The 224,511-nt window shown below is 63.5% G+C and carries 221 protein-coding genes, 1 other RNA gene, 3 pseudogenes and 3 riboswitches (1 of these 228 only partly in view); of the genes and pseudogenes, 94 read left to right on the plus strand and 131 right to left on the minus strand.

Annotation, left to right across the window (positions count from 1 at the left end):
* Positions 1–459 precede the first annotated feature (459 nt).
* The 3 genes from JQ575_RS08850 to JQ575_RS08860 all read left to right on the plus strand — a co-directional run bounded on the left by JQ575_RS08850 (position 460) and on the right by JQ575_RS08860 (position 3,739).
* Positions 460–1,845 carry an ABC transporter substrate-binding protein gene (locus JQ575_RS08850; protein WP_212032844.1) on the plus strand — a complete coding sequence of 462 codons (1,386 nt, stop codon included), beginning with the start codon at positions 460–462 and terminating at the stop codon, positions 1,843–1,845.
* Positions 1,846–2,018: 173 nt separating this feature from the next.
* The gene (locus JQ575_RS08855) at positions 2,019–2,891 is read left to right on the plus strand and encodes a carbohydrate ABC transporter permease (protein ID WP_192736772.1); all 873 of its coding nucleotides are present in this window, start codon (positions 2,019–2,021) and stop codon (positions 2,889–2,891) included.
* Positions 2,888–3,739 carry a carbohydrate ABC transporter permease gene (locus JQ575_RS08860; protein ID WP_212032845.1) on the plus strand — a complete coding sequence of 284 codons (852 nt, stop codon included), beginning with the start codon at positions 2,888–2,890 and terminating at the stop codon, positions 3,737–3,739. The genes JQ575_RS08855 and JQ575_RS08860 overlap by 4 nt, the downstream gene beginning before the upstream one ends.
* Here the strand turns inward: JQ575_RS08860 and JQ575_RS08865 are convergent.
* Genes JQ575_RS08865 through JQ575_RS08875 form a run of 3 tightly spaced genes read right to left on the minus strand, consistent with a single transcriptional unit; the run spans position 3,734 to position 6,560 of the window.
* Positions 3,734–4,549, minus strand: a complete 816-nt coding sequence (locus JQ575_RS08865) for an ABC transporter permease (protein WP_212032846.1) — start codon at positions 4,547–4,549, stop codon at positions 3,734–3,736. The two genes, JQ575_RS08860 and JQ575_RS08865, sit on opposite strands and share 6 nt — an antisense overlap.
* Positions 4,549–5,463, minus strand: coding sequence for an ABC transporter permease (locus JQ575_RS08870; protein WP_212032847.1), 915 nt, complete (start codon positions 5,461–5,463; stop codon positions 4,549–4,551). Before JQ575_RS08870 ends, JQ575_RS08865 begins: the two co-directional genes overlap by 1 nt.
* A complete protein-coding gene (locus JQ575_RS08875; protein WP_249166549.1) occupies positions 5,460–6,560 on the minus strand; it encodes an ABC transporter ATP-binding protein in 1,101 nt (366 codons plus the stop codon). Before JQ575_RS08875 ends, JQ575_RS08870 begins: the two co-directional genes overlap by 4 nt.
* Before the next feature lie 265 nt (positions 6,561–6,825).
* On the opposite strand from JQ575_RS08875, the gene JQ575_RS08880 reads away from it, so the two are divergent.
* Positions 6,826–8,139: a tetratricopeptide repeat protein gene (locus tag JQ575_RS08880; protein ID WP_249166539.1), complete on the plus strand. Its 1,314-nt coding sequence runs from the start codon at positions 6,826–6,828 to the stop codon at positions 8,137–8,139.
* On the opposite strand, the gene JQ575_RS08885 is transcribed toward JQ575_RS08880, so the two are convergent.
* The 3 genes from JQ575_RS08885 to JQ575_RS08895 all read right to left on the minus strand — a co-directional run bounded on the left by JQ575_RS08885 (position 8,124) and on the right by JQ575_RS08895 (position 13,472).
* A complete protein-coding gene (locus JQ575_RS08885; protein ID WP_212032849.1) occupies positions 8,124–9,137 on the minus strand; it encodes an adenylate/guanylate cyclase domain-containing protein in 1,014 nt (337 codons plus the stop codon). The genes JQ575_RS08880 and JQ575_RS08885 overlap by 16 nt on opposite strands.
* Positions 9,134–10,621 (minus strand): glycerol-3-phosphate dehydrogenase, encoded by a 1,488-nt coding sequence (locus tag JQ575_RS08890; protein ID WP_212032850.1) that lies wholly within the window; start codon positions 10,619–10,621, stop codon positions 9,134–9,136. The genes JQ575_RS08885 and JQ575_RS08890 overlap by 4 nt, the downstream gene beginning before the upstream one ends.
* A gap of 148 nt (positions 10,622–10,769) precedes the next feature.
* Complete coding sequence (locus JQ575_RS08895) at positions 10,770–13,472, minus strand: EAL domain-containing protein (protein ID WP_212032851.1); 2,703 nt, start codon at positions 13,470–13,472, stop codon at positions 10,770–10,772.
* A 261-nt stretch (positions 13,473–13,733) separates the two neighbouring features.
* Between JQ575_RS08895 and JQ575_RS08900 the strand changes: the two genes are divergently transcribed.
* Complete coding sequence (locus tag JQ575_RS08900) at positions 13,734–14,837, plus strand: NAD(P)/FAD-dependent oxidoreductase (RefSeq protein WP_212032852.1); 1,104 nt, start codon at positions 13,734–13,736, stop codon at positions 14,835–14,837.
* Between the two features lie 101 nt (positions 14,838–14,938).
* Here JQ575_RS08900 and JQ575_RS08905 read toward each other — a convergent pair whose 3' ends face one another.
* On the minus strand, positions 14,939–15,124 hold the full coding sequence (locus JQ575_RS08905) for a YdcH family protein (RefSeq protein ID WP_192736781.1): 186 nt from the start codon (positions 15,122–15,124) through the stop codon (positions 14,939–14,941).
* 238 nt (positions 15,125–15,362) lie between these two features.
* Here JQ575_RS08905 and JQ575_RS08910 point away from each other — a divergent pair, with 238 nt between their 5' ends.
* From JQ575_RS08910 to JQ575_RS08920, 3 genes are all read left to right on the plus strand, one after another.
* Complete coding sequence (locus JQ575_RS08910; RefSeq protein WP_212032853.1) at positions 15,363–15,569, plus strand: YdcH family protein; 207 nt, start codon at positions 15,363–15,365, stop codon at positions 15,567–15,569.
* Positions 15,570–15,882: 313 nt separating this feature from the next.
* A complete protein-coding gene (locus JQ575_RS08915) occupies positions 15,883–16,095 on the plus strand; it encodes a hypothetical protein (protein ID WP_192736783.1) in 213 nt (70 codons plus the stop codon).
* A gap of 23 nt (positions 16,096–16,118) precedes the next feature.
* On the plus strand, positions 16,119–16,370 hold the full coding sequence (locus tag JQ575_RS08920; protein ID WP_212032854.1) for a hypothetical protein: 252 nt from the start codon (positions 16,119–16,121) through the stop codon (positions 16,368–16,370).
* Between the two features lie 151 nt (positions 16,371–16,521).
* Here the strand turns inward: JQ575_RS08920 and JQ575_RS08925 are convergent, their stop codons facing one another.
* Positions 16,522–17,202, minus strand: coding sequence for a GGDEF domain-containing protein (locus JQ575_RS08925; RefSeq protein ID WP_212032855.1), 681 nt, complete (start codon positions 17,200–17,202; stop codon positions 16,522–16,524).
* Positions 17,203–17,353: 151 nt separating this feature from the next.
* Between JQ575_RS08925 and purE the strand changes: the two genes are divergently transcribed.
* Both purE and JQ575_RS08935 read left to right on the plus strand, forming a co-directional pair.
* Entirely contained in the window at positions 17,354–17,842 is a 489-nt protein-coding gene (gene purE / locus JQ575_RS08930) for a 5-(carboxyamino)imidazole ribonucleotide mutase (protein ID WP_212032856.1), read from the plus strand.
* Positions 17,839–18,939, plus strand: a complete 1,101-nt coding sequence (locus JQ575_RS08935) for a 5-(carboxyamino)imidazole ribonucleotide synthase (RefSeq protein ID WP_192736786.1) — start codon at positions 17,839–17,841, stop codon at positions 18,937–18,939. The genes purE and JQ575_RS08935 overlap by 4 nt, the downstream gene beginning before the upstream one ends.
* Positions 18,940–18,982: 43 nt before the next feature.
* Here the strand turns inward: JQ575_RS08935 and aqpZ are convergent, their stop codons facing one another.
* Positions 18,983–19,705 (minus strand): aquaporin Z, encoded by a 723-nt coding sequence (gene aqpZ, locus JQ575_RS08940; protein WP_212032857.1) that lies wholly within the window; start codon positions 19,703–19,705, stop codon positions 18,983–18,985.
* A 262-nt stretch (positions 19,706–19,967) separates the two neighbouring features.
* Here aqpZ and rpsU point away from each other — a divergent pair, with 262 nt between their 5' ends.
* Positions 19,968–20,276, plus strand: coding sequence for a 30S ribosomal protein S21 (rpsU, locus tag JQ575_RS08945; RefSeq protein WP_192736788.1), 309 nt, complete (start codon positions 19,968–19,970; stop codon positions 20,274–20,276).
* A gap of 267 nt (positions 20,277–20,543) precedes the next feature.
* Entirely contained in the window at positions 20,544–21,104 is a 561-nt protein-coding gene (locus tag JQ575_RS08950; protein ID WP_312015914.1) for a tetratricopeptide repeat protein, read from the plus strand.
* An 87-nt stretch (positions 21,105–21,191) separates the two neighbouring features.
* Here the strand turns inward: JQ575_RS08950 and JQ575_RS08955 are convergent, their stop codons facing one another.
* From JQ575_RS08955 to JQ575_RS09025, 15 genes are all read right to left on the minus strand, one after another.
* Positions 21,192–22,181, minus strand: coding sequence for a hypothetical protein (locus JQ575_RS08955; RefSeq protein WP_312015909.1), 990 nt, complete (start codon positions 22,179–22,181; stop codon positions 21,192–21,194).
* 230 nt (positions 22,182–22,411) lie between these two features.
* A complete protein-coding gene (locus JQ575_RS08960; RefSeq protein ID WP_192736790.1) occupies positions 22,412–22,696 on the minus strand; it encodes a cupin domain-containing protein in 285 nt (94 codons plus the stop codon).
* Between the two features lie 31 nt (positions 22,697–22,727).
* Positions 22,728–23,825, minus strand: coding sequence for a calcium:proton antiporter (locus tag JQ575_RS08965; protein WP_212032859.1), 1,098 nt, complete (start codon positions 23,823–23,825; stop codon positions 22,728–22,730).
* A 57-nt stretch (positions 23,826–23,882) separates the two neighbouring features.
* Positions 23,883–24,689: an alpha/beta hydrolase gene (locus JQ575_RS08970; protein ID WP_212032860.1), complete on the minus strand. Its 807-nt coding sequence runs from the start codon at positions 24,687–24,689 to the stop codon at positions 23,883–23,885.
* Positions 24,690–24,707: 18 nt separating this feature from the next.
* The gene (locus JQ575_RS08975) at positions 24,708–26,105 is read right to left on the minus strand and encodes an NAD(P)(+) transhydrogenase (Re/Si-specific) subunit beta (protein WP_192736793.1); all 1,398 of its coding nucleotides are present in this window, start codon (positions 26,103–26,105) and stop codon (positions 24,708–24,710) included.
* Between the two features lie 43 nt (positions 26,106–26,148).
* On the minus strand, positions 26,149–26,466 hold the full coding sequence (locus JQ575_RS08980; RefSeq protein WP_009398926.1) for a proton-translocating transhydrogenase family protein: 318 nt from the start codon (positions 26,464–26,466) through the stop codon (positions 26,149–26,151).
* Positions 26,467–26,485: 19 nt separating this feature from the next.
* A complete protein-coding gene (locus JQ575_RS08985) occupies positions 26,486–27,610 on the minus strand; it encodes a Re/Si-specific NAD(P)(+) transhydrogenase subunit alpha (protein ID WP_212032861.1) in 1,125 nt (374 codons plus the stop codon).
* Between the two features lie 136 nt (positions 27,611–27,746).
* Positions 27,747–27,899 (minus strand): aa3-type cytochrome c oxidase subunit IV, encoded by a 153-nt coding sequence (locus tag JQ575_RS08990; RefSeq protein WP_212032862.1) that lies wholly within the window; start codon positions 27,897–27,899, stop codon positions 27,747–27,749.
* An 80-nt stretch (positions 27,900–27,979) separates the two neighbouring features.
* Positions 27,980–28,366, minus strand: a complete 387-nt coding sequence (locus JQ575_RS08995) for a type II toxin-antitoxin system death-on-curing family toxin (RefSeq protein ID WP_212032863.1) — start codon at positions 28,364–28,366, stop codon at positions 27,980–27,982.
* Positions 28,363–28,644 carry an AbrB/MazE/SpoVT family DNA-binding domain-containing protein gene (locus tag JQ575_RS09000; protein WP_212032864.1) on the minus strand — a complete coding sequence of 94 codons (282 nt, stop codon included), beginning with the start codon at positions 28,642–28,644 and terminating at the stop codon, positions 28,363–28,365. The genes JQ575_RS08995 and JQ575_RS09000 overlap by 4 nt, the downstream gene beginning before the upstream one ends.
* A gap of 103 nt (positions 28,645–28,747) precedes the next feature.
* Positions 28,748–28,909: a hypothetical protein gene (locus JQ575_RS09005; RefSeq protein ID WP_212032865.1), complete on the minus strand. Its 162-nt coding sequence runs from the start codon at positions 28,907–28,909 to the stop codon at positions 28,748–28,750.
* Positions 28,906–29,334 carry an intradiol ring-cleavage dioxygenase gene (locus JQ575_RS09010; protein ID WP_212032866.1) on the minus strand — a complete coding sequence of 143 codons (429 nt, stop codon included), beginning with the start codon at positions 29,332–29,334 and terminating at the stop codon, positions 28,906–28,908. The genes JQ575_RS09005 and JQ575_RS09010 overlap by 4 nt, the downstream gene beginning before the upstream one ends.
* A gap of 74 nt (positions 29,335–29,408) precedes the next feature.
* A complete protein-coding gene (locus tag JQ575_RS09015) occupies positions 29,409–31,286 on the minus strand; it encodes a M3 family oligoendopeptidase (RefSeq protein ID WP_212032867.1) in 1,878 nt (625 codons plus the stop codon).
* 40 nt (positions 31,287–31,326) lie between these two features.
* Positions 31,327–31,764, minus strand: a complete 438-nt coding sequence (locus JQ575_RS09020) for a hypothetical protein (RefSeq protein ID WP_212032868.1) — start codon at positions 31,762–31,764, stop codon at positions 31,327–31,329.
* A gap of 2 nt (positions 31,765–31,766) precedes the next feature.
* Positions 31,767–32,099 (minus strand): helix-turn-helix domain-containing protein, encoded by a 333-nt coding sequence (locus tag JQ575_RS09025; RefSeq protein WP_212032869.1) that lies wholly within the window; start codon positions 32,097–32,099, stop codon positions 31,767–31,769.
* A 101-nt stretch (positions 32,100–32,200) separates the two neighbouring features.
* Between JQ575_RS09025 and JQ575_RS09030 the strand changes: the two genes are divergently transcribed.
* The 5 genes from JQ575_RS09030 to JQ575_RS09050 all read left to right on the plus strand — a co-directional run bounded on the left by JQ575_RS09030 (position 32,201) and on the right by JQ575_RS09050 (position 39,386).
* On the plus strand, positions 32,201–32,542 hold the full coding sequence (locus tag JQ575_RS09030) for a hypothetical protein (protein WP_212032870.1): 342 nt from the start codon (positions 32,201–32,203) through the stop codon (positions 32,540–32,542).
* 125 nt (positions 32,543–32,667) lie between these two features.
* Entirely contained in the window at positions 32,668–33,303 is a 636-nt protein-coding gene (locus tag JQ575_RS09035; RefSeq protein WP_212032871.1) for a TerC family protein, read from the plus strand.
* Between the two features lie 101 nt (positions 33,304–33,404).
* Positions 33,405–34,910, plus strand: a complete 1,506-nt coding sequence (locus JQ575_RS09040) for a sigma-54 dependent transcriptional regulator (RefSeq protein ID WP_212032872.1) — start codon at positions 33,405–33,407, stop codon at positions 34,908–34,910.
* A 352-nt stretch (positions 34,911–35,262) separates the two neighbouring features.
* The gene (locus JQ575_RS09045) at positions 35,263–37,464 is read left to right on the plus strand and encodes a L,D-transpeptidase family protein (protein ID WP_212032873.1); all 2,202 of its coding nucleotides are present in this window, start codon (positions 35,263–35,265) and stop codon (positions 37,462–37,464) included.
* Between the two features lie 269 nt (positions 37,465–37,733).
* Positions 37,734–39,386 (plus strand): DUF882 domain-containing protein, encoded by a 1,653-nt coding sequence (locus JQ575_RS09050; RefSeq protein WP_212032874.1) that lies wholly within the window; start codon positions 37,734–37,736, stop codon positions 39,384–39,386.
* 88 nt (positions 39,387–39,474) lie between these two features.
* Here JQ575_RS09050 and JQ575_RS09055 read toward each other — a convergent pair whose 3' ends face one another.
* From JQ575_RS09055 to JQ575_RS09065, 3 genes are all read right to left on the minus strand, one after another.
* A complete protein-coding gene (locus JQ575_RS09055; RefSeq protein ID WP_212032875.1) occupies positions 39,475–41,235 on the minus strand; it encodes an adenylate/guanylate cyclase domain-containing protein in 1,761 nt (586 codons plus the stop codon).
* Between the two features lie 184 nt (positions 41,236–41,419).
* Positions 41,420–41,692 carry a DUF2312 domain-containing protein gene (locus tag JQ575_RS09060; protein ID WP_079600063.1) on the minus strand — a complete coding sequence of 91 codons (273 nt, stop codon included), beginning with the start codon at positions 41,690–41,692 and terminating at the stop codon, positions 41,420–41,422.
* 289 nt (positions 41,693–41,981) lie between these two features.
* Positions 41,982–42,284, minus strand: a complete 303-nt coding sequence (locus JQ575_RS09065) for a DUF1244 domain-containing protein (protein WP_212032876.1) — start codon at positions 42,282–42,284, stop codon at positions 41,982–41,984.
* 196 nt (positions 42,285–42,480) lie between these two features.
* On the opposite strand from JQ575_RS09065, the gene JQ575_RS09070 reads away from it, so the two are divergent.
* Positions 42,481–43,065, plus strand: a complete 585-nt coding sequence (locus JQ575_RS09070) for a DUF1036 domain-containing protein (RefSeq protein WP_212032877.1) — start codon at positions 42,481–42,483, stop codon at positions 43,063–43,065.
* Positions 43,062–44,498, plus strand: coding sequence for a pyruvate kinase (pyk, locus tag JQ575_RS09075; RefSeq protein WP_212032878.1), 1,437 nt, complete (start codon positions 43,062–43,064; stop codon positions 44,496–44,498). Before JQ575_RS09070 ends, pyk begins: the two co-directional genes overlap by 4 nt.
* Before the next feature lie 178 nt (positions 44,499–44,676).
* Here the strand turns inward: pyk and JQ575_RS09080 are convergent, their stop codons facing one another.
* Complete coding sequence (locus JQ575_RS09080) at positions 44,677–45,102, minus strand: OsmC family protein (protein WP_212032879.1); 426 nt, start codon at positions 45,100–45,102, stop codon at positions 44,677–44,679.
* 115 nt (positions 45,103–45,217) lie between these two features.
* Positions 45,218–45,892, minus strand: a complete 675-nt coding sequence (locus JQ575_RS09085) for a TetR/AcrR family transcriptional regulator (RefSeq protein ID WP_212032880.1) — start codon at positions 45,890–45,892, stop codon at positions 45,218–45,220.
* Between the two features lie 265 nt (positions 45,893–46,157).
* Here JQ575_RS09085 and JQ575_RS09090 point away from each other — a divergent pair, with 265 nt between their 5' ends.
* The gene (locus JQ575_RS09090; protein ID WP_212032881.1) at positions 46,158–47,135 is read left to right on the plus strand and encodes a phosphatase PAP2 family protein; all 978 of its coding nucleotides are present in this window, start codon (positions 46,158–46,160) and stop codon (positions 47,133–47,135) included.
* 203 nt (positions 47,136–47,338) lie between these two features.
* On the plus strand, positions 47,339–48,856 hold the full coding sequence (locus JQ575_RS09095) for a hypothetical protein (RefSeq protein WP_212032882.1): 1,518 nt from the start codon (positions 47,339–47,341) through the stop codon (positions 48,854–48,856).
* A gap of 10 nt (positions 48,857–48,866) precedes the next feature.
* Here JQ575_RS09095 and JQ575_RS09100 read toward each other — a convergent pair whose 3' ends face one another.
* The 3 genes from JQ575_RS09100 to JQ575_RS09110 form a co-directional block, all read right to left on the minus strand.
* Positions 48,867–49,997, minus strand: a complete 1,131-nt coding sequence (locus JQ575_RS09100; RefSeq protein ID WP_212032883.1) for a ribonucleotide-diphosphate reductase subunit beta — start codon at positions 49,995–49,997, stop codon at positions 48,867–48,869.
* Positions 49,998–50,026: 29 nt separating this feature from the next.
* A complete protein-coding gene (locus JQ575_RS09105; protein WP_212032884.1) occupies positions 50,027–52,942 on the minus strand; it encodes a ribonucleoside-diphosphate reductase subunit alpha in 2,916 nt (971 codons plus the stop codon).
* Positions 52,943–53,057: 115 nt separating this feature from the next.
* A riboswitch (cobalamin riboswitch) is annotated at positions 53,058–53,279 on the minus strand.
* Between the two features lie 154 nt (positions 53,280–53,433).
* Positions 53,434–54,855 carry a short-chain fatty acyl-CoA regulator family protein gene (locus tag JQ575_RS09110; protein ID WP_212032885.1) on the minus strand — a complete coding sequence of 474 codons (1,422 nt, stop codon included), beginning with the start codon at positions 54,853–54,855 and terminating at the stop codon, positions 53,434–53,436.
* Positions 54,856–55,042: 187 nt separating this feature from the next.
* Here JQ575_RS09110 and JQ575_RS09115 point away from each other — a divergent pair, with 187 nt between their 5' ends.
* From JQ575_RS09115 to JQ575_RS09140, 6 genes are all read left to right on the plus strand, one after another.
* The gene (locus JQ575_RS09115; RefSeq protein WP_212032886.1) at positions 55,043–56,593 is read left to right on the plus strand and encodes an MmgE/PrpD family protein; all 1,551 of its coding nucleotides are present in this window, start codon (positions 55,043–55,045) and stop codon (positions 56,591–56,593) included.
* Positions 56,594–56,604: 11 nt separating this feature from the next.
* Positions 56,605–57,777 (plus strand): 2-methylcitrate synthase, encoded by a 1,173-nt coding sequence (gene prpC / locus JQ575_RS09120; protein ID WP_212032887.1) that lies wholly within the window; start codon positions 56,605–56,607, stop codon positions 57,775–57,777.
* A 10-nt stretch (positions 57,778–57,787) separates the two neighbouring features.
* Positions 57,788–58,720 carry a methylisocitrate lyase gene (prpB, locus tag JQ575_RS09125; protein WP_212032888.1) on the plus strand — a complete coding sequence of 311 codons (933 nt, stop codon included), beginning with the start codon at positions 57,788–57,790 and terminating at the stop codon, positions 58,718–58,720.
* A gap of 19 nt (positions 58,721–58,739) precedes the next feature.
* Positions 58,740–58,941: riboswitch (cobalamin riboswitch) on the plus strand.
* 108 nt (positions 58,942–59,049) lie between these two features.
* Complete coding sequence (gene metE / locus JQ575_RS09130; RefSeq protein WP_212032889.1) at positions 59,050–61,416, plus strand: 5-methyltetrahydropteroyltriglutamate--homocysteine S-methyltransferase; 2,367 nt, start codon at positions 59,050–59,052, stop codon at positions 61,414–61,416.
* Positions 61,417–61,463: 47 nt separating this feature from the next.
* Positions 61,464–61,661 carry a hypothetical protein gene (locus JQ575_RS09135; RefSeq protein ID WP_212032890.1) on the plus strand — a complete coding sequence of 66 codons (198 nt, stop codon included), beginning with the start codon at positions 61,464–61,466 and terminating at the stop codon, positions 61,659–61,661.
* A gap of 7 nt (positions 61,662–61,668) precedes the next feature.
* Complete coding sequence (locus JQ575_RS09140) at positions 61,669–62,754, plus strand: aromatic ring-hydroxylating dioxygenase subunit alpha (protein ID WP_212032891.1); 1,086 nt, start codon at positions 61,669–61,671, stop codon at positions 62,752–62,754.
* 140 nt (positions 62,755–62,894) lie between these two features.
* On the opposite strand, the gene ftsH is transcribed toward JQ575_RS09140, so the two are convergent.
* The 10 genes from ftsH to tolQ all read right to left on the minus strand — a co-directional run bounded on the left by ftsH (position 62,895) and on the right by tolQ (position 75,523).
* A complete protein-coding gene (gene ftsH, locus JQ575_RS09145; protein ID WP_192736823.1) occupies positions 62,895–64,817 on the minus strand; it encodes an ATP-dependent zinc metalloprotease FtsH in 1,923 nt (640 codons plus the stop codon).
* Between the two features lie 267 nt (positions 64,818–65,084).
* A complete protein-coding gene (gene tilS, locus JQ575_RS09150) occupies positions 65,085–66,113 on the minus strand; it encodes a tRNA lysidine(34) synthetase TilS (protein ID WP_212032892.1) in 1,029 nt (342 codons plus the stop codon).
* A 72-nt stretch (positions 66,114–66,185) separates the two neighbouring features.
* Positions 66,186–67,277: a tol-pal system protein YbgF gene (gene ybgF / locus JQ575_RS09155; protein ID WP_212032893.1), complete on the minus strand. Its 1,092-nt coding sequence runs from the start codon at positions 67,275–67,277 to the stop codon at positions 66,186–66,188.
* Between the two features lie 349 nt (positions 67,278–67,626).
* Positions 67,627–68,118 (minus strand): peptidoglycan-associated lipoprotein Pal, encoded by a 492-nt coding sequence (gene pal, locus JQ575_RS09160; protein ID WP_212032894.1) that lies wholly within the window; start codon positions 68,116–68,118, stop codon positions 67,627–67,629.
* Between the two features lie 291 nt (positions 68,119–68,409).
* Positions 68,410–69,144 carry an N-acyl amino acid synthase FeeM domain-containing protein gene (locus tag JQ575_RS09165; protein WP_212033050.1) on the minus strand — a complete coding sequence of 245 codons (735 nt, stop codon included), beginning with the start codon at positions 69,142–69,144 and terminating at the stop codon, positions 68,410–68,412.
* 145 nt (positions 69,145–69,289) lie between these two features.
* Entirely contained in the window at positions 69,290–71,620 is a 2,331-nt protein-coding gene (locus JQ575_RS09170) for a bifunctional diguanylate cyclase/phosphodiesterase (protein WP_212032895.1), read from the minus strand.
* Positions 71,621–71,793: 173 nt separating this feature from the next.
* A complete protein-coding gene (gene tolB, locus JQ575_RS09175) occupies positions 71,794–73,125 on the minus strand; it encodes a Tol-Pal system beta propeller repeat protein TolB (RefSeq protein WP_192736951.1) in 1,332 nt (443 codons plus the stop codon).
* Positions 73,126–73,211: 86 nt separating this feature from the next.
* Entirely contained in the window at positions 73,212–74,189 is a 978-nt protein-coding gene (gene tolA / locus JQ575_RS09180) for a cell envelope integrity protein TolA (RefSeq protein ID WP_212032896.1), read from the minus strand.
* 83 nt (positions 74,190–74,272) lie between these two features.
* On the minus strand, positions 74,273–74,746 hold the full coding sequence (locus JQ575_RS09185) for a biopolymer transporter ExbD (RefSeq protein ID WP_212032897.1): 474 nt from the start codon (positions 74,744–74,746) through the stop codon (positions 74,273–74,275).
* A gap of 93 nt (positions 74,747–74,839) precedes the next feature.
* Entirely contained in the window at positions 74,840–75,523 is a 684-nt protein-coding gene (gene tolQ / locus JQ575_RS09190) for a protein TolQ (RefSeq protein ID WP_192736952.1), read from the minus strand.
* Between the two features lie 1,210 nt (positions 75,524–76,733).
* Between tolQ and JQ575_RS46400 the strand changes: the two are divergent.
* A pseudogene (locus JQ575_RS46400) lies at positions 76,734–76,964 on the plus strand (hypothetical protein); the annotation flags it as partial.
* On the opposite strand, the pseudogene JQ575_RS09195 reads toward JQ575_RS46400, so the two are convergent.
* A pseudogene (locus tag JQ575_RS09195) lies at positions 76,881–77,561 on the minus strand (serine acetyltransferase); the annotation flags it as partial. The pseudogenes JQ575_RS46400 and JQ575_RS09195 sit on opposite strands and share 84 nt — an antisense overlap.
* Before the next feature lie 89 nt (positions 77,562–77,650).
* Positions 77,651–78,544, minus strand: a complete 894-nt coding sequence (locus tag JQ575_RS09200; protein ID WP_212032899.1) for a LysR family transcriptional regulator — start codon at positions 78,542–78,544, stop codon at positions 77,651–77,653.
* A gap of 148 nt (positions 78,545–78,692) precedes the next feature.
* Here JQ575_RS09200 and JQ575_RS09205 point away from each other — a divergent pair, with 148 nt between their 5' ends.
* On the plus strand, positions 78,693–79,856 hold the full coding sequence (locus JQ575_RS09205; protein WP_212032900.1) for a mandelate racemase/muconate lactonizing enzyme family protein: 1,164 nt from the start codon (positions 78,693–78,695) through the stop codon (positions 79,854–79,856).
* A 124-nt stretch (positions 79,857–79,980) separates the two neighbouring features.
* On the opposite strand, the gene JQ575_RS09210 is transcribed toward JQ575_RS09205, so the two are convergent.
* The 7 genes from JQ575_RS09210 to JQ575_RS09240 all read right to left on the minus strand — a co-directional run bounded on the left by JQ575_RS09210 (position 79,981) and on the right by JQ575_RS09240 (position 84,220).
* Entirely contained in the window at positions 79,981–80,466 is a 486-nt protein-coding gene (locus JQ575_RS09210; protein ID WP_211999528.1) for a DUF2852 domain-containing protein, read from the minus strand.
* Between the two features lie 106 nt (positions 80,467–80,572).
* Positions 80,573–81,301, minus strand: coding sequence for a TetR/AcrR family transcriptional regulator (locus JQ575_RS09215; RefSeq protein WP_212032901.1), 729 nt, complete (start codon positions 81,299–81,301; stop codon positions 80,573–80,575).
* A gap of 166 nt (positions 81,302–81,467) precedes the next feature.
* Positions 81,468–81,893, minus strand: coding sequence for a YciI family protein (locus tag JQ575_RS09220; RefSeq protein ID WP_212032902.1), 426 nt, complete (start codon positions 81,891–81,893; stop codon positions 81,468–81,470).
* Positions 81,894–82,014: 121 nt separating this feature from the next.
* On the minus strand, positions 82,015–82,431 hold the full coding sequence (locus tag JQ575_RS09225) for a YciI family protein (RefSeq protein WP_212032903.1): 417 nt from the start codon (positions 82,429–82,431) through the stop codon (positions 82,015–82,017).
* 140 nt (positions 82,432–82,571) lie between these two features.
* Complete coding sequence (locus tag JQ575_RS09230; RefSeq protein WP_212032904.1) at positions 82,572–82,943, minus strand: nuclear transport factor 2 family protein; 372 nt, start codon at positions 82,941–82,943, stop codon at positions 82,572–82,574.
* Complete coding sequence (locus JQ575_RS09235; RefSeq protein WP_212032905.1) at positions 82,944–83,597, minus strand: glutathione S-transferase family protein; 654 nt, start codon at positions 83,595–83,597, stop codon at positions 82,944–82,946.
* Positions 83,598–83,668: 71 nt separating this feature from the next.
* Entirely contained in the window at positions 83,669–84,220 is a 552-nt protein-coding gene (locus JQ575_RS09240; RefSeq protein WP_212032906.1) for a dihydrofolate reductase family protein, read from the minus strand.
* 93 nt (positions 84,221–84,313) lie between these two features.
* On the opposite strand from JQ575_RS09240, the gene JQ575_RS09245 reads away from it, so the two are divergent.
* Together JQ575_RS09245 and JQ575_RS09250 are read left to right on the plus strand one after the other, a co-directional pair.
* Positions 84,314–84,805: a helix-turn-helix domain-containing protein gene (locus tag JQ575_RS09245; protein WP_212032907.1), complete on the plus strand. Its 492-nt coding sequence runs from the start codon at positions 84,314–84,316 to the stop codon at positions 84,803–84,805.
* A gap of 275 nt (positions 84,806–85,080) precedes the next feature.
* Complete coding sequence (locus JQ575_RS09250) at positions 85,081–86,748, plus strand: PAS domain-containing methyl-accepting chemotaxis protein (protein ID WP_212032908.1); 1,668 nt, start codon at positions 85,081–85,083, stop codon at positions 86,746–86,748.
* A 125-nt stretch (positions 86,749–86,873) separates the two neighbouring features.
* Here JQ575_RS09250 and JQ575_RS09255 read toward each other — a convergent pair whose 3' ends face one another.
* Positions 86,874–87,257 carry a cupin domain-containing protein gene (locus JQ575_RS09255; protein ID WP_212032909.1) on the minus strand — a complete coding sequence of 128 codons (384 nt, stop codon included), beginning with the start codon at positions 87,255–87,257 and terminating at the stop codon, positions 86,874–86,876.
* Positions 87,258–87,410: 153 nt separating this feature from the next.
* Between JQ575_RS09255 and JQ575_RS09260 the strand changes: the two genes are divergently transcribed.
* Positions 87,411–88,199: an SDR family NAD(P)-dependent oxidoreductase gene (locus JQ575_RS09260; RefSeq protein ID WP_212032910.1), complete on the plus strand. Its 789-nt coding sequence runs from the start codon at positions 87,411–87,413 to the stop codon at positions 88,197–88,199.
* Positions 88,200–88,268: 69 nt separating this feature from the next.
* Positions 88,269–88,700, plus strand: coding sequence for a hypothetical protein (locus JQ575_RS09265; protein ID WP_249166556.1), 432 nt, complete (start codon positions 88,269–88,271; stop codon positions 88,698–88,700).
* A gap of 107 nt (positions 88,701–88,807) precedes the next feature.
* Here the strand turns inward: JQ575_RS09265 and JQ575_RS09270 are convergent, their stop codons facing one another.
* Genes JQ575_RS09270 through JQ575_RS09280 form a run of 3 tightly spaced genes read right to left on the minus strand, consistent with a single transcriptional unit; the run spans position 88,808 to position 90,266 of the window.
* Positions 88,808–89,224 (minus strand): VOC family protein, encoded by a 417-nt coding sequence (locus JQ575_RS09270; RefSeq protein ID WP_212032912.1) that lies wholly within the window; start codon positions 89,222–89,224, stop codon positions 88,808–88,810.
* A 55-nt stretch (positions 89,225–89,279) separates the two neighbouring features.
* Positions 89,280–89,816, minus strand: coding sequence for an SRPBCC family protein (locus JQ575_RS09275; protein ID WP_212032913.1), 537 nt, complete (start codon positions 89,814–89,816; stop codon positions 89,280–89,282).
* 24 nt (positions 89,817–89,840) lie between these two features.
* Positions 89,841–90,266: a DoxX family protein gene (locus JQ575_RS09280; RefSeq protein WP_409364777.1), complete on the minus strand. Its 426-nt coding sequence runs from the start codon at positions 90,264–90,266 to the stop codon at positions 89,841–89,843.
* 346 nt (positions 90,267–90,612) lie between these two features.
* Here JQ575_RS09280 and JQ575_RS09285 point away from each other — a divergent pair, with 346 nt between their 5' ends.
* The 3 genes from JQ575_RS09285 (at position 90,613) to JQ575_RS09295 (ending at position 91,720) form a co-directional block, all read left to right on the plus strand.
* Complete coding sequence (locus tag JQ575_RS09285; RefSeq protein WP_212032915.1) at positions 90,613–90,816, plus strand: hypothetical protein; 204 nt, start codon at positions 90,613–90,615, stop codon at positions 90,814–90,816.
* 100 nt (positions 90,817–90,916) lie between these two features.
* The gene (locus JQ575_RS09290; RefSeq protein WP_212032916.1) at positions 90,917–91,342 is read left to right on the plus strand and encodes a globin family protein; all 426 of its coding nucleotides are present in this window, start codon (positions 90,917–90,919) and stop codon (positions 91,340–91,342) included.
* An 81-nt stretch (positions 91,343–91,423) separates the two neighbouring features.
* Positions 91,424–91,720: a hypothetical protein gene (locus JQ575_RS09295; protein ID WP_212032917.1), complete on the plus strand. Its 297-nt coding sequence runs from the start codon at positions 91,424–91,426 to the stop codon at positions 91,718–91,720.
* On the opposite strand, the gene JQ575_RS09300 is transcribed toward JQ575_RS09295, so the two are convergent.
* From JQ575_RS09300 to JQ575_RS09310, 3 genes are all read right to left on the minus strand, one after another.
* Positions 91,721–91,936 carry a hypothetical protein gene (locus JQ575_RS09300; RefSeq protein ID WP_212032918.1) on the minus strand — a complete coding sequence of 72 codons (216 nt, stop codon included), beginning with the start codon at positions 91,934–91,936 and terminating at the stop codon, positions 91,721–91,723.
* A 99-nt stretch (positions 91,937–92,035) separates the two neighbouring features.
* Positions 92,036–93,310, minus strand: coding sequence for an RNA polymerase sigma factor (locus JQ575_RS09305; protein WP_212032919.1), 1,275 nt, complete (start codon positions 93,308–93,310; stop codon positions 92,036–92,038).
* Positions 93,307–93,675 (minus strand): YciI family protein, encoded by a 369-nt coding sequence (locus JQ575_RS09310; protein ID WP_192736849.1) that lies wholly within the window; start codon positions 93,673–93,675, stop codon positions 93,307–93,309. The genes JQ575_RS09305 and JQ575_RS09310 overlap by 4 nt, the downstream gene beginning before the upstream one ends.
* A 316-nt stretch (positions 93,676–93,991) precedes the next feature.
* Here JQ575_RS09310 and JQ575_RS09315 point away from each other — a divergent pair, with 316 nt between their 5' ends.
* Complete coding sequence (locus JQ575_RS09315; protein WP_212032920.1) at positions 93,992–94,957, plus strand: glyoxylate/hydroxypyruvate reductase A; 966 nt, start codon at positions 93,992–93,994, stop codon at positions 94,955–94,957.
* Between the two features lie 142 nt (positions 94,958–95,099).
* Here JQ575_RS09315 and JQ575_RS09320 read toward each other — a convergent pair whose 3' ends face one another.
* Complete coding sequence (locus JQ575_RS09320; protein WP_212032921.1) at positions 95,100–95,810, minus strand: TetR/AcrR family transcriptional regulator; 711 nt, start codon at positions 95,808–95,810, stop codon at positions 95,100–95,102.
* Positions 95,811–95,927: 117 nt separating this feature from the next.
* Here JQ575_RS09320 and JQ575_RS09325 point away from each other — a divergent pair, with 117 nt between their 5' ends.
* The gene (locus JQ575_RS09325; protein WP_212032922.1) at positions 95,928–96,572 is read left to right on the plus strand and encodes a glutathione S-transferase family protein; all 645 of its coding nucleotides are present in this window, start codon (positions 95,928–95,930) and stop codon (positions 96,570–96,572) included.
* Positions 96,573–96,746: 174 nt separating this feature from the next.
* Here the strand turns inward: JQ575_RS09325 and JQ575_RS09330 are convergent, their stop codons facing one another.
* The 11 genes from JQ575_RS09330 to JQ575_RS09380 all read right to left on the minus strand — a co-directional run bounded on the left by JQ575_RS09330 (position 96,747) and on the right by JQ575_RS09380 (position 104,392).
* Positions 96,747–97,307: a TetR/AcrR family transcriptional regulator gene (locus JQ575_RS09330; protein ID WP_212032923.1), complete on the minus strand. Its 561-nt coding sequence runs from the start codon at positions 97,305–97,307 to the stop codon at positions 96,747–96,749.
* Between the two features lie 7 nt (positions 97,308–97,314).
* The gene (locus tag JQ575_RS09335) at positions 97,315–97,782 is read right to left on the minus strand and encodes a nuclear transport factor 2 family protein (protein ID WP_212032924.1); all 468 of its coding nucleotides are present in this window, start codon (positions 97,780–97,782) and stop codon (positions 97,315–97,317) included.
* Positions 97,783–97,854: 72 nt separating this feature from the next.
* Complete coding sequence (gene ybgC, locus JQ575_RS09340; RefSeq protein WP_212032925.1) at positions 97,855–98,304, minus strand: tol-pal system-associated acyl-CoA thioesterase; 450 nt, start codon at positions 98,302–98,304, stop codon at positions 97,855–97,857.
* A gap of 78 nt (positions 98,305–98,382) precedes the next feature.
* Entirely contained in the window at positions 98,383–99,294 is a 912-nt protein-coding gene (locus tag JQ575_RS09345; RefSeq protein ID WP_212032926.1) for a metallophosphoesterase, read from the minus strand.
* Positions 99,295–99,385: 91 nt separating this feature from the next.
* Entirely contained in the window at positions 99,386–100,252 is an 867-nt protein-coding gene (locus tag JQ575_RS09350; RefSeq protein WP_212032927.1) for a DUF6869 domain-containing protein, read from the minus strand.
* A gap of 104 nt (positions 100,253–100,356) precedes the next feature.
* A complete protein-coding gene (gene ruvB / locus JQ575_RS09355; protein ID WP_212032928.1) occupies positions 100,357–101,406 on the minus strand; it encodes a Holliday junction branch migration DNA helicase RuvB in 1,050 nt (349 codons plus the stop codon).
* On the minus strand, positions 101,403–101,948 hold the full coding sequence (locus JQ575_RS09360) for a hypothetical protein (RefSeq protein WP_249166540.1): 546 nt from the start codon (positions 101,946–101,948) through the stop codon (positions 101,403–101,405). Before JQ575_RS09360 ends, ruvB begins: the two co-directional genes overlap by 4 nt.
* Positions 101,945–102,262 (minus strand): NIPSNAP family protein, encoded by a 318-nt coding sequence (locus tag JQ575_RS09365; RefSeq protein WP_212032929.1) that lies wholly within the window; start codon positions 102,260–102,262, stop codon positions 101,945–101,947. The genes JQ575_RS09360 and JQ575_RS09365 overlap by 4 nt, the downstream gene beginning before the upstream one ends.
* 25 nt (positions 102,263–102,287) lie before the next feature.
* A complete protein-coding gene (ruvA, locus tag JQ575_RS09370) occupies positions 102,288–102,905 on the minus strand; it encodes a Holliday junction branch migration protein RuvA (protein WP_212032930.1) in 618 nt (205 codons plus the stop codon).
* Positions 102,902–103,429 carry a crossover junction endodeoxyribonuclease RuvC gene (gene ruvC / locus JQ575_RS09375; RefSeq protein WP_212032931.1) on the minus strand — a complete coding sequence of 176 codons (528 nt, stop codon included), beginning with the start codon at positions 103,427–103,429 and terminating at the stop codon, positions 102,902–102,904. Before ruvC ends, ruvA begins: the two co-directional genes overlap by 4 nt.
* 216 nt (positions 103,430–103,645) lie before the next feature.
* Complete coding sequence (locus JQ575_RS09380; protein WP_212032932.1) at positions 103,646–104,392, minus strand: YebC/PmpR family DNA-binding transcriptional regulator; 747 nt, start codon at positions 104,390–104,392, stop codon at positions 103,646–103,648.
* Positions 104,393–104,594: 202 nt separating this feature from the next.
* Between JQ575_RS09380 and JQ575_RS09385 the strand changes: the two genes are divergently transcribed.
* The 3 genes and pseudogenes from JQ575_RS09385 to ppk2 all read left to right on the plus strand — a co-directional run bounded on the left by JQ575_RS09385 (position 104,595) and on the right by ppk2 (position 108,969).
* A complete protein-coding gene (locus JQ575_RS09385; protein WP_212032933.1) occupies positions 104,595–106,352 on the plus strand; it encodes a methyl-accepting chemotaxis protein in 1,758 nt (585 codons plus the stop codon).
* 155 nt (positions 106,353–106,507) lie between these two features.
* A pseudogene (locus JQ575_RS09390) lies at positions 106,508–107,931 on the plus strand (methyl-accepting chemotaxis protein).
* Positions 107,932–108,048: 117 nt separating this feature from the next.
* Positions 108,049–108,969 (plus strand): polyphosphate kinase 2, encoded by a 921-nt coding sequence (gene ppk2 / locus JQ575_RS09395; RefSeq protein ID WP_212032934.1) that lies wholly within the window; start codon positions 108,049–108,051, stop codon positions 108,967–108,969.
* A gap of 50 nt (positions 108,970–109,019) precedes the next feature.
* Here ppk2 and JQ575_RS09400 read toward each other — a convergent pair whose 3' ends face one another.
* The 6 genes from JQ575_RS09400 to JQ575_RS09425 all read right to left on the minus strand — a co-directional run bounded on the left by JQ575_RS09400 (position 109,020) and on the right by JQ575_RS09425 (position 112,171).
* Positions 109,020–109,661, minus strand: coding sequence for a hypothetical protein (locus tag JQ575_RS09400; protein ID WP_212032935.1), 642 nt, complete (start codon positions 109,659–109,661; stop codon positions 109,020–109,022).
* A gap of 21 nt (positions 109,662–109,682) precedes the next feature.
* Positions 109,683–110,510, minus strand: coding sequence for a TIGR00282 family metallophosphoesterase (locus JQ575_RS09405; protein WP_192736867.1), 828 nt, complete (start codon positions 110,508–110,510; stop codon positions 109,683–109,685).
* 3 nt (positions 110,511–110,513) lie between these two features.
* A complete protein-coding gene (locus tag JQ575_RS09410; protein ID WP_212032936.1) occupies positions 110,514–111,089 on the minus strand; it encodes a 5-formyltetrahydrofolate cyclo-ligase in 576 nt (191 codons plus the stop codon).
* 116 nt (positions 111,090–111,205) lie between these two features.
* A non-coding RNA gene (ssrS, locus tag JQ575_RS09415) (6S RNA) lies at positions 111,206–111,366 on the minus strand.
* Between the two features lie 104 nt (positions 111,367–111,470).
* The gene (locus JQ575_RS09420; RefSeq protein ID WP_212032937.1) at positions 111,471–111,854 is read right to left on the minus strand and encodes a cell division protein ZapA; all 384 of its coding nucleotides are present in this window, start codon (positions 111,852–111,854) and stop codon (positions 111,471–111,473) included.
* The gene (locus tag JQ575_RS09425) at positions 111,851–112,171 is read right to left on the minus strand and encodes a DUF4164 domain-containing protein (protein WP_192736870.1); all 321 of its coding nucleotides are present in this window, start codon (positions 112,169–112,171) and stop codon (positions 111,851–111,853) included. Before JQ575_RS09425 ends, JQ575_RS09420 begins: the two co-directional genes overlap by 4 nt.
* A 350-nt stretch (positions 112,172–112,521) precedes the next feature.
* Between JQ575_RS09425 and tkt the strand changes: the two genes are divergently transcribed.
* The 8 genes from tkt (at position 112,522) to JQ575_RS09465 (ending at position 122,324) form a co-directional block, all read left to right on the plus strand.
* Positions 112,522–114,504, plus strand: coding sequence for a transketolase (tkt, locus tag JQ575_RS09430; protein WP_212032938.1), 1,983 nt, complete (start codon positions 112,522–112,524; stop codon positions 114,502–114,504).
* A gap of 439 nt (positions 114,505–114,943) precedes the next feature.
* Positions 114,944–115,951 carry a type I glyceraldehyde-3-phosphate dehydrogenase gene (gene gap / locus JQ575_RS09435; protein ID WP_212032939.1) on the plus strand — a complete coding sequence of 336 codons (1,008 nt, stop codon included), beginning with the start codon at positions 114,944–114,946 and terminating at the stop codon, positions 115,949–115,951.
* Between the two features lie 179 nt (positions 115,952–116,130).
* Positions 116,131–117,327, plus strand: coding sequence for a phosphoglycerate kinase (locus tag JQ575_RS09440; protein WP_212032940.1), 1,197 nt, complete (start codon positions 116,131–116,133; stop codon positions 117,325–117,327).
* A 59-nt stretch (positions 117,328–117,386) separates the two neighbouring features.
* On the plus strand, positions 117,387–118,454 hold the full coding sequence (gene fba / locus JQ575_RS09445; protein WP_212032941.1) for a class II fructose-bisphosphate aldolase: 1,068 nt from the start codon (positions 117,387–117,389) through the stop codon (positions 118,452–118,454).
* A 110-nt stretch (positions 118,455–118,564) separates the two neighbouring features.
* The gene (locus JQ575_RS09450) at positions 118,565–119,590 is read left to right on the plus strand and encodes a class I fructose-bisphosphate aldolase (protein WP_212032942.1); all 1,026 of its coding nucleotides are present in this window, start codon (positions 118,565–118,567) and stop codon (positions 119,588–119,590) included.
* 2 nt (positions 119,591–119,592) lie between these two features.
* Positions 119,593–120,300 carry a thiamine phosphate synthase gene (locus JQ575_RS09455; protein WP_212032943.1) on the plus strand — a complete coding sequence of 236 codons (708 nt, stop codon included), beginning with the start codon at positions 119,593–119,595 and terminating at the stop codon, positions 120,298–120,300.
* An 8-nt stretch (positions 120,301–120,308) separates the two neighbouring features.
* Positions 120,309–121,421: a tetratricopeptide repeat protein gene (locus JQ575_RS09460; RefSeq protein ID WP_212032944.1), complete on the plus strand. Its 1,113-nt coding sequence runs from the start codon at positions 120,309–120,311 to the stop codon at positions 121,419–121,421.
* A gap of 114 nt (positions 121,422–121,535) precedes the next feature.
* Complete coding sequence (locus tag JQ575_RS09465) at positions 121,536–122,324, plus strand: inositol monophosphatase family protein (protein ID WP_212032945.1); 789 nt, start codon at positions 121,536–121,538, stop codon at positions 122,322–122,324.
* Positions 122,325–122,375: 51 nt separating this feature from the next.
* Here JQ575_RS09465 and JQ575_RS09470 read toward each other — a convergent pair whose 3' ends face one another.
* From JQ575_RS09470 to JQ575_RS09485, 4 genes are all read right to left on the minus strand, one after another.
* Positions 122,376–125,522: an efflux RND transporter permease subunit gene (locus JQ575_RS09470; protein ID WP_212032946.1), complete on the minus strand. Its 3,147-nt coding sequence runs from the start codon at positions 125,520–125,522 to the stop codon at positions 122,376–122,378.
* Positions 125,523–125,527: 5 nt separating this feature from the next.
* Positions 125,528–126,733 carry an efflux RND transporter periplasmic adaptor subunit gene (locus JQ575_RS09475; RefSeq protein WP_212032947.1) on the minus strand — a complete coding sequence of 402 codons (1,206 nt, stop codon included), beginning with the start codon at positions 126,731–126,733 and terminating at the stop codon, positions 125,528–125,530.
* 299 nt (positions 126,734–127,032) lie between these two features.
* Positions 127,033–128,061: a cyclopropane-fatty-acyl-phospholipid synthase family protein gene (locus tag JQ575_RS09480; RefSeq protein ID WP_212032948.1), complete on the minus strand. Its 1,029-nt coding sequence runs from the start codon at positions 128,059–128,061 to the stop codon at positions 127,033–127,035.
* Between the two features lie 32 nt (positions 128,062–128,093).
* Entirely contained in the window at positions 128,094–128,375 is a 282-nt protein-coding gene (locus JQ575_RS09485; RefSeq protein ID WP_212032949.1) for a hypothetical protein, read from the minus strand.
* Between the two features lie 175 nt (positions 128,376–128,550).
* Between JQ575_RS09485 and JQ575_RS09490 the strand changes: the two genes are divergently transcribed.
* Entirely contained in the window at positions 128,551–129,549 is a 999-nt protein-coding gene (locus JQ575_RS09490) for a flagellar motor protein MotA (RefSeq protein WP_212032950.1), read from the plus strand.
* A gap of 71 nt (positions 129,550–129,620) precedes the next feature.
* Positions 129,621–130,652, plus strand: a complete 1,032-nt coding sequence (locus JQ575_RS09495) for a peptidoglycan -binding protein (RefSeq protein WP_212032951.1) — start codon at positions 129,621–129,623, stop codon at positions 130,650–130,652.
* A 106-nt stretch (positions 130,653–130,758) separates the two neighbouring features.
* Here the strand turns inward: JQ575_RS09495 and JQ575_RS09500 are convergent, their stop codons facing one another.
* Complete coding sequence (locus tag JQ575_RS09500) at positions 130,759–132,618, minus strand: ABC transporter ATP-binding protein/permease (protein WP_212032952.1); 1,860 nt, start codon at positions 132,616–132,618, stop codon at positions 130,759–130,761.
* Positions 132,619–132,799: 181 nt separating this feature from the next.
* Between JQ575_RS09500 and rpmE the strand changes: the two genes are divergently transcribed.
* Positions 132,800–133,027, plus strand: coding sequence for a 50S ribosomal protein L31 (gene rpmE / locus JQ575_RS09505; RefSeq protein WP_192736886.1), 228 nt, complete (start codon positions 132,800–132,802; stop codon positions 133,025–133,027).
* Positions 133,028–133,115: 88 nt separating this feature from the next.
* On the opposite strand, the gene JQ575_RS09510 is transcribed toward rpmE, so the two are convergent.
* The 3 genes from JQ575_RS09510 to JQ575_RS09520 all read right to left on the minus strand — a co-directional run bounded on the left by JQ575_RS09510 (position 133,116) and on the right by JQ575_RS09520 (position 134,519).
* Entirely contained in the window at positions 133,116–133,628 is a 513-nt protein-coding gene (locus tag JQ575_RS09510; protein WP_192736887.1) for a DUF1465 family protein, read from the minus strand.
* A gap of 375 nt (positions 133,629–134,003) precedes the next feature.
* Positions 134,004–134,195, minus strand: coding sequence for a hypothetical protein (locus JQ575_RS09515; RefSeq protein WP_212032953.1), 192 nt, complete (start codon positions 134,193–134,195; stop codon positions 134,004–134,006).
* A gap of 132 nt (positions 134,196–134,327) precedes the next feature.
* Entirely contained in the window at positions 134,328–134,519 is a 192-nt protein-coding gene (locus JQ575_RS09520; RefSeq protein WP_192736889.1) for a DUF1192 domain-containing protein, read from the minus strand.
* A 105-nt stretch (positions 134,520–134,624) separates the two neighbouring features.
* On the opposite strand from JQ575_RS09520, the gene JQ575_RS09525 reads away from it, so the two are divergent.
* The 5 genes from JQ575_RS09525 (at position 134,625) to JQ575_RS09545 (ending at position 141,881) form a co-directional block, all read left to right on the plus strand.
* Positions 134,625–135,623 carry an NAD(P)H-quinone oxidoreductase gene (locus JQ575_RS09525; RefSeq protein ID WP_212032954.1) on the plus strand — a complete coding sequence of 333 codons (999 nt, stop codon included), beginning with the start codon at positions 134,625–134,627 and terminating at the stop codon, positions 135,621–135,623.
* 122 nt (positions 135,624–135,745) lie between these two features.
* Complete coding sequence (locus JQ575_RS09530) at positions 135,746–138,622, plus strand: EAL domain-containing protein (RefSeq protein ID WP_212032955.1); 2,877 nt, start codon at positions 135,746–135,748, stop codon at positions 138,620–138,622.
* A 580-nt stretch (positions 138,623–139,202) separates the two neighbouring features.
* Positions 139,203–139,382 carry a hypothetical protein gene (locus tag JQ575_RS09535; RefSeq protein WP_212032956.1) on the plus strand — a complete coding sequence of 60 codons (180 nt, stop codon included), beginning with the start codon at positions 139,203–139,205 and terminating at the stop codon, positions 139,380–139,382.
* Positions 139,383–139,459: 77 nt separating this feature from the next.
* The gene (gene aspT, locus JQ575_RS09540; RefSeq protein ID WP_212032957.1) at positions 139,460–141,154 is read left to right on the plus strand and encodes an aspartate-alanine antiporter; all 1,695 of its coding nucleotides are present in this window, start codon (positions 139,460–139,462) and stop codon (positions 141,152–141,154) included.
* A gap of 43 nt (positions 141,155–141,197) precedes the next feature.
* Positions 141,198–141,881 (plus strand): MarC family protein, encoded by a 684-nt coding sequence (locus tag JQ575_RS09545; RefSeq protein WP_212032958.1) that lies wholly within the window; start codon positions 141,198–141,200, stop codon positions 141,879–141,881.
* A 44-nt stretch (positions 141,882–141,925) separates the two neighbouring features.
* On the opposite strand, the gene JQ575_RS09550 is transcribed toward JQ575_RS09545, so the two are convergent.
* Positions 141,926–142,354, minus strand: coding sequence for a universal stress protein (locus tag JQ575_RS09550; protein ID WP_212032959.1), 429 nt, complete (start codon positions 142,352–142,354; stop codon positions 141,926–141,928).
* On the opposite strand from JQ575_RS09550, the gene JQ575_RS09555 reads away from it, so the two are divergent.
* The 4 genes from JQ575_RS09555 (at position 142,343) to JQ575_RS09570 (ending at position 147,297) form a co-directional block, all read left to right on the plus strand.
* Positions 142,343–142,579, plus strand: coding sequence for a hypothetical protein (locus JQ575_RS09555; RefSeq protein ID WP_212032960.1), 237 nt, complete (start codon positions 142,343–142,345; stop codon positions 142,577–142,579). The genes JQ575_RS09550 and JQ575_RS09555 overlap by 12 nt on opposite strands.
* A 487-nt stretch (positions 142,580–143,066) precedes the next feature.
* On the plus strand, positions 143,067–144,908 hold the full coding sequence (locus JQ575_RS09560; RefSeq protein WP_212032961.1) for a M48 family metallopeptidase: 1,842 nt from the start codon (positions 143,067–143,069) through the stop codon (positions 144,906–144,908).
* Between the two features lie 230 nt (positions 144,909–145,138).
* Complete coding sequence (locus JQ575_RS09565; protein WP_212032962.1) at positions 145,139–145,795, plus strand: L,D-transpeptidase; 657 nt, start codon at positions 145,139–145,141, stop codon at positions 145,793–145,795.
* Complete coding sequence (locus JQ575_RS09570) at positions 145,792–147,297, plus strand: L,D-transpeptidase family protein (RefSeq protein WP_283842600.1); 1,506 nt, start codon at positions 145,792–145,794, stop codon at positions 147,295–147,297. The genes JQ575_RS09565 and JQ575_RS09570 overlap by 4 nt, the downstream gene beginning before the upstream one ends.
* A gap of 46 nt (positions 147,298–147,343) precedes the next feature.
* Here JQ575_RS09570 and JQ575_RS09575 read toward each other — a convergent pair whose 3' ends face one another.
* The 5 genes from JQ575_RS09575 to JQ575_RS09595 all read right to left on the minus strand — a co-directional run bounded on the left by JQ575_RS09575 (position 147,344) and on the right by JQ575_RS09595 (position 151,598).
* Positions 147,344–147,991 (minus strand): hypothetical protein, encoded by a 648-nt coding sequence (locus JQ575_RS09575; protein WP_249166541.1) that lies wholly within the window; start codon positions 147,989–147,991, stop codon positions 147,344–147,346.
* Positions 147,991–148,515 carry a c-type cytochrome gene (locus JQ575_RS09580; RefSeq protein ID WP_212033053.1) on the minus strand — a complete coding sequence of 175 codons (525 nt, stop codon included), beginning with the start codon at positions 148,513–148,515 and terminating at the stop codon, positions 147,991–147,993. The genes JQ575_RS09575 and JQ575_RS09580 overlap by 1 nt, the downstream gene beginning before the upstream one ends.
* 93 nt (positions 148,516–148,608) lie before the next feature.
* Positions 148,609–150,396, minus strand: coding sequence for a PQQ-dependent dehydrogenase, methanol/ethanol family (locus tag JQ575_RS09585; protein ID WP_212032964.1), 1,788 nt, complete (start codon positions 150,394–150,396; stop codon positions 148,609–148,611).
* Between the two features lie 73 nt (positions 150,397–150,469).
* Positions 150,470–150,964: a copper chaperone PCu(A)C gene (locus JQ575_RS09590; RefSeq protein WP_212032965.1), complete on the minus strand. Its 495-nt coding sequence runs from the start codon at positions 150,962–150,964 to the stop codon at positions 150,470–150,472.
* A 376-nt stretch (positions 150,965–151,340) separates the two neighbouring features.
* A complete protein-coding gene (locus tag JQ575_RS09595; protein ID WP_212032966.1) occupies positions 151,341–151,598 on the minus strand; it encodes a hypothetical protein in 258 nt (85 codons plus the stop codon).
* Between the two features lie 129 nt (positions 151,599–151,727).
* Between JQ575_RS09595 and JQ575_RS09600 the strand changes: the two genes are divergently transcribed.
* Positions 151,728–153,221 carry a diguanylate cyclase gene (locus JQ575_RS09600; protein WP_212032967.1) on the plus strand — a complete coding sequence of 498 codons (1,494 nt, stop codon included), beginning with the start codon at positions 151,728–151,730 and terminating at the stop codon, positions 153,219–153,221.
* Positions 153,222–153,344: 123 nt separating this feature from the next.
* Here JQ575_RS09600 and JQ575_RS09605 read toward each other — a convergent pair whose 3' ends face one another.
* Entirely contained in the window at positions 153,345–154,223 is an 879-nt protein-coding gene (locus JQ575_RS09605; protein WP_212032968.1) for a UTP--glucose-1-phosphate uridylyltransferase, read from the minus strand.
* A 226-nt stretch (positions 154,224–154,449) separates the two neighbouring features.
* On the opposite strand from JQ575_RS09605, the gene JQ575_RS09610 reads away from it, so the two are divergent.
* Positions 154,450–155,874, plus strand: coding sequence for a lytic murein transglycosylase (locus JQ575_RS09610; protein WP_212032969.1), 1,425 nt, complete (start codon positions 154,450–154,452; stop codon positions 155,872–155,874).
* 198 nt (positions 155,875–156,072) lie between these two features.
* Positions 156,073–157,782, plus strand: a complete 1,710-nt coding sequence (locus JQ575_RS09615; protein WP_212032970.1) for an SGNH family hydrolase — start codon at positions 156,073–156,075, stop codon at positions 157,780–157,782.
* Between the two features lie 133 nt (positions 157,783–157,915).
* On the opposite strand, the gene JQ575_RS09620 is transcribed toward JQ575_RS09615, so the two are convergent.
* From JQ575_RS09620 to JQ575_RS09630, 3 genes are all read right to left on the minus strand, one after another.
* On the minus strand, positions 157,916–158,314 hold the full coding sequence (locus JQ575_RS09620) for a CsbD family protein (RefSeq protein ID WP_212032971.1): 399 nt from the start codon (positions 158,312–158,314) through the stop codon (positions 157,916–157,918).
* A gap of 69 nt (positions 158,315–158,383) precedes the next feature.
* The gene (locus JQ575_RS09625) at positions 158,384–159,118 is read right to left on the minus strand and encodes an SDR family NAD(P)-dependent oxidoreductase (protein WP_212032972.1); all 735 of its coding nucleotides are present in this window, start codon (positions 159,116–159,118) and stop codon (positions 158,384–158,386) included.
* A 14-nt stretch (positions 159,119–159,132) separates the two neighbouring features.
* Positions 159,133–159,783, minus strand: coding sequence for a GNAT family N-acetyltransferase (locus JQ575_RS09630; RefSeq protein WP_249166543.1), 651 nt, complete (start codon positions 159,781–159,783; stop codon positions 159,133–159,135).
* Positions 159,784–159,821: 38 nt separating this feature from the next.
* On the opposite strand from JQ575_RS09630, the gene JQ575_RS09635 reads away from it, so the two are divergent.
* Positions 159,822–160,601 carry an SDR family NAD(P)-dependent oxidoreductase gene (locus JQ575_RS09635; protein ID WP_212032973.1) on the plus strand — a complete coding sequence of 260 codons (780 nt, stop codon included), beginning with the start codon at positions 159,822–159,824 and terminating at the stop codon, positions 160,599–160,601.
* 240 nt (positions 160,602–160,841) lie between these two features.
* Positions 160,842–161,732 carry a TauD/TfdA family dioxygenase gene (locus tag JQ575_RS09640; protein ID WP_212032974.1) on the plus strand — a complete coding sequence of 297 codons (891 nt, stop codon included), beginning with the start codon at positions 160,842–160,844 and terminating at the stop codon, positions 161,730–161,732.
* A 162-nt stretch (positions 161,733–161,894) separates the two neighbouring features.
* Here JQ575_RS09640 and JQ575_RS09645 read toward each other — a convergent pair whose 3' ends face one another.
* From JQ575_RS09645 to JQ575_RS09655, 3 genes are all read right to left on the minus strand, one after another.
* Positions 161,895–162,830, minus strand: a complete 936-nt coding sequence (locus tag JQ575_RS09645) for a GTP-binding protein (protein WP_212032975.1) — start codon at positions 162,828–162,830, stop codon at positions 161,895–161,897.
* 1 nt (position 162,831) lies between these two features.
* A complete protein-coding gene (locus JQ575_RS09650; RefSeq protein WP_212032976.1) occupies positions 162,832–164,322 on the minus strand; it encodes an amidohydrolase family protein in 1,491 nt (496 codons plus the stop codon).
* 336 nt (positions 164,323–164,658) lie between these two features.
* Positions 164,659–165,336, minus strand: coding sequence for a YqgE/AlgH family protein (locus JQ575_RS09655; RefSeq protein WP_212032977.1), 678 nt, complete (start codon positions 165,334–165,336; stop codon positions 164,659–164,661).
* A 150-nt stretch (positions 165,337–165,486) separates the two neighbouring features.
* Here JQ575_RS09655 and JQ575_RS09660 point away from each other — a divergent pair, with 150 nt between their 5' ends.
* Positions 165,487–166,326 carry a protein-disulfide reductase DsbD domain-containing protein gene (locus JQ575_RS09660; protein WP_212032978.1) on the plus strand — a complete coding sequence of 280 codons (840 nt, stop codon included), beginning with the start codon at positions 165,487–165,489 and terminating at the stop codon, positions 166,324–166,326.
* A gap of 247 nt (positions 166,327–166,573) precedes the next feature.
* The gene (locus JQ575_RS09665) at positions 166,574–167,950 is read left to right on the plus strand and encodes a flippase (protein ID WP_212033055.1); all 1,377 of its coding nucleotides are present in this window, start codon (positions 166,574–166,576) and stop codon (positions 167,948–167,950) included.
* A gap of 197 nt (positions 167,951–168,147) precedes the next feature.
* On the opposite strand, the gene JQ575_RS09670 is transcribed toward JQ575_RS09665, so the two are convergent.
* The 12 genes from JQ575_RS09670 to cysG form a co-directional block, all read right to left on the minus strand.
* Positions 168,148–168,936, minus strand: coding sequence for a 3-hydroxybutyrate dehydrogenase (locus JQ575_RS09670; RefSeq protein ID WP_212032979.1), 789 nt, complete (start codon positions 168,934–168,936; stop codon positions 168,148–168,150).
* A gap of 5 nt (positions 168,937–168,941) precedes the next feature.
* Complete coding sequence (locus JQ575_RS09675) at positions 168,942–170,120, minus strand: DUF3734 domain-containing protein (protein ID WP_212032980.1); 1,179 nt, start codon at positions 170,118–170,120, stop codon at positions 168,942–168,944.
* A 119-nt stretch (positions 170,121–170,239) separates the two neighbouring features.
* On the minus strand, positions 170,240–170,737 hold the full coding sequence (locus JQ575_RS09680) for a CAP domain-containing protein (protein ID WP_192736918.1): 498 nt from the start codon (positions 170,735–170,737) through the stop codon (positions 170,240–170,242).
* Between the two features lie 158 nt (positions 170,738–170,895).
* On the minus strand, positions 170,896–171,945 hold the full coding sequence (locus tag JQ575_RS09685) for a sulfate/molybdate ABC transporter ATP-binding protein (protein WP_212032981.1): 1,050 nt from the start codon (positions 171,943–171,945) through the stop codon (positions 170,896–170,898).
* Positions 171,935–172,897 (minus strand): sulfate ABC transporter permease subunit CysW, encoded by a 963-nt coding sequence (cysW, locus tag JQ575_RS09690; RefSeq protein WP_212032982.1) that lies wholly within the window; start codon positions 172,895–172,897, stop codon positions 171,935–171,937. Before cysW ends, JQ575_RS09685 begins: the two co-directional genes overlap by 11 nt.
* A 7-nt stretch (positions 172,898–172,904) precedes the next feature.
* Positions 172,905–173,711: a sulfate ABC transporter permease subunit CysT gene (gene cysT / locus JQ575_RS09695; protein WP_283813791.1), complete on the minus strand. Its 807-nt coding sequence runs from the start codon at positions 173,709–173,711 to the stop codon at positions 172,905–172,907.
* Positions 173,712–173,787: 76 nt separating this feature from the next.
* Positions 173,788–174,789 carry a sulfate ABC transporter substrate-binding protein gene (locus JQ575_RS09700; protein ID WP_212032984.1) on the minus strand — a complete coding sequence of 334 codons (1,002 nt, stop codon included), beginning with the start codon at positions 174,787–174,789 and terminating at the stop codon, positions 173,788–173,790.
* 110 nt (positions 174,790–174,899) lie between these two features.
* Positions 174,900–175,631, minus strand: a complete 732-nt coding sequence (locus JQ575_RS09705) for a phosphoadenylyl-sulfate reductase (protein ID WP_212032985.1) — start codon at positions 175,629–175,631, stop codon at positions 174,900–174,902.
* Entirely contained in the window at positions 175,628–176,143 is a 516-nt protein-coding gene (locus JQ575_RS09710) for a DUF934 domain-containing protein (protein WP_212032986.1), read from the minus strand. Before JQ575_RS09710 ends, JQ575_RS09705 begins: the two co-directional genes overlap by 4 nt.
* Positions 176,130–177,785, minus strand: coding sequence for a nitrite/sulfite reductase (locus JQ575_RS09715; RefSeq protein ID WP_212032987.1), 1,656 nt, complete (start codon positions 177,783–177,785; stop codon positions 176,130–176,132). The genes JQ575_RS09710 and JQ575_RS09715 overlap by 14 nt, the downstream gene beginning before the upstream one ends.
* 12 nt (positions 177,786–177,797) lie before the next feature.
* Entirely contained in the window at positions 177,798–178,115 is a 318-nt protein-coding gene (locus JQ575_RS09720; RefSeq protein WP_212032988.1) for a DUF2849 domain-containing protein, read from the minus strand.
* Positions 178,112–179,548: a siroheme synthase CysG gene (gene cysG / locus JQ575_RS09725; protein WP_212032989.1), complete on the minus strand. Its 1,437-nt coding sequence runs from the start codon at positions 179,546–179,548 to the stop codon at positions 178,112–178,114. The genes JQ575_RS09720 and cysG overlap by 4 nt, the downstream gene beginning before the upstream one ends.
* A 254-nt stretch (positions 179,549–179,802) precedes the next feature.
* Here cysG and cysD point away from each other — a divergent pair, with 254 nt between their 5' ends.
* The 4 genes from cysD (at position 179,803) to JQ575_RS09745 (ending at position 185,314) form a co-directional block, all read left to right on the plus strand.
* Entirely contained in the window at positions 179,803–180,597 is a 795-nt protein-coding gene (gene cysD, locus JQ575_RS09730) for a sulfate adenylyltransferase subunit CysD (protein ID WP_212033056.1), read from the plus strand.
* A 24-nt stretch (positions 180,598–180,621) separates the two neighbouring features.
* Positions 180,622–182,538, plus strand: a complete 1,917-nt coding sequence (gene cysC, locus JQ575_RS09735; protein WP_212032990.1) for an adenylyl-sulfate kinase — start codon at positions 180,622–180,624, stop codon at positions 182,536–182,538.
* 232 nt (positions 182,539–182,770) lie between these two features.
* Positions 182,771–184,930 carry a malate synthase G gene (locus JQ575_RS09740; RefSeq protein ID WP_212032991.1) on the plus strand — a complete coding sequence of 720 codons (2,160 nt, stop codon included), beginning with the start codon at positions 182,771–182,773 and terminating at the stop codon, positions 184,928–184,930.
* A gap of 183 nt (positions 184,931–185,113) precedes the next feature.
* Positions 185,114–185,314, plus strand: a complete 201-nt coding sequence (locus tag JQ575_RS09745; RefSeq protein WP_211999734.1) for a CsbD family protein — start codon at positions 185,114–185,116, stop codon at positions 185,312–185,314.
* A 55-nt stretch (positions 185,315–185,369) separates the two neighbouring features.
* Here the strand turns inward: JQ575_RS09745 and JQ575_RS09750 are convergent, their stop codons facing one another.
* Positions 185,370–185,525, minus strand: a complete 156-nt coding sequence (locus JQ575_RS09750) for a Thivi_2564 family membrane protein (protein WP_211999735.1) — start codon at positions 185,523–185,525, stop codon at positions 185,370–185,372.
* Between the two features lie 195 nt (positions 185,526–185,720).
* On the opposite strand from JQ575_RS09750, the gene JQ575_RS09755 reads away from it, so the two are divergent.
* A complete protein-coding gene (locus JQ575_RS09755; protein WP_212032992.1) occupies positions 185,721–187,814 on the plus strand; it encodes a methyl-accepting chemotaxis protein in 2,094 nt (697 codons plus the stop codon).
* 138 nt (positions 187,815–187,952) lie between these two features.
* Here the strand turns inward: JQ575_RS09755 and JQ575_RS09760 are convergent, their stop codons facing one another.
* Both JQ575_RS09760 and JQ575_RS09765 read right to left on the minus strand, forming a co-directional pair.
* Entirely contained in the window at positions 187,953–188,588 is a 636-nt protein-coding gene (locus JQ575_RS09760; protein ID WP_212032993.1) for a DUF2865 domain-containing protein, read from the minus strand.
* A gap of 26 nt (positions 188,589–188,614) precedes the next feature.
* The gene (locus JQ575_RS09765; protein WP_212032994.1) at positions 188,615–189,367 is read right to left on the minus strand and encodes a L,D-transpeptidase; all 753 of its coding nucleotides are present in this window, start codon (positions 189,365–189,367) and stop codon (positions 188,615–188,617) included.
* 472 nt (positions 189,368–189,839) lie between these two features.
* Here JQ575_RS09765 and JQ575_RS09770 point away from each other — a divergent pair, with 472 nt between their 5' ends.
* The 5 genes from JQ575_RS09770 (at position 189,840) to JQ575_RS45655 (ending at position 193,083) form a co-directional block, all read left to right on the plus strand.
* The gene (locus JQ575_RS09770; protein WP_212033057.1) at positions 189,840–190,892 is read left to right on the plus strand and encodes an AI-2E family transporter; all 1,053 of its coding nucleotides are present in this window, start codon (positions 189,840–189,842) and stop codon (positions 190,890–190,892) included.
* Between the two features lie 81 nt (positions 190,893–190,973).
* Positions 190,974–191,315: a YqjD family protein gene (locus JQ575_RS09775; RefSeq protein WP_192737182.1), complete on the plus strand. Its 342-nt coding sequence runs from the start codon at positions 190,974–190,976 to the stop codon at positions 191,313–191,315.
* Positions 191,316–191,430: 115 nt separating this feature from the next.
* The gene (locus tag JQ575_RS09780) at positions 191,431–191,871 is read left to right on the plus strand and encodes a hypothetical protein (RefSeq protein WP_212032995.1); all 441 of its coding nucleotides are present in this window, start codon (positions 191,431–191,433) and stop codon (positions 191,869–191,871) included.
* Positions 191,872–192,716: 845 nt separating this feature from the next.
* The gene (locus JQ575_RS45650) at positions 192,717–192,851 is read left to right on the plus strand and encodes a hypothetical protein (RefSeq protein WP_283842601.1); all 135 of its coding nucleotides are present in this window, start codon (positions 192,717–192,719) and stop codon (positions 192,849–192,851) included.
* Positions 192,852–192,948: 97 nt separating this feature from the next.
* Complete coding sequence (locus JQ575_RS45655; RefSeq protein ID WP_283842602.1) at positions 192,949–193,083, plus strand: hypothetical protein; 135 nt, start codon at positions 192,949–192,951, stop codon at positions 193,081–193,083.
* 29 nt (positions 193,084–193,112) lie between these two features.
* Here JQ575_RS45655 and JQ575_RS09785 read toward each other — a convergent pair whose 3' ends face one another.
* The 4 genes from JQ575_RS09785 to JQ575_RS09800 all read right to left on the minus strand — a co-directional run bounded on the left by JQ575_RS09785 (position 193,113) and on the right by JQ575_RS09800 (position 195,540).
* Positions 193,113–193,328: a hypothetical protein gene (locus JQ575_RS09785; RefSeq protein ID WP_212032996.1), complete on the minus strand. Its 216-nt coding sequence runs from the start codon at positions 193,326–193,328 to the stop codon at positions 193,113–193,115.
* A gap of 289 nt (positions 193,329–193,617) precedes the next feature.
* Positions 193,618–193,989, minus strand: a complete 372-nt coding sequence (locus tag JQ575_RS09790) for a hypothetical protein (protein WP_212032997.1) — start codon at positions 193,987–193,989, stop codon at positions 193,618–193,620.
* Positions 193,990–194,206: 217 nt separating this feature from the next.
* A complete protein-coding gene (locus JQ575_RS09795) occupies positions 194,207–194,686 on the minus strand; it encodes a Crp/Fnr family transcriptional regulator (RefSeq protein ID WP_212032998.1) in 480 nt (159 codons plus the stop codon).
* 161 nt (positions 194,687–194,847) lie between these two features.
* On the minus strand, positions 194,848–195,540 hold the full coding sequence (locus JQ575_RS09800; RefSeq protein WP_212032999.1) for a TIGR02594 family protein: 693 nt from the start codon (positions 195,538–195,540) through the stop codon (positions 194,848–194,850).
* Between the two features lie 239 nt (positions 195,541–195,779).
* On the opposite strand from JQ575_RS09800, the gene JQ575_RS09805 reads away from it, so the two are divergent.
* Positions 195,780–196,652 carry an alpha/beta fold hydrolase gene (locus tag JQ575_RS09805; RefSeq protein ID WP_212033000.1) on the plus strand — a complete coding sequence of 291 codons (873 nt, stop codon included), beginning with the start codon at positions 195,780–195,782 and terminating at the stop codon, positions 196,650–196,652.
* Between the two features lie 90 nt (positions 196,653–196,742).
* On the opposite strand, the gene metW is transcribed toward JQ575_RS09805, so the two are convergent.
* Positions 196,743–197,411, minus strand: a complete 669-nt coding sequence (metW, locus tag JQ575_RS09810; protein ID WP_212033001.1) for a methionine biosynthesis protein MetW — start codon at positions 197,409–197,411, stop codon at positions 196,743–196,745.
* Position 197,412: 1 nt separating this feature from the next.
* Complete coding sequence (locus JQ575_RS09815) at positions 197,413–198,630, minus strand: homoserine O-acetyltransferase (protein ID WP_212033002.1); 1,218 nt, start codon at positions 198,628–198,630, stop codon at positions 197,413–197,415.
* 87 nt (positions 198,631–198,717) lie between these two features.
* Positions 198,718–198,797: riboswitch (SAM riboswitch) on the minus strand.
* A gap of 161 nt (positions 198,798–198,958) precedes the next feature.
* Between JQ575_RS09815 and JQ575_RS09820 the strand changes: the two genes are divergently transcribed.
* The 8 genes from JQ575_RS09820 (at position 198,959) to JQ575_RS09855 (ending at position 205,988) form a co-directional block, all read left to right on the plus strand.
* Positions 198,959–199,807 (plus strand): chorismate mutase, encoded by an 849-nt coding sequence (locus JQ575_RS09820; RefSeq protein ID WP_212033003.1) that lies wholly within the window; start codon positions 198,959–198,961, stop codon positions 199,805–199,807.
* Positions 199,808–199,837: 30 nt separating this feature from the next.
* Complete coding sequence (gene hisC, locus JQ575_RS09825) at positions 199,838–200,935, plus strand: histidinol-phosphate transaminase (protein ID WP_212033004.1); 1,098 nt, start codon at positions 199,838–199,840, stop codon at positions 200,933–200,935.
* A gap of 7 nt (positions 200,936–200,942) precedes the next feature.
* On the plus strand, positions 200,943–201,884 hold the full coding sequence (locus JQ575_RS09830; RefSeq protein WP_212033005.1) for a prephenate/arogenate dehydrogenase family protein: 942 nt from the start codon (positions 200,943–200,945) through the stop codon (positions 201,882–201,884).
* Between the two features lie 23 nt (positions 201,885–201,907).
* Positions 201,908–202,957: a malate/lactate/ureidoglycolate dehydrogenase gene (locus tag JQ575_RS09835; RefSeq protein WP_212033006.1), complete on the plus strand. Its 1,050-nt coding sequence runs from the start codon at positions 201,908–201,910 to the stop codon at positions 202,955–202,957.
* 21 nt (positions 202,958–202,978) lie between these two features.
* Positions 202,979–203,584, plus strand: a complete 606-nt coding sequence (locus JQ575_RS09840) for a HutD family protein (RefSeq protein WP_212033007.1) — start codon at positions 202,979–202,981, stop codon at positions 203,582–203,584.
* A 158-nt stretch (positions 203,585–203,742) separates the two neighbouring features.
* Positions 203,743–204,777, plus strand: a complete 1,035-nt coding sequence (locus JQ575_RS09845) for an amino acid ABC transporter substrate-binding protein (protein WP_212033008.1) — start codon at positions 203,743–203,745, stop codon at positions 204,775–204,777.
* Between the two features lie 18 nt (positions 204,778–204,795).
* Positions 204,796–205,692, plus strand: a complete 897-nt coding sequence (locus JQ575_RS09850) for a L,D-transpeptidase (protein ID WP_212033009.1) — start codon at positions 204,796–204,798, stop codon at positions 205,690–205,692.
* Positions 205,693–205,829: 137 nt separating this feature from the next.
* A complete protein-coding gene (locus JQ575_RS09855) occupies positions 205,830–205,988 on the plus strand; it encodes a hypothetical protein (RefSeq protein ID WP_212033010.1) in 159 nt (52 codons plus the stop codon).
* Positions 205,989–206,983: 995 nt separating this feature from the next.
* Here JQ575_RS09855 and JQ575_RS09860 read toward each other — a convergent pair.
* From JQ575_RS09860 to JQ575_RS09875, 4 genes are all read right to left on the minus strand, one after another.
* The gene (locus JQ575_RS09860; protein WP_212033011.1) at positions 206,984–207,238 is read right to left on the minus strand and encodes a hypothetical protein; all 255 of its coding nucleotides are present in this window, start codon (positions 207,236–207,238) and stop codon (positions 206,984–206,986) included.
* Positions 207,239–207,251: 13 nt separating this feature from the next.
* Positions 207,252–207,506, minus strand: a complete 255-nt coding sequence (locus tag JQ575_RS09865) for a hypothetical protein (RefSeq protein WP_212033012.1) — start codon at positions 207,504–207,506, stop codon at positions 207,252–207,254.
* A 425-nt stretch (positions 207,507–207,931) separates the two neighbouring features.
* Positions 207,932–208,156 carry a hypothetical protein gene (locus JQ575_RS09870; RefSeq protein ID WP_192738297.1) on the minus strand — a complete coding sequence of 75 codons (225 nt, stop codon included), beginning with the start codon at positions 208,154–208,156 and terminating at the stop codon, positions 207,932–207,934.
* A gap of 293 nt (positions 208,157–208,449) precedes the next feature.
* The gene (locus JQ575_RS09875) at positions 208,450–209,148 is read right to left on the minus strand and encodes a Crp/Fnr family transcriptional regulator (RefSeq protein WP_212033013.1); all 699 of its coding nucleotides are present in this window, start codon (positions 209,146–209,148) and stop codon (positions 208,450–208,452) included.
* Between the two features lie 632 nt (positions 209,149–209,780).
* Between JQ575_RS09875 and JQ575_RS09880 the strand changes: the two genes are divergently transcribed.
* On the plus strand, positions 209,781–209,972 hold the full coding sequence (locus JQ575_RS09880; RefSeq protein ID WP_212033014.1) for a hypothetical protein: 192 nt from the start codon (positions 209,781–209,783) through the stop codon (positions 209,970–209,972).
* 6 nt (positions 209,973–209,978) lie between these two features.
* Here JQ575_RS09880 and JQ575_RS09885 read toward each other — a convergent pair whose 3' ends face one another.
* Positions 209,979–211,166 carry a DUF2125 domain-containing protein gene (locus tag JQ575_RS09885; protein ID WP_212033015.1) on the minus strand — a complete coding sequence of 396 codons (1,188 nt, stop codon included), beginning with the start codon at positions 211,164–211,166 and terminating at the stop codon, positions 209,979–209,981.
* A 189-nt stretch (positions 211,167–211,355) separates the two neighbouring features.
* Between JQ575_RS09885 and JQ575_RS09890 the strand changes: the two genes are divergently transcribed.
* Positions 211,356–211,952 (plus strand): gamma-glutamylcyclotransferase, encoded by a 597-nt coding sequence (locus JQ575_RS09890; RefSeq protein ID WP_212033016.1) that lies wholly within the window; start codon positions 211,356–211,358, stop codon positions 211,950–211,952.
* An 83-nt stretch (positions 211,953–212,035) separates the two neighbouring features.
* A complete protein-coding gene (locus tag JQ575_RS09895; protein ID WP_212033017.1) occupies positions 212,036–212,758 on the plus strand; it encodes a GrlR family regulatory protein in 723 nt (240 codons plus the stop codon).
* A gap of 116 nt (positions 212,759–212,874) precedes the next feature.
* Here the strand turns inward: JQ575_RS09895 and JQ575_RS09900 are convergent, their stop codons facing one another.
* From JQ575_RS09900 to ftsE, 3 genes are all read right to left on the minus strand, one after another.
* Positions 212,875–213,591 carry a YdcF family protein gene (locus tag JQ575_RS09900; RefSeq protein ID WP_212033018.1) on the minus strand — a complete coding sequence of 239 codons (717 nt, stop codon included), beginning with the start codon at positions 213,589–213,591 and terminating at the stop codon, positions 212,875–212,877.
* Between the two features lie 106 nt (positions 213,592–213,697).
* A complete protein-coding gene (locus JQ575_RS09905) occupies positions 213,698–214,669 on the minus strand; it encodes an ABC transporter permease (protein ID WP_212033019.1) in 972 nt (323 codons plus the stop codon).
* Positions 214,662–215,321, minus strand: a complete 660-nt coding sequence (gene ftsE, locus JQ575_RS09910) for a cell division ATP-binding protein FtsE (RefSeq protein WP_192738303.1) — start codon at positions 215,319–215,321, stop codon at positions 214,662–214,664. The genes JQ575_RS09905 and ftsE overlap by 8 nt, the downstream gene beginning before the upstream one ends.
* Before the next feature lie 237 nt (positions 215,322–215,558).
* Between ftsE and JQ575_RS09915 the strand changes: the two genes are divergently transcribed.
* A complete protein-coding gene (locus tag JQ575_RS09915) occupies positions 215,559–216,434 on the plus strand; it encodes an MJ0042-type zinc finger domain-containing protein (protein WP_212033020.1) in 876 nt (291 codons plus the stop codon).
* A 38-nt stretch (positions 216,435–216,472) separates the two neighbouring features.
* Positions 216,473–216,847: a response regulator gene (locus JQ575_RS09920; protein ID WP_212033021.1), complete on the plus strand. Its 375-nt coding sequence runs from the start codon at positions 216,473–216,475 to the stop codon at positions 216,845–216,847.
* Between the two features lie 223 nt (positions 216,848–217,070).
* On the opposite strand, the gene JQ575_RS09925 is transcribed toward JQ575_RS09920, so the two are convergent.
* Positions 217,071–219,719, minus strand: coding sequence for a TIGR02302 family protein (locus JQ575_RS09925; RefSeq protein ID WP_212033022.1), 2,649 nt, complete (start codon positions 219,717–219,719; stop codon positions 217,071–217,073).
* Positions 219,720–219,886: 167 nt separating this feature from the next.
* Between JQ575_RS09925 and JQ575_RS09930 the strand changes: the two genes are divergently transcribed.
* Both JQ575_RS09930 and JQ575_RS09935 read left to right on the plus strand, forming a co-directional pair.
* Positions 219,887–220,267 carry a carboxymuconolactone decarboxylase family protein gene (locus JQ575_RS09930; protein WP_211994134.1) on the plus strand — a complete coding sequence of 127 codons (381 nt, stop codon included), beginning with the start codon at positions 219,887–219,889 and terminating at the stop codon, positions 220,265–220,267.
* Positions 220,268–220,422: 155 nt separating this feature from the next.
* Positions 220,423–221,334, plus strand: coding sequence for an NAD(P)-dependent oxidoreductase (locus JQ575_RS09935; RefSeq protein ID WP_212033023.1), 912 nt, complete (start codon positions 220,423–220,425; stop codon positions 221,332–221,334).
* A 57-nt stretch (positions 221,335–221,391) separates the two neighbouring features.
* Here the strand turns inward: JQ575_RS09935 and JQ575_RS09940 are convergent, their stop codons facing one another.
* From JQ575_RS09940 to argH, 4 genes are all read right to left on the minus strand, one after another.
* Positions 221,392–221,652, minus strand: a complete 261-nt coding sequence (locus JQ575_RS09940) for a DUF3551 domain-containing protein (RefSeq protein ID WP_212033024.1) — start codon at positions 221,650–221,652, stop codon at positions 221,392–221,394.
* Between the two features lie 57 nt (positions 221,653–221,709).
* Complete coding sequence (lysA, locus tag JQ575_RS09945) at positions 221,710–222,975, minus strand: diaminopimelate decarboxylase (protein ID WP_212033025.1); 1,266 nt, start codon at positions 222,973–222,975, stop codon at positions 221,710–221,712.
* An 11-nt stretch (positions 222,976–222,986) separates the two neighbouring features.
* On the minus strand, positions 222,987–223,259 hold the full coding sequence (lptM, locus tag JQ575_RS09950) for an LPS translocon maturation chaperone LptM (protein WP_192738311.1): 273 nt from the start codon (positions 223,257–223,259) through the stop codon (positions 222,987–222,989).
* A gap of 113 nt (positions 223,260–223,372) precedes the next feature.
* Positions 223,373–224,511, minus strand: partial view of an argininosuccinate lyase gene (gene argH, locus JQ575_RS09955; protein ID WP_212033026.1) — the 3' portion only. The gene runs 259 nt beyond the window's last position; the window shows 1,139 of its 1,398 coding nt (coding positions 260–1,398); its start codon lies off the right edge, out of view; the stop codon is at positions 223,373–223,375.

The raw sequence follows: 224,511 nt of genomic DNA on the forward strand, positions 1-224,511 counted from the left end.
TCGTGTGCAGCCTACTTAGTGCAAACCGCACACGGGACCGCGGGTGCAGCGCGCACCCGGTCTTCCCTGCGCCCTCTTACGAGAGGCGGGAAGTTTCTGGCAAAGCTCGGGCTTATCAGGCCGCGAGAATGCGAAGGCGTGTCGCCTCGGCCCGAATGGGCGGTTGCGCATGCAAAGCCGGTATCCCATAGCCGCCGATGCACATGTTGTATGGGGCGATGCCGAGGTTGGATTTGGCTGGAACTTCAATCCCTCTCACAATCAAGATGGAGGGCGTCACCTGTACGCGATGCGCGCCAGGCCGGGATGAAGACTGAAACGACGTCGTTGCGAAAACGGACCGCTTTGGAACACCCTCCCCTACAAAAAGTTTGCAACGCGGCATCTAGATCGCGCCGTTTGGTTGCGCTATCACTAATCCAACCGGTCAAAACCCCGGCAAAATTCAGGGAGAACAACGTGAGATTCAAGGGAATTGGTGCAGTTTCACTCGCGGTCGCGGCTGTCGGGCTGTTTTACGCCACAGCGCCTGCGATGGCCCAGCAAAAAACCATTACCGTCTGGTTCGGCAAGGGCTTCTACAAGTCCGAGGACGACGCGCTGCTCGAGGCGATCAAGAAGTTCGAGGCCAAGACCGGCATCAAGGTTGAACTGTCGCAATACGCCATTCAGGACATGATTCCGAAGACGGTGGCGGCTCTGGATTCCGGCACCGTGCCTGACGTCGCCTATTCCGACAGCTACGACGTGCAGGCGCAGGGCAAATGGGCCTATGAGGGCAAGCTCGAGGACCTCGGCGACATTCTGCTGCCGATGAAGTCGGCGTTCGCGCCGAACACGCTGGAGACCGCGCTGCTCTACAACGACGTGGCCAAGAAGAAGGCCTATTACGGCTATCCGCTGAAGCAGCAGAGCATGCACGTCCAGATCTGGAGCGACATGCTGGAGCAGGCCGGCTTCAAGCAAAGCGACATCCCGACCAAGTGGGAAGATTACTGGTCGTTCTGGTGCGACAAGGTGCAGCCCGCCATCCGCAAGGCCACCGGCCAGCGCATCTATGCCGTCGGCCAGCCGATGGGCGTGGAATCCACCGACTCGTTCCAGTCGTTCTACACCTTCATGGACGCCCACAACGTCAAGCTGGTCGATGACGACGGCAAGCTTCTGGTCGACGACCCGAAGGTGCGCGAAAACCTGATCAAGGCGCTGAAGGACTACACCGACACCTATACCAGGGGCTGCTCGCCGCCCTCCTCCACCACCTGGAAGGATCCGGACAACAACGTCGCGTTCCACAACAAGACCATCGTGATGACGCACAACTTCACGATCTCGATCGCGGCAAAATGGCTCGACGACGCCAACAACCCGGCGCTGACGCCGGAACAGCGGGCGCTCGGCAAGAAGAACTACGACGAGACCATCATCACGGCCTCGTTCCCCAACAAGCCGGACGGCACGCCGATCAAGTACCGCTCCGACGTCAAGACCGGGCTGATGTTCACCGCGGCCAAGAACAAGGCCGAGGGCAAGGAGTTCATCAAGTTCCTGCTGCAGGAGGAAAACCTTCGGCCCTATATCGAAGGCGCGCTCGGCCGCTGGTTCCCGGTGACGACCGCAAGCCAGCAGAGCCCGTTCTGGCAGGCTGACCGGCATCGCAAAGCCGTCTACACTCAGTTCACCGGCGGCACCACGCCGTTCGACTTCACCAAGAACTGGAAGTTCACGATCCTGAACAACGAGAACGTCTGGGCCAAGGCGATGAACCGGGTGGTGAGCGAGAAGGTTCCGGTCGACAAGGCCGTCGACGAACTGATCGCCCGCCTCAAGCAAATCGCGGGTTAAAGAGCAAACGATGCCGGCCGCCGCGGAAGTGTCGTCCCTGCGAACGCAGGGACCCATAAGCCGCGGCGGTCATTTTGGATCAAGCTGGTCGATGGCCTTCGTTCAACCACGAAAGCCTGTGGTTATGGGTCCCTGCGTTCGCAGGGACGACGACGTAGATTAGAGCAAGAGCAATGGCGATTACGATCTCGGGCGATCAGGCGATGCCAGGCCCGCCGCTTTCGGCCCGGCTGACCACCCCGCAAGTCTGGGGCATCGTGCTGGTGGCGCCCTACCTGCTGGTGTTTCTGGCCTTCGTGGTCTACCCGGTCGGGTACGGGCTGTGGCTGGCGCGTCATCCGGCGAGCTATGTCGCGCTCTGGCACGATCCGATCTTCGCGCGCGCCGCGGTCAATACGCTGATCTTTCTCCTGGTCGGCATCAATCTCAAAATGATGATCGCGCTGCTCCTGTCCGGCTTCTTCGCCCAGCAGCGCCCCTGGATCAAATGGCTGTCGGTGCTGTTCATCCTGCCCTGGGCAGTGCCGTCGATCCCGACCATTCTGTCCGTGCGCTTCATGTTCAACCCCGAATGGGGCGTGGTCAACACGCTGATCTTCAAGCTCACCGGCGATGACGGCCCGAACTGGCTCAATGACCCCACCGTGGCGCTTTCCATGGCGATCGGCGTGCACATCTGGAAATCGCTGCCGTTCTGGACGCTGATCCTGATGACCGGGCGGCTCGCGATCTCGCACGATCTTTACGAGGCGGCCGAAGTCGACGGCGCGAGCCGGACGCAGAAGTTCCGCTTCATCACCTGGCCGTCGATGCAGGCGCTGTATCTGACCTGCACCCTGCTCTCGATGATCTGGACGCTGGGCGACTTCAACAGCGTGTATCTGTTGACCGGCGGCGGACCTGCCGATCTCACCCATGTGCTGGCGACCCTTGGGATTCGCTATCTGCGGCTCGATCAGCTCAGCCTGGCGATGGCGTCCATTGTCTGCGCGCTGCCGTTCGTGCTGCCGCTGATCTATTTCATGATGAAACGGTTGTCGCGATGAAACTGCCAACGCTACGCGAAGTCGGCGTCGAAGCCCGCCTCCTCCTGATCGGGATTCCCGTGTTCCTCTGGACCATGATCCCGATCTACCACATGTTCCTGTTCGCGATTTCACCGAAGGAGGATGCGTTCTCCGGAAAGCTCTGGCCGACGCATCCGACGCTGAACAATTTCCGCATCGTGTTCCATCAGGAGCATTACTTCCTGCGCGATTTCTGGATCCAGTTCTGGAATTCGATCGTGATTGCGCTCGCGGCCGGCGCGCTGACGCTGCTGATCGCGACCGCAGCGGCGTTTGCGATCTCGCGGCTCAAGGTGCCCGGCGGGCGGTGGGTGATGAATCTGGCGCTGTTCACCTATTTCATCCCGGCGGCGTTCCTCGCCGTGCCGATGTACCGGACGATGGGCAATTACGGCCTGCTCAACAATCACTGGTCGCTGATTCTGGCGATGGTGACGATCGCCTCTCCCTACGCGATCTGGGTGCTGAAGCAGGCCTCCGACAAGCTGCCGGTCGAACTCGACGAGGCCGCCGTCATGGACGGCGCGACCATTCCGCAGCTGTTCAGGCTGGTCTATGTGCCGCTGATGATGCCGTCGCTGGTGGCGATCGGCACCTACGCGATCCTGCTCGCCTGGAACGAATATCTCTACGCGTTCCTGCTGCTCTCCAAGGACACCGAAATTACGCTGCCCGTGGCGCTCGGCAACTTCCTTGCCGCCGATGATTCGCCCTGGGAATTGCTGATGACCACCGGCTTCATCTACGCGCTGCCGCCGGCCGCGATCTATTACGCGTTCAAGCGGTATATGGTGGGCGGGCTGACCGCGGGTGCGGTGAAGTCATAACGGCGCGGCGCTCTCGCCTCGTAAACTCGAAAGCTTCGAGGCGAACGAGGCAATCACGATCACGACCGCGATCAGCGCGATCACCATCGTGCAGATCGCGTTGATCTGCGGCTTCACCCCGAGCCGCACCTCGGAATAGATCCGGATCGGCAATGTCGCCGAACCCGGGCCGGTCGTAAAACTCGCGATCACGACGTCGTCGAGCGACAGCGTGAACGCCAGCATCCAGCCGGCCACGATCGCCGGGACGATCAGCGGCAGCGTCACGGACAAAAACGCCTTCACCGGATCGCAGCCGAGATCCATCGCGGCTTCCTCGAGGCTGCGGTCGATGGAGGCGAGGCGCGACTGCACCACGACGGTGACGAAGCACATCGTCAGCGTGGTGTGCGCGATCGTCACCGTCCAGAAGCCGCGCTCGGCATTGAGCGCCACGAACAGCAGCAACAGCGACAGGCCGGAGATCACCTCCGGCATCACCAGCGGCGCATAGAGCATGCCCGAGAACAGCGAGCGGCCTTTGAAGCGCTCGCCGCGCGCCAGACCGATCGCCGCGAGCGTGCCGAGCAGGGTTGCGACCGTCGCCGACACCGCGGCGACGCGCAGGCTCATCCAGGCCGCATCCAGCATGGCGCGGTCGTTGAAAAACTCAGTGTACCAGCGCAGCGACCAGCCGCCCCACACCGTCACCAGCCGCGAGGCGTTGAACGAGTAGATGACGAGAATGACGATCGGCAGATACAAGAACGCCAGGCCCAGCGCCAGCGAGGTGATGTTGAACGGCGAAATCCGGTTCACCGGGCGCGCCATCAGCTCCCTCCCCGCAGCGTGCGGCGCTGCAGCCGGTCATAGAGCAGCAGCGGCGGTATCAACAGCAGCAGCAGCACGACGGCGGCAGCGGAAGCAACCGGCCAGTCCTTGTTGGTAAAGAATTCGAGCCATAGCGTCTGCCCGATCATCATCGAACCCGAACCGGCCAAGAGATCGGGGATCACGAATTCGCCGACGATCGGGATGAAGCACAGCAGCGCGCCGGCGCCGACGCCCGGCAGCGACAGCGGAAACGTCACCAGCCAGAACGCGCGTCCCGGCGAGGCGCCGAGATCGGAGGCCGCTTCGATCAGCGCCCCGTCCATTTTGGCGAGCGTGGCGTACAAGGGCAGGATCATGAACGGCAGATACGAATAGACGATGCCGATATACATCGCGGTGTCGGTCGACAGCCACACCACGGGCGTCGAGACGATATGCAGCGCCAGCAGCACCTTATTGAGCAGGCCGTCATGCTGCAGGATGTTGATCCAGGCATAGATCCGGATCAGGAAAGAGGTCCAGAACGGCACGATGACCAGCATCATCGCGATCGGTTGCCAGCGCTGCGGCAGCCGCGCCATGCCGTAGGCGATCGGGTAGCCGATCAGCAGCAGGATCGCCGTCGAGGTCACCGCAACGAAGATGCTGCGCAAGTACGAGGAGATGTAGAGACTGTCCGAGACCAGCAGTTTGAAATTGTCCAGCGACAGTTCCGCCAACGCCGCCTTGCTCGCAGCCCATCCCGCGGTGAGGTCGAACAGCGGCACGTAGGGCGGCTGTGCGATCGCGGTCTGCGACAGGCTTATTTTGAGCACGAAACCGAACGGCACCAGGAAGAACAGCGCCATCCACAGATAGGGCGCGATCGCAGCCAGCCGCGCCGGGCGGGCGAAGATGCTGCGCGCGCTCATTGTTCCAGCACCATGCAGTCGTCAGGCGTGAACCAGGCCACCACGCGCTGGCCCGCGAGATAGGCATCCATGTCGAGCCGCGCGGTGTTGGCCATCGATGCGCGCACCACCGCGCCGGATTCCAGCTTGACCTTGTAGGCGGTGAGCCCGCCGAGATAGCTGACATCGGTCACCACGCCCTCGAGCCGGTTGATCGCGTGCGAATTGGCCGCATCCGACACCGGTGCGCGGCGCGACAGCTTGACCTTCTCGGGGCGGATCGCGACACAGACCGTGGCCTTGGTGACCCGCTGGCGCGGCTCGGTGACCGCAAGCGTGACACCCTCCCTGGTCGTGACCAGCAGCCGGTTATTTTCGCGCCAGCCAACCTCGCCGTCGAACAGATTGACGTCGCCGATGAACTCGGCGACCCAGCGCGAATGCGGTGCCTCGTAGAGTTCGCGCGGGGTGGCGACCTGTTCGAGGCGGCCAGCATCCATCACGCCGATCCGGCTCGCCATCGTCATCGCCTCTTCCTGGTCGTGGGTGACGATGATGAAGGTCATGCCGAGCCGGCGCTGCAGGTCCATCAATTCGAGCTGCGTGCTCTCGCGCAGCTTCTTGTCCAGCGCCGCCAGCGGCTCGTCGAGCAACAGCACCTGCGGGCGGCGGGCCAGCGAGCGCGCCAGCGCCACGCGCTGCTTCTGGCCGCCGGAGAGCTGATCGGGCTTGCGCTTCTCCATGCCTTCGAGCTTGACCAGCGCAACCATCTCGGCGACGCGGGTGGCGATCTCTGCGCGCGCCATCCCGGCGCGCTTCAGACCGAACGCGATATTGTCCTTCACCGACAGATGCGGAAACAGCGCGTAGTTCTGAAACATCATGTTGACCGGGCGCAGATGTGGCGGCACCTGCGCGATGTCCTTGGCCCCAAGCAGGATGCGGCCCTCGTCCGGCGTCTCGAAACCGGCGAGCATGCGCAGCAGCGTGGTCTTGCCACAGCCGCTCGGACCCAACAGCGCAAAAAATTCCCCGGCGCGGATATCGAGCGACAGCCGGTCCACCGCGCGGAAACTGCCGAACGTCTTGCCAACCCCCTCGATGCGCAGCAGCGGCATGTCGGCGGCCGGTTCGAGCTGCGGCGCCGGGCCTACAGGCGCTTGAGATGGCGGCTCCGGCTTTGCGGGGCCCGTGACCCCATTGGCCTTCGGCGTAATTTCCGGCGATTCCTCGGTCATGTCCCCTGCCAGCCCTCGCTGCCGCACGCTAGCGGCGGATCGGCACCGGCTCAACCGCTTCGCAGCCCACAGTCACAATATTATCGCGGTCAGCGGTCATGTCTCTGCTAGGCTTGGCACTCACCGCGCATCGTGGAACGAGAAAATGAACCGGGACCGATATGATCTGCCGCTGACGACGACCTCCGACCGCGCCGCCGCGCATTATCGCGACGGCATGGACTGCATGTTGTCGGCCTGGCACGGCGCCGAGGATGCCTTCGACCGCGCGATCCGGGAAGACCCCGGTTTCGCGCTGGCGCATATCGCGCGCGCCCGCCTGCATCAGCTCAATATGCAGGGCAATGAAGCGCGCCGCATGGCCGCCCATGCACGGCAACTCGCCGCCGGCGCCGACGCCCGTGAGCGCCATCATATCGATGTCATGGCTGCCGTGATCGAGGGCAAGCCGAAAGTGGCCGTCAGCGGCGCGGAAGCGCATCTTGAGGAATATCCCCGCGATGCGCTGGTGCTGTCGATGCTGCTCGGCGCCTTCGGGCTCTATGCGTTCTCAGGCCGCCCCGACCACGACGCCGCCAAGCTTGCGGTATGCGAGCGCATCGCCAGGCATTACGGCGAGGATTGGTGGTTCCTGAGTTATCTCGGCTGGTCGCATACCGAAGCCGGCAACCTCGTCACCGGCCGCACCTTGAGCGAACGCGCGATGGGATTGCGGGCTGAAAACGCCAATGCCGCGCACGGCCTGTCGCACGCGATGTTCGAGCAAGGCGACCTGGCGGCGGGCCGCCAGTTTCTTTCCGGGTGGCTCCCCGCGCACGACCGCAAGAGCTTTCTGCACGGGCATCTGTGGTGGCACATCTCGCTGACCGCGCTCGACGAAGGCGATCTCGAAGGTGCGCTTGCGATCTACGAACAGCAAATCAAGCCGGCCGACCGCCCCTACCCGCCGCTGAATATTTTCACCGACGGCGCTTCGCTGCTGTGGCGGTTGTCGCTCGCCGGCAAATCCGGGCTGGAGCCGCATTGGCGCGATGTCGCCGCCTATGGCGAAAAATATTTCCCGCAGGCCGGGGCGCATTTCGCCGACGTGCATCATGCGCTGACCGCGGCGGCAATCGGCGGCGCGGCGCTGGACACGCGGCTGGCGCAGCTGGAAGCCCGTGCCGCCGACGGTAAACTGCCACCGGGCCGCGCGGCCATCGACATGTGCCGCGGCATGCGCGCCTTCACCGACGGCGATCATGACGGCGCGATCCGCCTGCTTGAACCCGCGATGGCCGAATTGGTGCGGATCGGCGGCAGCCACGCCCAGCGCGAATTGTGGGAGGACACGCTGATCGTGGCGTATTTGCGCGCTGGACACCGCGAGAAGGCCGCCGGGCTGATCTCCACCCGGCTCGAGCGCCGGCCGTCCGCACGTGACGCGGCCTGGTCGCGCGAAGTTCAGGCGCAGCGTTGAACGGCGAACACTTCGATCGCCGCCGCGCGGCCGCGCAACTGGGCATGACCGAGCGGTTCAACGAGCGTATTTGAATTGGGCCGGACGCGGCTGAGCAAATCGGCGGAGACCAGCAGTTTGCGGCCGGCCTCCTTGCAATATTCCTGCAGCCGCGCGGTCACGTTCACGGTGTCGCCGAAATAGGCCAGCTGACGCCGCGAGCTGCCGCATTCGCTGATCACCACGGGACCGGCATGCAGGCCGGCCCGGAAACCCGGCACCATGCCGAACTCTTCCCGGTAGGAATCCGCCTTTCCCGCGATCGTATCCGCGATCGCAAAGAAGCAGTCGATGCAGTTTCCATCCGATTTCTTGCGGTCCAGCGGCCAGGTGACGATGACCTCGTCGCCGACATAGGCATGGACTTCACCGCCATGCGCGACGATGGCCGCATCGATGTCGTAGAAAAACCGGGTAAGAAGGCCTTGCACGCGCAGTTCGCCCATCGCCTCGGCGAGCGAGGTGGAGCCCGCGAGGTCGAGGAACATCAGCACGCGCTCTTCCCGCACCGGGCGGCGATATCGCCCGAGCGCGACGTTGAGCAGCACCCGGTTGCCGACGAGACGTGTCAGCTCAAAAGCCAGTCCGACAAGCAGGGCTCCGAAAAACGCGGCCACGAAGATCTTGGGGAACGTGTCAACCCGCCATGCGGCTTTCCCGTGCCAATAAAGCAGCGGCTCCAGACCCAGAAGAACGGATGCAACAGCGACGGCCATAGTTGCGGAACGCAGCCCCAGATCCATCAGCAGCGGCCATCTGCTGATCCACTCACTTCGCCGCGAAGCAAAATAGAGATGAGTCGCCCAACCGGCGAGTGCAACGCCGATGCCGTGGAGGCCGCTTCGCAGATAGTTCGCCACGGTCGCTTCCAGTGGATTGTCCACGAGGTAGCGCAGCGTCATCCCGAACAGTATGCCGAACACGGCGATGACCAGAGCCTGAAAAACAGAGCGGTTCATTTGCAATCCGTCCCCGACATCACCGTCGCCATGAACGCCGCCAGCGCCTCGCGGTCCGCCGCCGGCATGGTCAGGCCGAGTTTGGAGCGCCGCCACAGAATATCGTCCGGGAAGCGCGCCCATTCGTGCTTCATGAGATAGCGCACTTCCGCGCCCGTCAGTTCAGGCCCGAACGCCGGGCCGAGATCGCCGCGATCCCCGGCCTCGCCAAGGATCGCCTTGACGTTCAACCCATAGGCGCCGACCAGGCGGCGGGCGTGATCCTCGCTGAGAAACCGCCAGCGCGCGCGCACCTCATCGACCTCGTTCTCGAAGCGGCTCCAGGCAAAATCGCCGCCGGGCAGCGGCGCCGCCGCAGTCCAGCGCGGCGACATCGGATAAAACGGCGTCAGGCTGGAGACGGCCCTTTCGGCGCGCAGGCGAGAGGTGGTGACGTCGCCGCCGAAGATCGTGATCAGCGGCGCCTTGCGGCGAGCGTGGTCGAAGCTCATCGCGCCGTCCCACGCTGCGCGGTTGTTCGCGGGGTTCATCACCAGGTTGGCGCCGGAAACCGTCCGCACCACGTCGAACGGCTCGATCCGCTCGCGGAAATACCGGTTGGCGGCATCACAGAGATAAGCCACGTCCTTGGCCGCCATCGCGACAATGGCGGGATCGCCCTTGAAGGCATGGCCAACCGTACCGATCAGGGTGAAATCGCGCTCATAGGGGCTGGCGAAAATCAGCCGGCCGTCGCTGTTCTGGAATACGTAGACGTTGTCGGTGTCGAACAGGCGGCGGACGACGATCTGGCTCATCTGGATCGTGGCAAGCCTGGGTGGCGGCTGGCGCAGCACGGTCTCGGCGACGGTCGCGGTCCAGGCCCCGGTGGCGTTGACCAGCGCCCGCGCGGTCACGACCTGACGATGGCCACGATCGATCGTCACCAGCCGCCAGGTCTCGCCCCGCTCGGCGCGCGTGCAGCGGGCGCCGGTGCGGATCGCCGCCCCCCGCGCCGCCGCATCGACGGCGGTGAGCACAACCAGGCGGGAATCGTCGACGACGCAGTCGGAATATTCGAAGGCGGTTCCGAACGGCCGCTTCAGCGGATTGCCGACCGGATGGTGGGTGACGTCGACGGTGGCGGAGCGCGGCAACGGCGCGCGCGAGGCCAGCCGGTCATACAGCAACAGCCATGACCGCAGCTGCCAGGCCGGGCGTTCGTCCGTGTGGGCCGGAATGGCAAAGCGCATCGGGCGCACCAGATGTGGCGCGATCCGGAGCCAGATGTCGCGCTCGATCAATGCCGCACGGACGCGAAGGAAGCGGCGCCGCTCAAGCCCTGCCAGATCGCCATGGACGAGCCGCGGCGAGGCCGAGGAGGCGCCCGCACCGAGATCGCCCTGCTCCAGCAGGATCACGCGCAGGCCGCGGCCGGCGGCATCGCGCGCGATGCCAACGCCGTTCAATCCCCCGCCGATGATCGCAAGATCGTAATCCGCCATGCAACGCTTACAGTCGAGAACCGAAGTGCACGACAACATAGCGTGTTCGCGCGAAGTGGATACCGGTTCGCATCGCAATCAAGCAGGTTGCGTAGACTTATCTGCGGCAAAAACGCGTCAAACAAAACGTAGAGCCTGCTCGCAGGCTCTAGCCGGTCTTGCGCGTGGACTCGATACCGTTGATGGCGTTGCGCCCGACCAGCGCGGCGTATTGCCCGATCGGCAGGGGTTTGCCGATGAAATAACCCTGCACCGCGTCGCAGCCCTCTTCCGACAGGAAGCCGAGCTGTTCCTGGGTTTCGACGCCCTCGGCGACGATCGACATTTCGAGGCCGTGGCCGAGGTCGATGACGGCGCGCACGATCGCGGCCGATTGCGGATTGCGCCCGAGATGCATGACGAAGGCGCGGTCGATCTTGATCTTGTCGAACGGGAACGCCTGCAGGTAGCTCAGCGAGGAGTAGCCGCTGCCGAAATCGTCCATCGAGATGCGCACGCCGAGCGCCTTGAGCCGCCGCAGCAGCGCCAGGCCACGATCGAAATCCTCGATCAGCACGCCTTCGGTGATTTCGAGTTCGAGCCGATCGGGAGCCAGCCCCGTTTCGAGCAGGATCGAATGCACCAGACTGACCACATCGCCGTGCATGAACTGCGCCGGCGACAGATTGACCGCGATCTGCATCGGCACCGGCCAGGAGGCCGCCTCCCGGCAGGCTTCGCGCAGGATCCATTCGCCCATTTCGACGATCAGGCCGCTTTCTTCCGCCAGCGGAATGAAATCGCCTGGTGACACGAAGCCGCGTACCGGATGCATCCAGCGCGCCAGCGCCTCGAAGCCGATCACCTCGCTGGTGGTAACCGTCGGACCCGAAGTGGCCTGCGGCTGGTAGTACAGCGACAATTCGCCGTTCTTGATCGCGACCGAGAGGTCCTGGTGCAGTACGCGGCGGTCGCGGATCTGCTGGTCCATCTCGGGTTCGAAGACGCTGATCGAGCCGCGCGATTTTGCTTTCGCCCGGAACAGCGCCGCGCCGGAATTGGCGAGCAGGGCTGCCGCGTCCGACCCGTTGTGCGGAAATACCGAGATGCCCGTGGTGGCACCGGCCCGAACCGGCTTGCCGTCGATGTGGAATTCCTTCGCCAGCGCGATCGCGACCTGCTCGGCAAGCGCGATGCCAGCGGAGGGCTGTTTGCCGTCGATGATCAACCCGAACTCGTCGCCGCCGAGCCGGGCCACCACGCCGCCGCGGGCGCAGTCCTGCAGGCGCTGGGCGACCTCGGTCAGCACCTTGTCGCCCATCGCGTGACCGAACACGTCGTTCACTTCCTTCAGCCCGTCGAGGTCGATGCAGAGCACCGCGAATTCCTCTTCGGTACCCTCGCAGGCCTCGATCATCTGGGCCAGCGCCTGCAGGAAGGCGGCGCGGTTCGGCAGATCGGTCAGGCCGTCATGATAGGCCATGTGCGCCATCCGCGACTCGGTCTGACGGCGATCGGTGACGTCCTCATGGGTCTTGATCAGATATTGCGGCTCACCGGCATCATCGAGCACCGTCATCCGGCGGGTCAGGAACAGCCGCAGGCCATCCTTGGTCGAGATCGGGTGTTCCTCGGTCAGAAGGCCGCGCTTCTTGATCGCCGCCTCGTCGCGCGCGATGATCAGCTTGGCTTCCCGCGGATTGAAGATATCGGCAGCCGTCAGTCCGGTGGCGTCCTCGCGGCGGCGGTTGAGGATGGTTTCGGCGCTGCGGTTGGCGAGCAGGTATTTTCCGTCCGAGACGCGCTCGACGATCAGCGAGACCGGAATGTTGTCGACCACGAGTTCGAGGAACTTCTTGGTACTCTCCAGCTCGCGCGACAACGAGCGGCGGTCGGTGACGTCATCGAACAGTGCGATCAGGAATTCGGGCTGGTTGTTCTCATCGCGCGCGATCACGCGGTTGGAAGCGAGGACGCGCTTCTCGGAGCCGCGCTCGACTTCGAACTCGGTGCGGTGGTAGCCTTCCGGCGCCTTCAGCGCCGACTGGTCCGCGATGTCGATCGTGCGTGCGGTTTCGGGTTGGAATATCTCGTCGGCGCGCTTGCCGACGATATGGTCGCGCGAGAAGCGCGAGAAACGCTCGAATGCGCGGTTGGCAAAAATATAGCGGCCGTCCTCGATGTTCTTGGCGGCGACGCAGACCGGAACGTTGTCGAGCACCGATTCCAGGAACTGCGTGGTCGACGCCAGCTTGCGCGAAAGTTTGCGCTGCTCGGTGCAATCCTCATGGGTCGCGACCGACCCGCCATTCGGCAGGCGGAAATACTTGACCAGAACCGATTTGCCGTTTGGCAGTTCGGTGATCAGGCCGTCCGCGGTAGCGGCCTGGGCATAGAATTCGTCGACGGTGACATCCAGTGCGCCGCGCCTGCGCCGCTCTTCCAGCAATTCCGGCCCGGTCATGTTGCGGGGAATGTCCGAGCGGACCAGGCCATAGATTTCGAGATAGCGGTCGTTGCTGAAGATGATGCGCTGACGGGCGTCGGTCATCACCACGCCCTGGCTGAGATTGTTCAGGGCTGAGCTGACGAAGGCACTGCGCCGGAGTTGCGAGCGCTTGACCCGGCGCAGCGCCGACAGCACCCATAGCGCGGCCGCTGCCAGAAACGATACGACCACGATGCCGCCGATCAGCATCTCCCAGATCATGTTGGGGTCGACTTCACCGAAATAGCCCGACGGCGCCAAGCCGCCGGAAACGGCCGGCGCGGCCCATGCCAATCCGTACGGCGCAGAGGTGGCGAGCAGACACACGAGGGCCAGCGCCGGAATCGAATCCCTCCCGCCTGCCTGCCAATTCTTGCCAGCCATCATTCACCCGCGGATTTCCGGGCGGAGTGTCTGGCTTGACGGGTTTGGATCGGGTAAACGCCTACCCTTGCAACCGGAAAATGCGACTCAAATTACGGCAATTGCCCTGACATGATTAATGCTTCACTAACAGGATGGGACCTCAGGGCATATGTCGAGGCAATCCAACGGGTTGTTGGGGCATACTTCTGAACGAAACGATAATACAACAAGCGCACCGCGGGCATGATCCCGCGCCAAATTTCCGGGCCTGAAGCGTACATGGACAAGGTCGATTGCGTCGTCATCGGAGCGGGAGTGATCGGGCTCGCGATCGCGCGGCGGCTCGCCCAGCACGGCCGCGAAGTCATCGTGCTGGAGGCGGCCGAGGGCATCGGCACCATCACCTCATCGCGCAACAGCGAAGTGATCCACGCCGGTATCTATTACCGCGCCGGCAGCCTGATGGCGCAGATGTGCGTCAGTGGCAAACGGGCGCTCTACCAATATTGCCGCGACCACGGCATACCGCATCGCAATTGCGGCAAGCTGATCGTCGCGACGACACCTGCGGAAACAGAGAAGCTGCAATCGATCCGCGCCCATGCCGAAGCCAATGGCGTCGACGACATGCAGCTTCTGACCGGCGAAGCGGCGCGCGCACTCGAGCCGGCGCTGAATTGCGATGCGGCCCTGCTCTCGCCGTCGACCGGCATCATCGACAGCCACGCCTACATGCTGGCGCTGCGCGGTGACGCCGAGGAAGCTGGTGCCGCCTACGCGTTTTACACGCCGCTGCTGCGCGCCCGGGCAAACGCGGGCAGGATCGAAATCGAGACGGGCGGCGATGCGCCGATGGTTCTGGAATGCAACCTGCTGGTCAACGCAGCGGGATTGGGCGCGCCTTCGGTCGCGCGCAGCATCGAGGGCATGCCGATCGAGTTGATACCGCCGGCGTATCTCGCCAAGGGCAATTATTTCAGCTGCAGCGCGCGGGCGCCGTTTTCACGGCTGATCTATCCGGTGCCGGAGCCCGGCGGGCTTGGCGTACACCTCACCCTCGACATGGCTGGACAAGCGCGCTTCGGTCCGGACGTCGAGTGGGTCGAGAGCATCGATTACGCCGTCGACCCGGCCCGTGCCGACAGGTTCTATCCCGCGATCCGGCGCTATTGGCCGACGCTGCCGGACGGGGCGCTGATGCCGAGCTATTCCGGAATCCGACCCAAGATCGTGCCACCTGCGGTTGCCACGCAGGATTTCCTGATCCAGGGACCGCGCGCGCACGGCGTCACTGGACTGATCAACCTGTTCGGCATCGAATCGCCGGGACTGACGTCGTCCCTGGCGATCGCTGATCATGTTGGTGAATTGGCAGAACAGTAAGCGATAAATACAAGATAATTTCGCAATACAACCTATACGGATGAGCGCATCAGCGCCCATCCGATGGTGAATTACGTTTCGCTATTCTGCTGGAGACCGGTTTAGTGGACCGTATCGCTGGCGGTTTGTTTCAACCGCTCGATCTCGTCCTTGACCATCAACTTGCGGCGCTTCAACTCGACAATGTGCAGGTCGTCTGTGGAAAGGTGCACGAGCGCTTCGTGCAATTCGTTTTCGAGGATCTTGTGTTTGCGTTCAAGTTCAACAAGATGCGCCTGTAGAGCCATACGAAATCTCCTCGGTGGGTGAAACCTCAGATTCGATCCGGACGAAGGAGTGTACACCAGCCGCCGAATCTGTCGATGGCTATCCAGAATCGGGGCTCTCATTTTTCGGATTTATCTGTAACCAATCGTGACTATGGAACCGGGTCAGCTTGCGGACCGGCCCCGCAGGGACGATATTTCGCTGGCGGCTTCGCAAGCCGTCTACAACCACATCGTGCTTTTGCAGTTAGCGTACGCCATGACCAACGAAGATGAGCGCGAGCTCGTAAACGAGCTTGCCCGGCTGCAGCAGGAGCATCGCGATCTCGATGCGGCGATCGACGCGCTGCATCAGTCGCCGGCGCCGGATCTGCTGCGGCTGCAGCGGCTGAAGAAGCGCAAGCTGCAATTGCGCGACCGCATCGCCTTCATCGAAGATCAGATCACGCCTGATATCATTGCCTGATCGCAGGGCCTGATCGTAGAACCTGATCGCGCTGGCACCGGATGCTGCGGAGGACAAGCCGCACAGCCTGGCTGCCGCCGATCGGTTCGCCCGGCAGGTGCGAGTTTTTTTCGGAACGGCGCCCGCCTGCGGCAAATCCCTTTTCCCCGACATCCACAAGGCGCCGCGGTTGCCACGAATTTTCAGGGCCGCGATCGCGTCGCCGGCAGCCAGTTGAGCGCGGGAAAACGAATTTTCGCGCACGCTCTTTGCTTGACTCTAATAGAACAAAAGAGGAACATATCTCCCTGCCGCCAGCAAAGGGAGTTTTGTCATGTCCGCACCACCGTCCCTGTCCGACAACAGCCGCTACGAGCAAGCCTGCGATCAGGCGATCGCGATGTGCGACGGCAATCTGCGCTCGACCATCAAGGCGCTGATCATGGCCAACGAATATCTGGAAGCCGAGCTGGAGGAACTGCAGGCGGCGATATCCGCCGGCTGCGTACCAACCCAAACCTTGCGCACCAGCAGCACTGCTGCCTGAGCAGCAAAACCGGAGCGACAATGATGGCCGATGTCACCTATTACGTTGCATTGCCATTCCTGCAGGACGATGACGGCTCGCCGGTCGCTGGCGCGGCTGAGGAGTGCCAGAGTCCGACTACCGCGCTGCGCCGCGCCGAGATCCTGTCGCGAGCCCCCGGCAGCATCGGCGCAGTCGCGTTCAGCCGCAGCGGCGATCCCATGATCGGCGAATTCGGCGACGCGCAATTGCTGCGGAAGTTCGGCAACGTGCCGGAAGATTTGAGCGGGCTTTGACCGTTTGCGAGCATTCGTAAGGTGGGCAAAGCCAACGGGTCGCGCGAATGCGCGACCGATGACAGGCTCCGCGTGCCCACCATTCAGTGCGATGATCAAAGATGGTGGGCACGGCGCAAGTGCGCGCCTTTGCCCACCCTACGAACTCCGTTCACGCCTCATGCCGCCGCTGCGCCTTGCGGATGTACATCGCGCTGTCGGCCTCTTCCAGCGCGCGGCCCAATTCCGCGTGAGGACCCAGGATCGCGACTCCGGCGGAGGCGCCCGCGGTAACGGTGCTGCCACCAAACACAAAGGTAAGGCGATCGATCGTCCCCTCCAGCAACGCCGCCTTGGCCCTGGCATCGGTTTCGCTGAGATTCCACAACAGCAACGCGAACTCGTCGCCGCCGAGCCGGCCGATCACGTCAGATGCGCGCACATGAGCCAGCAGCGTCTTCACGATGGCCTTGAGCACCTCGTCGCCGGCGGCATGACCGAAAGCGTCGTTGATCGGCTTCAGGCGGTCGACGTCGAGCACGATCAGGGCGCCACTTGCGTGGTAACGCTTGATGAAGGCGATCGCGCGGTGCAATTCGCGCTCAAAACCGCGCCGGTTCGGAATATCCAGCAGGAAGTCGGTATCGGCCGAGGCCTGCAGCTCCTCGATTCGTGCCCGAGCCCGCGCCAATTGCGTCTTGAGCCGGCGGATCGTCGATTTGGGGTCAACGGACGGAGCCGGGGACGGGCTTGCGGACTTGCGGATCCCGCGCGGCGCGGCTTTTGGTCCTGCCGGGGCCGTTTTCGGGCGTTTTGCGGTTCCCGCAGCCGCCACCCTGGTTTTCTTCTTCATGACCTTCCCTGTGCAGGCATGCGTATGAAGGCTTGCCCGGATTCACCAAGACAGGATAGTCCATTCCTAATCCCTTGCCATGCCTTGGATGACGCCCGGGCCGCCCCTATAATCGGCCTATGTTTCTGGATTCCCCGATAGAATTGACGAGATGACCGCACCGATCGCCATAATTATGGGAAGCCAGTCGGACTGGGAGACCATGCACCACGCCGCCGACACGCTGGCGGCGCTCGGGGTCGACTGCGAAAAACGCATCGTCTCGGCCCATCGCACACCCGACCGGCTGTTTGCTTTCGCCAAGGGCGCCAAGGCGGCCGGCTTCAAGATCATTATCGCCGGCGCCGGGGGTGCGGCGCATCTGCCGGGCATGGCGGCGGCGCTGACCGAGCTCCCGGTGTTCGGCGTTCCCGTCGAATCCAAGGCACTGTCCGGCCTCGATTCGCTCTATTCGATCGTGCAGATGCCCGCGGGCGTCCCTGTCGGCACCCTTGCGATCGGCAAGGCCGGCGCGATCAACGCCGCCCTGCTCGCCGCCAGCGTATTGGCGCTGAACGATCCGGCGCTGGCGACGCGCCTGGCCGCCTGGCGCAAGCAGCAGACCGATGCGGTCAAAGAGCGGCCGGAGGGCTTGGCGTGACGGCTTCCAACAATGTGAAGCTGAAGCCCGGCGACACCATCGGAATTCTCGGCGGCGGGCAATTGGGCCGGATGCTGGCGATGGCCGCCGCGCGCCTCGGCCTCCGCTGCCAGGTGTTTTCACCGGACCCGGATTCGCCGGCCTTTGACGTGGTGCTGAACGCCACCTGCGCGGAATATGCCGATGTCGAGGCGCTCGAACTGTTCGCCAACGACGTCAACGTCATCACCTATGAATTCGAGAATGTGCCGGCCGCCACCGCCATGGTGCTGGCGGCGCGCCGTCCGGTGCTGCCGGCCCAGAAGATCCTGGAGACCACGCAGGACCGGCTGGTCGAAAAGGATTTTGTGAAGCGCCTCGGTATCGGCACCGCCGACTATGCCGACGTGTCGTCGGTGGAAACCCTGCGGGCGGCGATCAAGAAGATCGGCCTGCCCGCCGTGATCAAGACCCGCCGCTTCGGCTATGACGGCAAGGGCCAGGCGATCATCCGCGACGGCGACGATCTCACCCGGGTCTGGGAAGACCTCGGCACCAAATCGGCGATCCTCGAGGCCTTCATTCCGTTCGAACGCGAGATCTCGGTGATCGCTGCGCGCTCGGTCGACGGCCAGGTCGAGAGTTTCGACGTCACCGAGAACGAGCACCGCGACCACATCCTGAAAATCTCGCGCGCGCCGGCGCAGATATCGGATGCGCTGGCAGCGCAGGCACGCGGCATCGCCGAGCAGATCGCAACCGCGCTGAACTATGTCGGCGTGCTCGCGGTCGAAATGTTCGTGGTAGCGGAGAATGGCGGGCCGAAAGTGCTGGTCAACGAGATCGCGCCGCGGGTGCATAATTCCGGACACTGGACGCTCGACGGCGCCTCGATCTCGCAGTTCGAGCAGCACATCCGCGCCATCGCCGGTTGGCCGCTCGGCAAACCGGTCCGTCATGGCGAGGTCACCATGACGAACCTGATCGGCGACGACATCCTCGGCTACGAGCAGTGGCTGACCGTTCCCGGCGCCACCGTGCACCTTTACGGCAAGGGCGCGCCGAAGCCGGGCCGCAAGATGGGTCACGTCACCGAAGTGTCGCCGCGCAAGAAATAGCCGCAAGCCCGCATCACGCAGGCTTGCGTCACGCAGGTTTGCGCTAGGCCGACTTGCGACCCTCGACGACGCCGGAGGGCTCCTCGCTGAGCCAGCGATAGATCACCCCGCCCAGCACGCCGCCGATCAGCGGCGCCACCCAGAACAGCCAGAGCTGCGCCAGCGCCCATCCGCCGACGAACAGCGCGGGCCCGGTGCTGCGCGCCGGATTCACCGAGGTGTTGGTGACGGGAATGCTGACGAGGTGGATCATGACCAGCGCCAATCCGATCGCCAGCGGTGCAAAGCCCGCCGGCGCCTTGCCATGGGTCGCGCCCATGATGATGAACAGGAACATCATGGTCATGACCACCTCGGTGATGAAGCAGGCAACCATGCTGTATTTGCCGGGCGAATGCGCGTCATAGCCATTCGACGCAAAACCCTTGGTGACGTCGAAACCGGCAGCGCCGCTTGCGATCACATAAAGCAGCGCCGCCGCCGCAACGGCGCCGATCACCTGCGCGATGATGTAGGGCGCGATTTGCCCGGTTGGAAAGCGCCCGCCGGCCGCAAGCCCCACCGTGACGGCCGGATTGAGATGGCAACCGGATACATGGCCGATCGCGTAGGCCATGGTGACGACGCTCAGTCCGAACGCAAAGGACACCCCGACCAGTCCGATACCCACCTGCGGAAAGGCGGCGGCGATGACGGCGCTGCCGCATCCCGCAAATGTCAGCCAGAACGTGCCGATGGCCTCGGCGGCATATTTCTTCGTATCCATGGTTGTCTCCCCAGATTGTTGCTGCCGGGTTGCTGAAAACTCCGGGAACAGCCCCGATCTGGGCACATAACTTCCCAAATCAGGGCCGAACAGCGTCAGATTTGCCGCATTTCATGGCTTAACTTGGTCCGGCTGTTCGCTTCACAGGTGGACATCCCAGGTTTTGTCTGGTAAATGCCCGCCTTCAGGTTAAGGGCTAGGCCTTTCGCCAGCTCTTCGCTTTACCAGAATTCCTATCCGATCAATTGAAAGAGGATGCCGCGTGCAGGTTCTCGTCCGCGATAACAATGTCGATCAAGCCCTCAAGGCGCTGAAGAAGAAGATGCAGCGCGAGGGTATCTTCCGCGAGATGAAGCTCCGCGGCCATTACGAAAAGCCCTCCGAGAAGAAGGCCCGTGAAAAGGCCGAAGCCGTGCGCCGCGCGCGCAAGCTGGCTCGCAAGAAGCTGCAGCGCGAAGGCCTGCTGCCGATGAAGCCGAAGCCGGTGTTCGGTGCTGGCCCCGGTGGCGACCGTGGTGGTCCCGGTGGCGGTCGTGGCGGCCCCGGTGCAGGTCCGCGCGGACCGCGCTGAACGACCGAGCAGATTTGAATTGGAAAGCGCGGGCCTCGGCCTGCGCTTTTTTTCTTTGGGTTTTTTCTTTGGGTTTTTTGTTTGTCGATCCGAGGGCCTGACGGGTTCGCTCCGCCGGTTGCGGCTATTTTGACCGATGCATTTTACGGCGTGCCGGGCTACCTATGCGCCATGAACGCGCGAGCATTCCGCCATAAGGCCATTCCGGCCTCCCGTTCGTTTTCTCGTGGCGTGCGCCGTACGGCCGTACTTGCTGCGCTGTTGACGATGCCGCTTGGGGGCTGCTCGTTCGATCTGGGATCGTGGGGTGCGGACGGCCCAAAGCCGCAGCCCGTGGCGCAGAAACCGACCGACAATATCAGCGCGCGTAGCGTCAGCGACTCGCAAGGCTATGCCACCCGCGGCCAGGTGCTCGCCAAGTCCGGCAAGAACGAAGAGGCGCTGGCGGAATTCGATCGCGCCCTCGCACTCGATCCGTACAACGTCCAGGCGCTCTACGGCCGCGGCCTGATCTATCAAGGAGAGAAACAGTACCAGCAGGCGATCGAGGATTTCACCGCCGCCAACGGCCTGACGCCGCAAAAGGTCGAACCGTTGCTCGGCCGCGCAACAAGCTATCTCGCGATCGACAAGGCCAAGGAAGCCGCCGCCGACCTCGACGAGGCGGTGCAGGCCGATCCCAACAGCGCACCGGCGTGGTCAGCCCGCGGGCAGGCCTATGAACGGCTTGGCGACAAGGCCAAGGCGGCCGCTTCCTATGGCCGTGCCATTGCAATCCGCCCCAAGGACGAAGCCGCACGCAGCGGCCTGGCCCGCACCGGCGGGTAGACGCAAAATCGCGAAAACAACCCCATGCAAAGTAGAAGCCCCGGTCGCGGCCTGCGTCCGGGGCACGAGAAGACACGATCTTAAGGATTATTTCGGCAGGACCGCGTGGAACAACGACTTCGCCGTCGACAGTACGTCTTCGGCTACAGCCGTGCTGCGCTCGCGCACCGACGGCTCCGGCACATCGGCCCGCAAATCAAGCGGGCGCGAAACCGGGATTTCGGCCGGCGGCGTCGGACGGCGCGGATCGACAGACGCATTGGCCGCGTAAGGCGGCCTGCCCTGATCGAAGGTCTCCCCTCCTGAAGGCGTCGAGACCGAGATCGGCGGCGGCAACGGGCGAAGCGCCGGCGCGGCCGCGACCCGCGGCGTCTCGCTTCGTGGCATCTCGATCCGCGGGGTCTCGATCCGCGGAGTCTCGACTCGCTGAGCTTCGGGGGTGCGCACCACTTCGCCTGCACGCGGCGAACCATCATTGTTGACCCGCAGACGCTCGATTGCAGCGCGCGCGAGGTCGTTGGCGTCGCGGCGGTCATCCGGCACAACAGCGGTTTCGACCGGCGGCGCGGCAACAGGTGCCGGCGGCGCGGCCGCGACGGCCGGCGCCACGGGCTGCACCGGTGACGGCAGCACGACCCTGATCTTTTCCTTTTCGCGTTCGCGCGGCGCGGCGCGGGTGGCGCGCGGTTCAACCGGAACGCTTGCGGTCTCGGCCGGCACGTCGGCGGGCTTCGCGTCAGCCTTTACATCAGGCTTCACGTCCGCCTTCACATCAGCTTTGGCTTCAACCTTCTCGACCACCGCCGGCCGTTCGGCCGCGGTCTTCTCGAGGAGAGCTTTTTCGGAAATGCCCTTGGCCCTGACGCCCGCCGTCGGCGGGTTGCCGGTTTCAGTGGCCTTGGTATCAGTGGCCTTGGCTGGAGCTTTGGGGTCGGCAGCCGATACGGCGGCGGCGACAGGGGCGTCCGCGCCCGGCCTGGTGACGATGTAATGGTTGACGATGTAAGCCCCGATGACGGTCGCTGCCACCGAAGGCAGGATGTCGATCGTGAATTTCGAAATATACTTCTTCAGCATGCCGGCCACTCCCCGCGGCCAATTTGATGGGGGAACTTCTGGGCATATTGAGGGATCAACTAAGACGGATCGGTGGCAATTGTGCAGATCCTCATGAGGTTCCGTTTCTACCGCTCTAAGGCGACCCCACCGGGCCCTTGTTGCGGGACGTTCCGGGAGCCGCACTATTAACGGCTTGTCAGGACCTGCGGCCGAAATGGGTCGGTTGCGGTGCTGCCGATAACGGACGGTCAGGGCTTCAGCTCGACCTCCAGGAACACGATCTCGGTTGCCGTTTCGTTGAGCACGTCGTGCTCGACGCCCGCCTTTCGGAAATAGGATTTACCGACGGCGAGCTGCGCCTTCGAGCGTTCGCCGTTCGGCGCCACGATGGTCATTTCGCCCGATGTCACCGGCACGATGACGTAGTCCATCCCGTGGGTGTGGTGGCCGGTGGCGCTGCCCGGCGCCAGCCGCCACTCGGTGACGCGAACTTCCGGGGTGTCGACCTGAACGTCTGACGTGGCGCTGAGCATTTTGGATGAACTCCAGGGAACGACAAGGGAACTACGGCACGAATACCATGAACAGGAATACGGCGAACACCACCATGTGGACCAGCCCGAACAGGATATTGGTGCGACCGGTGCCGAAGGTGAGCATGCTGAGGACGAAGGTCAGCACCAGCAGCACCATCTCCTGCGTATTGAGCCCAAGCACCAATTGCTTGTCGAGCGTGTAAGCGGCGACGGCGACGGCGGGAATCGTCAGCCCGATGGTCGCCAGCGACGAGCCGAGCGCCAGATTGATGCTTTTCTGCAGGTCGTTCTTGCGGGCGGCAGAAATGGCGGCGACGCTTTCCGGCAGCAGGATCAGCAACGCCACCAGCACGCCCGCGAAGGCCGGCGGCGCGCCGATGCTGGCAATCGCGATATCGACCACAGCTGAGAATTTCTTGGCCAGCAGCACCACCGCCAGCAGCGAGACCAGCAGCAGCGCGATGCTCAGCGCCAGCATCCGGTTCGACAGCAGCGATCCGTCCGCCGCATCGCCTGTGGCATCGTTGATGAAATAATCGCGATGCCGGATGGTCTGGGTATAAAGAAAAACGCAATAAAGTACGAGTGTGACGACGCTGACAAAGCCGAGCTGGGCGGCCGAATAGAACGGCCCCGGCGCCGTCAACGTGTAGTTGGGCATGATCAGCGTGATGGTCGCCATCACGAACAGCACGCTGAGATACAGGTTGGCCCCGGAGACCTGAAAATCCTGCTCGCGATAGCGCAGCCCGCCGATGAAGATGCAGATGCCGACGAGGCCGTTGCACACGATCATCACCACCGCAAACACCGTGTCGCGCGCCAGCGCCGGCACCGGCTTTTCGCCGAGCATGATGGTCGCAATCAGCGCGACCTCGATGATGGTGACCGCCAGCGTCAACAACAGCGTGCCGTAGGGCTCGCCGATCCGTTCCGCGATCACCTCCGCGTGATGCACGGCGGCAAACACCGTGCCAAACAGGATCGCCAGCAGCAGCGCCGCAAACAGCAACCCGCCGGCCGTCGGTGTGAACGTCAGCCCGAGCGCGGTGGCGACCACGAACAGCGCCATCGCCAAGGCGGGGAAAATCCACGACGATTTCGGCATCGGGCCGTGCGCGCTCATGCGATCAAAATCCTTGAAATCATTGCCGTCCGACTATGCAGTAAACAATCACCGCCGTCAGCCTTTTGCGGCATTGATGAATTTTCGCGCTGCTGCCGCCGCGCCGTATGCATCGAGATCGTTGTGGCCGCCGTCAGGGAACCTGACGAACGTCTTGGGCTCGTGCGCAAGCGCAAACAGACGCTCGCCAAATCGGATCGATATGGTGGGATCTCGCGCGCCGTGCAGGATCAGCATCGGGGCCTTCACCCCGGCGATGCGCCGGTCGGAATGGAATGGATCTTTGATCGCCCAACGAACGGGGAAGATCGGAAATGCGGCAGCGCCAACGTCGGCAAGCGATGTATAGGGTGCCTCCAAAATGATCTTGCCGATCGGATGCTCCGCCGCCAGCGCCACCGCGACGCCGGTGCCGAGCGAAAAACCCCAAGCCACGATCTTGTCCGCGCTGTATCGCGCCGCCGTGAAGGCATAGGCCGCGGCCGCATCCTGCAGCAAGCCGCGCTCGCTCGGGTGTCCGCTCGAGCCGGCATAGCCGCGATAGGACATCGCGACGACACCGGTACCGTCGGCAATCAGCTCACGAAAGCGGCCGAAGAAGCCGGCGAGGAAATCGCCGTTGCCGTGGAAATAGAGAATGACGGGACGGCCGGGCCTGGCCGGAACGTGCCAGGCGATGACCTTCTCACCGTCCGCGGTGGCCAGCACATGCTCTTCGGCTTCCGGAAAACCGGCCGCCTGCGGCGAGATGCGCTCGGTGGTGGGAATCGGAAACAGGAACGAGCGCTGCAAGAAGAAAAGCGCGGCAAGCCCGCAGGCATAACCGACCGAAACGACAATCAGCAGCCATTTCAGGACGGTCATGACTTCCCGTGATCGGAGTTACATCCCCTTGACGATGTTCTCGGTGACCTTCTTGGCGTCGCCGAGCAGCATCATGGTGTTGTCGCGATAGAACAAGGGATTATCGATGCCGGCATAGCCCGACGCCAGCGAGCGCTTGATGAACATCACGGTTCCGGCCTTCCAGACCTGCAGCACCGGCATGCCGTAGATCGGCGAGGTCTTGTCGTCCTCGGCCGCCGGATTGGTGACGTCGTTGGCGCCGATCACGAAGGCGATGTCGGCCTGGGCGAATTCGGAGTTGATATCCTCGAGTTCGAACACCTCGTCATAGGGCACGTTGGCTTCGGCCAGCAGCACGTTCATGTGGCCGGGCATGCGGCCCGCGACCGGGTGGATGGCGTACTTCACCTCGACGCCTTCCTTCTTCAGCAGATCGCCCATTTCGCGCAGCGCATGCTGGGCCTGCGCCACCGCCATGCCGTAGCCGGGCACGATGATCACCTTCTGCGCGTTCTTCATGATGAAGGCCGCGTCGTCGGCGGAGCCGAGTTTGGCGGGCTTCTGCTCGCCACCGCCACCGCCGGCCGCCGCGGTCTCGCCGCCGAAGCCGCCGAGAATGACCGAGATGAAGGAACGGTTCATCGCGTGGCACATGATGTAGGACAGGATCGCGCCCGACGAGCCGACCAGCGCGCCGGTGATGATCAGCGCGGAATTGCCGAGCGTGAAGCCGATGCCGGCCGCGGCCCAGCCGGAATAGGAGTTCAGCATCGAGATCACGACCGGCATGTCGGCGCCGCCGATCGGAATGATCATGAGCACGCCGAGCACCAGCGCGATGATCGTAATCAGCCAGAAGTCGAGCGCGCTGCCGGACCGCACCAGGCCGAAGATGAAGAACACCAGCGCCAGAGCCAGCGCGATGTTGATGATGTGGCGCGCCGGCAGGATGATCGGCGCGCCGCTCATGCGGCCGGACAGCTTCAGGAACGCGATCACGGAGCCGGTGAAGGTCAGCGCACCGATCGCGACGCCGAGCGACATTTCGATCAGGCTCGCGGCGTGGATCTGCCCGGGCTTGCCGATGTCGAACGCTTCGGGCGCGTAGAACGCGCCGGCGGCCACCAGCACCGCGGCCATACCGACCAGCGAGTGGAAGGCGGCGACCAGTTCCGGCATCGAGGTCATCGGCACCCGCCGCGCGATCACCGCACCGATGCCGCCGCCGATGGCGATGCCGAGGATCACCAGCACCCAGGCGAGGCCGTCCGCCGGCGGATGACTGGCGAGCGTGGTCGCGACCGCGATCGCCATGCCGACCATGCCGAACAGATTGCCCTGGCGGGACGATGCCGGACTGGACAAGCCGCGCAGTGACAGGATGAACAGCACACCCGCCACGAGATACAATAATGCAGCCAGATTGGCGTTCATCTCAGGTCCCCTATTGTCTTCGCCACCCCGAGGTGCACGCCGCTCACTTTACCTTCTTCTTGTACATCGCCAGCATGCGCTGGGTGACAAGGAAGCCGCCGAAGATATTCACGCAAGCGAAGATCAGCGCGATGAAGCCGAAGCCGCGCGCCCAGCCTGAGCCGCTCGAGATCATTGGAACGCCGACCGCGAGCAGCGCGCCGACCACGATCACCGACGAGATCGCGTTCGTCACCGACATCAGCGGCGTATGCAGCGCGGGGGTCACCGACCAGACCACGAAGTAGCCGACGAAAACGGCAAGGACGAAGATCGACAGCCGGAACACGAAGGGATCGACGGCCTGTGCAATATGATCCATGGCGGCTCTCCTGGGCTGGCTATTTAGGCTGGAAGTTCGGATGGATGACGGCGCCGTCTCTGGTCAGCGCCGTGGCCTTGACCAGTTCGTCTTCCCAATTGACCGCGAGCGCCTTGTTCGGCTTGTCGATCATGGTCTCGATGAAGGAAAACAGGTTGCGGGCGTACAGGCTCGAGGCGGACTGCGCGACGCGGCCCGCGACATTGGTGTAGCCGACGATCTTGACGCCATCGGCATCGACGATTTCGCCCGCCCTGGCGCCCTCGACATTGCCGCCGCGCTCAATCGCCAGATCGATCAGGACCGAGCCGGGCTTCATCGATCTGACCATGTCGGCGCTGACAAGCTTCGGCGCCGGGCGACCCGGGATCAGCGCGGTCGTGATGATAATGTCCTGCTTCTTGATGTGCTCAGCGGTCAGCGCGGCCTGCTTGGCCTGATACTCTTTCGACATTTCCTTGGCATAGCCGCCGGCGGTCTGGGCGTTCTTGAACTCCTCATCCTCGACCGCGAGGAATTTGGCGCCAAGACTTTCGACCTGCTCCTTGGTGGCGGGCCGCACGTCGGTCGCTGTGACGACGGCGCCAAGCCGTCGCGCGGTCGCGATCGCCTGCAGGCCGGCGACGCCGACGCCCATCACGAACACTTTTGCCGCGGGAACCGTGCCCGCTGCGGTCATCATCATGGGGAAAGCGCGGCCGAACGCCTCGGCGGCCTCGATCACCGCGCGGTAGCCGGCGAGGTTGGCCTGCGACGACAACACGTCCATCACCTGCGCGCGGGTGATGCGCGGCATCAATTCCATCGCGAAGGCCGATACGCCGGAGTCGGCGATGATCTTGAGCGCCGCCTCGTTGCCGTAGGGGTCCATGATGGCGATGACCAGCGCGCCGCGCTTGTATTGGCCGAGTTCAGAGGCCTCCGGCCGCTTCACCTTGATGATGATGTCGGCATCCTTCAGCGCGTCCGCGCTGATGGTGGCGCCGGCCGCGGTATATTCGGAATCCGGCAGGCCCGACTTGATGCCTGCTCCCGGCTCCACCACCACTTCCGCACCGATCGCCTTGAACTTCTTCACGGTGTCGGGGGAAGCAGCCACCCGCGGTTCGGACGGATCGATTTCCTTGGCAACGGCAATCTTCATGGGGCCTCCGGCGGCGCGAGGGCGCGCGCGCAAGCAAACTAGCGTTATTTCCGCTTAGTTGGATACCGGTTTCATAACCGGGCAACGTGCAAATTTTTCTGGTCACCGCCGCCCGGGCGGTGCAGCCGGCAACGCATCAGGTCAGGAAGTAGCCCATCAGGGCGACGATCACGACAACGGCCACGGTGCCGTATTTGACCAGCATGATGAACCCTTCATAGGTCTGCTCATGGGCCGGATAATCGTTGCCGTCAGCGGTCGTGTAGGCCACTTCGCTATGGTCTGCCATCGGTATCCCCAGTCAATCCACGATCTGGCGTGCAATTACCGCAAAGCCGCCAGCAGGGCAACGGGACAAAGCCTATCGGGTCACTCGGAAGGCCAATTATCCCGAATCCAGCGGGTCAGGCTTTCCTCGCTGACCTCGCCCGCGGCCAGGGACAGGATGATGGCTGCCGCCTCCGCCTCCGGCACAATAAAGTCGATGCCGTTGACACCGAGAAAGGTATAGAGCGCCAGCAGCGACGTACGCTTATTGCCGTCGACGAACGGATGATTGCGCGCGATGCCAAAGGCATAGGCTGCCGCCAATTCGGCCAGCTCAGCCCGCTCGTATGACCATCGATTTTTCGGCCGGTCGAGCGCTGATTCCAGCATGCCCTGGTCGCGCAATCCGCTTGCGCCACCGTGGATCGTAAGTTGCTCGTCGTGGATCGCAACAACCATCTGGCGGGTGAGCCAGAACGGCTCGGTCATTTGGCAAGCTCGGCCAGCGCGTTATGATAACGCTTCATGCCACGCCGGGCGACTGCCATCGCTTTCTCGAAATCCGGGTCGTGCGGGGTGAGAATCAGGCCGCCGCCAGGCTGCTCGATCGGAAACAGCTTGTCGCCTTCCTTGAGATTGAGCCGTGCCAGCAGCTCTTTCGGCAGGATCACACCCACCGAATTGCCGATCTTCCGAACTTGGAGAACAGTGTCCGCAGACTTGTACTCGCTGGGGGCTTCGTTGAGGCCGCGGGGGGTCTTGGTCATGGCAAAGGCTCCGTTATACAGAATGTATAACATACTTTTTCTGACCGTTCAACAGATGTATTACGCCACTCTAGGGGCATCTCTCTCACGTGAACTCTGAGTCCTAGCCGACCACGAAGTCGAACCGCCCGGCGAGCCATCCGGCGTTCTTGGCGGTCCGCACCAGCAACGCCTTGCGGAACAAGCCGTCGGAACGGTTTTGCGATTCGCCGGGGAAATAGAGCTGGGTGGTCAGCACGCGGCCGCCGCGCGGCTGCACCTTCAATGAATGTGGCGGGTGCGGCCGGGATAAACGCCGGGCACGACGCTGCGCAATCGATAGCGCCCTTCCGCATCGGTGAATTGATGACCGCGCAGCCGGAAGCCGGAATTGTCATACTGGCCCCTGCCGTCGGCCTGCCAGAAATCCAGCAAGGCGCCAGAGATCGGCTTGCAGTTGCGGGAAAGGACAAACCCGACCAGTTCGATCGGCTGCCCCGCCATCCCCTCTTCAAACAGTTCGATCCGCTCGGGCGAGGACGGCTTGAAGTACGGCCCTTCGGTCTGTGCCAGGGTGGCCGCCTCGCCGTCGCGGCAGGCGGGCGTGGGCGGAAGCTGCGCCTGGGCAACACTGCTTTCGATCCCGAACAGCGAACCGGCAACCAGGGCGCCCGCTCCAAGCACTGCGCGTCGTGTCGGCGTGTCGACCATGAGCGCTCCACTCCTGACGTCGCCGTCATGATGGGATGCGACGACGGCCGAAGTTTGTCGCCGCGCCGCGTGCGTCAGCCCATCGTTTCCAGTTCGTCGATCATGCCTGATATGACCGACAGCCCGCCGTCCCAGAACCTGGGATCCTTGGCATCGAGCCCGAACGGCTTGAGCAGTTCGGAATAATGCTTGGTGCCGCCGGCCGCCAGCATCGCAAGGTAGCGCTCGGCAAAACCGTCGGAGGCGTTCTCGTAAACCGCATAAAGCGAGTTCACCAGGCAATCGCCGAACGCATAGGCGTAGACGTAGAACGGCGAATGGATGAAGTGCGGGATGTACATCCAGAAATTCTCGTAGCCCGGACGGATGTCGATGGCCGGCCCGAGGCTTTCACCCTGCACGCTGAGCCAGATCTCGCCGATGCGCTGGGCGGTCAATTCGCCGTTCTTGCGCTCGGTGTGGATGGCGCGCTCGAACGAATAGAACGCGACCTGCCGCACCACGGTGTTGATCATGTCCTCGACCTTGCCGGCGAGCAGCGCCTGGCGCTGTTTCGCATTCTTGGTCTGTCCGAGCAGCCGCTTGAAGGTCAGCATTTCGCCGAACACGCTGGCGGTTTCGGCGAGCGTCAGCGGCGTCGGCGCCATCAGCGCACCGTTTTTGGCGGCCAGCACCTGGTGCACGCCGTGGCCGAGCTCATGCGCCAGCGTCATCACGTCGCGCGGTTTGCCCTGATAGTTCATCAGCACATAGGGATGCGCCGACGGCGTGGTCGGATGCGAGAACGCACCGGGCGCCTTGCCCGGCCGCACCGGCGCGTCGATCCAGCGGTCGGTGAAGAAGCGCTCGGCGATGTCGGCCATCTCGACCGAGAAGCCGCGATAGGCCGTCAGCACCATGTTGCGGGCGTCGGGCCAGGCGATCGTGCCGGTCGCCGCGAACGGCAGCGGCGCGTTGCGATCCCAATGCGCCAGCTTCTTCTTTTTGAACCAGCCGGCCTTGAGCGCGTAATAACGATGCGACAGCCGCGGATAGGCCGACCTGACCGATCCGACCAGCGCATCGACCACCTCGCGCTCGACTCGGTTGTTGAGATGCCGGGAATCCGCGACATCGGCAAAGCCGCGCCAGCGATCGGAAATCTCCTTGTCCTTGGCGAGCGTGTTGGTGACGAGCGCAAAGGTCCGCTCATTCTCCTTGAAGGTTTTCGCCAGCGCCTGCCCCGCGGCCTTGCGCTTTTCCGGCGCGCGGTCCTGCAGGAAATTGAGCGTCGGCTCGATCGCCAGCTCCTTTCCACCGACCTTGAAGCGCAGGCCGGAGATGGTCTGGTCGAACAGCCGGTTCCAGGCGGCATAACCGCTCTGGGATTTTTCGTGAAACAACTGCTCGACGCGATCCTCGAGCTGATAGGGCTTGTCCTTGCGCAGATCCTCGATCCACGGGCGATAGTAGGCGAGTTCGGGCGTCAGCAACGCGCGCTCAATCACGGCATCGTCCACGCGGTTGAGTTCGAGCCCGAAGAACAGCAGATGCACCGATGCGACCGTTAGCCGCTCCGAAACGTCGCCGTAGAATTTCGTGATCGCGGGATCGACGCTGTCGCCGGCGTGGACAAGACCGGCATAGGAGCCAAGGCGGCCGGCGAGGTCGTCGATCGCCTCGTAGCGCTTGACCGCTGCGGCGAGCCACTGCCCGCCATTATCCTTTGCAACGTTTTCGGCCAGCTTGCCCTTGTAGTCCGTCTCGAACGCGATGCACTCGGCATCCATCTCCTGCAAGTCACGCGCAACTTCGGGGGCGTCGATGCCGGAATAGAGGTCGGCCAGATTCCATTCCGGCAATTTGCCGGTCTTCGATTTGGCTGCGGTGGCCTTGCTGACGGCAGTTCCCTTGCTGATTGCGGTTTTGCGGGACGTCTTGCTGGCGCGGGATGTCGCAGATTTCGCGTTCATGAACACTTTCAGATTGGCGTGATGATTTTTGACGAGGCGATCAGGCGAACGCTGCCAGCTGCGGCGCGAGCTGCACCAGCAGCTCTTCGGTCTCCGCGATCATCGGCTCGAGTTTTTCGTGAATGGCGCTCCGAATCGCACACCACAGCGTGATCGCCTTGACCATCAGCCACGACGTGGACGGGACCGCCGCCCTCGCATGCAGCGCGACGATATCGAGGTTTCGATGCTCGAACAGCAGCCGGCCCGACCCGTCCTCCAGGATATAACGCCCCCCGATCCGGGACACACACAGCTCGCAAGCCTGATCCGGAAGCGCGCCCAACAGATAGAACTGGGCATCGCCTTTTTCGGTGATGCCGGTTTCCCATTCGCGGCCGGTTGATGGCGCGAGCGCAGCCTGCAATGCCGCGCAGATTATATTGAGTTCCCGTTCGCTCCAGATGCCGGTTTCCTGTGTGCGCTCGAACGCAACCACGCTCATTTGCTTTCCGCTCCGAACAGCAGCCGGTGCAATTCCGGCTCGTAGTACATTAATAGATGCCTAGCGAACGCCGCCTGTTCAAGACCCAACTCGCTGGCCCACGCGCCCATAATCTCAGTTGGAACGCGGCTAAACCCGTTCTCGACCTGTGAGATGAACGTATAATATTTGAGACCGAGCCGCGCGGCGAGATCAGCCTGCGACAATCCGGCATCGGCCCTGCGCAGCTTGAGCCAATCCCCAGCCTGTTTCCGCAATTGCCGGGCTTCCGTGGCGACCTTGCCCGGCAGCTGTCCAGCGAAAACATCTTGATGTTTTGCTCGTTTCATGATTACTAAACTACCTAGATTGAATTCCGGAACAGCCAATGTTCCCTACCACAATCTCGCGGTTTCCCTCAGTTGGAGAATCTTTGGGAGGACAATAATCCATGGCTATCGCAGATCGCAGTCAGATTGTGCGGACCAAGGGCCAGGAAAACGCCACCCGCGGCAAGGAACTGATGGCCGGCATCCTGCTGGTGGCGCTGATCGCGACGCTCGGAATCCGCAACCTCGTGCCTGTTGATGCGCTGACGCCCGCGATTGTCACCCTGCTGTTTGCGATCGGCGCGACGACGGCCGGCTTCGCGCTGCTGTGCCGGCGCGACCGGTTCCGGACCATGTGGTTCGACCTCGCCGGCAGCCTGACTTTCATCGGCGTCGTGCTGTCCGTTCTGATCGAGCCGGACCAGATGATCAGGCTTTTCGCCCTTTCGGACCAACCTGAGTAGCGGGAGCAGTTTTTCCGCAGATCGACCTTTCGTCTTTTTTGACTGTGCACGTCCAAGCCCGGGCCCCTCTGGCAGTTCAAGCGAACTGCGATGTCGGATTGGACTCCTGAACGGAGTGGCCCCGCATGCTGGACTTAATTACCTCGCAACACCTGACAGCGCTTTTCCAGGTCATCATGATCGACCTGGTACTCGCCGGCGACAATGCGATCGTCATCGGCCTTGCAGCCGCCGGGCTACCCGAGGGTCAGCGCAAGAAGGCGATTTTGATCGGCATATTGGCCGCCACCGTCCTGCGCATCGGTTTCGCTTCCGTCACGGTTCAGTTGCTGCAAATCATTGGACTGCTGCTCGCGGGCGGCGTTCTTCTGCTTTGGGTATGCTGGAAGATGTGGCGCGAGCTGCATACGTCGCATCAACCGAAGTTCCAGAGTTTGTCGTCCGCAGCGATCGATACACCAGCCGATGCGGGCCGCCAGAAGACGCTTGGCCAGGCCGTCTGGCAGATCACGCTCGCCGACGTGTCGATGTCGCTCGACAATGTGCTCGCCGTCGCAGGTGCGGCGCGCGAGCATCCGATGATCCTGATATTCGGTCTCGGACTTTCGATTGCGCTGATGGGGCTCGCCGCCACCTTTATCGCGCGGCTCCTGGAAAAGCATCGCTGGATCGCCTATGTCGGCCTCGCCATCATCCTCTATGTGGCTTTCGACATGTGCTATCGCGGCGTTCTGGAGGTGTGGCCGCACCTCAACGCCTAGCCGCTCTCACACAGCCGCCCTCGAACAATTAAGTGTGCGTTAATCGCCATAGGCGAGAGTGCCCCGATTCGATACAGTTGGCGTAACGTACGGGGTAAACCATGGCTGCTACCATTCTGATTGCTGATGACGATGCGGTGCAGCGCCGTCTGGTAGAAAACATGGTGCAGAAGTGCGGCTATGAGTCCCTCGTCGTCGACAGCGGCGACGCCGCCGTGGCCTTGCTGACCGCCCCCGACGCGCAAGCGATCGATGCCGTCGTTCTCGATCTCGTGATGCCCGGTCTCGACGGGCTCGGCGTGCTCGCAAAAATTCGTGATGCCGGTTTGACCGTCCCCGTCATCGTGCAGACCGCCCATGGCGGCATCGACAATGTGGTATCGGCGATGCGCGCCGGCGCGCAGGATTTCGTCGTCAAGCCGGTCGGCTTCGAACGGCTGCAGGTCAGCTTGCGCAATGCGCTCAACACGCAGGCCCTGAAGGGCGAATTGCAGCGCATCCGTCACAGCCGCGAAGGCCGGCTGACCTTTGCCGATATCATCACCCGCAGCGAAACCATGGCAGGCGTGCTGCGCACCGCGCAGAAGGCCGCCGCATCGGGCATTCCGGTGCTGATCGAAGGCGAGTCCGGCGTCGGCAAGGAATTGTTTGCCCGCGCCATCCACGGCAGCAGCGAGCGCAAGGCCAAGCCGTTCGTGGCCGTCAACTGCGGCGCGATCCCCGACAATCTGGTGGAATCGATCCTGTTCGGTCACGAGAAGGGCGCTTTCACCGGCGCCACCGAACGCCACATGGGCAAGTTCGTCGAAGCTTCCGGCGGCACACTGTTCCTCGACGAGGTCGGCGAACTGCCGCTTGCAGCCCAGGTAAAACTGCTTCGCGCATTGCAGGAAGGCACGGTGGAGGCCGTCGGCGGCCGCAAGCCGGTGAAGGTCGACGTCCGCATCATTTCGGCGACCAACCGCAAACTGCTCGACCTCGTGAAGAACGGCGCCTTCCGCGAGGACCTGTTCTATCGCCTGCACGTGCTGCCGCTGACCATTCCTCCGCTTCGCATGCGCCGGGAAGACATCCCGCATCTGTTGCGGCACTTCCTGGCGCGGTTCAGCGCCGAGGAGAACCGCAGCATCACCGGCATCAGCGGTGAAGCCATGACGCATCTGGCGCAGCTCGATTGGCCCGGCAATATCCGCCAGCTCGAAAACACCGTGTATCGCGCCGTGGTGCTGAGCGAGAGCGACCAGCTTGGCCTGTCGGACTTTCCGCATGCCGCCGCCCACCATATCGTCCCGGACACGGACACCCAGGCTCTGCACGGCGAACCGCTGATCGTGGCTCCATCGACGGCGCCCGCGATGGTGTCAGGTAATGAGATACCGATTGCGCCGCTGAGCAACACCGGCAATCTTACGATGCTGACCCCCGCGGGCGAGGTGCGGCCGCTCGAGGAAATGGAAAACGAGATCATCCGTTTCGCGATTTCGCACTATCGCGGGCAAATGTCGGAAGTGGCGCGCCGGCTGAAGATTGGCCGCTCCACGCTCTATCGCAAACTCGATGAAGCCGCCGCCAACGATCCGGCTGAGGGCGCGCAAGATACCAACTGAGCAGCAATTGAGCCCCACGGACGATTGTGGCGCTCCGGTGGCAAGGGGCTGAGCGCCACCGGTGATTCGGGAACCTTCGAACCGTGGCTTGCCGGTGACAGACAAATGTCAGGGGGCATGGCAAAACCACGCCACCCGAATTGCAACTGGTGGTTTGAGGTCAGTTTGTCGTGAGTTGCCCCCCATGGCGCTGGCTGCATGAAAGGGGCGCATGTATCGTCTGCGTTTGAATCGTTGCGTGCACGCGTACCGACTTAAAGCGATCGAGGCCGGCGCTTTCGCGCAAGCTGTGACGAGCGATACCTGAAGGACTGCTCCATGCCGGGGCGGTTCCGCCCAAGGGGGTGTGACGATGCGTGACTGTTCGACCAACCGTGCTGGATTTGACCGCGTGCTGATGGCTGTCGCGGCAACCTTCCTCGCGGTGTCCGCGACCTCTGCACTAGCCGGTCAGAGCGATACGCCCCGGACCAGTGCTGCAGAGCTCGCAATCGATGCAGCGGTCCCGCGTCCCGAACCGGCCAACGTTCCGCCGCCGACCATCGGCGATTTCAAGATCGAGAGCACCGCGTCAGTGCCCGATCCAGCCAAGACGGCAGCGCCCGCACCGAGCACCACCGCAACGATTCCCGATCCGAAACCGGCCGAAACCGCCGCCGCGCCCGCAGCCGACACCCCCAAGATCGAAGCTCCCAAGATCGAAGCTCCCAAGAGCGACACTCCCAAGAGCGACACCGCGACCACGACGCCCGCAACGCCTGCGCCCGCAACGGCTGCGGCGCCTGCCGCGGAGCCGGTGAAGGCCGCGAGCAGTGTTGTCGCGCCGGCAGATCAGCCGGTCGCCGACAAATTGCGCGACATGCTCGCCAGCAAGGCGCTGCGCACATTCGATCGCAAGGGCGAACGCGCCGCGGTCGAAAAATTCTACAGCGCCCGCGAGTATGCGCCGCAGTGGACGCAGGCCGGCAAACTGACTGCCAGCGCCAAGGGCGTCGTCGCGCGCCTGAAGGACGCCGCCTCTGACGGCCTCAATCCCGCCGACTATCCGGTGCCGGATTTCGCGGCCGCCACCTCACCCGATCAACTCGCCGACGCCGAACTCAAGCTGACAGCCAGCATGCTGGATTATGCACGCCAGGCGCAGAGCAGCCGGATGCATTGGTCGCAGGTCGCCGCCGACATCCTCTATCCCGAGCATCCGACCGATCCGGCCGAAGTGCTGGCCAACATCTCGACCGCCAAGGATGCTTCCGCAGCGCTCGAGGGCTACAATCCGCAGTTCAAGCTGTACAAGGATTTGAAGGCCAAGCTCGCCGAACTGCGCGGTCAGGGCGAAGGCCCGGTGGTGCAGATCGCCGAAGGCGCTCCGCTCGCATTCAAGGCCGCCACCAAGAAACAGCCGGAGGTCGCGCCGGAAGATCCGCGGGTGCCGCAACTGCGCGCCAAGCTCGGCGTCACCGAACACCCCGATGACACCAAATACGATGCCAAGGTCGCCGCGGCCGTCCGCAAATTCCAGGAAAGCGCGGACCTCAAGCCGACCGGCGTGCTCGACGACAAGACCGTCAAGGCCATCAACAGCCCGAAGCGTGACCGCCAGATCGACACCGTGATCCTCAACATGGAGCGCTTGCGCTGGCTGCCGCGCCAGCTCGGCGTGCCGGCGCTCAACAATGCCTACGTCATCCTCAACGTGCCCGACTTCACGCTCAAGGTGATGCAGGGCGGCGCCCAGGTCTGGACCACCCGCGTCGTGACGGGCAAGCCGGGAAACCACGCCACGCCGATGCTAACCGAGACGATGAAGTTCATCACCGTCAATCCGACCTGGAACGTGCCGCCTTCGATCATCTACAACGAATATCTGCCGGCGCTGCAGCAGGATCCGACCGTGCTGCAACGCATGGGTCTGAAGCTTGAGCGCAACCGCGACGGCTCGATCCACATCTCGCAGCCCCCGGGTGAGGCCAATGCGCTCGGCCGGATCCGCTTCAACTTCCCGAACAAGTTCCTGGTCTATCAGCACGACACCCCGGACAAGCACCTGTTCGCCAAGGATGAGCGCGCCTTCAGCCATGGCTGCATGCGGGTGCAAAATCCGGATCAGTACGCCTCGACGCTGCTCAACATCGTCATGCCGAACGACAAATACACGCCGGAAAAAATCCGCAGCATGTATGGCCGCAGCGAGATCGATCTGAGATTCCCGACACCGATCCCGGTCCACATCACCTATCAGACCGCGTTCGTGGATGATTCCGGCAAGCTGCAGTTGCGCAGGGACGTCTACGGCCGCGACGCAAGGATGCTGCCGCTGCTCAAGAATTCCGGGAGCAGGGATCTGGAGAACGTTGTGGCCCATGCCAACCCGAGCTACGTCCGGCCGAGCGGCGCATCCCTGCCCTCCAACGTCGCCTTCAACAATGATTACGGCAGCTCCGGTCCTTCGTTCTTCGAGCGGCTGTTCGGCGGACCATCGGTCACACCGCCCGCGCCCGTCGGCCGTCGGCCGCAAGCGCAACCCCAGCAGCAGCGGCGGGTGTTCACCCGTTAATTCCCGGGGGCCATAATCCCCAGTCCCGCTGCCTGTCGAAATTTTTAAGTAAAATCAACGGTCTCGCCGCTTTGGCGAGATCGTTTACGTTAACCATTATCCATCTCGGTTTTGGCACAGGGCACTTTTTCGCCACAGTCAACGGGTTAGGTTAAGCCTAACTTGGGGGCGGGTCGGTAAACTTCGGTTAACCCTCCCGCTTTAATAAAGCGTTCACCGTCTTTCGCCCCGGGGTTTGCGAAAGAGATTCGTGATCGCTCGTCGACTGGGTGGGCTCATACGTGCTGGCTGGTTTCGCGCGCCAAATCAATTCGCTTCGTCTGCCGAAGGCCGGATATCAAATCGGCCTGACTTCCCTGTTGCTCCTTGCCGGAGCCGGGTCGGTGCATGACGCGACCGCGCTGAACGAGACCCGGACGCTTTCTTTCCACCACACCCACTCCAACGAAGACCTCACCGTCACCTTCAAGCGCGACGGGCGCTACGACGAAGAGGCGCTGAAGAAACTCAATCACTTCCTCCGCGACTGGCGCAGCCAGGACCAGACCACGATGGATCGTCACCTCTTCGACATCCTCTGGGAAGTCTACCGCGACGTCGACGGCAAGCAGCCGATCCAGATCATCTCCGCCTACCGCTCCCCCGCCACCAATGCCATGCTCCGCCGCCGCTCGTCCGGCGTGGCCCGCTTCAGCCAGCATACGCTCGGCCACGCGATGGATTTCTTCATCCCGGGCATTGCGCTCGAGCAGATCCGCGCCGCCGGACTTCGCCTGCAGCGCGGTGGCGTCGGCTTCTACCCGACCTCGGGATCGCCGTTCGTTCATCTCGATACCGGCAGCGTCCGTCACTGGCCGCGCATGACCCATGACCAGCTGGCCAGGGTGTTCCCCAACGGTCGTACCGTCCACCTGCCCTCGAATGGTGGTCCGCTGAAGGGTTATGAACTGGCCCGCGCCGACATCGACAGGCGCGGCAGTGGCGACGATGCTGCAACGGTCGGCAAGAAGCCCAGCCTGTTCGCCTCGCTGTTCAAGGGCGGCAAATCCAACGAAGAGGATGATGAGGGCGGCGCCCCCGTCACCGTCAGGAACGAGAAGCCCGCTCCTTCTGTGGTGGCCGCGGCCCCGAAGGCCGCCGAGATCGTGCCGACGCCGCGCGCAAAACCGGTCGCGGCAACGATCCAGCTGGCCTCGGCTGATGCGCAGATCGTTCCGGCGCCCAAATCCAAACCGGAGCCATCCAAACCGGAGGCCAAGCCGGCCGCGCAGGCTTCCGCCGACAAGCCAGCCGAGCCGAAACCGCAGACACCCGCCGACATCATCAACGCCCGCGGCTTCTGGGGCGACGCGCCGACGACGGCCAACCAGCCCACCTCCGTGCAGCTCGCGGCCCTCAGGGCCCGTCAGGCCGTCGGCGCCGCCGATCCGCAGCCGACTGCCAGCGTTGCCGAGGCTTTCAACAAGGCGCTGGCCTACGCGCCGGCCGCCTCCTCGCCGGTTGACCGCGCCAACGTGGTTGCCGCCTCCGCGCCGATCCCGCGCACCGTGCGGCCGGCGCGCAACGCTGCCGCTGCCGCCACCGAAATCAACACCGTCGTCGCCAAGGGCGCGCAGGGGGGATCGCAGGGCCAGGGCAGCGTGATTTCGACCTCGACGCGGCTTGCCGCCGCCAAGGGCAACGATGTCTGGATGCGAGTCGTGATGCTGGCGCCGAGCGCGAGCAGCGCGATGTCGACGACCGTGCTGGGCGATACCGACATGACGCTGATGCGCAGCTATTTCATCAAGCCGCCGTTCGCGATCACGATGGGCTTCTCGGAAGACCCGATGCTGGGGATGACCACCGACCGGTTTACCGGATCGGCGACCGCCAAGCTCACCACGCAGTCTTTCGTCGTGCGCACGGCGTCACTGCGCTAAGCGCGCACAACTTCCATTCGTCTTGAAATCATCCTCGCGAGAGCGCGGCCCCTCTACGCCGTGATCACCGTGTTCGTGCTCCGCTGCGTCAGGCCGGCAAGCCTGCCTTGAGCAGGCCAGCCTCGTGACGCTGGCGGTCGATGGCGTGCTTGTAATGCTGGGTGGCGAGGTAAACCGCCACCGAGAATGCCGGCTCTGACTTCAGGACCTCGGCCGCGTGCGCAGCGGCCGCGACCGCGTTGCCCATTTGCGCAAAGGTGGCCGCGAGGAAGGCATGATGGGTGTAGTCGGGCCGCGTGATCCGCGAAAAGGCCTCGATGGCGTCGGCATATTTCTCGGCGCAATAGCAAGCGCGCCCGAGGTGGCTCCAGAAGCGCTCCGGGTGGTACGGGTTGAGGCGCATCGCCTTCTTGATCCAGTCGATGCCTTCCTCCGGCCGCCCGAGCCAGGTCAGAAGCTCGCCCTGCTGCACCACGACAAGGTCGTAGTTGGGATTCAGCGCGAGCCCTCGCTCCTGGTGATACGCGGCCTTGTCATGGTCGTTACGGTTCAGGTTCAGCGCGGCGAGAATCCGGTGCACGTCGCTGTCATTGTCGTCCAGCGCCAGCGTGACCTCCAACTCCGCGGCCACCTGCTCGAAGGTGGTATCGCGATCGGCACACCAGCCATAGACCCACGTCTGGCCCAGCACGCAAGCTTTCCAGGCGTGGGCATGCGCATAGTTCGGGTCGAGCGCGAGGGCGCGGTCGAGCAGGCGCTGCGCTTCGGCATTGTCCTCGCGCGTCGAGCGGTGGTGCCGCACCTTGGCAGCCAGCACGCACTCATAAGCCGCCATATTCTCGGTCGGCTTGCGTTTTGCGCGGTCGTGTCTGGCGGCCTCGACCCTGCCGGGGAGCGTCGCGACGATCGCATGCGTGATCTCGTCCTGGATCGCGAATATGTCCTCGAGCTCGCGGTCGTAACGTTCGGCCCAGACGTGCTGGTCGGTTTCTGCGTCGATCAGCTGCACGGTGACGCGGACGCGATCGCGCGCCTTGCGCACGCTCCCCTCGAGGACGTAATCGACGCCGAATTCGCGCGCGATCTCGCGCACGTTGACCGCCTTGCCCTTGTGCACGAACGTCGAGTTGCGCGAGATGACGAGCAAATCGCGGAAGCGTGACAGCTCGGTAATGATGTCCTCGGTGAGGCCGTCTGCGAAGAATTCCTGCTCCGGATCGCCGCTCATGTTGGCGAGCGGCAGCACGGCAATCGACGGCATCTTGGAGGCCGGCGCCGCCACCGTAGCGTCCTTCGCGCCCTCTGGCGCGGCTTCGGCATCGAGCCGAACCCGGAAGACGCGGATCGGACGGACGATGTTCTTGACGCTCTGCTCGCCGAGATCCTCGAATGCGACGTCCTCCAGCCGTTGGCCGACCTGATCGCGCACCGCGCCGGAGACGCAGATGCCGCCAGGCTCGGCCAGCATTTCGAGACGCGCCGCCACGTTGACGCCGTCGCCAAAGATGTCGTTGTCCTCGACGATTACGTCGCCAAGATTGATGCCGATCCGGAACTGTATCCAGCGCGCCGGCGAGACGTCGGCGTTGCGCCGCGCCATCCGGCGCTGAATCTCGGCAGCACACAGCACGGCGTCGGCGACGCTGCGGAATTCGACCAGCATGCCGTCGCCGGTGGTCTTGATGAGGCGGCCATGGTTCTTCGTGATGGAGGGATCGATGAGTTCGATCCGGTGGGTCTTGAGACGGGCAAGCGTCCCCGTCTCGTCAACCTCCATAAGCCGGCTGTAACCGACCATGTCGGCGGCAAGGACCGCTGCGAGCCTCCGCTCTGGTCCAGGCACGTCCATTTCCAGGTTCCCTTGCGGGCAGCCTAACAGACGCGGGGCGGTGGCCCAAGCTGGTTTGCACCGGAAATGCCTGCTGGAGCGTTTACCAGCGAAGTGGACGCCGGTTCGCGTCAAGAAAACGCGTCACACCAGGAATCCAGAGCCCCGTTCCGATTCCATTTGGAACGCGGCTCTGGCTGGCGCCTCACAGCATTCCGAGCGCCTGCATGTAGGTTTCCAGAATCGTCTCCTGCTCGGCGCGCTCATTGGCGTCCTGCTTGCGCAGGCGAACGATGGTGCGCAGCGCCTTGACGTCGTAGCCGTTGCCCTTGGCTTCGGCATAGACGTCGCGGATATCGTCGGAGATCGTCTTCTTTTCCTCTTCCAGCCGTTCGATGCGCTCGACGATGGCCTTGAGCTGGTCTTTTGCGAATTTCGTCGCGGGTTCTTCCTGGACGGCGGCGGCAGAGGTGGCCATCGGGTACTCCTGAGTGGAACTGAATGGTCGGGCTGAAAGATCAAGCGCCGCACGCTTCACCGCGCGGCGCTTTCTGAGATTGACCCTCAAGAGTGCGGCGCCTTGCGTCAAGGCACCATCGCGCTCATCCACAGCGCGCCCACAGGAAGGTAGGAAACGTAGCCCGGATGAGCCCAACGGGTCGCGCGAATGCGCCCCCGATGACAGGCTCCGCGATATCCGGGAAAATCCCGACACGCCCCGGATGTCGCTTTCGCTCATCCGGGCTACGACGTGCGGGGAATGGCAATCAATGCCCGCTATGGGTTTTCTTCATCGCCTCCAGCTGCTCGGGACTGGCGGTGCCCTGAAACTTCGACTTCCAGGTCTCATAGGGCATGCCGTAGACCGCCTCGCGGCTCTCATCCTTGCTGATCGCCACGCCCTTGCCGTCGGCCTCTTCCTTCATCCAGTTCGACAGGCAGTTGCGGCAGAAGCCGGCCAGGTTCATCAGGTCGATGTTCTGGACGTCGGTCCGGGTGCGTAGGTGCTCGACCAGGCGCCGGAAAACGGCGGCTTCCAGTTCTGTTCTGGTTTTGTCGTCAATTGTCATGGCTTGGTCCCGCAGGGTTATTCCTGAGCATATTGATATCAGGTGGGAATTGTCACAGATTTTGCCATATCGGCGCGCAAACCATCGGGGATCGGTTGAATCCGGACGTCCCGCATCGTGGGAAACGCGCTTGCCGGGCGTTGACAGCTCCCGCCGGGCAAGCGAAATCGTCAATGATTTGATATAGCTTCGCCATATGATCGGAACAGATTCTCTGCCATCACGCCCCTTCCCCGCTCGCCTGACTACCGGCCTCCTGCCGGCGCTGGCGTTGGCGGTGATGGGCCTGTGGAACAGTTCGGCGGCTGCTGACTTTCGCCTCTGCAACAACACCTCGAGCCGGGTCGGCATCGCGCTCGGCTACAAGGACGCCGAGGGCTGGACCACCGAGGGCTGGTGGAACGTCTCCTCGCGCAGTTGCGAGACGCTGCTGCGCGGAACGCTTGTCGCACGGTTCTATTATATCTACGCGCTGGACTATGACCGCGGCGGCGAATGGTCGGGGCAGGCCTTCATGTGTTCGCGTGACAAGGAATTCACCATCAAGGGTACCGAGAATTGCCTGGCGCGCGGTTTTGACCGCACCGGGTTCTTCGAGGTCGACACCGGCGAACAGAGAGCATGGACCGTGCAATTGACCGAAGCCAATGAACAACCCGCGCAGCAGCGCGTGCCGGGGATTCCGGGAACGGTCGGTCCCGGTGGTGTGCCGGGCCTGTCGCCGGGCGGACCGCCCCAAGGCGGTTCCGGGCAGCCGCCCGCTTCGGCGCCCAAGCAATGAGGCGTCTCCGTCGGATCAAGATCCTCGCCACCCTCGGCCCGGCATCGTCGGACAGCGCGATGATTCGCAAGCTGTTCGAGGCCGGCGCCGATGTGTTCCGCATCAATATGAGTCACACCTCGCACGACAAGATGCGCGAGCTGGTCGCGACCATTCGCAATGTCGAGTCCAGCTACGGCAGGCCGATCGGCATCCTGGTCGATCTGCAAGGACCGAAGCTGCGTCTTGGCTCGTTCAATGAAGGCGCGACCCAGCTCAAGAACGGCCAGAGCTTTGTTCTGGATTCCGACAAGGCACCGGGCGACAACAGCCGCGTCCAGCTTCCGCATCCGGAAATCCTGGCCGCGCTGCGGCCGGGCCACGCGTTGCTGCTCGACGACGGCAAGGTGCGGCTGATCGCCGAGGAAACCTCGCCCGATCGCGCGGTGACGCGGGTGGTGATCGGCGGCAAGATGTCGGACCGCAAGGGCGTCAGCCTGCCCGATACCGACCTGCCGGTCTCGGCGATGACGCCGAAGGATCGCGCCGATCTCGAAGCGGCGGTAACGACCGGGATCGACTGGGTCGCGCTTTCCTTTGTACAGCGCGCCGAGGACGTCAATGAGGCCAAGCGGCTGATCCGCGGCCGTGCCGCCGTGATGGCCAAGATCGAAAAGCCGCAGGCGATCGACCGGCTCGGCGAAATCCTCGAGGTCTCCGACGCGCTGATGGTGGCGCGCGGCGACCTCGGCGTCGAACTGCCGCTGGAGCGGGTGCCCAGTCTGCAAAAGCAAATGACGCGGATGGCGCGCCGCGCCGGCAAGCCGGTGGTGATCGCAACGCAAATGCTGGAATCGATGATCCAGGCGCCGGTGCCGACGCGCGCCGAAGTCTCCGACGTCGCAACCGCGGTCTATGAAGGTGCCGACGCCATCATGCTGTCGGCGGAATCCGCCGCCGGCAAATTCCCGGTCGAGGCGGTCTCGACCATGAACCGCATCGGCGAGGAAGTGGAGCGCGATCCGACCTACCGCTCGGTGCTGACGGCGCAACGGCCCGAGCCGGAGCAGACCGTCGGCGACGCCATCGCGGACGCCGCGCGGCAGATCGCCGAGACGCTGGAATTGTCCGCGATCATCTGCTGGACCAGTTCGGGCTCGACCGCGATCCGCGTGGCGCGCGAACGGCCGAAGCCGCCGGTGGTGGCGATCACGCCGAACCTGGTGACGGGGCGCAAATTGTCCGTCGTGTGGGGCGTGCATTGCGTGGTCGCGGAAGACGCGCACGATCAGGACGACATGGTCGATCGCGCCGGCTCGATTGCGTTCCGCGACGGCTTCGCCAAGGCGGGCCAGCGCGTGATCATCGTCGCCGGCGTGCCGCTCGGCATCGCCGGCACCACCAACATGGTGCGCATCGCCTATGTCGGCCCGGAAGGCAAAACGGATAAGTGACGGTTAAGCGAGCTGCGGCGAACTCGGTTCACCTCTCCCGCTTGCGGGGGAGGTCGACGCGCGAAGCGTGGCGGGTGGGGGCTCTCTCCACAAGATGACTCGCGGTGACACCCCCACCCCGGCCCTCCCCCGCAAGCGGGACCCTTCGCGGTTGCTATTCGACGTATCTCAACTCGCTTTAGGCAAGCGTCGCATCCAGCGTGATCTTGGTGTTCAGCAGTTTCGACACCGGGCAGCCGGCCTTCGCCTTGCCCGCCAGTTCCTGGAATTTCGCGTTGTCGGCGCCGGGAATCTTTGCCGCTAGTGTTAGATGAACGGACGTGATCGCAAAGCCGTCGCCCTGTTTTTCCAGCGTCACGTCGGCCTTGGTTTCCATCTGCTCGGCGGTGAGCTTGGCTTCACCGAGGATCAACGACAGCGCCATGGTGAAGCAGGCGGCGTGCGCGGCGCCGATCAATTCTTCCGGGTTCGAGCCCGGCTTGCCCTCGAAGCGGCTGGCAAAACCGTAGGGATAGTCGTTGAGCGCGCCGCTCTTGGTCGAGATTGCGCCCTTGCCGTCCTTGATGCCGCCCTGCCACTTGGCCGAGCCTGATGTCGTCGTCATGGAATGCTCCTTCACCGGTGATAACCGATCACGCGCAATCTGGTCGATGGTTGCGTCAGAGCGATGTCAATTGCCGGTGATATCAGCGCAAAACGCGTTCCGCGTTTTGTCGCGACTAAGCGCCCACCAGCGCCTTGGCCGGCAGCACCGCCTGCACCACGAGACCGCGGGCGCGGGCGTCCATGACGCCGACCGCACGCAACGCCAACAGCGTCACGGTCTGCACGGCGTCGCGCAGTTTTGCGGAATCGTCCATATTGTCAGGGGCCAGCGGGCCGACCAGCGCCTCGTGCAATGCGCCGAGCAGCGCGGTGGCGGCGAGCGCCGTATCCTGCGCCGGCAGATGTCCGGCACGCACGGCCGCCTCGATCCTTGCTGCGATCTCGCCGGAGATTTCGCGGCGGCTGGCGAGCCGCGAGACCGACACGTCGACATCGACCGGCTCCGCCAGAATCCCCCAGGCGAGCTTGCGCTGCGACAGTACATGGACGGCAACTGTCGTGACCGCCGCGGCCAGCGCCGAGGACGGCCCGGGCGCCGCCTCCGCCGCGCGGCGGATCGCGGCCAGTTCGTCGCGCGAAACTTCGGCGATCAATTCGGAAATCAGTTCCGCCTTGGACGGGAAATAGCGATAGACGGTTCCGGCCGCGACATTGGCGCGGACCGCCACGGGGGCGATCTGCACCGCCGCCATGCCGCCATCCGCCGCAGCGTCCCGCGCTGCCGCTAGAATGGCGCTGCGCCGCGCCGCCAGCCGTTTCACCACCTGCTGGGTTCGCCGATAGACCATGGCGCGCTTCCCCATCCCCGGCGCGTCCGCACCCGGGAGGGGGTTGCAAGATCGCGCTGCGTCTTCAATGTTTTGAACGACTGTCCCCAATCGCTTTGAAGAACTGAACAACTATTCAGGCCGGAAGACAAGAAGCAATATGACGGTCTGGGGCGCAAATGGCCGCCGAACGCAGGGCGCCAATTGGCGGGCCGATAACCATAGCCGTTTCCCGAATATTAAGCCTTCCCGCGCAACTGTGCCCTACAACCTCGCAGGGTGCGGCATGGTCAATTCGAACGCTTTCACGGCCTGGCGGCTGTTTCAGCTGAACTGGATTCCGATTGCCGCCATGGGCGCCGTGGTGCTGCTCGGGGGCGCGCTCTGCGGTTTCACGATGAAACCGCTCGCACTGGCCGTTACTCTGGGAATCGTCGCGGCGTTGGCGCTGATCGCCTACCTCTATGCCTTCGCCAAGGGCGATCAGGCGGATCCCAAGCTGATCTTTCCGCTGGGGGCGATTTCCCAGCTGCTGTTGATCGCGACGATCATGGGGCCACTGACCTACGTAGCTGCTGTGACCAACTGGCCGCTGCAGGACCGCGCCTTACTCGCGATCGATCGCGCCATGGGCATGGATCCGGAAATGATCGCGCGATACGTCAACGACCGTGAATGGCTGGGCGCTTTGCTGGTGCGCAGCTACACCCTGATCAAGATCATCCTGGTCGCGATCCCGCTGGTCCTTGCCCTGACATCGCGTTTTGTGCGGCTGCAGGTGTTCGTGCTTGCGTTCAGCCTGACGCTGATCATGACGCTCTTGATTTCGACGTTCACGCCGGCGGTCGGAACCTATTACGGCCTCAACATCGATCCTGCGCAATTCTCGTCGCTGGATGCCTCGATGTATCAGGCGCAGCTGCGCGACATCCTGGCGCTGCGCGATGGCTCGCTGCGGCATCTCGAATTGCTCAAGATCACCGGCATCGTATCCTTCCCGAGCTTCCACGCGGCTTCCGCCGTGCTCTACATCTGGGCGCTTTGGCCGGTGCGCTATGTCGGAGGGGCAGCGGTCGTCCTCAATATCCTGATGATGGCTTCGACGCCGGTGATCGGCGCCCACTACATGATCGACGTGTTCGGCGGTGTCGCGCTGGCCGTGATCGGCATCTGCCTTGCCAAATATCTCGTGAACATCGTGGCGCCCTCGTCGTCGAAGGCACAGGCTGCGTCGCAGGTAGCCCTGGTGCCGGCATTGGATTAGGCCGCCATCGTCGTGCCTTGCGATGGTAAATTCTGACTAAAACGCTTGCCCGCCCGGTTAACGGCTTCTTCGCCAAACATCGTCATTGTCAGGCGCAGGAGCCTGCAATTCACGCAAAAATAGCGCGGCTATGGTCAGGTAGCGGAAATTCCTGCGGCACGCCGTGCCTGTCACACCAACGCAAGAAGCCGGCCCAAAATCCGATGTCCATTTCCTTCGCCAATCCGATTGTTAATGGCGCCAGTGTCCGCAGCCTCGGGCGCGTGCTGATTCCGCTGCTGACCGGGCTCGCCGCCTATCTGATCTTCCTGTCGCTCGGGGAAATCCTGCTGCGGGACTCCGACACGCTCTGGCAGATCAGGATCGGGCAGTGGATCGTCGGGAACGGCGCCGTGCCCTACACCGACGTTCATACCTTCACCCGGTTTGGCGAACCCTGGATGTCGAGCTCCTGGCTGTCCCAGGTGCTCTATGCCGTTTCCTATGAATCTTTGGGCTGGGCGGGCCCGGTCATCCTGACCTCGCTCGCGATCGGGGCGACGGTCACGATCTTCATGTACCTGTTTGCCGACTATCTCGACCCCACCCGCGCGATCCTGCTGGTCACGCTTGCGGTGCTGGAGTCGGCGACCCACTTCCTGGCACGCCCCCACATGCTGGCGTTCCCGTTCATGGTCGCGTTCCTCGGCGGGCTGCTGGCGGCCGCGGATCGCCGGACCGCGCCGTCATGGTGGCTGCTGCCGGTGCTTGCGCTTTGGGCCAATCTGCACGGCGGTTTTGTTCTCGGACTGGCACTGATCGGACCGATTGGCCTGGAAGCGCTTTGGACCTGCGAACGCAAGGACCGCGTCAGGCTGACGATTCAATGGACGATGTTCGGTGTTGCCGCCGTCGTGGCGTGCTGCTGCACCCCCTATGGCTGGAACACGCTGATCGGTGCGGCAAAGATCCTCAGCCTCGGCAAGCTGCTGTCCATGATCTGGGAATGGATGCCGGCCAACTTCGCCACCTGGAGCTTCTTCGAATTCACGCTGCTGGGCCTGATCGGTCTCGGCTTCTATCGTGGCCTCTCATTGTCGGTGCCGCGAATCATCCTGCTGCTCGGCCTGCTCTGGATGGCGCTGTCGCATTCCCGGAACATCGAAATCTTCGCCTTCATTGCGCCACTGGTTGTGGCCAAGCCGTTTGCCGAGCAGTTGGGAACGCTGCGCACGGCGATGGTGCCCGTTCGGGATGCGCAGTCGCGGGCGCCTGTCGTGATGCTTGCCGCGCTCGCGGTGGCGGTGGCCGGATGGGCATCGACGCAAGTGTTCATCGCGCACCACCCGTTCTCGTTCCTGCCGTCCCAGACGCCGGTCGCAGCGGTGGACGTCCTGCAGAAGCGGCAGGCTCAGCGCATCTTCAGCACGTCGCCGTTTGGCGGCTATCTGCTGTCTCGCGACATCAAGGCCTTCATCGACGGCCGCGCCGAACTCTACGGCGAACAGTTCGTCCTGGACTATTTCGACGCGGTCACCGCCAAGGACGTCAACATACTGCTCGCCACGCTCGACAAGTATCAGATCGACGCCACCTTGCTGGGGCCGGATTTGCCGGCCACCAAGGTGCTGGATCATATCGCGGGGTGGAAGCGGGTGTATGCGGACAACGTCGCCGTGATCCACGTCCGCGACGATCAGCGCAAGGCCGCTCCATCTTCCGCGCCGGGTTCGTCGAACTGACGCCCGGCTCTCACTCCCAGGTCAGCGCGCCACCGTTCTGATACTCGATGACGCGCGTCTCGAAGAAGTTCTTTTCCTTCTTCAGGTCCATCGCTTCCGACATCCATGGGAACGGATTCTCGGTCTCGTCGAACACCCGCGCCAGCCCGAGCTGGGCGCAGCGGCGGTTGGCGATGAAGTGCATGTAGGTCTCGCACAAAGCCGCGTTCAGCCCGAGAAAGCCGCGCGGCATGGTGTCCCGGCCATAGGCGGCTTCGAGCTCGGCTGCGGTGCGCACCATGTCACGAACCTCGTCCTGGAACGCCTTGGTCCACAGATGCGGATTCTCGATCTTGATCTGGTTGATGACGTCGATGCCGAAATTCAGGTGAATCGATTCGTCGCGCAGGATGTACTGGTATTGCTCGGCAATCCCCACCATCTTGTTGCGGCGGCCGAGCGATAGGATCTGCGCAAAGCCCGTGTAGAACCACATGCCCTCGAAGATCACATAGAAGGCGACGAGGTCGCGCAGGAACGCCTGGTCGGCCTCCGGTGTGCCGGTCTTGAAGTCGGGATCATCGAGATGCTGGGTGTGCTTCAGCGCCCACGCCGCCTTGTCGGTAATCGACGGCACCTCGCGGTACATGTTGAACAGCTCGCCCTCGTCCAGGCCCAAACTCTCCACGATGTACTGGAAGGTGTGGGTATGCACCGCTTCCTCGAAGGACTGCCGCAGCAGATATTGCCGGCATTCCGGATTGGTCAGATGGCGGTAGATCGCCAGCACGATGTTGTTGGCGACCAGGCTCTCGGACGCCGCGAAGAAGCCGAGATTGCGCTTGATGGCGCGGCGCTCGTCCTCGGTGAGGCCGTCGCGCGACTTCCATAGCGCGATATCGGCCTGCATCGAGACTTCGGTCGGCATCCAGTGATTGTTGCAGCCGGCGAGATATTTCTCCCACGCCCATTTGTATTTCAGCGGCAGCAACTGATTGACGTCGGCGCGGCAATTGATCATCCGCTTGTCGTCGACCGACACACGGCCACCGCGGCGGTCGATGGTGCCGAGCCCGGTTTGATCGGTCTCGGCAAGGGGTGATGCCGCAAAGGGCGGCGGCGCGTGAGATGCGGGCGCGGAAGGTTCGGACCAGTCGAGCATTGGGCTTATTTCCTGATGTTTCTTGCTGCTTACTGACAGGCTTCGCATTCGGGATTATCGATGGAGCACGCCACCGCACCGGACAAGTCCGGCGCGGTGGCGGCCAGCGGGACGATGACTGGGGCTGGAGCCATCATCGTCACGGAGGCGACACTGTTGAGCTTGCCGTCGGTGCCCTTGAGCGTGGACTTCTCGACATGCGTGGCGCTGCGCGAGCGCAGGTAATAGGTGGTCTTCAGGCCGCGGGCCCACGCCAGGCGATAGAGCGCGTCGAGCTTCTTGCCGGAGGGATTGGCGATATAGAGGTTGAGCGACTGCGACTGGTCGATCCATTTCTGGCGCCGCGCCGCCGCCTCGATCAGCCAGGCGCTGTCGATCTCGAACGAGGTAGCATAGAGCGCCTTGAGATCATCAGGGATACGGTCGATCGAGCCGACGCTGCCGTCGAAATATTTGAGGTCGTTGACCATCACCTCGTCCCACAACCCGCGCGCCTTGAGGTCGCGCACCAGAAACTCGTTCACGACGGTGAAGTCGCCGGACATGTTGGATTTGACATAGAGGTTCTGGTAGGCGGGCTCGATCGACTGCGCGACGCCGCAGATGTTGGAGATCGTCGCGGTCGGCGCGATCGCCATCACGTTGGAATTGCGCATGCCGGTCGACCTGACCCGCTCGCGAAGAGTACCCCAGTCGAGCGTCATGGAGCGGTCCATCGCGACGCCGCCGCGCGCTTCCGCCAACAGCTCGATCGAATCGATCGGCAGGATGCCCTGGCTCCACAGTGATCCGTCGAACGAAGGATAACGACCGCGCTCAGCGGCGAGATCAACCGAAGCCGAGATCGCGTAATAGGAAATCGCTTCCATGCTGGCGTCGGCAAACGTCACGGCTGCATCGGAGGCGACCGCAATCCGCATTGCCTGCAGCGCGTCCTGGAACCCCATCAATCCAAGACCGACCGGGCGGTGCCGCAGGTTGGAACGCCGCGCTTCCGGAATCGTGTAGAAATTGATGTCGATGACGTTGTCGAGCATCCGCATCGCAAACGTCACGCTCTTCTTCAGCCGCGCCTCGTTCAGGCGGCCGCCCTGGATGTGATTGAGCAGGTTGATCGAGCCGAGATTGCAAACCGCGGTCTCGTCGTCGGAGGTGTTGAGCGTGATCTCGGTGCAGAGATTGGAGGAATGGATGACGCCGGCATGGCGCTGCGGCGAACGGAGATTGCAGGGGTCCTTGAACGTGATCCAGGGATGCCCGGTCTCGAACAGCATGGTCAGCATCTTGCGCCAGAGGTCAGTGGCGCGGACCTGCTTGAAGACGCGGATTTCACCACGCGCCGCCTTGGCTTCATAGGCGGCATAGCGTTCAGCGAATTTTGTGCCGTAGAGGTCGTGCAGGTCGGGCGTCTCATCAGGCGAGAACAAGGTCCATTCGCCGTCGGTTTCGACGCGTTGCATGAACAGGTCGGGCACCCAGTTCGCGGTATTCATGTCGTGGGTGCGGCGGCGGTCGTCGCCGGTGTTCTTGCGCAGGTCGAGGAATTCCTCGATGTCGATATGCCAGGTCTCGAGATAAGCGCAGACCGCGCCCTTGCGCTTGCCGCCCTGGTTGACTGCGATAGCGGTATCGTTGGCGACTTTCAGGAACGGCACCACGCCCTGGCTCTCGCCATTGGTGCCCTTGATGTGGGCTCCAAGGCCGCGCACGCGGGTCCAGTCATTGCCGAGACCGCCGGAATATTTCGCCAGCAGCGCATTGTCCTTGACCGACTTGAAGATGCCGTCGAGATCGTCCGCGATCGTGGTGAGGAAGCACGACGACAATTGCGGCCGCAACGTTCCCGAATTGAACAGCGTCGGCGTCGAAGCCATGAAATCGAACGACGACAGCAGATCGTAGAATTCGATCGCGCGCGCCTCGCGGTCGATCTCGCGCATCGCAAGGCCCATCGCGACGCGCATGAAGAACGCCTGCGGCAGTTCGATGCGGTTGCCGCCTTCATGCAGGAAGTAGCGGTCGTACAGCGTCTGCAGGCCGAGGAACTGAAACGCCAGGTCGCGTTCCGGTTTCAGCGCCGCGGCGATTTTCTTCAGGTCGAAGCGCGCCAGATCCGGATCGAGCAACTCGGCCTTGATGCCGGTCTTGATATAGGCCGGGAAATACTCGACGTAGCGCGTGGCCATGTCGGCCTGCGAGGCATTGGTCGGCACGCCCTGAACGTAGGACAGCACCTCGGTGCGCAGCTTGTCGAGCAGCAGCCGCGCGCTCACGTAAGCGTAGTTGGGCTCCTGCTCCACCAGCGTCCGCGCAGCCATCACGGAAGCGAGCGCCAGTTCGTCCTGGCTGATGCCGTCGTAGATATTGCGCTGGGTTTCTGCGATGACAGGCGCGGCGTCGACGCCGTCAAGACCGGCGCAGGCCTCGCCAGCAATCAGCACGAGCCGCGCGGTATCGAGAGGCACCTTTGTGCCGTTCGGCAGCGTCACATGCAGCAGCGGTCCTGCCGCAGGCTTGGCCGATTTGGCGGCCTCCTGCTCGGCGCGCTGCCGTGTGCGCTCGTCGCGATACAGCACATAGGCGCGCGCCACCTTGTGGTGCTCGCTGCGCATCAGCGCCAGTTCGACCTGATCCTGCACGTCTTCGATGTGAAAGGTGCGGCCTTCGCTCATCCGGCGCGACAGCGCGCCGACGACCTCGGCGGTCAACTGCTCCACCACCTCGTGCACCCGGCGCGAGGCCGCCGCGGTGTGGCCCTCGACGGCGAGAAACGCCTTGGTCATCGCGACTGAGATCTTGCTGGCATCGAATTTCGAAACCGTGCCGTTGCGGCGGATCACCTGCATCGGAAGTTCGGCGTCCGGCGCGGCGAGCGATTCGGGACGCAACTGGAACAAGGGAGCGGTTTTGGCTTCGAGAGAAATGAGACCGGAAGATTCGGACATCGGCAGACCCCGTGGTGTTGTTGAGGCCGGATGTCTTTGGGGACGCTGCATCGAATGCGCGGCGGCGAACGCCGGCATGGATCTGCAAGCGACCGCCGGGACACCCCGCCCGTGGACGTTTTTTCGGTGTCGCGGCAGGTCTCCTGGCTCGCAGGTCGTCGTCGTTCCCTGGTCTTCCCAATGCGCGCCGGCGCATCAGTGACGTAAAAAACGGGAGCGACTCACTGCTTACAGTTGCGGGGGCAGCGCCGGAATTTCGCACTTGCGTGCGATTCACCGGCTTCCCTCTTAGCCACCAAATCTTGCGATCAAGCGGACCGTGACATCTACATGTGGTGATATTCGGGGGAATGTGTCAATGGGGCGTTAAGATCAATGCCCGCTGTTCTCAAAAAATTTTGTGCGGGCAGACGCCGGAGCGATAGCAGGACCTGATTCTTCCGCCGCACGAAAGAAATTTCCCGCAAATCCCCGGGTCACCCCTCCCCGGGTCACGACGTGGCATAGGGCGCAAAGCGCGAGCGCGTCTCATCGATGCGCAATGCGCGGCCGATCGGCGGAAAGGCGCGCTGCGCGCAATCCGGACGCTCGCAGACCTTGCAGCCCATCCCGATCGGCGTCGCGTTCGCAGTCTTCAGATTGATGCCTTCCGAATACACCACGCGCTCGGCGTGCCGTACGTCGCAGCCGAGCGCCACGGCAAACGTCTTGGTGGGCGCGCCGTATTTGCCGCGGGCGTGCGATACCGTGCGGGCGATCCAGAGATAGGTCCGCTCGTCCGGCATGCGCGCGAGCTGCGTCAGGATGCGCCCTGGGCTCGCAAAGGCTTCATAGACATTCCACAGCGGACAGGTGCCGCCGACCCGCGAGAAATGAAAATCGGTCGCCGATTGCCGCTTGGAAATATTTCCGGCGCGGTCCACACGAATGAAGAAGAACGGCACGCCGCGGGCGCCGTTACGTTGCAGTGTGCTCAGCCGGTGACAGACGGTCTCGAAGCCGACCGCGAACTGGTATCCCAATAATTCGATGTCGTAACGCCGCTGCTCGGCCGCCGCGAGAAAACGCCCATAGGGCATGATCAACGCGCCAGCGAAATAATTCGCAAGCCCGATCCGCGCCAGCCCGCGCGCCTCCTGGCTGGTAAAACCGGCACCATCGACCAGCGTGGTCAATTCGCGGTCGAACGCCAGCATCGCGATCTGGGTTCCGATCTGGAAGGCGCGCTGTCCCGGCCGCAGACCGGGCGCGAGATAGAGCGTGCTGGTTCGCGAATCGAATTTCCGTTCATTGCCCGAAGGCAGATCGTCGATCGTCTCGAAAACCAGTTTTACGCCGTGGCTGTCAGCCAGATAAGCGGCCAGTGCGGTATCCATCTGCCCGATCGGAAAGTCCATCGCCTGCGCGATGGCCTCGGCGGCTTCGTCGAGCTCGGCGATGTAGTTGTGCCGCAGATAGAAGAAATCGCGCACTTCCTCGAACGGTGTTGAAGGCAGCACCGGCACGTCTGACTGCCGGTCCTCGCCCAGCCGTGCCGCCAGCAGGCCGGCCTGCTCGATCGACTGGCGATATTTGCGATGGATCGTGACCAGCGCGCGCCCGACCGCCGGCATGTTCATCGCGAGTTCGCGAAGCTCGACCGCCGCGATGGTTTCGCCGAAGGCCGCGTCCGACAGCGCCTCGCGCAAATCCGCGATCAGCCGCGCCTCGTCGTCCTCGGAAAACACCTGCAGGTCGAGCCCGAACGCGCTGTTGAGCGCCAGCAGCACCTGCACGGTCAACGGCCGCTGATTGTTCTCGAGCTGGTTGAGATAGCTCAGCGAGATGCCGAGCCGCTGCGCCAGCGCCGCCTGGGTCAGGCGCTGTTCTTCCCGCAGGCGCTTCAGCCGCAGCCCCATGAACGCTTTCTTCATTCGGCCTCTATTTGATCTTGGACTTTGCAAACTTTGCAAGCGCGCGAAAAATCTTCGCAGAACTACACTTTTTCAGCCATTTCCAAGCACTCTCGTTTGTGGATATTGCGAACTTCTGACGGAAATTCAAGCCGTGCAACCGCACTCGTCCTTGGTTTGCCCGCAAGTCCCAGAGGAAGCCCGTTCCGTGAAGCACCACAAAGTCCGCACCTACAAATCCGCCGAACGTCTCGACCGCGCCGATCAACTGGCCTGGAAGATCGCTTCCGTCGCCGCCGACCCGGTCCGCATCGAGGACGAGGTGGCCGAGATGATCGGCAACCGCATCATCGACAATGCCGCGGTTGCCGCCGCGTCGATCGCCCGGCATCCGGTGGTCACCGCGCGGGCGCAGGCAGTGGCGCATCCAAAGCAAGCGGGCGCGACGATCTTCGGACTGCCGGCCAGCCAGCGTTATTCGCCGGAATGGGCGGCATGGGCCAACGGCGTCGCCGTGCGCGAACTCGATTTCCACGACACGTTTTTGGCGGCGGACTATTCGCACCCCGGCGACAACATCCCACCGGTGCTGGCGGTGGCGCAGCATTGCGGATCGTCGGGCGAGGATCTCGTGCGCGCGCTCGCAGCCGCTTATGAAATCCAGGTCGATCTGGTGAAAGGCATCTGTCTGCACGAGCACAAGATCGATCATATCGCCCATCTCGGCCCCTCGGCGGCGGCCGGCATCGGCGCCCTGCTCGGGCTCTCGACTGAGACGATCTATCAGGCGGTGCAGCAGGCGCTTCACGTCACCACCACCACGCGGCAATCGCGCAAGGGCGAGATTTCGAGTTGGAAGGCCTATGCGCCGGCGTTCGCGGGCAAGATGGCCATTGAAGCGGTCGACCGCGTCGTGCGCGGCGAAGGCGCGCCGTCGCCGGCCTATGAGGGCGAAGACGGCTTTATCGCGTGGCTGCTCGGCGGGCCCAGGGCGGAATACACCGTGCCGCTGCCGCAAAAAGGCGAACTCAAGCGCGCCATCCTCGATACCTACACCAAGGAACATTCGGCGGAATATCAGAGCCAGGCGCTGATCGACCTCGCCCGCCGGATGGGACCGAAGATTGGCAACCTCGCCGGAATCGAACGCATCGTCATCCATACCAGCCATCACACCCACTACGTGATCGGCACCGGCGCCAACGATCCGCAGAAGATGGACCCGAAGGCCAGCCGCGAGACCCTTGATCATTCCATCATGTACATCTTCGCCGTCGCGCTCGAAGACGGCGGCTGGCACCACGAGAAATCCTACGCGCCCGAACGTGCCGGCCGCCCGGAGACAATCGCGCTCTGGCGCAAGATCTCGACCGTCGAGGACCCCGAATGGACCCGGCGCTACCATAGCCATGACCCCAGGCAAAAAGCCTTTGGCGGCCGCGTCGTCGTCACGCTGAAGGGCGGCTCTGTTATCAGCGACGAGATCGCGGTCGCCGACGCCCATCCGCTCGGCGCCCGGCCCTTCAAGCGGCCGGATTACGTCCGGAAGTTCAGGACGCTGGCGGAAGGCGTGATTGCCGCAGCCGAACAGGACCGCTTCATCGCCGCCGTCGAACGGCTGCCGTCACTGCGGGCCGGTGAGTTGTCTGAGCTTAGCTTTGTGGTCGATTCCTCGCGGCTGGGAGCAGCTCCCCAGCGCGGCATTTTCGATTGGCAGCCTGATACGCGAGCTTCTGTGCGACGCGCGGCGGCATCATAAGGGAGGACGCGATGACTGACGTAAAACCTGCGCCCAAGAAATCCGTCGCGCTCTCCGGCGTCGTCGCCGGCAACACCGCGCTGTGCAGCGTCGGCCGCAGCGGCAACGATCTGCATTACCGCGGCTACGACATTCTCGATGTCGCCGGTGTCTGCGAATTCGAGGAGATCGCGCATCTATTGGTGCATGGCAGCCTGCCGACCCGCAGCGAGCTTGCCAACTACAAGGTCAAGCTGAAATCGCTGCGCGGCCTGCCGCGCGCGGTACTGAACACGCTGGAACAATTGCCGGCGGCGGCGCATCCGATGGACGTGATGCGCTCCGGTGTCTCCGCGCTCGGCTGCGTGCTGCCCGAAGGCCATGACCACAATCCGCCTGGCGCGCGCGACATCGCCGACCGCCTGATGGCTTCGCTCGGATCGATGCTGCTCTACTGGCACCATTACGCCCATCATGGCCGCCGCATCGAGGTCGAAACCGACGACACTTCGATCGGTGCGCATTTCCTGCATTTGCTGCACGGCAAGCCGCCGTCCGCCTCGCACGAGCGCGCAATGCATACGTCGCTCAACCTCTATGCCGAGCACGAATTCAACGCCTCGACCTTCACCGCGCGCTCGATCGCCGGCACCGGCGCCGACATCTATTCGGCGATAACAGGCGCCATCGGCGCGCTGCGCGGGCCGAAACATGGCGGCGCCAATGAGGTCGCGTTCGAGGTGCAGAAACGTTACGCCGATCCCGATGAGGCCGAGGCCGACATCCGCCGCCGGATCACGGCCAGGGAAGTCGTGATCGGCTTCGGTCATCCCGTCTATACGATCGCCGATCCCCGCAACAAGGTGATCAAGCAGGTCGCCCGTCAGCTCAGCGCCGAGGGCGGCAGCATGCGCATGTATGAGATCGCCGACCGCATCGAGGCTGTCATGTCGGAGACCAAGCGGATGTTCGCCAACCTCGACTGGTTCAGCGCGGTTTCCTATCATGCCATGGGCGTGCCGACGGCGATGTTCACGCCACTGTTCGTGATTTCGCGCACCTCGGGCTGGGCGGCGCACGTGATCGAGCAACGGATCGACAGCAAGATCATCCGCCCTGCAGCCAATTATGTCGGCCCTGACAACCGCGCCTTCGTTCCGCTGGAGGCGCGCGACCTGCCGCCTTCGTCCGTGCGCGCCGCATAAGGAGACATGAATGCCCTATCTCGTTGCATCTGATCTTCCGCATCAGACAGCAGGCCGCCGTTTTCGCGCGCTGCTCCAGCGCCCCGGCATCCTAAGGCTGCCGGGCACCCATAACGGCATGTCGGCGCTGCAGGCCAGGGCCGCAGGCTTTGAGGCCCTCTATCTGTCGGGCGCCGCGATGACGGCGTCGATGGGCTTGCCCGACCTTGGCATCATCACCGTCGATGAGGTCGCGTTCTTCATCCGCCAAGTCGCCCGCGCAGCCGGCCTGCCGTTGCTGGTCGACGGCGATACCGGTTATGGCGAAGCACTCAACGTCATGCATATGGTGCGCGTGTTCGAGGAGGCCGGCGCCGGTGCGGTCCATATCGAGGATCAATTGCTGCCCAAGAAATGCGGCCATCTCAACGACAAGAAGCTGGCCGACGCCCATGACATGGCCGCCAAGGTCGCCGCCGCCGCGAAGGCGCGCCGCGATCTCGTCGTGATCGCGCGCACAGACGCGGCTTCCAGCGAAGGCCTGGACGGCGCGGTCGCCCGCGCGAAGCTGTATATGGAGGCGGGTGCGGATGCGATCTTCCCCGAAGCGCTCAACACCGCCGAGATGTTCCGCGCCTTTGCCAGGCGCATGCCCGGTGTGCCGCTGCTCGCGAACATGACCGAGTTCGGCAAGACACCATTTTTTACCGCGTCCGAATTCGAGCAGATGGGTTACGCGATGGTGATCTGGCCGGTGTCCTCGCTGCGCGTCGCCAACAAGGTGCAGCAACAACTCTATGCCGCGATCGCGCGCGACGGCGGAACGCACAACATGATCGAGCGGATGCAGACCCGCGCGGAACTTTACGACACCATCAAACTGCACGATTACGAGGCGCTCGATCGCTCCATCGTCCAGACCATCCTCCCCGAGGGGATGCCGCAGCGCGAAATGATCCGTTGACTAGGATGCACACTTGTCGATAAACCGGAGCCGTCGTGGTTCTTCGGGATGGTTTTCCCGAAGCTAAGAGGGAAGCCGGTGTGAAGCCGGAGCTGCCCCCGCAACTGTAAGCGGCGAGCCGCTGTCCAACAAAGTCACTGAGACCCGCAAAGGTTTTGGGAAGACCGGACAGCAGCAATGACCCGCGAGCCAGGAGACCTGCCTCGACAACATACACGTCCTCGGGCGGGGTGTCCCGGTGGTGCGGTTGCGATTCCGCGAACGCCCCGTGCCGACCGGAATCCAGACGTGTCACTTCGGCCTTTGCCCCCAACTTTTGGGGTTAAGCCATGTCTGTTTCCAATGCGACTGCTTCTACAAATTCTATCTCCACACTTCCCGTCGCTTCGCTCGGCACGCCGCGCATCGGTCCGCGCCGCGAGTTGAAATTCGCGCTGGAGAGTTTCTGGTCGGGTACGACCGACGAGAAAGCCCTGATCGAGACCGGCATCGGGCTTCGCGCGGCCAATTGGGCGCGCCAGAAGAAGCTTGGCGTCAGCATCATCCCGTCCAACGACTTCTCGTTCTACGACCAGATGCTCGACACCTGCGTGATGGTCGGCGCCATTCCGAAAAGTTACGGCTGGAACGGCGGACCTGTGCCGCTAGCCACCTACTTCGCGATGGCGCGCGGCGCCCAAGGCGCGGCGCATGATGCGGAGTGCGGCCACGCCCACCACGACGCGGCCCACGGCGTACCGGCGCTGGAAATGACAAAATGGTTCGACACCAATTACCACCACATGGTGCCTGAACTGGAGAAGGATCAGGTATTCACGTCAGCCTCGCGCAAGCCGATCGAGGAATATCTGGAAGCCAAGGCGCTCGGCTATCTGACCCGCTCGGTGCTGGTCGGCCCCGTGACCTTCCTGAAGCTCGCCAAATGCAAGGATGCAGGGTTCAACACGCTGTCGCTGCTCGACCGGTTGCTGCCGGTCTACATCGAAACCTTGCGCGAACTCGTCAAGGCCGGCGCGGAATGGGTGCAGATCGACGAGCCGTGTCTCGTGCTCGATCTCGACATCATCGCGCAGCAGGCGCTGCATTATGCCTATGCGGAAATCGCCAAGGCGGTGCCTGAACTCAAGATCATGCTGGCCACGTACTTTGGCGGGCTCGGTGCCAACCGCGACACCACGATGGCCTTGCCTGTCGCCGGCCTGCATCTCGATCTCGTGCGCGCGCCCGAGCAACTCGACGATCTCGCCGGTCTTCCAAAGGACCGCGTGCTGTCACTCGGCATCATCGATGGCCGCAATATCTGGCGCGCCGATCTGAGCCGGCTGCTCGACCGGCTGGAACCTGTAGTCACCAGGCTCGGCGGCGACCGCGTGCAGCTCGCGCCATCCTGCTCGCTGATGCACGTCCCGATCGACCTTGCGCTGGAAACCAACCTCGATCCCGATGTGAAGAGCTGGCTGGCGTTTTCGGTGCAGAAGATCGAGGAACTGGCGGCGCTCGGAACGGCATTGGCGCGCGGCCGCGTCCACGCCGACTCCATCCTGAAGGCCTCCGATGAAGCCGCAGCGGCGCGCAAGGCTTCGCCGCGGATCCACAATGCCAAAGTCGCGGCGCGTGCCGTCGGCGTCGATAGCGCGATGCGCCGCCGCCTCAGCGCGTTTACCGACCGCGCCGGCGGGCAGCACAGCCGCTTCAACCTGCCCGCCTTCCCGACCACGACCATCGGCTCGTTCCCGCAGACCGCGGATGTCCGAAACGCCCGCGCTGCGCACGCCAAGGGTTCGCTGACTGACGACGCCTATAAACTGTATCTACAAGAACAGACCGCCCTTGCGGTGCGCTGGCAGGAGAATATCGGGCTTGATGTGCTTGTTCATGGCGAGTTCGAGCGCAACGACATGGTGCAGTATTTCGGCGAACAGCTCGAAGGTTTCGCCTTCACCGGGCATGGCTGGGTGCAGTCCTACGGCTCGCGCTACGTCCGCCCGCCGGTGCTGTTCGGCGACGTGTCGCGCCCGAAACCGATGACGGTCGAATGGTGGCAATATGCGCAGTCGCTGACCAAGCGGCCGATGAAGGCGATGCTGACGGGGCCGGTGACCATTCTGAACTGGTCGTTCGTCCGCGACGACATTCCGCGCAGCGAAGCCTGCCGCCAGATCGCACTGGCGATCCGCGACGAGGTCGCCGACCTCGAAGCCGCCGGTGCCGGGATGATCCAGATCGACGAAGCGGCACTGCGGGAGGGCCTGCCGCTGCGCCGATCGGAGTGGAAGACCTATCTCGACTGGGCCGTGGACGCCTTCCGCATCTGCTCGTCGGGCGTGCGCGACGACACCCAGATCCACACCCACATGTGCTACTCGGAGTTCAACGACATCATCGATGCGATCGGCGCGATGGATGCCGACGTGATCTCGATCGAGACCTCACGCTCGAAGATGGAACTGCTCGACGCTTTCAGGAACTACCGCTATCCGAACGAAATCGGCCCCGGCGTCTACGACATCCATTCGCCGCGGGTGCCTGAAACCGCTGAGATGACCGACCTGCTCAAGCTGGCACGGCTGCGGCTCTCCGACGCCCAGCTCTGGATCAATCCGGATTGCGGATTGAAAACCCGGAAATGGGAAGAGGTGCGGCCCGCTCTGGTCAACATGGTCGCCGCCGCCCGCGAATTGCGGGCGCTCGCTTAAAACGCCCCGCCCCGTCTCTCATCCCGGCATCATTGAAAGGATACGCCATGCGCTTCTGGATCGAATGCACGAGGTGCGAGACGGGGCAGGCCACCCACATCAATATCGCGCTGGTCGGCAGCATGTGGCGCGACGGCGAGCGCACCGTGCTCGCCTTCGTCGGTGGCGACGGCCAGCGCATCGAGGTCACCGAGACGCCGGAACAGATCATGGCGCTGCATCTCGGACCGCTGGCAAAGGTGTAACGACGCGATGACGGTGAGGCCGGATAACGCCTGGTCGGAAGCTGCCGTCGATCTTCGCAGGGTCGGGGCGCATCCGGATCACTGGTATCCGCTCGCCTGGTCGCACGAGGTGAAGCCGGGCCAGACTTTCGCGGCGCGGTTTGCGGGCGAACCGATCGTGCTGGTGCGCCCGAGGGAGGGCGCGATCTTCGCGCTTGAAGACCGCTGCGCGCACCGCCAGGTGCCGCTGTCGAAGGGAACGGTCGATGGCTGCACCCTGCGCTGCGTCTATCACGGCTGGCGCTACGACGCGTCGGGCGACTGCGTCGACGTCCCCTATCTCGGCAAGGGCAAGCGGCCGAACGGCGTCCGCCGCTATCCCTGCTTCGAACGCGACGGGTTGATCTTCGTATGGCCCGGCACAGGGCCTGCCGCCGCCCCCTTGGTGCAAATCGGCGCAAGCGCTGACGCCGCCTACAAGACCCGGCGGTTCGGCAAGCTCGTCGCCTGCCACTACACTTTCATGCATGAGAACTTGATGGACATGAACCATCAGTTCCTGCATCGGCGCACCACCGGCAAGGTCGTGCCGCGCTATCTCGGCAGCCGCGCCGGCGAGCGCTGGATGGAAGTCGATTACAGCTTTGCCCGGCCCGGTGAGAAGCCGCCCCTTGGCGAGGCCGTCATCGTCGGCGGCCTGCGCGGCCGTGCCGGCACGGCGCGCGACCTGATGACGGTGCGCACCGAGTATCCCTACCAGACCCTGCAGATGTGGACGAAGGGCGACGCACCGGTTCTCAGCGTATGGCTCGGCTACACGCCCATCGATGCCGCGCAGCGCCGTAACCGGACCTTTGTCGTGCTGTCGGTGCGCAAGCCCAGAATCCCCGGCATCCTCGATCTCGGCTGGCCGGTGCTGGCCTGGTTCACCAACCGGGTCTTTTCGGAGGATTGCGAGATCGTCGAGATGGAACAGGCCGCCCACGACGCGCAAGGCGCCGACTGGAACAGGGAAGTGTTTCCACCGATCCACGCGCTGCGGAAACTGCTGCGGGAGTGCGGGGAGCCTGGAAGTAGCCCGGATGGAGCGAAGCGAAATCCGGGACGCACGTGACATCGCGGCATGCCCCGGATTTCGCTTCGCTCCATCGGGCTACAGCCTGCGCCGCTCAACTTCCCCGGCGCAGGGCCGGGACGCCACCATAAAAAAACGCGGCGTCACCGCCGCGTTTTCTATTCCAGGTGCAAACCCAGTTAGGCCTGCGGTTGCGGCTCCAGGCCGGGATCCGGATCGGGGCGCGGGCGCGACTTGCCGGCGGGCGGCACAGCGGACGCGCGCGGCGTGGTCGGCTCAAGCACTGACTCGCGGTTCGGCTTCTTGCCGTTGAGCAGGTCGATGATCTCATCGCCGGAAAGCGTCTCGAACTCGAGCAGGCCCTTGGCAAGCGCTTCAAGGTCGGCGCGCTTTTCGGTGAGAATGCGCGTCGCTTCGTTGTAGCCGTCTTCGACAAAACGCCGGATCTCGGTATCGATCTTCTGAACCGTGGCTTCCGACGCGTTCTGGGTGCGCGACACCGACATGCCGAGGAAGACCTCGTCCTGGTTCTCGCCGTAGGACACGGTGCCGAGCGCCTCGGACAGGCCCCAGCGCGTCACCATCATGCGGGCCAGGCGCGTGGCCTGCTCGATGTCGGACGACGCACCCGAGGTGACCTTCTCGCGGCCGAAGATCAGCTCTTCGGCAACCCGGCCGCCCATCATGATCGCGAGCCGCGACGTCATCTGCTCGAGCGACATCGACAGCTTGTCGCGCTCGGGCAGCTGCATCACCATGCCGAGCGCACGGCCGCGCGGAATGATCGTGGCCTTGTGGATCGGATCGGTGGCGACGACGTTGAGGCCGACGATGGCGTGACCGCCCTCGTGATAGGCCGTCAGCAGTTTCTCTTCCTCGGTCATGACGAGCGACTTGCGCTCGGCGCCCATCATCACCTTGTCCTTGGCTTCCTCGAACTCGGCCTGGGTCACCATGCGTTTGTTGCGGCGGGCGGCGGTCAGGGCGGCTTCGTTGACGAGGTTCATCAGGTCGGCGCCGGAGAAGCCCGGCGTACCGCGCGCGATGGTCTTGAGGTTGATATCCGGCGCCAGCGGCACCTTGCGGACGTGGACCTTGAGGATCTGCTCGCGGCCGACGACATCCGGGTTCGGCACCACGACCTGGCGGTCAAAACGGCCCGGGCGCAGCAGCGCGGGATCGAGCACGTCGGGACGGTTGGTCGCCGCGATCAGGATCACGCCTTCATTGGCCTCGAAGCCGTCCATCTCGACCAGCAACTGGTTGAGGGTCTGTTCGCGCTCGTCATTACCGCCGCCGAGACCGGCGCCACGATGGCGGCCGACCGCGTCGATTTCGTCGATGAAGATGATGCAGGGCGCGTTCTTCTTGGCCTGTTCGAACATGTCGCGGACACGGCTGGCGCCGACGCCGACGAACATTTCAACGAAGTCGGAGCCCGAGATCGTGAAGAACGGCACGTTGGCTTCGCCCGCGACCGCACGCGCGATCAGCGTCTTGCCGGTGCCGGGAGGGCCGACCAGCAGCACGCCGCGCGGAATCCGTCCGCCCAGGCGCTGGAACTTGCCGGGGTCGCGCAGGAATTCGACGATCTCCTGCAAATCCTGCTTGGCTTCGTCGACGCCCGCGACGTCCTCGAAGGTGACGCGGCCATGCGCCTCGGTCAGCATCTTGGCGCGCGACTTGCCGAAGCCCATCGCCTTGCCGGCGCCGCCCTGCATCTGGCGCGACAGGAATATCCACACGCCGATCAGCGCGATGAAGGGCAGCCAGGAGACCAGCAGCGACACGAACCACGGCACGTTGTCGCCGGGCGGCTTCGCGCTGACGTTCACCTTGGCATCGACCAGGCGCTTGACCAGCGACGGATCGTTCGGCGAGTAGGTCTGGAAGCTGGATCCGTTGGTGAAGGTGCCGTGGATTTCCGGCCCCTGGATCACGACGTCGCGGACGGTGTTCTTTTCGACCTCGCTTACGAACTGCGAGAACGTGATGTCCTGCGAGGACGCGCGCTGACCCGGATTCTGGAAAAGCGTGAAGAGTGCCAACAGCAACAAAACAATGATTACCCAGAGGGCGAAATTGCGCAGATTGGCGTTCATCGATCTTCCTTCGTGGCCGCGCGGATCGCGGCCTTATGTCCTTGGCAGTAAACCTTGGGTCGTCCTAGAGCAGTCAGGCGAGAATCCCCGGAGCACTGCTTACAATCTAGGTGGCGCCCGGGTCGATGCCAAGGGAACCACGCAGGACTATTTAGCGCATCTTAACGGGATTCCCGGTCAAATAATGGCGTAAAATTCAGCGTTTTTCGGGGGTGGTTAAGACTCCACACCAGTTTATGACGGGATATCAAGGTTTAGGCTTGCCTCTCATGCCGGCCTGCGACGACGCGGAGGAGCCGGCTCGACGTGAATCCGGCCTCCAATGAAGCTGATTGCGGCGCCCGCGAGGGTCTGCTTCAACCTCGGCTGGCCTTCCGATACCGCCCGATCCAGCGCCGTCAGCAGGACCTCGACCTTGCCGAGTTCCGCAGGCCCCTCATGACCGACGCGGTCGATGGCCCGCATCAGCAGCCGAAGCCGGATTTCCTCAGGCAGACCCGCAAAGGCTGACGCATCGAAGCCAAAACGCGCGGCGTCATGGCGATCCCTCAGCGCCAGATAGCGCTCGGCGCCATCGACCAGCACTTCCAGCGCAGCATTGGCCCGCGCCAGCCGCGACGCCAGCCGCGCCAGGATTCTGGCATCGCCGCCCTCTTCCGCCAGCGCCGGCATCAGCGCACGTAACCGAGGCCGCGTGTAATTGACGTCGCGGTTGGTCGGATCATCGGCGAAGGCGATCCTGGCCTTGTTCAATGTCGCGATCAGTTGCGATTTCGGGACATCCAGCAACGGCCGCGCCAGCCACACGCCGTCGCGCTCCGATTGCCGCGCCATCGCCGCCAGACCGGCGATGCCGCTGCCACGCAGCATCCGCATCAACAATGTCTCGGCCTGGTCATCGCGGGTATGCGCGGTGAGGATATGGGTCGCGCCACTAGCGCGCGCTGCCTGCGCCAGCAGGCGATAGCGCGCGGTGCGCGCCGCGGCCGGCACACCCGTGTTCGGCTTGGCGCCATGCCAGCGCAGCGTGCGATGGGGCAGATCAAGATGCCTGGCGAGCTTTTTGGCGTCACGCGCCTCGCGCGCGGCTTCATGCCGCAAGCCGTGATCGACGGTCACCGCGATCAATCGCGGCCCGCGCTTCAAGGCACGGCGCCAGCGCGCGGCGAGCCACATCAGGGCGATGGAATCAGGTCCGCCGGAAACGGCAAGCACGATCGCGGGCGCAGCTTTCCAGTCGGCGAACAGAAGTTTCGCCTGGCTCGCCGTGATCGCGGAATGGTCGTCCTCTGCCATGGGCCGACCATAGCGTTTTCAAGCGAGGGCTGTCCCGCACTTGATGCAGATTCAGGCCGAACGAGCGAATGCTCAGCACTTCACCCGCTTCTGCTCACGGTCCACGGCGGCCTTCACGCCGGCCGAGGCGCGCGGATATTTCCGCGTCACTTCGCCGAGCGCGGCGCAGGCCGCTTCCTTTTCCTTCAGCGCCGCCAGCGACTGGCCGAGCCGCAGCAGGGAATCCGGCGCCTTTGCGGACTTGTCGAACTTGGTGGTCACGCCGAGAAAGGCTTCCGCAGCGTCGCGATATTGCTGGCGCTGGAAGTAGCTTTCGCCAAGCCAATATTGCGAATCCGCGATCAGAGGATCGCTCGGATATTTCTGCGCGAAATTTTTCATGGTCTCTTCGGCGAGCGCGTAATCCTTGCGCTGCATGTAGCCGATGCCGAGATCGAACTCGTCCTTGGGCGTGGCCGAAGGCGGCAGCGTCGTCAGCGCGGCGCTGGCGCCGGGCGCACGAACGGGCGGCGGCGCGCCGCCGGGATCGCGCGGGCTGGTCGCGCCGAGGTCGAGCGGCTCGCCCCGTCCGCGGCCGCCGGGAGCCCCGACCGGCGCGTCGTTGGCAACCGGCAACTGACCGCCGCCGAGCGCGCGCGGCGCGCCGGGAGCGTTCGGATTCTGGTTGGGATCGAAGGCGTCGCCGCGGCGGCGGCCGGTCGCCGGCGCTGCTGCCTGTTCCTGCATGATCGGCGGCGGTGCCGCGATCTGCGGCTGCTCATAGGTCGGCTGCGCCTGCGGATAGCCCTGCTGCGCCTGGGGTTGCCGGGCGGGCGGATAGGCCTGGACCGGGGGCGGCACCGCGGCCACGCTGGGCTGGGCCGCCGGAGGCTGACCGGCAGGCGCTACCGCCGCACCGCCACCGAGCTGCCGCAGGCGCTCCTCGAGCTGGCGGTTACGATATTGCAGTTCCTCGTTCTGCCCGGTGAGCTGCCGCAGCTGGTTCTCGAGCCGCTGGATCCGCATATCCGCGTCGGCGTCGTCGGATTGCGCCTGGACCGGCGGGGAGCTTTGCGGAGAAGAGGACCACGGGAACGATATCTGTGCGAAGGAGGCCTGCGAAGACAGTGAGAGCATCGCGGCAATCGCCACGGCGCTGATCGAATTGAGAAACCTGAATGACATTTTGCCCTGACGACGAAAATTCGGCGTGACATCGAAAGCCGAACACATTGAGAGAGGGAGTACGCCAGAATTGTGACTGGCGTTTCCGAATCCGGAAGCCGGATTTCGGTATGGTTTAGTATCAGCTTCAAAACAAGCAAGCGGCTTGGTCGGCGGGCCGTTCATCAGCGGAAGGGGTCAGGCCTTTGCACGCACCCGTGAACGGGGTGCGGCCTATTCTTCGACGTCGAAGGCGCGAAACTGGCGCTCGACGGAGCGGACGCTGGCCGTCATTCGCGGCTTCATCATGCGCCCAAAATAGAACCGGCGCCCAAGGGCGCCGGCTGTGAAATTCGGAAGTCGCAGTCGCTCAGGCGCCGGCGTTCAGCACCGTGACCGCGCGGCGGTTCTGCGACCAGCAGGAGATGTCGTTACACACCGCAACCGGGCGTTCCTTACCGTAGGAGATCGTGCGCATGCGGTTCGGATCGACGCCGCGCGAGGCGAGATAGCTCCGTACCGACTGGGCGCGCCGTGCACCGAGCGCGATGTTGTATTCGCGGGTGCCGCGCTCGTCCGCATGGCCTTCGATGGTGAAGGAATAGCGGTTGTAGGTCTGCAGCCACTGCGCCTGCTTTTCCAGGGTCGCGATTGCCTGCGGGCTGAGCTCGGTCTGGTCGCTCTCGAAGAACACGCGGTCGCCGACATTGACCACGAAGTCCTGCTGGCTGCCCGGGGTCGCCGCACTCGCCATCGCCCCCTCGGCGCCGACGTTCTTGTTGGCGCAAGCGCCCATCGACAGGGCCACCGCGAGTATCGCGGCCAGTTTTAATCCCTGGAGGATGCGCATCTGATGTTTCATTCCGGAGCCTCCACGCTCACGTTTTCCGACTGTTATCCGGTCTACAGGGCGATGGTTAAGCGAACGTTCCGTCAACCTTGATGGAACCTTGCCAGACCCGATCAAATGCCGACAAACCGTGAAAAGCGCCCACGATGGTTAATGGTTTGTAAATGTGGCGCGACGGTGAAGGCAAGTGGCGCTGAGGCCGGAATCATCGCTTGGGCGCTCGGCACCAGGCGGTTTGTGCGCGGATTGGGCGGCCCCCTGCCGGCGAACAGGCAAATTCGGGGCGATTCCGGCCCGGCAGCTTCAGGAACTGGGAACGATCGAGGCTCGCTCGAAGGTCGATATTTCGGTTTCCTGGAAGGAGTGGGGCGCGCGCTGGAACAGCATCCGCCGCTCGAATGCACTTGAGCGCATGATCGGAAACCGGGTCATGACGTGTTCCCGCACGGCGCGGAAATCGGACGCCATCAATGCCACCTTTGCCAATGCGTTCGGAAACTGGCGCGGGTCGGCGATGGTCTCGTTAAGAAAGACCCGGCGATAAAACGACTGGTGCGCCGGGCGAACGAGCGCGAGCCCGGTATCGGCGTTGAAATACTCGCATGCCAGATAGGCCAGCCGCACTGTCAGATAAGGAAGCTCCGGGAAACGCTGGGCTTTATCCGGATCTGCAACGAAACGGGCCGGATCGATGAAAACTTCGCCGCGATCGAGGCGCGGGTGAAGAACATCGCCGAACAAATCGGTCGTGCAGGACATCCGCTGTTCGGAGGTCAGGACGTGGAGACGGATAGAGCTATAAAGCTCTCCGTCAACATAGATCCCGAACGTCCAGGCATTGGGCGCATCGTCGTAGCGATCACTGTAGCGCTCGGTCCCTGACGGCGGAATTAAATTGCCGTGCGTGTAGGCCCGGTAGCGCATCAAATAGAGCTGGTCCTTCGCCTCAGGCGTTTCGATGGGTCGGTAATCGACGCGGTCAAACAGCGCTCCTCCCCGAACAGCGAACGAAGCGCGCGGTTCGGCTCCGGATTTCATCTCGTACTCCATCACTTCCAACAACCTCAGCGAGTACGAAAAACTTAACAGCTCCTTAACAAAATTGCAAAGCTATCGACACGTTAGGGTTAACCTTTGTAGCCGTCGCACCCGTAAAATTACGGAACAATTACGGGAAGTTGTGTCACGCGATCGAGCGCGACGGAACCACGACCAGCGGCTCGTCCGGCGAACGGCGGCCGTGGGAAGCATTCAGCAACTGGCGAACCCGAACCGCCGGGACCGGCCGGCTGAACAGATAGCCTTGCGCCTCGGTCACCGTGCCATCGGTGCTGATCAATTCGAGTTGTTCGTTGGTCTCGATGCCCTCGACCACGACCGACATGCCGAGATCGGCCGAGAGCCGCGCCACGCCGCGCAGCAATGTCAGCGGACGATCGGTATCGATGCCTTCGAGGAAGGAACGGTCGATCTTCACTTTTTGCAGTGGGAAGTTGTGCAAATAGCTCAGGCTCGAATAGCCGGTGCCGAAATCGTCCAGCGAGATCCGCACGCCGAGCGAATGCAGTTGCGACAGCACATCATGCGTCAGCTGCGTGTTGCGCAACAACGAGGATTCGGTGATCTCGATTTCGAGCCGGTGCGCCGGCAGGCCGGAGACCTCGAGCGCGTAGCGAACTTCGCTCAGCACGTCGCGCTGGTGGAATTGCTGCGGCGAGAAGTTGACGGCGACGCTGACGGCCTCGGGCCACTTCATGCACTCCATGCAGGCCTTGCGCAGAATCCAGCGGCCGAGATCGACGATCAGGCCCATATCCTCGGCGACCGGAATGATATCGATCGGCGACACGGTGCCGCGGACCGGATGATTCCAGCGCAGCAGCGCCTCGCAGGTCGCGATCTTGCCGGACTTGATATTGACCAGCGGCTGATAGAACAGCTCGAACTCCTCGTTCGCCAGCGCCTTGCGCAGGTCGAGTTCAAGGATGCGGCGCGCTTCGACGGTTTGGGCCATCTCGTCGCGGAAGAAGCAGAAGGTGCCGCGGCCGTCGGCCTTGGCGCGGTACAGCGCCATGTCGGCATTCTTCAGCAGCGTATCCGCGCTGACGCCGGCAGAGGTCATGGCGATGCCGACGCTGGCGCCGATCTCGACCAGATGATTGTCGATCTTGTAGCGCTCGCTCAGGCGGTCGACGATGCGCCGGGCGAGGCCTGCCGCGTCCTCGTGGGAGTGGATGTCCTGCTGGAACACCACGAATTCGTCGCCGCCAAACCGCGCCACGAAGTCCTCGGGACGCAACATCTCGCGCAGCCGGCCGGCAACCGCGCACAACAACTGGTCGCCGCAGGGATGACCCAGCGTGTCATTGACCTGCTTGAATTGATCGAGGTCGACGAACAGCAGCGCCGACAGCCTGTCGGCGCCTTGCTGAATGGCCAGCAGGCGCCCGATTTCGTCGCGGAAATTGACCCGGTTGGGAAGCTCGGTGAGTTCGTCGTAACGCGCGAGATGGCTGATCTTGGCTTCCGCGTCGCGCCGCTCGGTGATGTCTTCGAGCAAGACCACCGCGCCTCCGCCCGCCATCGGCTGGAACGTCCATGACAGGGACCGGTTGCGCGTGAAGTCGGGATCGGTCGTGATCATGTCCCGCGCCTGCGAGCTCTCGATTTCCGACAGGATCATGCTGCCGCTCGCGTTCGAAATCGAACCAGAGGCGACGCAGGCTGCAATAATATCGGACGCACTGGCGCCACCCTGCACCAAAGCGTCAGGCAGGTTCATCATCTCGCTGAAGCGGTGGTTCATGACCGCAAGGCGACCGTCAGCGCCGAACATGCACAGCCCGTGCGGCATGTTGTTCAACGCGGTGTCGAACTGGCCGGCCAGCGCCGCCTCGCGCTCGCGCGCCATCAGCGCCTGCATGAATATTCTGTGCAGATTGGCCGAAATTTGTATGACCGCCACGAGAAATGCGGCGCACAGGACCGACATGGCCATGTAATAGGGCGTGCCCCGCAATGCCAGCGCGATGACCGTTGAACCGAAGCAAAGGTAAGCCTGCAGCTGGAATATCCATTGCCGTCCATAGGCCCTGCCCGCACCGCCCGCCACGAAGCCGGTGGTGGTGGACAGACAAATCATATGGGCCACGGCGTCGTCAGAGACCAACAGCGTGGTGCAGCACCAGATGCCGACCGCGGCGGCCTGGATGATCGCCCCGATCTGATGCCGGCCCTTCCAGCGCGCAGCTTCATCGGCGGTCAGCGTCGCTTTGCGTGTATCGTAGCGCCGCAAGTCGAACGCCCGGAGGGCGGCGGCGAAGATCAGAAGCGCGACACACGCCCAGATCAGCGGTTCTCCCGTCTTCAGCGCGGTCACGGCCGCCGCAACGGCGCCGAAGAAAAGACCCGTGAGCAGCGGAGCGCGAGTTTCGAACAGCGAATCGATCAGCGCCGCGCGAAGATACGGCGACATCTTCTGATCGGACTCTCCGTTCTGGTTTGCGAGCTGCATGTCGGGTGTACGCCGTCCTGTTCGGGTGCGTAGTCTTACCCTTTGCAGATGAAGTCTTTCTGAGGGAATATCGTTACCAAGACGTTGCTTTCGGTTTCAGGCTGTAGAAATCCGCCTGATAAATCAGCACGCTAGGCAATGTTTGCCGATTAACGCCCTAACCCATGGAGCGCTCAGGACAACAGCGGAGACCATGCCGGATCGGAGGCGAAGCCGGGGGTCGGAACCCGCAACTCGTTGCGCCCGGAGATATCGACGGTGAACAATGAAGGGCCGCTGTTGCCGCCGGGCTCGCGGAAGAACATCAGAACCCGGCCGTTCGGCGCAAAAGTCGGGCCTTCGTTATGGAAGCCGGAGGTGAGAATGCGCTCGCCCGATCCATCCGGCTTCATGATGCCGATCGCGAATTGACCACCGCCCTGCTTGGTGAAGGCGATGTAGTCGCCGCGCGGCGACCACACCGGCGTCGAATAGCTGCCCTCCTGGAACGAAATGCGTTGTGCCCCGCCGCCGGTTGCCGGCATCACATAGATCTGCGGCTTGCCGCCGCGATCGGACTCAAAGCAGATGCGGGCTCCGTCCGGCGAATAGGACGGCGAGGTGTCGATCGCCGGCGTGTCGGTCAGCCGCGTCGTCGATTTCGAGCGCAGGTCCATCACGAACAGGTTCGAATTGCCGCCCTGCTGCAGGCTCATGATGACGCGCTGGCCGTCCGGCGAGAACCGCGGCGAGAACGACATGCCCGGGAAATTACCGACGATCTCGCGCTGCCCGGTCTCGATGTTGAACAGATAGACGCGCGGATCGCCCTGCCCGAACTCCATATAGGTGATTTCCTGAGTCGACGGCGAGAACCGCGGCGTCAGCACCAGGTCGGCGCCGCGCGTCAGATATTTCACATTGGCGCCGTCCTGATCCATCAAGGCCAGCCGTTTGACGCGGCGTTCCTTGGAGCCGCTTTCGTCGACGAACACCACGCGGCTGTCGAAGTAGCCTTTTTCGCCGGTCAGGCGCTCGTAGATCTGGTCGGAGATGATGTGGGCGATCCGCCGCCAGTATTCCGGCGAGGTGAAATATTGCTGGCCGGTGAGCTGCTGGCCGGTGTTGACGTCCCAGAGCCGGAATTCGGCCTTGAGACGGCCGTCGCCCTGCCGCGTCATGCGGCCGGTCACCAGCGCCTGCGCGTTGATGCTCTTCCAGCTCTGGAAGTTCGGCGCGGCATCGATGTTGATTACTTTCTCGATATAGGCCGCCTGATCGATCGGCGCGAACAGACCGCTGCGCTTGAGGTTGTTGGTGATGACCTGCGTGACGCCGACGCCGACCTCGGCGTCTGCCGGCGTGCCGGCGGCGAAATTCGGGATCGCGATGGGGAGCGGCGTGAATTCGCCTTCGGGCACGATGATGCGTTTCGGCGCCTGGCCGAAGGCACGCTGGCCGCCCATCAGCAGGCCCGCTGACGCCATTCCCGTAATGATCTGCCGGCGGCTCGGGCGAAACAGCATGTTCGGCAATCCATCTTTGTCAGTCATCGCTTCGACTTTGCTCATATCCGTGATTGCCGGGAGGTGACCACCAAATTACAAAAGCTTCAGGTCTTCTGTTCGGTGAACACCGGCGCAAAATATTTCCATTCCTCGAAAAACGCCGCAGGCAGCTTGTACGGCTGGCATTCGATGATCGCGCGCAACGCGCTCTCCTGATAGACGCGCAGATACGGCGTTCCCGGCGTTCCTTCCGGAACCGGCATTCCCTCGAGCGTACCGTCGCGCTTCAGGCGGATCGCAAACGCCGCTTCCGGCTTCTGCGACTCGATGCCGCCATAAGGTTTCTTCCAGCAACGCTCGACCTGCTGCTTGAACATCGATCCCCAGGTCGCGGAGTTGTCTGCGGCGGTGCCCTTGGCGGTGCCCAGGGCGGCATTCGAATTCAAGGTGTCGCCGGTCGCGGCCCTTCGCGACGGGTCCCGCTTGTCGAGCAGCGCCGCGATACTGACCAACGGATCTTCCGACTTGGGCTTCGCGTCCGCTTTGGCCTTCGCCTCGGCTTCGGCCTTGGCTTTTGCCTCGGCCTTTGCCTTCGCTTCCGCCTTGGCTTTTGCCCTCGCCTCGGCCTTGGCCTTTGCTTCCGCCTCTGCGTTCGCCTTCATCATCTCTTCAGCGATCGGATCGACCTTCGGCGGATCGGGCTTCTTCTCCGGCTTCGGCTCTTCCTTCGCCTTCTCGGCAACCTTCGGCGGGTCCGGCTTTTTCTCGACCGGCTTCTCTTCCGCCTTCGGCGGCGCCATTTCGGTGACCACGGGCGCCTTCTCGGTCACCTTGCCGACCGCGTCTTCGAGCGGCTTGGCCTCGGCAACCTTGTCCACCAGCGGCTTCGGGTTTTCCTTCTTGCCGGTCTTGGTCCCGGCCATGACCTTGGCGAGCTGGTCGGGCGAAATGACATCGACGGCGACCGATTCCTCCGGCGTCATTTCGTAAGCCTTGGTCGAGAACGACACCAGTCCGTACCCCAGCACGAGGACGTGCAGGGCGACCGACGCAGCCAGTGTCTTGTCGATCTTGAGCTTCACTTAAGTCTTTCCGCTCCGCTCACGTAATTTTTTCCGCTCCGCTCGCGCACTTCAGCTTCCACCCCGCGCGAAAACGCTGCCGCTCACGAGCCCTGCTCGGGAACGATCACGATGTTCGCCTTGAACCCCGCGGTCCGAATATAACCCAACAATTTCATCATATCCGTGTAACAGACGTCTTTATCGCCGCGCAGGTAGACCACGCTCTCGGCCTCCGACCGGGTTTCCCTTATAGCCTTGATTTTGGGCAACAAGTCGGCGGCCGGGATCAATGTATCCCCCAGATATAATTCGACATTCGAGTTGCAGGCGCCGCCGGTGCGCTTGACCGACAGCGTCAATGGCGGGGCGTTCGACGCCAGCGACTTGCCGCCGCTTGCGATCGGCAAATCGATATCGATGGTCGAGGTCATCAAGGGGGCGGCCACCATGAAGATGATCAGCAGCACCAGCATGACGTCCACCATCGGCGTGACGTTGATCTCCGCCATCACGGCGGCGCGTCGCCGGCCGCGGCGTCCACCGCCACCTGCCGAACCTGCCATGTTCATCGCCATGATCGGATGCCCACAATGCTCACGATTGACCGCTCCTCACGCCGTTTATCCGGGGCATGATCTGGTCCGAAAACCGGTTTCCACTTTTCGGGATCATGCCCGCTCGTCGATCTGGCGCGACAGGATCGCTGAAAATTCGTCGGCGAACCCCTCCAGCCGTTGGGCCTGCCGGTTCACCTCGGAAATGAACTTATTGTAGAAAATAGTCGCCGGAATGGCAGCGATAAGGCCGATCGCGGTGGCAAACAGCGCCTCCGCGATACCAGGCGCCACCACCGCCAGCGAGGTGTTCTTCGAGGCCGCGATCGACTGGAAGCTCGACATGATGCCCCAGACGGTTCCGAACAGGCCGACGAACGGCCCGGCCGAACCGACGGTGGCCAGCACCAGGAGCCGCCGTTCCAGCCGCTCGACTTCCCGGGCGATTGAGACGTTCATCACCTTCTCGATCCGCATCTGCAGGCCGGCAAAGGACCGGGTCTGGCTCTCGAACGAACGTTTCCATTCGCGCATCGCCGCGACAAAGCACGCTGCCATGGATTGCGTCGGCTTGGCGGAGAGCGAGCGGTAAAGCTCCTCGATCGATTGCCCGGACCAGAACGCTTGTTCGAAACGGTCCATCGCGCGCTTGGTCCGCGCATAGAGAAAGATCTTGTCGATGGCGATCGCCCAGACCCAGACCGAACAGGCGAGCAGCCCCATCATCACTGATTTGACGACCCAGTGCGCCTGCAGGAACAGCGAAATCAGCGACACGTCTGACGCGGCCAGCGACAGCGATTGCGTTTCGACCTGTTGGGCGCTGGCGGACGAAGCCGTTGCCAGAAGGCAGGCTAGCGTCACGAACTGCAGGAATCTCCGGATCACCAGATCATATCCTCTCAATGCTCTCGTTTGGGCATGATCCTCATCGGAAAACCGGTTTCCACTTTTCCGGATCATGCTCTGTCTCTTGTTTGGCGCATGATCTTTTCGGAAAACCGTTACCCACTTTTCCGGATCATGCTCCTTCCCAAATTCCTCCGGGAGCGACTGGCTGCCCGTTCCACAGCCGCGCATCGGGCGCGGCGAAAAATGCGCCAGCGCGAGAGCCTCATTGGTGTCGCATGGGGGGCCCGTCCAAAGCCGGGTCCTGCTTCCCCTGCCAACGTGTCAAAACGAGGGCTATCCGCGCGTCTTTACGTCCCTAACCAGACGCTAATCTTGGTTAATGCGAGGTTACCAAAGGAGATTTTGACGGCCGGAAATCAAGGCAGGCCGGGCGGTTACGGGGGGCTGGAACCGGAGTTCCCGAGGGCGTCCCGGCCTAACCGCCATCCCCGGACGTTTGGATTCACTGGGGTGGGCGCGCCCTCTCCACGTCATTGCGAGCGCAGCGAAGCAATCCATACCTAAACACCGGGATAGAATGGATTGCTTCGCTTCGCTCGCAATGACCGTTGATACAGTTTCGCGATCTCGCGACGCATTGCGCCCGAGCTTTGCCAGAAAACCTTGCCCCCGAAATGAGAGGGCGCAGGGAAGACCGGGTGCGCGCTGCACCCGCGGTCCCGTGTGCGGTTTGCACTAAAAAGGCTGCACACGAGCATACAGGGCAGCGGAGAACACCCGGCCTTCCCTGCGCAATGGCTTTACGGCTTATGCCGTGATCTCCCCGGAGACGAGTTCTTGGTTGACTCCGTCGCTGCCGGTTCAGCTCGCGCTTCTCCGGCAACTTGACGCCGGCAACGGGCGCCAGGACCACACGGTTTTGCCGTACGCTTAGTCCACGCCATCGTCTCAGCGTAAACCAGCGTCCACCGCAACCCGCCCAACGTCCGTGACGACGGCCGACGCCCTTCTGAGTAGGACGGGATGGCCAAAGATATGCACCCGATTTTACTTCTGGTAAACAGAAATATTTTTGATTCTTGGGCTTGACATGATTTCCGTAAATCGGAACTGATTTGCCCGTCGGGTTGATTTGTCGCAGTCTCTGCACGAGATCGTGCTTGCGCGAGGCGCGACGCAGTTCCCAGCGCGTACCTGCGCCACACTTTGCTCAGGCGGAAATCTTCGACTGCGGGCAGTTTGTCAATCGCACCGGCATGCCGACGGCGGTACATCCGGCCGGCACGTCTTGCTCGATGAGCGCGCCGGCGCCGATCTTGGCGAAGTCGCCGATGCTGACGTCACCCAAAATCGTGGCGCCGGTGCTGAGCAGCACGCCGCGGCCGATCCGGGGCGCGCGGCCCGGCATTGCCTGTTTGCGGCCGATGGTGACATTTTGCAGGATCGTCACCTCGTCGCCGATGACAGCGAAGGCGCCGACGATGATGCCGGTCGCGTGATCGAGAAACACCGAGGTGCCGATCGAGGCGGAGGGGTGAATGCTGACTTGCAGGGAATCCGACGACAGGCTTTGCAGCAACAAGGCGAGGTCGGTTCGCTGGTGACGCCAGAGCCAGTTGGACACGCGCCAGGCCTGCAGCGCGACGTAGCCTTTGAAGTTGAGCAGCGGCGGCAGCAGCCCTTTGGTCGCAGGATCGTGAACGGCAATGCTTTGCAGATCGAGGCTTGCCGCGTCGATCAAATCAGGCGCGGCGTGAAAGGCCTCGCCGGCAATGCGGGCGAACAATTCGCGGTCAGCCGCGCGCTTGCCGAGCCGTTCGCCGATCTGATGGGCGAGCGCGCGACCGAAATCGGCATGATCGAGGATCGCCGATGACAGCGAGGCGCCGAACAGCGGATCGTTGGCGAGGACGCTTTCGGCCTCGCGGCGAACGGATCGCCAAAGCTGGTCGACGGGTGCAATTGCGCTCTGGATCATCGCCATCACCTCGGGTGCGCCGGCCCGAGATATAGGTCGTCCGGGGGACTTCGCCAGCGCAAGCAGCCCACCAACAGCAACCCGTCCACGAAACGTCAGGACTGTTCAAAGGCAGCCCATGCCGACTCGGCCGCCTGGCTCTGCCGCGCGACGGGGCGGAAAAGACGAATTTCGATAGGGATCTGCAAATCCGCAGCGCCCGCTTCAACCAGCCGTCCGGCAGAAATGTCCTCTTCGGCCAAGGTCCGCGGCAGCCATGCCACGCCGTCTCCAGCGCGCGCCATCGAAAGCAGGGTCGCGGCCAGATGGGACGTAAAGATCGTTTCGAGCGCAAAGGCTCGATCTTTCGTTCCCCATTGGGCGGCCACGATGCGTCCCAATCCCGACTGCGCACTATAGGCGAGGTATTTGACCGGCTTGCCGCCGCGAAGCCGCCAGTGCGGAGCGCCATTTTGGCCGGGCGCGCTGAGCGGAACGAGCGTATCGGATCCGACCAGGATGCTCCTGAACTGGCGGGACTCCAGCCGGCTGCTCATTTGCGGGTGGTGGTGGCAAAGCAGAAACTGCGCATCGCCGCGCAGCATCATCTGCTCGCACGCCTGCATGCTGTCGGAAATCAGGTTGAGATTCCCAAGCGCCAGCACCCTTTCATTGCCGCGAACCCACTTTGGAAAAAACGTGAAGGAGAGCGCGTGCGTCGCCGCGATCGACAGGAGCCTTGCACCGCGGCCGGAAACTTCCAGCGTATCGCGGCGCAATTGATGCACCGCGCGGGTCAGCATCTCCGCCTGATTGTGGAAATGTTCGCCCGCCGGGGTCAGCGCGACGCCATGCGTCGTGCGGGTGAACAAGTCAGCGCCGACCCAGCTTTCGAGCGCGCGAATCCTGCGGCTGAAGGCCGGCTGGGTGACGTGGCGCGCCTCGGCCGCCCTCGAGAAGTTCAGGGTTTCGGCGAGCGCCAGATAGTCCTCGAACCAGATCAGCTCCATTGGTAATGCCGTATCAACATAACCAGTTCAGGCAATAGCATTGGCGTTGAAGCAAATCCAGCCTTAGTGGTCATTCCGAACAGGCTTGCTGCTGTCGCTATCGGCATGACCAGCGCCTCCAAGCAATGGCCGATGGAAGGAAAACATCATGCGTATCGTCGACGTCGTCGAAATCACCAAGCCGATCGCCTCTCCGATCCGCAACGCCTATATCGACTTCTCGAAAATGACGGCGAGCCTCGTCGCCGTGGTGACTGACGTCATGCGCGACGGTCGCCGCGTCGTCGGATACGGCTTCAACTCCAATGGCCGCTATGGCCAGGGCGGCCTGATTCGGGAACGTTTCCGCAATCGCATCGTCGAGGCCGAGCCTGCGAGCCTGCTCGACGACGCCGGCACCAACCTCGATCCGCATCGGATCTGGGCGGCGATGATGTCCAATGAAAAGCCGGGCGGGCATGGCGAGCGCTCGGTAGCGGTGGGCACGCTCGACATGGCGGTCTGGGACGCCGTCGCGAAGATCGCCGGCAAGCCGCTGTTCCGCCTTCTCGCCGAAAAGAAGGGCCGTGAGGCCAATCCCCGTGTCTTCGTTTACGCCGCGGGCGGCTATTATTATCCGGGCAAGGACAATTCGGCGCTGCAAGCGGAGATGCGCGGCTATCTCAACCGCGGCTACAACGTGGTGAAGATGAAGATCGGCGGCGCGTCGATCGACGAGGACCGCGGACGGATCGAAGCCGTGTTGAAGGAGATTGGTTCGGAAGCGCGGCTTGCCGTCGACGCCAACGGACGCTTCGATCTCGAAACCGGGATCGCTTACGCGAAGATGCTGCGCGACTACAAGCTGTTCTGGTACGAGGAGATCGGCGACCCGCTCGACTACGCGCTACAAGCCGCCATGTCGGAATTCTATCCGGGTCCGATGGCGACCGGCGAAAATCTCTTCTCGCACCAGGACGCGCGCAATCTGCTCCGCTATGGCGGCATGCGGCCGGATCGCGACTGGCTGCAGTTCGATTGCGCGCTGTCGTACGGGCTTGTCGAATATCTGCGGACGCTCGATGTCCTGGCACAGCATGGCTGGTCGCCGTCGCGCTGCATCCCCCATGGCGGGCACCAGATGTCGCTGAACATCGCGGCAGGTCTCGGCCTCGGCGGCAATGAGAGCTATCCGGACCTCTTTCAACCGTATGGCGGCTTTCCCGACTCCGTTCGCGTCCAGGACGGCCACATCGTCATGCCCGACCTTCCCGGCATCGGCTTTGAGGGAAAATCCGACCTGATCAAGGTGATGCGCGAACTGGCTGAATAGCGGAACGCAGTTTCACGCACAAAAAAGCAAACCGCCCGTCTGTGCTGATCACAAACGGGCGGCTCGTTAGCCTTCAGGCGCTATGGGGGCACATCGCCCGAGGCGTTAGCTCACGACTTGAAGTTCAGCTTTGCGGCTGATCGTTCGGCGGGGTCGGACGCGGCTTGTGCTGCGCCATGAACTGGTCGAACTCTTCCTTGTCCTTGGCGTGACGCAGGCGATCGAGGAAGTCGCGGAATTCGACCTGCTCTTCCTCAAGGCGCCGCAACGTTTCGGTGCGGTATTCGTCGAAGGCGCGGTTGCCGCTCGAGGGCGGGCCGAAACCACCGAAGCCGAAACCACGGCGCTCCATGCGGCCGCGCATCCGGTCCATCTTGTACTGCATCCGCTCCATCTTGTTCTGCCAGCGATCCTGGTGACTCCAGCAACCCATTTTTCTGCTCCCGAGTGTGAAAAAGAGAAGGGCAAGCCCGATCGGCCACCAGATGATGAAGCCGAGGATGGTTACGGCGATCCAGCCAGGATGCCAGGGGCTATCCAGCATATGCGGGGGCCGACTGGTTTCTTCAGCGGGGCCGCGCCATCGATTGACATCTGCGGTGTAGGCCATTTCCCTCTCCATGACGGCGATCACGCCGTTGTGAATGTAAATAACATTTACATACCTAAACCATCCACGTTTTTTGTCAAGCGGGCGGCAAGCGGCGGCCGGTAAATTATTTTGGAGAGCCCCAAGGACCGGCCGGCGGAACCGGCGGCGGGCCGGACGGCTTCTCGCTCGCCGGGTCCTTCGCGGCGGGCCTGCGATCGGTCGGGAAGCCGAGCCCGCGCAGATAAATCAGCACTTCGGCTTCCAGCAGATCCTCGGCCGACATCGGCAGCTTGCGGCGCGCCGCATCGCCCCGCGCAAACAGCGACGCCACGCCGTGCGACATCGACCAGATGTGCAGCGCCATCATCATCGCCGGCGGCCGCGGCATGCCCGGCGGCACCAGCGCGGCGAGACGCTCGGCTGCAGCCCTGATGACGGCGAAGGCGCGTTCGCTCGCCGCCTGCAATGTGGGGCTGAGGTCGACCGGAAGGCCGGATTCGAACATCGCCGAGTAGAACGCCGGCTCATCGCGCGCGAAGGCCAGATAGGCTTTGCCGAGCCGCTCGAACGCCGTGACGGTGTCAGGGCGGCCGTCGTCCCAGGCTTGCAGCAAGAGCGCCTCGAACTGCTCGAAGCCGCGCTGGGCGATCGAGGACAGCAATTCGTCGCGATCGCGAAAATGCCGATAAGGCGCCGCCGGGCTGACGCCGGCCATGCGCGCGGCGTCGGCAAAGGTGAAACCGGCCGCGCCCTTTTCGGCGATCAGCCCGAGCGCCGCCTGCAGCAATGCCTCTTTCAGATTGCCGTGATGATAGCCGCGCTCGGGGCGGCGGGGTTCCTTGCGCCAACTCATGTGAAAGGCTTTTACATGAGTTGGCTATAAAGGTCACTTATTTTGCGCGTTCAGGAAGTGTTAACGGGCGGAAATGCGTAGGCGCACACTGCTCCACCGCCTCAAACGCTCGTCTGGGACCAAAAACGGAAGAGGAGCGAGCGCAGGCGGGAGAGGTTCCAGCGCCTCACCGCGCCTTGTTCGCATTTGCCTGCTGCAGTTCCTCAAACCCTTTGGCGGCTTGCTGCACCTCCTCCGACCAATCGGACATCTCCTGCACCTGGCGGATTTCGATGATCTCGTTCTCGGAAGCCGGGCATTTCTTGGCCCAGGCGATCGCCTCCTCGCGCGACGCGACGTCGATCATCCAGTAGCCGCCAAGCACTTCCTTGGCCTCAGTGAACGGACCGTCGGTGACGATGGGCTTGCCTGACGCAAACGACACCCGCGCGCCCATCGACGGCGGGTGCAACCCGTCGAGCGCGATCAGGACTCCGGCTTCACTCAGCGCCTCATTGTATTTCATCATCGCCTTGACGCGCTCGGGATCGAGCTGCACATCCGGCGCCGCGGTCTCATAGCCCAGGGGGATCATCAGCATCATGAATCGCATGGTGGGAATTTCCTGTTTGGTTTGGGGTCATTCCGGGGCAGCCCGCAGGGCTGAACCCGGAATCTCGCGCAACAATCTCGGGATTCCGGGTTCGCGCTTCGCGCGCCCCGGAATGACAAAGTCATTTCTTCCCAGCCTGGGCGCGCAGGCGATCTTCCTGCTCGCGCAGTTCGGGGGTGAACGCCTCGCCAAAATCCTCGGCCGCGAACACCTGGCGGATTTCGATCTCGGCGCCGCCGTCGAACGGCGCGCGCTTCATCCACGCGATCGCCTCATCGAGCGATTTTGCGTTGATCAGCCAGAAGCCGCAGACGAGATCGCCAGTGAAGGGGAACGGACCTTTGACCGCACTGCCCTCTCCGCCCTGGTATTTGACGCGCGCGCCCTTCGAAGACGGATGCAGGCCCTCGCCCGCCTCCATCATGCCGGCCTTGACCAGTTCCTCGTTGAACTTGCCCATCGCGGTCAGCATTTCCGTGCTCGGCATCACGCCGGCTTCGGTTTCCTTGCTGGCCTTCACAATCACCATGAATCGCATCGTTTCGCTCCGTTGTTTGTCTGGCCGCTCGGCCGGTACCATCGCTCGTCAACATGACGAACCGGGTTTTGCGACACCGACATGGTTCTCGAAATTATTTTGGAGACCATTTTCCTCGGACCAGATGGGGCCGGAGGAACTTAGCTGTCGCCCTGGCGAACGAAGGCGCCGTTTTCGTAGGTCGCGCCGAAATAGACGTCGATGCGCCTGATCCTGTCGCCCGCAAAAGCGAAGAACTCCGTATTGCGGAAACTCTTGCCTTCCCTGGCGACGCATCGATAGGTCACGAACGCCGCCTCGCCCTCGACCATGATCGTTTCGAGATCCTGCCGTTCGATCCAGTCGCTGTTCTTCCAGCACCGCGCGAAATAGGTCGCCTTGTCGATTTCGTCGTCATAGGGGCTGGTGAAACGGAAATCGTCGGTGAAGGCGGCCTCGACCGCCGCGCGGTCGTTCGCCAAATAGGCGGCGAACAGGTTGCGGATAATCCCGGTCTTGCTTGCGGCGCTCATTCAGCGCTCCTTCGGCACCATATTGAAATAGGGCTTGGCCTCCTTCAGCACCCGTGCGAACGACGGCCGCGCCTTCAGTCGTTCGAGATAGGCGGCAAGGTTTGTCTCGCCATCGCCGAACGGCTGCGCCATGCTGCCGTAGAACAGCGACGGCGCCGCGGCGCAATCGGCGAGGCTGAAATCATCGCCCATCGCCCAGGCTCCGCCGGCCATCTGTCGTTCGATCATCGCGTAGGAAGTGCGCAGCTGCGCCCGCGCCTCCTCGACGCCGTGGGGATCCTTCGGCCCTTCAGGGCGAAGGCGGTCGAGCATGATCTTCTGCATCGGCAGATGCACATAGAGATCGTAGAAGCGGTCGCGCAGCCGGGTCTGCAGGGCCTTGTCAGCGTCAGCCGGAAGCAATCGCGTGCGTCCGAGATAGTGGCGATCGAGATATTCGATCACGATGCTCGATTCCGGGACGATCTCGCCCCTGGCATCGTCCTGCAGCACCGGAAATTTTCCAATAGGCCACAGTTGCAGCAAGGCGGCGCGTTCGGCCGGATTGCCGAGATCGACCAGCTTCGGCGTGAACGGGACGCCGATCTCGTACAGGGCAATCAGCGCCTTCCAGCAGAACGATGACAGCGGGTGGAAATGCAGGGTCAGTGACATCTGGACTCCGGAGTGTTTTGGGCACGTCAGCAAGACGAACCAGGGTTTGGCAGGCCGACATTTGCTCCGAATTATTTCGGAGCGGCGGGCGCGTAGCGCAGGATCACGATCCCGCTTGACATCGGCCGGCTGTCCAGCAGCTTGAGCCGGGTCCGCGCGCCCTGTTTGAACAACGGCGTTCCGCCGCCAAGGATGATCGGGTTCAGCGCGATGCGGAATTCGTCGATCACGCCGTGCGGAATCAGGTGCGACGCCAGATCGGCGCTGCCGAACAGAAAGATATCCCTCGGCGCATCGCGCTTCAATTTGGTGACGGTATCGACCACGTCGTCCGCGAACATCTGCGTGTTGTTCCAGCCGGATTGTTTCAGCGTGCGCGAGAACACGTATTTCGGCACAGCATTCATGAAGTCGGCGACTTCGCCGGTCGCATTCGGCCAATGGTTCGCCATCAGCTCATAGGTGACGCGGCCGAACAGCAATCCGCCGGCGGCGTTGAGCTGCTCGATCGACAACCGCTCCAGTTCTTCGCCCCAGACGTCTTCATGCCAGGAGATGTCCCGGTTCGGCCCTTCGACGAAGCCATCCAGCGTCATCAGGTTCCACATGATCAGCTTTGCCATCTCGGCGCTCCCTTAACTGATTGCGATTTGCAACTGGTTGTATCCTGAGACAACCGGTGCAATAATGCAAGCAGTTTTTTCGGAGACGAATCCATGGCTGACGACCAACGCTCCGGCTGCCCGATCAACCTCACGCTGGAAGTAGTCGGCGACAAATGGAGCCTGCTCATCATCCGCGACATGATGTTCGGCAACCGGCGGCATTTTCGCGAGCTATTGACCAAGTCCGAGGAAGGCATCTCCTCCAACATCCTCGCCGACCGGCTGAAGACATTGCTCGACGCCGGCATCATCACCCGCGAGGACGATCCCAGCCACAAGCAGAAGGGAATCTATTCGCTGACCGAACAGGGCATCGAACTGCTGCCGGTCCTCGCGCAGATGGCAGCCTGGGGTTACCAATATCTCCCGGTCTCCGAAGAACTCGGCATCCGCGCCAGGTTGCTCCGCGAGGGCGGGCCCAAAATGTGGGCAGAGTTCATGGACGAGTTGCGCGAGACTCATCTGGGTCAGGTCCGGCGCAGGAAGGGGCCGACGGTCGGTGAGCGGCTCCAGGCGTATGAGAGTGTCGTGAACCGGACATAACGTTCAAAAAGCTCAAGAAATTCGCTCCGTATGAATACGTAGCCGGCAGGCATGGTCGGAGGCCGTCACTCTGCCCATCAACGTGCACACGCGACAAATTATCGCGATGGATGAAGGCGCAAAGACAATTCACACCCGGGAGCGCGTTCGCAGGAATTTCATCAGGCGAAACATTGGCGAACGAGATGGTTTACGGTTGATAAACGGGTATCTGCAACTTTTTCCCGTAGTGAATTATCAGCCATCCATTTTTCAAACAGCGCGCGGAGCCTCACGTGTTCAATCTGCAAAAGAAAGCAAACACCCAAAGCGCGCTTGCCCAAGCCGCTGCCATCAACAAGTCGCAGGCCGTGATCGAGTTCAAGCTCGACGGTACCATCGTCACCGCGAACCCGAATTTTCTCGGCGCCGTGGGCTACACGCTGGCCGAAATCCAGGGCAAGCATCACGGCATGTTCGTCGATCCGGCCGAGCGCGAGAGCGCGGCCTATCGCGAATTCTGGGCGCGGCTGAACCGGGGCGAATTCCAGGCCGCCCAATACAAGCGGTTCGGCAAGGGCGGCCGCGAGATCTGGATCCAGGCGTCCTACAATCCGATCCTCGATAGCGGCGGAAAGCCGGTCGGGGTCATCAAATTCGCGACCGACATTACGGCGCAAAAGATCCACAGCATGGAGGACGCCGGCAAGATTGCCGCCCTCAGCCGGGCCCAGGCCGTGATCGAGTTCAACATGGACGGCACCATCGTCACCGCCAACGAGAATTTCCTCGGCGCGGTCGGTTACGCGCTCGAGGAGATCCAGGGCAAGCACCACAGCATGTTCGTGGTCCCGGAAGAGCGCGACAGCGCTGCCTATCGCGAATTCTGGGCGCGGCTGAACCGCGGCCAGTACGAAGCCGCCGAATACAAGCGCCTCGGCAAGGGCGGCAAGGAAATCTGGATCCTCGCCAGCTACAATCCGATCCTCAACGAGGCCGGCAAGCCGTTCAAGGTGGTCAAGTTCGCCACCGACGTCACCGCGCAGAAGCTGAAAGCCGCCGACAATGACGGGCAGATCGCCGCGATCGTCAAGTCGCAGGCCGTGATCGAATTCAACATGGACGGCACGATCCGCACCGCCAATCCGAATTTCTGCGCCGCGCTCGGCTATTCGCTGCCGGAAATCCAGGGCAAGCATCACGGCATGTTCGTCGAGCCGAACGAGCGCAACGCGCCGGCGTATCGCGAATTCTGGGAAAATCTCAACCGCGGCCAGTACCAGGCGGCGCAATACAAGCGGATCGCCAAGGGTGGCCGCGAAATCTGGATCCAGGCGTCCTACAATCCGATCCTCGACCTCAACGGCAAGCCGTTCAAGGTGGTGAAATACGCGACCGACATCACCGCCCAGGCGATTGCGCGCAAGAAGGCCGAGAACGCCCGCGGCCTGATCGAGTCGGTGGCAGCGGGCAGCGAAGAGATGAGCGCCTCGATCCGCGAAATCTCCGAGACCATGACCAAGTCCAAGGCGAATGCCGCGAACGCGACCGCCCGGGTCGAAGCCGCGGACGCGCAAGCCGTGAAGCTCAGCGCCGCTTCGCAAGCCATGAGCGGTATCGTCGAACTGATCGGCAACATCACCGGACAGATCAACCTTCTGGCGCTGAACGCCACCATCGAATCGGCGCGGGCGGGCGAAGCGGGCCGCGGCTTTGCCGTGGTGGCCTCCGAGGTCAAGAACCTCGCCAATCAGGCCAAGCACGCCACCGACACGATCTCGAAGGAGATCGAACAGCTGAACGGCGTCGCCAGCGAGGTCGTGGGCTCGCTCACGGCCATCAAGGAGGCGATCGCCAGCGTCAACGAGTTCATCGCCTCCACGGCGGCCGCCGTGGAAGAGCAGAGCGCCGTCACATCGGACATGTCGTCCAACATGCAGCGCGCCTCCGCCGAATTGGCCTGATACGGGACCGCCAGCCCCTCGTATCGGTTCAATCAGCCTTCGGGAGCCATCTCGAAGGCGAGCTTGACCGGCACCGCAGGCGCAGAAGCGCAGCGGTGCCGGCTTTTTTGGGCATCGGCGTTCGCTCAGACCTGGTCCCACCGCCGCGTCACTTCCGTCGCGCCCTCCGGCGTGGCCTCGAACACCGGCGACGCCAGGACGGCGTGGATATGCAGCATGTCGGTGCCGGAATTGCGGAAGCCGTGCAGTTGCCCAGCCGGCACGATCAGGGATTGCCCCGACGTGACGATGCTGTGTTCCCCGCCGAGCCACATCTCGGCCTCGCCCTCGCGCACGGTGAGCACCTCCTCGACGGGGTGCGAATGCGTCGGGGCGCCGGCGCCGGGCGCGATCCATTGCTCGAAGATGCACAAATGCTTGGCGCCGTTGCGCGCCGAAACCAGCATGCGGGTTTCCACGCCCAGCCGCCATTGCTCCGGTGGCATATCCCTGACGTCGACCACCCTCATTGCCGGACCCTTTCGGTTGCCGTGACCTCGCGTGGTTCGAGAACGTGCGCCGGATGCGGCGCAGCATGCAAGCGGGGGCTACCGGCAGGTTCGAGACACAATGAACGGCGTGGGGTATAGAGCCAAAGAATCAATCATCAGCGGACCTGCTCCATGCCCACTTCCCTATCAAAAGTCGCACTTGTCACCGGCGCCGCGCGCGGTATCGGGCTTGCGACCGCAAAACGCTTTCTCGCCGATGGCTGGCGGGTGGCGCTGCTCGACATCGAGGGCGAACTGCTGCGTGGCGCGGTCGCGGCGCTGGCCGATCCCGACAATACGCTGGCGCTGCATTGCGACGTCAGCGATGCCGGCGCGGTGGCCTCGGCGATGACAAATGTGATCGGGCGCTTTGGGCGGCTCGACGCGCTGGTCAACAATGCCGGCGTCGCTGTGTTCGCGCCGCTGCTCGAGACATCGGACGAAGACTGGAACCGGATCCTCGCGGTCAATCTCACCGGGCCATTTATCTGCACCAAGGCCGCCGCGCCCCTGATGCGCGAGCATGGCGGCGGCGCAGTAGTGAACATCACCTCGATCTCGGCGGTGCGCGCCTCGACGCTGCGCTCGGCCTACGGCACCAGCAAAGCGGGGCTTGCGCATCTCACCAAGCAGCTCGCGGTCGAACTGGCTTCGCTCGGCATCCGCGTCAACGCCGTGGCGCCCGGCCCGGTCGAGACCGCGATGGCGAAGGCGGTTCATACCCCGGAAATCCGCGCCGATTATCACGACGCCATTCCGCTCAACCGTTACGGCCTCGAAGAAGAACTGGCGGAAGCGGTGTTCTTCCTGTGCAGCGACCGTTCCAGCTACATCACCGGGCAGGTGCTGGCCGTCGACGGCGGTTTTGATGCCGCCGGCATCGGCTTGCCGACCCTGCGCGGCGAGCGGCGGAATGGCTGACGGAGCCTTGCCGGACGTGCCAACGTTGACTAATTCAACAGCTCCCGGACGAAGGAGCTGCACATGCGAATGGCGCTCATCAAGGCAATTGTTGTTGCGGCGGCGCTGTGCGCTGCGGTTTCACCTGTTCGTGCCGAGGTGCGCATCCTCGCCAGCCCCGGCGGACAGGTCGGCCCGTTTCTCGACCTGTTCGAGCGCCTGCGCGCGTCCGGCGAGCGCGTCGTGATCGACGGGCCGTGCCTGTCGGCCTGCACGCTGGTGCTGAGCACGGTGCCGAACGAACGCATCTGCGTGACGCGCCGCGCGGTGCTCGGCTTCCACGGCGCGCGGTCGATCGACCGCCGCGGCCGGATGTATGCCGAACCGGAAGCGTCGCAGGCGGTGCTGGAAGCCTATCCGGAGCCGGTTCGTAAATGGATCAGCCGCCGCGGCGGATTGACGTCGCGGATGTTGTTGCTGCGCGGGCGCGAACTCGCCGCGATTTACCCGTCGTGCAGGTGAAGGATTTGTAGGGTGGGTTAGGCGAAGCCGTAACCCACCGCCTTTGAGCGGGGAAAGTGGTGGGTTTCGCTACGCTCTACCCACCCTACGCAGCTATGCACCCACCGTCATGACTGCATATCTGCCGGGCAGTTGACCATCCAGGGCGTGCCGAACTTGTCGACGCACATGCCGAAACCATTGGAGAAAAAGGTCTTGGCAAACGGCATCTTCACGGTGCCGCCATCGGCCAGCGCGTTGAAGCGGCGCTCGGCGTCGGCGGGGTTCTCGACCTGCAGCGCGACCGCAAAACCCTGCGGCTGATGGAAGTCGCCGGGAAATGCATCGGAGGCCATCACCACCTCGCCGTCGACCGTGAAGCTGGCGTGCATGATCTTCTTCTTCCATTCCGCCGGGGTCGGCATGTCGGCGGGTCCGCCTTCATAGCGCATCATCGCGTCAATCTTGGCGCCAAGCACTTTTTCATAATACTTCAGTGCTGCTTCGCAGTTTCCGTTGAAGAACAGATAGGGATTGACCTGCATCGTTGGCTCCTTGGGTGAACGGATTTGGCGTGAACGAATTTGCGGTGAACGTGCGCTACTTCTCGGTGAGCTTTTTCAGATTGGCAAGACCAGTCTCGAAATCCCTGCCGATCATGCGGTCCAGGTTCATGAACACCTGCATCACCTTGGACAGGAACACGGCGGGCCCGGTCATCGTCCAGGTCAGATGGGTAGCATCGCCCTGCGGCAGCATTGTGAATTCGGCAGTGTTGTGACCTTCGAACGGCTTGAAGAAATCGAGCTTGATGAGGATCCTCGAGGGCACTGACGTTTCGAGGATTTCCATGCGGCCGGACCCGACATTCTTGTTGCCGTCCCAGGCATAGACCGCGCCCTTGCCGCTGTCGGCGCCGCCATAGGTGCGCTTCAGCGCAGGATCCCTGTCCTCGTAGGGCGACCAGCTGCGCCATTGGTGAAAATCGTTGATCAGCGGAAAGATCCTGTCCGCCGGCGCCTTGATGCTGATGGCGCGCTGGACCTGGAACGTATCCGGCTTGGTCGCGGCCAGAATCAGCACCGCGGCGATGGCAATCGCCAGGACGACGGCGATGATGGCAATGATGTCGAGCATGTCAGGCTCCGTACGGGCTGGTGATTATGATGCAAGTCGGCGGCGGAAAGGAATGAAATTGCGCAAGGCCGGATCGCGCAGCCACAGCCCGCCCCATACCATCAGGCCGAGATAAAGCCCGAACAGCGTGTGGGTGAACAGCGGGCTGTCGATCCGGACATGGGATGCCATCGCGCCGCCGAGATACCCGGTCAGCAGGATGGCGCCGAGGATCGAGGTCGGCGGCACCGAATACAGCACGGTGCAGACGATGGTGATGATGCCGAGGCTGCGCGCCAGCGTTTCGCTGGAACCATAACCCATCTTGTCCATCGTTTCCGTGACGATCGGCCACGGCACCAGCTTGATGGCGCCGTCGAACAGCAGGAACACGATGACCAGGCCGGAGAGAATACGGCCGGTCCAGCGGGCGGTTTTGGCGACCGGCGCGGGTTCGTCGATCGCAGTCATGGTGGACATGGCTTTCTCCTGTCATTTGCATAATTCCAGGACGAACGAGCCTGACGTAAACAGACAGGGCAGCGAACTTTTTTCAGGGGCCGCAACTCACGCCGCATAAGCAATGGCAGGTGGGCCGCATGAATCGACGGAGCACGCCGCCAGCGCAGTCTCTGGCGAGGGCATCTCTGATCGAGATGGCACACATCACCATGGCCGATTTCATGCGTGCGATCAGCGACATGCGATTGAAATAACCGCGCGCCTGGCACGAACCTTTCATCGCGAAGGCGCGACTAACGGCTGTCAATCGAGACAGCCACCCCCGGCAAAACCCATCCATTCTGGAGCACGACCAATGTCCTGCGAACAAAAGACGCTTGTCAAAATCAACCGGCCTGAGGACTCGATGTCCTATGCCATGATCGTCATCGGCGGCGGTGTCGGAAATCTCGCCGCAGCGATTTATTCTGCTGTTGCAAACGGCCTGCGTCGCGTCCTGACTGCGCAAGCGCCGGCGAGGGAACGCCATCTCCCGGCTGCATATTCTCAGCAGGGTTAATTGCGATCGCAGCTTCCGCGCAGCTTTTGATAGCGAAAGCACGACCAACAAAATTCATCGAAGACCAATCATTGCAGATCATTCATTCTGGAGCACGACCATGACCCCCGACCAGAAAGCGCTTGTCAAAACAACCTGGAGCCTCGTGGTCCCGATCGCCGATACCGCCGCGACATTGTTTTACGGCCGGCTGTTCGAAATCGACCCCTCGACGCGCCCCATGTTCAAGAGCACCGACATGCCGGAGCAGCGCAAGAAGCTGATGCAGGCGTTGGCGACCGTGATCGCCGGTCTCGATAACCTCGCGCCGCTGATCCCGGTGCTGGAAACGCTCGGCAGGAAACACGTCGCGTACGGCGTCCTCGACAAGCATTACGACTCGGTCGGCACCGCATTGCTGTGGACGCTCGAACAAGGCCTGCAAACCGCATGGACACCGCCTGTGCAGGACGCCTGGATCGCGGCATACACGGCGGTTGCCGGCGTGATGCGCAATGCGGCAAAGACGGTTCCGAACGCCGCATGACCGGCGCCGCCGGTGCTTGTCGAACCTCACGCGAGGTTGAGGCGACATAGGTCCGTTCATCTCGAACGAGAGTGGAAGGACATGGATCCGCAATTGGAGCTTGATTCCATCCTGATCGCCCTGCGCGGCGCAAGCCTCGAGGAGCAAGCGGAGATCGGCCGGGGCGATCTGGCGTCCCTGCTTCATGTCGCGCCGCCGCAACTGGTCGACAAGATCATCAAGATGGCGCGGCGCGACAACCGGATCAGGAATGCGCTCGCCGCGTCACGGTATTATTGCGGCCTCGGAAAGACGATCTGCGACAAGATTGATTCCGTGGTGAGCGCGCCGTTCCCGGCGGCGCTTCAGCCCAAGCGGAAACCGTCCTCCAGACGCTAGCTATCGATCCTGTTTTCCAACTCCATCCACGCAATCGGACCAGGCCACGCAGAACAACGTGAACACGAAGATGTTCCAGCTTGGCTGGATGTCGCACCACGCCGCCACGACAGGAACGGGCAAGGCGAAAACAAGCGGCCGCGCGATCCAGCGCAGGCAGAAAAATCTCGCGCTGGCAGGCTCGCCGAAAGCGACTTTTCGCAATGTGTCGATCATCACCAGGCCCGTGCTCCACCGTTGCCGGTTAGTCGCGGGCGTTCGGGCGCGGTTCAAATCCGCGAGGCCGAATGGCCTGTTGCCGGCTGAAGCAGAGGCCTACGTCCCGGCCTTGGCGCCGCGCGGCTTGCTGTCGCGCATCAGACGGTCGAGGTGCATGCGGATGTGGGCGGCTTCGGCCGAGGTGTTGGCCAGCGCGATGGCGCGGTCGAAGGCGACTCGGGCCTCCTCGTTGCGCCCGAGCTGCATCAGGAAGGCGCCGCGCACGCCGAAATAATGAAAGTAATTCGACAGCCGCGCCGCCAGCGGCTCGATCATGTCCAGCGCGGCTTCGGGACCTTTCACCTTCGAAACGGCGACAGAGCGGTTGAGCGTCACCACCGGCGACGGCTGCATGATCTCGAGCGCGCCGTACAGCAGATCGATCTGGGTCCAGTCGGTATCCTCGGGCTTTTCGGCGCGGGCATGCAGGGCGGATATTGCCGCCTGAGTTTGATAGGGTCCGCTGCGGCGATGGCGCATCGCCTTGTCGATCAGCGCCAGCCCCTCGGCGATCATCTTGCCATTCCACAGCGTGCGATCCTGGTCGTCGAGCAGGATCACCGCGCCGTCGGCATCGAACCGCGCCGCGGCGCGCGCGTGCTGCAGCAACAGCAGCGCGGTCAGCCCCATGATCTCGGGCTCGCTCTGGAACAGCCGCAGCAACAGCCGCGCCAGCCGGATCGCTTCCTCGCACAGCGGGCTGCGGATCTCGGCGGTATCGTCGCTCGCCGAATAGCCCTCGTTGAAGATCAGGTAGATCATCGCGGCGACCGCAGCCAGCCGTTCGGTGCGCTCCACCGCCCCCGGGGTCTCGAACGGCACATCGGCGTCGGCGACGCGGGCTTTTGCACGCGTGATGCGCTGCTCCATCGCGGCTTCCGAAACCAGGAAGGCGCGCGCGATCTGCTTCACCGTCAGGCCCGAGACGATGCGCAGCGCCAGCGCGATCTGCTGCGTCGCCGGCAGATCTGGATGGCAGCAGATGAACAGCAGCCGCAGAATGTCGTCGCGGTAATGCGAGCCGTCGAGCCGCTCGGCGAGTTGCTCCTCGGCGTCGTCGGTATCCGAGATCGCGTGGTCGTCCTCGGGCAGCGGCTCCTGCTTGCGGCCTCGCCTGATGTCGTCGATCGCGACGTTGCGCCCGACCATGATCAGCCACGCCGCGGGATCACGCGGCGGGCCGTTCTGCGGCCAGCTCTTCAGCGCCCGCAGGCAGGCATTCTGGAAGGCTTCCTCGGCGGTTTCGAGATTGCGGAAATAGCGCAGCAGCGCGCCGACTGCCTGGGGGCGCGCCGAGGTCAGCGCGCTATCGATCCAGGCGGTGTCGGTCATTTCGGGGCGCTCCCGGGTGTGAAATGGCCAACTGGACGGATTTCATAGGCGCCACCGGGATTGGCCTTGCCGAGATCGCGCGCGACGTCGAGCGCCGCGTCGAGATTCTCGCAATCGACGACATAGAAGCCGAGCAATTGCTCCTTGGTCTCGGCATAGGGGCCGTCGATCACGACCGGCGGATCGTCCTTGCGCAGAGTGGTCGCCGACGTGGTCGGCAGCAGGCGGGCGACCGGGCCGAGCCGGCCCTGCTTGGTGAGCTTGTCCTGCACGACCCGCAGTTTGGTCATGACCGCGGCGTCCTGTTCCTTGGTCCAGGACCCCGTAAAATCTTCGTCGTGGTAGCAAAGGATGGCGTACAGCATGCGACCCGCATCTCCGTTGTCTCTTGATGAGGCATGATCTTATCGGAAAACCGGAGCCCACTTTTCCGGATCATGCCTAGGACGAACGATTATGCCCGCTGCCGACAGGGGAGCGAAAGAAATTTTCGAGTGTTCCACGCCCGGTCAGAGACCGACAATCGAAATGCCGGCAGGTGCATGACAGCCATGACCACAGCCGGAATTACGATGATTTGGTCATTTGGTATCTCCCTTGCTTGGTGAAAGGAGGTTAGAGGAATGGTTCAATCCTCAGAAGGTACCGATCGCGCTGCGTGGCGATACGAAGGGAAAATCAATGAAAAAAGGGGCGCTTGCGCTGCTGGTGCGTGGCGGGACTGATAACTGGGCAGCGTCGCGGTGGATGAAGCGGTTTGGCGACGTCTGCCCGGACCGCCTCGTGGTGGAGATGCCGGATCCATCGTTCGACCCGGCCGAGGTCCATTATGCCGCGGTGTGGAAGCCGAAGCCCGGGGAGCTCGCCGCTTTCAGGAATTTGCGTATCATCTTCAATCTCGGCGCCGGCGTCGACGCACTGATGGTGGATTCCACGCTGCCCGACGTGCCGCTGGTGCGGGTCGCGGTCCCCGACCTGACCGAGCGGATGACGGAATATGTCGTGCTGCATGCGCTGATGCATCACCGGCAGGAGCTTTATCTGCGCGAGAGCCAGCGGGTGAAGCGCTGGTCGCCGCAGCCGCAATGGGCGGCGGGCGCGATCACGGTCGGCATCATGGGGCTGGGCGCGCTGGGCGCCCATGCCGCCGGGGTGCTCAAGCATGTCGGCTTCAAGGTCGTGGGCTGGAGCCGCAGCCCCAAGGAGATCGCCGGCGTCCCCTGCTTTCACGGCGAACAGCAACTGGACACGTTCCTGCGGCAGACCGATATTTTGGTCAGCCTGCTGCCGCTGACGGCCGATACGCGCGGTATCCTCAATCGCGCCATGTTCGAAAAACTCAACCGCAATAGCCCGATGGGTGCGCCGGTTTTGATCAATGCGGGCCGCGGCGCGTTGCAGAATGAAGCTGATATTTTGAGCTGCCTGGAAGACGGCACGCTCGGCGGCGCCTCGCTCGACGTCTACGTGACCGAGCCATTGCCCGCCGACAGCCCGTTCTGGACCCATCCGAAGGTAGTGCTGACCCCGCACAACGCCGCCGACACCGATCCTGAGGAAATTTCGAAATACGTCGCGCAGCAGATCGAGCGTTTTGAGGCCGGCGGAGCGTTGGAGAACGTGGTGGATCGCAAGCAGGGGTATTGAGTCCAGTTTGAATGGCGATTCCCGGCCTTGAGCCGGGACCCATAGCCACCGGCGGTTATTGGTTAGCAGGCTGGTCGCTATCTTCCATTTCCAACAACATCCGCCGCGGCGTATGGGTCCCTGCGTTCGCAGGGACGACGACTTACCCCTGCGCCATCACAGCGACCGCGCCGTTGACAAGCGCTTCCAGTTCCGCGCGCGGGATCTGGGCGCGGGCGCGGATTGCGATGGTGTGGATGGTCGCCGACGCGAGATTCGCCAGCACTTGCGGATCGGCTGTGGCTGGCAGTTCGCCGCGCTCCTGTGCGATCTTGAACAGCCGCGCAAAGAAGCGGTCCATCTCGACGAGGCCGCTGACCACGAGAGCGCGGATGTCAGGGTCGAACACCGCTTCCGAGGTCGCGGTCATCACAGTGAAGCAGCCGCGCGGGCCGCCCTCGCCCGACAGATACATGTCGAGCGCGATGCCATAGATTCGAAGCAGCATCGGCCGCAGCGGCAGATCGGCCGCAAAGGCCTCGCCCATCCGCGCGCGGGCGCGGTTGCGGTAGCTCTCATAGGTCTTCTTGTAGAGTTCGCGCTTGTCGCCGAACGCGCCATAGAGGCTCGGCCGGTTCATGCCGGTGGCGGCGCTGAGATCGTCGAGCGAGGTCGCGGCAAAGCCGTCCTTCCAGAACACATCGAGCGCGCGGGACAGCGCCACGTCAGGCTCATAGGCGCGCGGCCGGCCGCGGCGTTTTGGTGGGACGGCGCCGGCCGCGGGCGACGGCTTCGCAGGCTGAGGCTTTGCGGACTTCAGCAATGCAGCCTCGGGCCGGGCGCGCGGTGGCGGCGGACTTCTTTTTTGTACCATCTTGCAAATAATCCTTGACGCTTATTTATACGAAGCGGTACATAAATCAAGCTCAGCCGTCGCGACCGTCTGAACCCGAGCGTGAAACCCCAAAGTGAACCACAGGGAGATTCGACCATGGACCTTTATTTCTCGCCCCTCGCCTGCTCGATGGCAACCAGGATCGCGCTGTATGAGGCCGGCAGCCAGGCCAACTTCATCGAGGTCGACCCCAAGACCAAACGGGTGTTGAAGGACGATTCGGATTTCTACGCGGTCAATCCGCTCGGCCTCGTGCCGGTCGTACGGACCGACGACGGCGTGACGCTGACCGAGAACGCCGCGATCCTGCAGCACGTCGCAGAGCGATTGAGCGATTCCAATATCGGCGCCAGGCCCGGCATCGAACGCTCGAAGCTGCAGCAATGGCTGTGCTTCATCGGCACCGAACTGCACAAGGGCCTGTTCACGCCGTTGCTCGGCAAGACCGTGCCGGCGGAGGTCAAGGCCTATACGCTGGAGCGGTATCTGTCGCGCCTCGACTACCTCAACAAATATCTCGAGGGGCGTGAATTCGTGCTCGACCATTTCAGCGTGGCGGACGCCTATCTCACCACCGTGCTGAACTGGAGCATCGCCACCCCGATGATCGACTTTTCGAAATATCCGGCGGTGAAGGATTATCTCGAGCGGATGAAGAAGCGGCCGAGCGTGGCGAAAGCGCTGGCGGAAGAGTTCGATCTCTACAAGGCCGAGATCGCGCGCCACAAGGCGGCGGCGTAATTCAGTTGTCGCCCCGGCGAACGCCGGGGCCCATACTCCGCGGCGGTCGTGATTTAAGGCGGTCGTCGACCACCGCGGCTAAATGGATGGGCCGCGGCGTATGGGCCCCCCGATGTGCAATTGCACATCTGAGCTCAAGGCCGGGACGACGCAGTTGAGAGAACGCCACCAACATTATCTCGCCAGCAAACGCGCCTTCATATCCACCATCGCCTGCCCGAACACTTTGGTATCGTCGAGCGCGCGCGCCAGCACCAGCGCGCCCTGAATGGTCAGCAGCGCATCCGCGGATCGCCGCCGCGCCACGCCTGCACTGAAGCCGGCACGTCGCAGCGTCTGCGCCAGCGCATCGTTCCAGCGACTGAAATAATCCTGCACCTGCGAGCTGAAAATATCCCGCGACGCCCCGAGCGCAATGACGCCGACCAGGCAGACGCGGTGGCCGGAGTGGAAATACCGGTCGACCCCGGCGGTCATGTCGGCAATCGCCTGTGCGGGATCATCGGACTTGCGCAGGGCTGCGAAGATATTGACTTCGAACCAGTGGTCGATCTCGGCCAGGACTTCCGCGGCCATCTGCGCTTTGCCGTCGGGGAAGAAATGATAGAGGCTGCCCTTGCCAAGGCCGGTGGCCTTACTGATCAACGCCAGCGTCGCGCCCTCGTAACCGTGGCTACGAAAGACCTCGCCCAGCAGGGGCAACAGATCGGCGCGTTCGGAAACGGTCTTGGCCATGGCTCCGCTAGAACGGGCTCTCGCTCAAGCCCGCGACATCCGCCGGACGCGGTCCGGGCGCGGCCCAATGAAAGCGGCGGTCTTTCTCGGCAATCGCGACATCGTTGATGCTGGCCTCGCGCCGGCGCATCAGGCCGTGCTCGTCGAACTCCCATTGCTCGTTGCCGTAGGAGCGGTGCCACTGCCCGGCAGCGTCATGCCATTCATACTGGAAGCGCACCGCGATGCGGTTGGCGTCGAACGCCCAGAGATCCTTGATCAGGCGATACTCGTGCTCTTTGGCCCATTTGCGGGTGAGGAAAGCGACGATCGCTTCGCGGCCCTGGAAAAATTCGGCGCGGTTACGCCAGCGGCTGTCCTCGGTATAGGCCAGCGAGACGCGGACCGGATCGCGCGAATTCCAGGCGTCCTCCGCCATGCGGGCTTTCTGGGCAGCGGTCTCCCGCGTGAACGGCGGCAATGGCGGACGCGACATCTGACATCTCCAGCTTTGAACAGGGCTGGAGACTGTACCGATCGGTACAGCGAGTCAAGCATTCGACGAAAATCAATCGAGATCGGCCTTCAGCAGCAGCCGGAGCGATTTCGGGATCGGCTGCGCCCGCCCCTCGCAAATGAACGCGACGCGCACCTTCGCCGTGACCAGAGCTTCCGTTCCACGCCGCACTTCCTGCGCCAGCGTGATCGAGGCGCCCTTCACCGCGATCGGCCAGGTCACCACGTCGAGCAGATCGTCCATCCGCGCCGGGCGCAGGAAGTCGATCTCCATCGAGCGGACCACGAAGGCAAAGCCCGGCGTCTCCGCCTGCGCCTGCTCGAACAGTGCATGCTGATCGGCGCCCATGAGCCGCAGATGATTGGTGCGGCCGCGCTCCATGAAGCGCAGATAATTGGCGTGATAGACGATGCCGGAGAAATCCGTGTCCTCGTAATAGACGCGGACCTGCATGTGATGGCGGCCGTCGCGGACCGCGCCGTCGATGTGGGGTAAAGTCAATTGCGGCCCTCGATCGCCTGGAAAGCCATCGTTTTGCGCAAAATACGCGTGGTGCGCAAGCGTAACGCCTGCGGCGGATTACGCTACCACCGCGCCCTGCCCGCCCAGGGTCACCAGCACGATCTCCGGGGGAACGCCGATGCGGAACGGCATGATGCTGCAGCCGAGGCCGCCGGAGACGACGATGTCGTGCTTCATGCGGATGTGGCCATAAGCGAGCCGCTGGCCGGACGGCGCGACTGGCGACCAGCCCAGCAAACGCACCTGACCGCCATGGGTATGGCCGGAGAGCTGCAGTGACACCCGCGACGGCACGCGTTTGGCGATGTCGGGCTCATGCGCCAGCAAGATGATCGGCGCGTCATCGGTGACCTTCGCCAGCGTGGCGCCGAGATCGTCGACGCCGACCCGCCGCACCGGCCTGAAACGGCGTGCCGGGAAATAGGCCAGTTGGTCGCCAAGGCCAGCCAGCCAGAATGGCCGCCCGTCCTTGGTGAGGCGCTTGGCGTCGTTGTCGTAAACCGGAATACCGGACGCTTCCAGCGCGCGGCGGGCGAAGGTGTGCCCCTTGCCTTCGCGCTGCACTTCCTTGTCATCCCACCAATCATGATTGCCGAGAATGGCGTGCACGCCGAGCGGGGCCTTCAGCCTGGCCAGCACCGGCGCCCATTCATCGGCCGGGATGAAGCGCGTCACCTTGCGGTGCCCAGCCACGTAGTCGCCGAGCATGACGATGACGTCGGCCTTCAGGGCGTTGGTTCGCTCAACAATCCCCTGGATGCGGTCGAGCGACATCCAGGGATCGCAGGCGTGCAGATCGGTGATGACGGCGATCTTGAGCTTGAGATCGGTGGGCCATTGCGGCGGCGCAAGGTTGTAGCGCGTAACGCGAAGCTGCAGCGCGGGTTCGGAGAATCCGTAGGCCGTGGTCGTGACGCCGAGGGCGCCCAATCCACCAAAGAGTCGAAAGAAATGTCGGCGTGAAATCATGGCTGGTCAATCGTGATGCATCGCAAACATGGGCGGGTATTGGGCCGGAATTGGGGTGCGTTTGTGCAGATCGTCAGCAGTTGCATTAAGGTTACCACCTGTTCTCTCCGATCAGCGCGTCAAGCCGGGCCCTCAATTCGTCGGAGGCGCGATAGTACCAGACGCCGCCCAAAAGATCTCGAAAACGGTCGCTGGCCTGGGCCTCGCGCCCGATGCGGTCGATGGTTTCCATGCTGATGACATCCTCGAGCGGACCGGCGGCGAGCAGCGAAAGCAGCGCCGGATTGGTCTCGATCTCGAGGATCGCGACGATCAGATCAATCGCCCCGTCCGGATTCTCACCACGCAATTCGCTCTCATAATCCATCATCGCAAAGAAATTGTCGTCGCGGTCGCAGTCGGATTTCGAATGCTGTTCGACCCAGGCCCGCGCCAACTCCGGCAGCGTCATGGCTTCACAATCGAGCGGCTGTTTGGGGGTCCGTCGTGCGACGTCGTCGGCCTTCCAGCCCTTGAGGTCGGCGATCGCCTGGATGCGCTGCTTCAACGGCTTGTTTGGACCGAGCAGAATGCCGCCGAGCAGCCAGCGCAGCCGGACATTATCCTTCGCCTCGGCCTCGATCCGGTCGATCACGCTTTCGCCGTGGGCATACATCAGCGACATCATGAACTTTTCATTGAGCTGCATCACGGTCGGCTTGTCGGATTCACTGCGCAGCACTTCAAGCGCAAGATCGAGCGCGCGATCCGGCTTGCGGTGCGGCAGATGATCGAAATAGAGCTTGGCCGCCCAGGCGCCGGAGGTCTGGTCGCGCTTGCTGAGCCGCTGCAGCACAGCCCACAATGAGGCCAGCTCGTCGACCGGCATCGCGTTGAGGAAGTTGTCGGAATCGTCGGGCGTGCCCAGTTCCGGCGCCGCGACAATGGCCAGCACCTTGGCGTCTTCGGTCGATTTCATCTGGCACTCCACGGAAGAACCAGCCGGTCCCGCGCGATGCGCGCGCCGCCGACTTGTTGATATTCTCTGTTAGTGCGTGATTGGGCCGTTCCGGTTCGAACGCGTCAGTCGTCGCTGTCGCCGCCGCCGAACAAGCCGAACTGCGCCGGATCGCGCGCCGGTTCGGCGAGGCCGAGATGCTTGAAGGCGTGCGAGGTCAACAGCCGGCCGCGCGGGGTGCGCTGCAGATAGCCGCACTGGATCAGGAACGGCTCGATGATGTCCTCGATCGCATCGCGCGGCTCCGACAGCGCCGCCGCCATGGTTTCCACGCCGACCGGACCGCCGCCATAGTTCAGCGCGATGGTCGAAAGATATCGCCGGTCCATCGCATCGAGGCCGGCGGCATCGACTTCCAGCGCGCTCAGCGCGTGGTCGGCGATGGCGCGATCGACGGAGCTGGCATCCGCGGCGGACGCAAAATCCCGCACCCGGCGCAGCAGCCGACCGGCGATGCGCGGCGTGCCGCGGGCGCGGCGCGCGATCTCGTTGGCGCCGTCAGGCGTCATGCCGATGTTGAGCACACGGGCGCCACGGGTGACGATCTTCTCCAGCTCTTCCACGGTGTAGAAATTCAGCCGCACCGGAATGCCGAAGCGGTCGCGCAGCGGATTGGTGAGCAGGCCCGCGCGCGTCGTGGCGCCGACGAGGGTGAATTTCGCCAGCTCGATTTTTACGGATCGCGCTGCCGGCCCCTCGCCGATGATGAGATCGAGCTGAAAGTCCTCCATCGCGGGATAGAGCACTTCCTCAACCGCCGGGCTGAGGCGATGGATTTCGTCGATGAACAGCACGTCGCGCTCTTCGAGATTGGTCAGCAGCGCCGCAAGGTCGCCGGCCTTGGCGATCACAGGTCCGGAGGTCGCGCGAAATCCGACGCCGAGTTCACGCGCCACGATCTGCGCCAGCGTGGTCTTGCCGAGACCGGGAGGGCCGACGAACAGCACGTGATCGAGTGCCTCGCCGCGCTTGCGCGCCGCCTCGATGAAGATCGACAGATTTTTCCGCGCCTGCGCCTGCCCTACGAATTCGGACAGCAATTGCGGGCGCAGCGCGGTGTCGCCGACATCGTCGGAACGGCGCTCGGGGGTGACGATGCGGGAGGGGGTGTTCATGCGGCAGTTCTAGCACGATGCAGGGGTTTCGCGAGCCACCAGCACAGGCTGGCCGGAATGACCGCCAGCACAGCGAGGATCGCTGACAGCGTCAACGCCTGTCGTGCTGACCGGACATCCGGCAAAATCACGGCCGATGATTCCGAGGGCACCATGAAGGTGCCGAATACGACGAAACCGGCGACGGCAATGGCCGCGGCGAGCCACGCCATCCAGATCATGCTGATGCCGCCATAAACCGCAGCCAATGCGAATATCAGGCCGGCCGCGACCGATGGCAGGAACGACGCGAGCATCGTCGCAAGTGCGAGCAGCACGATCGCGACAGAGACCAGGGTGCGCAGCGCTTCGAGTTCGAGAAGCGCGAGAAACATCTGCAGCAGCGCGGCGCCGAAACCGACCACGATCAGCGAAATCAGCGCCGCAATCGTCAGCGGTCCTGCAATCGAAAAAATCAGGACGATGCCGATCGCGCGCGCGAAACGCCCGGCAACGGCGCCTGCCGAATAGTCGCGCGTGACGTTGCGGGAGGGCGTGTTCATGCGGCCATTTTCGGAAACAACGGCCGGAAAAACGACCGTTCATAACGGATGAAGCAGCGTGTCCGCTTTGCAAAGGCGACGGCCTTCTGGCAGTCGGGATCGGTGCTGGCGTCCTTGCGATACTGTTCGTAGGCCGCAAGGCTCGGAAAGCTGAACATCGCCAAAGCGACGTCGCTCTCGCCTTCGGATGGCAGAAAGTAGCCGTGATGGACGCCGCCAAACCGCGGCAGCAGCTCAAGCCACATGGCGCCGTAAGCCTCGAAGTCGGCGAGCTTGTCCGGATCGAGCTGGTAACGCAGATAACACGTAATCATTTTATGATGCTCCAGCGCAGTTCGCTCACTTCGCGAGTTCCTTCAGCCCCAAGCGGATCAGCTGCGCCGTTTCCGCATTCTCGCCGGCGCTGCGCGAGGCCGACGCGATGGCGGCCGCGGCCTGCGGCTGGCCGTAGCCGAGATTGACCAGCGCCGAGATGGCGTCGGTGACCGGGCGCGGCGCGCGATCATTGTCGATGGCGCCGGAAAGATGCACCAGCGCTGGATCGACGCTGGCGAATGCCGGCGCCTTGTCCTTCAATTCGGTGACGATGCGTTCGGCGACTTTCGGCCCGACGCCGGGCGTGCGCGTCACCGCCGCCTTGTCGCGCAGCGCGATGGCATTGGCGAGTTCAGCCGGCGGCAGCGTCGAGAGCACCGCCAGCGCCACCTTGGCGCCGACGCCCTGCACGGTCTGCAGCAAACGAAACCATTCGCGCTCGATGTCGCCGCGAAAACCGAACAGCTTGATCTGGTCTTCGCGCACATAAGTCTCGATCGAGAGCACCGCGGCCTCGCCGGGCGCGGGCAGCGCCTGCAGCGTGCGCGACGAACAGTGCACCTGATAGCCAACGCCGCCGACGTCGAGGATCACGTAGTCCTCGCCGTAGGAGTCTATCAGGCCCTTGAGTTTGCCGATCATAGGCCCGCCACCCTCATTCGCAGCGCCGTGCTGGCGCGGTGATGGGCGTGCGTGATCGCGATCGCCAGCGCGTCGGCGGCGTCGGCGGATTTCGGCTCGGCCTTCGGCAGCAGGATCTTGAGCATGACAGCGATCTGGTTCTTGTCGGCATGACCGGCGCCGACCACGGTCTTCTTGACCTGGTTGGGCGCGTACTCGGCAACCGATATGCCGAACATCGCCGGCGCCAGCATGGCGACACCGCGCGCCTGGCCGAGTTTCAGCGTCGCGACGCCGTCCTTGTTGACAAAGGTCTGTTCGACCGCAGCCTCCATTGGGCTGTAGTCGCCGAGCACGGCGGCGAGGCCTTCATGGATCGCGAGCAGCCGGCTCGCCAGCGGCTGATCGTCCGGCGGCTCAACCGAGCCGCAGCCGATGAAGACCAGGCGGTTGCCCTCGGTCTCGATCACGCCCCAGCCGGTGCGGCGCAGGCCGGGGTCGATGCCGATAATCCGGACGGGTTGGCGAATCGGAGGAGATGTCATGGCCTGTGATAACGCCAGAGCACCGTGAACGAAACATAAAGAGAACGGTCATCCCCGCGAAAGCGGTGGACGCCGGCAGCCCCTCACCGCTCCATCACCGTCCCTGCGAACGCAGGGACCCATAACCATCAGCTTTTATTGGGCAAAAGGTCTTTGCCGCCGTGCCCTGACTGATGGATCACACGGTATGGGTCCTGCGTTCGCAGGGACGACAGATCACCCGCCCATCTTCGCCATCAGCGCGTCCGAGACCTCGAAATTGGCGTAGACGTTCTGCACGTCGTCGTGCTCGTTCAAATGGTCGATCAGCTTGAGCAGCTTCTCGCCGGTCTCGTCATCGACCGGCACCGTGTTCTGCGGCTTCCAGGTCAGCGCCGCCTTGCGGGCCTCGCCGAATTTCGCTTCCAGCGCCTTGGCGACCTCGCGAAAGGTTTCCTTGGAGGCATAGATTTCGTGGCCGCTCTCGCTCGAGATCACGTCGTCGGCGCCGGCTTCGATCGCGGCATCCAGCATCGCATCATCGGAGGCCACCTTGGCGTCGTATTCGATGATGCCGGTGTGATCGAACATGAAGGAAACCGATCCGGTTTCGCCGAGGTTGCCGCCGGACTTGGTGAAGTAGGAGCGGATATCGGAGGCCGCGCGGTTGCGATTGTCGGTCAGCGCCTCGACGATGACGGCGACGCCGCCGGGGCCATAGCCCTCGTAGCGGATCTCGTCGTAATTCTCGCCCTCGCCGCCGCTCGCCTTCTTCACGGCGCGCTCGATCGAATCCTTCGACATATTCTCCTGGCGGGCGGAAATGATCGCCGCGCGCAACCGCGCGTTCATCGCGGGATCAGGCTGGCCCATCTTGGCCGCGACCGTGATTTCCCGCGCCAGCTTGCCGAACAGTTTCGACTTCTGGGCATCCTGCCGCCCCTTGCGGTGCATGATGTTCTTGAATTGGGAATGGCCGGCCATGCGGGGTCTCTTGGATTCGTTCGTGAGCGGATTTGGATGAAAACGCGGCCTTATAGGCCGACAACCGGCCAAAATCAAAGATTCACGGCCGTTTTGGTACTTAAGTAGTGCCCCGTATGCCGGAATATCAGGCAGTTGTTAACCATGACTTCATGCCCGGATGAGAGGATGCGCCGCACATTCTCAACTTATAAGAGCCCTCATGGCGTTCGGTTTGTTTCGAAAGCGCGTGCCGGAAGCGACCGCGGCTGCCGTCGAGCTTAAGGTTCCGGCGGTTGTGGCTGCGACCGACGCGACCGCGCCTGAAGGCGATTCGGCCAAGGAAATCCTTGAACTGCTGGAACTCGAACTCGGCGGCATGATCCGCCAGCTCGAGCGCGCGGCCCATTCGGTCGCCGGCGGCGCCGAGGCGACCGCGGCGACGCTGACCACCATCCGCCACCGCACCGATGCCCTGACCGGCCGCACCACCGCAGCCCAGTCTACCGCGACCACCTTCTCGCAGGCCGCCGACAAATTCACCCATTCGGCCCAGGGCATCGGCGAGCAGGTCCGCGATGCCGGCAAGCTCGCCGACCAGGCCAGCGAGGCCGCCCGCGAAGCCAGCGCCAATGTCGACCGGTTGCGCGAATCGTCCGCGGCGATCGGCAATGTCGTCAACCTGATCGCGCAGATCGCGCGGCAGACCACGCTGCTGGCGCTCAATTCCACCATCGAGGCCGCGCGTGCCGGCGAAGCCGGACGCGGCTTTGCCGTCGTCGCCACCGAGGTGAAGGCGCTCGCGGTGCAGACCCAGAACGCCACCGAGGAAATCACCAGGAAGATCGAAGCGCTGCAGCGCGACGCCGCCGGCTCGGTCGACGCCGTGCATCGGATTTCGCAGGCGATCGAATTGATCCGGCCGGTGTTCGACAACGTCAACGGCGCGGTTGCCGAGCAAAGCCAGACCACCGGCGAAATGTCCGACAATGCCGCCTCCGCCTCGCGCTTCATCGTCTCGGTCGGCGAAAGCGCCACCGAGATCGATGTCGCGACCAAGGAAGCCGAAGCGCATGGCGAAAGCGTCGCCAATGCCGGACGCGCGGTCACGACCTTTGCGCAGAAGCTCAAATCGCGCTGCGCGGTGCTGCTGCGCCAAAGCGAGCGTCAGGGCCAGCGCAAACAGGAAAAGCTGCCTTGCAGCCTCCAAATCGAAATCCAGACCGCGCGCGGCCTGATCACGGCGCCGGTCTACGAGATTTCGATCGACGGCATTCTGATCAGTGGCCCGGACGCCGAAAAGCTGACGCCAAACCAAAGCCTCGACGCCACGCTGCCGGATATCGGCGCCTGCAAAATTCGCATCAGTGAGCGTTCCAAGGCCGGTGCGCAGGCGCAGTTCGAGCGGCCGGATTCCGCTTTGCGCGAGGCGATCGAAGACAAATTGTGGGCGATCCACGACGAGAACACCGAATTCGTCACCCGCGCCATGGAAGCCGGCGCCGCGCTGACCAGGATTTTCGAGCAGGGCGTCGCCAGCGGCGCGATCTCGATGGAAGACATGTTCGACACCAACTATGTCGAAATCCAAGGCAGCAACCCGGTGCAGTACCGCACCAAGATCCTGGACTGGGCGGACCGCGCGCTGCCGCCGTTCCAGGAAGCTTTCCTCGCCAGGGACAAGCGGATGGCGTTCTGCGCTGTCATCGACACCAACGGCTATCTGCCGGTTCACAACAAGATCTATTCACACCCGCAGCGGCCCGGCGACGTCACCTGGAACACCGCCAACAGCCGCAACCGCCGCATCTTCAACGATCCCGCGGGCCTTGCCGCCGGCCGCAACCAGCGCGCCTATCTGGTGCAGAGCTACGCCCGCGACATGGGCAACGGCAACACCGTGATGATGCGCGAGATCGACGTGCCGATCCGCGTCAAGGGCCGGCACTGGGGCGGTTTCCGCACGGCCTACCGGCTCTAAGCGCCATTGGGTTTCCGACGGGCATGCTTCGCTGGAAAACGCTCTAGTTCGCTCTCAGGCAAGACTCCAAGGCGCGAATCGCGTTCTAGACTTGAAGTTGGAATGCGCTCGCCGCGGTGAGCCGATCACCGGCTCTGACTGGAGAAAGCTCGAGCATGTCCTTTGTGCAGCGTGCGGTCCTGGACACTCAATCCAACCAGACACTTGCCGAACGACTGATTGACCAGCTTGCCGACCGCATCGGCGGGCTCGGCGTGGAGCTTGCCGATATCGCCGGCAACGTCCAGGAGGTCGCAAGCCGCGTCGCGAACCAGTCGGACCGGTTCCACCACTTGCAGAAGACGGCCCAGACGATGGTCGCGGCCAACCGCGACATCGCCAATGCATCGCAGGCGGTGCAATCGACCACGTCCGCAGCCGTCGGTGAGATCGTCCAGTCGCGCAGCGCGGTGGATACGGCCGTCAAGCACATCGCCGAACTCGTCGACGCGGTCGGCCGCATCGAGGCCCGGCTCAGCGCCGTCGGCTCGGCGCTGTCGCAGGTTGCAAAAGTTTCCGGCTCGATCGAGGCGATTGCGAAGCAGACCAACCTTCTGGCGCTCAATGCCACGATCGAGGCGGCGCGCGCCGGAACCGCCGGCCGCGGCTTTGCCGTGGTCGCGAACGAAGTGAAGAGTCTCGCGGAAGGAACGCGCCAGGCCACGCAGCAGATTTCCGATACCATGCGCGATCTCGACGGCCAGATCGGCAGCCTGATCGGCGAGAGCAGCGACGCCTCGCTCCGCGCCAAGAGCGCTAGTGAAGGCGCACAGCAGATCAGCGGCATCATCGCGCGCGTGCACCAGGGCATCGCGTCCGTAGGCTATGAGATCGACGGCGTCGCCAGGGCCGCGACGTCCAATCTCGGCCATTGCGACCGCGTGATCGAGGAACTCGGCCAGCTTGCCCAAGGCGTCGATCTGTCTTCCAGCGAGCTGAAGCAGGCCGACGGACGGGTGGCGAAGCTGCTCGAACTGTCGGAAGGCCTGATCGTGCTGATTGCCGACAGCGGCGTCGAGACGGCGGATGCGCCGTTGATCCGCGTGGTGATCGATACCGCAAAGCAGATTTCCGACGCGTTTGAGGCCGCCGTCGCGCGCGGCGAGATCACCGTCGAGCAGTTGATGGACGAGAAATACCGCGAAATCGCAGGCACTGATCCGAAGCAATATCTGACCGACTATGTCGCCTTCACCGACCGCGTCCTGCCTGCCATCCAGGATCCGATCCAGAAGAGCGATCCGCGCATCGTGTTCTGCGTCGCCTGGGCCAAGAGCGGCTACCTGCCGACCCACAATCCGAACTACCGCCTGCCGCAGGGGCCCGACCCGGTCTGGAACAACGCCAATTGCCGCAACCGCCGGCTGTTCAGCGATCGCGCGGTGAAGAAGGTGGCTGTAACACAAAGCCGTTCCTGCTGCAGACCTACCGCCGCGACATGGGCGGCGGCAATTTCGTGCTGATGAAAGACCTCTCCTCGCCCATCCACGTGCGCGGCCGCCATTGGGGCGCTTTCCGCATGGGCTTTAGGCAGTCCTGAACGACAGACGTCAAAACGCCCTGCCCGGCGTGGGCTGTCACACCCCTGACATGCCCATTTGAAACTAACGGTGATGCCGTGCATTTCCTTTTGCGCTTCCCTGGGCGGAGTAATCTGATGACCGAAAAACCAGTCAATGGCTCGATCCATGACCGCATCCACGCGGAAATGATGGACAGTTTCGACGAGGAACTGGAACTGGAAATCGACGACGACCTCCTCGACACGCTGACCACCGAATTCGAGGGCGATACATCAGAGAAAACCGTCGACCGTCACCTTTATTTCAAGGAACTGTTCCGCCTGCAGGGTGAACTCGTCAAACTGCAGAGCTGGGTGCAGCACCAGAAGCTGAAAGTGGTTGTCATCTTCGAGGGACGCGATTCAGCCGGCAAGGGCGGCGTCATCAAGCGCATCACGCAGCGGCTCAATCCGCGGGTCTGCCGGGTCGCCGCGCTGCCGGCGCCGAACGAGCGCGAACGCACGCAATGGTATTTCCAGCGCTACGTCTCGCATCTGCCGGCCGGCGGCGAGATCGTGCTGTTCGACCGGAGCTGGTACAACCGCGCCGGCGTCGAGCGGGTGATGGGATTTTGCAGCGAAGGCGACGTCGAGGAGTTCTTCCGCTCGGTGCCGGAATTCGAACGCATGCTGGTGCGTTCCGGCATCATCCTGATCAAATACTGGTTCTCGATCACCGACGAGGTGCAGCATCTGCGTTTCACCATGCGGATCCGCGACCCCTTGAAGCAGTGGAAGCTGAGCCCAATGGACGTGGAGGCGCGCAGCCGCTGGGAGCAATACACCAAGGCCAAGGAAGCAATGCTGGAGCGCACCCATATTCCGGAAGCGCCGTGGCACCTGGTCGAGGCCGTCGACAAGAAGAGGGCGCGGCTGAACTGCATCGCCCATCTGCTTGAACAGATTCCCTACAGCGAGGTCCCGCAGGCCCCCGTCATCCTGCCAGCGCGCGTGCGCAATCCGGATTACCAGCGCGGCCCGGTGCCGCCGGAGATGTACGTGCCGGCGCGCTACTGAGCGCGTACCACTTGTCTGGCAGACCCGCGTCCGGACCGTTGGCCCGGAATCTAGCGCAGGCCTGCCGGCAATTCGAAGCCCTTGTACTCGCGCAGCAGCATCGCCTTGAGCACCGGCGTTTCCGGCTTGGCGTCGGGCCCGGGCACCGGATTGCTGTCCGCCTTGATAAAATCCGGTGGCGTCCCCGGCAATTTGTAGAGATTGAAGCCGTTCCGCCGCACGGCGAAATCGGCCTGCAAATAGCCGTCCGCCATCATGCTGCCGGCAGGCGCGAGGTAGAAGCCGTCCTCACGATAGGGCCCGAGCATCGAATAGGCCTTCGAGCCTTTCCGGACGCCGCTGAGCTGGCTGCTCAACCTGACCAGTTCGGTCTCGCGGCCGTCGATGTTCACATAGACCCGGCGCAGCGGCAGTTCGGCAGCATCCTGCGTCACCACGCTGACGAGCACGAGCACATGCTTGGCGAGCGCGCGGTATTCTTCCGCACTGGAAGCCCAGGAGAAATCCACCGAGGATCCTCTTGCCGCGCCCTTCGGCGCGACCTTCGCCGTGTTGATCGCGGACTTCTCCAGCCGCCCGGTCATGTCTTCGGGCGATACCGGGTTCTGCGATACCGGGCGCTGGGTGAGTTCTTGCGCAGACGCCGACTGCGACAGCAGCAACGCCAGCAGGACGACCAGAAACCTTTGCATCACACCTTCTCGTAACCCCGTTCAGTGGCCGGTCCAAAATCCCGGCACCGCCGGCTCCAGCCTGCCGCCCGCCCGCACCGGCGCGATTCGCAGCGCCAGCCCGGTGGCATCGTCGGTTTCGACCGCGACGCCGCTTAGTGTCGCCACACCGAACGCCGGTTCGAACCGGCCCGAGGGAATGCCGGTGACGAAGCGATGCAGCGGCTCTTCCTTCTGCATGCCGATGATCGAATCGTAATCGCCGGTCATGCCGGCGTCGCTCATATAGGCGGTACCGCCGGGCAGCACCTGATGATCGGCAGTGGGCACATGGGTATGGGTGCCGACCACGAGGCTGGCGCGGCCGTCGCAGAAAAATCCCATGCCCTGTTTTTCGCTGGTCGCCTCGCCATGGAAATCGACCACGATGGCGTCGGCGGCTTCGCGCAGCGGACAGGCGTCGAGTTCCTTGCCGACCGCGTTGAAGGGATCGTTGAGCGGCTCCATGAAGACGCGGCCCATGGCGTTGATGACCAGCGCGCGCTTGCCGTTCTTGGTGTCGATCAGTGCGGCGCCGCGGCCCGGCGTATGGCGCGGAAAGTTCAAGGGGCGGATCAGGCGCGGCGCGCGCTCGATGAACACCAGCGCCTCCTTCTGATTCCAGGCGTGGTTGCCCAGCGTGACCGCATCCGCGCCGGCGTCGAGGAAATCCTGATAGATCGCCTCGGTGATCCCGAAGCCGCCGGCCGCATTCTCGCCGTTGACGATGACGAGATCGAGCGACCAGTCTCTGACCATGCCGGGGAGATGCTCGGAAATAGCGGTGCGGCCGGTCTTGCCGACGACGTCACCGATGAAGAGGATGCGCAAAATTCAGCTCCGGAAATCGAACACTTTCTTTTCCGTTACCACAAAATCCAGCGCCACGTCGTGCGGCTGCGCCGGAACCGCCTTTATTTGCTGCACGGCAAACGCAGTGCCGACGGCGATAATGGTTTTCGCCTTGCGCAAATGCTCCAGCGTGAAATCGTAATGTCCGGCGCCATAGCCGATCCGGTGCCCCTCGGCGTCGAACGCCGCCAGCGGCACCAGCATGATGTCGGGAATGAGCTCGGCGGCGGCCGGCGATGGCTCGGGAATGCCGAGTGGCCCGAGCATCAGCCGATCGTTCCCGGACCACGCACGGAAGGCAAGCGACTTGCCACGCGCCATCACCGCCGGCAGCGCCAGCTTCGCGCCTGCTTCCGCGAGCTTGCGCATCAAGGGTGCCGGGTCGATCTCGTTGCGGATCGGCGAATAACCCGACACGACCATGCCCGGCGTGATCTCAAACGGCAGGCCGCGCTTGGCGAGGGCTTGCGCGGCAGCCGCGCGCTGCTCGTCGCTCAATGCATCGCGCTTTGCCAAAGCGGCAGCGCGAAGGTCTGCTTTCGAAGCACTTGCCGTCATGCAGCGTTCTGTTCCGCCGAACATCGCCCGCGAAGACGGACGAAGCGAAAGTTGCAGGGCCTAGGTGGTGAAGCCGGTAGAGTAAAAGCTCGACGCAAAAATCAACCGAAACAAAGTGCGAAGCCGCAGAGGCCGTTGAAGCGCTCGATCCCGGAGTTCCCTACGAAAGTAGGTGGGCACCATATGACCGGATCCACGGACCCGGCCAGGGACAGTTCCCTGAAGGATCGATAAGGCCCCGGGGATATATGGCTCCTGACGCGCAACGCAGCTTCGCCCACGCAATGTAGGCGTTAAAGGTCCAATCCGCCAGCGCTAACGCGCAATACACAAGCGGGAGCGCGTCTTCACCCTCCCCCTCCAGGGGGGTAAGAAAAACCATCACCCGATCGCGACGCCGCCGCCGATGGTGCGGTTCAGCATCTGCGTGGTCTTTTCGATGCGGTCGGCTGCGGCATTGAGCGCGTTGGCGACCGCGGTCTGCGTCGTTCGGGCGCGATCGATGGCGGCGACGCGCACATTGCGCAAGGCGTCGAGTTCTTCCTCGAGCGCACGGATACGATGGTTGGCGTCGAGCAATTCGTCGCACACGGTCAGCGCCGCCATCACGGTAAGCCGCGCATCACCGATCTCGCCGAACTTGCCGCGCAGCGATTCGACGCGTGCTTCGAGGCTCTCGGCGAGCTTGAGCAGACGCACCTCCTGCCCTTCCTCGCAGGCCATGCGGTACTGCCGGCCGTTGATGGTGACGTTGATGTGGCTCATGAGCTTTCTCCGGCGTCCAGCACGGCGCGGATGGTGCCTATCGCGGCGTCGAGTTTTTCCGATATCTCGCGGTTGGTGCGCTCCAGCCGCCGGGTCTTCACCAGCGAGCCGTCGAGTTCGTCGGCGAGGCGCGAGCGGTCGGCGCCGAGTGCCTGGATCCGGCTCGCAAGTTCATTCTCGTCACGGTCGGCATCGCGCCGCCGCTCGGCCGCAGCTTCCAGCGCATCCAGCGCCGCCATCAGCCGCCTTGTTGCAGCGTCGATGTCGGCAAAGGCGAGCTCGGGGTTGCCGGCCCCGTTGGCGGGACGATCGCTCATGAGAGACAGCGCGCACCTTCGGTTAAGCCGGCCGCACAGCAAAATCTGCGGTTGGGCAAGCGGTTAGGCCGCTAAATTTACGTGGCAAGCGAGGACAGCGCAACGCCCGCGCGAAGCTATGCACCGGTAGATCGGGCGAGCTTCGCTTCGGTCCCGTGGAAACCCGGTACCCGCTCTTCCGGATCATACGGATAAGCAACCTTTCGCACCGGAAGTGCGTTTCCTGAGCCTTGGACTCCGGGAATTGAGGTGCTATCCAGCCCTTAACCCTGCTGCCGAAGGGCAGCCCCATCACTGCAGTTCGCCGGCGGGCGGACATCAACCTCCTCAATTTCAAGCGGATTTTCATCATGACGCAGGTCGATCACTCCCGTATGGCCAATGCGATCCGTGGCCTTGCCATGGATGCCGTCGAGAAGGCGAAATCCGGCCATCCCGGCCTGCCGATGGGCGCCGCCGACATCGCGACCGTGCTGTTCACCCAGTTCCTGAAATTCGATGCCGCCGAGCCAAAATGGCCGGACCGCGACCGTTTTGTCCTCTCGGCCGGGCACGGCTCGATGCTGCTGTATGCGTTGCTGTACCTGACCGGCAACAAGGACATGACGCTCGACCAGATCAAGAATTTCCGCGCATTGGGATCGCTGACGCCGGGCCACCCCGAGAACTTCCACACCAAGGGCATCGAGACCACGACGGGTCCGCTCGGCCAGGGCATCGCGACCTCGGTCGGCATGGCGCTGGCAGAGAAGATGCTTGCCGCAGAGTTCGGCAAGAAGGTGGTCGGCCATCACACCTATGTGCTCGCCTCCGACGGCGACCTGATGGAAGGCGTGTCGCAGGAAGCGATCGCGATGGCCGGGCACTGGAAGCTCAACAAGCTGATCGTGCTGTATGACGACAACGGCATTTCGATCGACGGCCCGACCTCGATCGCCGATTCCGTCGACCAGGTGAAGCGCTTCAAGTCGGCCGGCTGGGCTGCCGAACTGATCGACGGCCACGATCCGAAGGCAATCGCAGCCGCCATCACCCGCGCCCAGAAGTCCAACAAGCCGTCGCTGATCGCCTGCAAGACCACCATCGGCTTCGGCGCGCCGACCCGCGCCGGCACTGCAAAAGCCCATGGCGAGGCGCTCGGCGCCGAAGAACTGAAGGGCGCCAAGGAAAAGCTCGGCATCTCGCTCGAGCCGTTCTCGGTGCCCGACGATGTCCTGAAGGCGTGGCGCGCCGCCGGCAGCCGCGGCGCCGCTGCGCGCCAGGAATGGGAGGGCGTGTTTGGCGAACTGGGTCCGCGCAAGCGCGCCGAATTCGAGCGCCGGCTGCGCCATGAGCGCCCGGCCTCGCTCGCCAAGGCGCTGCGCGACCACAAGAAGAAGCTGCTCGAAACGCCGCAGAACGTCGCGACCCGGAAATCCTCGGAATCGGCGATTGAGGCGATCGCCGGCGCGATGCCGATGGAATTCCTGGCCGGCTCGGCCGACCTGACCGGCTCCAACAACAACAAGGCGAAATCGGCTGTGGCGTTTTCCGCCAAGACGCCGAAGGGCCGCTTCATCCATTACGGCATCCGCGAGCACGGCATGGCCGCGGCCATGAACGGCGTCTTCCTGCATGGCGGTTTTGCGCCCAATGGCGCCACCTTCCTGGTGTTCACCGACTACGCGCGCCCTGCGATGCGGCTCGCGGCGCTGATGGGCGCGGGCGTCGTCTATGTCATGACCCATGATTCGATCGGGCTCGGCGAAGACGGTCCGACGCATCAGCCGGTCGAGCATCTGGCGGCGCTGCGGGCGATTCCCAACATGCGCGTGTTCCGGCCCTGCGACGCCGTCGAGGTCGCCGAATGCTGGGAGCTCGCGCTCAACCGCATCGACGGCCCGACGGTGCTGGCGCTGACCCGCCAGAACCTGCCGCAATTGCGCACCACCGCCCCGAACGACAATCCCTGCAGCCACGGCGCCTATGAATTGGTCGCCGCGCAGGGTGACGCAAAAGTGTCATTGTTCGCCTCCGGATCCGAGGTCGAGATCGCGGTCGCCGCCCAGAAGCAGTTGGCCGAACGCGGCATCGCGTCGCGGGTGGTTTCGGTGCCCTCGCTCGAATTGCTGCTGGCGCAGCCGGCGGACCGCCAGAAGGCCGTTATCGGCAACGCGCCGGTCAAGATCGCGATCGAGGCCGCGGTGCGCTGGGGCTGGGACGCCGTGATCGGTCAGGATGGTGAATTCATAGGCATGCACGGCTTCGGCGCCAGCGCGCCCGCCAAGGACCTTTACAAGCACTTCGGCATTACCGCCGAGGCGGCGGTTAACGCTGCCCTGAAGCGCCTCTAGAGCCTTCCCGTTCCGATGGAATTGGAACGGGGCTCCAGATTCTTGTTTTGACGCGTTTTCTACCGCAGATAAGTCTACGCAATCTGCGTAAACTTGATTGCTATGCGAACCGGTATCCACTTCGCTCGAAAACGCTCCGGTGCCCGTTTCCGAAGTTCGCGCGCCATTTGCGGCCCTGCGAACTTCGGACACAAAAGGGCAGTAGACGACAGTTAACTTTGGTGTGCCGCTTGTCGAAGTTTCCTGACCGTGCTCTGCGCAACCATTGCAGGAACTTCAACTCGGCGGCGCGCTGCTGACGGTTGAGCTTGTTGGCAAAAAGGTCTACCTAAAAGCTCATCTTGACCGTTCTCGCCCGGCCGAACCGGGCGATCCGCCGTAAGCACCCCCGTGGAACCATTCCACGGGGGTGACACCAGCTATTAAAGGAGAAACGAGCATGGCAATCCGGGTCGCGATCAACGGATTTGGCCGCATCGGCCGCAACATCTTGCGGGCGATTGCGGAATCCGGCCGCAAGGATATCGAAGTCGTAGGGATCAACGATCTCGGCCCGGTCGAGACCAACGCCCATCTGCTGCGTTTCGATTCCGTGCATGGCCGTTTCCCCGGCACCGTGACCGTCGACGGCGACTCGATCAACCTCGGCAACGGCAAGATCAAGGTTTCCTCCGAGCGCGATCCCTCGAAGCTGCCGTGGAAGGAACTCGGCGTCGACATCGCGATGGAATGCACCGGCATCTTCAGCGCCAAGGCCAAGGCCACTGCGCACCTGACCGCCGGCGCCAAGCGCGTGCTGGTTTCCGCGCCCTCGGATGGCGCCGATGCCACGATCGTCTACGGCGTCAATCACGACAAGCTGACCCGCGACCATCTCGTGGTCTCCAACGGTTCCTGCACCACGAACTGCCTGGCCCCGATCGCCAAGGTGTTGAACGACACCGTCGGCATCGAAACCGGCTTCATGACCACGATCCACGCCTATACCGGCGACCAGCCGACGCTCGACACCCTGCACAGCGACCTCTATCGCGGCCGTGCTGCAGCGATGTCGATGATCCCGACCTCTACCGGTGCGGCCAAGGCGATCGGCCTGGTGCTGCCCGAGCTTCAGGGCAAGCTCGACGGCGTCGCGATCCGCGTGCCGACCCCGAACGTCTCGGTGGTCGACCTCAAGATCGTCGCCAAGCGCGCCACCGACGTGAAGGAAATCAACGCGGCGATGAAGCGCGCGTCCGAGCAGGAGCTGAAGGGCATTTTGGGCTATACCACCGCGCCCAACGTCTCGATCGACTTCAACCACGATCCGCACTCGTCCACCTTCCATGTCGACCAGACCAAGGTGCAGAACGGCACGCTGGTGCGGGTGATGTCCTGGTACGACAATGAATGGGGTTTCTCCAACCGCATGGGCGACACCGCCGTGGCGATGGGGAAGCTGCTGTAAGCTAAGTCTCGTGTTCCGGACGCGGAGCAGCGTGTCTTCACGCTGCTCCGCAGAGCCGGGACCCATTTGCACCGCGACCAGCCCAACCATGGGTCCCGGTTCTGCAGCACAACGTCGGAGTCGCGCGAAGCGCGATCCTGAACGCGCTGCGCAGCCCCCCGGGACGAGAGACCACCCCAATGACAAAATCATTCCGCACCCTCGATGACGTCGACGTGAAGGGCAAACGCGTGCTGCTGCGCGTCGACCTCAACGTCCCCACCGACAATGGCCGCGTCACCGACGCCACCCGGCTCGAGCGCATCGCCCCCACCATCACCGAGATTTCCGGAAAGGGCGGCAAGGTCATCCTGCTGGCGCATTTCGGCAGGCCGAAGGGACGCGACGCCAAGGAGTCGCTCAAGCCTGTCGCCGCCGCGCTTTCGCAGGTCATCAAGAAGCCGGTCGGTTTTGCGGATGATTGCATTGGGGAGGCCGCTGCAAACGCGGTTGCCGCGATGAAGGATGGCAACATCCTCTGCCTGGAAAACACCCGCTTCCACAAAGAAGAAGAGAAGAACGATCCGGCGTTTGTCGGCGAGTTGGCAAAACTCGGCGACATCTGGGTCAACGACGCGTTCTCCGCCGCACACCGCGCCCACGCCTCGACCGAGGGCCTCGGCCACAAACTGCCGGCCTATGCCGGCCGCACCATGCAGGCCGAACTCGACGCGCTGGGCAAGGCGCTGGAAGCGCCGACCAAGCCCGTGATCGCGATCATCGGCGGCGCCAAGGTCTCGACCAAGATCGACTTGCTGGAAAACCTCGTCAGCAAGGTCGACGCGCTCGTCATCGGCGGCGGCATGGCCAACACCTTCCTGCACGCGCAGGGCGTCGGCGTCGGCAAATCGCTGGCGGAAAAGGATCTGGCGGCGACCGCGCTGCGGATCATGGAAAAGGCCGAGGCCGCCAACTGCGCCATCATCCTGCCCGTCGATGCGGTGGTCGCCTATCATTTCGCCGCCAATTCGCCCTCGCATGCCTATGGCCTCGACGCCATTCCGGCCGACGGCATGATCCTCGACGTCGGTCCGCAATCGATTGCGCGGATCCACGCCGCGATCGACGACGCCGCGACGCTGGTCTGGAACGGCCCGCTCGGCGCCTTCGAGATGTCGCCGTTCGACCGCGGCACCATGGTGTCGGCCAGGCACGCCGCCGAGCGCACCAAGGCCAAGAAGCTGATCTCGGTCGCGGGCGGCGGCGACACCGTCGCGGCCCTGAACCAGGCCGGCGTGGCCGGCGATTTTTCCTATGTTTCGACCGCGGGCGGCGCGTTTCTTGAATGGATGGAGGGGAAACCCCTGCCCGGTGTCGAAGTTCTAAAAGTTCGCTAATACGTCAAACCAACAGCAGATTGAGCGCTTAGGGCGCTGTAAATACAAGGAGAATTCGGATGGCTCGGATTACGTTGCGTCAATTGCTCGACCACGCGGCGGAGCATGATTACGGCGTGCCGGCCTTCAACATCAACAATATGGAGCAGGCGCTCGCGATCATGGAGGCCGCCTCCAGCCTCGATGCGCCCGTCATCATCCAGGCCTCGCGCGGCGCGCGCTCCTATGCCAACGACATCATGCTCAAGCACATGATGGACGCCGTCACCGAAATCTATCCGCAGATCCCGGTCTGCGTGCATCTCGATCACGGCAATGCTCCCGACACCTGCATGACCGCGATCCAGGCCGGCTTCACCTCGGTCATGATGGACGGTTCGCTGAAGGCCGACGGCAAGAGCCCGGCCGACTGGACCTACAACGTCGGCGTCACCAAGACCGTCACCGACATGGCCCATCTCGGCGGCATCTCGGTGGAAGGCGAACTCGGCGTGCTCGGCTCGCTCGAAACCGGCATGGGCGACAAGGAAGACGGCCACGGCGCCGAAGGTAAATTGTCGCACGACCAGCTGCTGACCAACCCGGACGAGGCGGTCAAATTCGTCCAGGAGACCAAGGTCGACGCCCTGGCGATCGCAATGGGCACCTCGCACGGCGCCTACAAGTTCACCCGCAAGCCCGACGGCGACATCCTCGCCATGAACGTGATCGAGGAGATCCACCGCAAGCTGCCGAACACGCATCTGGTGATGCATGGTTCGTCCTCAGTGCCGCAGGACCTGCAGGAAATCATCAACGCCAACGGCGGCAAGATGAAGCCGACCTGGGGTGTGCCGGTCTCCGAGATCCAGCGCGGCATCAAGCACGGCGTGCGCAAGATCAACATCGACACCGACAACCGGATGGCGATGACCGGGCAGATCCGCAAGGTTCTGAAGGACAATCCGGAAGAGTTCGACCCGCGCAAATATCTCAAGCCGGCGATGGAAGCGATGACCAAGCTGTGCAAGCAGCGGCTGCAGGAATTCAACACCGCGGGCCAGGCCAGCAAGATCAAGAAGGTGCTGACCACGGCCGAAATGGCCAAGCGCTACAGCAAGGGCGAGCTTGACCCGAAGGTCGCCTGACCTCGCACCAACCCGCCGCGGAGGCTGCCGGCCGCGACGAACGTTTTCTAGGCAATTGCCCGAGAACCGCCTATTTTGGTTTGCAAGGCAGGTGTCTGGAGAACGGATCAATGAATCTCGCTGACCTCAACAAGGTCGCCCTCGCCATGGTCACGCCGGGCAAGGGCGTACTCGCCGCCGACGAATCCTCCGGCACGATCAAGAAGCGCTTCGACGCCATCAGCGTCGAATCGACCGAGGAGACGCGCCGCGACTACCGGGAAATGCTGTTTCGCTCGCAGGAGGCGATGAGCAAATACGTCTCGGGCGTCATCCTCTATGACGAAACCATCTGGCAGAATGCCAAGGACGACACGCCGCTGGTCAAGCTGATCGAACAGTCCGGCGCCATCCCCGGCATCAAGGTGGATGAGGGGACCCAGGGCCTGCCGGGCTGCCCCGGCGAATTGATCACGGCCGGGCTCGACAAGCTCGCCGAGCGCCTGAAGAAATACTACGAGCGCGGCGCACGGTTCGCCAAATGGCGGGCGGTGATCGACATCGGACAGAACATCCCCAGCATGACCGCGATCCATGTCAACGCGCATGCGCTCGCCCGTTACGCCGCGTTGTGCCAGCAGGCGCAGATCGTGCCGATCGTGGAGCCGGAAGTGTTGATGGACGGCGATCACGACATCGATCGCTGCTTTGAGGTGACCCAGCGGGTCCTGAACAAGACATTCCAGGAATTGCGGGTCCAGCGCGTCGCGCTGGAGGGCATGATCCTGAAACCCAATATGGCGATCGCAGGCAAGAAAAGCGCAAAGCCATCGCCCGTTGAAGAGGTCGCGGAGAAAACCATCCGGCTATTGAAGAGCTGCGTTCCGGCGGCCGTTCCCGGCATCGCCTTCCTCTCCGGCGGACAATCCGACGAGGATGCCACCGCGCATCTCAACGCCATGAACCGGATCGGCGGCCTGCCCTGGCGGCTGACCTTCTCCTACGGCCGCGCGCTGCAGGCGGCGCCGCAAAAGGCATGGTCGGGCAAGGCCGAGAACGTCGCGGCCGGCCAGCGCGCCTTCACGCACCGGGCGCGGATGAACGCGCTGGCGAGCAAGGGTGAGTGGGAAGCCGGCCTGGAAAAGAAGGTGGCATAGCATTGGCCGCCAAACCCGTTCCGCAGCGCCCGGTGCCGCGCCTCTATCTCGCGACACCAGTCGTTGACGACCCATCACAGCTCATCGCCAGCCTCCCCGGCCTGCTCGCCGCCGCTGACGTCGCCGCGGTTCTGCTGCGGCTGCGCGAGACCGACCAGCGCACCATGATCTCGCGCATCAAGGCGCTGGCGCCCGTTGTTCAGGACGGCGGCGCGGCGCTGCTGCTGGATGGCCATGTCGAGCTGGTGGCCCGCGGCGGCGCCGATGGCGCGCATCTGACCGGGATCTCGGCCATCGAAGACGCCTTCCCATCGCTCAAGCCCGATCGCATCGCCGGCGTCGGCGGCCTCGCCACGCGGCACGATTCGATGGCCGCGGGCGAAGCGGGTGCGGACTACGTGCTGTTCGGTGAGCCCGACGCCAAAGGCGAGCGCCCTTCGGCGGAAGCGATCGCCGAGCGCCTGCAATGGTGGGATGAATTGTTCGAACCGCCCTGCGTCGGCTATGCGGCCTCGCGCGAGGAGGCCCGCGAATTTGCCGCCGCGGGTGCGGATTTCGTGCTGGTCGGCGATTGCATCTGGGCCGATCCGCGCGGGCCCGAGGCGGCGCTGATCGATATCGAGCAGGCGATCACGCAAGCGCACGCCGCCGCGTTTGGGAAAAACAAGAGCACGGACGACACCACCGAGCCGACGACCGGACGGGGATAGCGCCGGACATGAGACTGCTGCGTCCGATATCGATCCTTGGCTGCTGCCTGATGGCAGCGGCAGGCGCATCGGCGCAGATCTCGCTGACGCCGCCCGCAGCGCAGGCACCCGCACCCGCTAGCAAGCCGGCCGCGAAGAAAGAGGCGCCCAAATCGGCGACCAAAGAGACTTCCAAAGAGACTTCCAAGGAGGCCCCGAAGCCGAAGGCGCCCGCTGTCGCCAAGAAGCCTGCGGCCACGCCCACTCCGACAGCTTCACCCACGCCCAGCTTCGACGATCCCAATGTCGATCTCGTCTATGGCGCCTATCAGCGCGGCCTCTACAAGACCGCGCTCGATCTGGCGCTGACGCGGGCGCAATATGCCGGCGACGCCAAGGCGATGACGATGATCGGCGAGCTCTACTCCGGCGCCCTCGGCGTCAAGCGCGACTACGCGAAAGCCATCGAATGGTACCAGCGCGCCGCCGACGCCGGCGACCGCGAGGGCATGTTTGCGCTGGCGATGATGAAGCTTTCCGGCCGCGGCGGCCCGGTCAACCGCGAGCAAGCGGTCAAGCTGCTGGCTTCCGCCGCCAAGCTCGGCAATCCCAAGGCGGCGTATAATCTCGCGCTGCTGTATCTCGACGGGCAGACGCTGCCGCAGGATGTGAAACGTTCCGCCGAATTGCTGCGGATCGCAGCCGACGCCGGCAACCCGGAAGCGCAATACGCGCTCGCGACCTTTTACAAGGAAGGCACCGGCGTGCCCAAGGACATCGACAAGGCGGTGCGCCTGCTGCAGGCCGCGTCGCTGGCCGACAATGTCGATGCCGAGGTCGAATACGCGATCGCGCTCTATAACGGCACCGGCACGCCAAAAAACGAGGCCGCCGGCGTGGCGTTGCTCCGCAAGGCGGCCCGGCAAAACAGCCCGATCGCGCAGAACCGCCTCGCCCGCGTGCTGGTTAGTGGACAGGGCGCGCTGGTGGACAAGGTCGAGGCCCTGAAATGGCACATTGTCGCCAAAACCGCCGGCAAGGGCGATCCGATGCTGGACGATGCGCTGGCGGGCCTCAGTCCCGAGGACCGCGCCAGGGCCCAGGAGGCCGCCCGCAAATGGATCGGCAACGACAAGAAATGACGCCTTGACGGCGACACATCGTCAGGGCACCCAGTCCCTCACCCCCTCGCTAAACCCTTAGCTCAACCCTTGGGCGGCATTGGCCGCTTCCTCCTAACCCATAAGCCCCGCATCATGCTGCATTCAGCCCTTATCAACGTCATGGTGAAAGCCGCGCGCCACGCCGGCCGCAGCCTCAAGCGCGACCTCGGCGAGGTCGAGCATCTGCAGGTGTCGCTGAAGGGGCCTGCGAATTTCGTCACCATGGCCGACAAGCGCGCCGAGGAACTGCTCTATGCGGATCTGACCAAGTCGCGGCCGGGTTACGGCTTCATCGGCGAGGAAGGCGGCACGCGCGAAGGCGCCGACAAGAGCCATACCTGGATCGTCGATCCCCTGGACGGCACGACGAACTTCCTGCACGGCATTCCGCAATTCGCGATCTCTATCGGCCTGCAGCGCGAAGGCACCATCATCGCCGGCGTGATCTACAATCCGGCCAATGACGAGCTCTACATCGCCGAGCGCGGCAAGGGCGCGTTCCTCAACGACCAGCGGCTGCGCGTCGCCGGCCGGCGCCAGCTCGACGAATGCGTGGTCGGCTGCGGCCTGCCGCATATCGGACGCGGCGATCATGCCCAGTCGCGGCTGGAAATGACCGCGATCCAGGAAAGGGTCGCGGGCCTTCGAAGGTTCGGCGCCGCCTCGCTCGACATGGCCTTCGTCGCCGCCGGCCGCCTCGACGGCTATTGGGAGCGCAATCTGCAGCCATGGGACATGGCGGCCGGACAGATCTTGATCCGCGAAGCCGGCGGCGTCGTGTCAGGCATGGCTGGAGACGACGATCCGCTCACGACCGGACACCTGATCTGCGGCAACGAGTTCGTGCACAAAGAGCTGGTGAAGATTCTCAAGCCGCTGTGACGGCGCTGGAGCCTGCCGGTCGAGGCGACAGGCCGGTGCGGTGAATGATCGCTACTCCGCAGCCCTCGGCGCTGCCTGCGCCGGCTTCGCTTCCGCCACCTTCTCGCGATCGCCGGCAAGGAACCTTTGCACCACGACGAAGAACACCGGCACCATCAGCAGCGCCAGGATCACGACCGCGATCATGCCGCCCATCACGCTGGTGCCGAGTGCCTGCTGGCTGGCGCCGCCGGCGCCGGTCGCGATCACCATCGGCAACACGCCGCAAACGAAGGCGAGACCGGTCATCAGGATCGGGCGGAAACGCAAGGTACAGGCTTCGATCGTCGCTTCGACCAGCGGCTTGCCTTGCGCGCGCAGCTCCTTGGCAAACTCGATGATCAGAATGGCATCTTTCGCAGCCAGTCCGATGATGGTGATCAGGGCGACGGTGAAGTAAACGTCGTTCGGCAAGCCGCGCAACGACGCGGCCAGCACCGAACCGCAGATGCCGAGCGGCACCGTCAGCAGCACGGCGAGCGGAATGGTCCAGCTTTCATAGAGGGCTGCCAGACACAGGAACACCACCAGCGCCGACAGTCCGAGCAGGAACGGCGCCTGCGAGCCCGAGAGCTTTTCCTGCAGCGATTGACCGGTCCACTCATAGCCGAAGCCGCGCGGCAGCTTGCCCGCGAGCCGCTCCATCTCGGCGATGGCATCGCCCGAGGTAAAGCCGGGCTTGGCTTCGCCGCTGATGCGCACCGCGGGATAGTAGTTGAAGCCGGCGATCTGCGTCGGCCCCTTCGACCATTCGACGGAGGCGAACGAGGACAGCGGCACCAGCTGGCCGCGGCTGTTCTTGACGTTGTAGTTCAGGATGTCGTCGGCGTTCATGCGGCTGCCGCGGTCGGCCTGCACGATCACGCGCTGCATCCGGCCCCGGTTCGGGAAGTCGTTGATGTAGTTCGATCCGAGATTGGTCGAGATGGTGTTGTTGATGTCCTCGAAGGTGACGCCGAACGCGCCGGCCTTTTCGCGGTCGATCATCAGATTGACCTGCGGCCCCGGCGGCAGGCCTTCGACATAGACCTTTTGCAGCACACGGCTGGCATTGGCTTCCGCGATGAGCTGCTCGGCGGCGCTGACCAGCGCCGGATAACCCTTCTGGCCGCGGTCCTGCAGTCGGAACGAGAAGCCCGAGGAGTTGCCGAGATTGTCGATCGGCGGCGGCTGGAGCGCGGAAATCCGGGCGTCGCGGATCGACGACAGATCACGGTTGATGTCGTTGACGATGGCGGCTGCCGAATCCTTCGGCCCGCGATCCGACCAGTCCTTCAGCGTGATGAAGGCCTGAGCGGTGTTGATGCCCTGGCCGAGGAAGCTGAAGCCGGTGAGGAACGTGACGTTCTCAACGCCGGAACGCTTGGCCAGATATTGCTCGACCTTCTCGACCGCCGCCTCGGTGCGGGCATAGGACGAGTCAGCCGGTGTCTGCACGTCGGTGGTGATGAAGCCCTGGTCGTCGACCGGCAGGAAGCCGCCGGGCAAGCGAATAAAGGCCCAGCTCAGCCCGACGATCAGCGCCGCATAGATCAGCATCAGTCGGCCGGTTCGCTTCAGCGAATGTCCGACGACGCGCGTATAACCGTCCTTGGTGCCGTCGAGCGCGCGGTTGAACCAGCCGAACACGCCCTTCCTGGCATGGCCGTGGCCGGCCGCGACCGGCTTCAGCAAGGTCGCGCACAGCGCCGGCGTCAGCGACATCGCCAACAGCGCGGAGAACGCGATCGCCGCGACCATCGTTACCGAGAATTGCCGGTAGATGACGCCGACCGAACCCGGGAAGAACGCCATCGGCACGAACACCGCGATCAGCACCAGGGTAATGCCGATGATGGCGCCTGTGATCTGCGACATCGCCTTGCGGGTGGCCTCCTTCGGCGGCAGGCCCTCTTCCGCCATGATGCGCTCGACGTTCTCGACCACCACGATAGCGTCGTCGACGAGAATGCCGACCGCCAGCACCATGCCGAACATCGTCAACATGTTGATGGAGTAGCCGGCCGCCAGCAGGATCGCGCAGGTGCCGAGCAGCGCCACCGGCACCACGATGGTCGGAATGATGGTGTAGCGGATGTTCTGCAGGAACAGGAACATCACGATGAAGACCAGCACGATGGCTTCGACCAGCGTCATCAGCACCTTCTCGATCGAGGCCTTCACGACAGGTGTGATGTTGTACGGAATTTCATAGGCGATGTTGGCCGGGAAGAAGCGCGACAGCTCCTTCATCTTGGCCTCGACCGCGCTTGCGGTCGCCAGCGCGTTGCCGGTCGGCGACATCAGCACCGACAGACCCGCCGTCGGTTTGCCGTTAAGCCGCGTGTTGAACTGATAGCTTAATCCGCCGATCTCGATCCGGGCCACGTCGCGCAAACGTACCGTCGAGCCGTCCGCATTGGCACGCAGGATAATCGCGCCGAATTCGTCCGGCGACGAGAGCTGGCCCTTGACCAGCACCAGCGCCGAAATCTTCTGGTCGTCCGTGCTCGGCTCGGCGCCGATGCTGCCGGAGGCGACTTGCGCGTTCTGCGCCGTGATCGCCTTGTTGACGTCGTCGGCGGTCAGGCCATAGCCGACCAGCTTGGCCGGATCGACCCAGATACGCAGACTGCGTTCGGTGGAATAGAGCGTGGCGCGGCCGACGCCGGGAATGCGTCTGATTTCGCCGAGAACGCTACGAATCATGAAGTCGCCGAGGCCGACCTCGTCGAGGCTGCCGTCGGTCGAGCGCAGCGTGATGATCTGCAGCACGGCGCTGGAAGCTTCCTCGATCAGGATGCCCTGCTGGATCACCGCGCGCGGCAGACGTGCCTCGACGCGCTTGATGCGATTCTGCACCTCCACCGACGCCGTCCCGGTGTCGGTGCCCGGCACGAAATTGGCGATGATCTCGACCTGGCCCAGCGAGTCGCTGGTGGACTCGAAGTTCAGGATGCCGTTGGCGCCGTTGAGCTCTTCCTCGATCAGCCGCGTGACGCTGTTGTAGAGGTTTTCCGGCGACGCGCCGGGATAGCTGGTCGATATCGAGATCGAGGGCGGCGCGATGATCGGATACTGCGCGATCGCCAGCAGCGGGATCGATATCGCGCCGATCAGACAGATGAAAAGCGCGACGACCCAGGCGAAGATCGGCCTGTCGATGAAGAAACTCGGCATGGAATCTACCGTGTCGCTTGCGCGGACGGCCTGGCACCGGCGAAATCGGCGGACGCGTCGGCCTCGGTCAGCAGCTGCGGCCGGACCTTATCGCCGGCGGCAAACTTCTGGAAGCCCTCGACGATGACCCTGTCACCGGCCTTCAAGCCCTCGGTGACGAACCACTGGCCGCCCTGCAGCGAGCCGGTGCGTACCGGCTGGACGGCGACGAGGTTGTCGCTCTTGACCACGAACACTTCGCTGCCGCCGCCGCCATTGCGCTGGATCGCCTGCTGCGGCACCGCGATAGCGTCAGTATCGATGCCCTGCTCGATCAGCACGCGGACATACATGCCCGGCAGCAATTCACGCCTTGGATTGGGAAACTCGCCGCGCAACGTCACCTGCCCGGTATGGGCATCGACCTTGGCCTCCGAGAACAGCAATCTGCCGGCAATCGGATAAACCGAGCCATCGTCCAGCACCAGGCGAACCTTCATCGCGTCAGGCGCGATACGGTCGAGATCGCCGCTCTCCACCGCCCGCCGCAGCTGATTGAGTTCGTTCACCGATTGGGTGAAATCGGCATAGATCGGATCGAGTTGCTGGATGGTCGCAAGGCTCGTGGTTTCGTTCTGCACGACGAGCGCGCCTTCGCTCACCAGCGCGGCGCCGACGACGCCGTCGATCGGAGCGCGGATGGTGGCATAATCAAGATTGAGTTTCGCGCGGGCGACGTCGGCCTTGCGGCCCTCGACGTCGGCAGCCGCCTGACGCTCGGCCGAGATGGCTTTTTCGTTCTCGGCTTCGGGGGCTGCGCGTTGGCTGGTCAGCGTGGCGATACGGCGCGCGTGCGATGCGGCCTGATCGAGCGTGGCTTTGGCGCGCGCCAGCGCCGCTTCGGTCGATTGCACCTCGACCTCGAACGGCCGCGGATCGATCCTGTAAAGGGCGTCGCCGGCCTTAACCTCGCTGCCCTGATGGAACAGGCGCTCGACCACGATACCTGACACGCGCGGGCGCACTTCGGAAACCCGGGTCGGCGCGATACGGCCCGGCAACTCGCGGACAATCGCACGCGCCTGCGGCCTCGCGGTGACGACGCTGACATCTGGTTCGGAGGAAGGCGGCACGGCAGCCGTTGCAGCTGTCGGCTCTTTGCATCCGGCCAACAGCGGCGCCATCGCAACGAGCACCAGCGCGATGCATGATTGCGCACGAATTCCAGACATCAGAAATATCGCCCCTTTAGTCGAGTTGAAGCGCAAACACCTGTTTGCGCGATATGTCGCGAAGACACCGCGTTGTTGTTGAGACAAGGATAGGAGGAGTTTGTTGCGATGCAATGCGCATGCGCGGCGGCCCAATGTCACAGACGCTATCGCACTGAATAAACGGCGATTTTGCCGACTCACCGGATTGTGACAACATTCCTTTTTAGCTCAATGGAATGGAACCCAGGTTGTGAACGCTTGAAAGAGCGGCCGCGCGCGAGCTTGCGGAAAATTGGCGCGAATCGCCTGCTGTCCTGTTAACCAGCCGCCTTCATCCGGTAGTGGCTGATGCCCCATTCGCTGCCGTCGGCGTAACCGAACAGGCCTGACGTCGCGAGAAAGAACCAGCGCCAGCGACGCATCCACAACGCGGTCTCGCCGCCATAGACGGGACGCAACACCGCTTCGATCTCCTCGCGGTGCAGATCGAAATTGGCCAGCCAATCCTGCGCGGTGCGGTGATAATGCAGCCCGCTCCAGCGCCATTCCTTTTCGATTTCGAGCAGATCGGAATATTGCCGGATCAGATGGTGGCTCGGCATCATGCCGCCGGTGAAGAAATGCTGCGCCACCCAGTCCTCGCCATCGGCGCGGTCGAACAGATTGGCGCCCGAGCGATGGGTGAAGATGTGCATGAAGAAGCGGCCGTCGGGCTTCAGCCAGGAACGGATCCGCGACATCAATTCGCGCCAGTTCAACAGGTGCTCGAACATCTCGACGGAGACGATGCGGTCGAACTGCATCTGCGGGTCGAACAGATTCATCTCCGCAGTAACCACACGCAGATTCTTCAATCCGCGCTTGCCGGCTTCGCCCTCGATGAATTGGCGCTGCGGGGCGGAGTTCGATACTGCCGTCACCTCCGAATGCGGGAACTGCCGCGCCATCCACAGCGACAGCGAACCCCAGCCGCAGCCGAATTCGAGAATCGATTGGCCGTCGGCGATATCGGCATGCCCGACGGTCTGACGCAGCGCCTCCTCTTCGGCCTCCTGCAATGTCGTGGCCGGCTCCCGGTAGAAGCACGAGGAATATTTGCGGTGCGGCCCCAACACAAGCGCGTAGAACGCCGCCGGCACCTCGTGATGCTGCGCGGTGGCCTCGTCGCTGTATTCGGCGATGGCGCGCGCGGCCATCTCGTCGGCAAACCAGGCGTCGCTTTCGGCATTGCCGACGGCGAGCCTTGTTGCGGTGCGCGTACACAGCCGGTGGATCGCGGCGCGGATGATGACGTCAGGCAGCGGCACCCGCTCAGCGGTGCCGATGATCGTGGAAACAAAGCTCATGTACCACTCCCTTTTCTGAGCACGATCCTTTTTTAGAAAACCGGCCTCCACTTTCGGGGATCATCTTGCGGCGACAGCGAGAAGAACTGACGGGCACAGAACTGACAGTCGCGATAGCGGTCATCGCGCGGGCGCAGCAGCTGCGGCGCCAGCGACGGAATGCCGGTTACGCGGGCCAAACCGGGCGAAACGGTCCAGATTGTATCCACCCAGCCGGCATTGCCGGTGCGTGGCGGCACCATCCAGGTGCCCGCCATCCGGGCCGAGAGCAAAACGGCCATCGCCGTCAGCGCTTCGAGATACAGGACCGTCATGAAAAATCCCGGTTGGACAAAGAACGTTTCCAAAATACGCTCAAGTCAAAGCCCGGTTTCGGCGTGAAGTTCCCCTCCGTCTGCCTGAAACAGCGTTTTTCCGATCTTTTTTCTCGGCCGCGCTGTGCCATATTGGCCTCCCAAACGCGGCTTTTCGCAACGGAAGACCCCCGCAATGCCCCAAGGCCCCTCCGCCCGCTCCGAAATGGAGATCGAGCTCACCAAATTGTCGTCGCCACAGATCTTTCTAGTGCGGATGCTGGTGTTCCTGGTGCTGTGCGGCCTGGTCATGACCGTGCTCTACAAGCAGATCGTCACCGCGTTCTTCGCCAATCCCGGCCTCAACGCCCTGATCGGCGCGGTGCTTCTGATCGGCATCATCCTGTCGTTCCGGCAGGTGATCCGGCTCTACCCGGAAGTCTCCTGGGTCAACAATTTCCGCATCGCCGATCCCGGTCTCGCCATCGACCGGCGCCCGACGCTGCTGGCGCCGATGGCGGCGATCCTCGGCGGCGAGCGCACCGGGCGGATGTCGATCTCGCAGCAGACCATGCGGCATTTGCTGGATTCGATCGCAACCAGGCTGGACGAAGCCCGCGACATCTCCCGCTACATGACGGGCTTGCTGGTCTTCCTCGGCCTGCTCGGCACCTTCTGGGGCCTGATCGAAACCGTGGGCTCCGTCGGCCAGGTGATCGAGGGGCTGAAGGTCGGTGGTGATTCGGGCTCGCTGTTCGAGACCCTGAAGGAGGGTCTGGGTGCGCCGCTCAAGGGCATGGGCATCTCGTTTTCGTCCTCGCTGTTCGGCCTTGCCGGATCGCTGATCCTGGGTTTCCTCGACCTGCAATCGAGCCAGGCGCAGAACCGTTTCTACACCGACCTGGAAGACTGGCTCGCCTCGACCGTGCGGGAATATTCGGGCGACGGCACCACCGGCGTTTCCGGCGAACTGCAGCACGCGATGGAGCGGCTGCGCGCGGTGGTCGAGGAGGGCGGCAGCAGCCGCAGCACCACGGCGGCGATGGCCAATCTGGCCGAAGCCATTCAGGGCCTGGTCGCGCATATGCGCACCGAGCAGCAGATGATCCGCGAATGGGCCGACGGCCAGGGCGAACAGAACCGCGAGATCAAGAAGCTGCTCGAGCGGATCGCGCGCCAACCCGAGAAGAGTTAACTGCATGATCCCGAAAAGTGGCGTTCCGGTTTTCGGATAAGATCATGCTCAGACATAAAGAGATTTAGCCGATGGCCCTCGCGCGTGCACGCCGCAACGAATCGGGAATGAACTACTGGCCGGGCTTCGTCGACGCGCTGTCGACGCTGGTGCTCTCGATCGTGTTCCTGCTCTCGGTGTTTCTCGTCGTGCAGTTCTTCCTGTCGCAGGAAGTGACCGGCAAGGATAAGGCGCTGGAAGCGCTCAACGCCAAGATCGCGCAGTTGAACGACCTGCTGTCGCTCGAAAAACTCACCGGATTGAACCTCAGCGACCAGCTCTCGCAGGCGCGCGCCGGATTGACATCGGTGGAAGCGGCGCGCGATCGCATCAAGGGCCTTTATGAGGGGCTTGCCGGCGCCGGCAACGACGCCCAGGGCCGTGCCAACGAACTCAACAAGGCGCTGGATTCCGAGAAGGCGGTGACGTCGCGCGCGCTGGCGCAGATCGAGGTGCTGAACCAGCAGATCAGCGCGCTGCGCCGGCAGCTCGCCGCGCTTGAAGAGGCGCTCGACGCCTCCGAAAAGCGCGACAAGGAATCGCAGGGCCGCATTGCCGATCTCGGCCAACGCCTCAACGTGGCGCTGGCGCAGCGGGTGCAGGAACTGACGCGTTACCGTTCCGAATTCTTTGGGCGGCTGCGTGCGATTCTCGGCAATCGACCGGATGTCCGAATCGTCGGCGATCGCTTCGTGTTCCAATCCGAAGTGTTCTTCGACACCGGACAAGCCTTGCTGCTGCCCGAAGGCCGCGCCGAGCTCGACAAGCTTGCTTCCGCGCTGGTTGATCTCGACAAGCAGATCCCGAGCGAAATCGCCTGGGTGCTGCGGGTCGACGGCCACACCGACGTGCGGCCGATCATGAACAGCCCGGTGTTCAAGTCGAACTGGGAACTATCGGCGGCGCGCGCAATCTCGGTGGTGCAGTATCTGGTCTCGCTCGGCGTCCCCGCGCAGCGGCTGGTCGCCGCAGGCTTTGCCGAATTCCAGCCGCTCGACACGGCGCCGACGGAGGAAGCCTACAAACGCAACCGCCGCATCGAGCTGAAGCTGACGGAACGGTGAGAGTGCCAACATTGTCATTGCCGGGCTTGACCCGGCAATCCATCAAGACAGATTCTTTCGAAGTGGATGGATGCCCGGATCAAGTCCGGGCATGACGAGTGGGGGGTTAAATCCCCTCGAACTGCAATCTTGCCAGCCTTGCATACAGCCCGTTCGCGGCAACCAGCGAGGCATGCGTGCCCTGCTCGACGATGCGGCCCTGGTCCATCACCATGATGCGGTCGCAGGACAGAACGGTCGCGAGCCGGTGCGCGATCACGAGCGTGGTGCGGTGGCGCATCAATTCTTCCAGCGCGGTCTGCACCAGGGTCTCGCTTTCGGCATCGAGCGCCGAGGTTGCCTCATCGAGCAGCAACAGCGGGGCGTCGCGCAGGATGGCGCGGGCAATGGCGATGCGCTGGCGCTGGCCGCCCGACAGCGTCACGCCGCGCTCGCCAAGCTGCGCCTCGAAACCGTCAGGCAGGCGGCGAATGAATTCGGTGGCATGCGCCTGATCGGCCGCGCGTTCGACCTCGGCATCGCTGGCATCAGGCCGGCCGAAGCGGATGTTTTCACGGGCGCTTGCCGCGAACACCACCGAGTCCTGCGGCACCAGCGCGATGCGCGCGCGTAACTCGTGCGGATCGGCCGACCTGATCGGCACGCCATCGACCGAAATCGTTCCGCTGGCGGGATCGTAGAACCGCAGCAGCAGGTGAAACAGCGTGCTCTTGCCGGCGCCTGACGGGCCGACGATCGCGACCTTCTCTCCGGCCCGCACCGACAGCGAGACGTTGTCGATCGCCCGTACATCCGGGCGCGTCGGGTAGTTGAAGCTGACATTCTCAAACCCGACATCGCCGCGCGCAGGCACCGGCAGGGCGACCGGCGAGGCCGGCGCCGTGATCTGCGGCTTGACGCGCAGGATCTCGAACAGCCGTTCGGCGGCGCCCGAGGCGGCCGAGACTTCACCCCAGACCTCGCTGAGCTGGCCGAGGCCCGTCGCGGCGAACGCGGCATACAGCACGAACTGGCCGAGTCGGCCGGGGCTGATCGAACCGGTCAGCACGTCGTGCGAGCCGACCCACAGGATGACGACGACGCTGGAAAACACGATGAAGATGATGATCAAGGTCAGCACCGCGCGCGCCCGCGTCGAACTGCGCGCGGCGTCATAGGCCTGTTCGACCTCGCGGCCGAAGCGCGTCGCGGCCAGCCGCTCGCTGGTATAGGCCTGCACGGTCCGGATGGCGCCGACCAATTCGCTGGCATAGGCGCTGGCGTCGGCCAGCGTATCCTGTGCGTTGCGCGACAGCCGCCGCACCCAGCGTCCGAACGCGACCAGCGGAATCACGATCACCGGAATTGCCAGCAGCACGAACAGCGAAAGCTTCGGGCTCGTGATCACCATCATGGTGGTGGCGCCGATGAACAGCATCAGGTTGCGCAGCGCGATCGACACCGACGCGCCCACCGCCGACTTGATCTGGGTAGTGTCAGCCGTGAGCCGCGACACCAGTTCGCCGCTGCGGGCGGAATCGAAGAACGAAGGCGACAGCGAGATCAGGTGCGCGAACACGTCGCGCCGCAGGTCCGCAACGATGCGCTCGCCGATCGTCATGACCAGATAGAACCGCGACGCGCTGGCGCAGGCCAGCACCGCAACGACCGCGATCATCACGCTGAAATAGCTGTTGATCATCGCGATGCCTTCGGGGCTGAAGCCGAAGTCGATCATGCGCCGCACCGCGATCGGCACCACCAGGGTCGTCACCGCCGCGACGGTCAGCGAGATAAACGCCAATATCGCCCGCCCACGGTAGCGCGCGACGTAGGGCGCCAGCGCCAGCAAGGGACGCAGTTTTGCGCCGGTTTTGGCCGGCGACTGCGTCAGCTGGGTTTCGATGAAGGCCTCTTCCTCGAGCAGCGCGTCGCGCCGCGGCGGCACGCCGCCGGGTGGGTCTTCAAGCTGTTCGGCTGCGCTCATGAAAAGGGACCAGTTTCGATGCCCCCAGATAGGCCCCGGAAGCGGCGCTGGCAAATGCGGCAGATCGGCCAATCAGACGGCTCTGGCAGCTTGTTTTGGCGGCCTTGTTGCGTTATAGACCCGCCCAAATCCCGTACCCCTGACATTTCGAGACGGGCGCAGGCGCGCCGAAGGATATGCCATGAAAGCCGAAATTCACCCGAATTATCATACGATTACGGTCGTTATGACCGATGGTACGGAGTATCAGACCCGTTCCACCTGGGGCAAGGAAGGCGACAAGCTGAACCTCGACATCGACTCGAAGTCGCATCCGGCCTGGACCGGCGGCACCCAGCAGATGCTCGACCGCGGCGGCCGCGTGTCGCGCTTCCAGAAGAAGTTTTCGGGCTTCCTCAAGAAGGACTGAGGGTTTTCGACCCCTCGCCATTCGGCCCAGGAATGCAAAACGCCCCGGTTTCCCGGGGCGTTTTTTATGGGCCACGACGGTGGCGGAATTACCGCTCGAAGGCCGCCTTCAGGCGGTTGAGCTGCGGCACCAGCGGATTGCCGATCGGGGCGCGTTCGGCCGCCGGCGCATGGATCGACGTGTCGAGCCGGCGCACCCGCGACTGCAGGTTCATCGAACGCTCGATCAGGTGCTGCAATTGCAGCGGCAGCTTGGCGATCATGTCTTCGGGACCGGGATCGGCGGCGGAGAGCTTGACCTTGGTCTTTTCGCGGTTGGCCTGGGTCAGCGTCATCTCGCCTTCCTTGACCGCGCGATGCAGCAGCAGCCAGGAGGCGAGCTGCATCAGGCGGGTGGTCAGCCGCATGCTTTCGGTCGCATAGGTGAGACTGACGGAGCGTTCGAGCGCCTTGGCCTCAGCGCGGCCGTCACCGTCGAGATAGGCGGCGGTCTCCTCGACCAGATCCATGCCCTCGCGGAACAGGGTTCCGAATGCCGCCGAATTAGTCAGCCGCTCGCTGAATTGAACGAGCGCGGAATCGCTGTGCAGCCGGTCCGCCATAGTTAACGCCCTCACGCCACTGATACGCTGCCGGCTTTTCAAACCGCCGACTTATGATGAACAAATCATTGCGCTTGCGAGGGCGAGAGTCCAGCCGCATCCGGAAATATGGTTTCCAGCGATGCGGGCACAAAAAAGAGCCGCCGTTTCCGGCGGCTTTTGAAGTTGATAACAGGGAGGCGTCAAACAGAGTGGACAGGAGCCACTCGGTGTCCAAACGAGGACGACGCCAGTCATAAACGAGAAAGCTTAATTGATCGTAAACGAGCGATTTTCTTCAGGCTTTGTTTGCCATGTCGGCCATTGGCCTAGTTTGGGACATGCATTCCTTGCAGCATTAATACGAGGCGCTGGACGCATTAGGCCATTGGCCGCTTACTGTTCATCGCAGGTGAACCCCGGCGGGAACCGCTTCACATATGTCTCGTCGCAGTTTCGGTCGCACTGGCGCTCTTGCTGCCGGGCGAGGACCTGACACGATTTGTTGGACGGCAGTTCGGCGCAGGCGGCGAGATTTTTTTGGAACGGCTTCTTGCAGCGCTGCGCCTTGCATTCGCCCGAGGTCATGTCGATCCCGACGCAACTCGCGGGCGTCCGGGCATCGGCTGGGGCACTCAGTCCGGCAAACACAATTCCCATGACACCCATGACGACCGCGCCGACGAGACGTCTTCCGCGCATTCCCATCCCGGCCCGCGGCTATGACTTGAAAAAACTGTTCGCGGCATCCTTGGACGCGCGCTTCTTGGCCATCGCCGCCTGCAGCCGTTCGATCTCGGAATTCATCAGCGCGATGCGCTCGGTCAATTCCTCGACCGACAGCAGTGACAGGTCCTGCCCGATCTCGTGGGTGATTTTCTTCCTCGGCTTGTCGTCATCCTCGATGGCCATGCGTTTCCTCCGTGCTCGACGATCCCTTGAGGCGGTTGCCAGCCGCATGACGGCTGGCTAATCAGGGGCCGCCTTCAAAATTCCCGTATTTCGCAAGGACAAATCATGGAAAAGCTGCCCGCGCAAATGACCGTCGTCGGCATCAGCAAGCCCGGCGGCCCCGAAGTGCTGTTGCCGGAAACCCGCAGCGTTCCCGTTCCCGGGCCCGGCGAAATCCTGGTCAAGGTCGCCGCCGCCGGCGTCAACCGTCCCGACGTCGCGCAGCGGTCCGGCGCCTACCCGCCGCCGCCCGGCGCCAGCGACCTGCCCGGCCTCGAAATCGCGGGCGAAGTGGTTGCGCTCGGCGCCGGTGCGAGCAAGCACAAGCTCGGCGACAAGGTGATGTCGCTGGTGGCCGGTGGCGGCTACGCGCAATATTGCATCGCGCAAGACGCGCAGGCGATGAGCGTGCCGCCTGTCCTGTCGATGCAGGAAGCCGGCGCCATTCCGGAAACGCTGATGACGGTCTGGCACAATGTGTTCGAGCGCGGCGCGCTGAAGCCCGGCGAAACGCTTTTGATCCACGGCGGCTCGTCCGGCATCGGCACCATGGCGATCCAGCTCGCCAAGGCCTTTGGTTCCAGGGTGATCGTCACCGTCGGCGGCCAGGACAAGGTCGATGCGTGCCTGAAACTCGGCGCCGATCGCGCCATCAACTACAAGACCGAGGACTTCGTCGCCGAGGTCAAGACCGCCACCGATGGCGCGGGCGCCAACGTCATCCTCGACATGGTCGCCGGCGACTACGTCGATCGCAACTATGATGCCGCCGCGGTCGATGGCCGTATCGTGCAGATCGCCACGCTCAACGGACCGAAGGTTACCGTCAACATCGCCAAGGTCATGGTGAAGCGGCTGACCCATACCGGCTCCACCCTGCGGCCCCGTACTAATGCGGATAAAGCGGCGATGGTCGCCGCGATCGAGGCCAAAGTGATGCCCCTGATGCGCGAAGGGCGGGTAAAGCCGCTGATGGACAGCGCATTCCCGCTGGAAAAGGCGGCCGATGCGCACCGGCGGATGGAGACCAGCGCACATATTGGCAAAATTGTGTTGGAGGTTTAACGCTCCGGACCGAAGCGAAGGCGGAAACCCTTTGATTTCCTTCGCTTTCATGTCATTTTTATCGCGGCAACGTTTGGGCTGTTCGCTGGCCCGGGAACATCGTTGATCGCGGAGTACTGAAATTGCGTCTGATCAGGTGCCTTGCGCTGTTCGCGCTGGGCCTCATGATTGTTGCGTACGCGCCGCCAGCGCGCGCCATTGACGCTGTCAGCGTCCGCAGCGACGCGCCTGCCATCGACCTCACCGCGGTGCTCGATCACCAGCGCAGCGATGCCGACCGCATCCAGGTTTCGACCGCGCCCGGCACCGACGGCATCGTCCGCCGCATCGAGGTGCGCGCCCGTGAAGGCGGCCAGAACTGGGTGGTGTTCGCGCTCGCCAACAACACCGACGACCAGCTCGACCGCCTGATCGTTGCCCCGCATTACCGCATCGTGTCGTCGGGCCTGTTGTGGCCCGATCTCGGATTGTCGCGCATCGCCACCATCACGCCCTCGACCGGCGACCGGCCGGAGCGCCAGGAAAGCGCCACCGCGGACATCTTCCGCATCACGCTCGATCCCGGCGCCGTCGTCACCTTTGTTGCGGAACTGCGCACCGACAAGCTGCCGCAGCTCTATCTATGGGAACCGGACGCCTACAAGGACAAGGTCAACTCGTTCACGCTGTACCAGGGCATCGTGATCGGGATCTCCGGCCTGCTGGCGCTCGTGCTCACCATCCTGTTCGTGGTCAAGGGCAGCATCATGTTCCCGGCCGCCGCCGCGCTGGCCTGGGCGGTGCTGGTCTATATCGGCGTCGATTTCGGCTTCTGGGGCAAGGTTCTGGACATGCAGAACAACGCCGAGCGCGTCTGGCGTGCGGCGGGTGAAGCCATTCTGGCGGCGACGCTGCTGGTGTTCCTGTTCGCCTATCTCAATCTCAGCCGCTGGCATGTGCGCTATTCCCACATCACCGTCGGCTGGCTGACCTTCCTCGGATCCTTGGTGGCGCTGGCGCTGTTCGACCCGGCGGTGGCTTCCGGCATCGCGCGCATGTCGCTGGTCATGATCGCCTTCGCGGGCTTTGCGCTGATCGTCTATCTCTCCACGCACGGTTTTGACCGCGCGGTGCTGTTGATCCCGACCTGGTTCCTGCTGGTGGTCTGGGTGGTCGCGGCCGGCATGGCGGTGGCCGGAAACGTCACCAACGACATCGTCGGCCCGGCGCTGCTCGGCGGCCTCGTGCTGATCGTAATGCTGATCGGATTTACGGTCATGCAGCACGCCTTCGCCGGCGGCGGCGCCACCACCGGAGTGGTCTCCGACGTCGAGCGCCGCGCGCTTGCGCTGACCGGTTCCGGCGATTTGATCTGGGATTGGGACGTCTCCGCCGACAAGGTGTTCACCAGCCCGGAGACCGAGAGCCTGCTCGGCCTCAAGCGCGGTACGCTGGAAGGCCCGGCAGCCAAATGGCTCGAGGTGCTGCATCCGCTCGACCAGGACCGTTTCCGTGCTGCGCTGGACAGCGTGCTCGACCAGCGCCGCGGGCGGCTGGTGCAGGATTTCCGGCTTCGTACACCCGACGGCCACTTCATGTGGTTCGCGCTGAAGGCGCGCCCGGTGGTCGGCTCCGACGGCGAAGTTTCCCGAGTGGTCGGCACGCTGACCGACGTCACCGAGCAGAAGAACGCCGAGGAGCGCATGCTGCATGACAGCGTGCACGACAACCTCACCGGCCTGCCGAACCGCAAATTGTTCATCGACCGCCTCGGCGCGGTGGCGAATTTCGCCAAGACCATGCCGAACCTGCGGCCGACGCTGATGGTGATCGACCTCGACCGCTTCAAGCAGGTCAATGATTCCGTCGGCATCGCGGTCGGCGACTCCATCCTGCTGACGCTGGCACGGCGGCTGACCCGGATTCTCAAGCCGCAGGACACGCTGGCGCGGCTCGCCGGCGACCAGTTCGGCCTGATCCTGATGTCGGAACAGGATTCGGCGCGCATCACCGCGTTTGCCGAGACCATCCGCAAGACCATCCGCGCGCCGATCGCCTTCAACGACCGCGAGATCTTCCTGACCGCTTCGATCGGCCTCGCGCTTTCCGATCCGCAGACACAGCTGTCCGACGAGATCATCAAGGATGCCGAGCTTGCGATGTATCATTCCAAGCGCATCGGCGGCGACCGCATCGACGTCTACAAGCCGGCGATGCGCGCCCGCAAGACCGACCGGCTGACGCTGGAAAGCGAATTGCGCCGCGCCATCGAGCGGCAGGAAATCACGATCCTCTACCAGCCGATCGTGCGGCTGGAGGATCGTTCGATCGCCGGCTTCGAGGCCCTCGCCCGCTGGGATCATCCCAAGCTCGGGCGGATGTCGCCGTCGGAATTCATCTCTATTGCAGAGGAGATCGGCCTGATTGTCGATCTCGGCATGTTCGTGATGGACCAGACGGCCAAGCAGCTCGCGGTGTGGCAGCGCGCGATGCGCTCGCGCGAGCCGATCTTCGCCAGCGTCAACGTCTCCTCGCGCCAGTTGCTGCGCCACGACCTGATCCACGATATCCGCACCGTGCTGTCGCGCTCGTCGGTGGCGCGCGGCACGCTGAAGCTTGAACTCACCGAGTCGCTGGTTATGGAGAACCCGGAACACGCGGCGCAGATGCTGACGCGGATCCGCGAGCTCGGCACCGGATTGTCGCTCGACGATTTCGGCACCGGCCATTCCTCGCTGGCCTATCTGCAGCGCTTCCCGTTCGACACCATCAAGATCGACCAGTCGTTCGTGCGCACCACCAGCCGCGGCACCCGCCCGGTGATCCTGAAATCGATCATCGCGCTCGCCCACGACCTCGGCATGGATGTGGTCGCCGAGGGCGCCGAGACGGACTCCGATGCGGTCGAGCTCTATCAATTGGGCTGCGAATACGCGCAAGGCTTTGCCTTCGGCGAGCCGATGGATGCCGACGCCGCAATGCGGCTGTTGACGGAAGAGCGGCTGGAAGCGGCGAGCTAGTTGTCGCACCACTCTCTCCGTCGTCCCGGCGAACGCCGGGACCCATACGCCGCGGCAGTTATTGTTTGCAGAAGGTCTCTAACGCCAGCGCTCTAACCGATGGGCCGCGGTGTATGGGTCCCGGCTCAAGGCCGGGACGACAGCGTATTTGTTGTTGCACCGTCAACCAAACGCACCTTCGCATTCTCGCGACGCATTACGCCCGAGCTTTGTCAGAAATTCCTTGCCCCCAAAACAGAGGGCGCAGGGAAGACCGGGTGCGCGCTGCACCCGCGGTCCCGTGTGCGGTTTGCACTAAGTAGGCTGCACACGAGCATACAGGGCAGCGGAGAACACCCGGCCTTCCCTGCGCAATGGCTTTACGGCTTATGCCGTGATCTCCCCGGAGACGAGTTCTTGGTTGACTCCGTCGCTGCCGTTTCCGCTTGCGCTTCTCCGACAGCTTGACGCCAGCAACGGGCGCCAGGACCACACGGTTTTGCCGTACGCTAAATCCACGCCGTCGTCAGACGTGAACCAGCGTCCACCGCAACCCGTCCAACGTCCGTGACGACGGCCGCCGCCCTCTGAGTGGGACGGGATGGCCAAAGATATGCACCTGATTTGCCATTCTGTAAAAGCGAAATATTTTTTATTTTGGGGCTTGACACCATTTCCGGATTTCGGAAGTGATTTGCCCGTCGGGCTGGAGGTTGCGGCCGCAGCCGTTGCGCAACTGGCCCCGCGGCCCCCTCGCCGCTCCGACCCGCAAGACATTTGATCTAGATCAACAGGACGTCCAGCGCCCACCCCCTTTTCGTTGCTTCATCCTGCCGAGAAACCGCTTAGGGGGACACAGTGCTTGTCTGGTTGGAGCAGTTCCTGGTTCGCTACCCCGAGCTTACGCTGTTCCTGGTCATTGCGGCTGGGTATTGGATCGGAAGCTTTGGGATCGGGACGTTCACCCTCGGTCCGGTTACGGGTGCGCTGTTCGCCGGGCTACTGGCAGGACAGTTCGCCCCCATCCCGGTCTCGGGCATGACCAAGTCCTTTCTCTTCCTCCTGTTCCTGTTTGGAGTTGGCTACTCGGTTGGGCCGCAATTCGTACTTGCCTTGAAGCGGAACGGCGTGAGGCCGCTGTTGCTGTCGCTATGCGTAAGCTTGACGGGGCTAGCAGCTTCAATCCTGGTCGCGAAGGCTTTCGGGTTCGACGCCGGCTTCGCGGCGGGGCTGTTATCGGGCGGGCTCACGCAGAGCGCGGCCATGGGAACGGCGACAGATGCGATCAATGGGCTGGGATTGCCTGAAGCTGATCGCGCCCGACTGATAGCTCACATGGCTATCGCGGATGCTGTCTGCTACATTTTCGGTTACGCCGGTGTGATCCTGTTCTGCACAACGATTGCCCCGGCACTCTTGAAGATCGACCTCAAGGTCGAAGCACGAAAGCTCGAAGATTCCCTGGGTATGACGGTCGCCAAGCCTGACCTTGCGTCGGCCTGGCGGAAGTTTGAGCTGCGCGCGTATCGATTGACTGAAGGGATGCGCTTGGCCGGGATGTCGGTGGCAGTGGCCGAAACATTGGTGCCGAACCAGCGTCTTTTCATTCACCGCATTCGTCGCGGGCAGCACATCATCGACGCGGCACCCGACGTGACGCTCGAAGCAGGCGACATGGTCGCTCTGTCCGGACCACGTCAGGCCATCGTCGAACTGATCGGTCCGATCGCTGACGAGCGTGAGGACAGAGAGCTTCTGGATGTTCCGGTCGCAAGCGCCGACGTTCTCGTGATCAATCCGAACTTCGCAGGGTCCAACCTTGGCGACATTTCAAAGCAGGAATGGACGCGCGGCGTCTACCTGCGGTCGATAAAGCGCGGCGGCGAGGAGATTCCCGTCGCAGCCAACATCACGCTCGAGCGTGGCGACATCCTTCGCATCGTTGGCCCGGACGCACTCGTACAGTCAGCCTCGTCAAGGATCGGCGCCATCATCGCACCAAGCGCAAGCATTGACTTCGTGGTGCTTGGAGTGGCGATATTTCTTGGCGGGCTGGTCGGTGTGCTCGTGACCTTTCCTGTGGGGACCGTCAAAATTAGCCTAAGCACGAGCGTCGGAGTGCTGCTCGCCGGGTTGCTGGTTGGTTTTCTCCGCACGCGACATCCCCTGTTCGGGCGGATTCCCGATGGTGCGATTGGATTGATGACCTCGCTGGGTCTCGCAGCATTTGTCGGGCTGACCGGGATACAGGCCGGACCTACGTTCTTCTCGGCGCTTCGAGAAACTGGCCTGGGGCTATTCCTCGGCGGCGTCATCGTAACGCTATTGCCGCAGTTCATCGGTCTGCTCTTTGGCCATCTGGTGCTGCGCATGAACCCAATCCTGCTCCTCGGCGCACTCGCCGGAGCGCAGACCGTGACGGCAGCGATGGCTGCGGTGCAGGAACGCTCCGGAAGCCCCGTGGCCGTGCTTGGATATGCGACGGCTTATCCGATCGCCAACATCTTACTGACGATGTGGGGCTCGATAATCGTTCTCGTCGTTGCCAGCTAGGTGGCCGCTAATCACCGAGGTGCAGCCGCATGATCCAAACATCATGACCGAGTTCGTGACATCCAGATGGATTGGCGACTTCCTGTTTGGGTTCAGCGCCTTGTTTGCCATTATCAACCCCTACGGGCTGTCTTTCATCTTCCTCGACAGGACAATAGGACTGTCCGAAGGTGAGCGCGCGCGCGTCGCGCTGCGGGTTGCGGCCTATGCGTTCTGCGTGTTGCTGGTGTCGCTTTTCCTTGGAAGTCAGATCCTCAACTTCTTCGGTATCACGATTCCGGCGTTGCGGATCGCCGGCGGTCTCGTGGTTGCAGCGACCGGATGGTCGATGCTTCACGCGGCACCGGCTGCAACAGGAGGCCATGCGACTTCGACTGCCAACTTCTCGACAATTCAACGAATGGCGTTCTTTCCACTGACCATTCCGCTGACGACCGGACCCGGAACGATCGCGACGGCAATAGCAATTGGTACGGCCCGGCCGGAGGGCCTGAACGGCATGTTCCCATCGTACATCGTGTCGTTCGTCGTCGCCTGCGCGGTGACGGGCACGATCTATCATGCCTACCGCAAGTCGAGCGCCATGGCACGGCTCTTCGGGGAAGAGGGCACCAGCGTGGTGACGAGATTGTCCGCGTTTCTACTGCTCTGCATTGGCGTGCAAATCATCGTCAACGGTGTTGTAGAGGTTGCGAAATCAGTCACCGGTGCGGTTGTGCCGGCTTGACCAGACGACGGTCCTGAGACCGCGACTTGCCGCGGCCTGCACATTCACTGACATACCAGTACTGGGGTTTTCGCTTGCGTCAGCACCTTGCTTGTCACGCTGCCGATTAGAAGCATGGAAAGTCCGCTGCGCCCATGCGATGACATTACGATGAGATCGCAGCCTTTGTCCTCGGCTGCTGCGATGATGGCTTGATAGGGTTGCCCGTTCTCCACTTGAATCGTTTCGCAGGAAACACCGGCCTCCCTGGCCGACTTCGCGGCGCCATCCAGCGTGCTCGCGGCCTGTTCCTTGCGCAGCTCGGCATATCTTGCGACGGCTTCCTGGAACCGCCCTGTCATTTCCGAGAACGGTTCCACAACGAAGATGACGGATACCTTCGCTCCAAGGGATTTGGCCAACGCCAACCCATGCGCCACACCACGCTGCGCTAAATCCGACCCGTCTGTCGGAATGAGAATATGCCGGTACATGCTTCACCTCCCGCCTTCCTGGACATGGCGTTGCCTTCCGAATGCAAGCTGGGCCGCGTTTTCGGATACAGTCTTGCGATAGATCAATCTATCGGCGCACTCGGCTTCGCCGAGGCTACGTCGGGCGCGTTTGCGTCGTTAAACTTCATCGGTGGCGATCCACGAAACTGTCCTGAAGTCATTTTATCGCTCGCTCGAAATCTGCCCAACACGATTTCCTGGTAATTTGTGCATCAGCCGTCCCTCCAAAGTTTGACGGCATGACTGTTTCACAGGTGCACTATGCGCGACGAATTTGCCTCAAACGCGTTTCTTGCCGTGACCGCTGCAGGTATCGTCCTGCTATGCTCAGGCCTTATGGCTCTGGTGCTCACTTAGCGAACTGCAGTCGGCAGCTTCCTGGCTGCCTTCTCGAGCTTGTTCCGCGGTGCGCAAAGCAAACGATGTCCGATCGGAGTAAAGCGGACCTCACGGTCACAAACATGGTCGTCCGCAAATGGACCCGAAGTGGACAAGTGCAGCACTACTGACCCATTGTGGCGAGCCTTCCACCGACGCTAACGTGTCGCAGCCACAGATATTGCAGTCGTCTTGCAGAAAGGACGGAAACGTCTAAAAATTTGTTTCAGGGCCTCTCTGGATCCAGTTCCGGCGACCCTTTGAAGCCCCGGTTCCGGCAGATTTTTCTCTTCGCCCGATCTTGGAGCCCGCCATGACGACATTCACACGATCGCAAAGCCTGCTGGTTTCCGTAAGTCTTGCCGCACTGGGCGGCACCGCACTGGCGGCGCTGCTGGCCGGGAGCGGCCTTATTCTCGCGAACGCACGCGCAACCGTAGTGGATGCATCGCTGCCGATCGCCGACGCCGATACTCCGACCTGCGGCCCGCCGACGGCAACCGCCCGGCCGAGCATGATGTTTCGCTTGGTGCAGACCGAAGTTCCGCGCGCCGAGATGAGCGCGGCCAGCCCCGCGCCGGCATTCGCGGACACCGAGCCGCCGCTGTGGACCGGCATCGGCTCCACCACCTGGAAGATCACGACCGCGAATGAGCGCGCGCAGGCCTATTTCGATCAGGGCCTGCGTCTCGCCTACGCCTTCAATCACGATGAGGCGCGACGCGCGTTTCGCACGGCGCAGAAACTCGATCCTGACTGCGCCATGTGTTTCTGGGGGGAGGCGCTGGTGCTCGGCCCCAACATCAATCTCCCGATGCCGGAGGATGCGGTCGCGCCAGCCTATGCCGCCGCGCAGAAGGCGAAGGAACTGGCCGGGAAAGCGAGCCCGCGTGAGCAGGCACTGATCGGCGCCATCGCAGTGCGCTACGGCAGCGATCCCAAGGCCGCTCGCGCACCATTCGACGCGGCCTACGCGGCCGAGATGGCGAAGGCCGCAAAACAGTTTGCCGAAGACGACGAGATTGCCACGCTCTATGCCGAGGCGGTGATGGATCTCAGCCCCTGGGATTATTGGAAACCGGGCGGCCGCGACGCCAAGCCACAAAGCGTGCCGATCGTGCCGACGCTGGAGCGCGTGCTGGCGCGCAATCCCAATCATGCCGGCGCTATTCACCTTTATATTCATGCCGTCGAGGCGTCGGACCGGCCGAAGCGCGCCGAGCCCTATGCCGACAAGTTGCGCGGCGCGATTCCCGGCGCAGGCCATCTCGTGCACATGCCGAGCCACATCTATTATCGGGTCGGCCGCTATCTCGACGCGCTGGAAGACAACAAGACCGCGGTCAAGGTCGATGAAGAATACCTGACCGAGACCAACGCGCCGATGGGCGTCTACAGGCTCGGCTATTATCCGCACAACGTGCACTTCGTGATGGCATCGGCGCAGATGGCCGGCGACGGCCCGACCGTGATTGCGGCTGCGGAGAAGCTCGGCCAGCTCATTCCCAGCGAGGCTGCCAAGGGCATTGCGATGGTGCAGCCGGTCAAGGCGGCGCCATACTTTGCGCACGCGCAGTTCAGCACGCCGGAGACCATTTTGGCGCTGCCGGATCCCGGCGATGCGATTCCCTATGTCAAGGCGATGTGGCTCTACGTGCGCGGCGTCGCGCTGGTGGCGAACCGTGACTTCGCGGGCGCTACAGCCGCAGCGAGCGCCATCGAGACGATCGAGCGCACCGCGGATTTCAAGCTGCTGAAGGATTCAGGCGTTCCGGCGCAGGAGGTGCTCCGCATCGCGCGCACGGTGATCCTCGCACGCGTAGCCCAGGCCAAGGGCGACTACCGCACCGCCATCATCCGGTTCGAACGGGCGGCGGCATTGCAGGACGCGTTGGCCTACACCGAGCCGCCCTATTGGTATTATCCGGTCCGGCAGTCGCTTGCCGCCGCCCTGCTGCAGGCCGGCCGTTACGCCGAGGCGGAGCGGCAATTCCAGCGCGCGCTCAGCCGGGCGCCCGCCAATGGCTGGTCGTATTACGGGCTGGCGGAATTGCACAAGGCACGCGGTAATGGTTCCGCCGCCCGCAAGGCCGAGGCCGACCTTGCCAGAACCTGGATCGGCGACCGCAAGCTGTTGCAGATTTCAAATCTCTGAAGGCGAGGTCCTCACTCGTGCCGATGAGGTGATTGAGTGAGGCCGCGACTTGAAGAGAGTCTGGAAGAACTCGGCTTCGCGGTCCGCAAGTGCACGCAGGTCGCCGAACTGAGCGCGATTCCACGGACAGGCCCCTGATCTCGTTATTGCGCGGTTACTTTTCAGCGACGCCTTGATTTCTGCACTTTTTGAGAAGCAGATGGCCAATGTAACGCTTTGGAGGACAGGCCATGCCGAGGTCCGGGCTGGCGTTGTTGCTTTTGGGGTTGCTTGGGTTTGCGCTCGGCGGCTGCATGCAATCGACGCTCGCGCCGTCGTCGAATGCCGGTTTGACTTCAAGGGACCGGCAGTTGCTGGCCCACACGCCTTATGCGCAGGCCAGCATTCCCGAGACCTATCGCCGGCATATTGTCGATTACATGCGCAAGGAGCAGCCGGGCACGATCCTGGTCGATAGCAACGCGCGCTATCTGTATTACGTTCTGCCGGGAGGCAAGGCGATCCGCTATGGCGTGACGGTGGGAGAGGAGGCGCAGGCCTGGTCCGGCGTCGCGACGGTCGGCCGTGTGGCTGAATGGCCGGACTGGATTCCGACGGCGGAGATTCAGGCCAGGCTTGGCCCTTACCCCAAGCGCGTTCCCGGAGGTCCGGCCAATCCGTTGGGCGCGCGGGCGATCTACCTCTACGAGGGCAACAAGGACACCCTGTACCGTATCCACGGCACCAACCAGCCGGAATATATCGGCCATGCCATCTCGTCCGGCTGCATCCGCATGACCAACGAGGATGTCATCGATCTCGTGAGTCGGGTGCAGGCAGGCGCGATCGTCGTCGTCCTGCCGCCCGGGCGGACTGCGTGGATGGGCCCTGTCGCGGGAGGTGCATGACGTCTCGTTGTGAGAATCCGAAGCACAGGCGGACGCGGCTGCGGCCCGGGTTGCTAGCCGTTGCGGGCTTGGCCGTGCTGATCGCGGCAGGGGACGATGCGCGTGCCAGAAGCGGCGAACGCCTGATCGAGTCCATCGAGACGCGCAGTGCCAGCGAGCCGCTCATCGCCATCGTTTCGCTCCGCGACCAGCGGATCACCGTCTACGATGCCAAGGGGTGGATCCTGCGGGCGCCGGTGTCGAGCGGCTCGAAGGGACGCGAGACGCCCGCCGGGATCTTCAGCGTCATCCAGAAAGTCGAGGAGCATTACTCGAACCTGTATGACGATGCCTTTATGCCGCACATGCAACGCATCACCTGGTCGGGCATCGCACTCCATGGCGGTGTCCTGCCGGGGCGTCCGGCGTCCCATGGCTGTATCCGGTTGCCATTCGACTTCGCCGAACGCCTGTTCGACGCGACCAGGATGGGCATGCGTGTGATCGTGGCGCCAACCGATGTTGCGCCCGTTGAGCTTGCCCATCCGCTGCTGTTCCAAGCCAAACCGGGTGCCGGCGCCATGGCCGCCGCCCGCACCGCAGAGGCTCAGGAGGCGACGAGGAAAGCGGCCCAGGCGAGGCTCGCCGCGGAGACGGCGTTCCGGGAGGCCTCGCGCGCCAGGGAGCCGGTTCGCACGGCGGAAAATCAGAAGCGCAGAGCCGAGGTGCAATTGGCGGCTGCCGAGACCAGACTTGGCGCTCCCGGCTCGGCGGAGGCAAAGGAACAGGCTGAGGATGACAAGGCAAAGGCCGCCGTCAAGGTCGCGGAGCTGCAGCTGCAATCGGACGCCGCCAGCGCGGAGCTGCAATCGAGGCTCGATGCGGTCACGTCTGCGCGCGAAGCTGCCGCCGCGGCGGAGACGGCGCGGTCCGCGGCAACCGAGGCGGCCCGCCAGGCCGAACGCGACCTGCAGCCGATATCGGTGTTGATCAGCCGCAAGACCCAGCGGCTTTACGTCCGTCAGGCATTCAAGCCCATCCTTGAAAGTGCGGTGACGATCGCGGATCCCGATCGTCCCATCGGCACGCATGTCATCACCGCCGTCGAACGCTCGGGCGACGATACCAGGTTGCGATGGAGCGCCGTCTCAATGGGCGGCGGTCGTCCGCCCGGCGCCACGCTTGAGCCGGATGACCGGGCGCGCGCGAAGCGTGGTCGCGACGCTGAGCCGGTGCCGACGGACCCCGGCACGGCAAAGGCTGCGCTCGACCGCATCAGCATTCCGCAGGACGCATTGGATCGCATCGGCAACATTGCACCGCGATCTTCCCTGATCGTCACGGACGAGCCGTTGAGCACGGAAACCGGCAAGGGTACGGAGTTCGTGGTGCTGTTGAGCGGCGAGCCCCAAGGCGGCATCAAGAAACGGCGACGCAGTCCGGGGACCGATTTTCGCTACGCGCGCCCACGCAGCTCGCCGTTTTGGGGCTCGCCGTTCGGAAACAGCTTTTCTTCCTGGTGAGACCGCTCTTTGCGCGGCCGAAGTTTGCTCCCTAATCGTTTGCTCCCTAATCCCTGGCTCGCACGATGCTGATCCGGGTTTCGTCGACGAAATTCTTGATGTCCTGATCGGGCCGGCGGAACAGGTTGCGTTCGACGGTGAGCGAACGGCCGCTGACCGTCTTGGTGCAGCGTTCCTTCAGGTAGATGCCGCCGACCGGCTGGTCTCCTGCGTCGGGCTGACCTTCGCTGCAATTCCACCCTTCCTGGCCGTAGCGCGACTTGGCCTGGATCCCGAGCAGGAACGCCTTCTTCCGGATATAGAGCCGCGCCTTCGGATCGGTCTCGATCTGCAAGCCGGCGACATGACCGGTGGCGTCGATCAGCAGGGTCAGGATCGCCGGATGACCCGCCACCATCGTGCCGTCGCGGCTGGTGAAGGGATCGTAGCCAAACCGGATCGCCCGCATGGCCTTGGCGTCGGCAGGACAGTCGTGCCAGTTTTTCCAGCCGGCCAGCGTTCGCTTCGGATCATCAGCGCAGGAAAAATCGACATAGCCGGTTTCAGTCAGTTCGCTCGCGGCCATTCCGAGGCGGATGTCACGCAGATCGTTGCCGCCGAACTCTTCCGTCCGTGCCGGAGAGTGCGCCAGTGCGACTGCCTGCCAGACCAAGAGGCCCGCAGCAACAACACCCGATAGCTTCAATCTGTTCATCACTGGCTCTTCCCCGTGTTGGCGGTGGCATGATCCGGCTTTTGCGCCTCGGCCTTGTAGACGTCGCAGACCCGCGACGAGCTTGAGAAGAAGGCGACGCATTCGGCGTAAGTGGGCTCGCCCGCTCCCTTGATGTGGGCGATCACGTAGTCGGCGACGGCTTCGATATCTTTCGGCCGCAGAAACGTTCCGCCCTCGGGCGGCATCTGCGCCCCCGCATCCTGGCGGTTCAGGTCAAAGCATTTCACCTCATCGTAGGCGCCGCGCACGAAGAACGGCATCCCGGTGCCCGGCCGTCCGCAGCCGACGGTTTCGATGATCTGTTCGCGCGTCAGCTCGGTCTTGCGCAGCGACAGCGCATCGCCGCCGTAGCCGCCGCCGCCATTGCCGTGCCATTTGTGGCAGCCCATGCAGTTGGCGCGGCCGAACACCGCCTTGCCGGCGCTGGTCGGATCCGCAGCCGTCGCCTGCGCCGACTGACCGTGGGCAGAAAAATTCAGCGCGACGACGCTCACGAGCAGCATGCCCGCCGCCGGCAGTTTGTTCGACATCATCATGGCGTCTCTTGTCGGGGAAGCGGGAGGGCCCACCAGAGGCAGGCCCTCCTTTCGGGAATGTCAGAGCGCGAAGACGTAGAGCATCGATCCCGGCTGAATCTTCTTCAGTTCGGGCGTCGAATCGATGAACCACTTGTCCCAGGCGCCGCCAAGGCCGACCAGGATGGCAAGATATTGCTTGCCGTCGACCGAGAACGTCATCGGCGGTGCGTTGACGCCGCCGCCGGTGTTGAACTCCCAGAGCTTCTGCAACGACTTGGCATCGAGCGCCATCACCTCGCCGGATGGCTGGCCGGTGAAGACGAGATCAGACGTCGCCAGCATCCCGCCGAGATTCGGAAACGGCGTCTCCAGTTTGCCGGCGATCTTGCCTGTGGTGACGTCGATCGCCGTGACGCTGCCGGTGATCCTGAACGGCTGGCTCGGGCCACCGCCGGTCCAGAACTCCCGGGGCTTCAGCTTGTCCGGCGTCATCACCTCAACCTTGATGCGGTTGCAGCTCTCGATCACCGGGATGTACCAGAGCTTCAGATCCGGGTTGTAGGCCGTCGGCGGCCAGTTCTTGCCGCCCATGTTGCCGGGGCAGATGTCGGTTTCCATATTGGTGCGGCTTGGCGTCACCGACGCGATATAGGTCTGCACCGACTTGTTCGGGTCATACTCGATCGGCTTGCCGCTCTCCGGGTCGAGCCCCTTGGTCCAGGTGACCTTGTTGACGAACGGCAGGCCCCAAACGAATTTGCCGTTGGTTCGATCGATCGCATAGGCAAAGCCGTTGCGGTCCGCTTCGAGCGCGAGCTTGCGCGGACCGTTCGGACCGGGGATATCGACCAGCACGTTTTCCGCCACGCTGTCGTAGTCGTAGGGATCGTTCGGCGTGTGCTGATAGTGCCACTTGATCTTGCCGGTATTGGCGTCGAGCGCCAGCGAACTGTCGGTGTAGAGGTTGTCGCCCGGCCGGTACGCGTTATCCCAATCCGGCCCGGGATTGCCGACGCCCCAGATGATGGTGTCGGTCGCGGGATCGTAGGTGCCGGTCACCCAGGTCGAGCCGCCGCCGGCGGCCATCGCGTTGTTGTTGTCCTTCCAGGTTTCGCTGCCGGGCTCGCCCTTGCCGGGGATCGTATAGGTGCGCCAGACTTCCTTCTGGGTCGAAAGATCGGTGGCGGCGATCCAGCCGCGGATACCGTATTCCGCGCCGGCCACGCCTGTGATCGCCATGTTCTTGACGATCAGCGGCGCGCCGGTGATGACCTCGCCCTTATCCGGATCGGCCACGGAGCGCTGCCAGGCGACCTGGCCGGAGTCCTTCTTGGTGGCGATCAGCCGGCCGTCCAGCGTGTGGGAAATCACAAGATCGCCCCACAACGCGACGCCGCGATTATCGACGCCGCAACAGGCGACGGCACCCGCCCAGTCACGGTCGGTCTTGGGATCCATCTTCCAGACCAGCGCGCCTTTGCCGCCATGCGCATCGATCTTGTAGACCGAGCCCCATCCATCGGTGACGTAGAGAAAGCCGTTCTCGGCAATCGGCGTGCCTTCCAGGCCGCCATGGCTCCAGATGCCGCCGGGCTCGATGCCGCCAAGGTGCATCGTCCAGGCGACCTTCAGGTTCTTTACGGTATCGCGGTTGATCTCCTTCAGCGTGGAGAACCGGTGACCCGCATAATTCTGATGATGATGAAGCCAGTTACCGGCTTCCTTGTCGACGTTGAGCAGCCGCTGCTGATTGACCTCGTCCGCGGCGAAGACGGGCGTTACGCCCGCAGCGCTCGCGGCTGCCAATGCAACGGCAAGCAAACGGGCTCGCGTTGACGTTTTCGTATGACCTGAAGATCGCTCCATGATTATTGCCTTCCTTGTTGGAGGGTTGTTGTTGGCAGTTCATGTTGGCATTCTTGTTGGCAGTTCTTCGCGATCAGGGCGTTCGCGAAATTTGCACCTCCGTTTCCTTGGTGCCGGCCTTCTGGAAAACGATGGTGCAGGTGAAGGCCTCGCCGGGGACGAGCTTCTGCCGCGTCTGCAGCAGCATGACGTGATAACCGTCCGGCTTGAGTTCGATCGTCTTGCCTTGCGGTATAGGTATCGACTTGATCTCGCGCTTCGCGGGCGCACCCTCGCCGCGATCGACGGTGTGTTTCTCGGAAAAATTTGCAAACGGACAGCGGACGCGGAGCAAGGCATCGGCTTCGGCGGCATCGTTCTTGATCGTCATCAGCAGCGGGAGATTGATGCCGATCTCGTCGGACGCGGGCACCGAGGCGTTGGTCACCTGCAGCGCATCACCGGCCGCGGCGAAGCCGGGCGTCAGCGCAAGTTCCAACCCAAGCCCGGCAGCAAGTCCAAGCGCCAGCAGCGGCCATCGGGAACTTGCAGGCAAGGGATGCCTTAAGGAACAGGCTGTCCGATTCATCGGCGCCATCCTCCCACGATCTTTTCTTGTTTCTTGCGTTTTAGATTACGCCCTTGGGTATTCCACTTCTTCCCAAATTGGGGCGGCGATAGGGCCGCGTGTGGAAAATGATTCCGGCAACCCGCTCGCGTGGCGTATTTCATACCAATTCGGAGATGATCCCTTCAGCCGATCATCGCGCAACGAGGGCGGCAATCAGGACGTCGTCCCGGCCGAGTGCGCACTTGCGCACGGGGGCCGGGACCCATAACCACCAGCGGCAATTGTTTTCACGCTGGTCGTTATCTTCCGTTTCCAACAACGAGGGCCGCGGCGTATGGGTCCCCCGAAGCGCAATTGCGCATCCGCGTTCGCCGGGACGACATCGATGGCCAACCTATCTCCTCACCTTCATCTTCTTGAACTTCACGCTTCTGCCGTCCGCCTGCCTTGTCGCGATGTAGCCGGCCTCGAGGCAGGCTTCGCGCTGCGGCATCTTCTCCTGCGGGCTGCGCTCGGTTTCCCACCACGAGGCCCGGTGCGCCGCGCGCGGCAGGGCGGCATCGATGATCTCCTCGATCTGTTCGAAGGTCAGCACGAATTCGGGCAGCTTCTGCTTCTTCAGATAGTCCCGCAGCAAATCGTAATCGTTCACCCGTATCCCCGTCGTTTTGCGCAATGCCGCCGATCCCGGCAACCAAGCGTTAACCGATCGGCGCATCGTTGTCGCCATTTAAGGCCGCGACAAGGTTTCCGGTGCATTCAGGATGGCTGGGAGCGGACGATGCTGTTCGGACGGCGAAAAGGCATGGCCAGAAGGCGCTGGCGGCTATCAGCAAAATTGCTGATCGCCTCCTCCGTGGCGACCGTGATCGGCTTCTCCGCGATCTGCGCCAACGTGATGCTCGACATGCGGCGCGGCGAGGAAGAATTGGCCCGCCAGATGCTCGAGAACCTCGCCGCCGGCATCGACGCCGACATCGGGCGCAACATCGAGGTCTACGACCTGTCGCTGCGCGCGGTCGCCAGCAATCTGGTGATGCCGGAGATCAAGGACGTCAGCAAGGAAATCCGCCATCTGATCCTGTTCGACCGCGCCGCCTCCGCCAAGCATTTCGGCGCGATCCAGGTATTCGACGCGTCAGGACAATTGTGGATCGACGCTTCCTCGCTCGACCCGCGGCCGGAGAACCGCGCCGATGAAGAATATTTTACGGTCCATCGCAGCAATCCGGACGAGGGCCTGTTCGTCAGCCGCCCGATGCTGCATCGCGGCGCCTATTCGATCGTGCTGAGCCGAAGCATCAGCGACGCCGAAGGCCGCTTTCTCGGCGTGGCCGCGGGCTCGATCCGCTTCAGCTACTTCCATGAGCTGTTCGACCGATTGAACCTCAGTCCCGACGATACGATCACCGTGCTGCGCCGCGACCGCACCATCATCATGCGCAAGCCGTTCAACCTTGACGTCATCGGTAAGAACCTGGCGACCGTGCGAACCTGGAGCGCGAACAATCTGAAGCCCACCGGGTCCTATGCTGGGCAAGGCCCCGTCGATGCGACACCCCGGCTCTATGTCCGGCGCGACAGCAGCGGTCCGCTCTATGTCGTGGTCGGAAAACCGCTCGAAGCCATCTTCCGCGTTTGGCAGCGGGAAGTGATCCGGATCGGCGCCATCATGACCGCGCTGATCCTGTTCGTGCTCGGCACCACCTTCTTCCTCGGGCGCGAGATCAGCCGCCGCGCCCAGGCCGAGGACAAGCTCGAGGAACTTGCCACCACCGACGCGCTCACCGGCCTGAAGAACCGGCGCAAGTTCGATCTCGAGATCGATACGGAGTGGCGGCGCGCGGTGCGCAGCAGGACGCCGGTCGCGCTATTGATGATCGATGCCGATCACTTCAAATCCTACAACGACAATTATGGCCACCAGGCCGGCGACCAGGTGCTGGTCGGCATCGCGATCTGCATCTCCGACTCGGTCAGGCGCGCCGGCGATTGCGGAGCACGGTTCGGCGGCGAGGAATTCGCGGTGCTGTTGCCGGGGTTCTCGGTCTCGGAGGCACTCGCGGTCGCCGAAAACATCCGGCACAAGGTCGCGCATTGGTCTGAGGAAGAAGTCACGACCGTCAGCATCGGCGTCGCCAGCATGATGCCATCCGCCGGGCTGGACTGGCCCGACCTGATCGCGGCCGCCGACAAGGCGCTCTATGCCGCCAAGGCCAATGGCCGCAACCAGACCGTGGTCGCCAACGTTCCGCAATTGGCGATGGTGGCTTGAGGCAAGCCCTATCCCCGTCATTGCGAGCGAAGCGAAGCAATCCACCTCTCCACGCGGGGATAGATGGATTGCTTCGTCGCAAGGGCTCCTCGCAATGACGGCGACAAGCCGCGGCGCGTTGGTCTACCGCTCCAGATACTTCTTCATCTCCGCGCGCAGGCCGTCGCGCAGATCGTCGCGGGCCATGCCGTAGGCGATGTTGGCGCGCAGGAAGCCGGGCTTGGAGCCGCAATCGTGCCGCTCGCCCTCGAACTCCAGGCCATAGAATTTTTGCGTGTTGGCGAGCGCCCGCATCGCGTCGGTGAGCTGGATCTCGCCGCCGGCGCCGCGCTCCTGCGTCTCGAGAATCTTGAAGATCTCCGGCTGCAGGATGTAGCGCCCGGTGATCGACAGGTTTGACGGCGCGGTGCCTTTCGCCGGCTTCTCCACCATGCCGTCGACCTCGAACATCTTGCCGGTGCGCTTGCCGACGCCGCAGATGCCGTATTGATGGGTCATATCCTCCGGCACCGCCTCGACCGCGAGCACGTTGGATTTCTCACCGAGCTTGCTGGCGGCCTCGATCATCTGCGCGAGGCAGCCCGGCGTGTTCAGCACCAGTTCGTCCGGCAGCACCACCGCGAACGGTTCGTCGCCGACGATGTCGCGCGCGCACCAGACCGCATGGCCAAGACCCAGCGGCGCCTGCTGCCGGGTGAAACTGGTGGCGCCGGCGGCGGGCTGGTCGCGCGCCAGGATGTCCTGCTCGGCCTTCTTGTTGCCGCGCGCGGCGAGCGTGGTGTCGAGTTCGAACATGCGGTCGAAATGGTCCTCGATCACGCCCTTGTTGCGCCCGGTGACGAAGATGAAATGCTCGATGCCGGCTTCCTTGGCCTCGTCATAGACGTACTGGATCAGCGGCTTGTCGACGATGGTCAGCATTTCCTTCGGCATCGCCTTGGTGGCGGGCAGGACGCGGGTGCCGAGACCGGCGACCGGGAAGACGGCTTTGCGGATTTTCATGGGAGTATCGGAAGTCCCTTAAGCGTGAGGAGTATGCGTCTGATGGAACGTTGGTAGCCCGTTTGCAGCCGGGAACAAAGGCGGATGTGTGGTGCAACAAAGCCCGCTTCCCGCTTTGCGACCCCTTGCAGCGGAAAAGGGGAAGAAACAAATTCCGGCCTTTGTTAAGCTGTTGGAAACCGTGACAGGGCCTTGTGAAACGGGGATGTTGAAGGGCGGAGACGACATGCGTTGGACGGGAACCGCGGTGACCTACCGGACCGCCGCGATGATCATTGCGGTGACGCTGCTGCATGCTGTTTTTTGCACCCAGGCTTTTGCCCAATCATCCGGCAACAACGGCGTCTCGAATTTCCTCGGCAACATCTTCGGCCAGAAATCAGCCACCTCGCCGCAGGCGCAGGCAGCGCCTGCCCCGGAAGGCGCACCATCCGCCTCGCCCGCACCATCCGCACCGCCGCCCTGGAGCGGCGAAGACGGCGGTTCGGGCCATCCTCTGATGACCGCAGCTGCGATCCGGCAGGCGGCGGCGAATTTTCAAAATTGCGTCGCTTCGATGTGGCCCGATGCCGCACGGCGTCACGTGACACAGGCGAATTTCGAACGCTTCACCGCGGACCTTTCGCCCGACCTGCGCATCATGGACCTGATGGATTCGCAGCCCGAATTCACCAAGGCGATCTGGGACTATCTCGACATCCTCGTCAATGACAACCGGCTCGCCAAGGGCCGCGAGATCCTCGCCAGGTACAAGCCGCAATTCGACGCCGCGGAAAAAGCCTATGGCGTCGACCGCTACGCCATCGCGTCGATCTGGGGCATTGAATCGAACTACTCGACGCAGATGGGCGATCGCAACGTGCTCAATTCCACCGCGACGCTCGCCTGCATCGGCCGCCGCCAGGGCTATTTCAAGGACGAGTTCCTGACCGCGCTGGAGATCCTGAACCGCGGCGATCTGCGTCCCGAACAGATGCGTGGCTCGTGGGCCGGCGCGTTCGGGCCGACGCAGTTCATGCCGACCGCATTCAAGCGCTACGCCGTCGATGCCGATGGCGACGGCCGCCGCGACGTCGTCGACAATCCGGCCGACCTGATCGCCTCGACCGCCAACAACCTCAGGAAGGACGGCTGGCAGTCCGGTCAGACCTGGGGCTACGAGGTCGTGCTGCCCAAGGGGTTCAACTTCATGCTGGCCGACAAGGCCAAGGCGATGACGGTTGCGCAGTGGGAACAGCAGGGCCTTACGCGCGCCGGCGGCAAGCCGTTCCCGAATCCGACCGAGAAGGCCTATCTGCTGGCGCCGGCCGGGGCTGACGGGCCGGGATTCCTGATGCTGCAGAATTTCCGGGTGATCATGAAATACAACCCGGCCGAGGCCTATGCGCTGGCAATCGGGCATTTCGCCGATCGCCTGCGCGGCGGTGCGCCGTTCGTGCAGCCCTGGCCGCGGCAGGAACGGGTGCTGTCGCGGGCCGAGCGGCTGGAACTGCAGCAGCTGCTGGCCCAGCGCGGCTTCTACCGGGGCACCCCGGACGGCCAGTTCGGCGGCATGACCCGCGAGGCGCTGCGCGGCTTCCAGGCCTCGATCGGAGCCCCAGCTGACGGATTCGCCTCCTCCGACGTGCTGGAGCGGCTGCGGGGGCGTTGAAAGCGTTTTCGGGCAACGTGGAAACCGGTCAAAACGAAAAACAGCCCGGTTTGCTCCAAAAGTAACCCTGTAGTGCACATTTTCGTGCCGCCCTTGACGGGTGTGGCCGTTGCCCGATTTATGGCAAGGAATATGCCCGCTTGCGGCCTGATTCAGCTATTATAACTGCGCCTTTACAACCCATTGCGACCGAGCCGGATGCAAAAGCCAAAGTCCTTTTTCCGCGTGTTCACCGAAACCGGTCCGCTGACGGCGGTGGCGGTGGCGATTGCGCTGTTGATCGGGATCGCGGGACCGGCGTCCGCGCAGTTCTTCAATTTCGGTGGCTTCGGCGGTCCGCCACAACCGCAGCAGCGGCAGGCGCCGCGCAACAACAATGGCGGCTGGTTCGGCGGCGACTTCTTTACGCCGTTCCAGCAGCAGGCCCCGCAACAAGCCCCGCGCCAGGATTTCTCCAGGGCGCCGGCGCCCGCCAAGCGTGACACCGCGCCCGAACGTAACGTGCTGGTGCTCGGCGACGCCATGGCGGACTGGCTCGCCTACGGCCTGGAAGACGCCTACTCCGAACAGCCCGACATGGGCGTGATCCGCAAGCACAGGACCGTATCCGGCCTGATCAAATATCAGCCCAAGGGCGAGCCGTCCGATTGGGCTGCCGCCGCGCGCAGCATTCTCGCCAACGAGAAACCGGACGCCATCGTCGTCATGCTCGGCCTCAACGACCGCGCCGCGATCCGCGAGCCGGCGGTCGACAAGTCGAAGAAAGACGACAAGAAGACCGCCAAGCCGGCCGACACCAAACCCGAAGCCAAGCCCGGCGTGAAACCGGATGGCTCGGCGGAGAGCGCCGCCAAGCCGGACGACAAGCCGGCCGATGCCGAAGCGGCCGACGATGCCGACAGCGATGCTCCGCATGTTGCAGCGCCGGAGAAGAGCTCGCGCTCGGCGGGCGGGCTCTACGAATTCCGCGACGAGCGCTGGGTCGAGCTCTACGCCAAGAAGATCGAAGAGATGATCGGCATCCTGAAATCCAAGGGCGTGCCGGTGCTGTGGGTCGGGCTGCCAGCGGTGCGCGGCGTCAAGGGCACGTCCGACTCGCTGTTCCTCAATGCGCTCTATCGCGACGCATCGGCCAAGGCCGGCATCACCTATGTCGATATCTGGGATGGCTTTGTCGACGAGGCCGGCCGCTTCCTGCAGAAGGGCCCCGACTTCGAAGGCCAGATCCGCCAGCTGCGTTCCTATGACGGCGTGTATTTCACCAAGCCCGGCGCGCGCAAGCTCGCGCATTATGTCGAGCGTGAAGTCAGCCGCCTCCTGGCCTCCCGTTCCGGACCGATCGCGCTGCCGGTCGAACCGGCGACGCCCGACGCCAGTGCCGTGCCGGGCCAGCCGGCGCCGCGGCCGCTGGCCGGACCTATTTTGCCGCTGGTGGCCTCCTCGGTCGGTACCGATCAATTGCTCGGCGGACCGGGCACGCGTCCCGCCGCGGTCGATGCGCTTGCCGCGAGAACGCTGGTGAAGGGCGAGCCGCTGGCGGCGCCGGCCGGCCGCGCCGATGATTTCGCCTGGCCGCGCCGCGAGATTGGCCGCGAACAGGCCAAAGAACCCGGCAAGGACCAAGCCAAGGGCGAATCGCCGGTCGCTGCTACCTCACCTGACGGCACGGTCCCGGCAGCTGCGCCCGCCGCACCGCCGAAACCCCTTGCGCCGAAGCGGCAATTCCGTCCCGCGCAGACCGAACAGCCGGCATTGCGCGATTTCTTCGGCGGCTTCGGTGCGCCGCCGCCGCGCCAGATTGCACCAGCGCCGCCGCGCGCGCCTGGACCCATCGCACCGGGCGTGCCGCGCCCGCCGGCTAACGTCGGACGAGCGGCGGAAGCACCGCCAGGCGCTTTCACAAGATAGTTTTGTAACGAGTCATTCCGGGGCGATGCGTAAGCATCGAACCCGGAATCTCGCACAACGATCTCTAATCTCTGGATTCCGGGTTCACGCTTCGCGTGCCCTCAGGTGCGCAATTGCGCACCGGGGAGCGGACCTAGCCGTAATACCGCCACCGCGACGGCGGCGGGCGGCGCGGCTGTCGGGTCATCAACAGCGCCAGTGCGAATCCGATCCCGCCTGCAACCAGAAGCGCGCCGAGCGGATTGTCCTGCACGGTTTTCGCCATTGCCTTCTGGCCGTCGCGGATGGTGTCGCCGCTGTTGTCGTAGGCGTCCTTGAAGGTGTCCACGGCGTCCTTGGCGTAGGTGGCCGCCGCATCGGTGGCGTCGCGCGCGGCGTCCTTGGCCTGGCCGTACAGATTCTGCACGGTGCCTGCGGCCTCGCGCGCGCGGCCTTCGGCCTGCGTCTTGGCATCACCCGTCATGCTACCGACGGCGCCTTCGACCTTACCGGCGAAATCCTTCGCCGAACCTGCAATTCGATCCTTGTCCATCACGATCACTCCCTGTTTCAGAGGAAGTAACCGACGAGACGCTGGCAAGTTCCGACGTCTTCCAGACCTCTATAGGATAAGCCCGCCATCGACCACAATGGTCTGCCCGATGACATAGGACGCCAGCGGCGACGCCAGGAACAGCGCAGCGCCGGCCATGTCGGCGGGGGTGCCGAGACGCTTCAGCGGAATCCGTTCCAGCGCGCCTTCGAGCCGCTTCGGATTTGCTGTCGTCGCCTTGGTCATCTTGGTGTCGACCAGGCCCGGCGCGATGCCGTTGACGCGGATGCCGTTCTCGGCCCATGCCTCGCCGAGCGTGCGCGTCAAGCCGACCGCGCCGGTCTTCGAGGCATTGTAGGCCGGATTGCCCATGGTCGAATGATAGGCCGCGGTCGAACTGACGATGATCAGCGATCCCTTGCTGGCGCTCAGCATCGCGTGAAATTTCGTCGCGCACGCCATCAGGCTCATCAGGTTGACCTCGAGCACCTTGCGAAAGCCATCCATTTCGAATTCGCCGCGCCGGTAGATCACCGCGCCCTGCGCCAGCACCAGCACGTCCAGCCCATCGAACGACGGCTTGAACTGCTCGATCGCCTGCGCGCTGCTGACGTCGAGCTGTGCATATTCGAGACCTTGAAGGTTCGATCCTTCGCCGGCGAAGTAATCCGCCGCTTTGGCGCGGGTGCCGCAGACCGCAACCCGCGCCCCCTTGGCGCGGAACGCCTGCGCGATGCCGTTGCCGATCCCGCTGGAGCCGCCGACCACCAGCACCTGCTTGCCGCTGAAATCGAGTTCGTTCATCGCCTGCATCCTTTCTAGCTTGAGCTCTCATCGAGGAAGTTGACCATGAGAACCTCGTCGTAATATCGCCCGTTGTGCTTGAGGGCTTTCTTTTCATAGCCGTATTCGACGAAACCCATCGCGCGATAAAGTTTTCGCGCGCTTTCATTCTCGCTCACCACAGTCAGTTGCACCAGCTCCGCGCGCCCGCGCGCATGGTCGAGCACCGCCGCAACCAGGCTTTTTCCGAGCCCCATGTTCCGCGCCGCGGCCCGGACATACATGGTCCAGAGGCGTCCCTTGTGCGCCTGCTTCAAATTTTCCTGCGCGGAATATCCGGCTATTCCGGCAATCGTCCCATCGAGGAACGCAGCGAAAATATCCGCAAGCCCGAGCCTCGCCTCGAACCAGGACAGCGGCTCTGCGCTTTCGCGTCCGAACGTGCTGCCGAAGGCTTCAGGATTTTTCTGCAGCGCCTCCAGCCGGATGTCCCGGTAAAGCGCGGCGTCCGAAATCTGCAGGCGGCGAATTTGCAGTCCGGGAATATTGGCCACCGTTGCACCTGTTAATGCAGAATCTTGTTTTGACGCGTTTTCTTCACGCGAACCGGAGTCCACTTCGCTGGAAAACGCTCTAGTTTGACCTGTCTGCGGATCGGTGCCAGCCTTGTCAATCCTGCAACGCAATGCACAAATTCCGCGAGCATTTTAGGTCAGAATCCGCGATGTCAGATTTCAGAGAGCTCAGCCGTTCGGTCAAGGGCCTGACCGTTCTCGTCACCGGCGCCGCCAGCGGCATGGGCCGCGCCACCGCGCTGGTGTTCGCCGCCGAAGGCGCCAATGTTGCCGTCACCGACATCAACGCCGAGGCCACGCAGGCGGTCGCCGATGAAATCAAGGAAAGGGGCGGCAGCGCCAAGGCCTGGGCACTCGACGTCGCCAACGCCGGTGACATCATCAAGGTCGTCGGCGCCATCGCGGCGCATTTCGGCGGCCTCGACATCCTGATCAACAATGCCGGCCTGTCGCTGCGCGCCCCGATCGACGCGGACGGCTATGACGAGGCGTGGACCAAGGCGCTGGCTGTGATGCTGACCGCGCATCCGCGCATCATTCGTGCCGCGCTGCCGCATTTGCGCCGATCCAAATGCCCGCGGATCGTCAACATCGCCTCCACCGAAGCGCTCGGCGCCACCGCAACGAACAGCCCGTACGCGGCCGCCAAGGCCGGCGTCACCGGCCTGACCCGCGCGCTCGCCGTGGAACTCGGCCGCGAGGGCATCACGGTGAACTGTATCTGCCCGGGACCGATCCGGACCGGGATCACCGAGCGGATTGCGGAGGAGCACAAGACCATCTTCGCCAAACGCCGCACCGCACTCGGCCGCTACGGCGATCCCGAGGAAGTCGCCCATATGACGTTGAGCCTGTGCCTGCCGGCCGCATCATACCTGACCGGCGTGGTTATTCCGGTGGACGGCGGGTTGATGGCGCGGAATGCGTAGCTCCCTTCGTCATTGCCGGGCATAGCCGTCTGAAGGACGGCGTCGCTTCCGCTCGACTATGACCCGGCAATCCATCCCTCGAAGAGCACTTTGCGAAGATTGATGGATGCCCGGATCAAGTCCGGGCATGACAGCTGTGCGCTTGGCAAGCGCTCCCAAACGTTGACTTGAGCCCATCACGGAGTAGCTTTTTATCCAAACGAAGCGGGACAACCGCCCGCCTCTTACGGAGAAAACGCCATGACGGTCACGATCCGGCAGCTGGGTAAGCACTTCTTTGGCGAGGTTTCCGGCGTCGATCTGCGAAAACCGCTGACGCCGCAGGAGGCCCAAGACATCGAAGCCGGCATGGACAAATACGCCGTGCTGCTGTTTCGCGGCCAGGACATTACCGACGAGCAGCAGATGGCGTTCGCGCTGAACTTCGGCGAGCGGGAAAATCCGCGCGGCGGCAGTGTCGTCAAGCCGGAGGATTCGCGGCTGGCTCAGACCGGGCTCAACGACGTCTCCAACCTCGGCAAGGACGGCAAGCCGCTGCCGCGCGACAGCCGCGTGAACCTGTTCAACCTCGGCAATTGCCTGTGGCATTCCGACTCATCGTTCCGCCCGATCCCCGCAAAATTCTCGCTGCTGTCGGCGCGGGTGGTGAACCCGAAGGGCGGCAACACCGAATTCGCCGACATGCGCGCGGCCTATGACGCGCTCGAAGACGAGACCAAGGCCGAGATCGAGGACATGATCTGCGAGCATTCGCTGATGTATTCGCGGGGATCGCTCGGTTTCCTCGACTACACCGATGAAGAGAAGGAATTGTTCAAGCCGGTGCTGCAGCGGCTGGTGCGCACCCATCCGGTGCATGGCCGCAAGTCGCTGTACCTGTCGTCGCATGCCGGCGCCATCAGGGGCATGACCATGCCGGAGGCGCGGGTCCTGCTGCGCGACCTCAACGAGCACGCCACGCAGAGCGAATTCGTCCACGTCCATAAATGGACGCTGCATGACCTCGTGATGTGGGACAACCGCCAGACCATGCATCGCGTGCGCCGCTACGACCAGTCGCAGCCCCGCGACATGCGACGCGCCACGGTGGCGGGCACGGCGCCGACGGTGGCGCAACAGGCGGAGGAGTAGCGCGAAAATTTCCTGTCGTCCCTGCGAAAGCAGGGACCCATACGCCGTGTCCTCTCATGGAAATGAGATAGCCGATACAGCGATGGAGCAACCGCCGCACTCAACGACAGGCTTTTGGGGTTATGGGTCCCTGCGTTCGCAGGGACGACACCGAGGGTGTAGCTACGCGCGACCGCCCTCAATGCAGCCTTCCATGATCCCATCGATCTCGGCGCGCGAGAGGACGCCGATCTCGGCAACGAACACCATCCGGGTCCGGGGCATTCCCGCCGGCAGTGGCCCGCCGGGGGCCAGCGTCGCGCGTCCGCCGGCAAACTGAAGCAACATCAACCTGCCGGGCTGCTCCACGGATTCGAACAGCCCCTTCGCCCGCGCCAGCTTCGGCGCGAGCCGATTGATCGCCGCCTGCAATCGGGACAACGACAGCGGCCGTTCCGACGTCCAGCTCAGCGCCTCGAAGCGATCGGTCGCTGGCCGCCGCTGCCCCGGCTCGCGTAGCACCGGCGCGCGATCCGGATCCGAAGGGAAGAGGAGCGCCATCGGAACCTCGCCGTGCGGCGCATCGACCAGCACCGCGGCCGGGCGGATCGCCCGAACAGCATCGCGCACCCGAGCGGAATCGGCCGCCTCCACGAGGTCCACCTTGCTCAGCGCGATCACATCGGCCGCCCGTATCTGGGACCGCAGCAGGGCGTCGTCGAACCTGTCGACCGACGTCGTGGCATCCACGACGCACAGCACCGTTTCGAGCGGCGCCTCGCGCCAGATCACCGGATCCATCAGATTGCGCACGATGTCCTGGGGATCGGCGACCCCGCTGGTTTCGATCACGATGAATTCCGGCCGCGGATCGCGCCGCAACAAGCCAGCCAGCGTGCGCAAGAGATCGCCTTCGAGCGAGCAACAGATGCAGCCATTGCTCAGGCTCACCACGCCGTCGGCGGCGCCGGTAATCAGCTCCGCATCGATATTGATCGCGCCGAAATCGTTGACGACGGCGGCAATCCGCCTGCCCCCGGCATGCGCCAGCAGATGGTTCACGACCGTGGTCTTGCCCGCCCCGAGGAAGCCGGCCACGAGCACGACCGGAACCGGCACCTCAGCCCCCGGCAACGGGCCGGCGCACCGGCTGGCCGGGCCGCGCCGCCACATCGAGCACGCCGTCTGATATCAGCGGCTGGCCGCTGACCACCAGATGACGCACGCCTTCCGACGGGCGGTTCATCGCCGAGAACGTCGCCCGGTCGCTCAGCGTTTCGTAATCGAACACGACGATGTCGGCATCCGCACCCGCCTGCAGCCGGCCTTTCGCGCGCATCGCCGGCGTAGAGGCGCCAAGAATTTCCGCGGGGATCAGCGCGCATTTTCGGATGCCTTCGAGCAGCGACACTTTGCGGCGCTCGCGCACCCACTCGCGGATGAAGCGCGTGAAGCAACCCGCCGAGCGCGGATGCGAGGTCGCGTCGTCGGGCAGCGGCCAGGCGTCGCCGGTGTAGGGGCGGCCGTCCGTCAGCGTCCAGGGCATGGCGTCGGAGGCGATCGCGCCGCCGGGATAGAGCACCGCCATGTCGAGGAGATCGCGATGATGCGCGTTATTGTCGATATCCAGAACGTGCCACAGAACCAGCGTGGAAGGTTCCGCGGCCTGTGCCGCCAGCAGCTCCTGCCGGTCGCGGAAGCGATGCCCGTCGGTCACCCGCTGCACCGAATCATAGCCGAGGCCGTTGCGCGCTTCGAATTCGGGGTCGCTGAAGAACGCCGCCGCCAGCACCGTCGAACCGGTGCCGTAGGGATAGGCTTCGACCGTGATGGGCAGCCCCTGCGCCTGCGCCTTGGCGACCAGCGCGACGCAACGCTCGATGTCTGTCTTGCTGGAAGAATTGAAATGGCAGATGTGCATGTGCGCGCCGGTGGCGCCGGCATAGCCGATCAGGCGGATATAGGCCTCCGCAGCGCTCTCCGGATCGATGCGCGCCATGTAGGCGACGTGGGTGAAGGTCGGCACCTCGCGCGCCGCCGCCAGCTGGCACACGGCGGTCAGCTCCTGCACGCCGGCGCCCGGGGCATAGGCGTTGAGGATACCGATGCCGATGCCACCCTCGCTCAGCCCGCCCCCGATTCGCTCGAGGATCCCTGCCACTTCGGTTTCGCTGGCCACGTTGTCGATCCAGCGGCGGTCGCGCATCGCATTGCCGAACGCCTCCAGCGAGCTTTCCGCGTTGGAGCCGGTCATCGCACCGATACGCGCGAACGCCCAGTTGACCGCGGCGCCGTAGTTCAGCACGCGTCCTTTCTCGGCCTGGCGCCGATACCAGGATGCGACCGGCAAGACGCCGGCCTCGAGGTCGAGCGACGTGGTGACGCCGTCGAAGGCCTGCATGCGGTCGGCCGGGATCGACTGGCCGTGCGCGTGCAAATCGATGAAGCCGGGGGCCACGACCAGGCCGGTAGCGTCGATCGTGCGCTCGGCGCTGCCAAGCCCGGTGCCGACGGCGGCGATCTTGCCATCGAGCACCGCCACATCGCCGATGGCGTCCATGCCGCTGGCCGGATCCACCACCCGGCCACCCGTTATTACCAAACCAGCCATCTCGTCACTCCCGAATTCTGAAAGCCGTTCCCCGCGGAGCCGGCTCAGCTTCGGAGGCGTGCGGACTGGCGAACAAAAACCGCAGCGACCCATAGAGGCAGATTTTCGGACGGGCAACAACCTCTGCCGGCGGAGGGGCATGCATCCGCGAGTGGCACAACGGAGTGGCGGTATAAAATCCATCGTCGTCCCTGCGGACGGAGGGACCCATACGCCGTGACCTCGATGGTAAAATCCAGGCGGGAGACACACGCGCGTCAGAGTGCCACCGCACTCAACCATACACATTTGGGGTTATGGGTCCCTGCGTTCGCAGGGACGACGCGGTGGGTGGGGCTACGCGTGCCCAGCTTCGTTCGACAGCATCGCCAGGTCGATCCCGATCTTGCGCAGCGCACGCTGGTATTTCTCGTCGACGTCGTCGCCGAAGATCAGGTCCGCGTCGGCGGCGCAATGCAGCCAGCCATTGTGCTGGATTTCGTCCTCAAGCTGCCCCGGCGCCCAGCCGGCATAGCCCAGCGCCAGGATCGCGTGCTTGGGTCCCGAGCCCTTGGCGATCGCTTTCAGGATATCGACGGTCGCGGTCAGGCAGATGCCGTCATCGATATTGAGCGTGGCATCCTTGATGAAGAAATCGCTGGAATGCAGCACGAAGCCGCGGCCGGTATCGACCGGACCTCCCTTGAGCACCTTCATGGTCTCGGCATTTTCCGGCAGCGTGATCTGATCCGATGTCTTGATGATATCGAGCTGCACCAGCAGCCCCGGGAAATCGATGCTGCCGGCCGGGCGGTTGACGATGATGCCCATCGCCCCTTCGGACGAATGCGCGCACATGTAAATGACCGAGCGCTCGAAGCGCGGATCGCCCATGACCGGCATGGCGATCAGCAGCTGGCCGTCCAGATAGCCGTCACCGGACGAACTGTCGCCTGCGCCGGCGGCTTTGCGGCGCGCGGCCTTCGTTGTCGTCTTCGGTGGCGCCGTCTTCGGTGTCTTGCCTTCAGGGCTCATCCGCAAAAGGCCTCTCTTGCTGATTCATATCCTGATATCGGGTGGCGGTTCTGTCAATCAAGCGAAGACTTGTTAGCCCTGCGTTGTATTCGGCCGCGGATCACAAGCAATTCAATGGTTTGCGGCCAAACTTGCCTGTAAAGACGTCTCATGATCGGTATAGTTCCCATGCGGGCCGCACTCGGCATTGCCGCCACTCTGGCTGTCGCATGCACGGCCATCGAGGTTCGCGCCGAGGATGCCTCGCCCTGGCAGCGCGACACCCATTCCGCGATCCGGCTGCTGGCGGGATCGCGCAGCGGCGCGGTGCTGCTCGGCGGTATCGCCATCCAGCTGCAGCCGGGGTGGAAAACCTATTGGCGGACGCCCGGCGATTCCGGCGTTCCGCCCCGCTTCGACTTCTCCAAGTCGGACAATGTCGAGGCGGTGACGGTGTTGTGGCCGGCGCCGATGAAGTTCGATGACGGCGCGGGCGGCTTCTCGCTCGGCTACAAGCAACAGGTCGTGCTGCCGCTGCGGATCGTCGCCAAGAATACCGACAAGCCGGTGACGCTGCGCGCCGACATCAACTACGCGGTCTGCGACAAGCTCTGCATCCCGGTCGACGCCAAGGCGGAGCTCGCCTTTGCCAGCGTGGCGAGCACCGAGGACGGCAATCTGTCCGATGCGCTCAACGCGGTGCCGAAGCCGGCCAATGTCGGCGATCCCAATCCCCTCACCATTCGCGACGTCAAGCGCGAGGGCAAGGCCAACGTGCTGGTCGACGTCACCGCGCCCGGCGGCAAGGATGTCAGCCTGTTCGTCGAGGGTCCGACGCCGGACTGGGCGTTGCCGATTCCGAAGCTGATCGAGGGCGGCCCGCCCGGCGTGAAGCGTTTTGCCTTCGAACTCGACGGCCTGCCGCCGGGCACGAGCGCCGACGGCGCCGCGCTGAAACTGACGCTGGTCGGCGGCGACCGGGCCTATGAGTTCAATGTGAATTTGCAGTAGCTTTTTCCGTCGTCCCCGCGAACGCGGGGACCCATACGCCGCGGCCGTCATTTGCGGCACGATGGCAGACACCTTTTCAAACAACAACGCCCTGTGGTTATGGGTCCCCCGATGCGCAATTGCGCATCTGAGATCGCGCTTCGCTTGTCCGGGACGACAGCGGGAGACCGAATCTTAACGAATCGTTGATACATCGGGGCATCGCCGCCGCCTCGCGGCCTTTCGAGGATGCCTTGCTGTGGCCGTGATGGACACCGAATCCGCCTCCGCTTCGCCTGCCGGCCCGATCGCGCGCCTGCGCTCGCTGCTTCGCGGTCTGTTTGGTAGTTCGGGCGAAGCGTCGCTGACAAAACGACTGGCCGGCACGATCTTCATCATCCGCGTGATCAGTGCGGCATTGGCCTATTTCTCGCAGATCCTGCTGGCGCGCTGGATGGGCGGTTCGGATTACGGCGTCTATGTCTATGTCTGGACCTGGGTGCTGCTGCTCGGCAGCATGATGGATTTCGGCATCTCGGCGTCCGCGCAAAAGATCATTCCGGAATACCGCGCCAGCGGCCAGCATGCGCTGCTGCGCGGCTTCCTCTCCGGCAGCCGCTGGATGACGTTCGCGGTGTCGTCGCTGGTCTCGCTGGCGCTGGCGGGCGTGGTGAAAACACTGTCGCCGTGGATCGAGCCCAACACGATTGTACCGCTCTATATCGGCTGCCTGACGCTGCCCGCCTTCGTCGTCGCCAATACCCAGGACGGCATTGCGCGCTCCCATGACTGGATGCGGCTCGGCCTGATGCCGCAATTCATCGTGCGCCAGTCGCTGATCATCGGCCTCACCGCCGGCGCCTTTGCACTCGGCTTCAATCTCGGCGCCACGGTGGCGATGCTGGCCAGCGCCGCCGCGGTCTGGCTCGCGATGATCGGCCAGATGGTGGTGCTGAACCGAAGGCTCGCCGGCCACATCGAGCCCGGCGTCAAGGCCTATGATTTCCGCGGCTGGCTTGCGGTCTCGCTGCCGATCCTGCTGGTCGAGAGCTTCTATCTGCTGCTCTCCTACACCGACGTGCTGATGCTGCAGCAATTTCGCTCATCGGAAGAAGTTGGCGTCTATTTCGCGGTCGTGAAGACGCTCGCGCTGGTGTCCTTCATCCACTACGCGATGTCGGCAACAACAGCCCATCGTTTTGCGGAGTATCATGCGCTCGGCGACAAGGCGCGGCTGTCGGCCTATGTGGCGCACGCGATTCAATGGACGTTCTGGCCCTCGCTCGCGGCCACGATCGTTCTGTTGGCGCTGGGCAAGCCGCTATTGTGGCTGTTCGGGCCGCAATTCGTGGTCGGCTACGACATCATGTTCATCGCCGCTGTCGGCCTCGTGGTGCGCTCCGCCATCGGCCCGGTCGAGCGGCTCTTGAACATGCTCGGCCATCAGCACATCTGCGCGCTGGCCTATGCGCTCGCCTTCGTCATGAACGTGGTGCTGTGCCTGCTGCTGGTGCCACGCTACGGCGGCCACGGCGCCGCGGCCGCCACCACGATCTCGCTGGCGTTCGAGACCGTGCTGCTGTTCTGGATCGTCCGGCAGCGGCTCGGCCTGCACGTGCTGGCGTTCGGGAAGCGCGGCTCTTAACCTCGCCCCGCTCTTGGCGGGGAGAGGTCGAAGCCGCAGCGAAGCGAAGGCTTCGGGTGAGGGGAGGGGCACTCGCTCAGTGCCAACAGCCAATCTTCGAAGACAGCGTTGCTCGGCAAGCATCGTGCCTCGCCCCTCACCCGCTCGCAAACGCTCGCGACCTCTCCCCGCCAAGAGCGGGGAGAGGTTAAGTGTCCCTACTCCGCGGTCCAGCCGCCGTCGATCGAGAGGTTGGCGCCGGTGATCTGGGCGGCATCGTCGCCGCACAGGAACAGCGCCAGGGCGGCGACCTGCTCGGAGGTGACGAATTCCTTGGTCGGCTGGGCGTCCAGCAGCACGTCGCGGATGACCTGCTCCTTGGTAAGGTTGCGCGCCTTCATCGTCTCGGGGATCTGGTGCTCGACCAGCGGCGTCCAGACATAACCTGGCGAGATGCAGTTGCAGGTGATCTTGTGGGTCGCAACCTCCAGCGCCACCGTCTTGGTGAGGCCGGCGATGCCGTGCTTGGCCGACACATAGGCCGACTTGAACGGCGAGGCCACCAGCGAATGGGCGGAAGCGGTGTTGATGATGCGGCCCCAGCCGCGCCTCTTCATGCCGGGCACGGCGGCGCGGATGGCATGAAATGCCGACGACAGGTTGATCGCGATGATCGCATCCCACTTTTCGATCGGGAATTCCTCGATCGGCGACACGAACTGGATGCCGGCATTGTTGACCAGGATATCGACCGAACCAAAGGTCTTCTCGCCGAGCGCGATCATTTCGGCGATCTCGGCGGGCTTGGTCATGTCGGCGGACGAGTAAAGGGCCTTGACCTTGTAGTCGGTCTCGATGCCGGAACGCTCTTTCTCGATGTCGGCCGGTGCACCAAAGCCGTTGATGACGACATTGGCGCCGGCGGCGGCGAAAGCGCGCGCGTAAGCCAATCCGATGCCGCTGGTCGAGCCGGTCACGACGGCGGTCTTGCCTTTCAAAATACCCATTCTGGTCACTCCTGTTTTTTGCTTTCGGGGGCGCTGGAAACGTCCCTCGTGAGATCGTAGGTCACCATGGTCTCCCCGGACTGCGGCCGTTCTAGCCATTCTTTGTGACGCATCGACAAATGCACGTCGCGGGCACCCGCATTCCAGTGCTCGACCACCCCGACATGCGAGAAATCGTAATCCTTGGATGAGGATTCGTAGTTCTTGCTGCGGTAGATCAGGTGCACCACCGTGACGGTGTTTTCCTTGACCGCATTGCACAGTATCGCCACCGACGGATCATTCTTGAGATCATCGGGCAATTTGGCGACCAATTCACGGAGCGCCTTGCGTGTGTTGTGCACCTGCTTGTTCTTGTCGGTGTTCATCCGGGTACGGCTGGAAAAGCGGATGTCTTTTTCACGCTCGGCGGCCTCCAGCAGTGTGGCCGGCAGATCGCCGCGCGCGCTGAACAGGTCGACCTGGAAGATCAAAAGATCGCGGTCGGTTTCCTCATCCAGCACGAAATCGAGCGGCGTGTTGGAGGCGATGCCGCCGTCCCAGTAATGCTCACCGTCGATGAGGATGGAAGGAAAACCCGGCGGCAGCGCGCCGGACGCCATGATGTGCTCCGGCCCGATCTTCTTGCCGAGCTTCTTGAATTCCACATTGTCGAAATATTTGAAATTGCCCGAGGTCACGCCGACGGCGCCGACGGAAAGCCGCATCTTCAGATCGTTGATGCGGTCGAAGTCGACCAGACGCTCCAGCGTCTTCTTCAGCGGTGCGGTATCGTAATAGCTCAGCGATTGCGGGCTGCCCTGCGGCCACAGCGGCGCCGGCGGAAGCCGCGGCGTGAAAAATCCGGGCACGCCGAAGGTCGCGATCAAGGCGGCGCTGGTCTCGTTGAACAGCGACCGCGCGCGGTCACCCGGCGTAATCGGATTCCACGACACCGGCGACGACACCATGTCCCAGAATTCCTTCAGGCGATCGACGCGTGTTGCCGGGTCGTTGCCGGCTATGATCGCGGCATTGATCGCGCCGATCGAGATGCCCGCCACCCATTCCGGCTCGAAGCCGGAGCGGCACAGCGCCTGAAAGGCGCCGGCCTGGTAGGAGCCGAGCGCGCCGCCGCCTTGCAGCACCAGCACGCGTTGCGCATCCACGGGCTTCGTTGCGGGCGCGGGGTTGGATGTATCCATCGTGACCGTCAACCAGAGGGCAATGATCTTGATACCGTGGCGGCAGTTCGCGACGGCGTCAATCAGCCAGACCTAAGCTCGGCGAGACCTAAGCAAAGATCACGCCTAATTTATCGGGTTTAGGTTGACGCCAGAATGAGCGTCCAGAACACCTTGTACTTGGTGTTGGGGGCATAAATCGCCGCGATGCCCAATTTTGTGACACCGTTCTTGAGCATGTTGGCCTTGTGCGGCGGCGAGTCACGCCAGCCCGAAAAAGCCTCCGCCAGCGTGTGATAGCCGGCCGACACGTTTTCAACCGCGAGCTTGGCCGGATATCCGGAAGCGCCGAGGCGCTTTTCCAGCGGGCCCTTGACGTCATGATCGAGCTTGTTGCGCTTGGCCATCGCCTGCGATTGCGCTTCGGCAAGTTTCATCAGGTCCGGGTCAACAGCCACGGCGGCAAGGCCGTTGTTCTGGCGGTAGAGCGAAATCATCGAGGCCGCCGCTTGCGGATCGAGCGTGGCGCCGCCATTGGCCATGCTGAGATACATGGTCGGCTGGTCCGGCGCCCTGGCGGTGTCGGCCATGCAGCCGCCCAGCAACAAAAGTCCAGCTATCGCGGCCGCGGCGCGCATGAATCAACCCCCGTGATGTCACGCTGTTGTTGCATACCAACCGTGGCTGAATGGTGAACGCGGGGCTAATTTCGGCCGTCATTCCGGGGCGCGAAGCGAACCCGGAATCTCGAGATTCCGGGTCTGGTCCTTCGGACCATCCCGGAATGACGGGGGCCTCAATCCTGCGCCGCAAAAATGCGGTAGCGGCGGGGCTGCAGGCTCACGATTTCGCCGGCCTGGAGTTCCCGGTCGCGGGGGGCGTCGATTTCGATGATGGTCTTGCCCTCGCCGCCTGAGAGCGCCACCTCGGCCCGCTGGATCGGGCCGAACGAACGGACATGGCGCACCGCGCCCTCCAGCGATCCGGACCCGGCCGGCCCGATCTGCATGTCATGACGCCGGACGAACAGCTTCGAGGCCCCGGAAGCCGCGCCATTGGCGGCGATATTGAGCGGCCGGCCGCCGAGCCGCACCGAGCCGCCACTGACATCCACCGGCAGCACGATCGACTCGCCGATGAAGCCGTGCACGAAGGCGGTGGCCGGGTTGTCATAGACCTCGCCGGGCGAGCCGATCTGCTCGATACGGCCCTTGTCCATGACGACGACGCGGTTGGCGACTTCGAGGGCCTCTTCCTGGTCGTGGGTGACGAAGATCGAGGTGACGTGGATCTCATTGTGCAGCGAGCGCAGCCATTGCCGCAGCTCCTTGCGCACCTTGGCGTCGAGCGCGCCAAAGGGCTCGTCGAGCAGCAGGATGCGCGGCTCGATCGCAAGTGCACGCGCCAGCGCAATGCGCTGGCGCTGGCCGCCGGACAATTGGCTGGGGTAGCGGTCGGACAGCCAGTCGAGCTGCACCAGATCCAGCAGTTCCTTGACACGGGCGCGGATGGTGGCCTCGTCCTTGCGGATGGCGCGCGGCTGTACCCGCAGGCCAAAGGCGACGTTTTCGAACACCGTCATGTGGCGGAACAGCGCGTAATGCTGGAACACGAAACCGACATGGCGCTCGCTCGCGCCGCGCGCCAGCGCGTTCTCGCCGTCGATCAGCACTTCGCCGGCATCCGGCCAGTCGAGCCCGGCGATGATCCGCAGCAGCGTGGTCTTGCCCGAACCGGAGGGACCGAGCAGCGCCAGCAATTCGCCCTGATCGACTTTCAGATCGACATTGTCGAGCGCTGCGAAGCTGCCGAACTTCTTGACGATGTTTTTGACTTCAATGGTCACGCGGTTCCTGTCCTTCGTCCAGACGTCGCTCGAGAACGGTTTTCACGACCAGCGTGATCAACGCCAGCATCGCCAGCAATGACGCAATCGCGAACGACGCCACGAATTGGTATTCATTATAGAGGATTTCGACCAGCAGCGGCATGGTGTTGGTCTCGCCGCGGATATGGCCGGACACGACCGACACCGCGCCGAATTCGCCCATTGCGCGCGCGTTGCACAGCAATACGCCATAGAGCAGGCCCCATTTGATATTGGGCAGGGTGACGCGGAAGAAGGTCTGCAGGCCTGACGCACCGAGCGAAATCGCGGCCTCTTCCTCCTGCGTGCCCTGCTCCTGCATCAGCGGGATCAGCGCGCGCGCCACGAAGGGGAACGTCACGAAGATGGTGGCGAGCGCGATGCCGGGCACGGCAAACAGGATGTGGATGTCATGCGCCTGCAGCCATGTGCCGAAAAAGCCCTGCGCGCCGAACAGCAGCACGAAAACGAGACCCGAGATCACCGGGCTGACCGAGAACGGCAGATCGATCAGCGTGATCAGGAAGGTCTTGCCGGTGAAATCGAACTTGGCGATGGCCCAGGCCGCGATAACGCCGAACACCAGATTGAGGGTGACGGAAATCGCCGCCACCAGCAGCGTCAGCTTGATCGCGGAAAGCGCCTCCGGCTCGGCCAGCGCCACCAGATAGGCGCCGATGCCTTTGGAAAAGGCGCTTGCGAACACCACGACCAGCGGCAGCACGACGAACACCGACAGGAAGGTGACCGCGAGGGAGATGATGATGAAACGGACCGGCCCCGGCTCGGTACGCAGATTGTCCGGCGATGTCCCGGTGCGCGGGCGCGCGCGCTCGATGCGCGAGGGCGGCGGGGAAACGGTGAGGTCCGCCGTCGGGGCATAGGCCCGCAACTCGGTCGCTGACGTCACCACACTCGATTGCGTCGACATCGGTCCCTCAATGCGCCGGAATACGGGTTTGGGCCCAGCGCTGCAGGCGATTGACCGCGAAGATGATCAGGAACGACGCCAGCAGCATGACAACCGCAATCGCGGTCGCATCGGCGTAGCGGAACTCGGAGAGCCGGATCACGATCAGGAGAGGCGCGATTTCCGACACGTTCGGCAGATTGCCGGCAATGAAGATGACGGAGCCGTATTCGCCGACCGCGCGCGCGAACGCGAGCGCAAAGCCGGTCAACAGCGCCGGAATCAAACTCGGCAGGATCACCCTGAACACGGTGTGCCAGCGGTTGGCCCCGAGGCTTGCCGCCGCCTCCTCGATTTCGACGTCGAGATCGATCAGGACGGGCTGCACCGTCCGCACCACGAAGGGGATGCCGATGAACACCATCGCGATGAAGATCCCGATCGGCGTGAACGCGACCTTGATGCCGAGTTCGGCCAGCGGCGCACCGAGCCAGCCTTTTTGCGCAAACAGCTGCGTGAGCGCGACGCCGGCGACCGCGGTCGGCAGCGCAAAGGGGATGTCGACGATGGCGTCGAACAGCCGGCGGCCGGGAAAGCGATAACGCACCAGCGCCCAGACGATGATGGTCCCCATCACCAGATTGACCAGGGCGGCGAGAAACGAAAGCCCGAACGAGATCTTCAGCGCATTGAGGGTGCGGCGGCTGGTGATGATGCCCCAGAACTGATCAAGGCTGAGCTCGAACGTCTTGAGGAACAGGCCGGCCAGCGGCAACAGGATGATAATGGAGAGCCATGTCAGGGTCAGTCCCATGGTGAGACCAAACCCCGGCAAGCTGCTCCGCCGTGCCACCGCTATGCTCACAAGTCCCCCTGATTGCTCGGCAAATCGCCCAGACCCGTTCTAGAGCTCAGTTCTTGTAGATCTGGTCGAAGATACCGCCTTCGGCAAAATGTTCCTTCTGCGCCTTTGCCCAACCACCGAAAACGTCGTCGATCGTGAAAAGTTCGACCTTGGCGAAAGATTTTTCGTATTCCTTGGCGATCTCCGAATCGCGCGGACGGTAGGAGTTGCGTGCGGCGATTTCCTGACCTTCCTTGGTATACCAGTATTTCAGGTATGCCTCCGCGGCGGCCCCAGTACCTTTTTTGTCGGCCACCTTGTCGACGATGGTCACCGGCGGCTCCGCCAGGATCGACAGCGGGGGCGCCACGATCTCGAACTTGTCCTTGCCGAATTCGCGCTGCGCCAGGAACGCCTCGTTCTCCCACGCCAGCAGCACGTCGCCGACCCCGCGCTCGACGAAGGTTACGGTCGAGCCGCGCGCGCCGGTATCGAGCACCGGCACATTCTTGAAGAGGTCGCCGACGAATTGCTTGGCCTTGTCGGCCGAACCGGACTTCTTCAGCGCATAGCCCCATGCCGCGAGGTAATTCCAGCGCGCCCCGCCCGAGGTTTTCGGGTTGGGCGTGATGACGCTGACACCGGATTTAATCAAATCGTCCCAATCCTTGATCCCCTTGGGATTGCCCTTGCGAACCAGGAACACGATCGTGGACGTGTAAGGCGAGGAATTGAGCGGCAAGCGCTTCTGCCAATCCGGCGTGATCAGGCCCTTGCCGGCGATCGCATCGATGTCATAGGCCAGCGCCAGCGTGACGACGTCCGCCTGCAATCCGTCGATCACAGAACGTGCCTGCGAGCCGGAGCCGCCGTGCGACTGCTTGATCTCGACGCTCTTGCCGGTCTCCTTCTGGTAGGCGGCAATGAACGCCTTGTTGAAATCGGCATAGAGCTCGCGCGTCGGATCGTACGAGACGTTGAGCAGCGACACATCGGCAGCGAGCGCAGAACCTGCCCAAAGCAGTCCTGCGACGACGGGCAGAATACGACGGAACATCTCAATCTCCATTCGGCCTGATGAAGGATATCACCGGAACACGTGCGACATAACTCACGGTGAAGTGGCCTTTAGTCAACGAAACCGCATTTCATTGTTTGCGGCAGTGCAGCGTCATTGTCCTATGAAGTCTTGATCGTGTGGATGCCGCATTCTGTCTTGGCGCGGCCACGCCAGCGACCGGCACGCGCGTCTTCATCCGGCGAGGTCCGGCTGCTGCACGGCATGCATCCGACCGACGGGTAACCGGACGCCACCAGCGGATGCGGCGGCAGGTTTGCGAGTTTGTAGATCGCCTCGATGTCTTCGCGCGCGACATTGGCGAACGGGTTGAATTTCAGCCTGACGCCGTCGTCTTCGACGACCGCCATCTCGGCGCGCAGGCCGCCCTGGAAGCGCTTGCGGCCGTTGATCCAGGCCGAGAACGGCGCCAACGCCCGCGCCAGCGGCTCGACTTTGCGGATACGGCAGCAGGCGTCGGGATCGGAGAACCACAATTCGCGGTCCGGATCCTCGCGCAACAAGGTTTCTTCCAGCGGCTTGATCGAGCGGACGTCGCGCAGGCCAAGCGTAGCGATCAACGTGTCGCGATAGGCCAGCGTCTCCTCGAACAGCCAGCCGGTGTCGAGGAAGATCACGGGAATCGCCGGATCGACGTCTGCCATCACCTTGAGCAGTGCCGCCGATTCGGTGCCGAACGACGAGACCACCGCCAATTTCTCGCGGCCGACCGTCTTCAACGCCGTTTCAATGACTTCCGCGGGCGAAGCGCTGCGGAGCGCGCGATCGAGCGCCTGCGCCGGCGACAGGTCCAAAGCTTTCTCTGTCACTGCCTGGGGTACGAGCGCGTTCACTGGCCGGCACTCTCCGAATGACGCAGCTGCATCCGCCGATGCAGCGCGGTGAGGCGGCCGTCGCCGGTCGGCTGGTAGAACACCGAGTAGCTCTTTGCGGTAGAGGCAAACGCTTCGGCGTCGCTGTCCTTTTTCACCTCGAACGTGTCGAAGCCGGCGCGCAGCATGAACACGAACTGGTCGCGCAGCACCTGACCGGTGGCGCGCAGTTCGCCGTCGAAGCCGTGACGTTCGCGCAGCAGGCGCGCCTGGCTGTAGGCGCGGCCGTCGCGGAACGAGGGAAACATCAGCGCCACCGCGTCCAGCCGGCCGAGATATGGCACGAGATCGTCGAGGTCGCGGTTGTTCGGCCAGATCACGCCGACCTTGCCGGCGCGCTTCAGAAGGCCTTCCGGATCCTCGAGGAACCGCGCCGCCGGAATGAGGATCGCGCCATCGCCGGGCAACTCGGCACCGTCGGCCACATGGACGAACAGATCGGTGGTGATTCTACCCTGCTTAACGAGTGGCATAGACCCGCTCCTTGAATGGCTCGACACCCAGGCGCTTCACCGCATCCACGAACAACTCCTCGGGGCGGTCGCGCAGTGCGAGATAGGCTTCGACAATATCCTCGATCACGTCGGCGACTTCCGCGTAGGGAATCGCCGGGCCGATCAGCGTCCCCATCTGCGCGCCCTCGTCGGCGCGGCCGCCGATGGTGATCTGGTAAAACTCCTCGCCGTTCTTCTCGACGCCGAGAATGCCGATGTGACCGACGTGGTGATGCCCGCAGGCATTGATGCAGCCGGAGATGTTGATGTGCAGCCGGCCGATCAGCTCGGCGGTGTCGTGATTGGCGAAGCGACGGGTCAGCTCCTGCGCGATCGGGATCGAGCGCGCATTGGCCAGCGAGCAATAGTCCAGCCCGGGGCAGGCGATGATGTCGGTGACCAGATTGACATTCGGCGTCGCGAGCCCGATCCGGTCGAGCGCCTTCCATAGCTGCGGCAGGTCGCGCTTGGCGACATGCGGCAGGCACAGATTCTGTTCGTGGCCGACGCGGATTTCGCCGAAGGAGTAGCGGTCGGCGAGATCGGCGACCGCGTCCATCTGGTCGGAGGTGGCGTCGCCGGGCGGTGCGCCCACCGGCTTCAGCGAGATCGTCACGATCGAATAGCCCTGGACCTTGTGCGGGAACACGGAGTTCCTGCGCCAGCGCTCGAACAGCGGGTCATGCGCGGCCTGTTTCAGCTCGTCCGGCATGTGCGGCAGCTTTTCATAGGCCGGATAGGAGAAGCGCGAACGCACCTCCTCGATGACGGAATGGTCGAGCGTCAATCCGACGTCGCCCATCTGCCTCCATTCCTCGTCGACCTCGCGCGCGAACTTCTCGATGCCGAGCTCGTGCACCAGGATCTTGATGCGGGCCTTGTAGATGTTGTCGCGGCGGCCGTACTGGTTGTAGACGCGCAGGATCGCCTCGACATAGCTCAGGATGTCGCGGCCGTGCACGAACGGCTTGATGGTCTTGCCGATGAACGGCGTGCGGCCAAGGCCGCCGCCGACCAGCACCTCAAAGCCGGTTTCGCCTTCCGCGTTCTTGTACAGGCGCAGCCCGATGTCGTGCACCTTGATCGCCGCGCGGTCGTGCTCGGATGCCGTGATCGCGATCTTGAACTTGCGCGGCAGGAACGAGAATTCCGGATGCAGCGTGGTGTGCTGGCGCAGGATTTCCGACCAGATGCGGGGATCCTCGACCTCGCCCGGCGCGACGCCGGCCCATTGGTCAGAGGTGACGTTGCGCATGTTGTTGCCGGAGGTCTGCATCGCGTGGATGCCGACCTCGGCAAGGTCCGCGAGCGCGTCCGGCAATTCGGCGAGCTTGATCCAGTTGAACTGGATGTTCTGCCTTGTGGTGAAATGGCCATAGCCGCGGTCGTAGCGGCGTCCGACACGGGCCAGCGCGCGCAACTGCTTGGACGACAGCGTGCCATAGGGGATCGCGACGCGGAACATGTAGGCGTGCAGTTGCAGATAGACGCCGTTCTGCAGGCGCAGCATCTTGAATTCGTCCTCGGTGAGTTCGCCGGAGAGGCGGCGCTTCACCTGGTCGCGGAATTCAGACACGCGTTCGTTGATCAGCGTGCGATCGAGTTCGTCATATGCGTACATGATGGATGCGCCTTACGCCGGAACCGGAAGCAGATCGATGGTGAGGCCTTCCGACCGGATATGTTCGCGGAGATTGCCGGGCTTGATCTCGCCGCCGTCCTTGAGCTCGACCGGCGCGATATAGGGGCCGATCGCGCCGACGTCATCGGCGGTCGCTTCATTAAGCAGTGTCCGCGCCTCATCCGAGGTGCGCACGATCGCGGCGTCCGAAAGGTTCGCCGACCAGCCTTGCTGCGCGGTGCGATAGATCACGACACCATCCCAGGTGCGGTTGGCGGTGACCATCGAGGGCCCCGTGATCTTGATCTTTTGTTGTAACGGAGAAGTCATTCTGCAGCATCCCTCAATTCGGAGATCACTTGATCGAGATCTGATTGGCGCCATGGTGCGGAATGCGCGACCACGTCGCCGATGATGAGGACGGCGGGACCGCCGTCGATTTGCTCGACCAGCGCCGGCAAATGTTCGAGCGTGCCGACCACCGCCTGGGCGTCCGGCCGCGTCACCCGCGCGAACACGCCGACCGGCGTTTGCGGCAAGCGGCCGGCGGCGAGCAGGCCCGCACGGATCGCGGGTGCCGCGGTCATGCCCATATAGACCACGATGGTCATCTTCTTGTCGGTCAGCACCGACCAGTCGACGGTCTCGGCATCCCTCGCCTTGTGGGCGGTGAGGAAGGTGATGCGCAGCGCCTCGTGGCGATAGGTCAGCGGCGCCTCGAATTGCGCGGCGGCGCCGAGGCCTGCAGTGATGCCCGGCACCACCGAATAGGCGACGCCGGCCGCGCGCAACACTTCGATTTCCTCGCCGCCGCGGCCGAAGATGAAGGGATCGCCGCCCTTCAACCGCACCGCGCGCTGGCCTGACCTGGCTGCCTCGATCAGCAGCTTGTTGATCGCATCCTGGCCGATGCCGGGCTTGCCGACGCGGCGGCCGACCGGAATGCGCGAGGCATCGCGGCGCACGCGATCGAGAATTTCCGGCGATACCAGTTCGTCATAAAAAACGACGTCGGCGTCCTGCAGCGCGCGCAGCGCCTTGATGGTGAGCAGATCCGGATCGCCCGGCCCGGCGCCGACCAGCGTCACCCGGCCGTCGGCCTTGCCCTGATCATTGGCACCGGCAAAAGCGGAAGGGTTCGCGATCGCCTGCAGTTGCTTCTCGGCTTCGTCCTTGCGCCCGGCCAGAACAAGCGCGCCGATCGGACCGTCGATCACGCGTTCCCAGAAACGCCGGCGCAAAGAAAATTCGGGGATCCGCGCATGCATCGCCTTGCGAAAACCGCCGATGAAGCTGGCGAGGTCGCCGATCCGCGCCGGCAGGACAGCCTCGATAGACTCTCGCACGCGGCGCGCCACGACAGGCGAAGTGCCGCCGGTGCCGACGGCAACGACGACGTCGCCGCGATCGACGATGGCGGGAAAGATGAAAGTCGAATGGACGAGGTCGTCCATCACGTTGACGGGCAGGCCGACCGCCTTGGCGCGTGCCGACATTGCCACGCCGATGTCGCCGGCACCGGCGCAGAGGATCGCGATCACATCAGCCAGATCGGCGGTGAGCGGATCACCGGCATCAGGCTCGATCCGCGCCACGTCGTCAGCGGCAAGGCCGGAGAGGTCCTGATCGCCGTCAGTCGCGAACCAGCGGACCTGCGCACCGGCAGCGGCGAGCAACCGCAATTTGGCGCGTGCGAGGTCGCCCGCTCCAACGAGCAGCACCTTGCCGCTTTGCAAATCCAGAAACACAGGCAGATAGCGCATCAGATACTCGCTTCCCCAAATTTGGGGTTGACTGAAATTATTTTCTATTTATCTCTGGATCAAGGCCAAAAAAGAGAAAATTATTCCTTCTCTTTTGCAGCGCAACTTTAGAATTTTTCCACTCTCAAGTCCAAGGCCAAGAGATGCATCTTCTCAACAAGGAATCCGGCGGACACGGGTTGCAGCCCGCGGCCTTCAACCAGACCTCATCCGCGCCCAAAATTCTGGCCCATGGGCAGCTGCCGCCGCCCTCGATGGACCATCTCGACGAGCTCGAGGCGCAGAGCATCTACATCCTGCGCGAGGCGTTCGCGCGGTTGAAGAAGCTGGCGCTGCTGTGGTCGCTGGGCAAGGATTCCAACGTCATGATCTGGCTGGCGCGCAAGGCCTTCTTCGGCCGCGTGCCGTTCCCGGCTTTGCATGTCGACACCGGCAAGAAATTTGCCGAGATGTACGCGTTCCGCGATCGCTTCGGCAAGGAATGGGAGCTCGATCTCAAGATCGAACCGTGCCCGCCGATCGACGCCGTCGACCCGACATTGCCGCCGGCCGCGCGCTCCGCCGCGCGCAAGACCGAAGGCCTCAAATGGGCGCTGACCAAATACGGTTTTGACGGATTGATCGCCGGCATTCGCCGCGACGAGGAAGCCACCCGCGCCAAGGAGCGGGTGTTCTCGCCGCGCGGCATCGAAGGCGGCTGGGACGTGCGCGATCAGCCCCCGGAATTCTGGGACCATTTCAACGCCTCGCCGCCGCAAGGCGCGCATTTGCGCATCCACCCGATCCTGCATTGGACCGAGGCCGACATCTGGGCCTACACCAAGCGTGAGAACATTCCGATCATCCCGCTGTATCTGTCGAAGGACGGCAAGCGCTATCGCTCGCTGGGCGATCAGGACATCACCAATCCGGTGGCGTCGACCGCTTCCAGCATCGATGAGATCCTGACCGAACTCGACGGCACCAGGGTGCCGGAACGTGCGGGCCGCGCGCTCGATCACGAAACCGAAGATGCATTCGAGCGGCTGCGTGTCGCCGGCTATCTCTGACGGACATTAGGTGTGAGTGCTGCGATGAACATGATCCTCCCCTCAAGCGTATTGGCGACACCCAACGGCACGACGCGGCCACAGATTCGCATCGTCATCGTCGGCCATGTCGACCATGGCAAATCGACCCTGGTCGGCCGCCTGTTGCATGAAACCGGCAGCCTGCCCGAAGGCAAGCTGGAAATGCTCAAAGCCGTCAGCGCACGGCGCGGCATGCCGTTCGAATGGTCGTTCCTGCTCGATGCGCTGCAAACCGAACGCGACCAGGGCATCACCATCGACACCACGCAGATCCGCTTCCGCACCATGTCGCGCGACGTGGTGCTGATCGATGCGCCCGGCCATGCCGAATTCCTGCGCAACATGATCACCGGCGCCTCGCAGGCCGACGGCGCGGTGCTGATCATCGACGCGCTGGAAGGCGTGCGCGACCAGACAAGGCGGCACGGCTATCTGCTGCATCTGCTCGGCATCAAGCAGGTCACCGTCGTCGTCAATAAAATGGACCGCGTCGATTTCAGCGCCGATCGTTTCAAGGAGATCAGCGACGAAATCTCGGCGCATCTGATCGGCCTCGGCGTGACGCCGTCGGCGGTGATTCCGATTTCCGCGCGCGACGGCGACGGCGTTGCCGAACGCACGCCGCGGATCTCGTGGTACCAGGGGCCGAGCGTCGTCGAGGCGCTCGATGCGCTCGAACCGGCACGGCCGCTGGAGCAGCTCGCGCTGCGGCTGCCGGTGCAGGCGATCTACAAATTCGACGATCGCCGCATCGTCGCCGGCCGCATCGAATCCGGCAGTCTCAGCGCCGGCGATGAGATCGTCATCATGCCCGCCGGCAAGATCGCGAAGATCAAGACCGTCGAGAGCTGGCCGGTAACTCCCGTCAACGGCAGCCACGGCGCCGGCCGCTCGGTCGGCATCACGCTCGACCGCGAATTGTTCATCGAACGCGGCGACGTCATCGCCCATGCCGGCGCGACCCCGCGCGATACGCGGCGGATTCGCGCCCGGATTTTCTGGCTGCACGACAAACCGCTCGCCAAGGGCGAGCAGATCCTGATCCGCCTCGGCACCCGCGAAAGCCGCGCTCACGTGGTCGCGATCGAGAAGGCGGTCGATCCCGGCGAACTCTCCAATGAGGAGACCAAGTCGATCGCGCGCAATCACGTCGGCGAAATCGACATTTCGCTGGCGCAGCCGGTCGCAGCCGATCCCTATCAGGACAATCCGCGCACCGGACGGCTGGTGATCGAGGTCAATGGCCGCATTGCCGGCGGTGGTCTCGTGCTGTCGGTCGACGCCGGACAACGTGCCGTCCCGATCGACATCGTCCCCGTTGAGTCCGCGCTGCGTCCCGAAGAGCGTTCGGCGCGCTATCACCATAACGGCGCGGTAATCTGGCTGACGGGCTTGCCCGGTTCGGGCAAATCGACGCTGGCCCGCGCGCTGGAGCGACGGCTGTTCTCTCGCGGCGGTTCACCGATCCTGCTCGACGGCGATACCCTGCGTGCCGGCCTCAACAACGATCTGGGCTTTTCGCCACAGGATCGCAGCGAAAACATTCGCCGCCTCGCGGAAGTCGCCACCCATCTGGCGCGCAACGGCCACGTCGCGATCGTCGCCGCGGTTTCGCCCGCGATTGCCGATCGCGCAGTGGCGCGCCGCATCGCCGATACCGCCTTCCGCGAAATCCATGTCGCCGCTCCTGCCGAGGTGTGCGAGAGCCGCGATCCCAAAGGCCACTATGCCAAGGCCCGTGCCGGCACGCTCCCCTCGTTCACGGGGATCACCAACGACTACCAGCCGCCGGCGAGTTGCGAATTGCGGATCGACACCTCAACCCGGACGGTGGCCGATGCCACCGACGCGATCGAGCGGATGCTGGCGGAGAGCGGCGTTCTGTTCGACGAACTGGTGGATCTGGCGGCCAATATCTGAAGCGTTTTCAAGCGAAGTGGGCACCGGTTCGCGTCAAGAAAGCGCGTCAAATCAAGAATCTAGGGCTCCGTTCCGATTTCCATCGGAACGGAGCTCTAGGCTTTTTGGGGCCTTCTCATCGACCCGGCTTTAGCGCTAAAAGGCAGTTGAAAACTGCCCTTTGGCGCGCTTTTTGCTGCTTTCATCCCTGAAAGCCACCCATCAACGCCGTTTCTGCCCGAGAAAGCCCATCATGAATCGTGTCGATGCCCACGGATTGAAGATCGCCCCTGAACTGTTCGATTTCATCGCCAAGGAGGCGACCCCCAAAACCGGGATTTCCCCCGACGCATTCTGGGCCGGGCTTGCCGCCATCATCGCCAAGTTGGGACCGAAAAACCGCGAACTGCTCGCCGTCCGCGACGCGCTGCAGGCCAAGATCGACGGCTGGCACCGCGCCAACAAGGGCAAGGCGTTCGACATGAACGCCTACACGGCCTTCCTGAAGGAGATCGGCTATCTCTTGCCGGAGCCCGCGACCCACAAGGTCGAGACCGCAAATGTCGACGAGGAAATCGGCAAGATCTGCGGACCGCAGCTCGTCGTCCCCCTGACCAACGCCCGCTACGCGCTGAACGCAGCGAATGCCCGCTGGGGCAGCCTGTATGATGCTTTCTACGGCACGGATGCGATCCCGCACGATCCGAGTGAGGCTGGCCGCGGCTACAACAAGGCGCGCGGCGACAAGGTGATCGCCAAGGCCAAGGCCTTCCTCGACGCCGCCGTGCCGCTCGCGACCGGCAGCCACACCAATGTAACCTCCTACAGCGTGATCGCGGGCCAGCTCTCGGCCAAGCTGAGCGGCAACGCCACCGCGCTGAAGTCAGCCGAACAGTTCGCCGGCTATCTGGGCGATGCCGCCGCGCCGACCGCGATCCTGCTGGTCAACAACGGCATGCATATCGAAATCAAAATCGATCGCAGCAGCACCATCGGCAAGGACGATCCGGCTGGCGTCGCCGACATGATCCTGGAATCGGCGGTCTCCACCATCCTCGACATGGAAGACAGCGTCGCCGCCGTCGATGCCGAGGACAAGGTTCTGGTCTATCGCAACACGCTCGGCCTGATGGACGGCACGCTGTCGGCGGATTTCGACAAGGGCGGCAAGACGCTCAAGCGTTCGCTCAACCCTGACCGCGTCTACAAGACGCCCGACGGCAAGGACCTGACGCTGCACGGCCGCAGTCTGTTGTTGATGCGCAATGTCGGCCATCACATGTTCACCGACGCGGTTCTGGACTCCAAGGGCGAGGAGATTCCGGAAGGCCTGCTCGATGCCGCGGTCGCCGGCCTGCTAGCGATCCACGATCTCAAGGGCGGCTCAAAGACCAAGAACAGCCGCACCGGCTCGGTCTATATCGTCAAGCCGAAGATGCACGGCCCCGACGAAGTGGCGCTGACCTGTGAGCTGTTCGGCGAGGTCGAGAAGCTGCTGTCGCTGCCCGAGAACACCATGAAGGTCGGCATCATGGACGAGGAGCGCCGCACCACGGTCAACCTCAAGGCCTGCATCCAGAACGCCTCGAAGCGGATCTGCTTCATCAACACCGGCTTCCTCGACCGCACCGGCGACGAGATTCACACCTCGATGGAAGCGGGTCCGATGATCCGCAAGAACGACATGAAGGCGCAGCCCTGGATCAAGGCCTATGAAGACTGGAACGTCGACATGGGCCTGATCGACGGCCTGCCCGGCCATGCCCAGATCGGCAAGGGCATGTGGGCAGCCCCCGACAAGATGGCCGACATGCTGACGCAGAAGCTCGGCCACCCCTCAGCCGGCGCCACCACCGCCTGGGTGCCGTCACCGACCGCCGCTACGCTGCACGCGCTGCATTATCACCAGATCAACGTGCAGGCGCGCCAGCAGGAGCTCGCCAAGGGCGGCCAGCGCGCGAAACTGTCCGACATCCTCACCATCCCGGTGTCGCAGTCGAACTGGGCCCCCGACGACGTGAAGCAGGAGATCGACAACAACTGCCAGGGCATCCTGGGCTATGTCGTGCGCTGGATCGACCAGGGCGTCGGCTGCTCCAAGGTGCCTGACATCCACGGCGTCGGCTTGATGGAAGACCGCGCCACCTTGCGCATCTCGGCGCAACATCTGGCGAACTGGTTGCATCAGGGCGTCATCACCAAGGATCAGGTGATGGAGTCGCTGAAGCGCATGGCGATCGTGGTCGACGGCCAGAACAAGGACGATGCACTGTACAAGCCGATGGCCCCCTCCTTCGACGGCATCGCCTTCAAGGCCGCATGCGATCTGGTGTTCAAGGGCCGCGAGCAGCCGAACGGCTACACCGAGTACATCCTCACCGCCCGCCGCCGCGAAGCCAAGGCGGCCGGTTGATCGACCGGCCTGAGTTCTGTTCGGATTCAGGCTGGAACCGCGGTTCCGCAGTCGGTCGGACGTCCCGTTCAAATGCGGGAGGCGACGCGCGATCTTTCGCGCGACTGCCGCTTTGCCGCACGCAGGAACGTTTGGATCGTGCGCCCGTTGAGAATTCATCTCAACTCACAGGGAGAGATGACGATGGATTGGAACCGGGTTGAAGGAAACTGGAAACAGTTCAAGGGCGCCGCCAAGGAGAAATGGGGCAAGCTCACCGACGACGATCTCAATGTGATCGAAGGCCGTCGTGAGCAGCTCGAAGGCAAGCTGCAGCAGCGCTATGGCTTCGCCAAGGACCAGATCCGCAAGGACGTGGACGACTGGTTCGGGACACTGAAATAGAAACCTCCAAAATGAAAAGCCCCGGCAGCGCCGGGGCTTTTTGTTTGGGCGGCCGCTAGATCACTGCGATGTATTTCAACAGCGAGATCACGCCGAGGATGATCACGACAACTCGCGCGATCTGTTTGGCGCGGCCATCAAGCGGCAGCAAGTTGATGAGATAGAGAACGAGGATAACGACGAGAAACGTGACGAGTACGCTGACGAGCATGCGGGCCCCCTCGGCTGAAAAGCGCTGTTAATGTTGTGTTAACGTGCCAAAGCAGGCTGGGTTCCTGAATCGGGAACCTGTGCGCAAACATAAAAACCGCAACCATTTCAACGGCCCCCGTAGTTTTACGGCGCGGGCGCTGTCTAAGTATTTACCCTTTTCCCCCCAAATGACCGCGGCTTTGGGGGAAGCATCATGTTGAACCGTCTGACCGTATCCACGCTGCTGAAGACCGTTATCCTGGCCACCGCCTTTTGTATCGCGGTGGGGTTCTCGCTCAACGCCTGGGATGCCTGGGGCCGCCTGCAGGTGGCAAACCGCATCTCGGTGGTCACCGACGCATCCGCCAATATGTTCAAGGCGATGCATAATCTGCGCACCGACCGCTCCACGACCAACCGGCTATTGAATGCCGATGCGCCGATGGACAGCGATATCGAAAAATACCTGCGCAACATCCGCGATACGCAAATGCCCGCCTTGAGCAACGCGCTGACGCTGCTGCCGTCGATTGAATTCGCGCAAGCCCAGACACTGGTGCCTGAGCTCGATCGTCTGTTCAAGAAGCTGAGCGCGCAGCAGAAGGAATTCTGGGACGAGGTGAGCAAGCCGAAGGCCTCCCGCCGTCCGACGCAAGGCAAAGAATACATGGAGACCGCGACCGCGCTGCTGGAGACGCTGGACAAACTGTCCGCAGCGCTTTCCACCGTGGTCAACCATCAGGACCCGATGATCGACCAGTTGCTGGCGATCAAGCAGATCGCCTGGCTGCTGCGCAACACCGCAGGCGAAGCATCGCTGCTGGTTTCCAACGGGCTCTCCGCAGGAAAGGCGGCGCCGGAAGTACAGCTCAAATACCTGAAATACTCCGGCGGCATCGAGGCCGCATGGAACGCGCTGGAACTGACCGCCTCGGGAATGCAGTTGCCGCCGGCGCTTGCCGCCGCGATAGCCGCGACCAAGACCGCCTATTTCGAACCGGACTATATCGCCTTGCGCGATCGCCTGATGACGACGCTGGTCGCCGGCGGGAAGCCCGAATTGACCGCAAACCAGTGGACGCCGATTACGGTCGGGCGCCTCGGCAGCGCGGTCAAGGTCGCCGAAACGGCGCTCGACTCCGCCCGGGACCATACCGTGATGCAGTTTTCCTCGGCCCGGCGCGCGCTGGTGGTGCAACTGATGCTGCTGGTCGGCGCATTGATGTTGACGTGCGGCGCGTTGATTCTGGTCACCCGCCGCGTCATCAGGCCGCTGCACAATATGCGCGACGCCATGCTGAAGGTCGCCGCCGGCGACCTGACGGTCGACACCGGCTATGCGGTGCGCAAGGATGAAATCGGTGCGCTCGCCGGCGCGCTGGAGACGTTCAAGCAGCAGGCCGAAGACAAGGTCCGGATCGAGGCGCAGGAGCGCGAACGCAATGCCAGCGCCACCGCGCGGCAGCAGGCGATCGAAAGCTATGTCGGCGAATTCGAGAGCCTGGTGCGCCAGACGCTCGACCAGCTGGGCGACGCCTCCGGCCAGATGCGGACCACCTCGGACGGGCTATCAGCGGTTTCCCGCCAGACCAACGCGCGGGTTGAGGTGGCCGAAAAGGCCTCCAGCGAAGCCTCGATGAGCGTCGAGACGGTCGCGGCCGCGTCGGAAGAACTGAGCGCCTCGATCAACGACATCAGCCAGCAGGCCGCGCACGCCGCCGGCATTGCCAGCCGCGCGGTGAGCCAGGCGCGTGAGACCGACGGCACCGTGCAGGGCCTTGCCACGTCCGCAGGCCGGATCGGCGAAGTGGTCGGGCTGATCAACTCGATCGCCGCCCAGACCAACCTGTTGGCGCTGAACGCGACCATCGAGGCCGCCCGCGCCGGTGACGCCGGCCGCGGCTTTGCGGTGGTCGCCTCCGAAGTCAAATCGCTGGCGAGCCAGACCGCGAAGGCGACCGAGGAAATCTCGGAGCAGATCTCCGACATTCAGAAGGTCGCGAACGAGGCCATCGAAGCCATCAAGGGCATCGGCGGCATTATCGGCGAGGTCAACGAGGTCGCGACCGCGATTGCGGCCGCCGTGCAGGAACAGGGCGCCGCGACGCAGGAGATCACGCGCAGCACCCAGTTTGCCGCCCAGGGCACCAAGAACGTCTCCGACAACATCTCGGGCGTGAAGACCGACGCCGATGCGGCAGCAGCCGCCGCCGATGACGTCAAGCACGCCTCCGAGACGCTGGAAACGCAGAGCAAGCAATTGGGTGCTCAGGTCACTCAGTTCCTCGGCAAGATCCGCGCGGCGTAGTCGCGCCTCCACCTCCTCGTCATGCCCGGGCTTGACCCGGGCATCCTCCTCTTGGCTCCCATTAAGCAAGAAAGACGTGGATGGCCGGGTCAAGCCCGGCCATGACGGAAGTTGGAATATCGCGTCCCTAAATATCGTTCACTCCCGCGCCACCACCGGCACGCGTTCGTACTTTGCGCGCAGCTTGTCCGAGGCGGGTGAGAAGTTCAGTTCGGCGCCGCGCTTGTCGGCGCTGCGGCCGGCCACCAGCAAACCGTTTTCGCCGGCGACGATGTCGCCCTTGCGCAAGGTCGGATCGGCCTCGATCTTGACCGGCGCTAGGCCGATCTGATCCTTGCCGTTGCAGGTGCAACCGGCCACGAGCTCATTGCGATAACGGAACGCGTTAGGCAGTTCCGAATAGGGTTTTCCGTTCTCGGCGGCGGCGTTGTCGATGTTGCTGCCGTAGAACACCTTGGTCTCGCTGGCCGGGCAGAAGCTGTCGCAGGACGCCGCACGGCTGGCATTGTCGGAGGCCGTTACCGGGAAATAGCGACCGTCGCAGGTACGCACGCAAAACGCTTGACCGCCGCCGCCATAACGCCGCGGCTCGCCGCGCTGAACCGGCGTCGACCCGTCGTCATTCGCAAACGGCAACGGAATATAAGGAGCCCTCGCCCGGCCCATGCCGCCGAACAGGGCCGAGAAGAAGTCCTGGGCCTGCGCCGCAGGCGCCAGCGCGGCAGCGCCTGCCAAAGCCGCCGCGCCCAGGATTGCCATTCTACCCACGTGCATTCGTATCTCCCGTCAGGTCGGTCGGCTCAGTTGAGCTGCGACGCCGTCAAATTCATTGCCTGCCGCCCCGAGGGCGCCGTCGTCAGCGCCGGACGCGCCGGCCGGACGCTGATGGTGGTGCGCGTTTCCATGCGCGGCGCGTTCTTCGGCAGCACCACGACCCTGGTGCCGACATCGACTCGGCTGAAGAGATCACTGACGTCCTCATTGGTCAGGCGGATGCAGCCACTGGAAACGAACTTGCCGATCGTCGAGGGATCGTTCGTGCCGTGGATGCGGTACTGGCTGGAGCCAAGATACATCGCCCGGGCGCCGAGCGGATTGCCGGGGCCTCCGGCCATGAAACGCGGCAGATAGGGCTGGCGCGCGATCATCTCGGCCGGCGGATGCCAATCCGGCCACTCCGCCTTGCGGCTGATGGTCTGTACGCCGGACCAGGTAAAGCCTTCGCGGCCGACACCGACGCCGTAGCGAACGGCGCGGCCCTGGCCGAGCACGTAATACAGCGCGGTATTGCCGGTATCGATCACGATGGTACCGGGTGCCTCCGAAGTGTTGAAAGCGACGACAGCACGGCGCAGCCGCTCCGGCACGACGCCGGAGTCGGGCTCAACCATCACCTCATCGGTGGGAAACGTATTCGGCTGGGTGGAAGCGTAACCCAGCAGCTGCGCGCTCGCCGCGCTGGAAAATACCGAGGGGGCCAGCAGCATGGTGCTGATGAAGACGAGCGCGTGGGTTACGCGCGACGGATGCCGGCGATGAGAGGACTGTGTCATGGGACTGCCCCGGTTGGATACGCATCGTGTGATGCTCTGAATTGGCAACGCGACCGGGGCTGCACGGTTCCCTGCGACTCAAACTGACAGGCCTGCTGTCAAGCGCGCCAGTGTTCACGCTTCCGCGATGGAACTTCTGTCTGGGCCGCCCGTTGTGTGGCTTGAGAATTCGGTTCGCGGGGCGATGTCGCGGCTGCCATGTGAACACCGCCTGGCGCGGGGGAGAATCGTTGTGCGCGTATTGCCCCCCAAGCCTTTGCCGGAAGAACGCAGGGCGCCTGAAGATCGCAAGGCAGCGTCCAACGAAGGCAAGCCGACGGAACGCAAACCGGCGCAAGGCGAGGACAAGACAACCGAACGAAAGCCATCCGACCGCAAGCTTTCTGACAACAAGGCCTCCGACCACAGGACCTCTGACCAGAGGACTTCGCCGGGTGACCGCCAGAAAGCAAATGCGCCCGAAGGCAAGCCGCTGCCCGACAGCAATGTCGAACTGCCCCCGCTGATCAGCCGCGCCGAAATCGTCGCCTTTTCGCTGGTATCCCTGCTGATCATCTGCATCGTCGCCGTGCTCTACGTCGCGAAAGCGTTCTTCCTACCGATCACGATGGCGTTCATCGTCGGCACGATGCTGTCGCCGGCCGCGAGCTTCCTCGAGCGCTATCGTATTCCCCGCGCGCTGGCCGCCGTCCTGATCGTTGCCGCCGTCGTCACCGGCGCAGCCTTCATGATCGGCCTGATTGCATCGCCGGTGATGGAATGGAGCAGCAAGCTTCCGGAACTGGGGGCGCAGCTGAAGGAAAAAATGCACGTCTTCGACCGGCCGCTGGCGCTGTGGCAGCAGTTGCAAGGCATGCTCGGCAGCTCCGACACGCTGGCGACATTCCACATGCCGAAATTCGAATGGGTGCAGCCGACGCTCGAATTCCTGTCGCCGACCCTCGCCGAGTTCCTGCTGTTCGTCGCCACCCTGATCCTGTTCATCGCGAGCTGGAAGGACCTGCGCCGGGCCATGGTGATGAATTTCGGCGACCGGCCGGTACGGTTGCGAACGCTGCGGATCCTCAACGAGATCGAGGAGCACCTGGGCAGCTATCTGATCATGGTGACGATGATCAATGTCGGCGTCGGCATTGCAACCGGCATTATCTGCGCGGTCACGGGCATGCCCAATCCGGCAGGTCTCGGCGCGCTGGCCGCGACCTTGAACTACATTCCGATCATCGGACCGGTCGCGATGTTCGTCGTGCTGATCGTGGTCGGCCTTGTCGCCTTCCCGACGATCAGTGCGGGGCTGCTCGCGCCGCTGCTGTTTGCGGCGATGACCTTCCTCGAGGGCCATTTCCTCACGCCGACGATCGTCGGCCGCAGGCTCGAGCTCAACGCGCTGGCGGTGTTCATCGCGCTGGCGTTCTGGACCTGGCTGTGGGGGCCGATGGGCGCGTTCCTGGCGTCGCCGATTCTGATCGTCGCGCTGATCCTCAAGGAGCATCTGATGCCGGTCAATTCGCCGCAGTTGCCCTAGAATCAAAGGGTTTCGCAGCAGGAACTTCCGCTTCGGGTGGACGTTTCCCCGATAGCTGAATTGAATGCCCGGGAGCTTTCGATGTCGCCCACCGACAACGCCACCTATGAACGCCTGGAAAAGGATGTAACCGCCGTGAAAAATGATATCGCAGCCCTCACCGACCAGATCACCGATGCGCTCAACAGTTTCGCCGGCACCGCGGGCAAGCAGGCGCGCCGCGGCTACAGGCAGGCGCGCGCCAATGCGGAGCAGGCCGTGGACGACATGTCCGAGCGCGGCAGCGCCATGATGGACGCGGCTCAGGATGCGGCCTCCTCGATCGAGGAATCGCTGGAAGACGTCATCACGCAGCGACCGCTGGCAACCGTCGGCCTCGCACTCGGCGTGGGCTTCCTGCTCGGTGCAATGTGGCGCCGGTAATCCGGCGATGATGCAATGATGACCCGCGCCGGAAAGCCAGCCTTCGTCTGCCGATGGCGGCGCTGGCGCGAGGTCGTTTCTTTTATTGATGTCCTTTTCAGATCGAGGCGTGCCCATGTTTCAGCGACTGATCGATGACTTCAAGGATTCGACCGGCACTGCGCTCCGGCTGACCTCGCTGGCGGCAGTGGCGGCGCTCGCCCTGCTCGTCACCACATCGTTCCTGTGCGCGGCCGCCTTCATCTTCGTGCTGGAGAAATATGGTCCCGTTTATGCGTGCCTGACCGGCGCCGGCATCTTCTTCGTGGTGACAATGATCGCGGCGATCTCCTACATGTTGCGCAAGAAACAGATCGAGACGCGCGTCAAGGAGACCGCAAAATCCGCCGCTCAAACCATGCTGGCCGATCCGATGCTGGTCGCGGCCGGCATTCAGGTGGTGCGCGCGATCGGCATCAAGAAACTGATTCCGATTCTCGCGGTCGGCGGCCTGGCGCTGGGATTCTTGGCCAGCCGCGGCCAAAGCCAGGCGGGCGGCGAAGCGCCGGCGGAGTAAAGTTCGTTCGCGAGAGGCGGTTAGCACGTCGCCGTGAGACAAGGCAAAGGTGCGTTCCCTCCCCCCTTGCGGGGTCGAGACGAGCGAAGCTCGCTCTTGGGGCTAGGGAGAGGGGTGGCGTCATCGGGACTGCCCGTGTGAACCCCTCTCCCCCGCCCCAAGAGCGAGCTTCGCTCGTCTCGACCCCGCAAGGGGGGAGGGAGCCGACTATCCGTGTCGCTCGCATTTCCGGTCCAATTTTCAAAGAGCAGATATGGCTTCGCATTCTCGCGGCGCAAAGCGCCCGAGGTTTGCTGGAAACTTCCCGCCCTCGAAAACAGAGGGCGCAGGGAAGACCGGGTGCGCGCTGCACCCGCGGTCTCGTGTGCGGTTTGCAAAAGGCTGCACACGAGCATACAGGGCAGCGGAGAACACCCGGCCTTCCCTGCGCAATGGCTTTACGGCTTATGCCGTGATCTCCCCGGAGACGAGTTCTTGGTTGACTCCGTCGCTGCCGTTTCCGCTTGCGCTTCTCCGACAGCTTGACGCCTGCAACGGAACACGGTTTTGCCGTACGCTTATCCACGCCGTCGTCGAGGCGTAAACCAGCGTCCACCGCAACCCGTCCAACGTCCGTGACGACGGCCGACGCCCTCTGAGTGGGACGGGATGGCAAAGATATGCACCTGATTTGCCATTCTGGTAAACAGAAATATTTTTTATTTCGGGGCTTGACACCATTTCTGATAATCGCAACTGATTTGCCCGTCGGGTCGTTGTCGCGCCTGCTGTGCCCGTCGGCGGGCATAGGCCTCTCAAATGGAACCGGCGGCCGCTCAAAATGTTTGCATGGGGTGGAGGACACCATGCGCAAAGTCTTCTCACTGTTGGACGACGAACAGCGGCAGGCTCTCATCGAGGTCGTCGACCTCAGCACGGCGACAGCTTCAGCCGGCCTAATCGTGGCGATCCTCAAACTGTTCGTCGACCTGATGACGTGAACCGCCTGAGCCATCGGGTGGGTGGGAGTTTCTGGTTAACCCGCTTCGAGGGCCGGAACGACGCGTGCCGTCGGTTTTGAATCCCTGGAGGTGTGTAATGAAACACGACCTGATTCATGAGGACGCTGCGAGAGAAGCGCTGCCGACTGAGGTAGAGCGGAACTACGGGATGCTGACCGCTGGGGTTCTTGCCCTCGTGGCTGTTGCATTGGCAATCTACTGGATTGCGTAGAGCCTGCCGGATTTCACAACGCGCTGATGTCAGGAAATATCGCGCGGAAGTTTCCAATCGGGCCGCGGGTCGCAGGACTCTTCGACCCTGGCGACGTGATAACCGCTGGGAATCACATGGCCGCCTTCCTCATCCGCAACCGGAACGTCCATCACAAGCCCCTCTATCAGGGCAGCTTCCCAGACCTCTTTCTCGGTAGGGAAGGCGCTTCCGATCTGCTTGTCGCCTTCAAACAGCGCATACATCGGGCCTCCTAACCAAAACCCCGCCAGCTACAAATGTAGCTGACGGGGCTTTTGAGATGATATTTCCGGTGGATTTCTCCCTCGTTGTATCACTCGAACAATCAACGTGGCCGGAGAAAAGTCGTTCCTGTGTTCCGGAGGTTTTTTTGCGGCCGAAAGCTGCCGTCGCGCGGGGAACCAGGGGAATGGTTTGTAGGATGGGTAGAGCGCAGCGAAACCCATCACCCGTCCGCAAGCCACAATTGATGGGTTTCGCTTCGCTCTACCCATCCTACGATGACCGTTTCGTTCAGGCCGTTTTGGCAAACATCGTGAGAACGCCGTCGGCGATGTTGATGGCCACGACTTGTGACGAAGTCAGGCCCTTGGCCTTGAGCACCGATGCCGCTTCCGGCGTCGCGTCAATGGACTTGCGAAGCGACTGAATGTCTTCCTCGCGGGTTTGGGCCACCAGTTCATCGACCTTCGAGCGCACCGCCGGCTGCAGATCCTTGATGTCGACGACCTGGATGCTCCGGATGACCGTGCTGGACTGCGAAGGCTGCGCCTCGGATTGCGAGGGGCTTGGTTGAGATTGCGAGGGGGTTCCCTGTGCCTGCACGAAAGCTGGCGTGCCCAGAGAGAGGGCGGCAATGATGACGGATGCCGTAACGATGCGCATGCTCACTCCTTTTCAGTTTGACTGAAAGGACTCCTATCCGCGAAGTTTGGTTGGGGTCTGATTCCGATGTGGCCATTCAGTGAAACCAATGCGGCTGCAATGCGCGGCCGAAGGTTCCGATTTGCCGTCGGGATCAAATGAAGGACCTGATTGCCCGGCGGAGCTGGATGTTGCGCCCTGAAGCCAATTCAGCCCGCATGATGCACAGCCGGCTGTGTCATTCACTGGCTCGAAGCATCTGCAACTCGGCAATGCGTTTGTCGGCGCGGCGGAGCCGCCGGCAAAGCTCGCGGTTGATATTCTGCATCACCATCACATAGGCGTGGATGTCGGCCTTGTAGCACGCATAGAGTTGCCGGGCCGTGAGTTCGTACAGCACGGTCGGGCTCTCCGCGACGACGGTGGCTGACCGGTTCTGCATTTCGATCAGCGTCATTTCGCCGAAAAAATCGCCGGGCTCGAGACCCGTCATGCGTAGGACGCGCCCGGACTCCAGCAGCTTGCTCACCACCAGCTGGCCGGAGTGAACAATGAACATCGAGCGCCCCGGCTCGCCTTCCGCGACCACCGTGGCGCCGGCGTCGAAGCGGCGCTCGGCCAGCATTGAGATCAAAAGATCGAGGCTTGCGTCTGAGAGCCCACCGAAGAAAGGCGTGGCGAGCAGGAACGCTTTCAGATCTGGGGAACTGACAGCCATCAGGCCAATATACCCGCGCGCCCGGCGGCGGCAAGCGGGCCAGGCCCGACGTGCTGCTCAGCGAGGGCGGAGGCGCCCCGCCGGCTTGCTTCGGCGAGGCCATGATGGGCACGGCGCCGACGCGCCTGTGCCCACCCTGCGGTTCCTTTGCAGTGACGATTTCAGCTCGTCGGCATCACGTAGGCGTAGATCCGGCCGCGCGAGACCGGCGCTTCCCGGACCCGGTTGCCGTTGTTGCCGGAGATCATGATCGGGTTGCCCTTGGCGTCGATGCCGGTGATCACGCCGACATGGCCGCCGCCGCGGCCCCTTGTCATCACGGCGATGGCGCCGACCTGCGGACCGGAAACGCGCTGGCCGTAGCTGGCGAACGATTTCGCCATGTCCGAGCCGGTGCCGCGATAGCCGGAATGCTGCAGCACCATGTTCATGAAGCGGGCGCACCACAGGCTGCCACGCCCGGTCGGGTTGCCGCCGAGGTAACGCCGCGCCTCAGCGACGACGTTGGAAGAGCCGCCAAAGCTGCTCGGCGCCATCACGCCGCCGGGCGGCGTCAGGGTCGAATTATGATCGGTGAAAGTGACGTTGATATCGGCGTTGGCGTTGGCATCGGCAAAGCCGCCGGCCTGCATTTTCGCGACGCCGCGCTCCCAGCGCGACAGGCGCGCGATCTTGCGGTGGTGGTGGCGGGCGTAATGCCGTGCATGGTGCCCGGCGTGATAGCCGCGGACGTGGCGCCCTGCGCCATGGTGGGGCCGGGCGGAGGCCGGCGTGGCAATGACGGCGATGGAGACCGAACACAACGCCAGCGCAAGGACACGAAGCGACCGGCGGAACGCAAACAACTGAAGCATCTTTGATCCTCTGTAACACACCACAATCCCGCAGCGTTCGTGGACAAACGAACGCGGCGACGGGTTTGAATTTTTGGCTGTGGCGAGAGGAAGATTTCATGCGGCGGTGCGGGATCAATTCCGGGGTGATTCCGCGATCATTTTATGGCCAAAAACAAACAGGGCTGCCTCATTGCAGCCCAGAGCATTAACTGCAATTTTCGGGGCCGAGAACGCGCCAAAACCAAGAGGAACCTTAAATGCCCTATGCCGTCACTAGTGATAATGTCCGCCTGTATTTCGAAGAAGCCGGCACGGGAACGCCGATCATCTTCCTGCATGAATTCGCGGCCGACCACACCAATTGGGAGCCGCAGATGCGATACTTCTCGCGCGGCCACCGCTGCATCGCCTATTCGGCGCGGGGCTATACGCCTTCCGACGTGCCGCCGACATCAGACGTCTACACCTACAAGCATTTCTACACCGACGCGCTCGCCGTGCTCGATCATCTCGGGATCGCCAAGGCACATTTCATCGGCCTGTCGATGGGCGCCTATTCGTCGCTGCAGATCGGCCTCAACGCCCCGGAACGCGCGCTGTCGATGACGCTGGCCGGCGTCGGCTCCGGCTCTCCGATCGAAAATCTCGAGGCCTTCCGCAAGCAATGCCTGGCCAATGCCGAGCAGTACGAAAAAATCGGCTCGGTGGAGGTCGCCAAAGTGACGCGCGAGGCGCCGAGCCGGATTCCGTTCCTGGTCAAAGACCCGCGCGGCCACGCCGATTTCTATGCCGCACTGGCACGGCACGATGCGAAGGGTTCGGCCAACACCATGCGCAGTTTTCAGGGCGGCCGGCCCTCGATCTACACCCTGACCGACGCGATCCGCAACGTGCCGACGCCGGCGCTGATCATCTGCGGCGACGAGGACGACAATTGCATCGAGCCGAGCCTGTTCCTGAAGCAGCATTTGCCGGCTGCGGGCCTAACGTTCTTCCCGAAATCGGGACATGTGCTCAACCTGGAAGAGCCGGCGCTGTTCAACGAAATGGTCGAACGGTTTATCGCGCTGGTGGAAGCCGGGAGGTGGCCGGTGCGGGATCCAAGGTCGATGGTGGCGGCCCCGGTCTAGTCGTCATTGCGAGCGAAGCGAAGCAATCCATTGCGCGGCATAACGGATAGATGGATTGCTTCGTCGCTTCGCTCCTCGCAATGACGGTAACTACTTCCCCTGCTCCGCCCGGGTCAGCAAAAACACGCCCTGCTCGCCGAACATGTTCCAGAACCACCACGGCAGATTGAGCCGCAGCGGGCGGCCGTAGAGATCGAGCGCCACCGCGCGCTCCATCTTGACGTTGATCGCCTCGCACAGCTGCACGAAATCCTTGATGGTGCAGAAATGGATGTTCGGCGTGTCGTACCAGGTCGCCGGCAGGTTTTCGGTGCGCGGCATGTGGCCGCCGACCAATAATTGCAGCCGCATCCGCCAGAACCCGAAATTCGGGAACGAGACGATGGCGCGATGGCCGATCCGCAGCAGGTTTTCCAGCACCACTTTCGGCTGCCGCGTCGCCTGCAGCGTCTGCGACAGGATCACGTAATCAAAAGCGTCGTCGGGATAATTGATGAGGTCGGTGTCGGCGTCGCCCTGCACCACCGCAAGGCCCTTGGCGACGCAGCGGTTGACGCCCTCGCGCGACAGCTCGATGCCGCGGCCGTCGATGCCGCGGCTTTCCAAGAGCTGCAGCAGCTCGCCATCGCCGCACCCGACGTCGAGCACTTTGGAGCCGCTCTGCACCATTTCGGCGACCAGCAAATGATCGCTGCGAAGGTTTTCGGTGCGATGCGGCTCCACGCCAGTAAAAGGCAGTGTCTGTTGCTGCAGCGACATATCAACCACCCGCCCTGTTCAGGCCCCGCGCGGTGCCTGCGGATTGCAGGAACGCACGGGAGATTTCGAAGAATTCGGGCACGTCGAGCAGGAAGGCGTCATGGCCGCGATCGGTTTCGATTTCGGCAAACGACACCCGCGCGCTCGACGCGTTCAGCGCATGCACCAGCGCGCGTGATTCCGCGGTCGGGAACAGCCAATCCGAGGTGAACGACACCACGCAGAAGCGGGTCTTGATGCCGCTGAACGCCTTGGCCAGCACGCCATCATGGTCGGCAGCGATGTCGAAATAATCCATCGCCCGCGTCAGATAGAGATAGGAGTTGGCGTCGAAGCGCTCGACGAAGGACGAGCCTTGATAGCGCAGATAGCTTTCGACCTGGAAATCCGCGTCGAACGAAAACGTCGGCAGTTCGCGGTCCTGCATCCGTCGCCCGAACTTGCGATGCAGGGCGGCGTCGGAGAGATAGGTGATGTGCGCGGCCATCCGTGCGACGCCGAGCCCGCGATGCGGATGCGTGTCGTGGTCGAAATAGCGGCCGCCGCGCCAGTCCGGATCGGCCATCACGGCCTGCCGGCCAAGCTCATGGAATGCGATGTTCTGCGCCGAGTGGCGCGTCGAACATGCGATCGCCAGCGTCGAGAACACGCGCGCCGGATACGCCGCGGTCCATTGCAGCGCCTGCATGCCGCCCATCGAGCCGCCGACCACGCAGAACAGCGTGTCGATGCCGAGACGATCGATCAGCATGGTCTGCGCGCGCACCATGTCGGGAAGGGTGATGATCGGGAAATCGAGGCCCCACAATTTGCCGGTGGCGGGATTCGTCGAGGCCGGGCCGGTCGAGCCCATGCAGCCGCCGATCACGTTGCTGCAGATGATGAAGTAGAGGTTGGTGTCGAGCGGCTTGCCGGGGCCGACCATGGTGTCCCACCAGCCATGCTTGCCGGTGACGGGGTGCGCATTGTTGACATGCTGATCGCCGGTCAGCGCATGGCAAACCAGGATGGCGTTGGAGCGGTCCGCGTTCAGCTCGCCATAGGTCTGGTAGGCGATCTGGAACGGCGCCAGATCGACGCCGCAATCGAGCTTGAGCGGCTGGTCAGCGCCGAACTTCGCGACCTGCGAGGTCGGATGGTCCGCCTCATGGGCCCGATCCTCGCCATGAATCGAAGGGCTTGGGATCGAAGGACTCGGTATCGACTGAACGTTTGTCATCTCGGCCACCGACCTCGAAAGCTGAGGCCCTCCCGGACAGAAATCAGGCCATAAAAAAACCCGGCCTGAACAAAGGTTCGACCGGGATCACTTCTGTCCCCGGCCTGTTTAGCGAGTTGTTTAACGTGGCTGCAAGCCGGCCGGCTCAAATGACCACGGAATGGGCTAAAGCTAGTCCGAAGGGAGCTTTTCGTCAAGGCGGCCCATGGTTAACCGGGCAACGACGCCGCCAATGGCTGCATTTCCTTTTGCTTTCGGCGGCTGTCTTTCCTAATCAATGTCCCTGTATTTGCCGGTGATTTCCGTCCCCCGGCCTGAAGGTTGGAACATGTCCAAGGCCCCTCCCGCCCCGCCCTCGCTGGCGGTGCTGCGCAAAGAGATCGACAGCATCGACGAGCAGGTTCACCGCCTGTTGATGGCGCGCGGCGACATCATCGATCGCCTGATCCAGGTCAAGGAGACCCAGGAGGTCGGCTCCGCGTTCCGCCCGGCGCGCGAGGCCGACATGATGCGGCGGTTGGTGGAGCGTCACCGCGGCATTCTCCCGATCGACACCGTCGAGAGCATCTGGCGCGTCATCATCTCGACATTCACCTACGTCCAGGCGCCGTTCTCGGTGCATGCGGATGTTTCGGTCGGCGAATCCGCGATGCGGGATTCGGCGCGGTTTCATTTCGGATTCGTCGTGCCCTACGTCGCGCATTTCAGCGCGCAGGTCGCGGTCGAGGCGGTGGCGAAATCGAAGGGCGACCTGGCGCTGGTCTCGGCGACCTCGAGCCGCACGCCATGGTGGATCGAGCTCGAAGCCGCCGGCGCGCCAAAGATCATCGCGCGGTTGCCGTTCCTCGAACGCGCCGACCATCCGGCGGCCTTGCCGGTGTTCGTGGTCTCGCGCGTCGCCGACAACGCGATGGTTACCGAAGTCGAGACCTGGAGCGTGCGCGTCTCCGGCTGGAACGCCGAGATTGCGCGCGCGCTGGCGCCGCTTGCCGACATCGTCGCAGTGCCCGATAGGGCCTTCGACGGTGCGGCGCTTTTGGTGTCGATATCAGGCATCGGACTTGAGAAGATCAAGACAGCCCTGATCGAGGCCGGCGCGTCGGTGCGCTCCGCGGCCCTCGTCGGCAGCCACGCAACACGCTATACGGTGCCCCCGAACGGGGCGGCCAAATCCTAAAATAGACGCCCTACGATCCGGAGCCAGAAGATGTCCCGCCCCGTGCCGAACCCCGGCATCCTCGATATTGCGCCCTACACCCCCGGCAAGAGCCCGGTGGCCGAACCCGGCCGCAAGGTGTTCAAACTGTCCGCCAACGAGACGCCGTTCGGCCCGTCGCCGAAGGCGATGGCGGTCTACAAGGAAGCGGCTGGTCATCTGGAGGACTATCCGGAAGGCACCTCACGGGTGCTGCGCGAGGCGATCGGCCGCGCCTTCGGGCTCGATCCGAACCGCATCATCTGCGGCGCCGGCTCGGACGAAATCCTCAATCTGCTGGCGCACACCTATCTCAAGCATGGCGACGAGGCGATCTCGACCAGCCACGGCTTCCTGGTGTACCCGATCGCGACCATGGCGAACGGCGCCAAGAACGTCGTGGCGCCCGAAACCAATTTCACCGCCGATGTCGACGCGATCCTGAAGCTGGTCACGCCGCGCACCAAGATGGTGTGGCTCGCCAATCCGAACAACCCGACCGGAACCTACATTCCGTTCGACGAAGTCAAGCGGCTGCGCGCCGGATTGCCTGATCACGTTCTGCTGGTGCTCGACGCCGCCTATGCCGACTACGTGTCGCGCAACGATTACGAGCTCGGCATCGAGCTGGTGGCGACCACGGAAAACACCGTGGTGACGCATACCTTTTCCAAGATTCACGGGCTGGCGTCGTTGCGGATCGGCTGGATGTTCGGCCCGGCCAACATCGTCGACGCCGTCAACCGGATTCGCGGGCCCTTCAACGTCTCGACGCCGGCGATGCTGGCGGCGGTCGCCGCGATCGAGGACACCGCGCATGTCCAGATGTCGAAGACCTTTACGGAGCACTGGCGCAACTGGCTGACGGAAGAAATTTCCAAGCTCGGCCTCAAGGTGACGCCGAGCGTGGCGAATTTCGTGCTGATCCATTTTCCGCAGGAGAAGGGCAAGACCTCGGCCGACGCCGACGCTTACTTAACAAAACGCGGCTTGGTGCTGCGGGCGCTGAACAATTACGGCCTGCCGCATGCGCTGCGCATGACCATCGGCACCGAAGAGGCCAACCGCCTCGTCGTCGATGGCCTCAGAGACTTCATGGCGGGCAAGTGAGCATCAAGTGAGCACTGAACCTCTCTTCAAACGCGTCGCGCTGATCGGCTTCGGCCTGATCGGCGGCTCGATCGCCCGCGCCGCCCGCGCCCAGGGTCTCGCCGGCGAGATCGTCACCTCGGCACGCTCGGCCAAGACCCGTGCGCGGGTGGAAGAATTGCGCGTGGTCGATCGCGTGCTCGAAACCAACGCGGAGGCGGTCAAGGGCGCCGACCTCGTGATCCTCTGCATCCCCGTCGGCGCCTGCGGACCGGTCGCCGAGGAGATCGCGCCGTTCCTCGCGCCGGGCGCGATCGTCTCCGACGTCGGCTCGGTCAAGGGCGCCATCGCGCGCGACATGGGCCCGCATATTCCCCCTAGCGTCCACTTCGTTCCCGCCCATCCCGTCGCCGGCACCGAGCACTCCGGTCCCGATTCCGGCTTCGCCGAACTCTTCATCAACCGCTGGTGCATTCTCACGCCGCCGGAAGGGACCGATGCTGCCGCGGTGGAAAAGCTGCGCGAGTTCTGGGCCGGCCTCGGCGCCAAGGTCGAGATCATGACGCCGGATCATCACGACCTGGTGCTCGCGATCACCAGCCATCTGCCGCATCTGATCGCCTACACCATCGTCGGCACCGCCGACGAACTGGCGCAGGTGACGTCGTCGGAAGTGATCAAATTCTCGGCGGGCGGTTTTCGCGACTTCACCCGCATCGCGGCCTCGGATCCGACGATGTGGCGCGACGTGTTCCTTGCCAACAAGGAAGCGGTGCTGGAAATGCTCGGCACCTTCAACGAGGACCTTTCCAAGCTCACGCGTGCGATCCGCCGCAACGACGGCGAGGCGCTGTTCGAGCATTTTACCCGCACCCGCGCCATCCGCCGCGGCATCGTCGAGATCGGCCAGGATTCGGCGGCGCCCGACTTCGGCCGCCCGCACGCGAATTTAACGAAGAAGCCGGAGTAGACCGGCTCACGACGGAGTGAAGCATGATCATCGACCATTCGAAGCTGCTTGCCCTTACCAATCGCATCGTCACCGCCGGTGGCAGTTCGCCGACGGAAGCCGCCATCGTGGCCGAGCATCTGGTCGAGGCCAATCTGCGCGGCCATGACAGCCATGGCGTCGGCATGCTGGTCGCCTATGTGCGTGACCTCGACGCCGGCACGCTGAAGATCAATCAGGCGCCCGAGATCGTCTCCGACACCGGCACCATCTCGGTGTGGGATGCCCGCGCCGGTTACGGCCAGGTGGTCGCGCGCCAGGCGGTGGAATGGGCGATCGAGGCGGCCAGGAAACATGGCGTCGCTGTCAACGGCTTGCGCAACGCACACCATATCGGCCGCGTCGGCACCTATGGCGAGATCGCCGCCCGCGCCGGCATGGTGGCGCTGCATTTTGTGAATGTCGCGTCGGGTTCGCCCGGCGTTGCGCCCTTCCGCGGCCGCGAAGGAAGATTCCTGACCAACCCGGTCTGCATCGCGATCCCCGGCACCGACAACAACGAGCCGATCCTGCTCGATTTCGCCACCAGCCGTGTCGCGCTGGGAAAAGTGCGGGTGGCGCATAATGCCGGCAAGCCGATGCTCGACGGCGCGTTGCTCGACCATGCGGGCCAGCCCACCACCGACCCTTCCGTCATGTACACCGACCCGCGCGGCGTGGTGCTGCCGTTCGGCGAGCACAAGGGCTCCGGCCTGGCGCTGGTGTGCGAACTCCTGGCCGGCGCCATCGTCGGCTCGCCAAGCGTCACCACGACGACGCCGCCCGAGCGCGGCATCATCAACGGCATGCTGAGCATCGTGATCGATCCGGCGCGATTGTCGACGCGCGACAGCATGATGGCCGAGATCGACGACATGATTTCGTGGGTGAAATCGGCCAAGCCCGCCGAGCAGGATTTGCCGGTGCTGATCGCCGGTGAGCCCGAGCGGCTTGCCCGGGCCGCACGGATCGCCAAGGGCATCGAAATCGATGACACGACCTGGGGCCAATTGTCCGATATCGCGCAGCGCTATCAGATCCGGATCGATAGCTGAGCAACCGTTCGGACAAATCCAATGACACCCTCTACCGGCAGGATTCAGCTAACAGCGCTCGATCCCGCCGGCTACCGGCATATGCCCTGGAAGAACGGCGGCGGGGTCACGATCGATATCGCCGTATCCATGCTCCCTGGATTCGCAGCCGGAAGTTGGGAGGGAATCATCTGGCGTTTCAGCCGGACCGCCATCGTGACGCCGGGCGCGTTCTCGGATTTGAGCGGCTATGACCGCCAGCTGGTGCTGGTTTCCGGCGAGGGGCTCGTGCTCGGGACACCTGTTGGAGAGATCGATGTCCGGCAGCCGTTCAGGCCGGTCCGGTTTACCGGCGAGACCAGTATTGTCAGCCGGCTGGAAGCCGGCCCCGTCGAAGTCGTCAATCTGATCGGCGACCGGTCGCGCGTGGCGATCGACCTCTGCTGCCTTTTGGACGGCGCAATTCACGCCTGCCCGGCCGGCATTCACATCGTCTATGCCTGCGAACTGACGATCAACGACAAGGCCCGCGAAATCGCCGCCGGCCACGCGGTGCGCATCGATGCCGGAGAAAGTTTTGCGGTCGCAAACCGGTTTGGCACCGCGATCGTCGCCAGCGTTATTCCCGTGGTGCGGACATCCGGCTGATCCGGAACGACGGTCGCCGGCGCAGTTCCCCTCGCGCAAGCGAGCCATTCCGGAAACACATTGGTAACGCTTCCACTTGTGTTAGCTTGCCAACATCACTTCCGCCAAAGAACTTGCCGCCACTTGAAGAAGCTGCAGCCACCGATCGCGGGGAAAAAATGTCCGGCTCCAAGAAGCGACCCATCATCTTTCCCGTTATCGCGTTGCTGGCCCTGCTGTTCGCGAGCGGCGATCCGGCGCGGGCTCAGACCCTGAACGCCGTCAAGGAGCGCGGCACGCTGAATTGCGGTGTCGGCCAGGGACTGCTCGGCTTTTCCAGCATGGACGACAAGAACGCCTGGAGCGGCTTTGACGTCGATATCTGCCGCGCCGTGGCGGCGGCGATCTTCGGCGACCCTGCAAAAGTGACGTTCACGCCACTCGATGCCGCCACGCGCTTTTCCGCGCTGCAGTCGAAGACGATCGACGTGCTGTCGCGCAATTCGACCTGGACGATGTCGCGGGAAAGTTCGCTCGGCCTGATGTTTGCCGGCGTCGCCTATTACGACGGCCAGGGCTTTCTGCTGCGCCGCGATGCCAAAATCGACACCGCGCTGCAGCTCGGCGGCAAGACCGTGTGCACCCAGACCGGCACCACGACCGAGCTGAATCTGGCGGACTATTTCCGCGCCAACGACATGCCGCTCAAGGTGCTGGCGCTCGCCACCGCCGAGGAAAGCCTCAAGGCCTATGACGATCGCAAATGCGACGTGCTGACCAGCGACGTCTCGCAGCTCTACGCCGAGCGTCTAAAACTCTCTGCGCCCGACAGCCACATCATCCTGCCGGAAGTGATTTCAAAGGAGCCGCTGGGACCCGCGGTGCGGCAAGGCGACGACCAATGGTTCAACCTGGTCAAGTGGACACTCTATTCATTGATCAATGCCGAGGAGCTTGGCGTCAAACAGGCTGGCATCGACGATGCGGTGAAATCGGCCAATCCCAATATCAGGCGCCTGGTCGGCACCGAGGGCGAATTCGGCGCGCAGTTGGGCGTTGCCAATGACTGGGCCGCGCGCGCCGTCCGGGCCGTCGGCAATTACGGCGAGATCTATGAGAGAAACGTCGGCACGCAGTCGAAACTCAGCATTCCGCGCGGGCTGAATGCGCTCTGGACCCAGGGCGGCATCCAGTACGCGCCTCCCGTCAGATAGTTCTTCAGGGGTCAGGCCATGACCGTGGATTATTATGCATTGCTGACCAAGGCCGTTGCCGGCAATGACACCCTCGGCCGCGACAAGATCTACAAGGACGCCTATGACCTCATTACGAGGTCGTCCCACCTCACCCGCGAGGCCGCCGCCTCAAATGTCGCCGCACTCGAAGCCGCGATCCGGCGGATCGAGGATGAGGTCGCCGTCGAGGAAGGCCGCGACGCCGCTCAAATCAACGAAGTGTTGTCGGAGGGCGCGAACTGGAAGCCATGGGCCTTCGGCGCCGGTGCGCTTGCACTCGCTATCGCTTTGTCGGCTCTGGTCTATGGCTATGTCGTCACCAAAGGCCCGGTCGTCGTCGCCACCAGCGTGACGGCGCCACCCCCAGCGAAAGCGGCGCGCGCCCGCGAAGACGTCGTGATGGCGGACCTGAAGGCCGGCGAAGACGGCGGCTCCACCGGCGAAGGCCTGCCGTTTTCGCTGCAGCGGCAAGTGGTGTTTTACCGCACCACCGTGGTTCCCGGCTCGATCGTGATCGACCGGGAAAACCGCTTTCTCTATCTGATCGATTCCAACAATTCCGCGCGCCGCTACGGCATCGGGATTGCGCAGGAATGCCTCAAGGGCGGCAGCTTCTTCCGCGTCACCAACAAGCTCGAATGGCCCGACTGGCGCTCTTCCGCGCAAAACGCCCGGGATGCCGACGCATTGGCCGCCTCCGCCGGCCGTCCCGGCAGCCCGCTGGGCGCCCGCGCGCTGCTATTGGACAAGCCCGGGCTGCTGATCCACGGCACCAACTCGCCCAAGACCATCGGCCACCTCGTCGCCTCCGGATGCATCCGGCTCGTCAATGACGACGTCGAGGATCTGTACCGCCGGGTTTCGCTGGAAACGCGGGTGGTGTTTGTGAGCTAGGGGCTGGCAGGTGCGCTGACGGCGGGCGCCAATACTCCGGCTGTGACGGTCATCACAGCCATCGAGACCTATCGCGCTTACTCCTGCCCTGACGGATGGCGGGAATAGTCCCTTCACCGGCGACAGGAGGGACTAAGATGGAACAGCTGAACAAAAAAGCCGACGAACTGACCATCGACGAACTCGATGCGGCTTCGGGCGGCGCCCTCTACCAGCCGCTCATCGTGGTTGCGATTGCCGCCGCGGTTGCGATCCGCACGGGCATCGAGTCGCTGGTTCACAAGATTACCCGTTGAGAGTCCTGCAAGCGTCTTGCGGAGATTGTTCAATTTTCTCGCAATGCGTTTGCAGCCTTTGACAGAACGGACATCTGAATAAAGCATCGCGGGCAACCGCCCGCGAAACGTCATTGTGCCGACATAAGAGTCTTTGGATTACGCGCGCGGATTAACGACTGTGTACCCGCGCAACGAGCGCGCGTGAATTCTCGTTGCGCGGCCACCCGAGTTGGCATCGTACGCCATCCACATATCACCTCCGACATGCTGCTCCAGAACGAAGACGTGCCCGCGTCGCGCGGCAACCATTCCCGGTGCTGGCGCCGTCCGGGGAAACCGCAGCCAGTTGGAGGCAAGATTTAATCCGGGCACGATACGGCCGAACACCCGCATGGATGCGCCGCAGCCGCAGAAAGAGCGGGGACAGCCGGCTGGGCGCCCGCCGACGATTTGGCCACGCCCACTATTCGCTTCGGCCCTTGTATTGCGAGGCAAAATTGCCGGCCGTTCCGTGCTCTGCGATTCCCGGCCGTATGCGTTCACACTAACGCGTTGCGTTGGCGAATTCGAAAAGTCGCACGGCATGGTGACGTTGCATCCCGGTGCTTGACCAACGACGCGGGGCGGACGTGCTTCTGATGCGGATGAAGAAAAGGCAACGAGTACGGACGCAACCAATACTAGTCTCAACATGACAGGGCTCCGGCATTTGAACCTGCCCTGCGTTCACGTACCCATGATTGTTAGGCGAAAATGCGGTGGCCAACGACCGCTGCTCGGCACTGCGCCCGGGTTAGCCGCCTGAAAAAGAATGGCCCCAGCGCGGGGGCTGGAGAGCGCTGGGGCCTTCTTGAGCGGCGCGGGGGGCGGCCCCGGCGCAGCGCTCGTAAATTACCAAACCACATTTACTTCTTGAGGGATGGTCAATATTGACCATCCTGCCTGTTTGCAACCGTCAAAGATCCGGAATGGTTTAGCGACCGGCCTCATCGAAATTCATCCCAAGCCTCCCGTCAGCTTTCACTCGTCAGATGCTTCAGCATCAGGTTGCACGCTTCCTCGGTCTCCTCGAACGTCGAAAAAGGCGATCCGCCGATCTTGATCGCGCCGCTGCCCTGATAAAGCGGACGCCATGACGCCACGTAGCCGGGCCGTCCGTGAAAGCCGGGGCCGGCGCGACTCTCGTGGGTAATCACGAACGAAAAGCCGTCGCTGCTCGCGCTCCAGATTTCCAGACTATCGACGGCACGGTGGAATTGCAGAGCCATCAGCAGTCGTTCACTAGCCATCTTTCATCAAAGCTCGCCGCCACATGACATCTCTGACCAGAGCCCACAGCGTTTCAGCCTCGGGGTCTTCCGGCAGGACGAAATCAAAGCCCGCCGGTCCGGGATCGGGTATTGAGAGCGCATCGCTCTCTGCCCGGTGATGAAATTTCAGCAGCGACAGCTCCCATTCATACGCTCTCACCGAGTTGCCTGTTGGTGGGCCTTGATCACCCAAGATTTTCATTGCTCCTGAGGGGCGCCGCGTCATCTGCTCCTCCTGCGGACAACCTCTCTTGTGGTGAATTCCGAACTTGCAGTTCGCCATGCTGTTAGAGACGTCTGGCGGCCGATCACGGGCCTTGCCTCTCCCTGGACTCGATTTCGGAAGCTCCCTTAGCCGAACACCAAAGCGCTAACGAGCGCAACATTCCCTCGGAGGTAAAGCACTCCCTTCACGGAGTACTCCATTTGCGCCGTTCAGATCACTTGAACGATATATATCCAAGGCAATTAATGATGCGATGTCATTTTCGCCAACTCGATCCCGGCTGAGCGCGTCGATGTCGCGAGCCGATGCTAACGGGGGCTGCGCCATAAAAGAGCGACGCCTTCTCATGACGTCGCGAAGGCAAGCGCCAATGCGAGACTGCTGAATCCGAAAACGATCCTACAGTCTCGCCTTGCGCAATCAGCTCAAAAGATTGCGCTGATGCAATATCCGATGCCGCCGAGGAGCGCGCCGCCAATGGCACCCGGTATGGCGCCGATGCCGCCGACCGCCGCGCCGCCCATGCCGCCGGTCACGCCGCCGGCACCCACCGCGACGGCCAGTTCCTTCCAGAAGCCGCCGGCCGCGGCGTCGAGTTCATCGATCGACAGCTCATGATTGGCTGCATCGTTTTTCGTAACGTTCGTCATTCCAGTTCTCCATCCGTCTGTTGAGGTGCGGGATCATCCCGCAACCACCATCAGGATGTCCGAACGGTTTTGAGAACGCCGTGACACGAGTCACGCATATGGAATTCACCTCGGCAGTGAAGAGGCTGTTCCGGAAGCGGAACTCTTCGATCGAGAATTTCGGTTCGAGTGACGAAAGGCGAACGCAACAGATCTCACGCCGTCAGCACATCGCAACAGAACAGTCCTCGCGACGCTGAGGCTCGCAATGCTGTACGCGAAAGCGACAGGGGCGCTCTTGTACGGGGGACAACCTAGGGGGACGGCTCGTCAGCTCGCTCCAGCTGAGGCTTTTCGTACAGGACTGCGTTCAGCAAGGAGCGGTGAACCTCGATATTTCCGTTGTAGCTGATCAATCCCAGCTTGCGAAACTTGTTCAGAAAATAGCTCACCCGCGACCTTGTCGTTCCGATCATTTCCGCCAGGGTTGCTTGATTGATTGAAGCATCGATTGGCGTTGGCTTTCCATCTCTTCCGAAATTGGCCAACAGAAGAAGCAGACGCGCCAGCCGCTTCTCACTGGAATTGAACAGCTGGTCGATCAAATCCTCTTCAATGCGATTGCTCCGGGTGACCAGGTAGGTCATGAACAATTCTGCAAATCTGGACTCCCGGCGGAGTGCCGCCAGCATCGCCTTCCGGGTTATCGAAGTGACGAGGCACTCCTCCATCGCCTTCGCTGTTCCAACCCGAAACTCCTGACCATGCAGACAACCCTCGCCAAAAAACTGTCCGGTTTCCAACAGCCCGACGACAGCTTCCTTGCCTTGCTCGGAAACAACGGTCACCTTGACCTTGCCCGACTGAATGTAGAAAAGTTTATCGGCCTCTTCGCCTTGGGCGTAGATGATCCGGCCTTTCCGGTACTTCAGTATCGTCTTTCCGGTCCCGACTTTGGCCAGAAAGGTCTTGGGATCGAACGGTCGCTTTGCAGACTTCACGAGTCCCTCCATTGGACCAGCGAAACCTAATTATTAAGAATCGTGAATTGTGGTCAATATTGACCAGCGGAAACATTTCCAGGGCGAGAAAATCACCCCGTCAGTGTCCGGTGTCCGGCAGGCTGTCGCGCACCACCTGATCCAGGGGGGTGCCACATGCCCGCATCTCATACCTTACCCATCGGCCCGCGCCTCAGCCCCATAGAGCGCCCGCGTTGTCAGCACTGTGAGAGCCGAACCGACCTGGCCGGCATTGCGCCCGGCCCGGCGGGTTACGAACTCCGCACTTTCGAGTGCTCCAGATGCGGCCGTGTCCAGCAAACCTCGGTGGTCAGCGACCCCATGGCCGGCGGTGCGGAGGGTTGGCTCAACGGGGAGCTTAAATCGCCGAACTAGATTTCGGCAAGCTCCAGGGAGATTGCAATGCCCCCTCAGACAGCCAGCTCGATCCCGCGATGCCAACGCTGCACCGGCACGGCCATGGTGCAGCGGATCATGCCTTCGGGGCCTGGGCGGGAGCACTGGACGCTGCACTGCGAAAACTGCGGTCACGTCGGTCAAGTACAGATCGCATCCAGCCTGGTGCAATCCGAACCAAATGACTGGTTTGCTGGCAATCTATACTCACCGAAATGAGGCCCGGCATGCATCCCAGGAGGAGGGCCTTATTCCTAACGGCGGACCATCTGGAACAGCAGGCGAATGCACGCGCCCGTGAGGCGAAGCAACTGCCTGAAGGCGAAGCGAAGCTGAATGCGCTGCGTAACGAAGCGCAATTGAGGGCCTATGTCGTCAAGAAGCGCGCGTTCACGCTACAGGCCGCCAAATTGAAATAAGCGGAATCAAAACAGCGGCGGGATCTGCCCCACCTTCAGGGGCCCCAGCAACACCGCGCCGTCGACGAAGCGCAGCGGGAAGCTGCGCGCCTTCTTGCCTTCAAGCTCGGCTGCGGTGCCGAGCGAATTGATGCCGACGGCGACGCCGACATTGGTGTTCTGCTTGACGACCTTGCCAAGCCCCGGAATCGCCTTGTCGAGCGCGCCGAACAGATTGGTGAGGTCCTGGCTCTTGACGCCGGGCGCCACGCGATCGAGCGTGGCCTGCGGCACGCCCTGCTCCAGCATCTTGTCGATACCCAGCGCCGGGATCACCCGCTCCAGACCCGTGACCGTCATCTGCAGCTCGCCCTCGATCTGCCCCTGCGCATTGAGGCCCAGCGTCCCCGCGGCCACGGCGACCAGCTCGCCCTGCTGAATCCGCGAGCGCACGATCTCGACCTTGCCGCCCGCGGCCTGCATTTCGCGGAAGCGCTCGGGCCACGGCTTCGGCGAGAAATCCTTCAGGCCGCTGAGCTTGGTCTGCACATCGGATTCGAATGGCGTCGCCAGCAGCGGATGCAATTCCTGAATGCTGCCCCCTGATATCTGCAGCGCGGTCTGGATCACCGGATCTGCGATCGATGACCCCTCCGCAAGCCTGCCGTGCAGTTCAACGCGGTTGGCGCGCGCCAGCGGCGTCTGCACCGGTCCGTTGACGCGCTCGATCGAGGGATTGTCGAACACGATCGAGGCGCGCTCCGGAACGGCCGGCAGCCCCGCCACGCTGCTGCGGCCAACGCTCCAGTTCACCTTCAGCGACGGCGGCTGGCCGCGATCGGCAATCGTCGCCGGCGCCTTGAACTCGGCGATCAGGAGTTTCGGCTGGTAGATCGAGGCGATCACCATGATCTCGCCGAGCCGCGCCGTGAACGGCGCGCCCGCGCCCGCGGTCTGCGAGACCAGCGTCACGCTGGCGTCCTCGCAGCGGACTTCGAGGCGGAACGGATAGCCGGCGACCGAGCGCTTGCCGCAATCATAGATCCGGCCGGCTTTGGCTTCCTGCGCGCGCCACGCATCGGCGCGCACGCCGACCTCGGACGCCGCATAGAACCAGAAACCGCTCCAGGCGATGGCTGCAACCACCAGCAGTGCGGGCAAGATAAAAAGGCGCCAAAGCGGGCGCCGGCGCGGCGCAGGGGTAATGTCGGGCATGCGGCGACCTTTGGCTCATGATTTTGTCAAATGTAAGCGAGTACCGGCCCCGGCAAAAGCCGCTGAATTTGCTTCGCTTCTCCCCTTCTGGTAGCCGTTCCTCGTTTGGACGCGTTTTCTTTACGCGAACCCGGTCCCCACCCCCGGATCAAGTCCGGGGGCATGCTTCGCTCGAAAACGCTTGTGCCGATGTCCGCAATGACCCTGCAAGATTCGGAATTCTCCAGCGGCGACCTCTGGGTGTTCGGCTATGGCTCGCTGATGTGGCGGCCGGGCTTCGAATTCGTCGAACGGGTGCCGGCCCGGCTGATCGGCGAGCACCGCGCGCTCTGCGTCTATTCCTTTGTCCATCGCGGCACGCCGGAAAAGCCCGGCCTGGTGCTCGGGCTCGATCGCGGCGGCGCCTGCCGCGGCATCGCATTCCGGGTCGCGGAGCAGAATCGCGCCGCCACCGTCGCCTACTTGCGCGAGCGCGAACAGGTGACGTCCGTCTACCGCGAGGTGAAGCGCTCGGTGTGGCTGGAGAACGAGGCGCGGCAGCGCGTCAGCGCGCTGGCCTATGTGGTCGACCGCGGCCATGTGCAGTATGCCGGAAGGCTGTCGCTGGCGGACCAATTGCGTCACGTGCTGCAGGGTCACGGCCAGTCCGGCGTCAACCGCGACTATGTGCTGGCGACCGTGAAGGCGATCGAAGCCGAAGGTTTTCGCGATACGCAATTGCACCAGCTGGCACTGATGCTGCACGATTCGCACCCGGTCTTGCAGCGGAAAACGCCTGCGGAATAGGCGTTTGCGGCATTTTCGCCCCCCTGCTTCGATGAGGTGGAAAACGGGGTGACGCAAATGGCGTTCTGGGCTAGGTGTCCCGCATGGGCACGACATCACGCCGTTTCGACGGCTTCTTCAAAAGCGAATTCAGGGTCAACGAAGCCGTCGGACGCAGCGTCAGCTACGTCCGGGACGGCAAGCTGTTGGGTGGCAATTCGGGGTTCGCCCACATCGGGACCTATCGTTTCGACGGCGAGGCGATCGCCGTCGAGGTGACCAGCCGCCGGCACAATTTCGGCGCCGCTCATCAATCGCTGCTCGGTTCCGACGTTTCGACCATTGCGGTCACCGGACGGGCGGTCGGAAACGCGTTTTGCTTTGAGGGCGGCTCGCCGCAAATGCCCAACGCGACGTTTCGATCCGTGATGACGCCGCTCGACGAGAGCGAACTCGCAGCCCCCGGCACGATCGGCGAAGGCGGCATTTCCGACGGGCTGTACTCGATTCACCTCAAAATCCTGGACGGCATGCCCGGCGGCTTGACCGGCGTCATGCTGCTGAACAACGGCCGCATCGTCGGCGGCGATGCCTTCTTCTATTACCTCGGGTCGTATTCATCATCGAACGGCCGCTGGAAGGGCCAGATGGTCAATCAGGAACACACCCCGGCGCGGGGTGAGGACCCGGTCTTTGGCGGGCATGAAATCGGAATCGGGTTTTCCGGAACATGCGATGCGGAGGGCGGCACCCTCGAGGGGACTGCGCTGGCGGGCAAGCGAAGCATCCGCTTCGAAGCCGAGCTGAAACTGATCTGCGCGGCTTAGAGCGTTTTCCAGCGAAGTGGACACCGGTTCGCGTAAAGAAAACGCGTCAAAACAAGAATCTGGAGCCCCGTTCGGATTCCATCGGAACGGAAAAGGCTAGGAAGCCACACCGACCATCAATTCGCCTGCGCGGTCGCCGGACGGCGCGGCGCCGTCGAACCGGTCGGCTGATCGCCGTCGGGCAAAAGCTCGATGCCGATATCGGCAAGCGTCACCCGTAATTCGGCGGCGACATATTTTACATATTCCGACAGCAGCAGGCGGAAGGTTACGCCTGAGGTCCACCACGGCTCGTCGCGCCATCGGTCGCCGACCACCGAGAACGGGATCAGTTCGATATCCGGCATCGCATGCGACAATTCAACGATCGCCCGCGGCATATGGTAGTTCGAAGTCACCACGATCAACGACTTGAAGCCGCGCTCCTTGACCCAGCGCCGCGTCTCCGCCGCGTTGCTTCGCGTGTTGACGGCCGAGCGGTCGAGGTCGACGCAGCAGCGCAGCAGCGAATGGTTGTCGGGCAGCGTGCGGGAAATGTCGCTGGCGGCGTTGGTCGGGTGCACGCCCGAAATCAAGAGCCGCTTGCCATAGCCGCCGGCCAGCAATTCCATCGCATCCGACACCCGCGACGAGCCGCCGGTCAGCACCACGATGCCGTCGGCATTGCGGGCCGGCTTGATTTCGACGCCGCGCAGTTGCGACAGGAAACCGATGAAGCCCACCGCCGCGCCGACGAAACCGAGCGCCAGCGTGGCGACGATGGTCGCCCGCAGCCACCCTCGCGGCCGCACGGCCGGCGCTTGTCGCGACGTATCGTCGGGTTGCACACGCATGCAGTTCTTGCTGTCCTCTCCGCTCGCAATTCTAGAAGTTTTTTGGGCGAAGTGGAGTCTGGTCCGGTGCCCTCCCCCGGATCAAGGCCCCTCGCTCGAAAACGCTTTAATCAATGTCGTCCAGCGTGGCGAACAGCGTCCGCCGCGATGCCCAGGCCGTGATCGCGGCGATCAGCACCGCCTGCGCCGCCAGCGCCAGATAGCCGGACGGACGCAGCGAGAACGTGCCCAGCAGTGCGGCAAATTGATCGCCGACCGGCGTGCCCGAGAACCAGCTCGCGATCGATTCCGAGAAACCAAAACCCAGCATTGCAGCGCCGCCGCCGATCAACCCGCCCTCGAGGCCGAGTCTCAGGAAATGCCGCAGGAAACGGTTGGCGATGTAGCTGTCGCCGGCGCCGACGAAATGCAGCACCTCGACGATCGGGCGGTTCGCCGCCATCGCGCCACGCGTCGCAAACGACACCGAAATGATGGTTGCCACGATCACCAGCGCCAGGATGCCGATGCCGGCGAATACCGTCGCCCCGGTCATCGAGCGCATGCGCTCGATCCAGGCGCGGTGATCGTCGACGCTGGCGGAGGGGGCTGCCTGCAACACCCGCGCGCGCAAGGCGGCGAGGTCGGGCGTGGTGCCGGGCTGCACCCTTGCCACGATGACGCGCGGCACCGGCAGTTGCTCGATCGACAGCCCGGTGCCGAGCCACGGCTCCAGCAATCTGGCCGACTCGTCCTTGGTGAAGGGCCGGACCTCGACGATGCCGGCCTGGGCCCGCATCGCCTCGACGGCCGCGATCGCATCGCGGTCGAGATCGCGGCCTGGCGAGGGGCGCACCTGGATGGTGATTTCGCTGGCGACTTCCGATTGCCACTCCGCCGCCGACGCGCTTACCAGCAGCACGGTGCCCGTGGTGATCGAGGCGAGGAACGTCATGATCGCGACCACCGCGACCAGCGCGCGGCCGGAGATCGAGGCGCGCGGCACGATCGGCGACATGTTGCGCGCCCGCGCCGGCACCTGCGGGCGTTCGTGCCCGAGATCGACCAGCGGACCATGCTCGTCACCGGATCTACTCATAGATATGCAGCCGTCCCTGATGCAGCACCAGACGCCGCGCCTCGTACTGATCCATCAGCGTGATGTCGTGGGTCGCGATGATCACGGCGGTGCCCGACTTGTTGAGCTCGATGAACAGCCGCAACAGCCGCCGGCCCAGCGTCGGATCGACGCTGCCGGTCGGCTCGTCCGCCAGCAATAATTGCGGCCGCGAGATCACCGCGCGCGCGATCGCCGCGCGTTGTTTTTCGCCGCCGGACAGAATCGGCGGCAGCGCATCCATGCGCTCGCCGAGCCCGACCCATTTCAACAGATCGATCACTTCGCGCCGGTAGCTGGATTCATCACGCCCCATGACGCGGAACGGCAGCGCCACGTTCTCATAGGTCGTCATGTGATCGAGCAGGCGGAAATCCTGCAAGACGATGCCGATGCGTTTGCGCAAATCCGCAATCTGGTCCTTGCCGAGCAGCGAGACGTCGTGGCCAAACAGATTGACCAGACCGCGCGTCGGCCGCATCGACAGGAATAACAGCCGCAGCAGCGAGGTCTTGCCGGCGCCCGACGGGCCCGTGAGGAACTGGAAAGAATGGGCCGGGATCAGGAACGACAGGTCGCGCAAAATCTCCGGGCCGAGCCCGTAGCGCAATCCAACATTTTCGAACCGAACCAAGCTCAGCTCCGCTCGAGATGGGCCTCGGCTTCTGCCTCGGCCTCGACGTTTGCCTGGGCCTCGACCGGAAACCCGTACCTAACAGTACCCTTGACAGTACCCTTGACAGTACCCTTGGGCTCGCAGCCCAGGTTTTGGGCGCGAACCGGACAAAACGGTTGTGCGACCGTTATGGTTTCCGATTCGTTAACGGTCGCCAGCTAGCATCGGCCCAAAGACACTGTGGAAACGGGCTCCATGCACATCGTCTGCCCCCATTGTACAACATCCTACGCGATCAAGCTGGCCACCTTGGGTGCCGCCGGCCGTACCGTGCGTTGTTCCCGCTGCAAGGAAACCTGGCTGGCCCGCCCCGAGGATGCGGTCGAGATCGCGCCTGCCGTGCCGGCGATGGCGGAAGCCGACCAGGGAGCCGGAAATGCCGAGGCGGACGCTGCCGCCGAGTGGGAGGCCATGGCCCGCCAGGAAGAGGCCCACGAGCCCCCGGTGGTCGACAGCCCGTCGATTTCGGCCGATTGGCCCGCCGAGGGCGAAGGTTCCCGGGGAAATGAAGCCGACTGGCCGTCGGTCGCCCAGCAGGATGCCGAGGCGCATCAGGAGGCGGTTTCCACCCACCGCTCGCGGCTGGCCAAGCTGTTCCGGCTGCCCAAATTGCCGTCCATGCGCCTGCCATCCATCAGCGCTCCCGTCGCCTGCGCCGCGATGGGCGCACTGGTCGTGGCGTTGATGTTCTGGCGCACCGACGTGGTGCGGCTGCTGCCGCAGACCGCGACGTTCTACAAGATGGTCGGGCTGGATGTGAATTTGCGCGGGCTGTCGTTCAAGGACATCAAGATCACCAACGAGACCGTCGACGGCAAGCCGGTGCTGGTCATCGAAGGCGTGATCGTCGGCGAGACCAGGAAGCCGGTCGAATTGCCGCGGCTGCGCTTTAGCGTTCGCGACGAACAGGGCGCGGAGATCTATGCCTGGAACGCGGTGCTCGAGCAGCCGGTGCTGAAGCCGGGCGAGCGCGCCTATTTCAAGTCGCGGCTGGCGTCGCCGCCGCCCGAAGGCCGCAATATTGATGTACGCTTCTTCAACAAGCGGGATCTGGCCGCCGGCCGCGCGTAAAATTGGCCGGACGTCCCGCTCGCAAATGAGCCGTTGCCATGCCGCGTGTATTGATTGCCGACGACGAAGACTCGATGCGCTCCCTGGTGGCGCGCGCCATCGCGATGGACGGCCATGAGACCGTCACCGCCGAGGACGGCGCCGAGGCGCTCGATATCCTCAACCGCGAAAAGGGTGCGTTCGACCTGCTGCTCACCGACATCCAGATGCCCGTGATGGACGGGATCGCGCTGGCGCTGGCAGCGGCGCGCGATTTCCCCAACCTGAAAATCCTGCTGATGACCGGCTTTGCCGATCAGCGCGAACGCGCCTCCGGCCTCAATGCGATCGTGCATGACGTGGTGACAAAGCCGTTTTCGGTGGCCGATATCCGCACCGCAGTCGCCGATGCGCTGGCGGCGCGGAAGGGGTAGCGCGGATCATCTTGTGAGCGGCTCAACACCCTCCCCTGGAGGGGTCCGAGACAAGCGAAGCTTGCTCGTGGGTCGGTTCGCATGAAGCGCAGCGAAATGCGAAACGGGGTGGGGTGACGGTCTCTCACCTTGCACACTGTTCGTGTGGAGAGACCGTCACCCCACCCCGCCGCTTCGCATCGACCCTCCCCCTCCAGGGGAGGGTAAGCACGCTGAAGCCGCTCTAGTAATCCTTCAGCAGCCGCTCGATGTAATCGAGTTCGATCTGCGGGCGGGCCGGATCGGCGAGGCGCCGGCGCAGTTCTTCCAGAATGCGGCGCACGCGTTGTACGTCGATCTCGCCGGGGATCTTCACCGAATAGTCGTCGCTGAACTCGTTGTTGCGCATCGGCCGCCCGAGCGGATCGGTATTCCTTTGCGCGCCCTGCTGCCGGCCGTTGGGATTGCCCGGACCGTCGCCGGGCTGGTCGCCGTCGCCCTGCTGCATGGCCTCGGCGAGACTCTGGGCGCCCTTGCGCAGCGCATCCAGCGCGCGGCCTTGCGAATCGACCGCGCCGTCGGCGTTGCCTTCGCCAAGCCGGCCGGAGGCGTCACCCATGGCGTTATCGGCTTGCTCGAGGCCGTCCTCGCCGTCGCCCTGGTCGCCGCCCGGCTGGCCTTGCTGACCCTGCTGACCCTTTTCGCCGCGCTGGCCTTTCTCGCCGCGCTGGCTCGGGCCCATGCCGCGCTTGGCGAGTTCTTCCTGCAATTTCTTCAAGCGGTCGCGCAGGCCCTGCTGGTCCTGCTGCAGGTCGCCCATGTTCTGCTCGCCCTGCTTGCCGCGCATGCGATCGCGCCGCGAATCCTGGCCCTGCTTGTACGTCTTGTCGCGCAATTGCTGCTGCTTGCGGATCATGTCGCCGAGCTCGTTCAGCGCCTGCTCCATGTCGTTGTCGCCGCCCTGCCCGGGCTGCGCCATCTGCAGGTTCTCCAGCATCTGCTGCAGCTGTTCGAGCAATTGCTTTGCCGCATCCTTGTCGCCGGAGCGTGACAGCCGCTCCATCCGGTCGAGCATGCTCTTGAGATCCTGCTGGCTCAGCATCTTGGTATTGGGATCGAGCGGCCGCGCCAGTTGCTGCGGATTGTTCTTGAGCTGTTCGGCGAGCTGGCGCAGGAAATTATCCAGCGCGGCGCGCAGATTGTCGGTGAGTTTCTTGATCTCCTCGTCGCTGGCGCCGCGCTCCAGCGCCTGCTTCAGCGCCTCCTGCGCCGCGCGCAACGCCTTGTCGACATCGGTGATGTTGCCGTCCTCGATCGTGACCGCGAGCGACCACAGGCTCGCCACCACCTCGCGCATGGCATCGTCAGTGCGCGCCGCCTCGAGCTGGCGCGAGACGCTGTAGAGGCCGAGATAGTGGCCGGCTTCCGGCGTAAACAATTCCGGCGCGATCATCAGCGCGGCAAGCGCGGCATAGACCTGCCCGTTCTGGTTGGCGTCGAGCGCCAGGATACGGCGCTGCTCGATCAGCGCGCGCGCCAAGGGCTTGGTGAACAGCCGCTCCGGCAGCCGCATGTTGAACGGCTCGCTGCGGCCCTCATTGCCGGCCTCGTCCTTGGCCGTCAGCGTCAGCGTGACGTCGGCGCCGGCATAGGGATCTTCGCTGAGATCCTTGACGGTCTGGCCGACACCATTGCGGGTGCGCGCGTTCGGCAGCGCCAGCGGAAACTGCGGCGCCGGGAACAGGGGGCGCGCCTCGGTGGTTTTTTCGGCAGTCTTCTCGGCAGCCTTGTCTCCGCCTTTGGCGCCCTTTGCCGGTTCCTTGCCGATTTCCCTGACTGCTTCCTTGCCGGAATCGGCCGGCCGGGCCGCGAACGAGGCGCGGGCTTCGGTGACGCCGTAATCATCCTCGAGCTTGTAGGACATCTGCAGCGAGCCGCGGGCCTGGCGCTCGGGATCCTTCGCCAGCGAAATGGTCGGGGCGCGGTCGGGCGTCGCGGCGAACCGCCATTGCGGCTGACCGGCCGGTGCGCGGACATGCGCGGTACCGTCGCCGGCAATCTTGAAATGCCGCTCGTTGGTGCCCTTCGGCGCCTGTTCGCTGGGCGCGACTTCAGTGACGCCGCCACCCACCACGACATCGATCGAGCCGCCGCTGGAGCGCACCAGCAGCGTGCTGCCGGCCGGAACCGCCAGCGGCCCGCTATTGGGTCCAGCGTCCTTGCTCGCGGCGGAAAGAATGATCGGCGGCTTGCTGGTGTAGACCGGCGGCGTCACCCAGGCATCGACCCGGACATTGGCCGGCGCCAGCACGCCGTTCCAGTCGAAGGCGGCCGCGATGCGCATCGCGCGTTCGTCACCGGCGGCAAAATAGGCCGCCACCGCCATCACCATGACCAGCGCACGCAGCGCCCAGGGATCGTGGATCGGCAGCCGCGGCGACGGCAGACCGGCGCGGATCCGCTTGATCGAGGCCAGCGTCCGCTCGCGCTGCTCCTTCCAGAGCGCCAGCGCGATCGGATCCTTGCTGGCCAGCGTGTCGGTGAGCGCGGTCGCCGGGCGATGGCGAATGCCGGTGCCGCGGTCGAGCCGGCTCAGGCTCTCCTCACGGGTCGGCCAGCGATAGCGCAAGATCGGGTACAACGCGCCGAGCGCCAGGCCTGCGAACAAGGCAATGCCGACGACACGGGCGACAAACGGCAGCGCCAGCCACAATCCGGCCCAGGACGCCACCAGAAACAGTCCGACGACGGTCAACAGCCGGGCCAGAATCGGCCACCCGCGCTCCCACGCGATCGCATATTGGGCCCGCTGCAGGGCCTGCGTCAGTTGAAGCCGCGCCACCGCATCCGGCTCGCGCGCTGGCTCCGTGGGGTCAGGGTTGGCGCCGTTCAATAAACTCTCCGGGTTGCCGACAAATCAGCCTAGCACAGCGGCGGCAATGAGGCACCCGTTTCCACGGCTAACCCACACCCGGAAATACGCATAACACGAAGGCGTGACTGCGGGGCTTCGACCCCCTACCGTCCGCCCGACTCCGTAAAAACACCGAAGGAAACGTCATGGACAAGAAGACCTACGACAAGGGCCTGGAAGTGCGCAAAGCCGTGCTCGGCGAGGCCTATGTCAACAACGCCCTGAAGAACGTCGACGATTTCAACCGGCCGTTCCAGGAACTGCTCACCGAATATTGCTGGGGCGCGGTGTGGGGCCGCGAGGAACTGCCGCGCAAGACCCGCAGCATGCTCAACCTCGCCATGATCTCGATCCTGAACCGGCCGCATGAACTACGCACCCACATCAAGGGCGCGCTGACCAACGGCGTGACCAAGGACGAGATCCGCGAAATCTTCATGCAGGTCGCGATCTATGCCGGCGCGCCCGCCGGCGTCGACAGCTTTCGCATCGCGCGCGAAGTGTTCGCGGAAATGGACAAGGGCTGAGAGTCAGCCACATCAACCGTCTCTAATCCGTCATTGCGAGCGAAGCGAAGCAATCCACCTCGCCGCACAAAGATAGAATGGATTGCGTCGCTGCGCTCTCATGCACAAACGCTGCGCGTTTGTTGCAGACAATGACGAAACAAGGAAATAACACCATGGAAATCGGATTCATCGGCCTCGGCAAGATGGGCTTCCCGATGGCGCGCCGCCTGATCGAGGCAGGCCATCAGCTCACCGTGTTCGATACGCGGAAGGAAGCCACCGACAAGCTTGTGGCGCTCGGCGCGCAAGTGGCGTCATCGCCAAAGGATATCGCCGATCGCTGTGAAACGGTGCTGGCGAGCCTGCCGTCGCTGCAGGCCTCGCTCGACGTCGCAACCGGCGCCGGCGGCGTGATCGAAGGCAAGCGCGTCAAGCGCTTCGTCGACCTCTCCACCGTCGGCTCGCAAATGGCAACGCGGATTCACGGCTTCCTGGCCGCGAAGAACATCGTGCAGATCGACTCTCCCGTCAGCGGCGGCGTCGGCGGCGCGGAAAAGGGCACGCTCGCCGTGATGGTGTCGGGCCTGCGTGCCGATTGCGACATGCTGAAGCCCGCGCTCGGCGTCATCGGCAAGGTGTTCTTCATTGGCGAGAAACCGGGTTCCGCGCAGACCATGAAGCTCGCCAATAATTTCCTGTCAGCCACCGCGATGGTGGCGACCTCGGAAGCGGTGGTGATGGGCGTCAAATCAGGGCTCGATCCCGCCGTGATGGTCGACGTGATCAACGCCGGTTCGGGAATGAATACCGCCAGCCGCGACAAGTTTCCCCGTGCCGTGCTGCCGCGAACGTTCGACTTCGGCTTCGCCACCGGACTGATGGTGAAAGACGTGCGGCTCGCGCTGGACGAAATGAAATCGCTGGGGCTGTCGATGGAAGTCGCCGAAGCGGTCGGGCGCCTGTGGGAAGTGGTGATCCGCGATCAGGGCGCGGAGTCGGATTTCACCGAGGCGATCAAGCCGATCGAAAAGGCCGCGGGTGTCGTGGTGGGCGGGGCCAAGGGCGGCAGCCACGCCGCGAAGTAAGGCATCGCGTAGGATTAGGTGGAGCGACATGCTCCACCACCTACGCGCCCGATCCGCTCAGTAACCCTGGCGATAACGCCGGCCGCTACCTTCCGGACGCCCGCCATAATACGGATTCTCGATGCACTGGGCGGGAAGGCCCAGCGCCGTCGCGTTGCACTGCTCCAGCGAGGTGTAGGCGCACTCAATGCGTTCACCACCGAAAGTCTGGATCTGCTTGATACAGACTGGATAGCGCGGATTATAGGTCTGGGCGTGCGCCGGCGACGTCGCCGAAACCGCCGCCATCGTCAAGACAGCCAAAGCCAGAATGCGCATCGGAATCTCCTTTGAAATCGGCACAGTGTCAGCGCGCGCTGACAAATATGCCTTGGGTCACAGCCACGGCGCCTGCCGGTCCATCGCGATCAGTTCGTCGACTTCGATACGCGGACGCACCACCGCGAATTGATCGTCCTTGACCAGCACTTCGGGCACCAGCGCGCGGGTGTTGTAAAAGCCTGACTGCACCGCACCGTAGGCGCCGGCGGTCATGATCGCCAGGAGATCGCCGGCCCTGGGCTCGGGGATCTGGCGGTCGAGCGCCAAATAATCTCCGGTTTCGCAGACCGGCCCGACCACGTCGGCCGTGATCGTCGGCGTGCCTGGCGCAGCTTCGCGGACCGGCAGGATGTCGTGATGGGCTTCATACAGCGTGGGGCGGATCAGATCGTTCATCGCGGCATCGATGACGACGAAATTCTTGGCGTCGCCCGGCTTCACATAGATCACGCGTGCCACGAGGATGCCGGCATTGCCGACGATCATCCGGCCCGGCTCGAACATCAGCGTGCAGCCGAGATTGTGCGTCACCCGCTTGACCATCGCGGCATAGGCGGACGGCAGCGGCGGCGCTTCGCGGTCCATGTGATAGGGAATGCCGAGCCCACCGCCGAAGTCGATATGCGAGATGTTGTGGCCGTCGGCGCGCAAGGTCCGCACGAAGTCGGAGAGAATCCGGAACGCGGTCTCCATCCGGCTGAGATCCGTGATCTGGCTGCCGATATGCATGTCGGTGCCGGTGACCTCGATCCCGGGCAGCCTTGCGGCACGGGCGTAGACCTCGCGGGCGCGCGCAATCGGCACGCCGAACTTGTTCTCGGATTTCCCGGTGGCGATCTTGGCGTGGGTGCCGGCATCGACGTCGGGATTGACGCGCACCGAAATCCGCGCGGTCCGGCCCATTTCGACCGCGAGCCGCGACAACAATTCCAGTTCAGGCTCGGATTCGACGTTGATGCAGAGGATATCCGCCGCCAGCGCCGCGCGAAGTTCCGCCTCGGTCTTGCCGACGCCGGAAAACAGGATCTTGTTTGCGGGTATTCCCGCCGCCAGCGCGCGCTTCAACTCGCCGCCGGAAACCACGTCGGCGCCGGCGCCAAGTTTCGCCAGCGTGCGCAGCACCGACTGGTTGGAATTGGCCTTCATGGCGTAGCAGACCAGTGTCTTCTCGCCGGCGAAGGCCTCGGTGAACACCCGGTAATGGCGCTCCAGCGTCGCGGTCGAATAGCAATAGAACGGCGTTCCCACGGCATCCGCGAGATCGGAAAGATTGACCGCCTCGGCGTGGAGCACGCCGTTGCGATAGTCGAAATGATTCATGGTGCGCGCGCTCAGTTACCCAGCAGCGGGTCGAGTATGAATGGTTTCTTTTTGCCCCTGGCCGCCTCCGGCTGGGCGTCGGACCCGAAGCCCGGATTGTATACGCCCGGCTGGGCCGCGCGCTCGGCCTCCGAATCGGTGGCCGCGGATTGCGCCGACGCATTCGAGGCGTTCGGCGGCAGATCAAGGCCGCCCTTGCGGCCGCAGCCGCCGAGCGCAAGCGCGCTCACGCTCAGCAGGATGATGGCCCATCCCGACGATGTCGGCCGGTAGTTACGTGTCACGACGAAATCCCCAATGCGCGCCGCACCATACAAAGATTGCCTTGCGATGGCGAGGCCTGACGCCCCCATGAAACCCAAGAAAAACCCAAGAAATTACAGCGAAATTTTTGGCCTCAGCCCAATTTTCGCTCTTTTTCCAGCCGCTTAAGCCAGGACTTGGCCTGAGCCGCCACATTCTTCGGCGCGGTGCCGCCATAGCTGGTGCGGCTCTTGACCGACGCTTCCACCGACAGCACGCGCAGCGCCTCGCCCGTAATCTTCGGCTCGACCTCCTGCATCGCCTGCAGCGGCAGTTCGTGCAGCGCCACGCCCTGTTTCGAGGCAAGACCGACGATGCGCCCGGTGACGTGATGGGCGTCGCGGAACGGCATTTTCAGCGTCCGCACCAGCCAGTCGGCGAGGTCGGTGGCGGTGGCATAGCCCTCGCCCGCGGCCGCCTTCATCCTGTTCTCGTCGGGCACGAGGTCGGCAACCATGCCGGTCATCGCCCGGATCGCCAGCGAGAGGGCGGCGAACGCTTCCATCGCGCCCTGCTTGTCCTCCTGCATGTCCTTTTGATAGGCGAGCGGCAGCCCCTTCATCACGATCAGGAGCGCCGTCAGCGCGCCGATCACCCGCCCGGTCTTGGCGCGCACCAGTTCGGCCGCATCGGGGTTGCGCTTTTGCGGCATGATCGACGAGCCGGTGGTGAACTTGTCGCTCAGCCTGATGAGGCCGACCAGCGGCGAGGTCCAGATCACGATCTCCTCGGCGAAGCGCGACATATGCACCGCCGCGATCGACGCCGCCGAAAGGGTCTCGAGCACGAAGTCGCGGTCCGAGACTGCGTCGAGCGAATTGGCCATCGGCCGGTCGAAGCCGAGCGCCTTGGCGGTGGCGTGACGGTCGATCGGAAACGAGGTGCCGGCGAGCGCGGCCGCACCGAGCGGCGATTCGTTCAGCCGCTTGCGTGCGTCGGCAAAGCGGCCGCGGTCGCGCGCGGCCATCTCGACATAGGCCAGGAGATGATGCCCGAACGTCACGGGTTGCGCGGTCTGCAGATGGGTGAAGCCGGGCATCACGGTGCCGGCGTGTTCCAGCGCCCGCTCTACCAGGACATGTTGGAACGCGGCCAGCGCCGCGTCGGTCTCATCGATGGTGTCGCGCACATAGAGACGAAAATCGGTCGCGACCTGGTCGTTGCGCGAACGCGCGGTATGCAGCCGGCCGGCGGCGGGCCCGATCAGATCGGTCAGCCGGCTCTCGACGTTCA

It is taken from the genome of Bradyrhizobium sp. JYMT SZCCT0428 (assembly GCF_018131075.1).
GTDB lineage: Bacteria > Pseudomonadota > Alphaproteobacteria > Rhizobiales > Xanthobacteraceae > Bradyrhizobium.

Bases quoted from the DNA above. Each gene is read 5' to 3' on its own strand.
- JQ575_RS08855 (WP_192736772.1), top strand. From the start codon at position 2,019: ATGGCGATTACGATCTCGGGCGATCAGGCGATGCCAGGCCCGCCGCTT.
- JQ575_RS08860 (WP_212032845.1), top strand. From the start codon at position 2,888: ATGAAACTGCCAACGCTACGCGAAGTCGGCGTCGAAGCCCGCCTCCTC.
- JQ575_RS08865 (WP_212032846.1), bottom strand. From the start codon at position 4,549: ATGGCGCGCCCGGTGAACCGGATTTCGCCGTTCAACATCACCTCGCTG.
- JQ575_RS08870 (WP_212032847.1), bottom strand. From the start codon at position 5,463: ATGAGCGCGCGCAGCATCTTCGCCCGCCCGGCGCGGCTGGCTGCGATC.
- JQ575_RS08875 (WP_249166549.1), bottom strand. From the start codon at position 6,560: ATGCCGCTGCTGCGCATCGAGGGGGTTGGCAAGACGTTCGGCAGTTTC.
- JQ575_RS08880 (WP_249166539.1), top strand. From the start codon at position 6,826: ATGAACCGGGACCGATATGATCTGCCGCTGACGACGACCTCCGACCGC.
- JQ575_RS08885 (WP_212032849.1), bottom strand. From the start codon at position 9,137: ATGAACCGCTCTGTTTTTCAGGCTCTGGTCATCGCCGTGTTCGGCATA.
- JQ575_RS08890 (WP_212032850.1), bottom strand. From the start codon at position 10,621: ATGGCGGATTACGATCTTGCGATCATCGGCGGGGGATTGAACGGCGTT.
- JQ575_RS08895 (WP_212032851.1), bottom strand. From the start codon at position 13,472: ATGGCTGGCAAGAATTGGCAGGCAGGCGGGAGGGATTCGATTCCGGCG.
- JQ575_RS08900 (WP_212032852.1), top strand. From the start codon at position 13,734: ATGGACAAGGTCGATTGCGTCGTCATCGGAGCGGGAGTGATCGGGCTC.
- JQ575_RS08905 (WP_192736781.1), bottom strand. From the start codon at position 15,124: ATGGCTCTACAGGCGCATCTTGTTGAACTTGAACGCAAACACAAGATC.
- JQ575_RS08910 (WP_212032853.1), top strand. From the start codon at position 15,363: ATGACCAACGAAGATGAGCGCGAGCTCGTAAACGAGCTTGCCCGGCTG.
- JQ575_RS08915 (WP_192736783.1), top strand. From the start codon at position 15,883: ATGTCCGCACCACCGTCCCTGTCCGACAACAGCCGCTACGAGCAAGCC.
- JQ575_RS08920 (WP_212032854.1), top strand. From the start codon at position 16,119: ATGGCCGATGTCACCTATTACGTTGCATTGCCATTCCTGCAGGACGAT.
- JQ575_RS08925 (WP_212032855.1), bottom strand. From the start codon at position 17,202: ATGAAGAAGAAAACCAGGGTGGCGGCTGCGGGAACCGCAAAACGCCCG.
- purE (WP_212032856.1), top strand. From the start codon at position 17,354: ATGACCGCACCGATCGCCATAATTATGGGAAGCCAGTCGGACTGGGAG.
- aqpZ (WP_212032857.1), bottom strand. From the start codon at position 19,705: ATGGATACGAAGAAATATGCCGCCGAGGCCATCGGCACGTTCTGGCTG.
- JQ575_RS08950 (WP_312015914.1), top strand. From the start codon at position 20,544: ATGCCGCTTGGGGGCTGCTCGTTCGATCTGGGATCGTGGGGTGCGGAC.
- JQ575_RS08955 (WP_312015909.1), bottom strand. From the start codon at position 22,181: ATGCTGAAGAAGTATATTTCGAAATTCACGATCGACATCCTGCCTTCG.
- JQ575_RS08960 (WP_192736790.1), bottom strand. From the start codon at position 22,696: ATGCTCAGCGCCACGTCAGACGTTCAGGTCGACACCCCGGAAGTTCGC.
- JQ575_RS08965 (WP_212032859.1), bottom strand. From the start codon at position 23,825: ATGAGCGCGCACGGCCCGATGCCGAAATCGTCGTGGATTTTCCCCGCC.
- JQ575_RS08970 (WP_212032860.1), bottom strand. From the start codon at position 24,689: ATGACCGTCCTGAAATGGCTGCTGATTGTCGTTTCGGTCGGTTATGCC.
- JQ575_RS08975 (WP_192736793.1), bottom strand. From the start codon at position 26,105: ATGAACGCCAATCTGGCTGCATTATTGTATCTCGTGGCGGGTGTGCTG.
- JQ575_RS08980 (WP_009398926.1), bottom strand. From the start codon at position 26,466: ATGGATCATATTGCACAGGCCGTCGATCCCTTCGTGTTCCGGCTGTCG.
- JQ575_RS08985 (WP_212032861.1), bottom strand. From the start codon at position 27,610: ATGAAGATTGCCGTTGCCAAGGAAATCGATCCGTCCGAACCGCGGGTG.
- JQ575_RS08990 (WP_212032862.1), bottom strand. From the start codon at position 27,899: ATGGCAGACCATAGCGAAGTGGCCTACACGACCGCTGACGGCAACGAT.
- JQ575_RS08995 (WP_212032863.1), bottom strand. From the start codon at position 28,366: ATGACCGAGCCGTTCTGGCTCACCCGCCAGATGGTTGTTGCGATCCAC.
- JQ575_RS09000 (WP_212032864.1), bottom strand. From the start codon at position 28,644: ATGACCAAGACCCCCCGCGGCCTCAACGAAGCCCCCAGCGAGTACAAG.
- JQ575_RS09010 (WP_212032866.1), bottom strand. From the start codon at position 29,334: ATGGTCGACACGCCGACACGACGCGCAGTGCTTGGAGCGGGCGCCCTG.
- JQ575_RS09015 (WP_212032867.1), bottom strand. From the start codon at position 31,286: ATGAACGCGAAATCTGCGACATCCCGCGCCAGCAAGACGTCCCGCAAA.
- JQ575_RS09025 (WP_212032869.1), bottom strand. From the start codon at position 32,099: ATGAAACGAGCAAAACATCAAGATGTTTTCGCTGGACAGCTGCCGGGC.
- JQ575_RS09030 (WP_212032870.1), top strand. From the start codon at position 32,201: ATGGCTATCGCAGATCGCAGTCAGATTGTGCGGACCAAGGGCCAGGAA.
- JQ575_RS09035 (WP_212032871.1), top strand. From the start codon at position 32,668: ATGCTGGACTTAATTACCTCGCAACACCTGACAGCGCTTTTCCAGGTC.
- JQ575_RS09040 (WP_212032872.1), top strand. From the start codon at position 33,405: ATGGCTGCTACCATTCTGATTGCTGATGACGATGCGGTGCAGCGCCGT.
- JQ575_RS09045 (WP_212032873.1), top strand. From the start codon at position 35,263: ATGCGTGACTGTTCGACCAACCGTGCTGGATTTGACCGCGTGCTGATG.
- JQ575_RS09055 (WP_212032875.1), bottom strand. From the start codon at position 41,235: ATGGACGTGCCTGGACCAGAGCGGAGGCTCGCAGCGGTCCTTGCCGCC.
- JQ575_RS09060 (WP_079600063.1), bottom strand. From the start codon at position 41,692: ATGGCCACCTCTGCCGCCGCCGTCCAGGAAGAACCCGCGACGAAATTC.
- JQ575_RS09065 (WP_212032876.1), bottom strand. From the start codon at position 42,284: ATGACAATTGACGACAAAACCAGAACAGAACTGGAAGCCGCCGTTTTC.
- JQ575_RS09070 (WP_212032877.1), top strand. From the start codon at position 42,481: ATGATCGGAACAGATTCTCTGCCATCACGCCCCTTCCCCGCTCGCCTG.
- pyk (WP_212032878.1), top strand. From the start codon at position 43,062: ATGAGGCGTCTCCGTCGGATCAAGATCCTCGCCACCCTCGGCCCGGCA.
- JQ575_RS09080 (WP_212032879.1), bottom strand. From the start codon at position 45,102: ATGACGACGACATCAGGCTCGGCCAAGTGGCAGGGCGGCATCAAGGAC.
- JQ575_RS09085 (WP_212032880.1), bottom strand. From the start codon at position 45,892: ATGGTCTATCGGCGAACCCAGCAGGTGGTGAAACGGCTGGCGGCGCGG.
- JQ575_RS09090 (WP_212032881.1), top strand. From the start codon at position 46,158: ATGGTCAATTCGAACGCTTTCACGGCCTGGCGGCTGTTTCAGCTGAAC.
- JQ575_RS09095 (WP_212032882.1), top strand. From the start codon at position 47,339: ATGTCCATTTCCTTCGCCAATCCGATTGTTAATGGCGCCAGTGTCCGC.
- JQ575_RS09100 (WP_212032883.1), bottom strand. From the start codon at position 49,997: ATGCTCGACTGGTCCGAACCTTCCGCGCCCGCATCTCACGCGCCGCCG.
- JQ575_RS09105 (WP_212032884.1), bottom strand. From the start codon at position 52,942: ATGTCCGAATCTTCCGGTCTCATTTCTCTCGAAGCCAAAACCGCTCCC.
- JQ575_RS09110 (WP_212032885.1), bottom strand. From the start codon at position 54,855: ATGAAGAAAGCGTTCATGGGGCTGCGGCTGAAGCGCCTGCGGGAAGAA.
- prpC (WP_212032887.1), top strand. From the start codon at position 56,605: ATGACTGACGTAAAACCTGCGCCCAAGAAATCCGTCGCGCTCTCCGGC.
- prpB (WP_212032888.1), top strand. From the start codon at position 57,788: ATGCCCTATCTCGTTGCATCTGATCTTCCGCATCAGACAGCAGGCCGC.
- metE (WP_212032889.1), top strand. From the start codon at position 59,050: ATGTCTGTTTCCAATGCGACTGCTTCTACAAATTCTATCTCCACACTT.
- JQ575_RS09135 (WP_212032890.1), top strand. From the start codon at position 61,464: ATGCGCTTCTGGATCGAATGCACGAGGTGCGAGACGGGGCAGGCCACC.
- JQ575_RS09140 (WP_212032891.1), top strand. From the start codon at position 61,669: ATGACGGTGAGGCCGGATAACGCCTGGTCGGAAGCTGCCGTCGATCTT.
- ftsH (WP_192736823.1), bottom strand. From the start codon at position 64,817: ATGAACGCCAATCTGCGCAATTTCGCCCTCTGGGTAATCATTGTTTTG.
- tilS (WP_212032892.1), bottom strand. From the start codon at position 66,113: ATGGCAGAGGACGACCATTCCGCGATCACGGCGAGCCAGGCGAAACTT.
- ybgF (WP_212032893.1), bottom strand. From the start codon at position 67,277: ATGTCATTCAGGTTTCTCAATTCGATCAGCGCCGTGGCGATTGCCGCG.
- pal (WP_212032894.1), bottom strand. From the start codon at position 68,118: ATGAAACATCAGATGCGCATCCTCCAGGGATTAAAACTGGCCGCGATA.
- JQ575_RS09165 (WP_212033050.1), bottom strand. From the start codon at position 69,144: ATGAAATCCGGAGCCGAACCGCGCGCTTCGTTCGCTGTTCGGGGAGGA.
- JQ575_RS09170 (WP_212032895.1), bottom strand. From the start codon at position 71,620: ATGCAGCTCGCAAACCAGAACGGAGAGTCCGATCAGAAGATGTCGCCG.
- tolB (WP_192736951.1), bottom strand. From the start codon at position 73,125: ATGCTGTTTCGCCCGAGCCGCCGGCAGATCATTACGGGAATGGCGTCA.
- JQ575_RS09185 (WP_212032897.1), bottom strand. From the start codon at position 74,746: ATGGCGATGAACATGGCAGGTTCGGCAGGTGGCGGTGGACGCCGCGGC.
- JQ575_RS09200 (WP_212032899.1), bottom strand. From the start codon at position 78,544: ATGGAGCTGATCTGGTTCGAGGACTATCTGGCGCTCGCCGAAACCCTG.
- JQ575_RS09205 (WP_212032900.1), top strand. From the start codon at position 78,693: ATGCGTATCGTCGACGTCGTCGAAATCACCAAGCCGATCGCCTCTCCG.
- JQ575_RS09210 (WP_211999528.1), bottom strand. From the start codon at position 80,466: ATGGCCTACACCGCAGATGTCAATCGATGGCGCGGCCCCGCTGAAGAA.
- JQ575_RS09215 (WP_212032901.1), bottom strand. From the start codon at position 81,301: ATGAGTTGGCGCAAGGAACCCCGCCGCCCCGAGCGCGGCTATCATCAC.
- JQ575_RS09220 (WP_212032902.1), bottom strand. From the start codon at position 81,893: ATGCGATTCATGATGCTGATGATCCCCCTGGGCTATGAGACCGCGGCG.
- JQ575_RS09225 (WP_212032903.1), bottom strand. From the start codon at position 82,431: ATGCGATTCATGGTGATTGTGAAGGCCAGCAAGGAAACCGAAGCCGGC.
- JQ575_RS09230 (WP_212032904.1), bottom strand. From the start codon at position 82,943: ATGAGCGCCGCAAGCAAGACCGGGATTATCCGCAACCTGTTCGCCGCC.
- JQ575_RS09235 (WP_212032905.1), bottom strand. From the start codon at position 83,597: ATGTCACTGACCCTGCATTTCCACCCGCTGTCATCGTTCTGCTGGAAG.
- JQ575_RS09240 (WP_212032906.1), bottom strand. From the start codon at position 84,220: ATGGCAAAGCTGATCATGTGGAACCTGATGACGCTGGATGGCTTCGTC.
- JQ575_RS09245 (WP_212032907.1), top strand. From the start codon at position 84,314: ATGGCTGACGACCAACGCTCCGGCTGCCCGATCAACCTCACGCTGGAA.
- JQ575_RS09255 (WP_212032909.1), bottom strand. From the start codon at position 87,257: ATGAGGGTGGTCGACGTCAGGGATATGCCACCGGAGCAATGGCGGCTG.
- JQ575_RS09260 (WP_212032910.1), top strand. From the start codon at position 87,411: ATGCCCACTTCCCTATCAAAAGTCGCACTTGTCACCGGCGCCGCGCGC.
- JQ575_RS09265 (WP_249166556.1), top strand. From the start codon at position 88,269: ATGGCGCTCATCAAGGCAATTGTTGTTGCGGCGGCGCTGTGCGCTGCG.
- JQ575_RS09270 (WP_212032912.1), bottom strand. From the start codon at position 89,224: ATGCAGGTCAATCCCTATCTGTTCTTCAACGGAAACTGCGAAGCAGCA.
- JQ575_RS09275 (WP_212032913.1), bottom strand. From the start codon at position 89,816: ATGCTCGACATCATTGCCATCATCGCCGTCGTCCTGGCGATTGCCATC.
- JQ575_RS09280 (WP_409364777.1), bottom strand. From the start codon at position 90,266: ATGACTGCGATCGACGAACCCGCGCCGGTCGCCAAAACCGCCCGCTGG.
- JQ575_RS09285 (WP_212032915.1), top strand. From the start codon at position 90,613: ATGTCCTGCGAACAAAAGACGCTTGTCAAAATCAACCGGCCTGAGGAC.
- JQ575_RS09290 (WP_212032916.1), top strand. From the start codon at position 90,917: ATGACCCCCGACCAGAAAGCGCTTGTCAAAACAACCTGGAGCCTCGTG.
- JQ575_RS09295 (WP_212032917.1), top strand. From the start codon at position 91,424: ATGGATCCGCAATTGGAGCTTGATTCCATCCTGATCGCCCTGCGCGGC.
- JQ575_RS09300 (WP_212032918.1), bottom strand. From the start codon at position 91,936: ATGATCGACACATTGCGAAAAGTCGCTTTCGGCGAGCCTGCCAGCGCG.
- JQ575_RS09305 (WP_212032919.1), bottom strand. From the start codon at position 93,310: ATGACCGACACCGCCTGGATCGATAGCGCGCTGACCTCGGCGCGCCCC.
- JQ575_RS09310 (WP_192736849.1), bottom strand. From the start codon at position 93,675: ATGCTGTACGCCATCCTTTGCTACCACGACGAAGATTTTACGGGGTCC.
- JQ575_RS09315 (WP_212032920.1), top strand. From the start codon at position 93,992: ATGAAAAAAGGGGCGCTTGCGCTGCTGGTGCGTGGCGGGACTGATAAC.
- JQ575_RS09320 (WP_212032921.1), bottom strand. From the start codon at position 95,810: ATGGTACAAAAAAGAAGTCCGCCGCCACCGCGCGCCCGGCCCGAGGCT.
- JQ575_RS09325 (WP_212032922.1), top strand. From the start codon at position 95,928: ATGGACCTTTATTTCTCGCCCCTCGCCTGCTCGATGGCAACCAGGATC.
- JQ575_RS09330 (WP_212032923.1), bottom strand. From the start codon at position 97,307: ATGGCCAAGACCGTTTCCGAACGCGCCGATCTGTTGCCCCTGCTGGGC.
- JQ575_RS09335 (WP_212032924.1), bottom strand. From the start codon at position 97,782: ATGTCGCGTCCGCCATTGCCGCCGTTCACGCGGGAGACCGCTGCCCAG.
- JQ575_RS09345 (WP_212032926.1), bottom strand. From the start codon at position 99,294: ATGATTTCACGCCGACATTTCTTTCGACTCTTTGGTGGATTGGGCGCC.
- JQ575_RS09350 (WP_212032927.1), bottom strand. From the start codon at position 100,252: ATGAAATCGACCGAAGACGCCAAGGTGCTGGCCATTGTCGCGGCGCCG.
- ruvB (WP_212032928.1), bottom strand. From the start codon at position 101,406: ATGAACACCCCCTCCCGCATCGTCACCCCCGAGCGCCGTTCCGACGAT.
- JQ575_RS09360 (WP_249166540.1), bottom strand. From the start codon at position 101,948: ATGAACACGCCCTCCCGCAACGTCACGCGCGACTATTCGGCAGGCGCC.
- JQ575_RS09365 (WP_212032929.1), bottom strand. From the start codon at position 102,262: ATGATTACGTGTTATCTGCGTTACCAGCTCGATCCGGACAAGCTCGCC.
- ruvA (WP_212032930.1), bottom strand. From the start codon at position 102,905: ATGATCGGCAAACTCAAGGGCCTGATAGACTCCTACGGCGAGGACTAC.
- ruvC (WP_212032931.1), bottom strand. From the start codon at position 103,429: ATGACATCTCCTCCGATTCGCCAACCCGTCCGGATTATCGGCATCGAC.
- JQ575_RS09380 (WP_212032932.1), bottom strand. From the start codon at position 104,392: ATGGCCGGCCATTCCCAATTCAAGAACATCATGCACCGCAAGGGGCGG.
- JQ575_RS09385 (WP_212032933.1), top strand. From the start codon at position 104,595: ATGGCGTTCGGTTTGTTTCGAAAGCGCGTGCCGGAAGCGACCGCGGCT.
- ppk2 (WP_212032934.1), top strand. From the start codon at position 108,049: ATGACCGAAAAACCAGTCAATGGCTCGATCCATGACCGCATCCACGCG.
- JQ575_RS09400 (WP_212032935.1), bottom strand. From the start codon at position 109,661: ATGCAAAGGTTTCTGGTCGTCCTGCTGGCGTTGCTGCTGTCGCAGTCG.
- JQ575_RS09410 (WP_212032936.1), bottom strand. From the start codon at position 111,089: ATGACGGCAAGTGCTTCGAAAGCAGACCTTCGCGCTGCCGCTTTGGCA.
- JQ575_RS09420 (WP_212032937.1), bottom strand. From the start codon at position 111,854: ATGAGCCACATCAACGTCACCATCAACGGCCGGCAGTACCGCATGGCC.
- JQ575_RS09425 (WP_192736870.1), bottom strand. From the start codon at position 112,171: ATGAGCGATCGTCCCGCCAACGGGGCCGGCAACCCCGAGCTCGCCTTT.
- tkt (WP_212032938.1), top strand. From the start codon at position 112,522: ATGACGCAGGTCGATCACTCCCGTATGGCCAATGCGATCCGTGGCCTT.
- gap (WP_212032939.1), top strand. From the start codon at position 114,944: ATGGCAATCCGGGTCGCGATCAACGGATTTGGCCGCATCGGCCGCAAC.
- JQ575_RS09440 (WP_212032940.1), top strand. From the start codon at position 116,131: ATGACAAAATCATTCCGCACCCTCGATGACGTCGACGTGAAGGGCAAA.
- fba (WP_212032941.1), top strand. From the start codon at position 117,387: ATGGCTCGGATTACGTTGCGTCAATTGCTCGACCACGCGGCGGAGCAT.
- JQ575_RS09450 (WP_212032942.1), top strand. From the start codon at position 118,565: ATGAATCTCGCTGACCTCAACAAGGTCGCCCTCGCCATGGTCACGCCG.
- JQ575_RS09460 (WP_212032944.1), top strand. From the start codon at position 120,309: ATGAGACTGCTGCGTCCGATATCGATCCTTGGCTGCTGCCTGATGGCA.
- JQ575_RS09465 (WP_212032945.1), top strand. From the start codon at position 121,536: ATGCTGCATTCAGCCCTTATCAACGTCATGGTGAAAGCCGCGCGCCAC.
- JQ575_RS09470 (WP_212032946.1), bottom strand. From the start codon at position 125,522: ATGCCGAGTTTCTTCATCGACAGGCCGATCTTCGCCTGGGTCGTCGCG.
- JQ575_RS09475 (WP_212032947.1), bottom strand. From the start codon at position 126,733: ATGTCTGGAATTCGTGCGCAATCATGCATCGCGCTGGTGCTCGTTGCG.
- JQ575_RS09480 (WP_212032948.1), bottom strand. From the start codon at position 128,061: ATGAGCTTTGTTTCCACGATCATCGGCACCGCTGAGCGGGTGCCGCTG.
- JQ575_RS09485 (WP_212032949.1), bottom strand. From the start codon at position 128,375: ATGACGGTCCTGTATCTCGAAGCGCTGACGGCGATGGCCGTTTTGCTC.
- JQ575_RS09490 (WP_212032950.1), top strand. From the start codon at position 128,551: ATGCCCCAAGGCCCCTCCGCCCGCTCCGAAATGGAGATCGAGCTCACC.
- JQ575_RS09495 (WP_212032951.1), top strand. From the start codon at position 129,621: ATGGCCCTCGCGCGTGCACGCCGCAACGAATCGGGAATGAACTACTGG.
- JQ575_RS09500 (WP_212032952.1), bottom strand. From the start codon at position 132,618: ATGAGCGCAGCCGAACAGCTTGAAGACCCACCCGGCGGCGTGCCGCCG.
- rpmE (WP_192736886.1), top strand. From the start codon at position 132,800: ATGAAAGCCGAAATTCACCCGAATTATCATACGATTACGGTCGTTATG.
- JQ575_RS09510 (WP_192736887.1), bottom strand. From the start codon at position 133,628: ATGGCGGACCGGCTGCACAGCGATTCCGCGCTCGTTCAATTCAGCGAG.
- JQ575_RS09515 (WP_212032953.1), bottom strand. From the start codon at position 134,195: ATGACCTCGGGCGAATGCAAGGCGCAGCGCTGCAAGAAGCCGTTCCAA.
- JQ575_RS09520 (WP_192736889.1), bottom strand. From the start codon at position 134,519: ATGGCCATCGAGGATGACGACAAGCCGAGGAAGAAAATCACCCACGAG.
- JQ575_RS09525 (WP_212032954.1), top strand. From the start codon at position 134,625: ATGGAAAAGCTGCCCGCGCAAATGACCGTCGTCGGCATCAGCAAGCCC.
- JQ575_RS09535 (WP_212032956.1), top strand. From the start codon at position 139,203: ATGGCCAAAGATATGCACCTGATTTGCCATTCTGTAAAAGCGAAATAT.
- JQ575_RS09545 (WP_212032958.1), top strand. From the start codon at position 141,198: ATGACCGAGTTCGTGACATCCAGATGGATTGGCGACTTCCTGTTTGGG.
- JQ575_RS09555 (WP_212032960.1), top strand. From the start codon at position 142,343: ATGCCGGTACATGCTTCACCTCCCGCCTTCCTGGACATGGCGTTGCCT.
- JQ575_RS09550 (WP_212032959.1), bottom strand. From the start codon at position 142,354: ATGTACCGGCATATTCTCATTCCGACAGACGGGTCGGATTTAGCGCAG.
- JQ575_RS09560 (WP_212032961.1), top strand. From the start codon at position 143,067: ATGACGACATTCACACGATCGCAAAGCCTGCTGGTTTCCGTAAGTCTT.
- JQ575_RS09565 (WP_212032962.1), top strand. From the start codon at position 145,139: ATGCCGAGGTCCGGGCTGGCGTTGTTGCTTTTGGGGTTGCTTGGGTTT.
- JQ575_RS09570 (WP_283842600.1), top strand. From the start codon at position 145,792: ATGACGTCTCGTTGTGAGAATCCGAAGCACAGGCGGACGCGGCTGCGG.
- JQ575_RS09575 (WP_249166541.1), bottom strand. From the start codon at position 147,991: ATGAACAGATTGAAGCTATCGGGTGTTGTTGCTGCGGGCCTCTTGGTC.
- JQ575_RS09580 (WP_212033053.1), bottom strand. From the start codon at position 148,515: ATGCTGCTCGTGAGCGTCGTCGCGCTGAATTTTTCTGCCCACGGTCAG.
- JQ575_RS09585 (WP_212032964.1), bottom strand. From the start codon at position 150,396: ATGGAGCGATCTTCAGGTCATACGAAAACGTCAACGCGAGCCCGTTTG.
- JQ575_RS09590 (WP_212032965.1), bottom strand. From the start codon at position 150,964: ATGAATCGGACAGCCTGTTCCTTAAGGCATCCCTTGCCTGCAAGTTCC.
- JQ575_RS09600 (WP_212032967.1), top strand. From the start codon at position 151,728: ATGCTGTTCGGACGGCGAAAAGGCATGGCCAGAAGGCGCTGGCGGCTA.
- JQ575_RS09605 (WP_212032968.1), bottom strand. From the start codon at position 154,223: ATGAAAATCCGCAAAGCCGTCTTCCCGGTCGCCGGTCTCGGCACCCGC.
- JQ575_RS09610 (WP_212032969.1), top strand. From the start codon at position 154,450: ATGCGTTGGACGGGAACCGCGGTGACCTACCGGACCGCCGCGATGATC.
- JQ575_RS09615 (WP_212032970.1), top strand. From the start codon at position 156,073: ATGCAAAAGCCAAAGTCCTTTTTCCGCGTGTTCACCGAAACCGGTCCG.
- JQ575_RS09620 (WP_212032971.1), bottom strand. From the start codon at position 158,314: ATGGACAAGGATCGAATTGCAGGTTCGGCGAAGGATTTCGCCGGTAAG.
- JQ575_RS09625 (WP_212032972.1), bottom strand. From the start codon at position 159,118: ATGAACGAACTCGATTTCAGCGGCAAGCAGGTGCTGGTGGTCGGCGGC.
- JQ575_RS09635 (WP_212032973.1), top strand. From the start codon at position 159,822: ATGTCAGATTTCAGAGAGCTCAGCCGTTCGGTCAAGGGCCTGACCGTT.
- JQ575_RS09640 (WP_212032974.1), top strand. From the start codon at position 160,842: ATGACGGTCACGATCCGGCAGCTGGGTAAGCACTTCTTTGGCGAGGTT.
- JQ575_RS09650 (WP_212032976.1), bottom strand. From the start codon at position 164,322: ATGGCTGGTTTGGTAATAACGGGTGGCCGGGTGGTGGATCCGGCCAGC.
- JQ575_RS09655 (WP_212032977.1), bottom strand. From the start codon at position 165,336: ATGAGCCCTGAAGGCAAGACACCGAAGACGGCGCCACCGAAGACGACA.
- JQ575_RS09660 (WP_212032978.1), top strand. From the start codon at position 165,487: ATGATCGGTATAGTTCCCATGCGGGCCGCACTCGGCATTGCCGCCACT.
- JQ575_RS09665 (WP_212033055.1), top strand. From the start codon at position 166,574: ATGGACACCGAATCCGCCTCCGCTTCGCCTGCCGGCCCGATCGCGCGC.
- JQ575_RS09670 (WP_212032979.1), bottom strand. From the start codon at position 168,936: ATGGGTATTTTGAAAGGCAAGACCGCCGTCGTGACCGGCTCGACCAGC.
- JQ575_RS09675 (WP_212032980.1), bottom strand. From the start codon at position 170,120: ATGGATACATCCAACCCCGCGCCCGCAACGAAGCCCGTGGATGCGCAA.
- JQ575_RS09680 (WP_192736918.1), bottom strand. From the start codon at position 170,737: ATGCGCGCCGCGGCCGCGATAGCTGGACTTTTGTTGCTGGGCGGCTGC.
- cysW (WP_212032982.1), bottom strand. From the start codon at position 172,897: ATGTCGACGCAATCGAGTGTGGTGACGTCAGCGACCGAGTTGCGGGCC.
- JQ575_RS09700 (WP_212032984.1), bottom strand. From the start codon at position 174,789: ATGGAGATTGAGATGTTCCGTCGTATTCTGCCCGTCGTCGCAGGACTG.
- JQ575_RS09710 (WP_212032986.1), bottom strand. From the start codon at position 176,143: ATGCCACTCGTTAAGCAGGGTAGAATCACCACCGATCTGTTCGTCCAT.
- JQ575_RS09715 (WP_212032987.1), bottom strand. From the start codon at position 177,785: ATGTACGCATATGACGAACTCGATCGCACGCTGATCAACGAACGCGTG.
- JQ575_RS09720 (WP_212032988.1), bottom strand. From the start codon at position 178,115: ATGACTTCTCCGTTACAACAAAAGATCAAGATCACGGGGCCCTCGATG.
- cysG (WP_212032989.1), bottom strand. From the start codon at position 179,548: ATGCGCTATCTGCCTGTGTTTCTGGATTTGCAAAGCGGCAAGGTGCTG.
- cysD (WP_212033056.1), top strand. From the start codon at position 179,803: ATGGACCATCTCGACGAGCTCGAGGCGCAGAGCATCTACATCCTGCGC.
- cysC (WP_212032990.1), top strand. From the start codon at position 180,622: ATGAACATGATCCTCCCCTCAAGCGTATTGGCGACACCCAACGGCACG.
- JQ575_RS09740 (WP_212032991.1), top strand. From the start codon at position 182,771: ATGAATCGTGTCGATGCCCACGGATTGAAGATCGCCCCTGAACTGTTC.
- JQ575_RS09745 (WP_211999734.1), top strand. From the start codon at position 185,114: ATGGATTGGAACCGGGTTGAAGGAAACTGGAAACAGTTCAAGGGCGCC.
- JQ575_RS09750 (WP_211999735.1), bottom strand. From the start codon at position 185,525: ATGCTCGTCAGCGTACTCGTCACGTTTCTCGTCGTTATCCTCGTTCTC.
- JQ575_RS09755 (WP_212032992.1), top strand. From the start codon at position 185,721: ATGTTGAACCGTCTGACCGTATCCACGCTGCTGAAGACCGTTATCCTG.
- JQ575_RS09760 (WP_212032993.1), bottom strand. From the start codon at position 188,588: ATGCACGTGGGTAGAATGGCAATCCTGGGCGCGGCGGCTTTGGCAGGC.
- JQ575_RS09765 (WP_212032994.1), bottom strand. From the start codon at position 189,367: ATGACACAGTCCTCTCATCGCCGGCATCCGTCGCGCGTAACCCACGCG.
- JQ575_RS09775 (WP_192737182.1), top strand. From the start codon at position 190,974: ATGTCGCCCACCGACAACGCCACCTATGAACGCCTGGAAAAGGATGTA.
- JQ575_RS09780 (WP_212032995.1), top strand. From the start codon at position 191,431: ATGTTTCAGCGACTGATCGATGACTTCAAGGATTCGACCGGCACTGCG.
- JQ575_RS45650 (WP_283842601.1), top strand. From the start codon at position 192,717: ATGCGCAAAGTCTTCTCACTGTTGGACGACGAACAGCGGCAGGCTCTC.
- JQ575_RS45655 (WP_283842602.1), top strand. From the start codon at position 192,949: ATGAAACACGACCTGATTCATGAGGACGCTGCGAGAGAAGCGCTGCCG.
- JQ575_RS09785 (WP_212032996.1), bottom strand. From the start codon at position 193,328: ATGTATGCGCTGTTTGAAGGCGACAAGCAGATCGGAAGCGCCTTCCCT.
- JQ575_RS09790 (WP_212032997.1), bottom strand. From the start codon at position 193,989: ATGCGCATCGTTACGGCATCCGTCATCATTGCCGCCCTCTCTCTGGGC.
- JQ575_RS09795 (WP_212032998.1), bottom strand. From the start codon at position 194,686: ATGGCTGTCAGTTCCCCAGATCTGAAAGCGTTCCTGCTCGCCACGCCT.
- JQ575_RS09800 (WP_212032999.1), bottom strand. From the start codon at position 195,540: ATGCTTCAGTTGTTTGCGTTCCGCCGGTCGCTTCGTGTCCTTGCGCTG.
- JQ575_RS09805 (WP_212033000.1), top strand. From the start codon at position 195,780: ATGCCCTATGCCGTCACTAGTGATAATGTCCGCCTGTATTTCGAAGAA.
- metW (WP_212033001.1), bottom strand. From the start codon at position 197,411: ATGTCGCTGCAGCAACAGACACTGCCTTTTACTGGCGTGGAGCCGCAT.
- JQ575_RS09815 (WP_212033002.1), bottom strand. From the start codon at position 198,630: ATGACAAACGTTCAGTCGATACCGAGTCCTTCGATCCCAAGCCCTTCG.
- JQ575_RS09820 (WP_212033003.1), top strand. From the start codon at position 198,959: ATGTCCAAGGCCCCTCCCGCCCCGCCCTCGCTGGCGGTGCTGCGCAAA.
- hisC (WP_212033004.1), top strand. From the start codon at position 199,838: ATGTCCCGCCCCGTGCCGAACCCCGGCATCCTCGATATTGCGCCCTAC.
- JQ575_RS09835 (WP_212033006.1), top strand. From the start codon at position 201,908: ATGATCATCGACCATTCGAAGCTGCTTGCCCTTACCAATCGCATCGTC.
- JQ575_RS09840 (WP_212033007.1), top strand. From the start codon at position 202,979: ATGACACCCTCTACCGGCAGGATTCAGCTAACAGCGCTCGATCCCGCC.
- JQ575_RS09845 (WP_212033008.1), top strand. From the start codon at position 203,743: ATGTCCGGCTCCAAGAAGCGACCCATCATCTTTCCCGTTATCGCGTTG.
- JQ575_RS09850 (WP_212033009.1), top strand. From the start codon at position 204,796: ATGACCGTGGATTATTATGCATTGCTGACCAAGGCCGTTGCCGGCAAT.
- JQ575_RS09855 (WP_212033010.1), top strand. From the start codon at position 205,830: ATGGAACAGCTGAACAAAAAAGCCGACGAACTGACCATCGACGAACTC.
- JQ575_RS09860 (WP_212033011.1), bottom strand. From the start codon at position 207,238: ATGGCTCTGCAATTCCACCGTGCCGTCGATAGTCTGGAAATCTGGAGC.
- JQ575_RS09865 (WP_212033012.1), bottom strand. From the start codon at position 207,506: ATGACGCGGCGCCCCTCAGGAGCAATGAAAATCTTGGGTGATCAAGGC.
- JQ575_RS09870 (WP_192738297.1), bottom strand. From the start codon at position 208,156: ATGACGAACGTTACGAAAAACGATGCAGCCAATCATGAGCTGTCGATC.
- JQ575_RS09875 (WP_212033013.1), bottom strand. From the start codon at position 209,148: ATGGAGGGACTCGTGAAGTCTGCAAAGCGACCGTTCGATCCCAAGACC.
- JQ575_RS09880 (WP_212033014.1), top strand. From the start codon at position 209,781: ATGCATCCCAGGAGGAGGGCCTTATTCCTAACGGCGGACCATCTGGAA.
- JQ575_RS09885 (WP_212033015.1), bottom strand. From the start codon at position 211,166: ATGCCCGACATTACCCCTGCGCCGCGCCGGCGCCCGCTTTGGCGCCTT.
- JQ575_RS09890 (WP_212033016.1), top strand. From the start codon at position 211,356: ATGTCCGCAATGACCCTGCAAGATTCGGAATTCTCCAGCGGCGACCTC.
- JQ575_RS09895 (WP_212033017.1), top strand. From the start codon at position 212,036: ATGGGCACGACATCACGCCGTTTCGACGGCTTCTTCAAAAGCGAATTC.
- JQ575_RS09900 (WP_212033018.1), bottom strand. From the start codon at position 213,591: ATGCGTGTGCAACCCGACGATACGTCGCGACAAGCGCCGGCCGTGCGG.
- JQ575_RS09905 (WP_212033019.1), bottom strand. From the start codon at position 214,669: ATGAGTAGATCCGGTGACGAGCATGGTCCGCTGGTCGATCTCGGGCAC.
- JQ575_RS09915 (WP_212033020.1), top strand. From the start codon at position 215,559: ATGCACATCGTCTGCCCCCATTGTACAACATCCTACGCGATCAAGCTG.
- JQ575_RS09920 (WP_212033021.1), top strand. From the start codon at position 216,473: ATGCCGCGTGTATTGATTGCCGACGACGAAGACTCGATGCGCTCCCTG.
- JQ575_RS09930 (WP_211994134.1), top strand. From the start codon at position 219,887: ATGGACAAGAAGACCTACGACAAGGGCCTGGAAGTGCGCAAAGCCGTG.
- JQ575_RS09935 (WP_212033023.1), top strand. From the start codon at position 220,423: ATGGAAATCGGATTCATCGGCCTCGGCAAGATGGGCTTCCCGATGGCG.
- JQ575_RS09940 (WP_212033024.1), bottom strand. From the start codon at position 221,652: ATGCGCATTCTGGCTTTGGCTGTCTTGACGATGGCGGCGGTTTCGGCG.
- lysA (WP_212033025.1), bottom strand. From the start codon at position 222,975: ATGAATCATTTCGACTATCGCAACGGCGTGCTCCACGCCGAGGCGGTC.